Source organism: Butyrivibrio fibrisolvens (genome assembly GCF_037113525.1).
Lineage (GTDB): Bacteria > Bacillota > Clostridia > Lachnospirales > Lachnospiraceae > Butyrivibrio > Butyrivibrio fibrisolvens.
Genome location: NZ_CP146963.1, coordinates 3,460,289 through 3,690,974, shown reverse-complemented (window position 1 = coordinate 3,690,974; position 230,686 = coordinate 3,460,289). Strand labels below are relative to the sequence as shown.

198 protein-coding genes, 2 tRNA genes and 1 riboswitch (2 of these 201 cut by a window edge) are annotated in these 230,686 nt (G+C 40.2%); of the genes, 171 read left to right on the top strand and 29 right to left on the bottom strand.

The annotated features are described in order from the left end of the window. Both WAA20_RS15460 and WAA20_RS15455 read left to right on the top strand, forming a co-directional pair. On the top strand, positions 1 to 1,289 hold the end of the coding sequence (locus WAA20_RS15460; protein WP_073388520.1) for a PD-(D/E)XK nuclease family protein. The gene continues 2,254 nt to the left of window position 1, outside the view; only the last 1,289 of its 3,543 coding nucleotides appear in the window; its start codon lies beyond the left edge, outside the window; its stop codon occupies positions 1,287 to 1,289. Positions 1,290 to 1,346: 57 nt separating this feature from the next. Next, positions 1,347 to 5,282 carry a UvrD-helicase domain-containing protein gene (locus WAA20_RS15455; protein ID WP_073388518.1) on the top strand — a complete coding sequence of 1,312 codons (3,936 nt, stop codon included), beginning with the start codon at positions 1,347 to 1,349 and terminating at the stop codon, positions 5,280 to 5,282. A 159-nt stretch (positions 5,283 to 5,441) separates the two neighbouring features. Here WAA20_RS15455 and thiT read toward each other — a convergent pair whose 3' ends face one another. Continuing rightward, positions 5,442 to 6,152 carry an energy-coupled thiamine transporter ThiT gene (thiT, locus tag WAA20_RS15450; RefSeq protein ID WP_073388516.1) on the bottom strand — a complete coding sequence of 237 codons (711 nt, stop codon included), beginning with the start codon at positions 6,150 to 6,152 and terminating at the stop codon, positions 5,442 to 5,444. An 84-nt stretch (positions 6,153 to 6,236) separates the two neighbouring features. Then, a riboswitch (TPP riboswitch) is annotated at positions 6,237 to 6,355 on the bottom strand. Between the two features lie 301 nt (positions 6,356 to 6,656). On the opposite strand from thiT, the gene WAA20_RS15445 reads away from it, so the two are divergent. Continuing rightward, entirely contained in the window at positions 6,657 to 7,328 is a 672-nt protein-coding gene (locus WAA20_RS15445; protein WP_073388514.1) for an HAD hydrolase-like protein, read from the top strand. Here the strand turns inward: WAA20_RS15445 and hflX are convergent. Beyond that, the gene (hflX, locus tag WAA20_RS15440) at positions 7,279 to 8,625 is read right to left on the bottom strand and encodes a GTPase HflX (protein ID WP_073388513.1); all 1,347 of its coding nucleotides are present in this window, start codon (positions 8,623 to 8,625) and stop codon (positions 7,279 to 7,281) included. The genes WAA20_RS15445 and hflX overlap by 50 nt on opposite strands. Next, positions 8,625 to 9,635, bottom strand: coding sequence for an aspartate--ammonia ligase (gene asnA / locus WAA20_RS15435; RefSeq protein ID WP_073388511.1), 1,011 nt, complete (start codon positions 9,633 to 9,635; stop codon positions 8,625 to 8,627). The genes hflX and asnA overlap by 1 nt, the downstream gene beginning before the upstream one ends. A gap of 449 nt (positions 9,636 to 10,084) precedes the next feature. On the opposite strand from asnA, the gene WAA20_RS15430 reads away from it, so the two are divergent. The 9 genes from WAA20_RS15430 to WAA20_RS15390 all read left to right on the top strand — a co-directional run bounded on the left by WAA20_RS15430 (position 10,085) and on the right by WAA20_RS15390 (position 21,448). Then, on the top strand, positions 10,085 to 10,318 hold the full coding sequence (locus WAA20_RS15430; RefSeq protein ID WP_073388509.1) for an HPr family phosphocarrier protein: 234 nt from the start codon (positions 10,085 to 10,087) through the stop codon (positions 10,316 to 10,318). Between the two features lie 158 nt (positions 10,319 to 10,476). Further along, positions 10,477 to 12,882: an ATP-dependent DNA helicase gene (locus WAA20_RS15425; protein ID WP_073388508.1), complete on the top strand. Its 2,406-nt coding sequence runs from the start codon at positions 10,477 to 10,479 to the stop codon at positions 12,880 to 12,882. A 961-nt stretch (positions 12,883 to 13,843) separates the two neighbouring features. Further along, entirely contained in the window at positions 13,844 to 16,516 is a 2,673-nt protein-coding gene (locus tag WAA20_RS15420) for a valine--tRNA ligase (RefSeq protein WP_073388506.1), read from the top strand. Positions 16,517 to 16,678: 162 nt separating this feature from the next. Further along, a complete protein-coding gene (locus tag WAA20_RS15415; protein WP_081373873.1) occupies positions 16,679 to 18,055 on the top strand; it encodes a folylpolyglutamate synthase/dihydrofolate synthase family protein in 1,377 nt (458 codons plus the stop codon). A 6-nt stretch (positions 18,056 to 18,061) separates the two neighbouring features. Beyond that, positions 18,062 to 18,235, top strand: a complete 174-nt coding sequence (locus WAA20_RS15410) for a hypothetical protein (protein ID WP_167562732.1) — start codon at positions 18,062 to 18,064, stop codon at positions 18,233 to 18,235. Continuing rightward, on the top strand, positions 18,232 to 19,647 hold the full coding sequence (locus WAA20_RS15405; protein ID WP_073388505.1) for a tetratricopeptide repeat protein: 1,416 nt from the start codon (positions 18,232 to 18,234) through the stop codon (positions 19,645 to 19,647). The genes WAA20_RS15410 and WAA20_RS15405 overlap by 4 nt, the downstream gene beginning before the upstream one ends. Before the next feature lie 9 nt (positions 19,648 to 19,656). Then, positions 19,657 to 19,911 (top strand): hypothetical protein, encoded by a 255-nt coding sequence (locus tag WAA20_RS15400; protein ID WP_207649294.1) that lies wholly within the window; start codon positions 19,657 to 19,659, stop codon positions 19,909 to 19,911. A gap of 36 nt (positions 19,912 to 19,947) precedes the next feature. After that, positions 19,948 to 20,322 carry a RidA family protein gene (locus WAA20_RS15395; RefSeq protein ID WP_073388503.1) on the top strand — a complete coding sequence of 125 codons (375 nt, stop codon included), beginning with the start codon at positions 19,948 to 19,950 and terminating at the stop codon, positions 20,320 to 20,322. A gap of 43 nt (positions 20,323 to 20,365) precedes the next feature. Beyond that, positions 20,366 to 21,448: a tetratricopeptide repeat protein gene (locus tag WAA20_RS15390; protein WP_073388501.1), complete on the top strand. Its 1,083-nt coding sequence runs from the start codon at positions 20,366 to 20,368 to the stop codon at positions 21,446 to 21,448. A 101-nt stretch (positions 21,449 to 21,549) separates the two neighbouring features. On the opposite strand, the gene WAA20_RS15385 is transcribed toward WAA20_RS15390, so the two are convergent. After that, positions 21,550 to 22,026 (bottom strand): PH domain-containing protein, encoded by a 477-nt coding sequence (locus tag WAA20_RS15385; RefSeq protein WP_073388500.1) that lies wholly within the window; start codon positions 22,024 to 22,026, stop codon positions 21,550 to 21,552. Between the two features lie 281 nt (positions 22,027 to 22,307). On the opposite strand from WAA20_RS15385, the gene WAA20_RS15380 reads away from it, so the two are divergent. After that, positions 22,308 to 23,969, top strand: coding sequence for an EAL domain-containing protein (locus tag WAA20_RS15380; RefSeq protein WP_073388498.1), 1,662 nt, complete (start codon positions 22,308 to 22,310; stop codon positions 23,967 to 23,969). A gap of 308 nt (positions 23,970 to 24,277) precedes the next feature. Here WAA20_RS15380 and WAA20_RS15375 read toward each other — a convergent pair whose 3' ends face one another. After that, on the bottom strand, positions 24,278 to 25,702 hold the full coding sequence (locus WAA20_RS15375; protein WP_073388497.1) for an amidophosphoribosyltransferase: 1,425 nt from the start codon (positions 25,700 to 25,702) through the stop codon (positions 24,278 to 24,280). A 328-nt stretch (positions 25,703 to 26,030) separates the two neighbouring features. On the opposite strand from WAA20_RS15375, the gene WAA20_RS15370 reads away from it, so the two are divergent. Beyond that, the gene (locus WAA20_RS15370; RefSeq protein WP_073388495.1) at positions 26,031 to 26,738 is read left to right on the top strand and encodes an ABC transporter ATP-binding protein; all 708 of its coding nucleotides are present in this window, start codon (positions 26,031 to 26,033) and stop codon (positions 26,736 to 26,738) included. Next, positions 26,732 to 29,680: an ABC transporter permease gene (locus tag WAA20_RS15365; protein WP_073388494.1), complete on the top strand. Its 2,949-nt coding sequence runs from the start codon at positions 26,732 to 26,734 to the stop codon at positions 29,678 to 29,680. The genes WAA20_RS15370 and WAA20_RS15365 overlap by 7 nt, the downstream gene beginning before the upstream one ends. A 176-nt stretch (positions 29,681 to 29,856) precedes the next feature. Here WAA20_RS15365 and WAA20_RS15360 read toward each other — a convergent pair whose 3' ends face one another. Continuing rightward, complete coding sequence (locus WAA20_RS15360) at positions 29,857 to 30,732, bottom strand: phosphoribosylaminoimidazolesuccinocarboxamide synthase (RefSeq protein ID WP_073388493.1); 876 nt, start codon at positions 30,730 to 30,732, stop codon at positions 29,857 to 29,859. 461 nt (positions 30,733 to 31,193) lie between these two features. Between WAA20_RS15360 and WAA20_RS15355 the strand changes: the two genes are divergently transcribed. Together WAA20_RS15355 and WAA20_RS15350 are read left to right on the top strand one after the other, a co-directional pair. Continuing rightward, positions 31,194 to 31,475 carry a hypothetical protein gene (locus WAA20_RS15355; RefSeq protein ID WP_073388491.1) on the top strand — a complete coding sequence of 94 codons (282 nt, stop codon included), beginning with the start codon at positions 31,194 to 31,196 and terminating at the stop codon, positions 31,473 to 31,475. A gap of 18 nt (positions 31,476 to 31,493) precedes the next feature. Next, positions 31,494 to 32,054 (top strand): hypothetical protein, encoded by a 561-nt coding sequence (locus tag WAA20_RS15350; RefSeq protein ID WP_073388490.1) that lies wholly within the window; start codon positions 31,494 to 31,496, stop codon positions 32,052 to 32,054. A gap of 100 nt (positions 32,055 to 32,154) precedes the next feature. Here WAA20_RS15350 and WAA20_RS15345 read toward each other — a convergent pair whose 3' ends face one another. Next, on the bottom strand, positions 32,155 to 32,409 hold the full coding sequence (locus WAA20_RS15345) for a hypothetical protein (protein ID WP_073388489.1): 255 nt from the start codon (positions 32,407 to 32,409) through the stop codon (positions 32,155 to 32,157). A 292-nt stretch (positions 32,410 to 32,701) separates the two neighbouring features. Here WAA20_RS15345 and WAA20_RS15340 point away from each other — a divergent pair, with 292 nt between their 5' ends. From WAA20_RS15340 to WAA20_RS15300, 9 genes are all read left to right on the top strand, one after another. Next, complete coding sequence (locus WAA20_RS15340; protein WP_073388487.1) at positions 32,702 to 33,406, top strand: ABC transporter ATP-binding protein; 705 nt, start codon at positions 32,702 to 32,704, stop codon at positions 33,404 to 33,406. Between the two features lie 18 nt (positions 33,407 to 33,424). Continuing rightward, positions 33,425 to 36,118, top strand: coding sequence for an ABC transporter permease (locus tag WAA20_RS15335; RefSeq protein WP_242951188.1), 2,694 nt, complete (start codon positions 33,425 to 33,427; stop codon positions 36,116 to 36,118). Between the two features lie 382 nt (positions 36,119 to 36,500). Then, positions 36,501 to 37,499: an asparaginase gene (locus tag WAA20_RS15330; RefSeq protein ID WP_073388484.1), complete on the top strand. Its 999-nt coding sequence runs from the start codon at positions 36,501 to 36,503 to the stop codon at positions 37,497 to 37,499. A gap of 56 nt (positions 37,500 to 37,555) precedes the next feature. Then, positions 37,556 to 38,185, top strand: a complete 630-nt coding sequence (locus WAA20_RS15325) for an HAD family phosphatase (protein ID WP_073388482.1) — start codon at positions 37,556 to 37,558, stop codon at positions 38,183 to 38,185. Positions 38,186 to 38,302: 117 nt separating this feature from the next. Beyond that, positions 38,303 to 39,283 carry a diaminopimelate dehydrogenase gene (locus WAA20_RS15320; protein WP_073388481.1) on the top strand — a complete coding sequence of 327 codons (981 nt, stop codon included), beginning with the start codon at positions 38,303 to 38,305 and terminating at the stop codon, positions 39,281 to 39,283. A 322-nt stretch (positions 39,284 to 39,605) separates the two neighbouring features. After that, on the top strand, positions 39,606 to 40,880 hold the full coding sequence (locus WAA20_RS15315) for an IS110 family transposase (protein ID WP_073390585.1): 1,275 nt from the start codon (positions 39,606 to 39,608) through the stop codon (positions 40,878 to 40,880). 453 nt (positions 40,881 to 41,333) lie between these two features. Then, positions 41,334 to 43,271 carry an ABC transporter ATP-binding protein gene (locus WAA20_RS15310; protein WP_073390542.1) on the top strand — a complete coding sequence of 646 codons (1,938 nt, stop codon included), beginning with the start codon at positions 41,334 to 41,336 and terminating at the stop codon, positions 43,269 to 43,271. A 100-nt stretch (positions 43,272 to 43,371) separates the two neighbouring features. After that, positions 43,372 to 45,225, top strand: coding sequence for an ABC transporter ATP-binding protein (locus WAA20_RS15305; protein WP_081373997.1), 1,854 nt, complete (start codon positions 43,372 to 43,374; stop codon positions 45,223 to 45,225). Between the two features lie 87 nt (positions 45,226 to 45,312). Next, a complete protein-coding gene (locus tag WAA20_RS15300) occupies positions 45,313 to 47,400 on the top strand; it encodes a glutamine synthetase III (protein WP_073390541.1) in 2,088 nt (695 codons plus the stop codon). 115 nt (positions 47,401 to 47,515) lie between these two features. Here the strand turns inward: WAA20_RS15300 and WAA20_RS15295 are convergent, their stop codons facing one another. Further along, entirely contained in the window at positions 47,516 to 49,039 is a 1,524-nt protein-coding gene (locus WAA20_RS15295; protein WP_073385368.1) for a transposase, read from the bottom strand. A gap of 325 nt (positions 49,040 to 49,364) precedes the next feature. Here WAA20_RS15295 and WAA20_RS15290 point away from each other — a divergent pair, with 325 nt between their 5' ends. Then, positions 49,365 to 50,162 carry a hypothetical protein gene (locus WAA20_RS15290; protein ID WP_073389096.1) on the top strand — a complete coding sequence of 266 codons (798 nt, stop codon included), beginning with the start codon at positions 49,365 to 49,367 and terminating at the stop codon, positions 50,160 to 50,162. 51 nt (positions 50,163 to 50,213) lie between these two features. On the opposite strand, the gene WAA20_RS15285 is transcribed toward WAA20_RS15290, so the two are convergent. After that, positions 50,214 to 52,139, bottom strand: coding sequence for a heparinase II/III family protein (locus WAA20_RS15285; protein ID WP_073389097.1), 1,926 nt, complete (start codon positions 52,137 to 52,139; stop codon positions 50,214 to 50,216). A gap of 590 nt (positions 52,140 to 52,729) precedes the next feature. On the opposite strand from WAA20_RS15285, the gene WAA20_RS15280 reads away from it, so the two are divergent. The 4 genes from WAA20_RS15280 (at position 52,730) to WAA20_RS15265 (ending at position 60,014) form a co-directional block, all read left to right on the top strand. Continuing rightward, the gene (locus WAA20_RS15280) at positions 52,730 to 55,258 is read left to right on the top strand and encodes an ABC transporter substrate binding protein (protein ID WP_073389099.1); all 2,529 of its coding nucleotides are present in this window, start codon (positions 52,730 to 52,732) and stop codon (positions 55,256 to 55,258) included. Positions 55,259 to 55,433: 175 nt separating this feature from the next. Next, positions 55,434 to 57,056: an N-acetylmuramoyl-L-alanine amidase gene (locus WAA20_RS15275; RefSeq protein WP_338801428.1), complete on the top strand. Its 1,623-nt coding sequence runs from the start codon at positions 55,434 to 55,436 to the stop codon at positions 57,054 to 57,056. Positions 57,057 to 57,088: 32 nt separating this feature from the next. Then, positions 57,089 to 58,105 (top strand): M14 family zinc carboxypeptidase, encoded by a 1,017-nt coding sequence (locus tag WAA20_RS15270; protein WP_167562743.1) that lies wholly within the window; start codon positions 57,089 to 57,091, stop codon positions 58,103 to 58,105. A gap of 259 nt (positions 58,106 to 58,364) precedes the next feature. Further along, positions 58,365 to 60,014 (top strand): SulP family inorganic anion transporter, encoded by a 1,650-nt coding sequence (locus WAA20_RS15265; RefSeq protein ID WP_073389103.1) that lies wholly within the window; start codon positions 58,365 to 58,367, stop codon positions 60,012 to 60,014. 312 nt (positions 60,015 to 60,326) lie between these two features. Here WAA20_RS15265 and WAA20_RS15260 read toward each other — a convergent pair whose 3' ends face one another. Next, positions 60,327 to 60,944, bottom strand: coding sequence for a TIGR01440 family protein (locus tag WAA20_RS15260; protein ID WP_073389105.1), 618 nt, complete (start codon positions 60,942 to 60,944; stop codon positions 60,327 to 60,329). A 109-nt stretch (positions 60,945 to 61,053) separates the two neighbouring features. Then, the gene (locus WAA20_RS15255; RefSeq protein WP_073389106.1) at positions 61,054 to 61,575 is read right to left on the bottom strand and encodes an ECF transporter S component; all 522 of its coding nucleotides are present in this window, start codon (positions 61,573 to 61,575) and stop codon (positions 61,054 to 61,056) included. Between the two features lie 284 nt (positions 61,576 to 61,859). On the opposite strand from WAA20_RS15255, the gene WAA20_RS15250 reads away from it, so the two are divergent. The 6 genes from WAA20_RS15250 to WAA20_RS15225 all read left to right on the top strand — a co-directional run bounded on the left by WAA20_RS15250 (position 61,860) and on the right by WAA20_RS15225 (position 68,729). Continuing rightward, a complete protein-coding gene (locus tag WAA20_RS15250; protein ID WP_073389108.1) occupies positions 61,860 to 62,660 on the top strand; it encodes a ThiF family adenylyltransferase in 801 nt (266 codons plus the stop codon). Positions 62,661 to 62,717: 57 nt separating this feature from the next. Further along, complete coding sequence (locus WAA20_RS15245; RefSeq protein ID WP_207649298.1) at positions 62,718 to 63,890, top strand: ATP-binding protein; 1,173 nt, start codon at positions 62,718 to 62,720, stop codon at positions 63,888 to 63,890. 47 nt (positions 63,891 to 63,937) lie between these two features. Continuing rightward, positions 63,938 to 64,138, top strand: a complete 201-nt coding sequence (locus WAA20_RS15240; RefSeq protein WP_338801424.1) for a hypothetical protein — start codon at positions 63,938 to 63,940, stop codon at positions 64,136 to 64,138. A gap of 303 nt (positions 64,139 to 64,441) precedes the next feature. Continuing rightward, positions 64,442 to 66,559 carry an HD domain-containing phosphohydrolase gene (locus WAA20_RS15235; RefSeq protein ID WP_167562744.1) on the top strand — a complete coding sequence of 706 codons (2,118 nt, stop codon included), beginning with the start codon at positions 64,442 to 64,444 and terminating at the stop codon, positions 66,557 to 66,559. A gap of 203 nt (positions 66,560 to 66,762) precedes the next feature. Then, the gene (locus WAA20_RS15230; RefSeq protein WP_073389112.1) at positions 66,763 to 67,464 is read left to right on the top strand and encodes an MgtC/SapB family protein; all 702 of its coding nucleotides are present in this window, start codon (positions 66,763 to 66,765) and stop codon (positions 67,462 to 67,464) included. A gap of 113 nt (positions 67,465 to 67,577) precedes the next feature. Further along, entirely contained in the window at positions 67,578 to 68,729 is a 1,152-nt protein-coding gene (locus tag WAA20_RS15225) for an ROK family transcriptional regulator (RefSeq protein ID WP_073389114.1), read from the top strand. Positions 68,730 to 68,825: 96 nt separating this feature from the next. Here WAA20_RS15225 and WAA20_RS15220 read toward each other — a convergent pair whose 3' ends face one another. After that, entirely contained in the window at positions 68,826 to 69,452 is a 627-nt protein-coding gene (locus WAA20_RS15220) for a M48 family metallopeptidase (protein ID WP_073389116.1), read from the bottom strand. 284 nt (positions 69,453 to 69,736) lie between these two features. Here WAA20_RS15220 and cysK point away from each other — a divergent pair, with 284 nt between their 5' ends. From cysK to WAA20_RS15115, 21 genes are all read left to right on the top strand, one after another. After that, a complete protein-coding gene (gene cysK, locus WAA20_RS15215) occupies positions 69,737 to 70,675 on the top strand; it encodes a cysteine synthase A (protein WP_073389117.1) in 939 nt (312 codons plus the stop codon). 58 nt (positions 70,676 to 70,733) lie between these two features. Then, positions 70,734 to 71,768, top strand: a complete 1,035-nt coding sequence (locus WAA20_RS15210; protein ID WP_073389119.1) for an ATP-binding cassette domain-containing protein — start codon at positions 70,734 to 70,736, stop codon at positions 71,766 to 71,768. Positions 71,769 to 71,833: 65 nt separating this feature from the next. Further along, complete coding sequence (locus tag WAA20_RS15205) at positions 71,834 to 72,511, top strand: methionine ABC transporter permease (protein WP_073389166.1); 678 nt, start codon at positions 71,834 to 71,836, stop codon at positions 72,509 to 72,511. A gap of 68 nt (positions 72,512 to 72,579) precedes the next feature. Beyond that, on the top strand, positions 72,580 to 73,458 hold the full coding sequence (locus WAA20_RS15200; RefSeq protein WP_073389120.1) for a MetQ/NlpA family ABC transporter substrate-binding protein: 879 nt from the start codon (positions 72,580 to 72,582) through the stop codon (positions 73,456 to 73,458). Positions 73,459 to 73,608: 150 nt separating this feature from the next. Further along, the gene (gene glnA, locus WAA20_RS15195; RefSeq protein ID WP_073389122.1) at positions 73,609 to 74,940 is read left to right on the top strand and encodes a type I glutamate--ammonia ligase; all 1,332 of its coding nucleotides are present in this window, start codon (positions 73,609 to 73,611) and stop codon (positions 74,938 to 74,940) included. 3 nt (positions 74,941 to 74,943) lie between these two features. Then, on the top strand, positions 74,944 to 75,498 hold the full coding sequence (locus WAA20_RS15190; RefSeq protein ID WP_073389123.1) for an ANTAR domain-containing response regulator: 555 nt from the start codon (positions 74,944 to 74,946) through the stop codon (positions 75,496 to 75,498). Between the two features lie 205 nt (positions 75,499 to 75,703). Next, on the top strand, positions 75,704 to 76,621 hold the full coding sequence (pyrF, locus tag WAA20_RS15185; protein ID WP_073389125.1) for an orotidine-5'-phosphate decarboxylase: 918 nt from the start codon (positions 75,704 to 75,706) through the stop codon (positions 76,619 to 76,621). Positions 76,622 to 76,676: 55 nt separating this feature from the next. Then, complete coding sequence (pyrE, locus tag WAA20_RS15180; protein ID WP_073389126.1) at positions 76,677 to 77,363, top strand: orotate phosphoribosyltransferase; 687 nt, start codon at positions 76,677 to 76,679, stop codon at positions 77,361 to 77,363. Between the two features lie 42 nt (positions 77,364 to 77,405). After that, on the top strand, positions 77,406 to 77,558 hold the full coding sequence (locus WAA20_RS15175) for a hypothetical protein (RefSeq protein WP_167562745.1): 153 nt from the start codon (positions 77,406 to 77,408) through the stop codon (positions 77,556 to 77,558). Continuing rightward, positions 77,555 to 78,001: a DUF6142 family protein gene (locus WAA20_RS15170; protein ID WP_081373912.1), complete on the top strand. Its 447-nt coding sequence runs from the start codon at positions 77,555 to 77,557 to the stop codon at positions 77,999 to 78,001. Before WAA20_RS15175 ends, WAA20_RS15170 begins: the two co-directional genes overlap by 4 nt. 103 nt (positions 78,002 to 78,104) lie before the next feature. Next, positions 78,105 to 78,605: a 5-(carboxyamino)imidazole ribonucleotide mutase gene (gene purE / locus WAA20_RS15165; protein WP_073389128.1), complete on the top strand. Its 501-nt coding sequence runs from the start codon at positions 78,105 to 78,107 to the stop codon at positions 78,603 to 78,605. 93 nt (positions 78,606 to 78,698) lie between these two features. After that, a complete protein-coding gene (purM, locus tag WAA20_RS15160; protein ID WP_073389169.1) occupies positions 78,699 to 79,724 on the top strand; it encodes a phosphoribosylformylglycinamidine cyclo-ligase in 1,026 nt (341 codons plus the stop codon). Next, complete coding sequence (purN, locus tag WAA20_RS15155) at positions 79,718 to 80,362, top strand: phosphoribosylglycinamide formyltransferase (RefSeq protein ID WP_207649299.1); 645 nt, start codon at positions 79,718 to 79,720, stop codon at positions 80,360 to 80,362. Before purM ends, purN begins: the two co-directional genes overlap by 7 nt. A 54-nt stretch (positions 80,363 to 80,416) precedes the next feature. Further along, positions 80,417 to 81,694: a phosphoribosylamine--glycine ligase gene (purD, locus tag WAA20_RS15150; protein ID WP_073389129.1), complete on the top strand. Its 1,278-nt coding sequence runs from the start codon at positions 80,417 to 80,419 to the stop codon at positions 81,692 to 81,694. 45 nt (positions 81,695 to 81,739) lie between these two features. Then, complete coding sequence (locus WAA20_RS15145; RefSeq protein ID WP_073389131.1) at positions 81,740 to 83,149, top strand: SH3 domain-containing protein; 1,410 nt, start codon at positions 81,740 to 81,742, stop codon at positions 83,147 to 83,149. A gap of 277 nt (positions 83,150 to 83,426) precedes the next feature. Next, entirely contained in the window at positions 83,427 to 83,801 is a 375-nt protein-coding gene (locus WAA20_RS15140; RefSeq protein WP_073389132.1) for a GntR family transcriptional regulator, read from the top strand. A gap of 44 nt (positions 83,802 to 83,845) precedes the next feature. Beyond that, positions 83,846 to 86,431: an ATP-dependent Clp protease ATP-binding subunit gene (locus WAA20_RS15135; protein WP_073389134.1), complete on the top strand. Its 2,586-nt coding sequence runs from the start codon at positions 83,846 to 83,848 to the stop codon at positions 86,429 to 86,431. An 80-nt stretch (positions 86,432 to 86,511) separates the two neighbouring features. Further along, positions 86,512 to 86,922: an endosialidase gene (locus tag WAA20_RS15130; RefSeq protein ID WP_073389135.1), complete on the top strand. Its 411-nt coding sequence runs from the start codon at positions 86,512 to 86,514 to the stop codon at positions 86,920 to 86,922. Between the two features lie 193 nt (positions 86,923 to 87,115). Next, entirely contained in the window at positions 87,116 to 88,501 is a 1,386-nt protein-coding gene (radA, locus tag WAA20_RS15125) for a DNA repair protein RadA (protein ID WP_073389137.1), read from the top strand. Beyond that, a complete protein-coding gene (locus WAA20_RS15120) occupies positions 88,498 to 88,722 on the top strand; it encodes a hypothetical protein (protein ID WP_073389138.1) in 225 nt (74 codons plus the stop codon). Before radA ends, WAA20_RS15120 begins: the two co-directional genes overlap by 4 nt. Positions 88,723 to 88,818: 96 nt before the next feature. Next, positions 88,819 to 88,890: transfer RNA gene (locus tag WAA20_RS15115), tRNA-Trp, on the top strand. 211 nt (positions 88,891 to 89,101) lie between these two features. Here the strand turns inward: WAA20_RS15115 and WAA20_RS15110 are convergent. Together WAA20_RS15110 and WAA20_RS15105 are read right to left on the bottom strand one after the other, a co-directional pair. After that, positions 89,102 to 89,677, bottom strand: coding sequence for a substrate-binding domain-containing protein (locus tag WAA20_RS15110; protein WP_278308454.1), 576 nt, complete (start codon positions 89,675 to 89,677; stop codon positions 89,102 to 89,104). A 39-nt stretch (positions 89,678 to 89,716) separates the two neighbouring features. Then, complete coding sequence (locus tag WAA20_RS15105; RefSeq protein WP_073389142.1) at positions 89,717 to 90,190, bottom strand: LacI family DNA-binding transcriptional regulator; 474 nt, start codon at positions 90,188 to 90,190, stop codon at positions 89,717 to 89,719. A gap of 387 nt (positions 90,191 to 90,577) precedes the next feature. Here WAA20_RS15105 and WAA20_RS15100 point away from each other — a divergent pair, with 387 nt between their 5' ends. From WAA20_RS15100 to WAA20_RS15080, 5 genes are all read left to right on the top strand, one after another. After that, complete coding sequence (locus WAA20_RS15100; protein ID WP_073389143.1) at positions 90,578 to 91,936, top strand: extracellular solute-binding protein; 1,359 nt, start codon at positions 90,578 to 90,580, stop codon at positions 91,934 to 91,936. Between the two features lie 84 nt (positions 91,937 to 92,020). After that, positions 92,021 to 93,400 (top strand): carbohydrate ABC transporter permease, encoded by a 1,380-nt coding sequence (locus tag WAA20_RS15095; protein WP_081373913.1) that lies wholly within the window; start codon positions 92,021 to 92,023, stop codon positions 93,398 to 93,400. 149 nt (positions 93,401 to 93,549) lie between these two features. After that, on the top strand, positions 93,550 to 94,269 hold the full coding sequence (locus WAA20_RS15090) for an ABC transporter permease subunit (RefSeq protein ID WP_242951208.1): 720 nt from the start codon (positions 93,550 to 93,552) through the stop codon (positions 94,267 to 94,269). Positions 94,270 to 94,393: 124 nt separating this feature from the next. Further along, complete coding sequence (locus WAA20_RS15085; RefSeq protein ID WP_073389146.1) at positions 94,394 to 96,031, top strand: alpha-amylase family glycosyl hydrolase; 1,638 nt, start codon at positions 94,394 to 94,396, stop codon at positions 96,029 to 96,031. 91 nt (positions 96,032 to 96,122) lie between these two features. Continuing rightward, entirely contained in the window at positions 96,123 to 96,941 is an 819-nt protein-coding gene (locus tag WAA20_RS15080) for an HAD family hydrolase (RefSeq protein WP_073389148.1), read from the top strand. A 106-nt stretch (positions 96,942 to 97,047) separates the two neighbouring features. On the opposite strand, the gene WAA20_RS15075 is transcribed toward WAA20_RS15080, so the two are convergent. Beyond that, the gene (locus WAA20_RS15075; RefSeq protein ID WP_073389150.1) at positions 97,048 to 97,596 is read right to left on the bottom strand and encodes a VanZ family protein; all 549 of its coding nucleotides are present in this window, start codon (positions 97,594 to 97,596) and stop codon (positions 97,048 to 97,050) included. A gap of 871 nt (positions 97,597 to 98,467) precedes the next feature. Here WAA20_RS15075 and WAA20_RS15070 point away from each other — a divergent pair. The 7 genes from WAA20_RS15070 to WAA20_RS15040 all read left to right on the top strand — a co-directional run bounded on the left by WAA20_RS15070 (position 98,468) and on the right by WAA20_RS15040 (position 110,938). Further along, the gene (locus WAA20_RS15070) at positions 98,468 to 98,926 is read left to right on the top strand and encodes a hypothetical protein (RefSeq protein ID WP_073389151.1); all 459 of its coding nucleotides are present in this window, start codon (positions 98,468 to 98,470) and stop codon (positions 98,924 to 98,926) included. 103 nt (positions 98,927 to 99,029) lie between these two features. Next, on the top strand, positions 99,030 to 99,635 hold the full coding sequence (locus tag WAA20_RS15065; protein WP_338801413.1) for a TetR family transcriptional regulator: 606 nt from the start codon (positions 99,030 to 99,032) through the stop codon (positions 99,633 to 99,635). A 63-nt stretch (positions 99,636 to 99,698) separates the two neighbouring features. Then, positions 99,699 to 103,499 carry a phosphoribosylformylglycinamidine synthase gene (locus tag WAA20_RS15060; protein WP_073389154.1) on the top strand — a complete coding sequence of 1,267 codons (3,801 nt, stop codon included), beginning with the start codon at positions 99,699 to 99,701 and terminating at the stop codon, positions 103,497 to 103,499. Positions 103,500 to 103,654: 155 nt separating this feature from the next. After that, the gene (locus WAA20_RS15055) at positions 103,655 to 104,884 is read left to right on the top strand and encodes a carbamoyl phosphate synthase small subunit (RefSeq protein WP_073389156.1); all 1,230 of its coding nucleotides are present in this window, start codon (positions 103,655 to 103,657) and stop codon (positions 104,882 to 104,884) included. A gap of 81 nt (positions 104,885 to 104,965) precedes the next feature. Further along, the gene (gene carB, locus WAA20_RS15050) at positions 104,966 to 108,184 is read left to right on the top strand and encodes a carbamoyl-phosphate synthase large subunit (protein ID WP_073389157.1); all 3,219 of its coding nucleotides are present in this window, start codon (positions 104,966 to 104,968) and stop codon (positions 108,182 to 108,184) included. 508 nt (positions 108,185 to 108,692) lie between these two features. Then, positions 108,693 to 109,883, top strand: a complete 1,191-nt coding sequence (locus WAA20_RS15045) for a hypothetical protein (RefSeq protein WP_073389159.1) — start codon at positions 108,693 to 108,695, stop codon at positions 109,881 to 109,883. After that, positions 109,877 to 110,938 (top strand): hypothetical protein, encoded by a 1,062-nt coding sequence (locus WAA20_RS15040; protein ID WP_073389160.1) that lies wholly within the window; start codon positions 109,877 to 109,879, stop codon positions 110,936 to 110,938. Before WAA20_RS15045 ends, WAA20_RS15040 begins: the two co-directional genes overlap by 7 nt. Positions 110,939 to 111,084: 146 nt before the next feature. Here WAA20_RS15040 and WAA20_RS15035 read toward each other — a convergent pair whose 3' ends face one another. Continuing rightward, complete coding sequence (locus WAA20_RS15035) at positions 111,085 to 111,300, bottom strand: hypothetical protein (protein ID WP_022759277.1); 216 nt, start codon at positions 111,298 to 111,300, stop codon at positions 111,085 to 111,087. 306 nt (positions 111,301 to 111,606) lie between these two features. Between WAA20_RS15035 and WAA20_RS15030 the strand changes: the two genes are divergently transcribed. From WAA20_RS15030 to WAA20_RS14890, 29 genes are all read left to right on the top strand, one after another. After that, positions 111,607 to 111,825 (top strand): cation transporter, encoded by a 219-nt coding sequence (locus WAA20_RS15030; protein WP_073389162.1) that lies wholly within the window; start codon positions 111,607 to 111,609, stop codon positions 111,823 to 111,825. Between the two features lie 221 nt (positions 111,826 to 112,046). Beyond that, on the top strand, positions 112,047 to 113,933 hold the full coding sequence (locus WAA20_RS15025; protein ID WP_073389163.1) for a heavy metal translocating P-type ATPase: 1,887 nt from the start codon (positions 112,047 to 112,049) through the stop codon (positions 113,931 to 113,933). Between the two features lie 189 nt (positions 113,934 to 114,122). Further along, positions 114,123 to 115,397 (top strand): IS110 family transposase, encoded by a 1,275-nt coding sequence (locus WAA20_RS15020; RefSeq protein WP_073390585.1) that lies wholly within the window; start codon positions 114,123 to 114,125, stop codon positions 115,395 to 115,397. Positions 115,398 to 115,851: 454 nt separating this feature from the next. After that, complete coding sequence (locus WAA20_RS15015; protein WP_073388036.1) at positions 115,852 to 116,169, top strand: metalloregulator ArsR/SmtB family transcription factor; 318 nt, start codon at positions 115,852 to 115,854, stop codon at positions 116,167 to 116,169. A 295-nt stretch (positions 116,170 to 116,464) separates the two neighbouring features. Beyond that, entirely contained in the window at positions 116,465 to 117,988 is a 1,524-nt protein-coding gene (locus WAA20_RS15010; protein ID WP_073388038.1) for a hypothetical protein, read from the top strand. Between the two features lie 766 nt (positions 117,989 to 118,754). Beyond that, positions 118,755 to 119,003 carry a hypothetical protein gene (locus tag WAA20_RS15005; RefSeq protein WP_073388040.1) on the top strand — a complete coding sequence of 83 codons (249 nt, stop codon included), beginning with the start codon at positions 118,755 to 118,757 and terminating at the stop codon, positions 119,001 to 119,003. Positions 119,004 to 119,042: 39 nt separating this feature from the next. Then, the gene (locus WAA20_RS15000; protein WP_073388042.1) at positions 119,043 to 120,293 is read left to right on the top strand and encodes an MFS transporter; all 1,251 of its coding nucleotides are present in this window, start codon (positions 119,043 to 119,045) and stop codon (positions 120,291 to 120,293) included. A gap of 71 nt (positions 120,294 to 120,364) precedes the next feature. Then, the gene (locus WAA20_RS14995) at positions 120,365 to 120,535 is read left to right on the top strand and encodes a hypothetical protein (protein ID WP_167562721.1); all 171 of its coding nucleotides are present in this window, start codon (positions 120,365 to 120,367) and stop codon (positions 120,533 to 120,535) included. A gap of 110 nt (positions 120,536 to 120,645) precedes the next feature. After that, entirely contained in the window at positions 120,646 to 121,677 is a 1,032-nt protein-coding gene (locus WAA20_RS14990) for a helix-turn-helix transcriptional regulator (protein WP_073388044.1), read from the top strand. A 166-nt stretch (positions 121,678 to 121,843) separates the two neighbouring features. After that, entirely contained in the window at positions 121,844 to 122,668 is an 825-nt protein-coding gene (locus WAA20_RS14985) for a GNAT family N-acetyltransferase (protein ID WP_073388046.1), read from the top strand. A gap of 318 nt (positions 122,669 to 122,986) precedes the next feature. Then, on the top strand, positions 122,987 to 124,246 hold the full coding sequence (gene iscB / locus WAA20_RS14980; protein ID WP_073388047.1) for an RNA-guided endonuclease IscB: 1,260 nt from the start codon (positions 122,987 to 122,989) through the stop codon (positions 124,244 to 124,246). Positions 124,247 to 124,318: 72 nt separating this feature from the next. Further along, positions 124,319 to 125,332 carry a hypothetical protein gene (locus tag WAA20_RS14975; RefSeq protein ID WP_073388049.1) on the top strand — a complete coding sequence of 338 codons (1,014 nt, stop codon included), beginning with the start codon at positions 124,319 to 124,321 and terminating at the stop codon, positions 125,330 to 125,332. A gap of 30 nt (positions 125,333 to 125,362) precedes the next feature. Beyond that, positions 125,363 to 125,782 carry a GNAT family N-acetyltransferase gene (locus WAA20_RS14970; protein ID WP_022758834.1) on the top strand — a complete coding sequence of 140 codons (420 nt, stop codon included), beginning with the start codon at positions 125,363 to 125,365 and terminating at the stop codon, positions 125,780 to 125,782. Positions 125,783 to 126,144: 362 nt separating this feature from the next. Next, positions 126,145 to 126,303: a hypothetical protein gene (locus WAA20_RS14965; protein WP_167562722.1), complete on the top strand. Its 159-nt coding sequence runs from the start codon at positions 126,145 to 126,147 to the stop codon at positions 126,301 to 126,303. A gap of 132 nt (positions 126,304 to 126,435) precedes the next feature. Further along, entirely contained in the window at positions 126,436 to 126,885 is a 450-nt protein-coding gene (locus tag WAA20_RS14960) for an N-acetyltransferase (protein WP_073388051.1), read from the top strand. Between the two features lie 178 nt (positions 126,886 to 127,063). Next, positions 127,064 to 127,897 carry an ornithine carbamoyltransferase gene (locus tag WAA20_RS14955; RefSeq protein WP_073388053.1) on the top strand — a complete coding sequence of 278 codons (834 nt, stop codon included), beginning with the start codon at positions 127,064 to 127,066 and terminating at the stop codon, positions 127,895 to 127,897. Between the two features lie 35 nt (positions 127,898 to 127,932). Further along, positions 127,933 to 128,520 (top strand): histidine phosphatase family protein, encoded by a 588-nt coding sequence (locus tag WAA20_RS14950; RefSeq protein WP_081373845.1) that lies wholly within the window; start codon positions 127,933 to 127,935, stop codon positions 128,518 to 128,520. Continuing rightward, on the top strand, positions 128,514 to 128,993 hold the full coding sequence (locus WAA20_RS14945) for an NUDIX hydrolase (RefSeq protein WP_073388057.1): 480 nt from the start codon (positions 128,514 to 128,516) through the stop codon (positions 128,991 to 128,993). Before WAA20_RS14950 ends, WAA20_RS14945 begins: the two co-directional genes overlap by 7 nt. A 101-nt stretch (positions 128,994 to 129,094) precedes the next feature. Continuing rightward, positions 129,095 to 129,724 carry a hypothetical protein gene (locus tag WAA20_RS14940; protein WP_073388059.1) on the top strand — a complete coding sequence of 210 codons (630 nt, stop codon included), beginning with the start codon at positions 129,095 to 129,097 and terminating at the stop codon, positions 129,722 to 129,724. Positions 129,725 to 129,742: 18 nt separating this feature from the next. Next, positions 129,743 to 129,889: a hypothetical protein gene (locus WAA20_RS14935; RefSeq protein WP_167562723.1), complete on the top strand. Its 147-nt coding sequence runs from the start codon at positions 129,743 to 129,745 to the stop codon at positions 129,887 to 129,889. Then, positions 129,873 to 130,457 carry a GNAT family N-acetyltransferase gene (locus WAA20_RS14930; RefSeq protein ID WP_073388060.1) on the top strand — a complete coding sequence of 195 codons (585 nt, stop codon included), beginning with the start codon at positions 129,873 to 129,875 and terminating at the stop codon, positions 130,455 to 130,457. The genes WAA20_RS14935 and WAA20_RS14930 overlap by 17 nt, the downstream gene beginning before the upstream one ends. Positions 130,458 to 130,523: 66 nt before the next feature. Continuing rightward, a complete protein-coding gene (locus WAA20_RS14925) occupies positions 130,524 to 130,991 on the top strand; it encodes an HIT family protein (RefSeq protein WP_073388062.1) in 468 nt (155 codons plus the stop codon). A 105-nt stretch (positions 130,992 to 131,096) separates the two neighbouring features. Next, positions 131,097 to 131,669 (top strand): GNAT family protein, encoded by a 573-nt coding sequence (locus tag WAA20_RS14920; protein ID WP_073388063.1) that lies wholly within the window; start codon positions 131,097 to 131,099, stop codon positions 131,667 to 131,669. A 75-nt stretch (positions 131,670 to 131,744) separates the two neighbouring features. Beyond that, positions 131,745 to 131,969 carry a hypothetical protein gene (locus WAA20_RS14915; protein ID WP_073388065.1) on the top strand — a complete coding sequence of 75 codons (225 nt, stop codon included), beginning with the start codon at positions 131,745 to 131,747 and terminating at the stop codon, positions 131,967 to 131,969. Further along, complete coding sequence (locus WAA20_RS14910) at positions 131,966 to 132,220, top strand: TIGR04076 family protein (protein WP_073388067.1); 255 nt, start codon at positions 131,966 to 131,968, stop codon at positions 132,218 to 132,220. Before WAA20_RS14915 ends, WAA20_RS14910 begins: the two co-directional genes overlap by 4 nt. Before the next feature lie 107 nt (positions 132,221 to 132,327). After that, entirely contained in the window at positions 132,328 to 132,777 is a 450-nt protein-coding gene (locus WAA20_RS14905) for a GNAT family N-acetyltransferase (protein WP_073388069.1), read from the top strand. Positions 132,778 to 132,804: 27 nt separating this feature from the next. Continuing rightward, positions 132,805 to 133,971, top strand: a complete 1,167-nt coding sequence (locus WAA20_RS14900) for a GNAT family N-acetyltransferase (protein WP_073388071.1) — start codon at positions 132,805 to 132,807, stop codon at positions 133,969 to 133,971. A gap of 21 nt (positions 133,972 to 133,992) precedes the next feature. Further along, a complete protein-coding gene (locus tag WAA20_RS14895) occupies positions 133,993 to 134,523 on the top strand; it encodes a GNAT family N-acetyltransferase (protein WP_027217991.1) in 531 nt (176 codons plus the stop codon). After that, on the top strand, positions 134,513 to 134,782 hold the full coding sequence (locus WAA20_RS14890) for a hypothetical protein (RefSeq protein WP_330393644.1): 270 nt from the start codon (positions 134,513 to 134,515) through the stop codon (positions 134,780 to 134,782). The genes WAA20_RS14895 and WAA20_RS14890 overlap by 11 nt, the downstream gene beginning before the upstream one ends. Positions 134,783 to 134,840: 58 nt before the next feature. Here the strand turns inward: WAA20_RS14890 and WAA20_RS14885 are convergent, their stop codons facing one another. Further along, positions 134,841 to 136,046: a hypothetical protein gene (locus WAA20_RS14885; RefSeq protein ID WP_073388073.1), complete on the bottom strand. Its 1,206-nt coding sequence runs from the start codon at positions 136,044 to 136,046 to the stop codon at positions 134,841 to 134,843. Between the two features lie 202 nt (positions 136,047 to 136,248). Here WAA20_RS14885 and WAA20_RS14880 point away from each other — a divergent pair, with 202 nt between their 5' ends. Further along, a complete protein-coding gene (locus WAA20_RS14880) occupies positions 136,249 to 136,455 on the top strand; it encodes a GNAT family N-acetyltransferase (protein WP_073388075.1) in 207 nt (68 codons plus the stop codon). Positions 136,456 to 136,463: 8 nt separating this feature from the next. Here the strand turns inward: WAA20_RS14880 and WAA20_RS14875 are convergent, their stop codons facing one another. Beyond that, positions 136,464 to 136,925 carry a divergent PAP2 family protein gene (locus WAA20_RS14875; protein ID WP_081373846.1) on the bottom strand — a complete coding sequence of 154 codons (462 nt, stop codon included), beginning with the start codon at positions 136,923 to 136,925 and terminating at the stop codon, positions 136,464 to 136,466. 354 nt (positions 136,926 to 137,279) lie between these two features. Here WAA20_RS14875 and nrdG point away from each other — a divergent pair, with 354 nt between their 5' ends. From nrdG to WAA20_RS14800, 15 genes are all read left to right on the top strand, one after another. After that, the gene (gene nrdG / locus WAA20_RS14870) at positions 137,280 to 137,780 is read left to right on the top strand and encodes an anaerobic ribonucleoside-triphosphate reductase activating protein (protein WP_073388077.1); all 501 of its coding nucleotides are present in this window, start codon (positions 137,280 to 137,282) and stop codon (positions 137,778 to 137,780) included. Between the two features lie 71 nt (positions 137,781 to 137,851). Further along, a complete protein-coding gene (locus WAA20_RS14865; protein ID WP_073388079.1) occupies positions 137,852 to 140,464 on the top strand; it encodes a ribonucleoside triphosphate reductase in 2,613 nt (870 codons plus the stop codon). 91 nt (positions 140,465 to 140,555) lie between these two features. Beyond that, positions 140,556 to 141,500, top strand: coding sequence for an RNA methyltransferase (locus WAA20_RS14860; RefSeq protein ID WP_073388081.1), 945 nt, complete (start codon positions 140,556 to 140,558; stop codon positions 141,498 to 141,500). A gap of 231 nt (positions 141,501 to 141,731) precedes the next feature. Further along, positions 141,732 to 142,436 (top strand): epoxyqueuosine reductase QueH, encoded by a 705-nt coding sequence (locus WAA20_RS14855; protein ID WP_073388083.1) that lies wholly within the window; start codon positions 141,732 to 141,734, stop codon positions 142,434 to 142,436. Next, positions 142,426 to 142,746, top strand: coding sequence for a hypothetical protein (locus WAA20_RS14850; RefSeq protein ID WP_073388085.1), 321 nt, complete (start codon positions 142,426 to 142,428; stop codon positions 142,744 to 142,746). The genes WAA20_RS14855 and WAA20_RS14850 overlap by 11 nt, the downstream gene beginning before the upstream one ends. Beyond that, positions 142,746 to 143,087: an adenosylmethionine decarboxylase gene (gene speD / locus WAA20_RS14845; protein ID WP_073388087.1), complete on the top strand. Its 342-nt coding sequence runs from the start codon at positions 142,746 to 142,748 to the stop codon at positions 143,085 to 143,087. Before WAA20_RS14850 ends, speD begins: the two co-directional genes overlap by 1 nt. Before the next feature lie 21 nt (positions 143,088 to 143,108). Then, entirely contained in the window at positions 143,109 to 144,194 is a 1,086-nt protein-coding gene (locus tag WAA20_RS14840; protein WP_073388089.1) for a DUF4178 domain-containing protein, read from the top strand. A 32-nt stretch (positions 144,195 to 144,226) separates the two neighbouring features. Continuing rightward, entirely contained in the window at positions 144,227 to 144,646 is a 420-nt protein-coding gene (locus tag WAA20_RS14835; RefSeq protein ID WP_073388091.1) for a DUF350 domain-containing protein, read from the top strand. A gap of 19 nt (positions 144,647 to 144,665) precedes the next feature. Further along, on the top strand, positions 144,666 to 146,171 hold the full coding sequence (locus tag WAA20_RS14830; RefSeq protein WP_073388093.1) for a polyamine aminopropyltransferase: 1,506 nt from the start codon (positions 144,666 to 144,668) through the stop codon (positions 146,169 to 146,171). 251 nt (positions 146,172 to 146,422) lie between these two features. Next, positions 146,423 to 148,195 carry an arginine--tRNA ligase gene (argS, locus tag WAA20_RS14825; RefSeq protein WP_073388095.1) on the top strand — a complete coding sequence of 591 codons (1,773 nt, stop codon included), beginning with the start codon at positions 146,423 to 146,425 and terminating at the stop codon, positions 148,193 to 148,195. Between the two features lie 143 nt (positions 148,196 to 148,338). Continuing rightward, on the top strand, positions 148,339 to 149,718 hold the full coding sequence (locus tag WAA20_RS14820; RefSeq protein ID WP_338801391.1) for an MATE family efflux transporter: 1,380 nt from the start codon (positions 148,339 to 148,341) through the stop codon (positions 149,716 to 149,718). A 259-nt stretch (positions 149,719 to 149,977) separates the two neighbouring features. After that, a tRNA-Met gene (locus WAA20_RS14815) sits at positions 149,978 to 150,051 on the top strand. Positions 150,052 to 150,136: 85 nt separating this feature from the next. Further along, positions 150,137 to 150,367: a hypothetical protein gene (locus tag WAA20_RS14810; protein WP_073388097.1), complete on the top strand. Its 231-nt coding sequence runs from the start codon at positions 150,137 to 150,139 to the stop codon at positions 150,365 to 150,367. Between the two features lie 121 nt (positions 150,368 to 150,488). Beyond that, the gene (locus WAA20_RS14805; RefSeq protein ID WP_073388099.1) at positions 150,489 to 152,285 is read left to right on the top strand and encodes an ABC transporter ATP-binding protein; all 1,797 of its coding nucleotides are present in this window, start codon (positions 150,489 to 150,491) and stop codon (positions 152,283 to 152,285) included. 155 nt (positions 152,286 to 152,440) lie between these two features. Further along, on the top strand, positions 152,441 to 153,307 hold the full coding sequence (locus WAA20_RS14800) for a YitT family protein (RefSeq protein WP_073388201.1): 867 nt from the start codon (positions 152,441 to 152,443) through the stop codon (positions 153,305 to 153,307). Positions 153,308 to 153,369: 62 nt separating this feature from the next. On the opposite strand, the gene WAA20_RS14795 is transcribed toward WAA20_RS14800, so the two are convergent. Continuing rightward, complete coding sequence (locus WAA20_RS14795; RefSeq protein WP_073388101.1) at positions 153,370 to 153,819, bottom strand: hypothetical protein; 450 nt, start codon at positions 153,817 to 153,819, stop codon at positions 153,370 to 153,372. A 264-nt stretch (positions 153,820 to 154,083) separates the two neighbouring features. Between WAA20_RS14795 and amrA the strand changes: the two genes are divergently transcribed. The 19 genes from amrA (at position 154,084) to WAA20_RS14700 (ending at position 172,332) form a co-directional block, all read left to right on the top strand. Beyond that, complete coding sequence (gene amrA, locus WAA20_RS14790; RefSeq protein ID WP_073388103.1) at positions 154,084 to 155,469, top strand: AmmeMemoRadiSam system protein A; 1,386 nt, start codon at positions 154,084 to 154,086, stop codon at positions 155,467 to 155,469. Positions 155,470 to 155,500: 31 nt separating this feature from the next. After that, entirely contained in the window at positions 155,501 to 156,382 is an 882-nt protein-coding gene (amrS, locus tag WAA20_RS14785) for an AmmeMemoRadiSam system radical SAM enzyme (RefSeq protein ID WP_073388106.1), read from the top strand. Between the two features lie 209 nt (positions 156,383 to 156,591). After that, complete coding sequence (locus tag WAA20_RS14780; RefSeq protein WP_338801387.1) at positions 156,592 to 157,851, top strand: hypothetical protein; 1,260 nt, start codon at positions 156,592 to 156,594, stop codon at positions 157,849 to 157,851. Positions 157,852 to 157,898: 47 nt separating this feature from the next. Continuing rightward, positions 157,899 to 158,531 carry a GNAT family N-acetyltransferase gene (locus WAA20_RS14775; RefSeq protein ID WP_073388110.1) on the top strand — a complete coding sequence of 211 codons (633 nt, stop codon included), beginning with the start codon at positions 157,899 to 157,901 and terminating at the stop codon, positions 158,529 to 158,531. A 216-nt stretch (positions 158,532 to 158,747) separates the two neighbouring features. Continuing rightward, the gene (locus tag WAA20_RS14770; protein ID WP_073388113.1) at positions 158,748 to 159,269 is read left to right on the top strand and encodes a CarD family transcriptional regulator; all 522 of its coding nucleotides are present in this window, start codon (positions 158,748 to 158,750) and stop codon (positions 159,267 to 159,269) included. A 183-nt stretch (positions 159,270 to 159,452) separates the two neighbouring features. Next, positions 159,453 to 160,781, top strand: a complete 1,329-nt coding sequence (locus tag WAA20_RS14765) for an ATP-binding cassette domain-containing protein (RefSeq protein ID WP_073388115.1) — start codon at positions 159,453 to 159,455, stop codon at positions 160,779 to 160,781. Positions 160,782 to 160,784: 3 nt separating this feature from the next. Next, positions 160,785 to 161,729: an ABC transporter permease gene (locus WAA20_RS14760; RefSeq protein ID WP_073388117.1), complete on the top strand. Its 945-nt coding sequence runs from the start codon at positions 160,785 to 160,787 to the stop codon at positions 161,727 to 161,729. Positions 161,730 to 162,032: 303 nt separating this feature from the next. Then, positions 162,033 to 163,238 (top strand): alanine--tRNA ligase-related protein, encoded by a 1,206-nt coding sequence (locus WAA20_RS14755; RefSeq protein WP_073388119.1) that lies wholly within the window; start codon positions 162,033 to 162,035, stop codon positions 163,236 to 163,238. A gap of 1 nt (position 163,239) precedes the next feature. Next, positions 163,240 to 164,052, top strand: coding sequence for an AzlC family ABC transporter permease (locus tag WAA20_RS14750; protein ID WP_073388121.1), 813 nt, complete (start codon positions 163,240 to 163,242; stop codon positions 164,050 to 164,052). A 2-nt stretch (positions 164,053 to 164,054) separates the two neighbouring features. Further along, positions 164,055 to 164,369: an AzlD domain-containing protein gene (locus WAA20_RS14745; protein ID WP_073388124.1), complete on the top strand. Its 315-nt coding sequence runs from the start codon at positions 164,055 to 164,057 to the stop codon at positions 164,367 to 164,369. Between the two features lie 108 nt (positions 164,370 to 164,477). Next, positions 164,478 to 165,026, top strand: a complete 549-nt coding sequence (gene ispF, locus WAA20_RS14740) for a 2-C-methyl-D-erythritol 2,4-cyclodiphosphate synthase (RefSeq protein ID WP_073388126.1) — start codon at positions 164,478 to 164,480, stop codon at positions 165,024 to 165,026. A 107-nt stretch (positions 165,027 to 165,133) separates the two neighbouring features. Then, entirely contained in the window at positions 165,134 to 166,564 is a 1,431-nt protein-coding gene (cysS, locus tag WAA20_RS14735) for a cysteine--tRNA ligase (protein ID WP_073388128.1), read from the top strand. Beyond that, the gene (locus WAA20_RS14730) at positions 166,546 to 167,073 is read left to right on the top strand and encodes a ribonuclease III domain-containing protein (protein WP_242951182.1); all 528 of its coding nucleotides are present in this window, start codon (positions 166,546 to 166,548) and stop codon (positions 167,071 to 167,073) included. The genes cysS and WAA20_RS14730 overlap by 19 nt, the downstream gene beginning before the upstream one ends. Positions 167,074 to 167,542: 469 nt before the next feature. After that, entirely contained in the window at positions 167,543 to 168,289 is a 747-nt protein-coding gene (rlmB, locus tag WAA20_RS14725; RefSeq protein WP_242951183.1) for a 23S rRNA (guanosine(2251)-2'-O)-methyltransferase RlmB, read from the top strand. 140 nt (positions 168,290 to 168,429) lie between these two features. Then, on the top strand, positions 168,430 to 168,639 hold the full coding sequence (gene rpmE / locus WAA20_RS14720) for a 50S ribosomal protein L31 (protein ID WP_073388130.1): 210 nt from the start codon (positions 168,430 to 168,432) through the stop codon (positions 168,637 to 168,639). Positions 168,640 to 168,742: 103 nt separating this feature from the next. After that, positions 168,743 to 169,723, top strand: coding sequence for a DUF1385 domain-containing protein (locus tag WAA20_RS14715; RefSeq protein ID WP_073388132.1), 981 nt, complete (start codon positions 168,743 to 168,745; stop codon positions 169,721 to 169,723). Continuing rightward, positions 169,720 to 170,562: a peptide chain release factor N(5)-glutamine methyltransferase gene (gene prmC / locus WAA20_RS14710; protein WP_073388134.1), complete on the top strand. Its 843-nt coding sequence runs from the start codon at positions 169,720 to 169,722 to the stop codon at positions 170,560 to 170,562. The genes WAA20_RS14715 and prmC overlap by 4 nt, the downstream gene beginning before the upstream one ends. A gap of 191 nt (positions 170,563 to 170,753) precedes the next feature. Continuing rightward, entirely contained in the window at positions 170,754 to 171,830 is a 1,077-nt protein-coding gene (prfA, locus tag WAA20_RS14705) for a peptide chain release factor 1 (protein ID WP_073388136.1), read from the top strand. A gap of 136 nt (positions 171,831 to 171,966) precedes the next feature. Further along, complete coding sequence (locus tag WAA20_RS14700; RefSeq protein ID WP_073388138.1) at positions 171,967 to 172,332, top strand: Hpt domain-containing protein; 366 nt, start codon at positions 171,967 to 171,969, stop codon at positions 172,330 to 172,332. A gap of 208 nt (positions 172,333 to 172,540) precedes the next feature. Here the strand turns inward: WAA20_RS14700 and WAA20_RS14695 are convergent, their stop codons facing one another. Then, positions 172,541 to 173,032, bottom strand: a complete 492-nt coding sequence (locus WAA20_RS14695) for a DUF5721 family protein (protein ID WP_073388140.1) — start codon at positions 173,030 to 173,032, stop codon at positions 172,541 to 172,543. A 387-nt stretch (positions 173,033 to 173,419) separates the two neighbouring features. Here WAA20_RS14695 and WAA20_RS14690 point away from each other — a divergent pair, with 387 nt between their 5' ends. Further along, a complete protein-coding gene (locus WAA20_RS14690; protein WP_073388142.1) occupies positions 173,420 to 174,256 on the top strand; it encodes a DegV family protein in 837 nt (278 codons plus the stop codon). Positions 174,257 to 174,385: 129 nt separating this feature from the next. On the opposite strand, the gene WAA20_RS14685 is transcribed toward WAA20_RS14690, so the two are convergent. From WAA20_RS14685 to WAA20_RS14675, 3 genes are all read right to left on the bottom strand, one after another. Continuing rightward, a complete protein-coding gene (locus WAA20_RS14685; protein WP_073388144.1) occupies positions 174,386 to 175,141 on the bottom strand; it encodes a LytTR family transcriptional regulator DNA-binding domain-containing protein in 756 nt (251 codons plus the stop codon). Between the two features lie 54 nt (positions 175,142 to 175,195). Further along, a complete protein-coding gene (locus WAA20_RS14680; RefSeq protein ID WP_073388146.1) occupies positions 175,196 to 175,486 on the bottom strand; it encodes a DUF1294 domain-containing protein in 291 nt (96 codons plus the stop codon). A 185-nt stretch (positions 175,487 to 175,671) separates the two neighbouring features. Beyond that, the gene (locus WAA20_RS14675) at positions 175,672 to 176,937 is read right to left on the bottom strand and encodes an argininosuccinate synthase (RefSeq protein WP_073388148.1); all 1,266 of its coding nucleotides are present in this window, start codon (positions 176,935 to 176,937) and stop codon (positions 175,672 to 175,674) included. A gap of 621 nt (positions 176,938 to 177,558) precedes the next feature. Here WAA20_RS14675 and argC point away from each other — a divergent pair. From argC to WAA20_RS14610, 13 genes are all read left to right on the top strand, one after another. After that, a complete protein-coding gene (gene argC, locus WAA20_RS14670; RefSeq protein WP_073388150.1) occupies positions 177,559 to 178,611 on the top strand; it encodes an N-acetyl-gamma-glutamyl-phosphate reductase in 1,053 nt (350 codons plus the stop codon). A 20-nt stretch (positions 178,612 to 178,631) separates the two neighbouring features. Continuing rightward, positions 178,632 to 179,075 carry an N-acetyltransferase gene (locus tag WAA20_RS14665; RefSeq protein WP_073388152.1) on the top strand — a complete coding sequence of 148 codons (444 nt, stop codon included), beginning with the start codon at positions 178,632 to 178,634 and terminating at the stop codon, positions 179,073 to 179,075. Positions 179,076 to 179,093: 18 nt separating this feature from the next. Next, positions 179,094 to 180,317, top strand: a complete 1,224-nt coding sequence (argJ, locus tag WAA20_RS14660) for a bifunctional ornithine acetyltransferase/N-acetylglutamate synthase (RefSeq protein WP_073388154.1) — start codon at positions 179,094 to 179,096, stop codon at positions 180,315 to 180,317. A 94-nt stretch (positions 180,318 to 180,411) separates the two neighbouring features. Continuing rightward, positions 180,412 to 181,290 (top strand): acetylglutamate kinase, encoded by an 879-nt coding sequence (gene argB, locus WAA20_RS14655; protein WP_073388207.1) that lies wholly within the window; start codon positions 180,412 to 180,414, stop codon positions 181,288 to 181,290. A 78-nt stretch (positions 181,291 to 181,368) separates the two neighbouring features. Then, positions 181,369 to 182,568, top strand: a complete 1,200-nt coding sequence (locus tag WAA20_RS14650) for an aspartate aminotransferase family protein (protein WP_073388156.1) — start codon at positions 181,369 to 181,371, stop codon at positions 182,566 to 182,568. 53 nt (positions 182,569 to 182,621) lie between these two features. Further along, on the top strand, positions 182,622 to 184,118 hold the full coding sequence (locus WAA20_RS14645) for an extracellular solute-binding protein (protein WP_073388158.1): 1,497 nt from the start codon (positions 182,622 to 182,624) through the stop codon (positions 184,116 to 184,118). A gap of 137 nt (positions 184,119 to 184,255) precedes the next feature. Continuing rightward, positions 184,256 to 185,029 (top strand): helix-hairpin-helix domain-containing protein, encoded by a 774-nt coding sequence (locus tag WAA20_RS14640; RefSeq protein WP_081373848.1) that lies wholly within the window; start codon positions 184,256 to 184,258, stop codon positions 185,027 to 185,029. 14 nt (positions 185,030 to 185,043) lie between these two features. Further along, entirely contained in the window at positions 185,044 to 185,721 is a 678-nt protein-coding gene (locus tag WAA20_RS14635) for a response regulator transcription factor (RefSeq protein ID WP_073388159.1), read from the top strand. A 6-nt stretch (positions 185,722 to 185,727) separates the two neighbouring features. Next, positions 185,728 to 187,227: a HAMP domain-containing sensor histidine kinase gene (locus tag WAA20_RS14630; protein ID WP_139263766.1), complete on the top strand. Its 1,500-nt coding sequence runs from the start codon at positions 185,728 to 185,730 to the stop codon at positions 187,225 to 187,227. Between the two features lie 110 nt (positions 187,228 to 187,337). Further along, positions 187,338 to 188,324 (top strand): GerMN domain-containing protein, encoded by a 987-nt coding sequence (locus tag WAA20_RS14625; protein ID WP_167562724.1) that lies wholly within the window; start codon positions 187,338 to 187,340, stop codon positions 188,322 to 188,324. Between the two features lie 31 nt (positions 188,325 to 188,355). Continuing rightward, a complete protein-coding gene (locus tag WAA20_RS14620; RefSeq protein WP_073388161.1) occupies positions 188,356 to 190,782 on the top strand; it encodes a ComEC/Rec2 family competence protein in 2,427 nt (808 codons plus the stop codon). A gap of 152 nt (positions 190,783 to 190,934) precedes the next feature. After that, the gene (gene holA, locus WAA20_RS14615) at positions 190,935 to 191,960 is read left to right on the top strand and encodes a DNA polymerase III subunit delta (protein ID WP_073388163.1); all 1,026 of its coding nucleotides are present in this window, start codon (positions 190,935 to 190,937) and stop codon (positions 191,958 to 191,960) included. 95 nt (positions 191,961 to 192,055) lie between these two features. After that, positions 192,056 to 192,796 (top strand): DUF1653 domain-containing protein, encoded by a 741-nt coding sequence (locus WAA20_RS14610; RefSeq protein ID WP_073388165.1) that lies wholly within the window; start codon positions 192,056 to 192,058, stop codon positions 192,794 to 192,796. 82 nt (positions 192,797 to 192,878) lie between these two features. Here WAA20_RS14610 and WAA20_RS14605 read toward each other — a convergent pair whose 3' ends face one another. Then, positions 192,879 to 193,622, bottom strand: coding sequence for a phosphatase PAP2 family protein (locus tag WAA20_RS14605; RefSeq protein WP_073388167.1), 744 nt, complete (start codon positions 193,620 to 193,622; stop codon positions 192,879 to 192,881). Between the two features lie 181 nt (positions 193,623 to 193,803). After that, entirely contained in the window at positions 193,804 to 194,772 is a 969-nt protein-coding gene (locus WAA20_RS14600; RefSeq protein WP_073388170.1) for a diacylglycerol kinase family protein, read from the bottom strand. Between the two features lie 213 nt (positions 194,773 to 194,985). Here WAA20_RS14600 and glyA point away from each other — a divergent pair, with 213 nt between their 5' ends. The 5 genes from glyA to WAA20_RS14575 all read left to right on the top strand — a co-directional run bounded on the left by glyA (position 194,986) and on the right by WAA20_RS14575 (position 200,824). After that, the gene (gene glyA, locus WAA20_RS14595; RefSeq protein ID WP_073388173.1) at positions 194,986 to 196,224 is read left to right on the top strand and encodes a serine hydroxymethyltransferase; all 1,239 of its coding nucleotides are present in this window, start codon (positions 194,986 to 194,988) and stop codon (positions 196,222 to 196,224) included. An 806-nt stretch (positions 196,225 to 197,030) separates the two neighbouring features. After that, positions 197,031 to 198,365, top strand: a complete 1,335-nt coding sequence (locus WAA20_RS14590; RefSeq protein ID WP_073388175.1) for a glycoside hydrolase family 3 N-terminal domain-containing protein — start codon at positions 197,031 to 197,033, stop codon at positions 198,363 to 198,365. 96 nt (positions 198,366 to 198,461) lie between these two features. Continuing rightward, positions 198,462 to 198,812, top strand: coding sequence for a hypothetical protein (locus WAA20_RS14585; protein WP_073388177.1), 351 nt, complete (start codon positions 198,462 to 198,464; stop codon positions 198,810 to 198,812). Further along, a complete protein-coding gene (gene rlmD / locus WAA20_RS14580; protein WP_073388179.1) occupies positions 198,799 to 200,145 on the top strand; it encodes a 23S rRNA (uracil(1939)-C(5))-methyltransferase RlmD in 1,347 nt (448 codons plus the stop codon). Before WAA20_RS14585 ends, rlmD begins: the two co-directional genes overlap by 14 nt. 109 nt (positions 200,146 to 200,254) lie before the next feature. Beyond that, entirely contained in the window at positions 200,255 to 200,824 is a 570-nt protein-coding gene (locus WAA20_RS14575; protein WP_073388181.1) for a putative ABC transporter permease, read from the top strand. 161 nt (positions 200,825 to 200,985) lie between these two features. Here the strand turns inward: WAA20_RS14575 and WAA20_RS14570 are convergent, their stop codons facing one another. Together WAA20_RS14570 and WAA20_RS14565 are read right to left on the bottom strand one after the other, a co-directional pair. Next, complete coding sequence (locus WAA20_RS14570; protein WP_073388183.1) at positions 200,986 to 202,569, bottom strand: sodium/solute symporter; 1,584 nt, start codon at positions 202,567 to 202,569, stop codon at positions 200,986 to 200,988. A 162-nt stretch (positions 202,570 to 202,731) separates the two neighbouring features. After that, positions 202,732 to 203,427 carry a flagellin gene (locus tag WAA20_RS14565; protein ID WP_073388185.1) on the bottom strand — a complete coding sequence of 232 codons (696 nt, stop codon included), beginning with the start codon at positions 203,425 to 203,427 and terminating at the stop codon, positions 202,732 to 202,734. Between the two features lie 335 nt (positions 203,428 to 203,762). Between WAA20_RS14565 and WAA20_RS14560 the strand changes: the two genes are divergently transcribed. Next, the gene (locus WAA20_RS14560; RefSeq protein ID WP_073388187.1) at positions 203,763 to 205,124 is read left to right on the top strand and encodes an MATE family efflux transporter; all 1,362 of its coding nucleotides are present in this window, start codon (positions 203,763 to 203,765) and stop codon (positions 205,122 to 205,124) included. Positions 205,125 to 205,233: 109 nt separating this feature from the next. Here WAA20_RS14560 and WAA20_RS14555 read toward each other — a convergent pair whose 3' ends face one another. Beyond that, positions 205,234 to 206,946, bottom strand: coding sequence for a von Willebrand factor type A domain-containing protein (locus WAA20_RS14555; protein ID WP_073388189.1), 1,713 nt, complete (start codon positions 206,944 to 206,946; stop codon positions 205,234 to 205,236). Between the two features lie 229 nt (positions 206,947 to 207,175). Here WAA20_RS14555 and WAA20_RS14550 point away from each other — a divergent pair, with 229 nt between their 5' ends. The 4 genes from WAA20_RS14550 to WAA20_RS14535 all read left to right on the top strand — a co-directional run bounded on the left by WAA20_RS14550 (position 207,176) and on the right by WAA20_RS14535 (position 211,542). After that, on the top strand, positions 207,176 to 208,609 hold the full coding sequence (locus WAA20_RS14550) for a GGDEF domain-containing protein (RefSeq protein ID WP_073388191.1): 1,434 nt from the start codon (positions 207,176 to 207,178) through the stop codon (positions 208,607 to 208,609). 114 nt (positions 208,610 to 208,723) lie between these two features. Beyond that, the gene (locus tag WAA20_RS14545) at positions 208,724 to 209,488 is read left to right on the top strand and encodes an IclR family transcriptional regulator (protein ID WP_073388211.1); all 765 of its coding nucleotides are present in this window, start codon (positions 208,724 to 208,726) and stop codon (positions 209,486 to 209,488) included. A 227-nt stretch (positions 209,489 to 209,715) separates the two neighbouring features. Beyond that, positions 209,716 to 210,357 carry a bifunctional 4-hydroxy-2-oxoglutarate aldolase/2-dehydro-3-deoxy-phosphogluconate aldolase gene (locus tag WAA20_RS14540; RefSeq protein WP_073388193.1) on the top strand — a complete coding sequence of 214 codons (642 nt, stop codon included), beginning with the start codon at positions 209,716 to 209,718 and terminating at the stop codon, positions 210,355 to 210,357. Between the two features lie 81 nt (positions 210,358 to 210,438). Then, positions 210,439 to 211,542, top strand: a complete 1,104-nt coding sequence (locus WAA20_RS14535) for a sugar kinase (RefSeq protein ID WP_073388195.1) — start codon at positions 210,439 to 210,441, stop codon at positions 211,540 to 211,542. Between the two features lie 246 nt (positions 211,543 to 211,788). On the opposite strand, the gene WAA20_RS14530 is transcribed toward WAA20_RS14535, so the two are convergent. Beyond that, positions 211,789 to 213,144 (bottom strand): ISL3 family transposase, encoded by a 1,356-nt coding sequence (locus WAA20_RS14530; protein WP_338801370.1) that lies wholly within the window; start codon positions 213,142 to 213,144, stop codon positions 211,789 to 211,791. A 281-nt stretch (positions 213,145 to 213,425) separates the two neighbouring features. Here WAA20_RS14530 and WAA20_RS14525 point away from each other — a divergent pair, with 281 nt between their 5' ends. The 13 genes from WAA20_RS14525 to WAA20_RS14465 all read left to right on the top strand — a co-directional run. Beyond that, positions 213,426 to 214,556, top strand: coding sequence for an AI-2E family transporter (locus tag WAA20_RS14525; RefSeq protein WP_073389382.1), 1,131 nt, complete (start codon positions 213,426 to 213,428; stop codon positions 214,554 to 214,556). Between the two features lie 78 nt (positions 214,557 to 214,634). Then, on the top strand, positions 214,635 to 215,426 hold the full coding sequence (locus WAA20_RS14520; RefSeq protein WP_073389383.1) for a GGDEF domain-containing protein: 792 nt from the start codon (positions 214,635 to 214,637) through the stop codon (positions 215,424 to 215,426). Next, positions 215,359 to 216,462 (top strand): M15 family metallopeptidase, encoded by a 1,104-nt coding sequence (locus tag WAA20_RS14515; RefSeq protein WP_139263824.1) that lies wholly within the window; start codon positions 215,359 to 215,361, stop codon positions 216,460 to 216,462. The genes WAA20_RS14520 and WAA20_RS14515 overlap by 68 nt, the downstream gene beginning before the upstream one ends. Before the next feature lie 190 nt (positions 216,463 to 216,652). Further along, positions 216,653 to 218,116: a polysaccharide deacetylase family protein gene (locus WAA20_RS14510; protein WP_073389386.1), complete on the top strand. Its 1,464-nt coding sequence runs from the start codon at positions 216,653 to 216,655 to the stop codon at positions 218,114 to 218,116. Positions 218,117 to 218,132: 16 nt separating this feature from the next. Then, positions 218,133 to 219,239 (top strand): polymer-forming cytoskeletal protein, encoded by a 1,107-nt coding sequence (locus tag WAA20_RS14505; RefSeq protein ID WP_242951219.1) that lies wholly within the window; start codon positions 218,133 to 218,135, stop codon positions 219,237 to 219,239. 103 nt (positions 219,240 to 219,342) lie between these two features. Next, the gene (pyrH, locus tag WAA20_RS14500) at positions 219,343 to 220,035 is read left to right on the top strand and encodes a UMP kinase (RefSeq protein ID WP_073389388.1); all 693 of its coding nucleotides are present in this window, start codon (positions 219,343 to 219,345) and stop codon (positions 220,033 to 220,035) included. A gap of 13 nt (positions 220,036 to 220,048) precedes the next feature. Continuing rightward, positions 220,049 to 220,600, top strand: a complete 552-nt coding sequence (gene frr / locus WAA20_RS14495) for a ribosome recycling factor (RefSeq protein WP_073389389.1) — start codon at positions 220,049 to 220,051, stop codon at positions 220,598 to 220,600. Then, entirely contained in the window at positions 220,597 to 221,322 is a 726-nt protein-coding gene (locus tag WAA20_RS14490) for an isoprenyl transferase (RefSeq protein ID WP_073389391.1), read from the top strand. The genes frr and WAA20_RS14490 overlap by 4 nt, the downstream gene beginning before the upstream one ends. 14 nt (positions 221,323 to 221,336) lie before the next feature. After that, a complete protein-coding gene (locus WAA20_RS14485; RefSeq protein ID WP_073389392.1) occupies positions 221,337 to 222,152 on the top strand; it encodes a phosphatidate cytidylyltransferase in 816 nt (271 codons plus the stop codon). Between the two features lie 74 nt (positions 222,153 to 222,226). After that, positions 222,227 to 223,378, top strand: coding sequence for a 1-deoxy-D-xylulose-5-phosphate reductoisomerase (locus WAA20_RS14480; RefSeq protein WP_073389394.1), 1,152 nt, complete (start codon positions 222,227 to 222,229; stop codon positions 223,376 to 223,378). A 47-nt stretch (positions 223,379 to 223,425) separates the two neighbouring features. After that, entirely contained in the window at positions 223,426 to 224,562 is a 1,137-nt protein-coding gene (gene rseP / locus WAA20_RS14475; RefSeq protein WP_242951220.1) for an RIP metalloprotease RseP, read from the top strand. A 142-nt stretch (positions 224,563 to 224,704) separates the two neighbouring features. Further along, a complete protein-coding gene (ispG, locus tag WAA20_RS14470; protein WP_073389395.1) occupies positions 224,705 to 225,763 on the top strand; it encodes a flavodoxin-dependent (E)-4-hydroxy-3-methylbut-2-enyl-diphosphate synthase in 1,059 nt (352 codons plus the stop codon). Between the two features lie 229 nt (positions 225,764 to 225,992). Continuing rightward, positions 225,993 to 230,686, top strand: partial view of a PolC-type DNA polymerase III gene (locus WAA20_RS14465; protein ID WP_073389397.1) — the 5' portion only. The gene runs 34 nt beyond the window's last position; only the first 4,694 of its 4,728 coding nucleotides appear in the window; it begins with the start codon at positions 225,993 to 225,995; the stop codon falls past the right edge of the window.

Genomic DNA, 230,686 nt, shown 5'->3' with positions numbered 1-230,686 from the left:
ATGAACTTTTGAAAAAAGAAAATCCGAAAGCGGCAGAAAGGATCAAGGAGGCGGCTTTCCTCAGGTATCAGTATACGCCTCTACCTGCTATGCTGGCGGCTGCCTTATATGGCAACTTTTTGGAGAATTCTGTCAGCAGGCTAGAGACCTTTGCAGAGTGCTGCTATGCGCATTTTGTTAAGTACGGACTCAGGCTTGATGAAAGAAGTGAATACGACTTTGAAAGATCTGACCTTGGTAATGTATTTCATAGTGCGCTGGAGCGCTTTTCAGTCAAGCTTGAGGAAAAGGGCATAGAGTGGACAGAGTTTACAGATGAGCAGGGCCGAGAGCTTCTGTCTGAAGCTATAGATGAAGTAACCAAGGAGTATGGTGAAAATATACTGTATTCATCAGCAAGAAACAAGAATGCGGTTGACAGAATCTACCGCATCATCTGGCGTACGGTCAAGACTCTTCGCTATCAGCTTGGAAAGGGTGAATTTAAACCAGACAAGTTCGAGCTTGATTTTAAAGAGGCCGGCAATCTTGATGAGATCAATATCGCTCTGACTCCTTCTGAGGAAACAAGGATCAAGCAGAAGATGAAGCTTCAGGGCAGGATCGACCGCATGGACCTGGCATATGATGATGAGAACGTGTATATCAAGATCATAGATTTTAAGTCTGGAAATAAAACTTTTAACATAGCATCAGTTTATTATGGCCTTCAGCTTCAGCTTGTAGTCTACATGAACTTTGCCATGGCTATGGAAAAAAAGCTTAATCCGGATAAGGAAGTCGTTCCTGGAGCAGTCTTGTATTACCATATCAATGACCCTATTGTGGAAGCGGAAGGAACTGGTAATGATCCTGAACTTATAAATAAAAAGATCATTAAAGAGCTTGTCAGTAACGGAATTATCAACGCTGATGAAAAGGTTATCGGTCTTCTTGACAGAGATATGGCTGCGGGTGCGACAGAATCTGACGTAATAAATGTAAGACGTAAGAAGGACGGCGGCTTTTACGCAAACTCTCAGATCATGGAGCAGGATTCCTATAAGATGGTCTCATCATATGTTAGACATAAGATCCGCGAGTATGGCAGAAGGATTCTTGATGGCGATATTGAGATCAATCCTTATGTTCAGGGCCCTAGAAGTGCATGTACTTATTGCCACTTCAGACCTATCTGCGGCTTTGATATGTCAACACCGGGCTTCCAGACAAGAGAACTTGATAAGCTTAATAAAGATGATGCTCTGGCTTTGATAAAAGAGGAATGTAAGAAGGCTGACAAGCAATAAAGTTATCAGAAGAAATATTAGATAAATTATTAGATTAGTATAAGGAATCCAATTAAAATGGCAGAAGTAAAATTCACCAAAGAGCAGCAATCTGTTATAGATGCAAGAAACTGCAACATCCTTGTTTCTGCAGCAGCAGGATCAGGTAAGACTGCAGTTCTTGTAGAAAGAATAATTCAGCTTATTTCTTCATCTCAAGATGGTAAAGAACCAATAGATATAGATCATCTTCTGGTCGTAACCTTTACCCGTGCGGCAGCAGCACAGATGAAGGATAAGATAACTGCAGCAATAGCCAAAAGGCTCCTTCAAAACCCTGAAGATGCCCATCTTCAGAAGCAGGAGACTCTTATTCATAATGCCCAGATTACTACTATAGACTCTTTCTGTCAGTATATCATTCGTAACAATTTTAATGATATTGGTTTAGACCCTTCTTATAGAGTTGCAGATGAAGGTGAGATGAAGCTTCTGGAAGAGAGCGTTATGGCAGACTTCCTTGAAGCCAAATATGCTGAAGCTGATGAAGAGTTTTTGTACACATCAGAGTATTTTTCAAATGGATCAAATGATAAGATGCTTGAAGAGCAGATCCTTAGTCTTTATAAATTCTCTAAAAGTATGCCATGGCCTGAAGACTGGCTTAAAGACAGGGCCAGAGATTATGACATAGATGAAGACAGCTTTGATGACAAAGAGTGGCTTAAAGAGTATGTAGAATCAGTCAGGATAGATCTTAAAGAACTTGCTACAAGCATGCGAAGAGCGCTTGATATTTGCAATCAGCCAGATGGCCCCTACATGTACGGGGATCTTATTGAAGCTGAAAAAAATATGATCATAAATGCTGGCAAAGCAGAAGATTATGAGTCTTTAAGGAATGCAGTGAACCTTATCTCTTTTGACAGACTTCCTGGTAAAAAAGATGAGACCGTATCAGCTGACAAAAGAGAAATGGCAAAGTCCATAAGAGACGATGTTAAGAAAAATATCACTAACCTTAAGACTAAATATTTTGCTCAGGATAAAGAGTCCATCATAGTTACAAGTATGCTTGCAGCAAGGGCTCTTAGGTGCCTTTCTGAGCTTGCTATTGAATTTACAAAAGAGCTTGATAACAAGAAGAAAGAAAAGAACGTCATTGATTTCAGCGATATGGAGCACTTCGCCCTTAATATCCTTGTAGATCATGACCCTGAGACAAGGAAGGATGCGCCGACAGATGTTGCTGCCCAGTATAGAGAATACTATAAAGAGATCCTTATCGATGAGTATCAGGATAGTAACAGCGTTCAGGAGCTGATCCTGTCTTCGATCGCAGGTAATACAGAAGGAACCTATGACAGGTTCATGGTTGGTGATGTCAAGCAGAGTATCTATAAGTTCCGTCTTGCAAAGCCTGAAATATTCATGGAAAAGCTTGAAAGCTATGATAAGACTAAGGATGCACTTTTAAGAAGAATAGATCTTCACAGGAATTTCAGAAGTAGAAGAAGAGTCCTTGATTTTGTTAACTATATTTTCAGACGTATCATGGGATCTGATCTTGGTAAGGTTGCTTACGACCTTGATGCAATGCTTGTTACGGGAGCAGACTATCCTGATGAGCCTGAGGGCGAAGATTCTTTTGTCCCCGAGCTTATCCTTATTAACAGCGACGAAGATTCATCTAAAAAGGATAGCAGCTATAGTGACCAAAGTGAGATTGATACGGGCGATGATGGAGAAATCATCAACCCGGATATATGGGGGATGGAAGATACCATAAAGCCTGGCCAGAAGCTGAATCCAAAACAAAAAGAAGCTATGGTCATCGCTTCAAGGATCAAAGAACTTGTAAGAAGCGGCCATGTATCTGATGGTAACGGCGGTTTTAGAAGCATTCACTATAGCGATATAGTAATACTCCTTAGAACAACCCTTTCATGGGACGATACCTTTAGAAAGATTCTTGAATCAGAAGGTATACCTGCCTATGTTGAGTCAAGAACGGGATATTTTGCTGCAATAGAAGTGGCAACCCTCCTTAACTATCTAAGGATCATAGATAACCCCCTTCAGGACATTCCTCTTGCATCCGTTATGCACTCAGCTTTCGGGCGCTTTACAGATGAGGATATGGCAAGGATCAAAGCCTTCGCCTGTGGCATAATGAGGGAAAAGGAAGAGGAGATACCAGTAACTTTCTATGAGCACCTTTTGTATCTGGAAAAAATAATAGCAAATAGTACAAGTTTAGAAGATAGTAAAGACACTGCATTTCCAGTTACCGATACTATCATTGAACTTGCAAAAAGAGTGCAGAAGTTCCTTGAGGAGCTTCGAAGCCTTAGAAAGAAAGCTGTGTACATGCCTGTTCATGAGCTTCTTGAATACATAATAGACAACACAGGCTATAGAAACTACGTAGCAGCAATGCCTGCAGGCACAAGAAGACGTGCCAATATAGACATGCTCCTTGAAAGAGCATCTTCTTTTGAAAACACAAGTTTCAAGGGCCTTTTTAACTTCATTCGTTATATCGAAGAACTTGAAAAATACGAAGTAGATTTTGGTGAAGCTAATGTAATAGATGAAAATGCAGATGTTGTGCGCATTATGAGTATCCATAAGAGTAAAGGACTTGAGTTTCCTGTAGTATTCGTTGCAGGAACAAACAAGAAATTCAACCAAAGGGATACTAATGCAGATGTCCTTTTAGATGAAGATCTTGGAATAGGCTTAAAAGTGGTCGATCTGGACCTTAGAGTTAAGGCCAATACTCCAAGACGCATAATGCTGTCTGACAGAATGAAAAGAGAAAGCCTTGGCGAAGAGCTAAGAGTCTTGTACGTTGCCTTTACAAGAGCAAAAGAAAAGCTCATAATTACTGGCAGCGATGATTCCTTCGCTAATTTTATCAAAAACGAACAGTACCTTGCTTTTAATAAAGGTCCCAGCGAGCAGAAACAGCTCCTTCCCCTTTCATCAAGGAAGGCTACTAACTACCTCACTCTTATACTGAGCGCCATGATGGGACATCCCGCTATGAAGGAAGCTGCTCAAATCCTTGATGTAGATGTAAGCCTTATTGGATACGATAACATAGAAGTAATGGATTCTGAGAGCTGTAAATATGAGCCTGATAAAGCGGCTATGATCGTGCCTCCTGCCAAGATAAGCGTAGTTGATGCATCAACCATCACATCCCTATCGTTAAAAGATCAGGTAGACAGTGCTATTAGAAAAGATAAGCTGGAAGGCGGAATTAAGACATCTGATTTAGACGAAGACCTTATGAAGAGCCTTTCTGATAACTTTGAATACGAATATTCTCATAAGGAATATGCTGATCTTTATACCAAGACCACAGTATCTGAGCTTAAAAAAGCTTCTTTTACCGAGGAAAAAGAGCCTGATACCAGACTTATAAAAACAGAAGATGAGGAAATAGTACCTAGATTCATCTCAGATAAGGAAGAAAAACTCTCCGGCGCAGGAAGAGGAACAGCCTACCACCGCGTCATGGAACTACTTGATAACGGAATATTCTCAAAAGATATTATTAATGTAAAAGATATACTAGATTTTCTTGAGAAAAAAGAAGTCGAAGGAAGAATGGACCAGGATAGCGTTAAGAGTATATTTGCTAAAGACATCATCCATTTCTTTGAAACAGACCTTGGAAGAAGATATAAAGAAGCAGCTCGTAGTGGTAACCTCCAAAGAGAACGCCAGTTCATGATGGGAATCCCTGCTAAAGAACTGTCCGAAAACCTCCCAGATGGAGAGATAATGCTCATACAGGGCGTAATAGATGCATGGTTTGTAGAAGACGACCAAATAGTTCTTGTAGACTACAAAACTGACCACGTTAAGGAAGCTTCAGACCTTACCAAGCGCTATAAAGTTCAGATCGACTATTACACAAGAGCCCTTGAACGCATGACCCACATGAAAGTCAAAGAACGCTACCTATATTCATTTGCTTTAGGTGAGAGCGTAAGCATATAGCCCCAACATATGCAATACATAGAACCGAAATCTGGCAAGAGTATGCCAAATGCATAGAATATATAACTGGAAGGAATAAATTATTTAGTTGCAAAAGACGAAAGGTCGTCCACAGCCCCTACGGCTGAGGGCGACCTCGTTCAGTTTACAACAAATTATTTATGATGCCAGTTTGTTTAATACGATTCTCTTTGAATCGGATTCGTTGGCTGCAACTCTGATCGAGTTAAGACTCTTTCTTACAGTTGGGATCAGAAGCACTGCAAATGTGATAGCTGCCTCTGTGATGATATAAAGACCATTATATCCAAATGAGTAAACCCACACATTCTGCCCTTCCGGCGCATACATTCCAAAGAAGATAACACCTGAAAGAACTGCAAAAGTCATACGGCCGGCTATACCTATTAAATATCCTGTATACAATCCGTATTTCTTGGTGCTTGTAAGACCAGAAAGTCCCAGAGCCATGAAAGCAAATACATAATCAAAAAGAAGCTGCGGAACGCTTACGATATAAGGATCTACGATCATCTGAAGAAGACCATATGCAAGACCTGCCATAAGACCACTTCTAAGACCATAGACATAGCCCACGAAGCAAACAAAGAACATGGATAAAAGAGTTACGGATCCGCCCTGTGGCAACTTGATGATCTTCACATTTGAAAGTACAAATGCGACTGCTATGCACATAGCTGATACAACAAGCTGACGAGTGCTGAATTTTTGCTCATTCTTGGTGTTTTTGAAAAAGCATGCGACAATTACTGCGGCAAGCAGTAAAACTGCAAATAAAGTGTAGCCGGCAGTAGTTAGCGAATAAGTGGTTTCGCCTTCATAAGTTACGGCATTAAAGAATAGTGACATTGAATATCCCTCCTTGCAGCATTAGCTGTAAAAATATTAGATTTTTGAATATGCACAAGGGAAACATTCTGCAGACATGCAGAAATATTAGAAAAAACGCTTCCTTACGCCGGTATTACCCGGTTCAAGTAATAAGGGTCGAGATCCATACGCATCTAAATACTTAAGAACCTCTTCTCAGCAAAGCTCCCCTAGCAGATATTCAATTCTTTAACTGCATTTAATCTAGCACAGAGCCAGGTTTAATGCAAGAACGTTTTTTTCTAAAAATAATTGCTTGTAACCCTATTAGTGAAAGTCAAAAATTAAAGAAAAACCGTATATTTTGGAAGAAGTGCACAAAGAACCATCAAACAATTTATGCATTTTAAATGAAATGGCTATTGCTAGGAACTGTCATTATATCGTACATTTAATTATACGTGTTGACTATTGTTCATTTATGGCTTCTTTTATTGCTTCAAGAAGTCATAACCAAAATAACAAACTCCAGGAGAAAAACGAATGCTGAAGTATGTATTATTTGATCTTGATGGCACATTAACCGATTCCGGTCTTGGCATTACCAAGGCTGCGCAGTATGCGCTTAAAGACCAGGGAATAGATGAACCCGACATTTCTAAACTTGGGTTCTTTGTAGGTCCTCCGCTTAATAAGACCTTTATGGAACATTACGGAATGGATGAGAAGCATATGCTCAGAGCAGTAGATAAGTTCCGTGAATACTACAACCCTATTGGAGTATACGAAAATAAGCCTTATGAGGGTGTTGAAGATATGCTTAAAGCTTGCCACAATGCAGGACTTAAGCTTGCTATTGCTTCGAGCAAACCTCAGGTAATGGTATACAAAGTTCTTAACCACTTTGGCCTTACATCATATTTTGATGTGATCATTGGAAGTGAGCTTGATGGACGTCGTACTGATAAGAACGAAGTCGTTGAAGAAGCTCTTAGAAGACTTATGGCCAATGCCGATGAAACAGCCATGGTCGGTGACAGATGCTACGATATGGTCGGAGCATGCAATCATGACCTCATGGCTATTGGCGTAACATACGGCTATGGTACATATCTCGAGCTTAAGAATGCAGGAGCAGAGAAAATTGTTGATACAGTACAAGATCTTAAGAATTGTCTGCTTGCTTCCTGCGGTGCACTTCAGAAGTGCTGCTGATATATTCAGCATATTTATTTACATCTTTTTTCTTTAATTTAGCAATTATCTTAGTGCCTTCCGGAAGGTATTCAGTGTTTATGACTTCAGATCCTTCATTGATGGCAGCCAGAATGCTGCCCTTTGAATACGGGATCAGAAGTTCACATTCCTGACTTCCTTCCAGAAGGACTTTGTCTATAAGGGACAAAAGTTCTTCTGTTCCGATATCCTTGGCAGCAGCCATATATATTCTGTGATCACGAACATAGGGAAGCTGAACCATTGTGGTTCCTAATTCATCTGCTATATCCGACTTATTGAATACATATATTTTTGGTATTTCACCTGCTCCGATCTCAGCAAGAGTCTTATCAGTAACTTCCATATGTCTCGCATGATCAGGATCAGAAAAATCTATGACTTCCAGAAGAAGATCAGCATACTTGATCTCTTCAAGTGTTGATCTGAAGGCCTTAACAAGTGTTGTTGGAAGGTCATCTATAAATCCTACAGTATCTGACAAAAGAAAAGATCTGTGACCTGCAGGAGAGATCTTTCTTATAGTGGTATCAAGGGTAGCAAAGAGCATATCTTGCTCAAGAACCTTCTTTTCATCAGTATTGCCATCAGCAAAGTCGTTAATAAGATGGTTCATGATAGTGGATTTGCCGGCATTGGTATATCCGACAAGTGCAACCTTTGGAACAGAAGATGAAAGACGTCTGCTTCTCTGAGTAGACCTTTCCTTGTTAACTGCTTCAAGTTCTCTTCTAAGCTCAGCCAGGCGATGCTCTATGTGTCTTCTGTCAAGCTCGAGCTGCTTCTCACCGGCACCTTTACTTGATTTTGAACCGCTGGCGCCGCCCTGTCTTGTAAGACCTGTTCTCATATGGGAAAGCCTTGGAAGAAGGTACTGAAGTCTTGCAGATTCTACCTGAAGTCTTGCCTCCCTTGTACGTGCTCTGTCAGCAAATATCTGAAGGATAAGGGCAGTTCTGTCGATAACTTCCCTGTCCAGGATCTTCTCAAGGTTTCTGATCTGCATGGGTGAAAGCGTCTGATTGAAGATGACAGCGTCTGCATCATCGTATTCGATACGGGTCTTTATCTCCTCAACCTTACCGCTACCAACAAAAGTGGCCTGCGTAGGTGCCTCAGCATTCTGAGTCACAACAGCGCAGACCTTCATTCCTGCCGCTTCAGATAGACCTCTGAGTTCCTGCATGGAACTTGCAAAGAGGTCTTCGTCGCGATCTGTATTAAGTCCAACCAGTACTACAGTTGGCTTTTTTTCTACTTGTTTAATGTCTATCATTATAAAAGCTGAATTCCGTTCTCTGCGCATTCTTTCTCGGTTTCGAGTGGCCAGAGAGAACTCTGGACTTCACCTATATGAGCCTTGCGCAGGAAGAACATACATATACGTGACTGTCCGATACCACCACCGATAGTATAAGGCAGTTCCTTATTAAGAATAGCCTTCTGGAAAGGAAGCTCTGCACGCTCTGTGCAACCTGCCTTTTCAAGCTGTGTCTTGAGAGAGTTCTCATCTACACGGATACCCATTGATGAAAGCTCAAGTGCGATATCAAGTACAGGATAGTATACAAGAATATCTGCGTTAAGTTCCCAGTCATCATAGTCAGGAGCACGTCCGTCGTGAGGCTCGCCTGATGCAAGCTTATCACCGATCTTCATGATACATACAGCACCTTTTGCCTTAGTGATGTAGTATTCACGTTCCTTTGGAGAATATTCAGGGAACATATCTTCAAGCTCCTGTGTTGTGATAAAGAAGATATCGTGAGGAAGGATCTCTTCGATATAGTCATACTGAATAGAAAGGAACTTTTCTGTTTTTCTAAGGATCTTATAAACCTGACGTACTGTTTCTTTAAGGTAGTCAAGGTTACGGTCTTCCTTGCGGATAACCTTCTCCCAATCCCACTGGTCTACAAAGATAGAATGAATATTATCTGTCTCTTCATCACGACGGATAGCATTCATATCTGTATAAAGACCTTCTTCAACGTCAAATCCGTATTTTTTAAGAGCAAAGCGCTTCCATTTTGCAAGAGACTGAACAATTTCTCCTGTGTGATCATTGTCATTAAGTATGTCGAATGCAACAGGGCGCTCAACACCATTAAGATTATCATTAAGTCCTGATGTTGGATCTACAAATAAAGGAGCTGAAACACGCTGAAGATTCAGGCGAGCTGACAGCATGCTCTGGAAAAAGTCTTTAACTGTTTTGATTGCAACCTGTGTATCATGGAGACTTAACTCTGAATGATACTCTTTGGGAAATTTAAGCTTTGCCATAGTGGTATATACCTTTCGATTTTTGCATAAAAAAACTACTTTCTTATTAAAACTCTTTTTTTTATTCATTTCAAGTAAAGTTTGAAATAAAAAACTGATTAATAATGTAAAAATGCATCATAGGAAACAAAATAATCGAAATATAGTGAATGGTCTGTCATGTCTGCGCAAAAAAGTTGCGCAATCACATGCAGGAGGCTTTTATGGATTTCCATACCAAAAATCACAAAAAAGAATCATAAATAATCGTAATAATGTTAATAATACATATATGCATGATTAAAATTGAGCATTTTCAAGCGACTATGAGCTATATTGAGCATAAAGTTTGTGCAATTTTTAGCCCTGTAAAGCCTTTACAATTAGCATACATGCTATATAATAAACAGGAATTGGACGAGGAATAGTATTTTACAGTTCGGTTTTTAGTTTGAAAGGAAGTTAGAATTATGGTTACAGAAAGAATACAGCATGTTATAAAATTATCACCTTCAGAAGTTAAAGATTTCGTAAGAGCAGCAGAGAAGTGCGATTTTGATGTTGATATTTCTTACGGACACGTAGTAGTTGATGCTAAGTCTATCCTTGGAATACTTGGACTTGACCTTACAAGAAAACTTACAGTTAGCTTCTTTGGTAAGAATGAAGCATTCGAATCATACCTTGCTTCATTTGCTGTATAAGATGATTGAAAAGCTTCACTTTTCAATCATTAGATATCAAAACAATTTATTGTTTTGATATCCGAAAAGCGCATATATATAAAGGCTCTTCGTGGTATAATCCATGAAGGGTCTTTTTTTGACCCTATAAAGAAAGACAGGAAGATAAGAGGACAGTAATGCAGATCAATATTTCTGTTAGAGGCCTTGTGGAGTTTATCTTAAGGCAGGGTGATATAGACAATCGTATACATACATCAGCTGAAAATGCCATGCTTGAAGGGGGAAGGATCCATCGTAAGATTCAGAAGATGCAGGGTCCTTCTTACCATGCAGAAGTTCCTCTTTCTTATAATATCCATACATCCAAATATGATCTTATTATCGAAGGACGTGCTGACGGAATAGAAGAAGGCGATCCGGTAGTGATCGACGAAATTAAAGGAACATACAGAAATCTTGATCATATGGAAGAACCTGTTCCTGTTCACCTGGCTCAGGCCAAGGTCTATGCAGCTATATACCTTATCCAGAACAGTCTCGAGCAGATAGGTGTCAGGATGACCTACTGCAGTCTTGAAAATGAGGCGATCAAGTATTTTAACTTCACATATACTGCATCTGAGATTGTCAGCTGGTTTGAGGAAGTCGTAGACAAGTACAAGGTCTTTGCGGATTTTGAAGCAGAGTGGTCATCTATACGAACAAGCTCTATAAAAAGCTGCAATTTCCCGTTCCCTTACAGAAAGGGTCAAAAGGAGCTGGCATCGGGCGTCTACAGGACTATCGTCCATGGCAAAAAACTTTTCCTTGAAGCTCCAACAGGAACCGGAAAGACCATTACAACGTTGTTTCCGTCTATAGCAGCCATAGGCCAGGGGAAGGCTGAAAAACTTTTTTACATGACTGCCAAAACTCTTACTGCAGCGGCTGCATCAGATACCTTCCAGCTTCTTAGAAGTTCGCAAAAGCTCCGCTTTAAAACCGCTGTAATAACTGCAAAGGATAAGATATGCCTTTGTGCAGAAAAAGAATGCAATCCTGAGAAGTGTCCTTATGCAAAGGGGCACTATGACAGGATCAACGAAGCCATGCTTGATATGATGGCTAATGAAGATAATTACACACGTGATACTATCCAGTACTATGCAAGGAAGCATATGGTGTGTCCTTTTGAGCTGTCACTTGATATAAGTCTTTTTGCAGACGGAATCATATGCGATTACAACTATGTGTTTGATCCGTTTGTATATCTTAAGCGCTATTTTGCTGATAACAAAAAAGGAAGCTATATCTTTTTGATAGACGAAGCGCATAACCTTGTGGACAGGGGAAGGAGCATGTATAGTGCAGACTTAAAGCTGTCTCCCCTTCAAAATCTCAAGGATATGCTTGACTCTGTATATGTTCCGTTTAAGGGCCATATGACTGCCTTATATAATCAGCTTATATCCATGTCTGATTCTGACAGGCCTCAGATGCTTGATACGATAGAGCCTCTTATTGTAATGGCAGACAGGCTTTCTACGTCCATATCTTCATATCTGGATGATGTATCAGATGGTCCGTATCACGATGAGATAGTGGATTATTATTTTGAACTTACAAGATTTCTGACTATATATGATAAACTCGATGATCACTACAGGATATATCAGGAATGGGACGAGATCGAAGGCTTCAGGATAAGGCTTTTATGCGTAAATCCATCGGAAAACCTTGGCGCATGCATGTCACAGGCAGTATCCACCATTCTTTTTTCTGCGACATTTCTTCCGATCCAGTATTACAAGGAACTTCTCGGTGGCACGGATGAAGACTTCGAGATGTATTCAAACTCAAGCTTTGACCCGTCCAAAAGATGCCTTGTTATAGCGGGTGATGTGACCAGCCGCTACGCAAGAAGAGGCCCTGAGCAGTATGACAGAATTGCGGACTATATACACAGGATCGTGTCAGGGAAAAGAGGTAACTACATGGTCTTTTTCCCTTCGCATGCCTTCCTGGAAGAGGTTTATGAGGTGTATCTTTCCAGATATGCCGAGCTTGACCGTGCCCAGGTCCTTGCACAGGGAAGCAATATGTCTGAAGAAGAGCGTGAGATGTTCCTGGATATGTTCTCTGAGGGCAATAATGTAAATCTTGGCGAACTTATCAATATGGATGTTGATATCGAAGATGACAGGGTCGTGATCGGTTTCTGCGTTATAGGCGGGATCTTTTCTGAGAGTATAGATCTGCGAAAAGACTCTCTTATCGGTTCGATCATAATCGGATGCGGTATACCTCTTGTTTGCAATGAGCGCGAAGTGCTAAGACATTATTTTGATGAAAACGGAAAAGACGGGTACGACTTTGCATATAAATATCCAGGTATGAACAAAGTACTCCAGGCAGCCGGTCGTGTCATAAGAACAGAAGAAGATACAGGAGTAGTGGCGCTTATGGATGACAGATTCCTTCAAAGCGGCTACAGATCACTATTTCCAAGAGAATGGAAAGGTATTGAAACTGTTACGACCGACACAGTCAATTCAAAGATTGAGGAGTTTTGGTCTAAAATAAGCCATTATCAGGACTTTTAAAGATCATTAGTATTATAAATCATAAAAATCAGCAAATAGGTTGACATAAAGTTTTTTTGACAAGATATATGTTAACCGTACAATTGTATGAAATTGTTCTAATTTTTGCAAAAAAAGCATCTAAGAAGGCACAAAAGTAGTTAAATGATCCTGAAACTGACACCTGTGTCTATGTGGATAACTCCGTGGAAATTGGGGATATTTAAAAAAACGAGTTTCAGAAACCGCATAAAACCGCCATGTTGGTATACTTATGAAATACCGTTAAACGCGTAATGGATTTTGGAACAAGAACTGGTGCGGTCAATGGAATTATGTAAACCAAAAAGCGCATGACACATGTGTCATTTTTATGATAAAACGTGAATTCCTTTTTGGACGGATTTTTTGAGTGATCAATAAAACTTGACAAGTCTTATTCAAGTGATAATATAAAAATAATTTTATAAAGGTGTGAAGCTTATGCGACATACCATGGCGATAAGGAAGAGGAGTAAGGTTACAGACACTCAACAGAGAGCATTTGATAGGGTGGAAAAATGCGTGCTGTCGTATCCCGAAGGTAGCTTCTGTACATTGTACATAGAAATACATCCGTGTATTTCTGAACATGTACTATATACATCCTGTATACAGTACATAGAAATACATCCCTGTATTTCTGGACATGTACTATATACATCCTGTATACAGTACATAGAAATACGTCACTGTATTTCTAAATATGCACTATGTACTAGCCGGACTGCTCAGAAAGTATTTTATATACAAAGGTGGTCCCGGATGCACTCCGTTACAGGCTAAATGAGCATGGATCTTTTTTCACAGATCTATGGAATCAAGGTGGTACCGCGTTTATGACGCCCTTGGCCGACAATGTCCGGCCGAGGGCTTTTTTATTTCCATAAAGAAAGCCAGGCGGTGGACAAAACCTCACAATGTCATAAGAAAGGAAGAAACCATGAAAAAAGAACTGGCAAAGAATTATGATCCTCAGGGAATTGAGAATCGTCTTTACAGCAAATGGGAAGAAAAGAAGTATTTCCATGCGGAAGTTGATGAAACTAAAAAACCATTCACTATTGTTATCCCACCTCCAAATATCACAGGACAGCTCCACATGGGACATGCCCTTGATAATACAATGCAGGATATCCTTATCAGATATAAGAGAATGGAAGGATACAATGCACTCTGGCAGCCTGGAACAGACCATGCTTCCATCGCTACAGAGGTTAAGGTTATAAATGAGCTCAAGAAGCAGGGCATTACCAAGGCTGATCTTGGACGTGACGGCTTCCTTGAGAAGTGCTGGGACTGGAGAAAAGAGTACGGCGGACGTATCGTAAAACAGCTTAAAAAGCTCGGTTCTTCATGTGACTGGGACAGAGAGCGCTTTACAATGGATGAAGGCTGCAACAAGGCAGTTACGGAAGTATTTGTAAAGATGCATGAAAAAGGATACATCTACAAGGGTAAGAGAATGGTTAACTGGTGCCCTGTATGTAAGACTTCTATTTCTGATGCGGAAGTTGAATACAAGGAACAGGCAAGCCACTTCTGGCACATTAAGTATCCTCTTATAGAAGATGACGGAAGCGTTTCTACAACCAAGTTCCTTGAGTTCGCTACAACACGTCCTGAGACTATGCTTGGTGATACAGCTGTAGCTGTAAACCCTGAAGATCCAAGATACAAGGATTATATTGGCAAGAACGTAATGCTTCCTATTATCAACCGTCCTATTCCTGTTGTTGGCGATGAGCACGCTGACATGGAATTCGGTACAGGTGTAGTTAAGATCACTCCTGGTCATGACCCTAACGACTTTGAAGTTGGTAAGCGTCATAACCTTGAGGTTATCAACGTACTTAACGACGATGCTACTATCAATGAAAAGGGTGGCAAGTTCCAGGGTATGGATCGTTATGAGGCAAGAAAGCTCATCGTTGAAGAGCTTGACAGTATGGGACTTCTTGTTTCTATAGAAGATATGACTCACAACGTAGGAACTCACGACAGATGTGGTGAGACAGTTGAGCCTATGGTTAAAGACCAATGGTTCGTTAAGATGGACGAGCTCATTAAGCCTGCAGTTAAGGCTATTGAGGATGGCGAGATCCAGCTTATTCCTAAGTCAATGGAAAAGACATACTTCAACTGGACCAACAACATCAAAGACTGGTGTATTTCACGTCAGCTCTGGTGGGGACACAGAATCCCTGCATGGTACTGCGATGAGTGCGGCGAGATCGTTGTTGCCAAGGAAGCACCAACAGTATGTCCGAAGTGCGGATGCCAGCATCTTACACATGATCCTGACACACTTGATACATGGTTCTCATCAGCTCTTTGGCCATTTGAGACACTTGGCTGGCCAGAGATCACAGAGGATCTTAAGTACTTCTATCCTACAGATGTACTTGTAACAGGATATGACATCATCTTCTTCTGGGTTATCAGAATGATATTCTCAGGATTTGAGCAGATGGGTGAGAAGCCATTCAAGACAGTTCTTTTCCATGGTCTTGTAAGAGATTCACAGGGCCGTAAGATGAGTAAATCTCTTGGTAATGGTATCGATCCTCTTGAGATCATCGATCAGTACGGTGCTGATGCCCTTCGTCTTACACTTATTACAGGTAATGCACCTGGTAACGATATGCGTTTCTACATCGAGCGTGTGGAGAACAGCAGAAACTTCGCTAATAAGGTATGGAATGCTTCACGTTTCATCATGATGAACATGGGCGAAGATGAAGAGAGCGCTATCAATAAGCCTGCACCTGCTGGACTTGAGCCAGTTGATCACTGGATTCTTTCTAAGCTCAACAATACCATCAAAGAGATCACTGAGAACATGGACAAGTTCGAGATGGGTATTGCAGTTCAGAAGGTTTACGACTTCATCTGGGAAGAGTTCTGTGACTGGTACATCGAGATGGTTAAGCCAAGACTCTATAACTCAGACAATAAGGTATCAAGAGATGCTGCAATGTGGACACTTCAGACAGTTCTTATTGACAGCTTGAAACTCCTTCATCCTTTCATGCCATTCATTACAGAAGAGATCTTCTGCACTATGCAGGATGAGGAAGAGTCTATCATGATCTCTTCATGGCCTGTATACAAGGATGAGTGGAACTTTGCTGATGATGAAAAGAGCATTGAGACTATCAAAGAAGCTGTTCGTGGTATCCGTAACGTAAGAACTCAGATGAACGTTGCTCCTAGCCGTAAAGCTAAGGTATTCGTAGTATCTGATAATGACGAAATGCTTGATATTTTCAGAACAGGTAAGCTCTTCTTCGAGTCACTTGCATATGCTAACGAATCAGTATGTCAGAAGGATAAAGAAGGAATTGCTGATGATGCAGTTTCTGTAGTTCTTCCTGGATGCAATATCTACATTCCATTTGCAGAACTTGTAGATATCAAGGCTGAGATCGAGCGTCTTAACAAGGAAAAGGGCAAGCTTGAAGGCGAGCTTAAGAGATCAAAGGCTATGCTTTCTAACGAGAAGTTCCTTTCCAAGGCTCCTGAAGCTAAGATTAATGAGGAAAAAGAAAAACAGGCTAAATACCAGCAGCAGTATGATCAGATAGTTGAAAGACTTGAGCAGCTTAATAAATAAATAATATCCTGAATCTTCTATGAAGAAGTAAGGTACAATATATATCCGCAGGTACAACATATATACCTGCGGATATATTAGTATAACGATAGTAGGTTTTATCGCCATATACTTTATAAAAAAGAGATTGATCCTTGATATTAACGGTAGAGACAGATCATTATGACAGATAACAATTTAGATGAGAATATTATTTGTATAAAAAAATTACATAAAGAAAATAAGCTTAACCTTGACGTGTGCGATGAATTTCTCAATATGCTCCCATCGTTAACAACTAAGCACTCTGTTAGCGATAATGCCTCTTTCCTTGAAATTATGGGAAGACCTGACAGGAATATGAAGATAATTCATGTTGCAGGTACCAACGGTAAAGGCTCTGTTTGTAATTATCTTTCATCAATACTTGTTCAGACAGGCTTTCATGTCGGAATGTTCACATCTCCCCATCTTGTGAAGGTAACGGAAAGATTTAAGATTAATGGAAATGATATATCGGATGATGTTTTTATAGCATCATTTCTGAATATACTTGATGAGATTGAAAAATATCAAAAGACAGAAGAAGGCAGAGGTGATTTCTTTCCTTCATATTTCGAATATCTGTTCTTTATGGCTATGGATATATATAAAGATAGCGCTATAGACTATCTTGTACTTGAAACAGGGCTTGGAGGCCTTCTTGATGTTACTAACGTAATAGAAAAGCCTCTTGCGTGTGTGATCACGGAGATAGGCTTTGATCACATGCAGTATCTTGGCGATTCTTACGAGGAAATTGCAGCACATAAGGCCGGGATCATCAAAGAAAAAGTTCCTGTAATATTTTTTGACAAAAGAAAAGAGACCACAAAAGTGATCACAGATACTGCTCAAAAAAAGCAGGCAAAGATACGCTGTATAACTGAAGCAAACATCAGTAATGTGAAGCTTTTGGAAGATGACGGGGGCAATAAGTACGTTGATTTTTGCTTTGATTCTGAGTATTATAATTATGTTGGACTATGTCTGCGCACAGCTGCTACATATCAGACTCAGAACGCTGCGCTGGCCATAAGCTGCATCGAAGAGATCAGTGATCTTGGGGATATCCGGATATCTTTTGACAATATTAAAACAGGGTTAAATAAAGCCCTTTGGCCTTGCAGAATGGAAGAGATAAGACCGGGATTTATAGTCGATGGAGCACACAACACTGATGGAATGGAAGCTTTTTTGAAAAGCGCCGGAGAGATTGAAAATAAAGGTAATAAAATCCTTTTGTTTGGCGCTGTTTCTGATAAACAGTATTTTGAGATGGCTTCCATGATCGAAAACAGTAAGATATTTGATAAGATCGCAGTTGCATGCCTCAGGACGGGAAGGTCACTTGACATGGAAAGTCTTAAGGATGCATTTTCATCTTTTGACAATGTATCATTTTATGACAGCGTTGATGATGCGGTCGCTTATATTTATTCGATACGACAAAACAATGATTTGATCTTTGCGGCCGGTTCCTTATATCTAGCCGGCCAGCTCAAAGAAAAGAGTGAATAATAAACTATGATAAATTTCGAAGAAGAAATAAAAAAATTTCGCCCCAGTCTGGAAATCGTAGATGCTGAGGAACTGATCCATAATCAGGATCTTGATGATATGGCGGATATCCTTGTTAAACTTATGAAAGAAGCTGAAAATGCTCCTAAAAAATCAAAAGGTGGACGAGGCACGATATGATTTGCTACAGATGCGGAAGTACGCTGACTGAGAGCGAGTTCTGTCCGGAATGTGGTGAGAATGTAGCCTTGTACAAAAAGGTTATCAGCCTTTCCAATGTTTATTATAATGATGGCCTTCAAAAGGCTACCGTCAGGAACCTTTCCGGTGCGATCAATTCTCTTCAGCACAGTATAAAACTCAATAAGAACAACATAGAGGCAAGAAACCTTCTGGGACTTGTATATTATGAGATCGGTGAAGTGGTTCCGGCTCTGTGTGAATGGGTTATAAGTAAGAACCTTCAGACGACAGATAATAGTGCAGATGATTACATGGAGGAGCTTCGTAATAATCCGACTCACCTCGATGTTGTGAACCAGTCAGTCAGAAAATACAATGTGGCACTAAGATACTGCGAAGAAGGCAGTCTTGATCTTGCAGTAATACAGCTCAAAAAGATACTTCAGTCCAATCCTAATTTCCTTGCAGCTCATCAGCTTCTTGGACTTTTGTATCTGAATAATGGCTCATATTCTAAAGCGAAAAAAGAGCTTACAAGAGCTCTTCGCATAGATAACGGAAGTACAAAGACACGTTTTTATCTTCAGGAAGCAGAAAAGATGCTTTCTCCTGATGATGACGATGATAAGACTGTAAAAGAAAGAACTGAAGCCGGCGATGTTATTGAGTACAGAAGCGGTAATGATACTATTATCCAGCCTGTACACAGCATGCAGCCTAAGGGTACAGTCTCATTGATCAGCGTACTTATAGGACTTGCCCTTGGTCTTCTGGCCGGAGTATTCCTTATCCTTCCTGCCAAGATACAGGAGATCAATGATGAAGCAAGTGCCAGGATCGCAGCTATCAGTGAGGAAGGCGATCTGAAATCATCACAGCTGCAGGAAAATCAGGGCACAGTTGATGACCTTAACAAGCAGATAGAAGATCTTCAGGCTACCATAGATTCATATTCAGAAAAAGACGTCACAGTTGAAGCAATGAATGAACTTATGGCGGCAGTTGATATATACGTAAAGACGCCAAATGATATAAAAAGTATAGCTGAGCATATGGATCTTGTAGACATGGATAAGCTGGGAAGCACAGCTTCTGAAGACTTCAAGACTTTATATGCTTCCATGATAGAGCTTGTAGGTCCTTCGCTTGGAGATTATTACTATAAGCTTGGATATAAAGCATATACTTCACAGGAGTATGATACAGCTATTGAGTGTCTTTCAAAATCCTTTGGTTATGATAATACCAATGAACCGGCTCTGTACTTCCTTGGCAATGCATATTATGAAAACGGAGATTACGATAAAGCCAAAAAGGCTTACAATGATGTAAAATCCTTATTCCCTGATACCAAGTATGCAAGTAATGCAGAGACCAAGATCGCAGAGATCAATAATCTGGATGAATAGAGAAGTGTTATGGAACGAGTAATGGAATTCAAGATGGAGCGCCCGGGTCTTTTAAAAGAAGGGGACAATATTACAGTAACAGAGGGCGTTCTTCCAAGTAATTATTATTATACGATAGACCCTGCTCTTGCCATGAGTGGCAACTATCCTTTTAATCAGAGGATGCTTGCAAGAGAAGGAAAAGTTACCAAGGTAGAAGAGAATTCAAGAGGCTTCTACGTTACAGCAGTATTTGAAGAACAGGATAATAAATCCGTTTTTTAAAGCAATATTAATAGTATCATTAAGGAGGAAGTTATTATGAAAAAAGTATCTACAGACAAAGCTCCGGCTGCTATCGGACCATATTCACAGGGTATTATCGCCGGTGATTTCCTTTATGCTTCAGGTCAGATCCCGATCAATCCTGCAACAGGTGAGATCGAAGGCGAAGATATCAAAGCTCAGACAGATCTCGTATGCCGTAACATCGGTGAGATCTTAAAGGCTGCAGGAACTGATTATGAACATGTAGTTAAGACAAGCTGTTTCCTTTCTGATATGGGAGACTTTGCTGATTTTAACGGCGTATATGAGAAGTATTTTACTGGAAAACCTGCAAGAAGCTGCGTTGCTGTTAAACAGCTTCCTAAGAATGTACTTTGTGAAGTTGAGATCATTGCGTACCTTAAATAACCTTTTTGGTGATTGTCAATAATACTCGGGGGAAATGCTCAGGATGAGGGGACAAAAGAAAATTCTGCTTGTTATAGGCCTGGTAGCGATGATGGGACTTAGTGGATGTTCATCATCGGAAACAGATAATCTTCTTGAATCCGGAATAAAATATATTCAGGATCATGATTATGCGAGCGCCAAAGATACGCTTGAAAAAGCTCTGGAAAAAGGTGCTGATGAACATGACTGCTACAGAGCACTTGGAATATGCAGTTTAGAGCTTGGCGACTATGATAAGGCAATTGAATATTTTAAGACGTCTCTTTCTTCAGGTAATGGCATTATTCATGATGTTGATTTTGATACCAACTTCTATCTTGCCAAGGCCTATTATCTGAACGGTGATTATGCAGATGCTGTAAATGTATATAATGCTATTCTTAATCTTCGTAGTAATGATAAGAATGCTATATATATGCGCGGAGTCTGCTACCTTGAGCAGGGCAATCATGATAAGGCAATGGAAGACTTCAGCCAGGTCATGAAGCTTGATTCCAAGGGCTATGACAGGATAATCGAGATATACCAGCTTCTTGCTGCAAAGGGATATGGAGAAGAGGGCCTTGAGATCCTTGAAGGTGTATGGGATCCAAGCCATATGACCAATTATGAACTTGGCCAGATTTCTTTTTATCTTGGTAATAATGCGCAGGCTCAGAACTACCTTGAGCTTGCACGTAATGAAAAGAGCGAAGCTGATAAATCACCGATCATCCTTCTTCTGGGACAGACAGGTGAAAAACAGGGCGATTTCAACTACGCTATAAGCGTATACAGATCATATCTTGAAGAAACAGGTGAGCATGCTGAGATCTATAACAGACTGGGCCTTTGCGAAATGCAGATGGCCGAAGCATACAATGATGTCAGCTACTACAATATGGCCATTAGTGATTTTGAAGCAGGTCTTGCCCTTGATGATCCTAATGAGAATAAGGCACTTCTTCGAAATGAGATCACAGCATATGAGTATACGGGTGATTTTGAATCTGCAAATACTCTTATGAACAAGTATCTTTCTCTTTATCCTGATGATGAAGAGGCTAAGAGAGAAGCGATATTTATATCTACAAGGATCGGATGATCTGATAAGTAAAAAAGCCAATGCTTTCAATATAAGAAGCATTGGCTTTGATTTTTTCTTAGTTGTTGAAATGATTTAGACTGGTTCGAATGATCTACCTTTTAGTGCTGGAACTCATCCGGTATTCCATCATGATTAAGATCGACACCGTGCATGTCATCAAAGTGATGAGGACCATCATGATAACTAAGATTCTGAGTTGTAACAGTTCTGCGGCGAAGTCTGCAGGCTTCTGACTGTGAAAGAAGGAAATCTTTGATCTGGCTTCCGTGTTTGATGTTCTTAAGTACGATCTGATCTCCTGAAGCATCTGATGCAACAAAGCAGGTGATGGTTGAAAGTCCAAATATTCTCTGTAAGAGAGTACGCTTAATGCTTACATCAGCAATCTTGTACAGATAGCAGTCATCTTCGTTGAGATTAAGAAGACCCTTGATCACAACAAGGTCATTTTCGTAGATCTGATAATGAGTGAAAGGCCACGGAATACCAAAAAAACGCAGACGTGTTGTCTCCTTGAATACAAGATTTCCTTTCGATGTAAGAGATGAGCTTGATTCAATAATTGGCTCTGGCATAGTATTCCTCCTATGTTTTTTGAATGTATTTAACTTATAATAAGCGAAAAAATTGCAAAAGTAAAGCGAACACAAATTGGGTTACTTGTGGGAACGGTGACGGAATGTTGTAACATAAATAGGGCAAAATGTAGAAATTAAACGAAATTATCCAAAATAATGGCATTTTTTTATGTAATGGCATAAAATATAAATGCGATACTATATTTAATAGCGTGTTCCAAAAATATCTAGTTTTTGTACGGCTGGGGAGTAAATATAACGCCGTATAGGGAGGAAATATGGCCAGGACCGGACTTAATGACACAATAAGCAGGATATTTGATACCTTTGTTGTTGTATCTAAGAGCCGATATGCTGTTGTGTATGATATCTTCAACCACTATGCAAGGTGGTCTACCAACGCTGTAGAATTCTTTGGACTCTCAGGAGAATATATAGAGAATGCTGATGATGACTGGCATAAGCGCATTCATCCGGATGACCGTAAGAACTATGAACAGCGTATCACAGCAATGATAGCAGGTATTAATCAGGAAGCCCCCATGGAATATCGTGCCATGGACAAGAATGGTGAATACGTTGCCTGCTCCAGTAAAGGAACAATAATCAAGGATTATTCAGGAAGACCTGCCTATCTTGCATTCTTCATCACCAATCACGGAATAGTTTCAAACAGAGATCCGATCACTGATACAGACAATCAGTATCAGCTCTTTAATGAGCTTCGTCAAAGACGTGATCGTAAACAGAAATCTGTTGTTCTCATAATCGATACCATAAGATTTGATGATATTAACCGTACATACGGTTATTCTTTTGGTAATCAGCTGTTAAGAGCACAGGCAGAACTGTTTTCCAATCTTGTAAAAAATGATGGAAAGATATACAGAGGAGATGGAACCAGCCTTGTTGCAGTAACAGGTTCTCTTTCTCTTGATGAAGTAAGACGGCTGTATTCAAGAATGCGTGAGCAGCTTAAGACGGCTTTCTATGTTGCAGGTACAAGAGTTCCTGTAAGCATCGCAGGTGGTATTGTAGTTGTTGAGAACTTTGCTCTTGATGAGCATACCATATATACAAGTGCTAAATATGCTCTTGATGTATCCAAGGATATCAATCATGGCGGACTTGTTGTATACCATAACGAACATCAGGAACAGAACGCAAGACGTATCGAGCTTCTTGATGCGATCCGTGCAGATATCATGAACAGATGCGAAGGCTTCTATCTCGTTTATCAGCCTATCGTATCTTCAAAAGATAATCACATGATAGGTGCAGAGGTTCTTATACGTTGGAAGAGTGAGAAGTATGGCGAAGTAATGCCTGATACCTTCATTCCTCTTTTGGAAAATGATAGCGTATTCTTCGAACTTGGTAACTGGATCCTTGAACAGGCATTTAATGAAACAAGAGGAATCGTAGCAGTATTCCCTGATTTCATGCTCAACATAAACCTTACATTCATGCAGCTTGAAAGAAGTGAGTTCAGAACATCTCTCATGGAACTCTTAAGACGTACAAGATTCCCTGTAAAGAATCTTACGCTTGAACTTACAAAACGCTGTCGTGACATGAGTAGAGAGCACCTTAAGAGTCAGGTAGACTTTATGAAGTCACTCGGAAGCCAGATAGCTCTTGATGTAGAAGATTTCAGTTCACTTGATCTTCTTAGACTCCTTCCAATCGACCTTATCAAGGTTGACAGAAGATTTTTAAGAGACATAGACAAGAATCTTGTTAACCAGTACATAGTAGAAGCAATGTCAGGCTTCGCCCACAACATGAACGTACATGTTGCCCTTACAGGTATCGAGAACGCAGAGATGCTAGGTTTCGTAAGAGACAAGTTCCCCGCAGATTCCTTCCAGGGATATTACTACTCAAAGCCTGTTAAGATCGAGGACCTCAAGAAGCTTCCGTTATATCATGCAAATTGATAAAAAAATTAGAACTTCCTTATTCATAAAATATGGGTAAGGAAGTTTTATTATTTATATAAAATCAATAACTTGAATATACAGGATAAGGGCAGTTAATAAAAGATTTTGGGGGCTTTGAAAATTATATTAAATTCAAGAGCTTAATAGATGGAGTTTTATATTCCTGCTTAGGGTTTGACTGTTTGAGCGTAGCGAGTTTCAAACCCTAGGAATATAAATCTCCATCTATTATGCCTTGAATTTTATATAATTTTCATGCCCCCAAAATCTTTTATTAACTGCCCTTATCCTGTATGGGCGATATATCAGCCCTGTCCGTTCCAGCAGTATGTGCAGAGCTTGCATGGCTCGATTCCAAGTCCTTCGATCATATCATCAAGTCTGTGATAGTGAAGTGTTGTGAAGTTGAGCTGCTTTCTGATCTCTTCAAGCATTGCTGCATACTGTTCTGAATCAGGATCAGTATATTTATCAAGAGCTTCTCTTGAAGGATTAGCGCATCCTTCGAGCTGCTCGATAACTCGTCTTGTGATGAGCTCTCTGTCAGAATTGGATCTTGAGAAACTGATGTAAGGACATCCGAATACAAGCGGAGGACATGCAGGACGGATATGTACCTCTTTTGCCCCCTTGTCGTACAGGTATTCTGTAGTCTCGCGAAGCTGAGTTCCTCTTACGATAGAGTCATCGATAAGGAGAAGCTTCTTATCTTTAATAAGATCCTGGATCGGAATAAGCTTCATCTTGGCGATGAGATTACGCCTTGACTGGATAGTAGGCATAAAGGATCTCGGCCATGTAGGTGTATATTTTACAAAAGGACGTCCGTAAGGAACACCGGATCTGTTAGAGTAGCCAATAGCATGAGCTACACCTGAATCCGGAACACCTGCGATGAGATCAGGATGAACGTTTTCACGCTTCATATCTCTTTCTGCAAGCTTGAAACCACAGTTATATCTTGCCTGCTCAACATTAAGACCTTCATAAGATGCTGCAGGGAAACCGTAGTAGATCCAAAGGAATGTACAGATCTTCATTTCTTTTTGAGGTGCTACAAGAGTTTCTACACCATCAGCTGTCATGAAGACAACTTCGCCTGGTCCGAGTTCTTTATATGGCTCATATCCAAGGTTAAGATATGAAAAGCTTTCAAAGCATGCGCAGTAAGCGTCTTCTTTGTGACCGATCTGTACGGGAGTACGGCCGAACTTATCGCGGGCTGCGTAGATTCCGTCTTTGGTCATAAGAAGGAGAGTGATAGAACCCTTGATCATATCCTGAGCATAACGGATACCGTCTACGATCGTATCCTGCTGGTTGATAAGAGAAGCTACAAGCTCTGTAGGATTTACATCTCCGCCGCTCATTTCAAGGAAGTGGGAGCGGTTATTTTCAAATAACTTGTCTGTAAGCTCGTCTACGTTATTGATTCTGCCAACTGTTGTGATTGCATATGTTCCGTGATGGGAACGAACGATAAGAGGCTGAGGTTCGAAGTCTGAAATACAGCCTATTCCAAGATTTCCTTTCATATTAAGGATATCTTTGTCAAATTTCGGACGGAAATTTGAAGATTCGATGTTGTGAATTGCGCGGTCAAAACCCTTTTCACTGTCATATACAGCAAGGCCTGCGCGTCTTGTTCCCAGATGGGAATGATAATCTGTTCCGTAGAAAAGATCAAAAACTGCATCGCTGTGTGATGCTAATCCGAAAAAACCACCCATGTATGCCTCTTTCCTTAATAAAAATAGGGATTTACTGCCCGTTTGTTTTTATAGTTTGAACATTCAGTCAAACTTTTTGCCATGACAATAATAACATGAAAAAAGTCATACGTATCTACAAAATTAATATTTTGTATAGTTGCATAAAAACAGGCTATTATTACGTGAATTTATGGAAAAATTTCTAAAGAAAAGCGAGTTTAAATGTTGGCGTAACAGTTGATGGAAAATAAAATAAAAATATGAAATCTGAAATGTTATAAATTAATGTCAATAAACCGAAAAAAGAAGAGGATCATCTTACGATTGTTCAGAGAGGGAATGCATAATGGATAACAGTTATATCAGGTTTGAAAATGTTGTGAAGCAGTACAACATGGGTGAAGTTCCTATTAAAGCCGTAGATGGAGCTGATTTTACTATAGATAAAGGTAAATTCACTATCATAGTTGGTCCTTCCGGTGCAGGTAAGACAACTGTACTTAACATGCTTGGAGGCATGGATGTATGTACGTCAGGGACGATCGTGGTTGATGACGTACTTGTAAGCGACTTTAACAGGAAGCAGCTTACCATGTACCGCCGGTATGATATTGGCTTTGTATTTCAGTTCTATAACCTTATCCAGAACCTTACAGCTAAGGAAAATGTAGAGCTTGCTGCCCAGATCTGTAAAGATCCTATGGACGCACTGGATGCTCTTGATATAGTGGGTCTTTCTCACAGGGTTAATAACTTCCCGGCACAGCTTTCAGGAGGTGAGCAGCAAAGAGTGGCTATAGCCCGTGCAATTGCCAAGAACCCCAAGATTCTCCTTTGCGATGAACCAACAGGTGCACTTGACTATGTTACCGGTAAGCAGATCCTTAAGATACTTCAGGATATGGCAAGGAAAAAGGGGATCACGGTAGTTGTTATAACCCATAACTCAGCTATATGTCCCATGGCTGATAGAGTTATTCATATCAGAAACGGTAAGGCAGACAGAATTGATGAAAATCCAAATCCTACTGATATCGAGGATATTGAATGGTAATTATAACTGATGCATTTAGAGAGGTTCAAAAGTCACGGAAAAGATTCATATCGCTCCTTCTCCTTGTAATGATCGCTGTAGCTTTTTTTACAGGACTTCGTACAACATCACCTGATATGAAGCATACGGCTTCAAAGTATTATGAAGAGAAAAAACTTATGGATATCCGTCTTATATCGACACTTGGCTTTATGGAAGATGATCTTGAAAAGGTCGCTTCCTATGACGGCGTGCTTTATGCTGAAGGGTCAAGGCAGACAGATCTGCAGATTGATAATCTTGTAGTATCTGTTTTTTCCATGCCTGAAAATATCAATCTCTTATATCTGAAAGAGGGCAGACTTGCTACTAAGAACGGCGAATGCGTTATCGATTCACTTCTTGTAGATAAGCTTGGTTTAAAGGTTGGCGATGTCATTACTTTGTATGATCCGGATAATGAAGAAGATTCGGATGATGATAAAGATCAGGATGAGGTAAAAAACTCGAATATTGAAAATGCTGAGAATGACACTGCTGAAACGGACGAAGACGAGATAGTAGAAGATATAGATATTGATATAGCATCAACAAAACTCAATGACTATACCTATACAATAGTCGGAATAGCTGACAGCCCTCTTTATGTATCAGTTGACAGGGGAACGTCAAGCATAGGTACAGGCACGATCTCAGCGTTTGTATATGTTCCTGAGAGCGAATTTGACTGGGATTACTATACAGCGATTTATATTCTTCTTGATAAAACCCGGAATATGCAGGCTTACACTTCTGAATATGAAGATTATACCAAGAACTATGCCAAAGGCATGGAGGATTTTGCAGACAGCCTTGTAAGGTCAAGATATGACTATCTGCATGATACAGCGCAAGGCGAGCTCGACGATGCTATCTCTAAGCTTGATGATGCCAAAAAAGAGATCGAAGATGCGAAAGAAGAGCTCGAAAGCGGTCAGGAAGAGCTGGATAAAGCAAAAGAAGAACTTGAAAATGCAAAGGCAGCTATGGAAATGGCGCAGGCCGGCGCATATGATGCTCAAAACGGAGCTTATGACGGCATGGCAGGAGCTTCCGGCGAACAGATAGATCTTGATGAAATGCAAAAAGAGATAGATGATAATCAGGCTGACATCGACGAAGGCTGGAAAGATATAGAAGAAGCCCAGAGTAAGATAGACGAAGCACAGTTGAAAATCGATGATGCCCAGCGTGAGATTGACGACATGGATAAGGGTAAGTCATATGTCCTTTCAAGAAGCGCTAATACAGGATATATGAGCTATAAGCAGGATGCAGAGAAGATGGGAGACCTTGCCAATGTATTCCCTGTTATCTTCTATCTGGTAGCTGCCCTTTCGTGCCTTACTTCCATGACCAGAATGGTAGAAGACCACAGGGGCGAAATTGGAGCGCTAAAGGCACTTGGCTATGGCTATAGCATGATATCTATCAAATATATAGGCTATGCATTTCTTGCAAGCTTCACCGGCGGAATCATTGGACTTCTTTGGGGAAATACTGTTCTTCCGATTCTATGCTTTGAAGCTTGGAAGGGACAGTATACCCTTCCGGATTTTCAGATCATATTACAGCCTGAGGTATATCTTTTCTCAGTAGGAGTAGCAGTTGTAGCGGTTACAGGTACCGCCTACCTTTCAAGCAGGGTTGAGCTCCAGGCACGTCCTGCAACTCTTATGAGGCCGCGAGCTCCAAAGGCCGGTAAGAGAGTATTTTTGGAAAAAATAGGCTTTATATGGAACAGGCTCAAGTTCACATCCAAAGTATCCTGCAGGAATCTTTTCAGATATAAACAAAGATTCTGGATGACAGTTATCGGTATAGCAGGCTGTACATCTCTTTTGGTAGTTGGATTTGGCCTTTATGATTCAATATATACTGTCATAGACAAGCAGTATGTGGATGTAACGCACTATGATGCTTATCTTGATGTAAATACGGATGCGGAATATGACCATATAAAAGATATTGATGAGGTGATAGGAAAATCTTCGATAGTAGCTGACCATATGGCTATATTTACAGATACGCCTTCATCTGCCTTTGGAGAAGAAAATCCTATTGGAACATATATTGTTGCAGTTAAGGATTATGACGCTTTTTCCAGATTTGTTTCTATCGCTCATAGAACAGATTCTGACAAGGTGACAATACCTGAAGGCACGGTAGATAAGGCTAATGGTCACATTAAAGGTCTTTTTACAGAAAAGATGGCAGATATTAATGATCTAAAAAAGGGTGACGTTGTAGAAATCACAATGTCTGATGATACGGTGGTCAGTATTGAAGTTGCAGATATAGTTGAAAATTACGTATATAACTACATCTATCTTGATTTTGATGATCTTGACGCTATAACAGAAGATGACCTTAAGGATAACAGGTTTGTTATCGAATATACGGAGAATGCTACAGATGAGCAGATCGATGATCTGTCTTCAAGCCTTGTAGCTATGGAAGGGGCATCTTCTTATACCAGGATCAATTCTGTCGTGGACAGGTTCAGGGATTCACTTAGCGCTGTTAACGTTGCAGTAGGAATCATCATAGTTGCGGCAGCAGCTCTTGCTTTTATAGTCCTTTATAACCTGACCAATATCAATATATCTGAAAGAGTCAGAGAGCTGGCAACCCTTAAAGTCCTTGGATTTACTGACAAGGAGACTACCAGTTATATTTACAGGGAAAATACTGTTATGACCCTTGCAGGTATTTTGTTTGGACTTGCTTTGGGAAAATGGCTTATCGTATGGCTTATGAGTACTGTTGAAAATACTTATATGATGTTCGGAAGAAGTGTGTCTCTTAGCAGTTATCTTTTGTCAGCGGGGCTTACTGTAGGATTTTCACTCTTTGTAAATATCATTGCACATTTTTCTATACAAAAGATTGATATGGTTGAGAGCCTTAAGTCGGTAGAATAAATAATTGATCAGTGGATCAGTTAAGAAATAAAAAAGTGTCAAAAGATTAGGATCAGATTTCTGGTAGAGTTAATGCTTGGATGAGTCGTATGATCCTGTCTTTTGACACTTTTTATTAGTGATCGTATATGATGTTTATACTATGAGTATATTTATGTGTGGCAAAAATATTGAGCTTAAGCTTCAAGATCCTTGCCGGTAAGGAGTTTGTAAGCTTCTTTGTACTTCTCGATTGTCTTGTCGATTACATCCTGAGGAAGGTTGTAGTCGCTGTCTGGGTTAGCCTTGAGCCAGTCACGTACGAACTGCTTATCGAATGATGGCTGTGAGTGGCCTGCTTCGTAACCTTCAAGAGGCCAGAAACGGCTTGAATCAGGTGTGAGCATTTCGTCTGCAAGAACAACATTGCCATTTTCATCAAGACCGAACTCAAACTTTGTATCAGCGATGATGATGCCTCTTGTAAGAGCATAATCAGCACACTTCTTGTAAAGAGCGATTGTGTAATCACGGATCTTCTCAGCGTAGTCTCTGCCATGTCCAGGGAAGTCTCTTTCAAGAACTTCTACGCTTCTTTCAAAATCTATATTTTCGTCATGATCTCCGATCTCTGCTTTAGTTGAAGGAGTATAGATGGGTTCAGGAAGCTTGTCACATTCCTTAAGACCTTCAGGAAGTTTGATTCCGCAAACTGTGCCGTCTTTCTTGTAGCTTTCCCAGCCGCTGCCTGTGATATAACCACGAACGATACATTCAACAGGGATCATAGTAAGCTTCTTGCAGAGCATGCTGTTACCTGTGAACTGAGGCTGGTTGAAAAATTCAGGCATATCCTTAACATCTGTGCTAACCATGTGATTGGCAACTATATCAGATGTATACTCGAACCAGAACTTGGACATCTGAGTCAGAACTGCACCCTTTTTAACAACCTTGTTTTTGAGAATTACGTCGAAAGCTGAGATACGGTCTGTAGCAACCATGATAAGATTGTCCCCTGTATCGTAGATCTCACGAACTTTGCCTTCCTTAATAGGTGTAAACTCCTTCATTTCATGACCTCTCTTAATCTGCTTTATTTATTGGCATAAATTGCCTGTTTATGTTTCGGTACAAGTATAGTACACCCGCTTTTCAAAAGTAAACATTCTAGATGTAAAAAATAATTTGAACATTCAATCAAAAAATTGTGCATCTTTATCTAAATTCCATTATAAAAAAAATATGTTTCGAAAACGGTTTCGCCAAAAAAGCACATATCATTAACCTTGTGTTCATAATTACGTCATAAACCTAATGTAATATTAGATTATCGGAAGACGATAAATGATCCGAAGCAACCAATAACTTAACTTTTTCATAATGGGCTGTCTGACTCCCCATCAGATGGCCCTCCTCCCTAAAATGATCCGGTGAATCCTCACCGGTTTTTTTATTCCTTTTAAACTTATTAGATGCATGATAAAATAATAATACACACACTTTATAACGTATAAAAATATAGGAGGCGGGTATGGCAGATAATCGTGATGTACTTATAAATGAGCTTTATAAGAAGACATTCGGTAAGGAATACAGCAAGTATGGCGATATCATGGAACGTTATGATAAAGCTACCGGTACTCTGTACTGTCATACCGATAATAACGAAGTCAGATACACAAGTGACCAGATCCAGGGCGCTGAGAAGTATCTGCGTGAAGTTGTAGAAAAAGAGCAGAATACCGGAAGAGAAGCTTATTATAAAATAGCTATGTGTGCTATCAAGTTATTGCAGGAGGAACAGCAGGGATAAGGGAGAAAGGAGCTATCCGTGGAAGTTATCGCAAGCTGCAGCGATCTACTGGATGATACATGTGAATATCAGCTTATACTGCGATATCAGGACCGCTATTATATCAGATTTGAGCTAGATAGCGGCTTTATTGCAGAGCTTCCTGTGTCCGAAATTCCTACGGGCAAAGATGTTGTAAAACTGATCAAGGATAAACCTGATGAAATGATCAGGATAGTAAATGCCTTTCGTAAAAAGGGAGATTGGACAGAGACTTCGTATATACAGTCAACTATTGTTGACTGCCTTCTTTATAGCGGCGATATGCCGATCAAGCAGGCTTCAAAGATATGGTCTAAGCTTAGCCGCTACGATGATCTTGTACAGGAAATGTACAACATGATAGTAGAAGGAACTCCCGGTTTCAGAAGCGTCAAGGCAGCAGGATTTACCGCTGCAAAACTTATGGAGATGACGCAGATGACTATTATTGGTGCATACCTTTTTATGGTAGCTTTAAGAGAAGAGCCACAAAAAGCACTTCCTCAGCTTAAAGATATGATAATAGATAAAGAAACTGCCAATTACGGCGAAGCATAAAGTGATTTAAAAAATAAGGATCTGCCTTTTAGTTAGACTAAATAGCAGATCCTTTTATATTAGACAAATATGATGCGATAGGAATATTATACGTAAGCCATTACAAAACCTCGGTAGGTTCAGCTGTAAAATCAGCAAATCCCTTTTCGTAAAGGCCGTTTACAAAATCAATGGCACGCTGACCTGATTCTTCGATCGGAACAGACTGGCTATAGATATACTCAAGCTTGTCACCTGAAGGTGCAAGGGTGAAGTTAACCTGAGTACCAATGATCTTGCCATCGCCGATATCCATAGGAACAACTTCTGCTGCTACTACTTCTCTAACAACTCCTGGTGCGAAAAGAACTCTCATAAAAACCTCCTTGAGTTAACAATTGGTATATTATGACACAGGGTCAAAAGTTACTTGGATACAATAAAGTATGGCCATTATGCAGTGATCGATCAAGAAATCAGACCATCATAACCTATATCGGTGCAAAACGAAAGTTTGTTAACCTTTGACAAGTTAGAGTTTGCTAACTATAATGAAGGAGTTAGTTCTTGCTAACACCAAGGGGGGACGGTGAGAAAAGGGCTTTAAATAAAGAGTCTTTTCTCATGTCTATTTGTTTATAAAAACAGATCAGAAATGGAGAAAAGTTATGAAAGATTTTCTAGAGATCAAAGATCTTAAAAAGAGTTTTGGGACAGGAGAAGCACGGCAGGAAGTACTTAGAGGCATGAACTTTACTGTCGGGAAAGGTGAGTTCTGCGTACTTCTTGGGCCATCCGGTTCCGGTAAATCAACTCTTCTAAATATCATAGGTGGCATTGATACACCTGATGAAGGCTTTGTAAGCATAGGCGGTGACAAGTTAGAAGACATGAATGAAAACCAGCTTACAATGTACAGGCGCAAGCACCTTGGATATGTATTCCAAATGTATAATCTTATCCCCAATCTTAATGTCAAAGAGAATATCGAAGTAGGTGCTTACCTTTCAGATGATCCCTTAGACGTCGAAGAAGTAATTACAACTCTTGGTCTTCAGGACCACAAATACAAATATCCCAATCAGTTATCAGGCGGTCAGCAGCAGAGAGTCTCAATAGGAAGAGCAGTAGTCAAGAATCCCGATATCCTCATGTGCGACGAGCCTACAGGAGCTCTTGATTATAAGACGTCCAAAGAGATCCTGGCTCTTATCGAAGACTGCAACAAGAAGTATGGAAGTACCATCATAATGGTCACTCACAACGAAGCGATCAAGTACATGGCTGATCATGTCATAAAGCTTCGTGACGGCGTTGTGCGCCATAATGACATGAACGAAAAGAAAATCCCTGCATCAGAACTTGATTGGTAAAAGGGGAGGATGGTGACTATGAGAAATCCACTTATAAAAAGAATCCCCAAAGAATTAAAAAATGAATGGCACAAATACCTTGTAATTATAGTCTTCATGGTAGTTATGATCGGTGTTATATCTGGAATGTACGTAGGTCATGACAGCATGCTCGCATCTGTTGATAAGGGTAGAGAAGATCTGGTCCTTGAAGACGGCTCTTTTGAACTTGAGAAAAAAGCTAAAGAAGAGCTCCTTGAAGCCATAAGTACAGGCGATAAAGCAGATGTCCTTCAGTATTTTATAGATAAAGGTATGGAAGAAGCTGACAAGGAAGTTGCAAAAGCAATTGAAGAAGAACTGGATGAGCAGGTAACTGCTGCGATTGAAGAAAACGTCCGTGTCCAGTGCCAGGCATATGGAATAACTGATGAAGAGATCATAAAGCAGCAGATAGACGCTGCAATGGAAAGCTCTTTTGACGAAGCTAAAAAAGAAGCTAAAGAGTCTGATGAGTATAAAGAAGCGGTAGATGAAGCTTATAAAGAAGCCCACGATGAAGTTACTAAAAAGGTAGACGAAGAGTGGGATGAGATTGCTGACAGATACAATCTAAACGATGAAGGCTTTGCTGCAGTCCCTGTCACGATCTATGAAAACTTCTACAGAGAAGCAGACGAAGACAAAGATAATGATGGCGTGGGAGATGCCAATGTCAGGATATTTAAAAGCGATGCTCAGATAGACAAAGCTTCTTTTAACGAAGGAAGAGCTCCGGAGAAAGATGATGAGATTGCGATAGACAGAATGCATGCAAGTAACGTTGGCATAAACATGGGAGATACCATAACTGTCGGAGGCAAGGAGTTTACAGTTGTAGGTCTTCTGTCGTATGTGGATTATCTGACACTTCATGAATCTAACACAGATCTTATGTTTGATGCTTTTGGCTTTGACGTTGCCATGGTGACTCCTGAGGGATTTAACAGATTAAATACAAGAATTCATTATAACTATGCATACCTTTATGATACTAAGCCGCAAGATAAGATAGAGCAGGCTGATCATGCTGAGAATTTTCTGAAGGCTCTTATTACGCAGACGCTTGTACATGATAATGAGATTGAAGATTACCTTCCTGAGTATCTGAGGCAGGCTAGCAATTTCGCTCCTTCCGATATTGAAGGCGACTCATCAGCTACAAGTATCCTGTGTTATATTCTGATCGGCGTAATCGCATTTATATTTGCTATCACTATAAGTAATACCATAGACAAGGAAGCATCAGTAATAGGAACGCTTCGTGCATCAGGCTACAGTAAGAGAGAGCTTATAGTTCACTATATGTCCATGCCTCTTATTGTCACGATCATCGGAGCTGTAATTGGTAATGTTCTAGGTTATACCTTGTTTAAAGATGTAGCTGTAAACCTGTACTATGAAAGTTACAGTCTTCCTACCTGTCATCTTGTATGGAGTAATACCGCACTTGTTAAGACAACTATTATTCCACTGGTACTTATGTTTTTCATTAATTTATTTGTAATAGTAAATAAGCTCCAGCTAAGTCCTTTAAGGTTCCTTCGTCATGATCTTGTCAGGAGTAGAAGGACTAAGGCAAGACGACTTCCAAAGTGGTCATTTATGAGGAGGTTCAGGCTAAGGATTCTTTTCCAAAATATGCCTAACTACCTGGTGCTGATCTTTGGAGTTATATTCATTGAGCTTATGATGTGCTTTGCATTCGGACTTCCGGATTCGCTTAATCACTATGCAGACAAGGCTACAGATATGATGTTTACTGATTATCAGTACATACTCATGGACTACGAGGATGAAGATGGTGACATCATTACGACTTCCGAAGAGTCTGCAGAGAAGTTTAGTATGACAAGTCTTTTATATGAAAAGAAAAAGAGCTCATTCAGGACCGGTATGGGAAGCGGCGGCGATGAAAGCGTATCTGTATACGGAATCGCTGATGAAAGCGCATATGTAAGTCTTGATAATAAGACAGCTCCAGGACAAGCCTATATATCAAGTGCTTTTGCATCAAAGTTTGGTATATCTAAAGGAGATACGATATCTGTTCATGAAGAGTATGAGAATAAATCATACAACTTTAAGATCGTTGGAGAAGTTCAGTATGACGGCGGAATAGCGCTGTTTATGAGTGGTGATAGCTTTAATAGCGTTTTTGACAGGAAGGATGAAGAGTTCTCAGGCTTTTTTACCAGAAATGAGATCAAGGATATCGAAGAAGAGAACATAGCAACTGTGATCACCAAGGATGACATATTGAAGGTCACTGTTCAGCTCAAGCATTCACTTGGCGGAATAATAGATATATTTAAGTATGCGCTGATAGTCCTTGCAGCAGCTCTTATATATCTTCTTGCCAAGATAATCATTGAAAGAAATGAAGGTGCAATCTCCATGACCAAGATCCTTGGCTTTAGCAATAAGGAGATCGCATCACTTTATATGTTGCCAACGGCCATTGTAGTTGTGTTGTGTTCTATAGTGGGATTTGGCATCGGCTATTATCTTATGACATGGGTGTTCCACGTATTCATGCTCCAGATGGACGGATACTTTGCATTCTATTTGCTTCCTGTGTCCATGATATTGTCGATCGTATATCTGCTTATAGGATATGCGCTTGTATCGGTTGTTGATTACATCAGGATTAAGAGAATTCCGATGGATGTGGCACTCAAGAACGTTGAGTGAGATGGCTCAAACTTCGCACTTGTAAAATGCTTAAGGCTTCGCGTATTCCTGAGGGTGGCCGTTAATAAATGATTTTCTTGTCATGAAAGTATTAAAAATTCAAGGCATGATATCTGGAATATATTATTCCATCTATCAAGCTCTTGAATTTTTTAATACTTTCAAAGACAAGAAAATCATTTATTAACGGCCACCCTCAGGAATATTCAAAGTATTGAGTATGTTTTATAAGTGCGAAGTTTCTGTGAAATAAGTTCATGCTTTTGAAGTGAAAAGGATATAGGTTCTTGTTAAGAGTTGCTGTTTCTTTTTATTAAGAAAACAGATATAGTAGTAGATGGTTTTATTGGAATAATTGAAAGATTTTTTAGGAGCATTTGTTTTGAGTAAGAAAATATTGATCATAAATACAGGTGGGACATTATCTGCTGTTATGAAAGGGAATGGACTGATTCCCGGCCTTTCCATCTACGATATGCAAAAGGAACTTAAGATGGTATCAGGAGATACGGATATTGAGATAGAGGATTTCTGTTCTCTTGATAGTGCCAATATCTTCCCTGAGGACTGGAGTCAGCTGGCGGAGCGTATCAGTGAGTGTAGGAATAGCTATGATGGAATCGTAGTTATTCATGGAACAGATACACTGGCATATACGTCATCTATGTTGTCTTTTATGTTAAGGAATATTGGTATTCCGGTAGTCATCACAGGTTCGCAGCTGTCTATAACCAATCCTGTGGCTGATGCAATGGAGAACTGCAGATGTGCGATCCACATGGCGGCAAGTCAGATACCTGGAGTATTCGTAGCGTTTAATAGAAAAGTAATGCTGGGCTGCAGAGCTTCAAAGGTTAGATCCCTTAGCTTTGATGCATTTGAAAGTATTAACTATCCTAACATCGCTACTATAAGCTCGCTTGGTATGAAGATTGATAAGGCAGCAGTACCTGATAGAACTGGTATCTTCAAGCTTTCGAATACATTTTCAGATAAGGTCTGCATGATCAAGATGTTCCCTGGTATTCACAGGAGCTTTCTTGAATCCTTGGCAGATCAGGGTTATAAGGGCCTTTATATTGAAGCATATGGAATCGGCGGAATGCCATTTTTAAAGCATGATTTTATAGGCACTCTTGATAAGCTTATAAAGGGCGGTATGACCGTAGTTGTTGGAACTCAGTGCAGGTATGAAGGTTCCAAGATGGATGTCTATGAAACAGGACGAAGAACCTTGGAGATTGGAGCCCTTGAAGCTCATGATATGACTGGCGAAGCGGCCCTTACGAAGCTTATGTGGATACTTGGTATGACCAGTGACCTTTCAGAGATTAGAGACTACTACTCACTTAACATCGCTGGTGAGATGACTATTAAGTGATTCGAAAATTGTTGGAAGAATAGTAAATTGCAGTTGGAATTTGGAAAGGATTTTGAATGATTAAAGCAGTAATTTTTGACATGGATGGAACATTGTACGATACAGAGGCTGTATACAGGGAAGCCTGGCTCAAGGCAGGAATTCCTAATGAATTTTATTTACAGCTCATAGGCAGAAGTCATGTAAATATCGTGCAGATGCTTAAGGATAACGGCTACGACTCAGACAAGATATATGAACTTAAGAATAAATACACTGAGGAAGAAATAAGAAAAGGAATCCCGATCAAGGAAGGAACATTAGAGACCCTTAAATGGTGCAAAGAAAACGGCCTTCGCACAGCAATAGCTACATCTTCAGCTAAGCAGGTTGCCCAGCGATATCTTAAAGATACTGACATGGAATCTTACTTTGATCAGATAATAAGTGGTAATCAGCTTGAAAACGGTAAGCCTGCTCCGGATATCTTTATTTATGCAGCAAAAGAACTTGGAGTAGATGCAAGTGAATGTATGGTCGTAGAAGACAGTTTCAACGGAGTACGCGCAGGAAAGGCAGCAGATATGGTTACAGTCATGGTTCCTGACCTTATTCCAGCGGATGATGAAATGAAGGAACTTGCTGATAAAATACTTGGTAGCTTAAAAGAGTTTCCTGAGTATGCAGAGAAGTTTATAAAAAATTAAGTACTTTTTATCTATAAATATGCATTGGATATATTTATTTAGCGCACAATCTATAATATAATTGTTAGGTGCGACTTACAGTCGAGATCATTTTTTTTACAGGAGGAAATAAGTATTATGAAGATCGGTATAATCGGTTACGGTAACCTTGGAAGAGGTGTTGAGATAGCAGTTAACGCAGCGCCTGATATGGAGCTTGTTGCAGTATTTACAAGAAGAGATCCTTCAACAGTATCTATCATCTCTAAGGATGTACCTGTAGTTAATATAAACGAAGTTGCAGACTGGAAAGATAAGATCGATGTTATGGTTCTGTGCGGTGGTTCAGCAACAGATCTTCCTACTCAGACACCTGAATACGCTAAGCTTTTCAACGTAATTGACAGCTTCGATACTCACGCACGTATTCCTGAGCACTTTGCAAATGTTGATAAGGCAGCTAAGGAATCTGACCATGTAGGTCTTATCTCATGCGGTTGGGATCCAGGTCTTTTCTCACTTAACAGAGTATATGCTAATGCTATTCTTCCTGATGGTAAGGACTACACATTCTGGGGCAAGGGCGTAAGCCAGGGTCACTCAGATGCTGTTCGTCGTATCGAAGGCGTTAAGAATGCTAAGCAGTACACAATCCCTGTAGAAGCAGCTCTTGAAGCTGTAAGAAATGGTGAGAATCCAGAACTTACAACTCGTGACAAGCACACAAGAGAAGTGTTTGTTGTAGCTAAGGAAGGTGCTGATAAGGCTCGCATCGAAAAAGAGATCAAAGAGATGCCTAACTACTTTGATGAATACAATACAACTGTGCACTTCATCGATGAGGATGAGTTTAATAAGAATCATTCTGGCATGGCTCATGGCGGATTTGTATTCAGAAGTGGCAGAACAGGCGTTAACAAAGAAAATAATCACATCATTGAATATAGCTTAAAGCTTGATTCAAACCCGGAATTTACTACAAGCGTGCTCGTAGCTTATGCAAGAGCAGTTAAGAGAATGTATGATGAAGGACAGCGCGGATGCAAGACAGTTCTTGATGTACCTCCGGCATACCTTTCAGAAAAGAGCGGAGAGGAACTCAGAGCTCACCTTCTCTAATATACGCTTTCAAGTAAATACATGATCATCTATCCCGGTGTTTTGCTGATACGGTTTCATTATGGTATCGTAATTAATAGCTAAGCATCGGGATTTTTATATTTACTCAAACTTCGCATATATAACAGAAGACTAATACCTCAGGAATCCTCCAAACATGTGGCGATTTCATCTGTGTGAAGTTTGAGTATACTACACGAAATGGAGCATTCCTGTAATTCAGAAATAACGCCAATTGAATAAAAAGAAACCTCTAAGTAAGATAAAGGTGTTCATCTTGGCGGATGAAAAAACATCTTATGCTAACCGGAGGTTTCTCAAAATGAATTTTACACAGAATGACAGACTTAAGCAAGTTACGGCAAATACATTGATTGTTGGGGTTGATGTTGGATCACAGACACATTTCTGTAGAGCGTTTGACTGGAGGGGATTTGAGCTATCCAGAAGAGTGTTTAAGTTTAGTAACGACCGAATGGGATTCCTTACATTCCTTCGATGGACTGAGGAACTCATGAATAAGACCGAAATGAAGAAGGTTATTGTTGGCTGCGAGCCTACTGGTTGCTACTGGCTTACGTTTCAGAAGTTTTTACAGGATCATGATGTAAAGCTTGTAACAGTAAATCCATTTACTGTAAATAGAAGCAAAGAACTGGATGATAACAGCCCAGAAAAGAGTGATCTAAAGGATCCTAAAACAATTGCTATGTTGGTTAAAGAAGGAAGATATTCAACTTCTTATCTGCCGGAAGGAGTATATGCGGAGATTAGAGAAGCCTCTGTGTGTAGAGACCAGATCATGAAGCAGCATGTGCGTCTGTCTAATCAGATACAGGGATGGTTGCAAAAATTCTTTCCTGAGTATCTGGATTGTTATTCCGATTGGGATTCAACAAGTGGACTTATGCTTTTAAAGAGTGCACCACTTCCACAGGATATCCTAAAAATTGGGGCAGGTGGAATCAATCAGATATGGCGTGATGCAAAGGTACGTGCAGCAGGGCTAAAGAGGGCTCAGACCCTGGTAGAAGCTGCACAGGAAAGTGTAGGTTTAGAAGCTGGTGAGGCTGCAAGACTCGAGATTTGGGTTCTTGTGAATGACTATATACTGAAGGCAGAACAGCTCAAAAGACTTGATGAATACCTGGAGGAAAAAGTAAAAGAAGTACCGAATGTGGAGAAACTGCTCGCCATTAAAGGAGTAGGGATGAGTACTGTGATTGGCTTTATAGCAGAGGTTGGTGATATCGGACGTTTCACTGACCCAAAGCAGATACAGAAGCTTGCAGGGCTAGAGATAGTCAAAAAGAGTTCTGGAAAGAAAAAAGGGCAGCCAAGAATCAGTAAGAGGGGCAGAAGAAAGTTACGTAGAACAATGTATGAATCGGCTCGTGCACTGATGAACTGGAATCCTGCATTTCAAGATGTATTCCTTTATTACAGGAACAGAACAAGAAATCCTCTTGGAGGAATGCAGGCAAAGATAGCAGTTGCATGTAAGGCTATCAGAGTGTTCTATGTAATACTACAGACAGGTTGTGACTTTGATGAAGAAAAGTTCCGAAGGGACATCATCAGACCGGAAGCAGCCTAATTAAAACAGCACATACTGTACCAGACAACGTCCGCCAAGAGTTCAATTGGTGCTGGATTACAGGAGTGCTCTCTAGCAATGACAAAGCAGAGCGAAGCCGCTAAGACATACTATATAGGGCATGACCCTGGAATGGAGCAGAGGCGGCACCCCACTATGGGTAGGCTGGACGAAGGAATTTAGGACACTCCTACGGGAGTACGATCCTGTTAGACATGAGAGGTTAGCAGCCATAGGGAAGAATGGGACACAGATTCGCCTTCATAAAAAGGATGACGTTATCTTTCGTGCACCCTTCTGACTGGAAACACATATGCATTGTACCTGAAATGACATAGTTTTCGCCCATTATTTATTGCTTATCATTGTTTGTAACTTATTAACCAATTGCACAGAAGGCTTAAATGCTGGTTCTTTTGTGCAAAATATATAAGAAAGTATAGAGAGAATTGTATGAGATTTAAAACAAGAAGCAGTATGGTTTTGTTCTTTTTGAGAGGAAGCCTGCATTTCTTTTTCTGTGGAATAATAGGATCCCTTCTTGTCGCATTCCTTGATATGATCAATCCCAAGATCATTCAGTATACGGTTGATTACTGTATTGATGATAAGCAGTCTAAGCTTCCGTCTTACATGAATTATATTATGCAGCAGCTTGGAGGGCGCGAGGTTATAAGACATAACCTTGGATACATCGCTCTTACTATCATATGTATTGCTTTCGTTGCTGCAATATTTCGATACCTTTCCAAAGTTTTTAATACAAAAGGTGCAGAGAAGCTTGTTGAGACTATGCGTAATACTCTCTTTGAGCACATCTTAAAGCTGCCTTATTCCTGGCATTCAGAGAATCACACAGGTGATATCATTCAGAGGTGTACTTCTGATGTTGAGACTATTAAAAACTTCCTTTCAGGTCAGCTTGTGTCTTTTTTCAGAGTTGTGATAATGATAAGCCTGGCTTTGTACTTCATGTTCTCTATAGATGCTAAGCTTTCGCTTATTGCTATGACTCTGTTCCCGGTGCTTATACTGTATTCATTCTTTTTCCATAGAAGAATAGGTGATGCATTCAGAAGGGCAGATGAACAGGAAGGTAAGCTTTCAGCTATAGCGCAGGAGAACCTTACGGGAGTTCGCATTGTAAGAGCCTTTGGACGAGAGCAGTATGAGAAGGATAAGTTCACATCCTACAACGACGACTACACCAAAATGTGGACTCACCTTATGAAGCTTCTGTCTGCATTCTGGGCATCCAACGATCTTATATCAGGTCTTCAGGTCATGATCGTAACTGTTATGGGTGCTGTTTTCAGTGTGCAGGGGCATATCACGGCTGGAGAATTCATAGCCTTCGTATCTTATAATGCAATGCTGATCTGGCCTGTAAGAATGCTGGGAAGAATTATATCCGAGATGAGTAAGGCAGGCATTTCTATCGACAGGGTCAGATACATCATGAACAGTCAAGAGGAAGCGGATTCGGAAGATGCTATTGAATGTCCTATAGACAGGGATATCGTGTTTGATAATGTATCTTATGCATTTGAAAAAAGTAGTAAAGATGCAAATGGCAGCGATATTACTGATGAAAATAGTAATGATAAGAATATTAAAAATGAAAATGATATAGATACAAAAGAATCAGAAGGAAAAGATACTGCAGAAGCTCAGGAAATCCTCAAGAATGTCAGCTTTACAATTAAAAGCGGTACAACACTGGGAATCCTTGGCGGAACAGGTTCAGGTAAGTCTACACTTATGTACCTTCTTGACAGGCTCTACGACCTTCCAAAGGAAAACGGCACTATTACCATAGGCGGAGTTGATATAAGGAATATCAAGAGGTCATGGCTTAGAAAAAATCTTGGTTTTGTACTTCAGGAGCCATATCTTTTTTCAAGGACCTTGTCAGAGAATATAGGAATCGCAGCAGGTGATGAGAAAGGCAGCGTAAGCATGGACAAGATAAGGCATGCTTCCAAGATAGCAGCACTTGATGAGTCTGTTGAGAAGTTCCCGTCAGGATATGATACCTTCGTTGGTGAAAGGGGCGTAACACTTTCAGGTGGTCAGAAGCAGAGGACTGCTATTGCACAGATGCTCATAGAAGAGCCGCCTGTAATGATCTTCGATGATTCACTTTCGGCTGTTGATACTCAGACTGATGCCCGCATTAGAAAGGCACTTTCTGAGAACATCGACGATGCGACGGTTATCCTTATATCTCACAGGATCATGACCCTTATGCATGCGGATAATATCATCGTCCTTGATAAGGGCAGGATAGTAGAGCAGGGAACTCATGAAGAGCTGATTGCTAAGAAGGGTATATATTATACCTGTGCTAAGCTCCAGGGACTTGATGTTCATCCTCCCAAAGAAGCGTGACATGAATCTAAATAAGATAAGAACCCACGAACTTAAAGTATAAATCGAGCATTTACTGCTAATTACAATGAGGCAATAAATGCCATGTATGAGGTTAATAATGAATACTAAAGATAAAAAAGGCGAAGAGAAGAACGAGTTCAAGACGCTTCCGCTTCTTGGAATTCCCAAACTTCTTCCCTACATAAAGCCATATAAAAAGACCATCATAATAATGATGACCCTCGGCATGCTAAGTTCTCTTGCAGACTCGGCATACCCTTTGTTCAATCAGTATGCCATCAATAACTTTATAGGCAAGGGGACTCTTAATGGACTTGCTGCGTTTATTGCAATGTATATCGTAGTCCTTGTCCTTCAGACTATCGACAACTATATAACAGTAGCCATGTGTGGTAAGGTCGAGATGAGCGTTAACAGAGATTTAAGAAACGCGTCGTTTTCACATCTTCAGGAGCTGTCACTTTTTTACTTCAATACCAACAATGTAGGTTATATCCATGCAAGAGTTATGAGTGATTCAGGCAAAATTGGTGAAATGGTAGCCTGGAGATTCATGGATATCGTATGGCAGCTGTCCTACATAATCTTCGTGCTAATGATGATGCTGGCCATTAACTGGAAACTTGCTCTGATAATCCTTATGCTTGTACCTGTTGTTGTAATCCTTGTAGCTATCTTCCAGAAAAAGCTTCTTGCGATCAACAGAAAGATAAGAGAGATAAATTCCAAGATCACAGGTAACTTCAACGAAGGTATAACAGGCGCATCCTCCATCAAGACACTGGTTGTTGAAGATAAGATCCAGGAGGATTTTGAAAAAGATACTGATAAGATGCGAAGAACTGCCGTAAAGTCAGTTCGCTATTCAGCCTTTTTTACGGCAATAGTAACTCTGGTTTCTTCAATGGCTCTCGCCATAGTCCTTTGGTATGGCGGAAACCTCTCTGTTGAAGGTCTTATGACGATCGGAACTATCTCTGTATTTGCTTCCTATGCTCTTGGCATCATGGAGCCTATTCAGAACATAGTTGTGACCTTCTCTGAGATCATTGCGATCCAGGTTAACATCGAAAGATTCACAAGGCTTATGGAGACAGAATCTGATGTATCAGACAGACCTGATGTCATCGAGAAGTATGGAGATACCTTCAATCCGAAAAAAGAGAACTGGGAAGAGCTTAAGGGTGATGTTGAGTTTAAAGATATTACTTTCTGTTACCCGGACGGTGAAGAGAACGTCCTTGAAAACTTCAACCTGAAAGTTCCGCAGGGCACAAGCGTAGCCATTGTAGGAGAGACGGGTGCCGGTAAGTCAACACTTGTAAATCTTGTATGCAGGTTCTATAAGCCTACAAAGGGACAGATCCTTATCGATGGTCACGATGCCGCGGACAGATCTATAGGCTGGCTCCATAACTCTATAGGATACGTGCTTCAGACACCGCATCTTTTCTCAGGATCCGTAAGAGAGAACCTTAAGTATGGTAAAGAAGATGCTACCGACGAAGAAATCTGGAAGGCACTTGACCTTGTTGCGGCAGGAGACGTTGTAAGAAGGATGGAGAAGGGCCTTGACAGCGACGTTGGTGAAGGCGGAAATCTTCTTTCCACAGGAGAGAAACAGCTCTTGTCATTTGCAAGAGCGATCCTGTCAGATCCAAGGATACTGATACTTGATGAGGCAACAGCTTCAATTGATACTGTTACTGAGAAAAAAATTCAGAACGCTATAAAAGTCATGACCAAGGGCCGTACCACTTTTGCCATAGCTCACAGACTTTCAACAATCACAGACTCTGATGTGATACTGGTCGTTGATGATGGAAGGATAGTTGAAAGCGGTACCCATGAAGATCTTATGATCGCCGGCGGAAGATACTACGAACTCTTCACAAGACAGTTCGATGACCTTGTTGTTAATAAATCAATTGAAAAAGCACTTGCACATTGACAAGAAAGTATTTACTATAAGAAAAGTTGAAACGTTTGGTCAAAAACTTTTTTGTCAAAAAAACTTTTTGTTTTAAAAAGGAGTCATATGGAAACATCTGCTAAGTTACCTGAGCTATTCGGAAGCATGGTATTCAATGAGGAAACCATGAAAGAACGTCTTTCCAGTGCATCTTATGACGCATGGAAAAAATCTGTTACTGACGGAACACCACTTGAACTTTCTACAGCTAATGAGATTGCGGAAGCGATGAAACAGTGGGCTGTTGAAAAGGGTGCTACGCACTTCACACACTGGTTCCAGCCTATGACAGGTGTTACCGCAGAAAAGCATGACTCTTTTATCGAGCCGGCAGCAGGCGGAAGAATTGTAATGGAGTTTTCAGGTAAGGAGCTCGTTAAGGGCGAACCTGATGCATCAAGCTTCCCTAACGGTGGTATCAGATCCACATTTGAAGCAAGAGGCTATACTGCATGGGATCCTAACTCTTTTGCATTCATCAAGGACAATTCACTTTATATTCCAACAGTATTCCTTTCATACGGAGGACAGGCTCTTGATAAGAAGACACCTCTTCTTCGTTCAATAGAGAAAGTTAACCAGCAGGCGCTCAGAATCCTTCGCCTTTTTGGTGACACTGAAACTAAGAGAGTAATCCCTCAGGTTGGTGCTGAGCAGGAGTACTTCCTTATCGATAAAGAGGTTTATGATAAGAGAGAAGATCTTCGTCTTACAGGTCGTACTCTTTTTGGAAACATGCCTCCAAGAGGTCAGGAACTTTCTGATCACTATTTTGGACAGCTTAAGCCTCGTGTATCAGAGTACATGAGAGATCTTGATAATGAGCTTTGGAAAGTAGGAGTTCTTTCCAAGACTAAGCACAACGAAGTAGCTCCTGGTCAGCACGAGATGGCGCCTATCTACACAGACTGTAACGCATCCTGTGACCAGAACCAGCTTGCTATGGAGCTTATGAAGAAGGTTGCGCTTCGTCACAACCTTGTATGCCTTATCCACGAGAAGCCTTTTGCAGGTGTTAACGGATCAGGTAAGCATGATAACTGGTCACTTGGTACAGATACAGGCAAGAACCTCTTCAAGCCCGGATCAACACCAAGCCAGAATGCTCAGTTCCTTCTTTTCCTTGCAGCATTCATTAAGGGAATTGATGAGTATCAGACAACACTCAGATGTACTGTTGCAAGTGCGGGTAATGATCACCGTCTTGGAGCTCAGGAGGCACCGCCGGCAGTTCTTTCCATCTTCCTTGGAAATGAGCTTGAGCATGTAATTAAGGGTATCATCAACGGTACACCATATAAGGACGGCAGCAGAAAGACACTTAAGATCGGTATCGATTCACTTCCTCAGATCCGTCAGGATACAACAGACAGAAATCGTACTTCACCTATGGCATTTACAGGTAACAAGTTTGAGTTCCGTATGCTGGGAAGTGCCCAGTCTGTATCAGGTCCTAACATTGCACTTAACACTATCATGGCAGAGGAGCTTAAAGAGTTCGCTGATAAGCTTGAGAAGAGCAAGAACTTCCAGGCAGATCTTCAGAAGCTCATCAAGAAGACTCTTACAGAGCACAAGCGTATCATCTTTGAAGGTGACGGATATGATGATTCATGGCTTGTAGAAGCTGAGAAGCGCGGTCTTAAGAATTATCCTTCTACAGCTGAGGCAATTCCTCACTATGATGATCCTGAGAACATTGAACTTTATGTAAAAAATGATATTTATACAGAAGAAGAGATGCATGCAAGACGTGCTATCCACGAAGAGATCTACAATGCGCAGATCGCTATCGAAGCTCGTACTATGAGCGATATGATAAGACGTCAGATCCTTCCTGCAGTATCTGAATATGCAACAACACTTGCAGATCGTATAGCAGTTAAAAAGGATGCAGGATTCTCATCAGGCTATGAAGCTAAAGTTGGTGCCAAAATCTCAACTCTTTCTGACAAGCTCCAGCTTGCTCAGGAGAAGATCGACAACGACCTTAAGAAAAGACCTGCTGACAGTACTAAGTGCATGAAGTACAGCAGAGACACAATCCTTAAGGATATGAACAAGGCAAGAGAGATCGCAGACCAGCTCGAAGAGCTCACAGATCGCGACTTCTGGCCATTCCCTGTATATTCTGAGATGCTTTTTTCTGAATAAAAAATAATATAAGGTAGCTGCGTGTGAATGTGCGCAGCTACCTTTTTTACTGTCTGGGAATCATTTGAAATAAAGAACGATATTTCAAATAATCTATAGTTCCCGACCAACTTTTCTAACCACGTTTCAACGACACCTCTGCAGGGCAGGAGATCTTAAATAGTTTGTAGCAATCATTCATGATCTTTGTTGCCTCTGTTGTCAGCAGCTCGGTAGCATATACTTTGCACTTCTGATTGCGGAGGTTCATAAACATTGAAATAGGATTATACTTGGTTGGTTTTAGTTTGTCCTGTATCATTTTGAGGATGACGCAGGCAATAAAAGTTAACAACAGATGGCCCCTAAATGTTTCCTCGGTCTGCACTCTGAGCGGAAGCATATCAGCATAGTTCTTGCCGATATCAAATATCTGCTCTATCTGTTGGCGAGTGTAGTAGGTTGGAAGTATCTTATCGGTTGCCATCGGTCTGCTTGAAACAATTACAAACAGGCCATGATGCCTGAGTTTGTCATATACTTCTTCATTGGTCAGTTTCTGATCATCAGCTCTCTGGAAGAGTTTCTTATCCTCATCTTCCTTGCGACTGATATCAAGGCCAATATAAGCATAGCCTTTAAAGTCATCCACCACGTTACATTCAACGCGTTTGATATATATGTATCTGCCGTTATACCTGACAAGATTCTCCTTACTTTCAAGAGAATCCAGGTTTTCGGCAACAAGGTCTTTATAGAGATTCATCTTCTCCGGAAGACGACTCACAAATGAAATACCATTGTGATACAAATCCCTGATGTTATCAGCTGTATAGTATCCGGCATCCAGAATTGAGAACTTTGTATTAACACCATGATTCTTTAGTTCATGGATAGTCCTTGTAAGTGTTGATACATCTATCACATTGCCAGGGCAGTATCTGAAATATATCGGCAATCCTGTAGACTGCTGCGTGACATATATAAGTCTTACTTCGTTGTTTATGTCACCGTTATGATTGCTAATAGCAGTCAAAGGGAAATGTATATTGTTTGGCAATCCGGTACTGTCGATAAGGATATTATCTCCATCTACAGTATCTGATATATATGGAGCATAGGCTCTGAAGAAGCTCCTGTAACAGGTTTCAGACCCAAGTTCTGCAAGGAATTCACTTACTCTTTGGCTCTCAAGTGTGGCCATTGGATATCTCATCCTTGCGAAATTGCCTTCCCACCATGTTTTCGCGTGGCAGTTGGCAGTATTTGAAAGTATGTAATAGCAGATCATGGAATACAGTGTATCTTTGTTGTGCACACCACAATTATCTATGATCTCAGACAGACCATTGCTGTGTATGAAGCTGTCAATAAGAAAGGTATCTCCAAAATCAAGGATGAGCTTCTCCTTGCGAGTATCCTTTGGCTCGACATATTCGACAGGTGCTTCTGATCCTGACCAGTCAGGGTTCTTGTCGTAGTAGTCATTAGCGAGGTCATACTGGTATATTCCGAGTTCGCGGCTTTTAAAGATGTTCTTCTCTTTATCAATGACCCTGCCAAGATTCTTGTATTCCTTGGAAACATTTTTACCATGGCGGACAGATCTGACAAGCTTTGCGTACTCAACACCATTCTTCATATCGTATGCTATGTACATATGATTCACCTCTGTGGTTAGAATTAATTTCTATCCACATTATAGCATTTTGATATGAATTTTGCAACTAAAAGCAAGCTGAAATAGCAGTATTTTTCAGCATTTAGAGCAGCTTTTGGTGGTTAGAAATCATGTGGTCAGAAAAGCGGCTCGGGAACTAAAGATAATTTTATCTATCTTTACACATTGGGTTATGTAAATGTGATATTATGATATTAGATAAGCTGTCTATGATTTGTTGAACTTAAATTATAGTAACGCGCATTTTTGCGTGATTCGTATTTTTTCTAGCGTTTAGTTTTTCTTAAAAGAGGGGAAGGCGTCTATGGATTATATGTCAGCTAATACTTATTTAAAAATTACTAGAACAGATAAGAGCGAGGAAATAATAAGAAAAGGAATTCTTGTTGCTCTTGAGGGGCCTGTTTCTGAAGGCCGATTTACTATTGATGCTGTTGGAGTCAGCAAGTCTAAACTTCCCTTTATGCTTATAGTAGATACCAAGTATATGGTAGCTATTTTGAATGCATGCATTCATAACATGAAAGATTCCCGTGCGATATCCCAGAATATATGCTATTCACAGACTGCTTCAAGATGCAGTGGTGATGAGGTGTTCACATACTCAAGAGCTATAGTTCTTGACGATGAGAATGGTAAGATGTGGTTTGCATCTGTTGCTGATGATACCCAGATGCTTACTATGTTCCGCAACTTTATCGCCAATCTGTCTACCAATACCAATATCGCAAGTCTTGATGCTATCAAGTCTATTCTTGATGAAGCTGGAAGCGGATATGCGCCTGCACGCGGCATAGATAATGAGGATAACCGCGCATGGGATGAAGGTTTTGATTATGCTAAAAACCATATTCTTCCTATGCTTGAAAGCGGAGCTATGGCTGTTATGTATACGGAAGAGGAGATCCCTGCGATCAACAGATTCTCTAAGCTTTTCGGACTTTCGACGGAGAGGCTGGAGCGTGATATGTACTATTACTATCACTACATTTATCTTCAAGGAAAGTGCTGGATCCCTGCTACAGAATCTGACGGAAACTGGGACCGCATCATAAGCCTTCGCAGTATGCTCAAGAACAATGGAGATATGGTACTCCAGTAAAGAAAATAAAAAAGTGGCCTCAAGTTGCAGGAGATGCAACTTGAGGCTTTTTTAATATTCTAAGATAAATTCACTAGTATCGGAAGCGGGATAGAAGCGGACTCTGTAAAGTTCGTGCTTCCAGGTCTTTTGGAGACGCTCGTCGGTAACGGGGATTGATTCTATCTCGTATTTAGTGGCGCCTGCAAATTTGAATGTGCATAGGTCGCCAATTTTGAATAGGCCGTCATAAGAATGGTTGCCATCTTCACGACAAGCGGATTCAGAATTATCAGGTATAGATCTGTTGGATGAGATATTATTGGCAACAGAGCTAGTGGATGATGGATTATCAAATAGTGTTATCTCGGGCTTTTCATAGGTCATGAAGTTTAAGATTATGTCCTTGTTCTCGGCACTATCTTCAAATCCCCATGTGTCCTTGATAACTACGGACTCTGATAACGATGCATACCTTTTGTATGAATTGAGTTTACATTCAGCAGGGTATGCATTTTTGATGTCGAGTTCTATGGCTGTAAGGTCATCTGATACTTTTACGTTGCTGGCGTGGTACGCTTCTCCCGGTAGCTGGTCGTAGCCGGCTATGGTTGGGAGGTTGTGGTATCCTGACTGCATGGTCCATATCTCGTAGCGCCTGTCAGAGAAGGTTTTAGCTGTGTAGCTTTCTACCCCTACGTCTATCAGGGCCGGTTTATTTTTAGAATATAATATTATACTTCCGGTATCGTTGTGGTTATGGCTGTCGTCGTTGTCGCCGGCTTTTACGGAGAGAGTTATGTCTCCGTTTCTTGTTACAAAAACGCCTGCGCTTTCATAGTAGACATTTTCTGCAGGTATCTGATCCGGGTTCTTATCTGCATAGTCCAGGATTTCTTTTTCATGCATTATGGTAAGGAGCCTGTAAGAGAGGTTAATCTCATCCTTAAGATAATGATCTTCAAGACATTCTAAAGAGTTTTTAAAATCAAGGGCTGCGTAGGACATTAGTGCAGGGCTTCCAACCATTTTGCCAAAGAGATATTCCCTTGTGCCCGCAGGCTCTAATATAGGAGCACAGTCAGCATAATTAAGATAATATCTGCCATGTACGTGTACATTAGAAATATATTCTGCTATATTTTTGATCTTACGATCATGCATTACATCTTTGAAGGTGCCGTCTGTCATACGGTTCAGAAGGTCAGTTGTTATATACATACAAAGTCCTGCATGATGATAGTACATGGCCCCTTCATCGCAGCACCCGTCTTCGCCGTAGTCTTTTAGAAAGTAATCAACGGACGCAGCAGCTTTTTCAATAATAGCCCTTAATGGTATATCTTCTTCATTCATCTGCGCCGCAGTCAGAAGGATATTCTGAGTGCACCAGATAGTCCAGTTGCACATAGGTTCATCTTCACGTCCCATCCACCAGAAGTGTTCATTAAGATAAGGCGTTATTATGCGTTTTTTTAGCTCCGACTCTATTCGGTGGCGGATCTCTATCGATACGCTATCAAGCTTTTTTCTCAAAAGATTAGAAATTGTAGCAAGCTGAGCCCCCGTTTCACAAGCAAAAAGCTCTATTATAGGCCTGTCCGTATCAGGAAGGAGATTCTGCGGAGTATCACGAATATAAGAATTATGTGCAGGAAGCTGCCACGCACTTTCCTCGCAGATACTGTAGATCCCGTTGATTATATCATCAATAAACCTACCCTTATCTTCGCAAATTTCTCCAATGACAAGAGCATTTAAAGCACGCCTCTTGCTAAAGTACACATTTTCAAAGCGTACTCTATTGCCCGTCCTCTTAAAATCCATGAAAAGAGTAGCAGGAATCTGAGGAAAGCTGTAATCAATATGGTTTTCAGCTTCTCCTATCAGGTATTTTCTTGCATCATCTGAAATATTATCACAAAGCACATCCCACAAATCTGGTATGGAAATACAATTTGAAACTTTAGATAGTGTATTTTTGTACAGATATTTCATATTTAACCTCATATTATGAGTGATTTAGAATTATAAAAATAATATATTTTCAAACTCATAACCTAATGTCGCGAGTGAAACGAGCGGCTAAAAAAGTAAGAAAATATAGGCTCTTTTTATGATAACACAATCCCTTTAATGAAGTGAACTACGCTGAAATGGAATTATTGAGGCGCTATCCTCAATCTCCGTGAATTTCAGTCTTTTTACTTAATTAACCCAAACTTCGCCTATGTAATAATCGCTAAAGCCTTGAAGATTTCTGCGGATGGGAGTTGATAAATGGTCTAGGGGTCTTTGAAAATCATATTAAATTCAAGAGCTTGATAGATGGAATAATTTATTCTGTTTAGGATCCGCATGTTTGAGCGAAGCGAGTTTCGGATCCTAGAATAAATAATTCCAGATAGCATGCCTTGAATTTTATATGATTTTCATGACCCCTAGATCATTTATCAACTCCCGTCCGCAGGAATCCGCGAGACCTTAGGCAATCTTTCATGTGCGAATCCCATTACATTAAGAAAAAAAGATATATAGCCGAAATAGATATAGGGTTTGCAGTCCCAAAAATTATTAAAGAGGCGCCGATGAAAAAGTACAGAGTCTTAAAAAGATTCATGACTTGCTTTATCCTGTGTCTGTTTCTCGCTTTTGGAACAGGTCTTGTAAGTATGCGCTCTTTTAGTAAGACTCAGTATGCCGGAATAATATCTGGCGTCTATGATGATGAAGATGATCTTTATAGTAATTATGAGAACCGGTCCGAGGCAATGGATAGGGGAGAGTATGATGATTCCGGCGAAGATTCTAATAACCAAAAGATAAACATCCTCATTCTTAGTTCATATAGTATGCGTGATACTATAGTTGAACCTGAAATTGATGGAATAAGTAATATACTTTCAGAATCCAGTTACAATCTGAGCTTTGAGTTCATGGATTCAAGAAGATACGATTCTGAAGAAGATATAGAGATTTATTATGCATATCTTTCTAACAAGCTGTTAAGCAGCAGAAAGTATGACTGTATCATAGCTTGTGATGATGCTGCGCTGGCTTTTTTGACAGACCATGATGAACTCATGCGAGGGGTACCTGTTGTTTATATGGGTATCCAGGATGAGAAGAATTTAGAAGCTGCCAGCAAATACGATAATATTACCGGTATTACGGAAAATTACGATTATGAGGGTAATATAAAGGCTATCCACAGCATGCTTCCTAAGGTCAATAAGCTGTATATCATTATTGATAACAGTTATATTGGCAGTCTTGATAAGTCCAAATTCCTTGAGATTCAGGCTGATTATCCCGAGTTTGAGTGGAACTATATAAATTTCACGGAGACAGATATAGAACAGATCAAAGAGATCCTACAAAATCTGGATTCTAACAGTGCTGTTATTATGAGTGACGTGTACGAATCAAGTGACGGGCATGTTAACAGCTTTTTATATAATGCTGAGATATTGATCGGGGATTGTGCTGCACCTGTTTTTTGTCTTCCATATGACATTACCGGTACAGGAGTAGTGGGAGGTATTGTATATGACAGTACCAAAGCTGCTGAGACGGCAGCCATCATGGTTATGCAGATAATCAATGGCAAAAAGCCTTCTGAGATCACGATAATATCCAAGACACCAACGCTTCCTGTATATGATAAAAAAGTTCTTGATAAATATGGTATAAGTATATCTTCTTTGCCGGATGGAAGTATCATACGAAATGCGCCACCTTCTGTAATGGAATTTTTGAAGGAATACTATGGCATTATCATTCCTGTTGTCATTGCTGTTCTGGCAATTATTGGAGAGCTTTTGCTACATAGCCACAGGCAGAGAAAGCTTCTTTCCACAGATTATCTGACAGGGCTCCCTAACAGGGGATACCTTGATGGACAGCTTCGAAACATGTCTGAAGACAAAAATATGTATGGCTTCATAATTATCGACATTGATGATTTTAGATCCATAAATGATCTATATGGAAACTCCGTGGGCGATAAGGTAATAGTCGAAACAGCTTCCAGGATCAAGGGGAATCTGACAAGGAATATGGTCATGGGCCGCCTTGGCGGAGATGAGTTCATGATCATACTAAAAGAAGCGGATGTTGAGAATATAGAAGATTATTGCCGCGACATAATAGCTCTTTTTGATGAGCCTGTTATGTTAGACGATCTGCAGATGGTCATAAATGTAACGATAGGAGCGGCTATCCGTATTCCTGATATGGAGAGTATCACGGCTCTTAATAATGCAAGTGAAGCCTTGAGATATGCCAAGGAAAATCTTCGTCACAACTACTTTTTCTTTAATTCTGATCTTGGAAAAGCTCAGATCAGAAGGCGTGTCATAAAAACAACACTTGAGGAAGCAATAGCACTGGACGGCTTTGAAATCTTTTATCAGCCTCAGTTCATAACAGGTACGGATGAGCTGTTTGGTGTTGAAGCGCTGGTACGTCTTAAAAATAATGTTGCAGGCCCTGGAGAATTCATTCCTGTAGCGGAAGAGAATATGTCTATTATCAGGATCGACAGGGTGGTTACGGAAAAGACGATAAGCCAGTGGCATAAGTGGCTTGAAATGGGCTATGAGCTTCCACCTGTATCTATTAATTTCTCAAACATTCAGCTAAACGACAGTGGTTATCCTAACTATGTATTTGAGAGACTGGCCAAGTACAATGTTGATCCTTCAAGAGTAGTCATAGAGATAACAGAAAGTTCTTTCCTTACAACTTCAAATCGTACAACTGATTATTTTAGCAAGTTTACAGATGGTGGAATAAGGCTGTCCATTGATGATTATGGAACGGGCTATTCATCTCTTAGCTACCTTAACAGGCTACCATTCTCCTGCCTTAAGATAGATCAGTCTCTTATCAGAACGGAGCCAACTAAAGAGAATCTGTTCATGATCGAGAAGATCATTGAGATAGCGCATTCAAGGAATTATAAGGTTGTCGCTGAAGGTGTTGAGACCAAGGAGCAGGAAGATTTTCTTTACAGCGTAGGCTGCGATGCTACGCAGGGATTTATGCGTGGAAAGCCTATGAAAGCGGAAGATCTGGAAAAAATGCTGGAAAAGTATAAGCACAGTAATGGGTGATGAGTCTATAGAAGAATATGAACTGTTCAAAAGAGATCTATAAATACATAGTAGATCCGGATTAAAGGAAAGGGTACATAATATGGACGTGTCAGGAAAAAGAAGTCGTGTAGTATCTTTAATATTGTCTGTTATTTTGTCTGTATTTCTTTTGGTTCCAAATATTTCATATCGTGTGAGTGCAAAGGATGTTATGACTTTAAATGCCGGAAGTGCTACTGAATGTGAAGTTCGCGCTGTCTGGTTTTCTTTCCGTGACTGGCAAAAGTATCTTCAGGGAAAAGATAAAGCTGCTTTTACATCAGCATTTGAAACTATTACTGATAATATACTTGGCGCAGGCTGTAATACTCTTATCATGCATGTAAGGTCTCATAACGATGCGGTATATCCGTCAGCTATCTATCCCTGGAGCAGTGAGATGCTTATGGGTGTGGATCCTGGCTTTGATCCTCTTTCCATCATGATAGATATAGCCCATAAAAAGGGACTTTCAATTCATGCATGGATCAATCCTTATGGCTTTAGAAACGGCGAATACTGCGGCGATGCAAGTCTTGCAACTCACGACAATATAATTGCAGGAATTGAAGAAATCCTTAAGAATTACAAGGTTGATGGTATTCATTTTGATGACTATTTTCCTGTAATGGATGCGAGTATTCATAATAAGCTGGTGTCGGATGTATACAAGACCTGCCACAAATACGGGAAGGTATTTGGAATAAGCCCTACAGGCAATGTTGACAACAATATCGCTAAGGGGGCAGACATAGTAACGTGGATGTCGGTTCCGGGGTATATCGATTATATAGCTCCTCAGATCTACTGGACCAACATGTACAAAAGTGATGGAAGCGTTACTCTTTTTTCCAACAGACTTCTTCAGTGGATAACCTTAAATAAGCTTGGATTACCTATGTACGTAGGACTTGCCCTTTATATGGCTGAAGCTAAGCCTGCTTCCGACCTTGGATGGAGCGTTTCAAATGCCAATATCATGATGCAGGTTACAGAGCTTAGGGCCAATAACCAGCCGGGATTTATCCTTTACAGCTATAACAGTCTGTTGTCTCCTGCCTGTAGCGCTGAACTTGCCAATCTCAAAGGATTATATAATTCGGCGCCTTCCTATAAGGTGGCGATGACAGAAGATGAGGCTACAAATACATATACAATTGCTATAGATCCTGGGCATCAGGCTCATGGCAATAGCGAGAAGGAACCCATAGGCCCAGGCGCTTCGACAATGAAAGCGAAGGTTGCAGGCGGCACGAAAGGAGTATCTACAAACATCCCTGAATATGAGCTTACGCTGAATATAGCACTTCTTCTTCGCGATGACCTTTTATCTAAAGGCTACAATGTGGTAATGATCAGAGAAACCAATGATGTAGACATAAGTAATGCTCAGAGGGCCCAGATAGCCAACGATGCAGGGGCAGATATTTTTATAAGACTTCACGCTGATGCTGTTGAAAACGGAAGTGTGACAGGGGCAACTGCTCTATGCCAGACATCATCTAATCCATATAATGGAGCGCTGTATACTCAGAGCCGGCTCCTGTCAGAGTGCATTCTGTCATCTTACACTCAGGTAACAGGAATTAAGAGCCGAGGAATCTCGGAAACAGACACTATGACAGGCATCAACTGGTCACAGGTTCCTGTGACGATCATAGAGATGGGCTTTATGACTAATGCAGCGGAAGATCAGAAGATGAATGATCCGGAATTTCAGTTGCTGATGGTACAAGGGCTTTCAAGCGGGATAGATATGTACTTTGCATCAAAATGAACTTAAAGCTTTTTAATGTAAAGGAGTATACTTTGAGAAAAGGAAAAACTTTTTTAAATATACTATGTAATCTGGCTCTTATTATCGTATTAGTAACAACCATGCTGTTTGTAGCTGCAAATAATAGTACAGCTTCATATGCTGCAGGAACCTGTGATATCGTTTCTTTCTCAGGTACCTATACCTATGACCGCATGCTTGCAGATGTTCAGGCACTGAGCGCTACTTATCCTGATGTAGTAAGGTATGAATTCAAGGGTCAGACAGCTCTTGGCCGACAGATTCTTATCATTAAGCTCGGGAATCCTGAAGCGCCAAGACAGATACTTGTACATGCATCCATCCATGGAAGAGAATATTATGTAACGCCTCTTGTTATGAAGATGGCTGAGTACTATGCAGCTTATGAAAAAGATCTTCTTGCAACAACCTGTTTTACCATAGTTCCAATGGCTAATCCTGATGGCGTTGCGATAGCTCAGAGCGGAGCAATGGCTACTACAGATGTAAATTATCAGTTCCTTATAAATTCTATAGGTAACTGCGATATATGGAAATCCAATGCAAACGGCGTTGATATAAACAGGAATTTCCCGATTGGATGGGGCCTTGCTGAAACTAAGAATCCAACCAATTCCTACGCTTTTTATGAAGGAATAACACCTTCGTCAGAGGTTGAGACAGTAATACTTGAACAACTCCTTTTGGAAAATAATTATGACTGCTATATTGCCTATCACATGAGAGGCAATATCATATATTATTATGCTCCGACTTGTAGTCCTGAAGTATATTCGGTATCGAGACTTATTGCTGATACTGTTCACAATTCTACAGGATATCAGGTTGTGGTGGATTTTGAAGACACAGAGCCTAACGGTTCATTTGCAGATTTTGCCCAGATTTTCTGCGGCATTCCGGGCTGTACCGTTGAGTGTGGCAAGACGCTGCCACCAGATGGGGCAGGACAGGTATCGGATTTTTATAGCAAGAATCTGTCCAGCTGGAAGAATGTGGCTAATCTGTATATTTCAAAAGTTACATATTGATCAGATAACTATTAAAGCTGCCTTTTACGAGGCAGCTTTAATAATATCGTAAATGCAGTGTCTGATTTTGAAGAACATCAGGATGAGTATTATTAAAACAAAAATATAAAATATTTAGAAAAAAAGCCATAAAATTATATAAAGTGATGATTGTAACTGAAGTATAATGGCGGTAAAATTTTTAAGTTCATGTTTTTATGGCATGGAGAAAACGTTATTACGAGAATAATTCTTATTTTATATTTCAAAGGGGTCTATTATGAAAAATGATGCTTTAAAGCCGATGCTCTTTACTACGCTGAAAGGTTACTCTAAAGAGCAGTTCATCAAAGATGTAGTTGCAGGTATTATTGTAGCTATCATCGCACTTCCGTTATCAATAGCACTTGCGCTTGCATCTGGTGTTGGACCTGAACAGGGTATCTATACTGCAGTTATTGCAGGCTTCCTTATCTCTTTTCTTGGAGGAAGCAGAGTTCAGATTGCCGGCCCTACAGCGGCATTTGCAACTATAGTTGCAGGAATTGTCCAGAAGAATGGAATGTCAGGACTTGCACTTGCAACAGTTCTTGCCGGTATCATGCTGGTGATCATGGGACTTTTAAAACTTGGAAGTCTCATTAAATTCATTCCTTATACGATCACAACAGGCTTTACAGCAGGTATTGCTGTTACTATCGTTATAGGACAGATCAAGGATTTCCTGGGACTTACATATCCTCAGGGAACAGTTACGATCGAGACTGTTGATAAGGTAGGCGCTATCATAGCTAATATCGGAACTATCAATATCGATGCTGTGATCGTGGGCGTTGTATGTCTCGGAATTCTTATTGCATGGCCTTATATAAATAAAGTCATCCCGGGATCTTTAATTGCCGTAATTGTTGGCGTTGTTATGGTCAAGGTGCTTGGCATGAAGGTTAACACTATTGGAGATCTGTATACTATCAGTAGTGGTCTTCCAAGTTTCACAATGCCTGATTTTTCTTTTGCCGCTATCAAAAATATCCTTCCGGATGCATTTACAATAGCTATACTTGCTGCAATCGAATCACTGCTTTCATGCGTTGTTGCTGATGGTATGATCGGATCTAAGCATAGATCCAACATGGAGCTTGTGGCTCAGGGTGTTGGTAATATCGGATCTGCCTTGTTTGGAGGAATTCCTGCAACAGGAGCTATCGCAAGAACAGCAGCCAATGTTAAAAATGGTGGTAAGACACCTATAGCAGGTATGGTTCACGCAGTAGTGCTTGTCCTTGTACTTGTAGTACTTATGCCATATGCGGCTCTTATACCTATGCCAACCATAGCAGCTATCCTCTTTATGGTTGCTTACAATATGTGCCAGTACAGAGCCTTCTTCCACCTTGTAAAGACAGCACCAAAGAGTGACGTTATCGTACTTGTTCTTACATTCGTACTTACAGTAGTATTCGACCTTGTAGTTGCTATCGAGATCGGTATGCTGATGGCAGGACTTCTCTTTGTAAAGAGAATGAGTGAAGAAGCTGAAGTAAGAAGCTGGAAATATGTTGATGATGAAGAGCATGATCCTGATGCGCTCAGATTCCGCACTGTTCCAAAGGGTGTAAGCGTATATGAGATAAGCGGACCGATGTTCTTTGGTGTTTCAGATATGCTTGCTGATATTACAGTTAATGATTCAACAAGATGCGTGATCATAAGAATGAGAGGCGTTCCTGCACTTGATGCAACAGCAATGCGTTCTCTTGAACAGACTTATGATAAGCTCATCGGAAGCGGCGCACAGGTTATATTCTCTCATGTAAATGAGCAGCCAAGACACACAATGGAAAAGGCCGGCTTCATAGAAAAAGTTGGTAAAGACAACTTCTGCAAGAACATTGACGCATCTTTGGAACGAGCATCAAGCATTATCTAAAACTCGCTTATGTGAAAACTGCCGCATTTCCGGAGGGTTCCTGAGGGTGGCAGTTAATAAATGATTTTGTTGTCATGAAAATTATAAAAATTCAAGGCATGATATCTGGAGATTTATATTCCAGGGTCCGAAACTCGCTTCGCTCAGACATGCGGACCCTAAACGGAATATAAATATCCATCTATCAAGCTCTTGAATTTTTTATAATTTTCAAAGACAACAAAATCATTTATTAACTGCCACCCTCAGGAACCCTCCGGAAATGCGGCAGTTTTCTATAGTAAATGAGTTGCTAGTTTAGAAAATATGGTCTTAATCGATAATGTGAGCTCTCATATCAGCGTCTGGCTCATAAGCGGCTCTGATTCCGCCGATGTACTTAGGGCGGGTTCTTGCTGCAAGGACGTTGGCACTTCCGATTGTATTGTTTGTAAGCTTTACAGGAACAGCAACCCTCTTGAGGTTCATTCCGATGAGGGTTCCGCCGATGTCGATTCCGGCGTCGGCCTGGATTTCTTCAAGGGCAACGGGCTCTTTGAAGGTGTAGTAGGCGCATGTGGCGAAGGATCCGCCGGCTTTGGGCTGGGGGACAACGCATACGATATGGTCGGACATACCGATGGCGTCAGCAGCTTCTTTTTCTATGATAATGGCACGGTTAAGATGTTCGCAGCACTGGGATGCAAGATAGATTCCTTTTTGGGAAAGTTCTTCGTATATAGCGGCAAATACGGCTTTAGCTACTTCGAGACTTGAATTGGAACCGATCATGTCTCCGCAGATCTCGCTTGTTGAGCAGCCGACAACAAATACCTGGCCTTTACCTATGCCGGAAGCTTCTACTATTTCATTAACGCAGGCTCTTGCCTGGTCTTTGAGCTTTTCGAGGTCTAGTGTTGATTTTCTGTAAACATCTTCTTTGTTTGTCATTATAGATTTCCTTCTTTTGGTATATTATCTTTTTTAGCCTGTTTTCTTATTAGACTATTATTTCTTTTAGTATATTAGCTGTTTGAGAACTTATCTTTCTTGTTATGGATCAGTAGGATTCGAGGAGTCTTGGCTTAACCTGCTTTACAAGAACTGTGCCAAGTGCTGTTGCGATTATGAAGCATACACCGCCCTGAACTACGTTACCATATACGCCTGCAAAGGCTGAAAGTCCAAGTCCAAGGAAAATGCTCTCAAATACGAAATATCCAAAGACCATTATAAACTCTGCGAAAATACCTGCAAGTACCATTGCGACAGGTCTTTTTTCTTTGAAAGTCTTAGTATAAAAAATGTTGGCAACTATTACCATCAGGAACTTTATGATGAATGTGGCAGGAGCATAGATGGTGTAGCCAGCAGAAAGGTCTGCAAGTGCGCTTCCAAGGCCGGCTGCAAGAGCACCGTATACGCCGCCGATAAGATAGCTGCACAGAAGTACTGCGGCATCTCCTATGTTAACGTAACCACCTGTGATAGCGATGGGAATTCTTATTACTATGGTAAAAACAAAAACGATCGCAGCCATAAGACCGCTGATAACAAGCTTTCTAAGGTTAGTATTTTTCATAATGCTGTCTCCTTTGTTCTAGGGCTTAAAATATAGAAATGTCTGGGCGTTTTATATAGGAATTCCTGATTTAAGAATACTCAAATTCTTATGAAACATGATACTATCATCTGGAATTATTATAATATCCAGTTTTGACTTTTTGAATAAGACCAGATACATATTGGGTTCTTTTTTAAAACGAAATTACAAAAAGTCATGTATAATGATGCTGGTACGAAACTCATTCGATATTTAATTTTGGACTTACAAAAATATTAAATGTTATAGAAGAAGGGACTTTTATGATAGATCAATTCGAAAGAACTAATATACTGCTTGGTGATGATGGAATGGAAAAGCTTAAAGGAAGCCGCGTTGCTGTATTTGGCGTAGGCGGTGTCGGAGGCTTTGTGTGCGAAGCTTTAGTAAGGAGCGGAGTTGGAGAGATAGATCTAATAGATAGCGACAGGGTCTGCTATACCAATCTTAACAGGCAGATAATCGCACTTCATTCTTCTATAGGTAGATACAAGGTTGATGTTATGGCAGACAGGATCAGAGACATAAATCCTGAGTGCAAGGTTCACGTTCATAAGACTTTCTACCTTCCGCCTGAAGCAAGGACCATGCAGATGATGGGTAAGGAACAGGATCAGGCAGATAATGAAGACGGTGCAGATAACGAAGGAGCTGCAGAGAAAAATATAACATGCGAGCAGTTCGATTTTTCTTCATATGATTATGTAGTAGATGCGATAGATACTGTAACAGGTAAGATTGGCCTTATAGTAGAATGCGATCAGGCCGGGACTCCCATAATAAGTTCAATGGGCGCTGGTAACAAGCTTGACCCGACAGCTTTTGAAGTTGCTGATATCTATAAAACTTCAGTTGATCCGCTTGCAAGAGTCATGAGAAGAGAGCTCAAAAAGCGCAGGATCAAAAAGTTAAAGGTTGTTTATTCCAAGGAAGAGCCGGTAAGTACCGGTATAGAAGGAAAAGGTAGCCGCAGAAGGACCCCTGGTTCGACCGCATTTGTGCCATCAGTGGCAGGTCTCATAATTGCTGGAGAAGTTATTCGTGACCTCGTTCAAAATAACTGATATAATATTACAGCTTAAGAAGAGATATCGTTTTAAAGCGAAAGGTTTTTAGTTTTTATGAGTAGTAACATCAAAATAGAAGAGATGCTTCTGGATACAAGGAATAAGCTTGTTATCGACGTTCGCAGTAAGGAAGATTATGACAAGGAAACATATCCTGATGCGATCAATATCTTTTGGGAAGACTTTATGGAACATAAAGATGAGCTTCCTAAAGACAAGCCTATTTATCTTTTGTGCTATTCAGGACGTAATTCTGAAGATATAGCAGATATCCTTTCCGAAGAAGGGTATGAGATATACAGCGTTGAAGGCGGCTATTATTCATGGCTTCGTATAAAGCTCGAGATGTTCATGAAGGATGGCGAAGCATCAGAAAAGCGTTGCAAGGATATAGAGCACAGTCTTATCAAGAAATTCAGAAAAGATATCTGGAGTCAGTTTACCAAGGCTATAAATATCTATGATCTGATACAGGATGGCGATAAGATAGCAGTCTGCATCTCAGGCGGTAAGGACTCTATGCTTATGGCCAAGCTTTTTCAGGAGCTTCACAGGCATGGCAAGCAGAACTTTGAAGTTGTGTACCTTGTTATGAACCCTGGCTACAACGATATCAATTATCAGACGATCCTTAATAATGCAAAGCTCATGCAGGTTCCGATCACAGTATTCCGTTCGGAGATCTACAATATAGTTGCCAAAGATGATATCGCCAAGGCAGGAAGCCCATGCTATCTTTGTGCCCGCATGAGAAGAGGAGCTCTTTATCAGAAAGCAAAAGAGCTTGGATGCAACAAGATCGCACTTGGTCATCACTATGATGATGTTATCGAGACTATCCTTATGGGAATGCTTTACTCAGGCCAGGTTCAGACTATGATGCCAAAGCTCCACTCTACAAACTTTGAAGGCATGGAGCTTATAAGACCTCTTTACCTTATAAGAGAAGAGGATATAATTAAATGGCGTGATCATAATGAACTTCACTTCATCCAGTGTGCGTGCAGGCTTACAGAGAGCTGTGCAAGCTGTGGTGGTACTGAGCAGGGTTCTAAGAGAGGCGAGATCAAGGGACTTATCAAAGAGCTCAGACAAAAGAGCCCTTATATAGAAAGTAATATTTTCAGAAGCGTAGAGAATGTTCACATCAATGCCATAATGGGATATAAGACACCTGACGGCAAGAGACATTCTTTCCTTGATAATTATGATGAGAAAAAGATTTGAGGAGTTATAAAACCATGGGAATGAATCCGGCAAATATAATGAAACTGATGCAGAGACTTAATATATTCAGAACACAGCATCCTAAATTTCAGGCTTTTCTTGGAAGCGTAACACAGGGAGCTATAAGGGAAGGAACTATAATCGAGATCAAGGTTACAGATCCTGATGGAGGAGAATATATCTCCAATATGAAGCTTACCAGTGATGACATAGAAACAGTCGAGATACTCAAAAATATCAGAGAATAAAACATTATTTTACTAATATTTCGCATTAGGTGCGAAGTAATCATAATCTCCAAAAGCTATAATAAAATGAAAATTTGAATTGTTTTTTATCAGAATGAAGTATAAAATCTCTTTGTGTAAGAGCTTACATCGGTGAGCTCTTTTTGGGTTGACAGATCAGGATTTGTTTAGGGGAGTAGTGATTCAAGGATGTTACAGGGAGTGATAAAAAAAGAAAATCTGATATTTCTTATATGTCTATTTATCGGGATATGCTCACTTAATGTAGTTCCGGTCCATGCGAAAGAAAAGGAAGTCGTACGTGTGGGCTACTATGAAAATGAGATCTTTCAGGAAGGTGCCAGTGAGGGTGCTGTCAAATCCGGGTACGCATATGAATACTATCGCAAATTATCCGAATATACCGGTTGGGAATATGAGTATGTATATGGTACATACAATGAACTGTACAAGCAGCTTGTTGATGGACAGATAGACCTGCTTGCCGGTATTGCCATGCTTGATGACAGAGTAGGTGTCATAGCTTATCCTGATCTGGCAATGGGAAGTGAACTGTATAGTCTTATCAAGCATGATACTGATGATAGTATATCTTCCAATCCGGCTTCTTTTGAAGGCAAAAAGATCGGTATATTAGACAGCGCTATGGTCAATGCACTAAGCGATTATCTTTTTGAACAAAAGGTAAGTGCGGATATCATTACCTATGATGATTATGCTTCTCTTTTTGAAGATTTTGAAAATAGTCAGTTGGATATTGCAGCTGTAGAAGGAAGCGGAACCTATAGCAGAGAGGGCATAGAAGTACTTTGCAGTTTTGGAACTACAGATTATTACCTGTGTGTAAATATAAACAGACCGGATCTTCTTTTTACGCTTAATCAGGCACAGAATCTCCTTGCAATAGAAGAACCTAACTATATCAACAGTCTTAGGAATAAGTACTTTTCAGGCAGTGTTTCAAGTCTTGCATTTTCAGGCTCGGAAAAAGAGTGGATCGCAGCTAACAAAACTCTTGATGTGGGATATATAGAGGATTTTCTTCCATACTGCGCCACAGATTCTGAGGGTAATGTTACCGGTGTGGTTAAAGATGTCATACCTATGATACTTGGTGCACTTAACCTTGAGGATATAGAAGTTACTTATCATGGATATAAATCTTATGATGAGATGTTGTCTGACATGAACAGTGGGGCGATCGACCTGGCATTTCCTGTGGAAGGAAGTCTTTTCTATTCAGAAGAGAATGGTATCTACCAGTCCAGTCCTTTGGTATCAACCAATAATGAACTTGTATACAAGGGTGATTATGATAGCAGCTCTGTAAAGACGTTAGCTGTATATATGAATTCCGGATTGCAGTATTACTATACTATAGCAGCCTTTCCTGATGCACAGCTTAAGTTTTATGATTCTGTAGATGCCTGTATGGAAGCGGTTCAGAAAGATGAAGTTGACGGAACTATCCTTAATGGTCTCAGAGCATATAATCTTCTTAGAAACAGTAAGTACCATGGCCTTTCTGCAACACAGCTTATTGGTAAGGATGATTTATGTTTTGGTATCGAGATAGGTAACAAGGGGCTTTTGAAACTGATCAACAGAGGCTTGAGCGTGCTGGATGAAGACTATGTTCTTAATACAGCATCGCGCTATTCTGACAATCTTTATAAATACGGTCTCAAGGATTTTTTGAAAGATAATTCAGAGATTGGTATAGCCTTTTTGATCATTGTGTTCCTGATAATCCTGGTTATACTGGTACTTCAGTCAGAGCGCAAGATCGCCAAAGAGAAAGCACAGCGATTTGCTATACAGAAGATTTTCGACCAGATGATAATGGCGTTTGCCCAGATGATCGATAAAAAAGACGAATATACCAGCGGACATTCGTTCAGGGTTGCAGAGTATTCACGTAAGCTTGCAAGAAAGATCGGATATTCAGAGGCGCTTGCACAGAAGGTTTATAATATAGCGCTTTTGCATGATATAGGAAAGATAGCAGTGCCGAGCCGGATTCTTCATAAGCCTGAATGTCTTGATGATAATGAGTATTCTATTGTTAAGGAACATGCTTCTTTGGGAAAAGAAATTTTGCAGGAGATAGATTCACTTCCTGAGATAGCCCTTGGAGCGGGCTACCATCATGAAAAATATGATGGAACAGGTTATCCGGAGGGTCTTAAGGGCGAAGCAATTCCAAAGATAGCACAGATAATATCTGTTGCAGATGCTTTTGATGCTATGTATTCAACAAGACCTTACAGGAAAAGGATGGATTTGGAAGATTGCCTTATGGAGATAAGAAAAGGTGAGGGAACTCAGTTTAATCCTGAACTGGCAGAAGCTTTTATTGAACTGGTCCATGATGGATGGCTTGATAAGATTGATACAGATAATGATGTGCTTTGGTGGTAATATATGATATTATGATGTTGGGGCCTTAATAATCGGCCTCAACATTTTTTGTTGCACAAGACCGGCAAGCGAATGGATGCTTGCATACAAATTCATTTGCCGGTTGTAAGAACATGGAGCACGAAGTGCGGAATGTTCGTGTGCGAAATCGAGTAGGAGTCAGCCTACTCGATTGCAATTATTTCTTTTCAAGGAGTTTGTATATGGCATTTTGGACACAGCTATTAGATGTTGCACATGGCTTTACGATCCTTGGTATTACGATAAGGTTTATATTTTCTACTATAGTAGGTACGACTATTGGTATAGACAGAGAGATGAAGAACAGATCTGCGGGTATCAAAACCCATGTTCTGGTATGTCTTGGTGCATGTATGGTAAGTACTACAAGTCAGTATGTAAGTATGGCTTTTCAGGGAGTTAATGGAGATATTAACAGACTTGGTGCACAGGTTATAAGTGGTGTCGGTTTTCTTGGAGTTGGTACTATCTTAGTGACCGGTAAGAATCAGGTCAGAGGGCTTACAACAGCTGCTGGCTTGTGGGTATGTGCCTGCGTAGGTCTTGCTGTAGGTATTGGCTTTATTGAGGGTGCAACAATAGCCTTTTTATTCATAATTTTCACATTAAGAGTTTTAAATCTTGTAGATAACAGGATTCATATGTACGCCAGGGATTTTGAGCTATATATTGAATTTGAGAATACTAAAAGTGTCAGATTATTCATTGAGGAAATGCATAAAAAAGAGATCAATATCTATGAACTCAATGTCAATAAAAGTGATATAAAGGGGCAGGGTCCGATAGCAATAGTGAGAGTTGGTATTGGTAATATCAAGGACAGACCGGGATTTATAGATAAGCTGAGAGAATATGAATATATCAGCTTTGTTGAAGAACTATAAGATAATTATTTTCTGTTTTTTTCATGTGTATTATAATTAAATAAATAGATAGTTTGAAATATTGAAGTGTCTTTTTGTATACTTATATTATAAAAACAAGAGGGAGAGTATATATGATACAGTCAGGCATTAATATGGAGCAGGTTAAAGCTTATAACAGGGCCATGATCATTCAATACATTTGTGAACATAAGACTGCATCAAGGGTAGATATAGCTGCAGAATGTGGTCTTACACCGGCTGCAGTTACTCAGATCATAAGCCCTCTTATCAGGGACGGGATCATAGTTGAAGTAGGTACTACCGGAAGAAAGAAGGGCGCCGGAAGAAGGAAAGTACTGCTTTCTATGAATTATGAAAACATATTTCTTTATTCAATTAATATAGAGCGTTTTAAAACTTTCATTGTGTTAACAGATATTAATGGTAATGCAGTAGCTATGGATAAGGTTACTACAGATTACGAGATGGAGCCGGAAGCTTTTCTTAAGATCATTGCCGGTGCCTGTAAGGATCTTGCAGATAAGGGTCATGCTTCTATAAAGGATAAGATCAAAGGCGTTAGTGTCGGTATCCCTGGAATCGTTGATATAGATAAAGGCATATCTGTAGATTCGATCGGAATGTGGAACAGACCTGTTGAGGTGTGCTCTATACTTAGTAATGAGTTGGGATTACCTGTTATCATTCAAAATGATGTCAGTGCTTTTGCGAGAGCTGTATTACTTCTTGGAGAGGGAAGAAACAAGAAAAATCTTTTGGCAGTTAAGTGGGGGCAGGATATTGGCGGCGCTATTGTTATTAATGGCGAAGTATATGAAAATAAAGACCGAAAGGTTGCGGGAATCGGTCATATGATAGTTGATCCTGATGGAGATATCTGCAGTTGTGGCAAAAGAGGATGCCTTGAAACTGTAGCATCTTATCAGAAAATGAAAAGTATTGTCCCATTTGAAATAGAAGAAATTGAAGAAGCATTTGAAAAGGCTGTTAAGGAGCAGAATAAAGAAATTGAAAAAGCTATTTCGTTTTTTGCTTTGGCAATAGCTAATGCCTGTGCTATTTGCGCTCCGGAAAATATCATTCTAAGCGGACCTTTGTTTGGAGTAAAGGGCATTAGAGATAAGTTTGCTTTGTGTATTAAAAAGATCGACCCTTCGATTGATGAGAGTCGGATTATATATTCAATGATTACTAAGTCAGAAGAATATATCGGACCTGTAGCTGAGTTTTTGCAAAGGGCTGTATTTGGAATTAAATTCTGATATGAAAGTGATTGTGAAAATACCCGAAAAACATTTTGAATAGTGATATGCAGATAAAAATAACCCCTGCAGCTGTGATATGCTGCAGGGGTATTATTATACTCGTAATTCCTGGCCGTGTTCATTGAGCCATTTGCGATGCTTCTCGTAATCAGGAAGCACACTTTCTACCGTAGCCCAGAAAGCCTTGGAATGATCCATATGGGTAAAATGTGCAAGTTCATGAACTACAACATAATCAAGAACTTCCGGCGGTGCCATGATAAGTCTCCAGTTGAAGGATAAAGTTCCGCTTGAAGAGCAGGAGCCCCACCTTGTCTTTTGGTCTCTGATGGCTATCTTCTTGTGATGAACACCCATGATCTTCTCAAAGTGCTGAACTCGAAGTGGAAAAAAGTCAGAAGCGGCTTTCTTGTACCTCTTCTCCATTAAGGCTCGCTGCGTCTCAGTGAGATTGGGCTTTAAGTCCTTGAGCTTCTTCTCTTTGATGACCATCTCTTTGTGCTTGTCTACGATCCACTGAGCACGACCTTCCAGCATATCATTGACTGCAGAGTCACTTGTGCGAAGCGGGATTCTAAGTTCTGCGCTACCATCGGTATTGACTATTACAAAGCCGGTTTTTCTTTTTGAACGGATAACACTGACAGGAAGGCTGTGCTGACCTGATCTGTCTGAATAATTAATGTACTTGGTTACAGTTCCCTCTGTTAATTTTTTCATATCCCAATAACCCTTTAAGGCTCCTCCATCGAATATAAAAAATCTCCCTGCAAGTAGTATAGCATATAGAAATTTCAGGTTAAGGCTTGACTTTTTGGAATGTTTTAGTAGATTGCCGGGATGTGCTTCTATAGCCGATTTGAAAATAAAAATAAGTTATAGAAAAAAACTATTGACATGGAATAGGGTCGATAGTATTATTATTTCATAATCCTACTGAACAAGTATGAATAGTATGAAAGAACATAATCAGATTATAAAAGAGTCGAAGGGAGTAAAGTATTATGGCTAACATCAAAAAATCAGCAACAGAACTTATCGGACACACACCACTTCTTGAACTTGTAAACTTCCAGAATGCAGAGAACGTCAAGGATGCAAAGATCATTGCAAAGCTTGAATACCTCAATCCTGCCGGAAGCGTGAAAGATCGTGTAGCATATGCTATGATAGTAGATGCTGAAAAGAGCGGTAAGATTAAACCAGGCGCAACAATCATTGAGCCTACTTCAGGTAATACAGGTATTGGTATTGCTTCTGTAGCAGCTGCAAGAGGCTACAAGGCTATCCTTACACTTCCTGATACAATGAGTGTTGAAAGACGTACGATCCTTCAGGCATATGGTGCTGAACTCGTACTTACTGACGGTGTTCAGGGTATGAAGGGTGCGATCGCCAAGGCAGAGGAACTTCACAAGGAGATTCCTAATTCTATAATCCTTGCACAGTTTGATAACCCAGCTAATGCAACAGCTCACAGAACTACAACAGGACCTGAGATCTGGGAAGATACAGACGGACAGGTTGACTATTTTGTAGCTGGTGTAGGTACAGGTGGTACACTTACAGGTGTAGGTGAATTCTTAAAGAGCAAGAATCCAGATGTTAAGATCATTGCAGTAGAACCGGATACTTCCGCAGTTCTTTCCGGAGAGAAGCCAGGACCACATAAGATCCAGGGTATTGGTGCCGGCTTTGTTCCTTCTGTTCTTAATACAGAGATTTTTGATGAAATAATCAGAGTTCCTAACGAGAACGCATTTGAAACAGGCAGAGCATTTGCAAAAGATGAAGGAATCATGGTTGGTATTTCTTCAGGTGCAGCACTCTGGGCTGCTAAGCAGGTTGCTTTAAGACCTGAAGCAAAGGGTAAGAATATAGTAGTTCTGCTTCCTGATTCAGGAGACAGATATCTTTCTACACCTCTTTTTGCAGCAAAATAATTCAAGAGACAGATTCATTTCGTCTCTTGAAAATATACATATAGGGATGGAATGAATCATGTCACAACCTTTAATTAGGGTCGAAAAAGTCAGCAAGATCTTTAAGACCAAAGACAATACCGTAGAAGCTCTAAAGAATATAAGCCTCGACATTGAAAAAGGCGATATATTCGGCATCATTGGCATGAGTGGAGCGGGAAAGTCAACACTTGTAAGATGCCTTAATTTCCTTGAAAGGCCTACAAAAGGCGATGTCTTTATAGATGGAAAGAGCCTTGGGAAGATGACAGACAGGCAGCTTCGTGCTCAGAGGCAGGATGTTGCTATGATATTCCAGCACTTTAATCTTCTTATGCAAAGTACAGTAATTGATAATGTGTGCTTTCCTATGAGGATCAATAAGGTGCCACATCATAAGGCAAGAGAAAGGGCTAAGGAACTTCTTAAAGAAGTTGGTCTTGAGGATAAAGCTTTTGCTTATCCAGCTCAGCTTTCAGGCGGTCAGCAGCAGCGAGTTGCTATTGCAAGAGCTCTTGCAAATAATCCAAGGATACTTCTTTGTGATGAAGCAACAAGTGCTCTTGACCCTAAGACTACAAGCGAGGTTCTGACTCTTTTAAAGAAGATCAATGAAACTCATGGCATTACGATAGTCATTATCACTCACGCAATGTCAGTAGTTCAGGAAATCTGTAATAAGGTAGCTATTATTGACAGGGGCGTAGTAGCTGAAGTTGGAAATGTACTGGATGTATTTAATAATCCTCAGTCCGATGCGGCTATGCGACTTGTCCTTTCATCAGGCTCAGGTGAAGTACCTGAGATGAAAGGCGATCACCTTGTCAGAATAGTATTTACAGAAAACTCCTCATATGAACCAGTTGTTGCTAACATGGTTCTTAAATTTCAGTCACCTGTGAATATCATGTTCGCTAATACAAGAGATATTGGCGGAATTGCACAGGGACAGATGGTACTTCAGCTTCCTGATGATGAAGCCTTAAGAGGTCAGATGATCCAGTATCTTAAGGACAGAAGGCTGGAAGTTCAGGAACTTTCTTCTATGAAAGAATTTGAGGAGGTGAATGACTGATGAATGTTATTGCAGATATATTAGAATTTTTTACTGGTATTATCAGGGCAATTCCGGAAATACCAATGAACGTCGCTGATTTTTTTGACAAATACGGCGCTCTTCTTTCACAAAATACCGGAATCACTCTTTACATGGTCTTTGTATCAACGGCACTTGCCTATGTAATTGGTATACCGATTGGTATATGCCTTGTTATTACGTCTGAGAATGGACTTAGACCCAACAGACATATCTATAGATTTCTTGATGTAATAGTTAATATAGTAAGAAGTATACCGTTTCTTATCCTGCTGATCCTTATCATGCCGATCACCAAGCAGATTGTCGGCAAGACCTGGGGAGCAGAAGCTACTATAGTACCGCTTGTATTTGCAGCGGCTCCCTTTATTGCCAGAATGGTTGAATCTTCTCTTATGGAGGTTGATCACGGAGTAATAGAAGCTGCGCAGAGTATGGGCGCTTCAAACTGGACGATAGTATGGAGAGTCATGGTATCAGAAGCCAGATCTTCTCTTCTTGTAGGAGCTACCATCGCTCTTGCTACTATCCTTGGTTATTCTGCTATGGCAGGATCTGTAGGTGGCGGCGGTCTTGGTGATGTAGCGATTCAGTACGGCTATTACAGATATCAGACAGGAGTTATGGTAGTTACTGTTGCGCTTCTGGTTATTATGGTTCAGATAATGCAGGCATTTGGAATGTGGCTAAGTAAGCGCCTTGATAAGAGAATTACTAAATAACTATACCTTTAAAAAGTTTGATACACTTTAAGTATCTGAGGATAAATAAATATTATGGAGGAATTATTATGAAAAAGAAACTGTTTGCAACATTACTCACATCTGTACTTGCTATTAGCGCTATAACAGGCTGCGGCAAAGATGCCGGCAATAATACTTCTGATAACACTCAGAACACAGGTGCACAGGAAAGTGCTGGCGACCTTGAAGTTATCACAGTTGCAGCTACATCTGTTCCACACGCTGAGATCCTTGAGAGCGAAGTAGTTACAAACGCTCTTGCAGCTAAGGGATACAAAGTTGAAGTTACTGTATTCGAAGATTATGTTCAGCCTAACAATGTAGTAGATGGCGGCGAGTTTGATGCTAACTACTTCCAGCACATTACATACCTTAATGATTTCAATGAGCAGAACGGAACAAAGCTTGTAAGCGCAGGCGGAATCCACTATGAGCCATTCGGAATCTATGGCGGAACCAAGAAGAGCCTTGATGAGATCGCTGATGGTGATACTATCGCAATCCCTAATGATACAACTAACGAAGCAAGAGCACTCCTTCTTCTTGAAGCTAATGACCTTATTAAGCTCGAGGATGGCGCTGGTCTTACAGCTACAGTTAATAACATTGTAGAGAACCCTTACAACCTTACTATCGTTGAAGTTGAGGCAGCTCAGGTTCCTCACCAGCTTGACAGCGTAAGCTATGCAGTAATGAATGGTAACTACGCTATGGAAGCAGGATTCACTGTTGCAACTGATGCACTTGCATACGAAGCTCAGGATTCAGAAGCTGCAGAGAAGTATGTTAACGTAATCGCTGTAAAAGAAGGCAATGAGTCAAATCCCGGAATCGTAGCTTTAGTTGAAGTTCTTAAATCTGATGAAGTTACAGCATGGATCGAAGAGCAGTATAAGGGATCTGTAGTACCTTATGCAGGTAAATAAATCTGATTTTTGAAAAAACCTACTTGAAAATATTGAAGTTAGTGGGTATAGTATCATAATATAAAGGCAAGGGCGCCGATATTTATTCGGTCTCCTTGCCTTTTTTTATTTGTATCTAATACCTTTGAATGGTCAGAAAGGATAAAAGAAATGACTAAGTATACCAGAGAAGATATATTTCGTATTGTAGAAGATGAGGACGTGGCTTTTATAAGACTTCAGTTCTGCGATATATTTGGAAATCCCAAAAACATTGCTATTACACCTTCCCAGCTTGAAGTGGCTCTCGACAGAGAACTTACTTTTGACGGATCTGCAGTAGAGGGATTTGTACGTAAACATGAAAGTGAGATGTATCTGTATCCGGATCTTGATTCATTTGAAATATATCCATGGAGACCTCAGTCAGGTAAGGTTGCCAGAATGTTCTGCGATGTATATACGCTTGACAGAAAGCCTTTCGAAGGTGATCCACGTAATATCCTCAGAAAAGTTCTGAAAAAAGCCGAAGAAATGGGTATTTCTTTTAAGGTTAATCCTGAAATAGAATTCTTCCTTTTTGGATGTGACGATTCAGGAAATCCTGTTCCTGAAACAAAAGAAACAGCAGGCTATTTTGATGTTGCTCCAGCAGACATGGGAGAGAATGTCAGACGTGATATCATTCTCAACCTTGAAGACATGAACTTTAATATTCTTTCATCTCATCATGAGATCGCACCTGCCCAGCATGAGATCGATTTTGAATGTGATGAAGCAAGCCGTATCGCTGATATGATACAGACTTTCAAGATGGCCGTTAAGACTATAGCAAGAAAGCACGGCTACTATGCAACATTCATGCCCAAGCCCCTTGAAGGTGTTAATGGTTCAGGAATGCATATCAGCTTTTCTGCTTTTGATAATGACGGTACTAATATTTTTACAGATAGCAGTGATGAACTTGGCCTTTCCAAGAAGGCATACGCTTTTATAGCAGGTCTTCTTGAGCACATGGAAGGAATCAGTCTTGTGACCAATCCTCTCATCAACTCTTATAAGCGCCTTGTTCCCGGATATGATGCGCCTGTAAATATGACCTGGACTGCATCAAGTGCTAACCGTACATCACTTATCCGCATTCCTTATAAAAGAGGTAATAAGACTCAGATAGAGTTAAGAAACCCTGATGCAACATGTAATCCATATCTTGCAATCGCTCTTTGCATAGCTGCAGGTCTTGATGGAATAGAAAAGAATATGCTGCCTCCGAAGCAGCTCTCTATGCAGCATGCCGATGATTATGATGCTAAAGATCAGTTTAAGACACTTCCGCAGACACTTGGTCAGGCAATTAATGCATTTAAGAATGATGATTTGATCAAAGATGTACTTGGAGAAGATGTCTGTTTTAAGTTCCTTGAAGCCAAGGAAGGCGAGTGGAAGAGATTCAGAAGCTGTGTAACCCAGTGGGAAATGAACGAATATCTTGGGAAATACTGATATATGGCTAACGTAGTTGTTGCATTTGCAAAGGATACAGATTCGGGGAATTTTAAAAATATATTGGTCCGAAGAGGCTTTAATGTTGCAGCTGTCTGTAATTCAGGAGCGCAGGCCCTGACAGCAATGGAAAATCTTGGCAATGGTGTTATAGTCTGTGGATACAGACTTGGAGACATGATCTGCGAAGAGCTTGCTGCTGACCTGCCATCCTATTTTCAGATGCTTCTTATTGCATCCCCTTCAAAGCTTGAGGAAGTAGACCTTCCGGAGAATGTGATATCACTTCAGACACCTCTTCAGACGGATGTTCTTGTGTCGACCCTTAATATGATGCTGGAAGGCGTCAGCAGGAAGAGAAGAAAATCCAGAGAAAATAATAAAAGAGAACGCACCGAAAAAGAGAAAGAAACTATAAGAAAAGCAAAAGAACTTCTTATGGAAAGACATAAAATGACAGAACCGGAAGCACATCATTATCTTCAGAAGTGTTCCATGGATTCGGGTACTGGCATTGTTGAAGCGGCAGAGATGATCATTTCTCTTAATAGCGTATAAAACCGTGTTGTTAGCAAGCTGCAATACGGTTTTTCTATTGCATTTTGGTGAGTCATCATAGATTAATATATGCTAAAAAACATGTTGCAAAAAAATATTGTTGTTTTATAAACAAATAGTGTGACATTTAGAAATTCTATGATATTATATAAACTGTTTAAGGTCATGTACCTTGTTTAATAATGAGAAAAAGGGGACAGTATTCATGATTCAGAAGCTGATATCAGCTATCCAAAAGACTGATGCACCCATTGTGGTGGGTCTGGATCCGAAGCTATCAATGATTCCGGATCGAATTAAGGAAAGTTCTTTTAAAGAGTTTGGACAGACGCCCGAAGGTGCTGCTGATGCACTTTGGCAGTTCAATAAGGAAATAGTAGATTCCGTTTATGATGTGATCCCGGCTGTTAAGCCACAGATCGCCATGTATGAACAGCTTGGCATAGACGGTCTTATTGCCTTCAAAAAAACAGTCGATTATTGCCATGAAAAAGGTCTCCTTGTTATCGGTGATATAAAAAGAGGCGATATTGGCTCTACTTCAGAGTCTTATGCTATCGGACATTTAGGTAGTGTAACAATTGGTTCAAACAGATTTTCAGGTTTCAACGAAGATTTCGCAACAGTCAACCCTTATTTGGGAAGTGACGGTGTTAAGCCATTTATAGATGTATGTAATTCTGAAGACAAGGGAATCTTTGTCCTTGTCAAAACATCTAATCCTTCAAGTGGCGAATTCCAGGACAGATTAATAGATGGTAAGCCTTTATATGAGCACGTAGGTGCCAAGGTTGAAGAGTGGGGTCAAAGCTCTATGGAAGGTGATTACTCTAATGTAGGCGCAGTTGTTGGTGCAACATATCCTGAAATGGGCGCTAAACTCCGCAGTATCATGCCTCATGCCTTTATCCTTGTTCCGGGATACGGAGCGCAGGGTGGTAAGGGAAGCGACCTTAAAGGCTTCTTTAATAAAGATGGTCTTGGCGCTATCGTTAACTCATCAAGAGGAATCATTGCTGCATGGCAGAACGAGAAGTATCAGAAATTCGGTGACAATGTTGGAGAAGCAGCAAGAGCAGCCGTGTTTGATATGAAAGAAGATATAAATTCTGCTATCAAATGATTTTGTGATCAACCGCACAATTTGCGGAAATAATATAACACAGGGGATAGATTACATGGAAAAGTACAAGGAAGAGTTTATTAATTTCATGGTGGACAGTAATGTCCTGAAATTTGGCGACTTCACACTTAAGAGTGGAAGAAAGTCTCCGTTCTTTATGAATGCCGGAGCATATGTAACAGGAACCCAGCTCAGAAAGCTTGGTGAGTTCTATGCAAGAGCTATTCATGAAACTTTCGGCCTTGAATTTGACATTTTATTCGGACCTGCTTACAAAGGAATTCCGCTTGCTGTATCAACCTGTGCAGCAATCAGTCAGCTCTATGGCAGAGATATCAAGTATTGTTCAAATCGTAAAGAAATAAAGGATCATGGTGATAAGGGAATCCTTCTTGGAAGTAAGATCAAGAACGGAGACCGCGTTCTTATTATCGAAGATGTAACTACATCAGGTAAGTCTATCGAAGAGACATATCCTATTATCCAGGCTCAGGCTGACGATGTTGATGTAGTTGGTCTTATGGTATCACTTAATCGTGAAGAAAAAGGTCTTGAATCTGACATGTCAGCACTTGACGAAATTCATGAAAAGTATGGTTTTGGTACACATGCTATCGTAACAATGTCTGATGTTGTTGAGTATCTTTACAACAGACCTATTGATGGCGAAGTGATCCTTACCAAAGATATTAAAAAGAAAATTGATGAGTACTATAAGGAATATGGTGCTGTCAAAGCATGATAATTAACTATATTGAAGTCGTAAGTAAAGGAGGCTTTATATATGGAAGAAAAGACATATAAGCTTATGGGTAGTACCGGAGCTTTAAATATCGTATTCGGTATTGTATCAATAATAGCAGGAGTAGCTGCAGGAGTGCTTCTCATCGTAAGTGGCGCAAAACTCCTTGGCGGACGTAAGAAGATTTTATTTTGAGTAACAGAGTAGAACCGTGGGGTCAGAAACCATGGAATAAGAATCCATGGGCGAAGGATACCGGAGAGACTTACCACGCACATAAACACAAAAAGAAAAAGAAAAAACACTTCCGTTTGCGTGCACTTATGTTCAAAAGACGTTATATCTTTACTGATAATGTGCACCCAAGGAAGGGTATCCTGTCTTTCATACTGAGCGTAATTGCTGCTTTCGCGCTTGTATCATGCGTGAAGGCGGCTTTTGATGCCGGTGGACAGGCAGATATCAAGTATGGTGTAGCAGTATTCCTTGCATTTGGATATAGTATTGCAGGACTTGTACTTGGTATCCTTGCTATGAAGCAAAAAAAGATTTTCAAAATATTCCCGGCTCTGGGAATCATAATCAACACTCTTAATATACTAATAGTAGTCTTTTTGACAGTGATGGGATCTATTTGATCGCATTTTGGTAATGGGATATTTATGCGTGTCCGGATCTCCTATCTTGAGGTGCGGCATGTATCAAATAAAGAATTAAATAGTTAAAAAAGGAGCAATGCAAATGGCACAGGTTGGTATTGTAATGGGATCGGATTCTGATATGCCGGTCATGGCAAAGGCGGCAGATATTCTCGAAGAACTTGGAATATCTTATGAGATGCATATTATATCTGCACACAGAGAACCTCAGGAATTTTTTGATTATGCAAACAGCGCTGAGGAGAAGGGATATAAGGTTATCATAGCCGGAGCCGGTATGGCAGCTCATCTTCCGGGAATGTGCGCAGCAATCTTCCCGCTTCCTGTAATAGGAATCCCTATGCATACAACATCACTTGGCGGACGTGATTCTCTTTATTCTATAGTACAGATGCCTACGGGTATTCCTGTAGCTACAGTTGCAATCAACGGGGGCGCTAATGCCGGGATTCTTGCAGCTAAGATCCTTGCAACAAGTGATCCTGAGCTCCTTAAGAGATTAAAAGACTATTCAGCTTCTCTTAAAGAAAGCGTTATTGCAAAAGATGAGAAGCTTTCCAAGGTTGGATACAAGAACTATTGATCAGAGGAACAAAATTTGTTTTTGATTCCTTAACTATTCTATGAGTAACAATAATATTTAAAAGGTATATTTTAGGAGGAACAAGAAGTGGCACTGAATTACAAGAACGCAGGCGTAGATATTGAGGCTGGATATGAGTCTGTAGAATTAATGAAAAAGTATGTTAAGCAGACAACACGTCCTGAGGTAATGGGAGGCATCGGAGGATTCTCCGGAGCATTTGATCTTGCAGCAATTAAGGACATGGAAAATCCGGTTCTTTTATCAGGAACAGATGGTGTTGGTACTAAGATCAAATTGGCATTCCTTATGGATAAGCATGATACTGTTGGTATCGACTGTGTTGCCATGTGTGTTAACGACGTTGCCTGTGCAGGCGGCGAGCCACTCTTTTTCCTTGATTATATTGCTTGTGGTAAGAACTATCCTGAGAAGATCGCTACTATCGTAAAGGGTGTTGCAGAAGGTTGTAAGATGGCTGACTGTGCACTTGTTGGTGGTGAGACAGCTGAACATCCAGGTCTTATGCCTGAGGATGAGTACGATCTTGCAGGTTTCTCTGTAGGTGTATGTGAGAAGAAAGATCTTATCGACGGAAGCACAATTAAAGCAGGTGATGTTCTCATCGGCGTTGCATCAAGCGGTGTTCACTCTAATGGATTCTCACTTGTTCGTAAGGTTTTTGATATGACTAAAGAAAGCCTTGATACTTACTATGATGAACTTGGAAAGACTCTTGGTGAAGCACTTATCGAGCCTACACGTATCTATGTTCACATGATGAAGTCTGTTAAGAATGCAGGCGTTAAGGTTAAGGGCTGCAGCCACATCACAGGCGGCGGTTTCTATGAAAATGTTCCACGTATGCTTCCTGAAGGTAAGAGAGCTGTTATCGAGAAGGATAGCTACGAAGTACCTGCAATCTTCAAGCTTATGCAGAAGAAGGGCGATATCGATGACCAGATGATGTACAACACATACAACATGGGTCTTGGTATGGTTCTGTGCGTAGATCCTGCAGATGTAGACAAGACTATGGAAGCTGTTAAGGCTTCAGGCGAGACACCTTATGTTGTAGGCAGAATCGAAGATGGCGAGAAGGGTGTAACATTATGCTGAAGATAGCTGTATGCGTATCAGGGGGAGGAACCAACCTTCAGGCGATAATTGATGGCATTGAATCAGGTGTCATCAAAGATACCGAGATCGTACTTGTCTTTTCAAATAATCCAAATGCATATGCTCTTGAAAGAGCAAAGAAAGCCGGAATCCCGGCAGTTTGCAAGTCTCCTAAGACTTATCCTTCAAGAGAAGAATTTAATAAAGACTTCCTTGATACACTTGTAAACGCAAATCCTGATCTTGTTGTTCTTGCAGGTTGCATGGTAGTTATACCAAAAGAAATAGTAAGAGCATTTCCTAACCGTATCATCAATATACATCCTGCTCTTATTCCTTCTTTCTGTGGTCAGGGCTATTATGGACTCCATGTTCATGAAAAGGTTCTTGAAAGAGGCGTGAGAGTTACAGGAGCAACCGTTCATTTTGTTGATGAAGGTACAGACACAGGTCCGATCATTTTGCAGAAGGCTGTTATGGTTGAACAGGGGGATACACCCGAGATACTTCAAAAGCGTGTAATGGAGCAGGCTGAGTGGAAGATCATGCCAAGAGCAATTAATTTAATAGCTCAGGGCAAAGTAAAAGTTGAAGATAGAAAAGTTATAATTGACGGATATGATTCAAACGATCTGTAATTAGCATTGTAATATGCTAAAATCGCGGATATAATTTAATCGGAGGAGATTCTAATGAAAGTCCTTGTAGTCGGTGGGGGCGGTCGCGAACATGCGATGGTCGAAGCAATTTCCAGAAGTAAACAGGTTGATAAGATTTATTGTGCACCAGGTAATGCAGGTATTGCAAAACTTGCAGAGTGCGTACCATACGGTGTAATGGATTTTGATAAAATTGGAGAATTCGCCAAAGAAAATGGCGTTGATCTTGTTGTATGCAGCCAGGACGACCCGCTTTGTGCAGGAATCGTAGATGCCCTTGAAGAAAAGGGTCTAAGAGTTTTTGGAACAAGAAAGAATGCTGCTATCATTGAGGGAAGTAAAGCTTTTTCAAAAAATCTTATGAAAAAGTATAGTATTCCAACAGCATCTTACGAGACATTTACAGACGCCGATAAGGCTAAGGAATATCTTAAGACAAAAGCCAAGTTCCCTATAGTATTAAAGGCTGACGGACTTGCTCTTGGTAAAGGTGTTCTTATCTGTCAGAATCTCGAAGAGGCGCTTAGCGGCGTTGATGAGATCATGCTTGATAAGAAGTTTGGAAGTGCAGGTAATGAGATGGTCATCGAGGAATTCATGACCGGAAGAGAAGTATCTGTTCTTGCATTCGTAGATGGAAAGCATATTAAACTCATGAGTTCTTCTCAGGATCATAAGAGAGCAGGAGATGGAGACACAGGCCTTAACACAGGTGGCATGGGTACATTTTCTCCAAGTCCTTTCTATACAGAAGAGATCAACAAGATCGCATGTGAGACAATCTATCAGAAGACTGTTGATGCTATGGCAGCTGAAGGTAGAGAGTTCAAGGGAGTGCTCTACTTTGGTCTTATGATGACAGCTGATGGACCAAAGGTTGTTGAATATAACACAAGATTTGGTGATCCTGAAACTCAGGTCGTGCTTCCACGCATGAAAACTGATATAATAGATGTCATGAATGCTGTAATTGACGGCACTCTTGATAAAATAGATCTTGAATTTGAAGATAAGGCAGCCGTTTGCGTAGTACTTGCATCTGAAGGATATCCTGTTAAGTATGAAAAAGGTAAAGTTATTTCAGGCCTTGATTCGTTTGATGGTATGAAAGACGGATATTGTTTCCATGCAGGAACTAAGTTTGACGAACAAGGACGTGTAGTTACAAATGGAGGCCGAGTGCTTGGCATTACAGCTAAAGGTAATACACTTAAAGAAGCCAGGGAGAACGCATATAAGCTTACAGAGCTTGTAAGCTTTGAAGGCAAATATATGCGTCATGACATCGGTAAAGCACTTGATGAGATCTGATAGTTTGTGTGCTTTACGAGTCCGGCAGAAAGAAAGAGGTAAACTATGGAGAGAAAACGTGGGAGAATAGTGGCTTTAATAGTCGCATTTGCAACTGTCCTGACACTTGTTATGGGAAGTGCATTTATAGCTGATGCAGAGACAGTAACATATGCAACTGTTACAGCTTCATCAGCTAAGGTTCGTTCTAACACTGATACGTCTAGCGAAGTAGTTGGAAGTCTTAAGAGCGGAGATCAGGTTCAGATCCTTGCTGAAGTAACAGATGCCAATGGACAGGTTTGGTACAAGGTTAATGTAGTTGGCGGCACTGGTTATGTAAGAGGAGACCTTGTTGCTAAGGGAGAACCTCAGGAAGTTGATACATCTGCAAATAATACTGCAGATTCTACACAGGTTGAAGATACTTCACAGACTCAGACCACAACAACAGATAATACACAGGCTACAACAGCTGATAACACACAGACAGCTCAGGATCTTCCTGATACTCAGGTTACAGCTATGGATTCTACATCAGCTACTGTTACAACCAGCAAAGCTAATGTACGTTCAGGTGCCGGCACAGCTTATTCTGTTGCAGGAAGTGTTTCAGCTGGTGATGTAGTAACAGTTACCGGTTCAGCTAATGATTCATCAGGCAAGCAGTGGTATTACATTACTCTTTCAAATGGAGTTCAGGGATTTATTCGTGCAGACCTTGTACAGCTTGGTGCAGCTCAGACATCTGAAGGTGGAGAGACTACTGAGGGAACCGGCGAAACTACTGAGACTGGTGAAAACACAGAGACTCAGGAAAACCCTGAAGGTGATACAACTCAGCAGGAAGTGCCTCAGGAGCAGACTACTGGTGGTAATACTATAGTTGCAACCTCATCAAATGATGCTTATTTTGTATTTATCGACCAGGATGGAACATATCAGCTTGTTAAGAATAAAGATGGCAATGCTGTAAAATACAGTGTTGAAGGCGTTCTTGCAGCTAATGATTATGTTCAGAAATATGGTGCTAAAAAAGGATTAAGCGTTCTTGATATTATCCTTATAATTCTTGTAGTTGTACTTGCAGGAGCAGTTATCTTCCTGTTTATCAGACTCAGAAACCTTCTTTACTATGATGATGAAGGCGGCAATTATGAGGATGATAACATGCAGTACGAGGATGAACCAAGACCTCGTAAGCCAGGACTTTTTGACAGATTTAAGTCAAGAAAAAATGATGGATACGATGATGGTTATGATGACGGATATCCAGAAGATGGTTATCCGGAAGAATATCCCGAGGAAGGACCTCTTCCTGAGGAAGAAATGCCACCGGTTGAAAACAGTTCTACTGTAAGACCTGAGAGAAATTCAAGACCTACACCTCGTAAATCCAGAAATTTTGCTGATGACGATGATTTTGAGTTTGAATTCCTTGATCTCGATAATGATAATGATGGGAAGAGACGCTAACTGTACCTTGAAATGCATCCATGCATTTCAAAACAGGTACTAGATGACATCCTGTATCTAATATAAGCCGGATTGGAACAATGTATTTCAATCCGGCTTCTTTATTCTTTATGAAAAAATCAAACTATATTCTTTTTTTCATAAAAACAAAAGAAAAAGTCTTGTTATTTGCCATAGAAAAACCGATATTTAATAAAAGCTTCATAATTCTTCCAGCCATATTTATTGACATGAATAATCTCCCTGTTATACCATTTATATAACAGAGGTTATAGGTATGATGATAGAAATCGATTTTAACAGTGATGATGCCATTTACCTGCAATTGTGTAATCAGATAATACTTGGAATAGCTACTTCACAGTTCCGTGAAGGAGAGCAGCTTCCAAGTGTCAGGACATTGGCAGAAACCATTGGTATTAATATGCATACGGTCAATAAAGCTTATTCTATCTTGCAACAGGAGGGATTTGTAAAGATTGACCGAAGAAAAGGTGCCGTTATCGCAGTAGATATCGATAAGCTGCAGGCGCTTGAAGAGGCAAGACAAGGGCTTGAAGTCGTTCTGGCAAGGGCTCTTTGTAAGAATATTTCTAGAAATGAGATCCATAATCTTATAGATCAGATTTACGATGATTACAGCGGAATCTGATAATATCTTTAACTAAAATACACAGCAGGAGGGAATGTAAATATATGAATTCACAGTTTACAGATAAGGCCGAAAACGCGCTCAAAACAGCTCGCAAGGCTTCAAAAAGTCTGAAACTGAACTATGTTGGAACAGAGCATATTCTGCTTGGACTTATCAGGGAAGAGGGAAGTGTTGCATCCAGAATATTAATTGATAATGGAATAGATGAAAAGCGTCTCATGGATCTTGTTAAAGATCTTATCGTTCAGGACGGAAGTGTTACAACTATGGACCGTGACGGCTTTTCACCAAGAGCTCAGCAGGTTTTAAATGAAGCACATCGTCAGGCTGACAGATTCCGTGCATCCAAGACAGGAACAGAGCATATTCTCCTGGCTCTTATTAAGGATGGCGAGAATGTTGCTGTCAGACTTATCAGTACTTTAAATGTTCCGGTTCAGAAGCTCTATGCAGAAACACTTGCTGCAATGGGCGAAGATCCTAATCTTGTAAAGGAAGATCTTGGAAAGCGTCAGTCAGGACGCAAGAAGGGAAGTGCGCTTGCACAGTACAGCCGTGACCTTACAGCACTTGCAGCTGCAGGTAAGCTCGATCCCGTTATTGGACGTGAATCTGAAATTAAACGTGTTATTCAGATCCTCTCTAGAAGAACCAAGAATAATCCTTGTCTTATAGGTGAACCCGGTGTTGGTAAGACAGCGGTTGTAGAAGGTCTTGCTCAGAGGATCGTATCAGGAGATGTTCCTTTTACAGTTCAGAGTAAGCGTCTTCTTACTCTTGACTTGTCCGGTATGATCGCCGGATCCAAGTATAGAGGTGAGTTCGAGGAGCGTATCAAAAAGGTTATCCATGAAGTTGCAGAAGATGGCAACATCATTCTCTTTGTAGATGAGATGCATACTCTTATTGGAGCAGGTGGAGCAGAAGGTGCTATCGATGCTTCCAATATCTTAAAGCCTTCTCTTGCAAGAGGAGAGATCCAGATAATCGGAGCTACCACTATTTCTGAATATCGTAAGTACGTTGAGAAGGATGCTGCGCTGGAGCGTCGTTTCCAGCCTGTAACAATAGAAGAACCTACTGTAGAAGAGACTCTCAATATTCTTAATGGTATACTTTACAAGTATGAAGAGCATCACCACGTTCGTGTGCTGCCTGAAGCCGTAAAAGCAGCGGTTGAACTTTCCAACCGTTATATCAATGATAGAAATCTTCCGGATAAAGCTATCGATCTTATAGACGAAGCCGCATCAGCAGTACGTCTTAACTCTATGGGCGATACATCAAAGATGCGTGACCTGGATGGTCAAATCAAGGATCTTGATGATCAGGTTGAGGAAGCTCTTAAGAGTGAAGATTACAGACAGGCAGGCGAACTTAACAGACAGCAGGCCCTTCTTATCAAGAAATATAACAGAATGAAAGCTGCAAATGAGCGCAAGGAGCAGACAGGATCTGTTGTTGTTGGTCCTAATGATGTTGCAGAAGTTGTTGCACTCTGGACCAAGATTCCTGTTAAGAAGATTGCAGAGAAGGAGTCTGAGCGCCTCCTTAAACTTGAAGCAACCCTTCATAAGAGGGTTATAGGCCAGTCTGAAGCAGTAGAAGCTGTTTCAAAGGCTATCAGAAGAGGACGTGTAGGCCTTCAGGATCCTAATAGACCGATTGGGTCATTCCTTTTCCTTGGACCTACAGGTGTTGGTAAGACAGAGCTTTCGAAGGCTCTTGCAGAAGCAATGTTCGGATCAGAGAGTGCTCTTATCCGCGTAGATATGTCAGAATATATGGAACCACATAGTGTATCCAAGATGATCGGATCACCTCCAGGTTATGTTGGATATGATGATGGAGGTCAGCTTTCTGAAAAGGTTAGAAGAAATCCATATTCAGTTATCCTTTTTGATGAGATCGAAAAGGCTCATCCGGATGTATTTAATATCCTTCTTCAGGTACTGGATGATGGCCATATTACTGATGCTAAGGGACGTAAAGTCAGTTTCAAGAATACTATCATTATCATGACATCCAATGTAGGTGCTCAGAAGATAGTATCTCCTAAGAGGCTTGGTTTTGATACCAAAGTTGATGCTAAAAAAGACTATGAGACAATGAAGAGCGGCGTTATGGATGAGGTTAAGCGTCTCTTTAAGCCTGAATTCATTAACCGAATCGATGAGATCATGGTATTCCATCAGCTTTCAACAGAAGAGATGACACAGATCGTAACTCTTCTTTCAAATTCACTTTCAAAGAGATGCAAAGAGCAGCTTAATATTAAGCTTACGATATCACCTGCTGTTAAGAAACATCTTGTTGATAAGTATTCAGAAGAGAAGATGGGTGCAAGACCATTAAAGCGTGCTATTCAGACTGTTATTGAAGATTCAATGGCAGAAGAGCTTCTTAAAGGCAATATTAAGAGAGACACAGAAGTTGTTGTTGGAATCAAGGATGGAAAGATCACATTTTCAGGCAAGGCAGAAAAAGAGGTTAAACCATCTAATAAGACTAAAACTTCTGCGGTAAAGAAGACTAAGGCAGCTTCAAAAAAGGCACCTGCAAAAAAGACTCCATCTTCTAAAACAAAAAAGAAACCAGGTAGACCAAAAAAGGCGGTTGTGGTTTAAATTTATGGTATAATGGTTATTACCCAAAAGGGATAATGCACTTTGAAAACTTTTTTTATCGTACCAATAGGAGGTTCCATATGGCTGTAGTAGAACAGTTGCTGCGGGCAGAAGCTGATGGTACAATCAGCTTTGGTAACTACGAGCTTCCATCAAAGTCGAAGCTTGAAGACTTCAAGCACGGCGGAGATTTGCTCAAGGTCAAGACGTTTAAGGACATTACAAGACTTGAGGCAAATGATATGTTTGTCTATGAATCTGTTCCAGGAACGGCAGTGACTCACTTCAAAGAGACTGAAAAAGGTGTGGCATTCACGGTTGAAGGTAACGCAGACGCACAGATCACTTTAGGTATGGAGGACAATACAGAGTATAACGTACTCATAAATGGCTCCAGTGAAGGAAAGATGACAACTGGTCTTGGCGGTAAACTGTCAATCAGTGTTGAACTTTCCGGGAAGCCGGTGACAGTTCAGGTCGAAGAAAGTTAAAATTTCATACTATGGACACAGACATACAATGACGTATGTCTGTGTCTTTTTGTTTGCCTGGAATTTCTTTTGTCCAAAATAGAAGTTTATATGTGTTAAAATATACATTGTTGGATTAAAGATTCAATAATGTATTAAACAAGCCAATTAAGTTCGGCTGTTTTATTATTTACTAATATTGGGAGAATGGATTATGCCTGCTAAGATCAAAACAGCGTTCTTTTGTCAAAACTGTGGATATGAATCGTCTAAATGGATGGGACAGTGCCCTTCATGCCATGAGTGGAATACCATGGTTGAAGAGATGGTTAAGCCTGAACCTAAGAATAAAAGAGCGTCTCTTGGAAGTGGAATATCCGGAACCACTTCATCTGCAGCTATCAGTCCAAAAGCTCTGTCCGAGATCGAGCTTGGACAGGAAGACAGAAGCGATACACATATAGGAGAGCTTAACAGAGTACTTGGAGGAGGTCTTGTTAGAGGATCTCTTACACTTGTCGGCGGTGATCCCGGTATAGGTAAATCAACCCTTCTTCTTCAGGTTGCAAGGAATATGTCTGATGATGGACATAGCATCTTATATATTTCGGGAGAGGAATCGCTTCGTCAGATCAAGCTACGAGCTAACCGTATAGGTGAGTTTACAGATAATCTTAAATTCCTTTGTGAGACTAATCTTTCAACTATAGAATCAGTAATAACTAAAGATAAGCCTGAGATAGTGATAATAGACTCTATTCAGACTATGTTTAATGAGGACGTAACGTCTGCACCTGGTAGTGTTTCGCAGGTCAGAGAGACTACGGCTGTTCTTCTTAGAATTGCTAAGAGCATGAACGTGTCTATATTTATAGTGGGCCATGTGACTAAAGAAGGAACTGTTGCAGGTCCAAGAGTCCTTGAACACATGGTAGATACAGTGCTGTATTTCGAGGGTGACAGACATGCATCCTACAGGATACTTCGAGGTGTCAAGAACAGGTTCGGATCTACTAATGAGATCGGCGTATTTGAGATGCGCGAAGACGGCCTTGCTGAAGTTCAGAACCCGTCAGAGTTCATGCTGGACGGAAGACCGGAAGATGCAAGCGGCAGTATTGTAACCTGCTCAATAGAAGGCACAAGACCTATACTTCTTGAAATCCAGGCCCTTGTGTGTCGTACAAGCTTTGGATTCCCTAGAAGACAGGCTAATGGCACTGACTATAACAGAGTTAATCTCCTTATGGCGGTTCTTGAAAAAAGAGTTGGTCTTCAGATGGCAGATTGTGATGCCTATGTAAATCTCGCAGGAGGAATGAAGCTGCAGGAGCCTGCTCTTGATCTTGGCATCTGCCTTGCTGTTATATCAAGCTTTAAGAATAAACCGATCGATTCGTCTGTAGTTGCTTTTGGTGAAGTTGGTCTTTCTGGTGAAGTAAGAAGCGTAAGTATGACAGAGCAAAGGGTAATGGAAGCTAAGAAACTTGGCTTTAAAACAATAATCCTTCCTAAGGCATATGAGAGTAAGCTGAAAGATACTAAGGGACTTGATATCATAGGCGTTAGCTCACTTCAGGATGCGATGAGGATATTTTGAATGAAGGAAATCTGAATGAAGAAAATCTGGAGGAAGAAAATCTGGAGGAAGAAAATCTGAAGGAAGAAAATCTGAATGAAGAAAATCTGAATGAAAGAGATCCAGATGAAGGGAATCTGAATGAAGGAATTTTGAATAAAAGTATTCTGAATGAAGGCATTCAGGAAGAAGGTATTACGGAAGAAGATAATCAGAATAGAGATATACAGAATACGCAATAACGATTCTTTGAAAAAAGCTGCAAAAAACGCTTGCATACATAAAAACGCTTTGATATAATTTATTTCGTTGACGGCGGAAAGCCAGAGACGAGATAAAGGGGAATCATACAATGGCTAGTATCACGGTCTCCAAAACCGTTCATGGGAGTTCGAATCTCTCTTCCCCTGCTAGTCATTAAGAGCTTGAAAACAGTTTGTTTTCAAGCTTTTTTTGTTGTTTTAAGATCTGAAAACCAATTCCCAAGCTCAACTAAAAATCACTCAAAAACACTAAAATTTACTATTAAATGTGGCGACAAATGTGGCTACAAGAAAAAATGAAATATAAAACAAGCCTACATAGTTACAGTTTTTTGTAACCAATGTAGGCTGTAATTTATTATCTTATAGTTCTGTGCTGCTGATACTGTGAAAACAGCTCAGGGTTTACATTGAGAACAGAATCTTTTTCTGAACTATGTCGCTTTGCAAGTCTTGGCTTTGCGATAGCTGTAGAAGATCTGACAGAAAGTGATGGTCTGAGCAGATTCTTGGACAGAGAAATGTGTTCTGTCATCGCTCTTAATATGTAGAATCCGCATTTACCAAGTTCGAGTCTGTCCTGCTTTACAGTAGTAAGCGGAGGATTGAGGTGCTCTGCAATAGGAAGGTCATCAAAACCAATAACACTGATATCTTCCGGAACCTTATATCCTCTTCGTGTACATTCATCTATAACACCTGAAGCAATGAGGTCGTTACCGCACAGTATAGCAGTCGCTCCAAGATCAAGGAATGTAGGCACGTGATAGTGGGCTGCCTCTGCTACGAAATATCCGTATACAGCAAGGTTGGGATCAACAGGAAGTCTGTGTCTTGTCATGCTGTCGAGATATGCAATCATTCGAAGATCTGAAACCATAGAGCCTCTTGAACCATCAAGAAAGGCGATCTTTTCATGACCGAGTTTAGTCAGATGCTCAATAGCGAGAGCGATTCCTTCTTCTGAATCAGTTCATATATATCCAACGTTAGGATTTTTTTCTATAAAGTTATCAAGAAGAACTGTGCAAAATGACGTAGTCTTCAGCTGTTCCATCCAGGGATCTTCCAAAGAAAATCCGAGAAGAAATGCTCCGGAAAATCCGTTTCCAAGCATGTATGTATCATATTTTTCGTTAACCTGAAATTCATGGCTTACAGGTTGGATGACAACTTCACACTGCTCTTTATATGCTGCCTGTCTGAATCCAAGAACTATATCGTAACCGAACTGACTGGTGGATTCATAATCCATGTTTTCAATAAAGATGCACAGCCTTTTCTGACTCCTTCTCTGAGTTTTTCGCCCGGTATAGCCCATCTCAACTGCAGTTTCTAAAACTTCCTGCCTGAGTGCGGCACTGATGTCTTTGGCACCGTTCAATCCTTTTGATACGGTACTGACGGAAATGCCAAGCTTATTGGCAATATCTTTTATGGTAGCCATGTGATCCTTTCATATAGAACATATTCGTATTATTTTCGTGATTTTATCATCGTGATTAAAATTCCGAATATAATTCGAAAATGCACTAATCATTCTTAATATATCTTCATTTATTATAAGGTTAACAAAGAGCAAAAACAAGATAATGCGAAAAAAAACGAAAAAAATTGAAACATATGCTAAAAAGCGGAAGAGAAGCTTTGTGAAAAATAACGAATATAGAATTGTGATGCTGGAAATATTGACAATTATGCCTAAAGTGTGATAAAACATAATTGTCAAACGAAAGTTTCGGAAATTTTCGATTTTTCTTTGTTTTGGGTATGAACTTTAGGATTTGGAGTGTTCTGACACTTTAAATAAAAAGTCAAAAAAGGAGAGGGAAACATGAAAAAGAAAGTTTTAACAGTTTTACTTACTCAGGCACTTGTTGCTTCTATGCTCGCTGGTTGTGGCGACAACGGATCTGAAAACACAACTGACAATTCACAGAAAACAGAAAACACAGACGCTACTGATAAGACAGAATCAGGTGATACAACAGAATCAGGTGATACAACTGATACAGCTCAGGATGCTCCTGCAATCGATTATGGTTCAGGCGAGATCACAATCTGGGTTGCTGAGAACGTTGTAGACCTTACTCAGAAGCTTGTTGATGATTTCATCGCTTCTAACGATGCATATTCAGGATATGCAGGCAACATCACAGTTGAAGCTGTTGGTGAAGGCGATGCAGCATCTAACATGATCACAGACGTTTCAGGCGGCGCTGATATTTACGGATTTGCACAGGATCAGCTTACACGTCTTGTAGCTGCTGGTGCTCTTCAGCCTCTTAACGACAATATGTCATCATGGGTTACATCAAGCAATGATGCAGGTGCTATCGGAGCAGCTACATCAGGCGATACACTTTATGCATTCCCTATGACATCTGATAACGGATATTTCCTTTATTATGATAGTACAGTAGTTACAGATCCTACATCACTTGAGCAGATCATCGCTGATTGCGAAGCTGCAGGTAAGGGATTCTACTGTGACGTTGATTCAGCTTGGTACAACGCTTCATTCTTCTTCGGCACAGGTTGCACATGTGCATTCGAAACAGATGCAGATGGTAACTTCACAGGTGTTACAGCAGACTATGCTTCTGATGCAGGTCTTGTAGCTATCAAGGAGATGGCAGAGGTTGCTTCTTCTAAGGCATTCGTTGATGGTTCTTCAGCTGGTGAAGCTACAAACGTTGGTGCTATCATCGATGGTACATGGGATAGCGCAGCTCTTGAAGATATGCTTGGTGACAACTATGCATGTGCAGCACTTCCTTCATTCGAAGGTGTTGATGGTAAGACTTACCACATGAGTGGTTTCTCAGGAAACAAGCTCCTTGGTGTTAAGCCTCAGACAGAAGGCGGCAAGCTCGCTATGTGCTATGAAATTGCTAAGATGCTTACAGATACAGATGCTCAGCTTGAGAGATTCAATGCTCAGGGTTGGGGCCCTTCAAACCTTACAGCACAGGGAGACAGCGCAGTTAAGGCTAACGTAGCTCTTGCAGCTCTTCAGGAACAGATGCCTTACATGATTCCTCAGGGTCAGTATCCTGGCGAATGGTGGGATCTTGCAGGTGCTCTTGGCGCAGACGTTGAGAACGGAACTCTTACAGTAGATTCTTCAGATGAAGATTTCATGGCAGAGCTTAAGACACACGATGATACATGCGCATCACTTATTCAGTAATACTTCTGGATAATTGTGAAATTAACAGGTTAATTATTCAGGGGAGAGGCTTTTCCTCTCCCCTGTTTTTGCGGGAGTGCTTCTATGAAAAAGAACAGTAATAATGTGCTTGGAATTATCGCAGGAAACATAAAGAATATAGGTGTTACTTTTAAAGAGGGAGATTGGAAAACAAGAGTTTCATTTCTTATAATGGGCTTTGGTCCACTTATGAGGAAATCATTTGCAAGAGGTCTTGCATACCTTCTTATTCAGGTGGCCTTTATTTTTTATATGGCAACCGAAGGTATTTCAAACCTTTCAAAGTTATCTACACTTGGTACTGAAGAAACACATATGGATCCGAATACCTTCCTTACAACATATGGAGATAATTCGTTCCTTATACTTTTGTATGGCGTTTTGACTGCAGTACTTTGCGTTTTGTTTGTAACCTTCTGGAGACTTAATATCCAGGAAAATCAGAATGAGCAGGAGATTATCAAAAAAGGTGGTAGTCTTCCTACAACAACTCAGGATTTAAAATCACTTTTGGATCAGAAATTTCATGCAACACTGCTTGCATTACCGGTACTCGGCGTTCTTATATTCATGGTTGTACCGATCATATTCATGATATGTGTTGCGTTTACTAATTACGATGCTAATCATCAGGCTCCAAGTAAGCTTTTTACATGGGTTGGACTTGAAAACTTCAAGCAGCTCTTCCAGTTCGGTGGAAACGGTATGGGATCTACCTTTACCACAATCCTTATCTGGACACTTGTTTGGGCATTCTTTGCAACCTTCTCCACATATTTTGGAGGAATCGCACTTGCTCTTCTTATCAACAAAAAGGGCATTAAGTTCAAGAAGCTCTGGCGTACTATTTTCGTAATGACTATAGCAATTCCACAGTTTATATCACTTTTGTATGTATCTAAGATGTTTGCTGCGGATGGTCTTATCAATACTTATTTTATCAAATGGGGAATTTTTGAACGTTCCTATAATTTCTGGGCACATCCTATGACAGCAAGAGTGCTTATTGTAGTACTTAACCTGTGGATTGGTGTTCCCTATGTAATGCTTATGGCAACTGGTCTTCTTATGAACATTCCTGCTGACCTTTATGAAAGTGCAAGAATTGATGGAGCAAGCAGATGGCAGATGTTTAAAAAGATCACAATGCCATACATGCTCTTTGTAACAGGACCATATCTTCTTACATCATTTACAGGAAACCTTAATAACTTTAATGTTATTTATCTCCTTTCAGGAGGTGGACCTACATCTCTTAAGTTGTATGGAGGATCAGGTTATACCGACCTTCTTGTAACATGGCTGTACAAGCTTATTCTTAACAGTACTAACTATAGGTTAGCAGCCTGCGTAGGTATTCTTACATTCATTGTTGTTGCGGTTACATCTCTTATCGCATACAACAGACTGCCTTCAATTAAAGATGAGGAGGGATTCCAGTAATGGCTGAGCAGAAATTACATAAACAACACACCGCTTTAGGTAATGCTATAGCATACATACTTTTAGTAATACTTAGTATTATCTGGCTGTTTCCATTCGTTTGTATCGTATTGCAGAGTTTCCGAGCTCCCTCTGAAGGTGGCGGAGGAATGGTAGATTATCTTGTTCCCAAGACATTCTCTCTTGCTAGCTACAGCTGGCTGTTCTCAGCAGATTCTAACTTTGTAAGATGGTTTGGAAACACATTTATCATTGCATTCTTTATCGCACTTGGTCAGACATGTTTTGTACTTATGGTAAGTTATGCACTTTCACGTACAAGATTTAAAGGAAGAACATTCCTTATGAAGTTCTGGCTGATACTTGGAATGTTCCCGGGATTCTTATCTATGATCTGTCTGTACTTCCTTTTGAAGAACGTAGGACTTACACAGGCAGGCGCTATCCCTGGACTTATCCTTGTAGGTGTTGCAAGTTCCGGTATGGGATACTATGTATGTAAAGGTTTCTTTGATACTATTCCGAAGACACTTGATGAGGCTGCAAGAATTGACGGAGCATCACGTGCAAGAATCTTCTTCACAATGCTTCTTCCTCTTTCAAAGCCTATCATCATCTATCAGGCACTGGTTGCTTTCATGGCACCATGGTGTGACTATATCTTTGCATCATATATCGCTTTTGGTTACAGCAAGAGCTACAACGTAGCTGTTGGTCTTTATGACTGGGTTAACACTAACGACTATCAGGGATATTTCACAAGATTCTGCGCAGGCGGCGTGCTTATCGCAGTTCCGATCACAGCTCTGTTCATGGCTCTTCAGAAGTACTATGTTGAAGGTGTAACAGGCGGTGCTGTTAAGGGATGATCTAGATATGGTAAAACTCCATATGCATCGGGTTATTTAAATATTTTTATCAGCTTTATCACAAGGCAGAGGCAGAATTGTCTGTCTCTGCCTCTTTTCATACAAAGAAACGGAATATAGACCTATGAAAAAGTATATTTTTAGTAAAGTAAAACGTCTGGCTGTTGTATGTCTTTGCTTATTATTTGCAGTGAATCTGCTTTCCGGTTGTAATAAGAAGGCAGAAGATGAAAAGGTGCAGATCATAGATGATAATTACAGGAATTACTATGAGATCTATGTACACTCATTCTATGATTCTGATGGAGATGGTATAGGAGATCTGAACGGCGTAACAGCTAAGCTTGACTATCTTACAGAGCTTGGAATCAACGGAATCTGGCTTATGCCTATCATGCCATCACCAACCTATCACAAGTATGATGTTATTGATTATAAGGATATAGATCCTGAATATGGCACTATGGAAGACTTTGATAAGCTTGTTGAGGAGTGCCATAAAAGAGGCATCAACATAATAATCGATATGGTCATGAACCATTCATCATCTCAGAATCAGTGGTTTATAGAAGCGTGTGACTATCTTAAAAACCTTGATGATGGCAAAGAACCTGATGAAAGCGAATGCCCATATGTTTCTTATTACAATTTTTCCAAAGAAAAAAAGAATGACTCCTGGTATAGCGTAGCAGGATGTGATTGGTACTATGAGGGTGTGTTCTGGTCTGAAATGCCGGATCTTAATCTTGAAAACGAGAATCTGAGAAAAGAATTTGAAGATATTTCGGATTTCTGGATAGAGCATGGAATAGACGGATACAGAATGGATGCAGCCATGCATTATGAAGACGATGATCAGAATTCTACTATTGAGATCATGAACTGGATCTACAACTATTGTCTTACTAAAAAGTCGGATTTCTATATGGTTTCAGAAGTATGGGCCAATAAAGCTACTATCAAAGCTTTTTATAAGAGCATGACTCCGAGTATGTTCAATTTCCCAGTGTCAGGTGCTGAAGGAACTATTGAAAAAGCTGCAAGAGGACAGACTGGTGCTGACAGCCTTGTTAACGCTCTTATCGATTACGAAACCACATACTCTTCAGTTAATCCGGAATATATAGATGCTCCTTTCCTTACTAATCATGATCAGGTCAGAGTTGCTAATAATCTGAACAATGATGAGAATGACCTTAAAATGGCAGCCGGAATCCTTCTTACCATGAGTGGAAGCCCGTTTATATACTATGGTGAAGAAATTGGAATGAATAGCAAGGGCAAGGATGATCCCAATAAGAGACTCCCGATGAACTGGTCAGCTTCAGATACAGAAGGTATATGTGATATTCCGGAAGGCGCTGACAATAACGTGGCGCAGGCATTTCCTTCGGTAGATGAACAATTGCAGTATGAACTGTCACTTCTTAGCTATTATAAGAGAGCTCTTAAGATGAGAAACAGTATCCCTGAACTTGCAAGAGGCACTATTACTAAAGAAGAGAATCTGTGCGATGGCGTAGTAGCTGCGATCAGAAAGACCTGGACAAGAGAAGATGAGAACGGATCAAGCGTATCTTCAGAAATCATAGTTATATACAATACAACTGACGATGTTGCAGTGATAGATCTTTCATCAGATGAGTACAAAGACTTACAGATTGCAGGATACCTTACCCTGGATAATACGCAGATAAGTATTAAAGACGGACATTTGGAAATGCCCGGACAGTCCATATGTGTTTTGAAATTTGACGAATGAGTTGGTCGGTCAATTATGGATGAAGCAGAAATGGGTTATAAATAAGAGTATTTATATTCAAAGATAATGGCTTAAATTGAAAGGATCATCTATGAATCTTAAATATGATAATTTTATATTTGACCTTTATGGAACACTGGTTGATATACACACAGATGAAAACAGACCGGAATTCTGGAAAGAAATAGCAGGCTTTTATTCATGCTATGGAGCAGATTATACTCCTGAACAATTGCAGCAGAAGTACTTTGACTTTGTTATGGAACAGGAGCATGAGCTTGCATATAAGCTAGCTATCAACTATCCGGAGATTAGGCTTGAGAAAGTTTTTGCAAAGCTTTTAATAAAAGCACCGGTACATCATGATACGGACAGCCCTGTAGCTGACATGACAGAAGAAGAGCTTACTGATAGCCAGTGGGCTAAGGATCTGTCCAATATATTCAGGACGCTGTCAAGAGATAAGCTTCGCCTGTATCCCGGGGTAAAAGAAACTTTGGATACTATTAAAAAAAGCGGCGGAAAAATATACCTTCTTTCCAACGCCCAAGGTCTTTTTACAAGGCCGGAGTTGGAAATAACAGGGCTGACCAAATATTTTGATGCAATCTATATATCTTCAGAAAACCAGATGAAAAAACCGCAGCCCCAGTATATGAAAAAACTGCTGGATGAGCATAAGCTCACTACGACAAGCTGCGTCATGATAGGAAATGAGATTCAAAGCGACATAGGAATTGCTGCAGCCTGCAAGGTTGATAGTATATTCCTTAATACAGATAATCTCAGCGCTATTGAAATGCGCGCCAGACTGTCACGAGTAATAGACGGATATTTCAAAGGCTATAAGCCTGAGATGGTCGTATCTGGTGATATCAGAGAAATTCTGGATATCTGCGCAGTAAATTAAAATCTTTATAACTCAACTTCGCACTTATAAAAATGATTAAGTTATTAAGTGAATTACATAAGCGCGAAGTTTGAGTGTATAAGTGATTTCTGCGATGGGTGTGAACTTAAGCGGCTTCCTGTTCTTCGTATTCGTCTGACAAGGATCTGAATACTGTCTTTCTTCCAATAAATCCAATGATACGAACTACTATTACACCAGCTACGATGCCGATAGAATCAATAGCTACATCTCTAAGCTGGGGTGATCTACCGTATGAAAAGGACTGATGATACTCATCAAGGAAGGCATATACAACACAAAAGAGCGTTGCCAGAATTGAAAGCTTAAATCCTCTTATCTTATAAACATATAATGGAAGAGAAACAGACATTGCCAGAAGGAAATATTCTGTAATGTGGGCCGCTTTCCTTATATAAAACTGATTGACCGTAGCATAATCGGCTATCTGCGCAGATGACAGATTAAGCCCGAAGATATTATTGACAATATCATAGAAATGAAAGCCTACATCATAGCTAAGGGAACTTGACTCAGCACCGCTTTGACCTGAAAAAGAGAAAATAAGGTACATCATAACAAGCGCTGGCACAAATGACAGCGGCTTTAGTGTGTATCTTATTGTATATTTTATGTACATTCGTAAATATTTCATAACTTAACCCTTTTATATCATCCTAAAAAAGACTAGGTTGTTGAGTCTTGAGTAATTAACTCAAACTCGTTCAAACTGTATCTTGTTTTTTTATCATTGAAAATCCACTTCATAATAATCTATATATAATTATAGGATAAGTCAAATATATAAAAAATTCTGAACCAGAGAATCAACCCAAACCCAAATCTAAATCTAAATCTAATCTATGTATCATTATCATATAAACATCCAGTAGCTTATAATAGTAATCATTATAAATAATAACCATAAATAAAACTTAAAACCAAATGGAAACTAATATTACAGAAAAGCTATGCTCACCATTGTAGACCTCGCATAAATAAATAATCTCCGCTTTTGCACTTGTAAAGCATTGCCAGAACCTTGAGGATTCCTGAGGATGGGAGTTGATAAATGATTTTGGTGTCTTTGAAAATTATATTGAAATTCAAGAGCGTGATAGATGGATATTTATATTTTGCTTAGGGTCCGCATGTTTGAGCGAAGCGAGTTTCGGACCTTAAAATATAAATATCCAGATATCATGCCTTGAATTCAATATAATTTTCATGACACCAAAATCATTTATCAGCTCCCATCCTCTGGAATCCGTCCCCCACCTGCCAACTTTACCCATGCAAAGTCTGCAAATCCCTATTATTTATTAGCGTGAATCGCTCGATAAATATATAGTAGGAGTTGTTTTAGAACGTTTGTTCAAAAATATCATAAAAATTGATGAAATATTTGGAGAATCGCACTCTGTACAATTTGTGACACTGTTGTTATAATTTTACAGAATTGCGGAGTTGCGTTGTTTTGTAACTGTTCATATCTTTGTTTGAGAGAGATGATGTGAGGTGAAAACATGGCAGATGTAACCGAAAATAGCCCGCAGGATATTGTTAACCGTTATCGTGGTATGGTTGAGACACTTTCCAAGTACCTTCGTTGGTTCAAAGAGAACGATAACAAGGCAGTCGATCAGAACTATAGTGGATCGAACATGGATACAACCATTCAGTTTCCGGTATATGATTCGACAGTCCTTTCTTTTGTTAAGGATGCGCAGGCTACCGGTCTTATGGACCGCAATTATGTATATTTATATAGCAGGAAAAATCTTAAGACCTGGAAAGATGAGCTTGAATATATCGCAAATGCAGATATAATGCAGCTCGATGATGTTAATCGAATCTTATCCAAGTACGTTCTTGGAGGTCAGGTCAAGGCTAGTATGTGGTCAGAAGCTGTTCAGCGTGGGATCTTTGAACATGCTGTCAGAAGGATGCAGGAAGTTATCGATCTTTGGGATCATGAGAGGTGATCCGTATATGTTTCATCTTTAAAGGAATTTATTCTTTAAAGTAATGCTGTTTAATGTGGGGAGCGAGATGGGAGCCAAGGCAAACAGAACTGAAAAGCATATTTTGGCTAAAGCAAGGGAGATTTTTTCTAAAAAAGGCTTTAAAAGTGTTACCATGCAGGATATTGTAGATGCATGTGACATAAGTCGTGGAGGATTATATCTTCATTTTTCCAGCGTTGAAGATATATTTTTAGCTGTTCTTAAAGCTGAGGATTCTAATTCGGCTGACAGCAGTACTCTTTCTTCAGATGAAGGTGAGAGTGAATCTGATTTGTCCCAGGGCATTAATGTTTCTACTGAAGTTAGTGCTTCTGATAGATTTGCGTCCTTTTTAAAGGAGCAGAAGCGCTTCATTTTGCGTAGAAAAGACGGTCTTAGTCTCGCGCTTATGGAGTATTATTCAGGGCATAGTGCATCTCCGGATGATAATTATATAAAGAATCGTTTTGATAATTGTATCATCACTATTGAAGCCATCGTTTCTGATGGTGTTGAAAGTGGCGAATTTGAGTGTGAAGATATAGCTGGTTTTGCCAGAAATCTTGCATACGTATTGGAAGGACTTAAGACTATGGCATCAGTTATCTCTATATCTGAACAGGCTGTTGATAAGGAAATGTTTTACGTTCTGCAGGGCATTGTACCTGTGGATCAATATACTAATTAATAATTAATGAAAATGTGCTTCGAATTTCGGAGCACATTTTTTTAAAAAAGAAAGAGGAGAATTATGGTCAGAAGAGTCTATGTAGAAAAAAAGAAACCTTTTGCAGGCAAAGCAAAGGACCTGCGACACGAGATACGAAGATATCTTGGTATCATGTCTTGTGAGGATGTTCGTGTACTTATCAGATACGATGTTGAAAACGTATCTGACGAGGTATTTGAGAAGGCTTGTACAACAGTATTTTCAGAGCCTCCTGTTGATATACTTTACAGAGAGTCTTTTGACGTCAAAGAAGGTGAGCGCGTATTTAGCGTGCAGGCACTTCCGGGACAGTTTGATCAGAGAGCTGATTCTGCAGAGCAGTGCGTACGTTTCATTAGAGGTGAAGAAGAGCCTATCATCAGAAGTGCTGATACATATGTCATCATCGGTAACGTATCAGATGAAGAGCTTGATAAGATCAAAGAGTACGTTGTAAACCCTGTTGATTCACGCATCATCGATGAGACTAAGGCAGAAACTCTCGTTGAGACATATCCTGAACCTGAAGATGTTAAGACTTTTGACGGATTCAAGGACATGGCTGAGGATGAGCTCAAAAAGCTTTATGATTCTCTCGGACTTGCAATGACATTCAAGGATTTCCAGTGGATCCAGACTTATTTTCATGATGAGGAAAAAAGAGATCCTTCCGTTACAGAGATCCGTGTTCTTGATACATACTGGTCTGATCACTGCCGTCATACAACATTCGGCACAGAGCTTAAGACAATCACATTCGGCGAAGGCGATTACAAGAAGCCTATCGAGGATGCTTACAATGAATATCTTATCGCACGTGATGAGCTTTACGCTGATCCTGCTAAGAAAAAAGAGAAGTTCATCTCCCTTATGGACCTTGCCCTCGTTGGTATGAAGAAGCTCAAAAAAGACGGCAAGCTTACAGATATGGAAGAGTCTGAAGAAAATAATGCTTGTACAGTAGTTGTTCCTGTAGAAGTTGATTATGGACAGGGCAAGACAACTGAGAACTGGCTTGTATTCTTCAAGAATGAAACACATAACCATCCTACAGAGATCGAGCCTTTCGGTGGTGCTGCAACATGTCTTGGCGGTGCTATCCGTGATCCGCTTTCAGGAAGAGGTTATGTATACCAGGCTATGCGTGTAACAGGTGCTGCAGATCCTACAGTTCCTGTATCAGAAACACTTAAAGGAAAGCTTTCTCAGAAAAAGCTCGTAAGAGGCGCTGCTCAGGGTTATTCATCATATGGTAACCAGATCGGTCTTGCTACAGGATATGTTAAGGAAGTATATCATCCTAACTACGTAGCTAAGAGAATGGAGATCGGTGCTGTTATGGGTGCTGCTCCTCAGGCTAACGTAATGCGTAAGTCTTCTGATCCGGGTGATATCATCGTACTTCTCGGCGGACGTACAGGACGTGATGGAATCGGCGGTGCTACAGGATCTTCCAAGGCTCACACCAATGCATCTCTTACAACATGCGGAGCTGAGGTTCAGAAGGGTAATGCTCCTACAGAGCGTAAACTTCAGAGACTTTTTAGAAGAAAAGAAGTATCATCCATCATCAAGAAGTGTAACGACTTTGGTGCAGGCGGCGTATCAGTAGCAATCGGCGAACTTGCAGATGGTCTTGATGTAAATCTTGATCTTGTACCTAAGAAATATGCTGGTCTTGATGGAACAGAGCTTGCTATATCAGAATCTCAGGAGCGTATGGCAGTAGTTGTTGATCCTAAGGATGTCGATCAGTTCCTTGCATATGCAGCAGAAGAAAACCTTGAAGCTGTAAAGGTGGCGGTAGTAACCAAGGAACCTCGTCTTGTACTTAACTGGAGAGGTAAAAAGATAGTAGATATCTCAAGAGCATTCCTTAACACAAATGGTGCTCATCAGGAGACTAACGTAGAAGTAGAGATTCCTTCAAAGGCAGATAACTATTTTAACAAAGTTGCATGTGATAAGGCTGGCGAAGCACTTGCAAGCGGCGATGTTAAGGCTGCATTCATTGAAGAGATGAAGGACCTTAACGTATGTTCACAGAAGGGTCTTGTAGAGAGATTCGACTCATCAATCGGTGCTGCGACAGTTGAGATGCCTTACGGCGGAAGATATCAGCTTACAGAGACTCAGAACATGATAGCTAAGCTTCCTGTTCTTGACGGATCAAGCGATACAGTAACAATGATGGCTTATGGATTCGATCCATTCCTTTCATCCTGGAGTCCATATCACGGCGCTGTATATGCAGTAACAGAGTCTGTTGCAAGAATCGTAGCAGGCGGCGGTGAGGTTAAGAACCTTCACTTCACATTCCAGGAATACTTCAAGAGAATGACAGAAGATCCTAAGAGATGGTCACAGCCATTTACAGCTCTTCTCGGAGCTCTTGATGCTCAGCTTGGATTTGGCAAGGCTTCAATCGGCGGTAAGGACTCTATGTCAGGATCATTTAATGACATCAACGTACCACCAACACTTGTATCCTTCGCTGTAGATGTAGCAAAGCTTTCAGATGTTGTAACACCTGAACTTAAGGCAGCAGGAGATAAGCTTGTAGAACTCAAGATCGCAAGAGATGAATACGACCTTCCTGTATATGAGAAAGTTATTGCTCTTTACAATAAGGTTTCAGAGCTTATGAAGAGCGGCGTTATAAAGTCAGCTTATGCGCTTGACGGATACGGAATCGCTGCTGCAGCTTGCAAGATGTCATTTGGTAATAAGCTGGGAGTTGCATTCGATGAGAGTCTTAAGGCAGCAGATCTTTTTGCAAATGGAATGTGTAACCTCCTTGTAGAAGTTGCTGAAGCTGATCTTTCCAAGGCACTTGAAGTTGAAGGTGCAAGACTTGTAGGTACTGTAACTTCCGAGAATGTCTTCGCAGTAGAAGGAACCAAGATTGACGGCGAGGAAGTTCTTAGCGCATGGACAGGAACACTTGAAAAGGTATTCCCTTCAAAAGCAGGAGATGACAGCACTGTTATCGAAACAAAGCTTTATGATACAAAAGATATATATGTATGTAAGAACAAGGTTGCAAAGCCTACAGTATTCATCCCTGTATTCCCGGGAAGTAACTGTGAGTATGACTCAGCAGCAGCTTTCAAGGCAGCAGGCGCTGATGTAGATATCAAGATCTTCAGAAACCGCAACGCACAGGATATCTACGAGTCAGTTGATGAATTTGAAAAGGCAATTGAGAAGGCACAGATCATCATGTTCCCTGGCGGATTCTCAGCAGGTGATGAGCCTGACGGATCAGCTAAGTTCTTTGCAACAGCATTCCAGAATGCTAAGATCAAAGAAGCAGTAGAAAAGCTCCTTAACGAAAGAGATGGTCTTGTACTTGGTATCTGTAACGGATTCCAGGCTGTTATCAAGCTCGGTCTTGTACCAAACGGCAAGATCACAGGTCAGAACGTAGAATCACCTACACTGACATTCAATACAATAGGACGTCACATCTCCAAGATGGCATACCTCAAGGTTGTATCCAACAAGAGCCCATGGCTTCAGGAGGCTAAGCTTGGAGGAGTTTATACAAACCCTGCTTCACATGGTGAAGGAAGATTTGTTGCTCCTGAAAATGTAATAAATGACCTGTTTGCAAATGGTCAGGTAGCATTCCAGTACTGCGATACAGAAGGCAATATCAAGATGGATAGCGAATGGAACATCAATGGTTCCTATGCTGCTATTGAGGGTATCACATCTCCTGATGGAAGATGCCTTGGTAAGATGTGCCATGCAGAGCGTCGCGGTCAGGGCGTTGCTGTAAATATCTACGGCGAGCAGGATCTTAAGATCTTCAAGTCAGGTGTAGAGTACTTTAAATAATATGATGTAATGGTCAAAAGTCATTTCGATTAGAGCTGTCTCGAAATCGAATATGAATTTAATGCTGTATCCTTCGGGCCCTTATGGGTCCGAAGGTTAACTTTAGTAAAGACAATTATTTTCTTCTATATAGAAGCAGAAGGGAAAGATGATATATGAAAAAAGCCTTTTTAATCCTTGAAGACGGAACAGTGTTTGCAGGGCAGGCAATAGGCGCTGATAAAGAAGTGATCAGTGAGATCGTATTTAATACAACAATGGCAGGCTACACAGAAGTCTTTACCGATCCTTCATACGCAGGACAGTCAGTATGTATGACATATCCTCTTATCGGTAACTACGGTGTATGCCTTGACGATATGGAATCCGAGAGAATCTGGCTTGACGGTGTCATAGTCAGAGAGCTTTCTGAGGTTGCATCAAACTTCAGATGTGATATGAGTTTGGAGGAGTTCCTTGTAAAGTATGAGATCCCAGGAGTTGCCGGAATCGATACAAGAAAGCTTACAAGGATCCTTCGTGAAAAGGGAACCATGAACGGCTGTATCACAACTAATGAAAATTACAACCTTGATGAACTTATTAAGAGGATGAAGGCTTATACAACCAAGGGTGTAGTTGAAAAGGTTTCCTGCAAAGAAAAGTACGAAGTTAAGGGTGCAAGAGATCTGTCTGATAACGGACCTGTTTCTGGAAGTGCAGTATTTAATGCAGATAACTACAAGGCAGACCTTGCCGGTGACCACTCAAAGAGAGAGAAGAAGCCTTCACTTGTAAGGCAGCTTAATGGTGTTAAAGCTGACGGAACTCATCTTAAGGTTGCACTTCTCGATGTAGGAGCCAAGTATAATATCGCAAATTCTCTTGCAGCAAGAGGATGTGATGTTACAGTATACCCTTACAATACAACTGCAGAAGAGATCCTTGCAGGAAGTCCCGATGGAATCATGCTTTCAAATGGCCCTGGAGATCCAAAGGACTGCGAGTCTGTAATTAAGGAAGTTAAAAAACTTTATGATTCTAACGTTCCGATTTTTGCTATCTGCCTTGGACACCAGCTCATGGCACTTGCAACAGGAACAGATACACACAAGCTTAAGTATGGCCACAGAGGTGGTAATCATCCTGTCAAAGAGCTTGCAACAGGCAAGGTATACATAAGCTCACAGAACCACGGCTATGTAGTAGATACAGATAAGCTTGATCCAAAGGTTGCAACACCTGCCTATATAAATGTCAATGACGGTACTAATGAAGGCCTCAGATATACAGGCAAGAATATATACACTGTCCAGTTCCATCCCGAAGCCAGCGCAGGCCCACAGGATACAGGTACTCTTTTCGACAGCTTTATACATATGATGATAGACGGTGAGTTCAGATAAATAAGATAGTTTTTTTACCTAAGTAAAAATGAATTAGATACATGAATAGATCATATATAGGAATTGAAAGGAAGTTATTTAATGCCTAAGAATAAAGATGTCAAAAAAGTTTTGGTCATTGGCTCAGGCCCTATCGTAATAGGACAGGCAGCAGAGTTCGACTATGCAGGAACTCAGGCCTGCCGTTCACTTAAGGAAGAGGGAATCGAAGTTGTACTTGTTAACTCCAACCCTGCGACCATCATGACAGACCGCGATATTGCTGATGAGGTTTATATCGAGCCTCTTACAGTCAAGGTCCTCGAACAGATCATAGAAAAAGAAAAGCCCGATTCAATCCTTCCAACACTTGGAGGTCAGGCCGGACTTAACCTTGGTATGGAGCTTGCAGAGTCAGGCTTCCTTGATAAGCATGGCGTAAAGCTTCTTGGTACAACAGCTGAAACTATCAAGAAGGCAGAAGACCGTCAGGAATTCAAGGACACCATGGAAAAAATCGGTGAGCCCTGCGCAGCTTCTCTTGTAGTAACAGACGTTGAAACAGGCGTAGAGTTTGCAAGAAAGATCGGATACCCGGTAGTACTTAGACCTGCCTTCACTCTTGGAGGATCAGGCGGCGGTATCGCTCACAACCAGGTAGAACTTGAAGATATTCTTGCTAACGGACTTAGACTTTCACGTGTGCACGAAGTACTTGTAGAAAGATGTATCTCAGGTTGGAAGGAAATCGAGTACGAAGTAATCCGTGACTCAAACGGCAACTGCATCACAGTATGTAACATGGAGAACATTGATCCTGTTGGTGTTCACACAGGTGACTCAATAGTAGTTGCTCCGTCTCAGACACTTACTGATAAAGAGTACCAGATGCTCAGAAGCTCTGCTCTTAATATCATCAATGAACTTCAGATCACAGGTGGATGTAACGTGCAGTTTGCACTTCATCCGACATCTTTTGAGTACTGTGTAATCGAAGTTAACCCTCGTGTAAGCCGTTCATCAGCGCTGGCATCTAAGGCTACAGGTTATCCGATTGCCAAGGTTGCAGCTAAGATCGCACTTGGCTATACACTTGATGAGATCCCGAATGCTATCACAGGTAAGACTTATGCTTCATTCGAGCCTGCACTTGACTACTGCGTACTGAAGTTCCCAAGACTTCCATTTGATAAGTTCATTACAGCTAAGAGAACTCTCTCAACTCAGATGAAGGCTACAGGTGAAGTTATGTCCATCTGCACCAACTTCGAAGGTGCCATGATGAAGGCAATAAGATCACTTGAGCAGCATGTAGACTCACTTACAAGCTATGACTTCACAAATCTTTCTGATGAAGATCTTGCAGAAGATCTTAAGAAAGTTGATGATATGCGTATCTGGCGTATAGCAGAAGCTTTAAGAAGAGGCGTAAGCTACGAAGAGATCCATGATATATCTCAGATTGATATATGGTTTATCAATAAGATAGATAATCTTGTAAAGGTAGAGAAGGCTATTAAGGCTGAAGGTAAGAATCTTTCAGTAGATACACTCCTTAAAGCCAAGAGACTTGAGTATCCTGATAACGTAATTGCAGAGTATACGGGCCTGACAATAGATGAAGTCAAAGAGCTTCGCTACAAGAACAATATCGTTGCATCATACAAGCTCGTAGATACCTGCGCAGCAGAGTTTGAAGCTCAGACACCATACTACTACTCAGTATATGATGGACCTGATTCTGAGGATGAAGCAGCACTTAAGAGAACTGACAAAAAGAAGATCCTGGTACTTGGTTCGGGTCCTATCAGAATCGGTCAGGGTATTGAGTTCGACTACTGCTCAGTACATGCTACATGGGCATTTAAGAAAGCCGGATTTGAGACTATCATCATCAACAACAACCCTGAGACAGTTTCAACAGACTTCGATATAGCAGATAAGCTCTACTTCGAGCCCCTTACACCTGAAGATGTTGAGAATATAGTACGTCTTGAAAAGCCTGACGGAGCAGTAGTTCAGTTTGGTGGACAGACAGCGATCAAGCTCACTCAGGACCTTATGAAGATGGGTGTTAAGATCTACGGAACTGATGCTAAAGACGTAGATGCAGCAGAAGATAGAGAGATTTTCGATGAGATCCTTGAAAAGACTCAGATAAAGCGTGCCGAAGGTGCTACAGTATATACAGCTGAGGAAGCTAAGGAAGTTGCAAACAGACTTGGATATCCTGTACTTGTACGTCCTTCATATGTACTTGGCGGTCAGGGAATGCAGATAGCACTTTCTGATCAGGAGATAGAAGAGTTCATGAACATCATTAACAGATATGCTCAGGATCATCCTATCCTTGTAGATAAGTATCTTCAGGGTGTTGAGACAGAGGTTGACGCTGTATGCGACGGCGAAGATATCGTAATCCCAGGTATCATGGAGCATATCGAAAGATCAGGTGTTCACTCAGGTGACTCTATATCAGTATATCCTGCACAGTCTCTGTCCCAGAAGGTTAAGGATACTATCGCAGAGTATACAAAGAGACTTGCTAAAGCCCTTAATGTAATAGGACTTATCAATGTTCAGTTTATAGCTGTTGGAGATGAAGTATACATCATCGAGGCTAACCCAAGATCATCACGTACAGTACCTTACATCAGCAAGGTAACAGGTATACCGATCGTAGACCTTGCAGCACAGGTTATGATGGGTAAAAAGCTTAAAGACCTTGGATATACACCGGGACTCCAGCCTGAAGCATCTCACGTAGCCATCAAGATGCCTGTATTCTCTTTCGAGAAGATCAGAGGAGCAGAGATCAGCCTTGGACCTGAGATGAAGTCCACAGGTGAGTGTCTTGGTATAAGCACAAGCTTTAAAGAAGCTCTCTACAAAGCCTTCCTTGGTGCAGGTATAAGCCTTCCTAAGCACAAGCAGATGATCATCACAGTTAAGGATGCTGATAAGGGCGAGATAATCGATATCGCAAGACGCTACGAGAAGCTTGGATATATCATCTATGCTACACTCGGAACAGCAGATGTACTTAACCAGAACGGTGTTAAGGCTCGTAAGGTCAATAACATCCACCAGGAATCACCTACAGTCATGGACCTTATTCTTGGACACAAAATCGACCTTGTAATCGATACACCTACTCAGGGTCGTGACAAGAGCCGTGACGGATTCCTTATCCGCCGTACAGCGATCGAGACGGGCGTAAATGTAATCACAGCACTTGATACAGCAAGAGCACTTGTATCCAGTCTTGAGAATGCGTATAACGAAGAAGGTCTTGAGCTTGTAGATATCGCTAAGATCTGATGAAAATTTAAAATGTTTTTTGCAAAGGGACATCGCAAAGCGATGTCCCTTTTACTGTGTATGTGAAAAATCATCATGACCTTGAATATTCCTGAGGCTGGCAGCCTATAAATGATTTTGTTGTCATGAAAATCATATAAAATTCAAGGCTTGATAGATGGAATAATATATTCCGGGATTTATAAACTCGCTTCGCTCAAACAGATAAATCCCAAGCAGAATATATTATTCCATCTATCAAGCTCTTGAATTTAATATAATTTTCAAAGACAAGAAAATCATTTATTTACTACCAGCCTCAGGAATATTCAAGGTCATGATGATTTTTTAATGTGCGATATTAGTAAAACAAAAAGATTTACGAAACAGATGCAGTTCATCGGATGAAAAATGCATTTCGTCAGATTTTAAAGTATTTAAAAATGATATTAGTATAATTTTATTGGATATAGTAGAAGCTTTTGTGAAAACGGAATACATATAACACAAATGGATGGGGAGAACTTTAATGGGAAAAAGAATTTTTATGGATGTGTCACAGGTGTTTGCTATTGCAGATAAGCTGAGTAATTACAGTGACACTCAGACTTCAATGATTGATAAATATCATCTTACAGCAATAAAGATGATAGATAGTATGGAAGGTGCATCTAAAAATAGCCTTGAAACGGCTGCCAATCATATCAAAGCTGAGACGTGTGATGCAATTGGGAGAATGACAGGATTTAATCTAATATATAAGATTACTGGAAATAATAGACTACTAATTGATAAGGAAGGTGCAGAAGCAGCAAAAATAAAAACACTCCAAAATAGAACAGAATTAAGTGCTTCGAGAGATAACAGCTACAGATATAATAACATGACTTCTCAATACACTTCTTCGTTAGGATTGTTTGATGATTTTACTGAAATGAACTTTTTAAAAACAGGCAATGTTAATAAAAATTCTAGCGATTTTGTTTCACAAAAAACAACTAATGATGCATTAGTGAAATTGTTGCAATATTATGCTGAACAAAATGATATGGATCCATATATGATTGAGTATCATAGAACCAATAATGTTGATAAGCTTAAAGATGTATATGTTAGCGGAAAATATATTGAAAATCAGTCGTTTTGGGGAGAGGTGAGATATGGCACTTCGGGTATGGACAACAATGGATGTGGAATAATAGCTATAATAAATGCATGCCATTCTTTGGGAATGGATATGACTAACGAGGAAGTTGCTGATCTTATAGCTGAATTTGAAGCAAATGGTTGTGTTTGGGGAGGAATGTTTGGAACATCACCGTTAGCAATAGTTGAATATTTTGAAAATAGTCCATACTATGAAGTAACTTATACAACTTCTGCGGAAATAGAGGAAAACCTTTATTGTGATGAAACGTTTATAGTCGACGTATATAATAAGGGCAATGACATTACCAGTGGGATGCATTATGTAAATATTGAAAGAAGAGTTGATGAAAATGGTGATGTTAAATATGTTGTTCATAATTCAGGTTACTATAGTGATGATAATAAAAATAATAGTCCAGATAAAGATGAATTTGTCGAAATGGAATATGACTCTTTGGATGAAGCAATAGAAAATGTTGGTCATGATCATGATTCAGAACCTGTTATGATTATTAAAATCACAAAGCCGGAATATAATGATGCCCCAGAGAAAGAGGAAAAGACATGTTAAAAAAGCTTATATCAGTATGTGTAATTATGATCATCATGCTTACAGGATGTATGAAAGCAGCAGATGGATATGTTTCTTACATTGAGGATTTTGGCCCTAATGATATAGAATGCCATTCGTATTATCACTATATGCGTGTTGAAGGTGGAAGGTATGATTCGTGCCTTGCGCGATATGACTTGATTACGGAGTCTGATCAAGAAATATATATCGTTGATGATTTGGAAAAACAAAGAATTACGAGCTTTTGTGGAGATGATAAGGGTGTGTTTTATGTAGTAGAGACATTTCAAGAAAAGAATGAAGAAAGAGTTCTTTTCTATTATGATCTTAACTCGCAGGAAACAGAAACATTATTTACTTCAAATGATCGTTTGACGGTATATAAGGACTCCAGTACAAATCGAATAAGGGTTTCAGATGGTACGCAAAAATATAATATTGATAACGGCAGTCTACAATTGGCGGAAAATGCAGAAATTGTTGTGAGGCCGATTAATAGTGATGAAAGTTGCATTGAACTTGTAAATGATGATGGAACAGAAATAAGTATTAGTAAAGAATATGGAAATAAGGAATTTACTTATAGCATAGGGGATACGACAGGTGTTATTAGTGCACTATCAGATTGTGGTGGTGAAGAATCAGGGGTATCATATAACTTCATTATAGAAGGAAATAATGTGGTAGGTGTTGTTCAGATTACAAAAGGCGGTAGTGGATATGGCGGCTTGGGTATAATTCCTAAAAATATTCTTCCGGCTAGTAAATTAAAAAGGGAAGTACTTGTTTCCTTTGACTACACTACTGGTGAAAGTGAAATACTTTTTGAGACCAAAAATAATTCGATAAGAATTATTGGATATAGAGATGGTGGTATATATTTATTTAAAAAAGGAAATATAATCAAAAGAAACCTGTCAGATGGAAGTGAGACGGAACTATGCACATTGCCATATGAAGGAGATAATCAATTATCATTCTCATGGATTGGTAGTAGTCTGGTAATCTTTGATGAAGAGGATTATCAAGTGATCGCTAGTGTTCAAACTTAAACTAAAAATATTTATTTCAAGAAAATCCGCATTCAGTGCGGATTTTTTCTATTGAAGGATTTATTCTCGTTATTGAGAAGCTTAGTAATAATATTGTTTTTTAGGGCACAAAAAAATGGATCCGAAGATCCATCTGGAAGTATTATTTAGGCCATTCTTGCGAAGGCTGCAGTACATTTGTTGAAGATGTCATCTGCGAGATCGTCGAGATTATCATTATCTTCTTCAGCAATGTTATCAGTTGTGGAAGTGGTTGTAGTACCCTGCATGCTCAGAAGTCCGTTGATTACGTCAACAGCTTTGATGTAGTTGTCATCTGATAACATTTTTAGTTTTTCTAAAGTTGTGTCAAGCGCCTGCATTACTAATAAATCCTTTCATATATCATCCTTAATAAAAAATCAACTTTTATATAATAGACCGAAAAAAAGCCATTTTCAAGCTAAAACTTTAATTCGCATAGTGCTAGACGGCATTTGGATTATGCCTTGATTTTATTTAGTTTTCTTGATTTAAATTCATGTTTTGGGCCCATGTTTTTGACGAAAATTTTGAGTAAAAAAGCCTTGCAAAAAGTTATGGTTGGGTGTATATTGAATACAACATATGAACAAATGCTCATATAATTAAAAATAAATCAAGGCCATGGTGCCGGAAAGAGGAATAATATGAAGAAAACTTACGCTATTGATGTTGATTGTGCTAACTGTGCAGCTAAGATGGAAGATGCTACCAAGAAGACAGAGGGTGTAAAGGACTGCGTAGTTAACTTTATGGCTCTTAAGATGAAGGTTGAGTTCGAAGAGGGCGCTGATCCTGCAGCTGTAATGCCTGAAGTTCTTAAGAACTGCAAAAAGGTTGAGGATGACTGCGATATTACATTCTGATTTCTTTACAAATTAGATAGTTAGGGAGTGTTAAAATATAAATACATCTTCGCTTTGGGTAAAAGGAGATGTCCTGTTGAGAGTAATTATAGATTCTTGATACCTTGAATTGTCAGGTAAGCAGTTTTGGCGATGGAGACATTTTCATTTTGATTATTTATAGAACCAAATAGTAAAAAGTTATCTATATGTACTCGGAGACTGTTAGAAAAGGAATGCTTATGAACAAGAAACAGAAAAAGACACTAATCAGGATCATAATATCAGCAATACTTATGATAGTCGGAATATTCATTCCGCTCGAAGGCATTGCGCTGTTTGTTTTTTACCTGATTCCATATTTTATCATTGGATATGATGTCCTTTTGAAGGCATGGAAGGGTATTTTAAACCGCCAGCCTTTTGATGAATGCTTCCTTATGGCTGTTGCAACCATAGGAGCTATAGTCGTAGCTATCATGGGTAAGGGCGAATATACTGAGGCGATTGCGGTTATGCTCTTTTACCAGATAGGAGAGTGGTTCCAGAGCGTGGCTGTAGGTAAGTCAAGGCGCAATATCTCAGAGCTGATGGATATAAGACCTGACTACGCTAATATAGAAAATGAGGATGGAAGCCTTGAAAAGGTTGATCCTGATGAGGTAGAAGCTGGAACTGTTATAGTTGTGGAGCCTGGCGAGAAGATTCCGATCGATGGAATCGTAGAATCAGGTAGATCTACTCTTAATACAAGTGCTCTTACGGGTGAGAGCATTCCTACTGATGTAGAAGAAGGCGATGAGGTACTTAGCGGATGCATCAATATGTCGGGTATCCTTTGCATAAGGACTACTAAAGAGTTTGATGAATCTACTGCTTCCAAGATCCTTGATCTTGTTGAGAATGCAAGTTCAAGAAAGTCTAAATCTGAGCAGTTCATTACTAAGTTCGCCAGAGTTTATACTCCTGTAGTTGTATACAGTGCTCTTGTGCTTGCAATCCTTCCCCCACTTGTAAGGATGCTTTTCATGGGACTTGATCCTATGTGGCCTGAGTGGATCTACAGGGCGCTTACCTTCCTTGTAATCAGCTGTCCTTGTGCTCTTGTTGTTAGTATACCTCTTAGCTTTTTTGCCGGACTTGGCGGATCAAGCAGAGAAGGCGTACTTATAAAGGGCTCCAACTATATGGAGATGCTGTCAAAGGTTAGAACTGTTGTTTTTGATAAAACAGGAACTCTTACAAAGGGCGTATTTGAAGTTAACGGAATTCATCATTCAAAGCTTCAAGACGAGGAGCTTTTGTATTTTGCAGCACATGTTGAGAGTGCTTCTTCACATCCTATCAGTAAGAGCCTTCAGAAGGCATTTGGTAAGGATATTGACAGAAAGCTTGTTTCTGATATTAAGGAGATAAGCGGTAAGGGCGTAACGGGAATAGTTGATGGCAAGAAGGTTGCGGCAGGTAACGAAAAGCTCATGAAAGAGCTTGGAATCGACTTTATACCATGTCATCATACCGGCACAATAGTGCATGTTGCAATTGATGATAAATATGCAGGTCACATTTTGATCTCTGATGTGATAAAATCAGAGTCAGGCGATGCGATAAGGTCTCTTAAGGGAAGCGGCATCAAAAAGACTATCATGCTTAGCGGCGATGCCAAAGCTGTTGCTACGGAAGTTGCGGAAAGCCTTAAACTTGACGAAGTCAGAAGTGAACTTCTTCCAGGAGATAAGGTATCTGAGATTGAAAGAATCATTAATGAAAATGGTAAAGATGGTAAGGTCGCTTTCGTTGGTGACGGAATCAATGATGCACCTGTACTTTCAAGAGCAGATATAGGAATCGCCATGGGAGCTCTTGGTTCAGATGCAGCTATAGAAGCTGCGGACGTAGTTCTTATGAACGATGATCCAAGACTTATAGCAAAAGCAATAAAAATATCGCGTAAGTGTATGAGTATCGTTTATGAAAACATTGTATTTGCGATCGGCGTAAAAGTGCTCTGTCTGATACTTGGAGCACTTGGTATTGCAAACATGTGGCTTGCGGTATTCGCTGATGTAGGCGTACTCATTATCGCAGTTATAAATGCTATCAGAGCTCTCTTTGTAAAGAAGTTGTAAAAAGAGATAATGGATATGGTGTGACTATAGATGGTACAGTCTACATCGATAGTGTTATAGATTAGGAAATGGAGCATTCCTGTAATTCAGAAATAACGCCAATTGAATAAAAAGAAACCTCTAAGTAAGATAAAGGTGTTCATCTTGGCGGATGAAAAAACATCTTATGCTAACCGGAGGTTTCTCAAAATGAATTTTACACAGAATGACAGACTTAAGCAAGTTACGGCAAATACATTGATTGTTGGGGTTGATGTTGGATCACAGACACATTTCTGTAGAGCGTTTGACTGGAGGGGATTTGAGCTATCCAGAAGAGTGTTTAAGTTTAGTAACGACCGAATGGGATTCCTTACATTCCTTCGATGGACTGAGGAACTCATGAATAAGACCGAAATGAAGAAGGTTATTGTTGGCTGCGAGCCTACTGGTTGCTACTGGCTTACGTTTCAGAAGTTTTTACAGGATCATGATGTAAAGCTTGTAACAGTAAATCCATTTACTGTAAATAGAAGCAAAGAACTGGATGATAACAGCCCAGAAAAGAGTGATCTAAAGGATCCTAAAACAATTGCTATGTTGGTTAAAGAAGGAAGATATTCAACTTCTTATCTGCCGGAAGGAGTATATGCGGAGATTAGAGAAGCCTCTGTGTGTAGAGACCAGATCATGAAGCAGCATGTGCGTCTGTCTAATCAGATACAGGGATGGTTGCAAAAATTCTTTCCTGAGTATCTGGATTGTTATTCCGATTGGGATTCAACAAGTGGACTTATGCTTTTAAAGAGTGCACCACTTCCACAGGATATCCTAAAAATTGGGGCAGGTGGAATCAATCAGATATGGCGTGATGCAAAGGTACGTGCAGCAGGGCTAAAGAGGGCTCAGACCCTGGTAGAAGCTGCACAGGAAAGTGTAGGTTTAGAAGCTGGTGAGGCTGCAAGACTCGAGATTTGGGTTCTTGTGAATGACTATATACTGAAGGCAGAACAGCTCAAAAGACTTGATGAATACCTGGAGGAAAAAGTAAAAGAAGTACCGAATGTGGAGAAACTGCTCGCCATTAAAGGAGTAGGGATGAGTACTGTGATTGGCTTTATAGCAGAGGTTGGTGATATCGGACGTTTCACTGACCCAAAGCAGATACAGAAGCTTGCAGGGCTAGAGATAGTCAAAAAGAGTTCTGGAAAGAAAAAAGGGCAGCCAAGAATCAGTAAGAGGGGCAGAAGAAAGTTACGTAGAACAATGTATGAATCGGCTCGTGCACTGATGAACTGGAATCCTGCATTTCAAGATGTATTCCTTTATTACAGGAACAGAACAAGAAATCCTCTTGGAGGAATGCAGGCAAAGATAGCAGTTGCATGTAAGGCTATCAGAGTGTTCTATGTAATACTACAGACAGGTTGTGACTTTGATGAAGAAAAGTTCCGAAGGGACATCATCAGACCGGAAGCAGCCTAATTAAAACAGCACATACTGTACCAGACAACGTCCGCCAAGAGTTCAATTGGTGCTGGATTACAGGAGTGCTCTCTAGCAATGACAAAGCAGAGCGAAGCCGCTAAGACATACTATATAGGGCATGACCCTGGAATGGAGCAGAGGCGGCACCCCACTATGGGTAGGCTGGACGAAGGAATTTAGGACACTCCTACGGGAGTACGATCCTGTTAGACATGAGAGGTTAGCAGCCATAGGGAAGAATGGGACACAGATTCGCCTTCATAAAAAGGATGACGTTATCTTTCGTGCACCCTTCTGACTGGAAACACATATGCATTGTACCTGAAATGACATAGTTTTCGCCCATTATTTATTGCTTATCATTGTTTGTAACTTATTAACCAATTGCACAGAAGGCTTAAATGCTGGTTCTTTTGTGCAAAATATATAAGAAAGTATAGAGAGAATTATTATGGCAGAACATTTCAAAATACCCCAGAACATAAATGCAGATGATGAAAAGCTTTTAGATCTTGCAGATCTGTTCAAGGCATACGGAGATGTTACAAGACTTCGCATCATGTTCAGACTTTCAGAAGGCGCTTGCTACGTTAATGACCTTGCTGATGATCTTGGCATGACACAGTCAGCCATATCTCATCAACTTAAGCTCCTTAGACAGGCAGGACTAGCGGGAGCAAAGCGTGATGGAAGAAATATAATCTACAGCCTTGCGGACGAGCATGTCAGCACTATAATCTCACAGGGCTGGGATCATATTAACGAATAAATAGATTTAAAACTATTGTGTGAAAATATGTGTCAGATAATGGATTATATTTGTGTAAAATAAATAAGAAAGACATCAATATCGTTAAGTTGATGTCTTTTTTATTGTAATATTAAGACGGCCGGAGCGCCTTACTCAGTAGCCCGTTTATTTCTAAATTGTTTATAAACTTCCATTAATTCCAGCCTCTTTTAACTTAAATTTAGTTTTGTGTCTCATACTCCATATTAACAACAAACAAATAATTCCGAGAAGAACAAAGGAAACACACTCGGAATCAGAAAAGGAGCTAATCATGAAACTAAAAGAGTTAAAAAGAATATTATCAATAGCAATGATAACAATCATGTGTACAGCTGTTACTGCATGCAGCAGCCAGACAAGCGAGGTTTCAAGTTCAGAAGAAACATCGATCACACAGGAAGTAGAGGCACAGGAGAACGAAGCATCAGGTCAGAATCAGGAGGTTGAAGCCAAGGACGTAGCTGATGGCGAGATGCCTGAAGGAGAAGCACCTGATGGACAACCCGGAGAAAAGCCTGATGGAGAAGCTCCCGGCAACCCTCCAGATGGTGAAGGCGGAGGTTTTGGAGGCGGCGGAAACAGTAGTGCCGACATAGACTACACAGGAGCTACAACTATAACAAGCGCTGATTCTCAGGATGGAGAGACATACGAGAGCGATACTGCTGATGAAAGCGCACTTCTTATCACAACAAGTGATGACGTGACGATCTCTAATGGCACAGTAACCAAGACAGGTGATTCAGATGGCGGAGACAACTGCAATTTCTACGGCCTTAATGCAGCAGTTCTGGTCAAAGACGGATCAACAACCACTATTACAGGGATGACCATCACATCTGATGCAGACGGAGCTAACGGTGTATTCTCATATGGCGGCAATGGCGGTCAGAACGGAGCAGAAGGTGATGGAACAACAGTTATTATTTCAGACAGTACTATCACAACTACAGGTGACGGATCCGGCGGTATCATGACAACAGGCGGTGGTATTACCAAAGCCTCCAATCTTACTGTAGAAACAAGCGGAAGATCATCAGCTGCCATCAGAACAGACAGAGGCGGCGGAACAGTTACAGTAGATGGAGGAACATATACTACTAATGGACTTGGGTCACCTGCTATATATTCGACAGCTGATATCACTGTTTCAGATGCGACTCTCGTATCCAATCTCTCTGAAGGAGTCTGCATCGAAGGCATTAATTCAATCACATTAAATGACTGTGATCTCACAGCCAATAACACAGATACTAACGGCAATGCTACATTCTATGACTCTATAATGATCTACCAGTCAATGTCAGGAGACGCTGACAGCGGTACATCAACATTCACTATGAACGGCGGATCACTTACAAGTATGAATGGTCATGTATTCCATGTGACTAACACAACAGCTGTGATCAACCTTGAAGATGTAGAGATAGTTAACGAAGATTCAGATAATATCCTTCTTTCTGTATGTGCAGATGGTTGGACCGGTGATAACAACACAGCTACAGTTAATGCAAGTAATCAGACCTTAGAAGGAACAATCCTTGTTGGAGATGATTCTGAGCTGACACTTAATCTTACCAATGGATCAAGCTTCACAGGTACTATCAGCGGTGAGATAACCAATGCAAGTGGCGAGACAGTTTCTACAGAAGTCGGAACAGTATCTGTATCTATAGACAGTGGCAGCACCTGGACACTTACAGCTGACACCTACATCAGCTCTTTTGACGGAGATATTTCAAGTGTTAATACTAATGGATACACTCTCTATGTAGATGGTGTAGCTATGAATTAAGAATAATTGTAACTTAAACTTCGCACTTGGACGGGCCGGCATCCCCGAAGTCTTTACAGGGGCAGGCAGTATATATATCATTACCATGCTGTTAATAGTTTTATAATCCATGGCATGATATCTGGAGCTTTCCATTCTGGGGTCCAAACTCGCTTCGCTCAGACAGGTGGACCCCGAGCAGAATGAAAAACTCCATCTATCACGCTCATGGATTTAATAAAACTATTAAAAGCATGGCAATGATATATATACTGCCTGTCCCCTGTAAAGACTTTGGGGATGCCGGCCCATCCAAGTGCGAAGTTTAAGTAATTGTAATAAAAAAAGACTGATGCGTAAGCTATACTTCATGCATCAGTCTTTTTTTATTGGTATATAAGGCGCATTATAATATGATTTCTACTCAATAGGAGAGAGCGAAAGCTAGTTGATAAAGTTGGACGAAGCAGTTTTTAATCTTGCATCACAAGTGCAGATATGCTACTATCGTTTTGAGTTTGAAAAAAGAGGTAAATGAATTTTATGAGTATAAAGGTTTTCTAATCTAAAGCAAACAAATATAAGAATCGCCTGATATCCAGGCTTTATTTTTGTACGCTCAAGATAGATAACCATATGCTTATAATCTTCATTCTAAGACAGGTTTATTAATCATGGTTTATTCTGCCTTGCGTACAAATTGTGCGCAGGGCATTTTTATTGCCCAGACTTAAATATTTGCATTTCGTTGGATGAATCAACCAAATAGTTTTGCAGGGAGGAAGATATGGATACATTATTTTTGATACTATGTGGAAGCGTTGAAGAAAGCGCTTCTGAGCCTCACGACAAAGTAGGCGTGGTCTCGGTTGCCTACGTCTCTAATGATAAAGAAAAGATTGACAGTAAGCTGGGAGATCTTCAGAAGGCATATCCTGATAATTTCTATATGGCTTACGAAGTGCCCATGGATACTGATCTTACGACACTTGAGCATTATCCGGGACTCGAGATTTCCAAAGATGACTTAAATTAAAAAGACTTAAAATAAAAACAGAATTAAAGGAATGTTGACATGAAGTTTTTAAAACAATACAAAAATCTAAGTAAAGAAATATATGTCCTGTTCTTTGGACGAATAGTCACAAGTATGGGCTCTCTCATCTGGCCTATCATGACATTGATACTGAAAAACAAGCTCGGATACAGCGCAACGACTATCGCTACGATTGATATGGTCCTTGCGATAATCCAGCTTCCACTCGTCATGGTTGGAGGTAAGCTTGCTGACAGCGCCAACAGGAAGAAGATAATTGTCTGCTGCGATATGGTTACAGTTATCTGTTATTTTATCAGCGGACTTATTCCTCTGTCTTTTATCAGCGTTGCGCTATTCTACATCGCAGGCCTCTTTGCGACAATTGAAGGGCCGTCCTACGATGCACTTGTAGCAGATCTTAGCGATTCAGATAACCGAGAGCAGGCGTATAGCCTTCAGTATCTTGGCATGAATCTTGGACTTGTACTTGCGCCGACACTTGGCGGCTTATTATTTGAAAGCTATCTGTGGCTGGCTTTCATACTAACATCAGTTGCGACATTTTCCTCAACTCTTCTGATCCTTATTTTCATAAAAAAGCTCAGTGTTGAAAAAAAGCATGTCAGCGAATATGAGGAAAAGAAAGAAGGCGTGGGAATATTTGAGATCCTTCGTGAGAGAAAAATACTGATCCTGTACATGGCTGTATCCGGCTTTTGTGCTCTGGTATATTCAGAGTTCAATTATCTTCTGCCGCTTCATATAGAGAATCTGTATGCGGCCAAGGGGGCAACGATATTTGGACTTCTGACAAGTACCAATGCCATAGTTGTTGTAGTTGGAACTCCGCTTATTACTTCATTTCTTAGTAAGATCATAGATGTCAGAAAGTTTCTTATAGGAGAAGTACTGATAGTAACAGGGCTTGTAAGCTATACCTTTTCGGGCAGGATAATTTCTCTTTACTTTGTGCTGATGACTGTTTTTACTCTAGGTGAAATATTTTGCACCATAGCCAGCGCACCGTACATGACAAGGCGTGTTCCGTCAACTCATTGGGGCAGGGTTAACTCCGCTATCAACATAGTCTGCGGCGCAGTTACATCTATTGGCAATATCTATATCGGTAAAATAGTAGATGTATACGGCTACAAGCATGCATGGATCCTGGTGGCGGCTGTTGGATTTGTTGCCATAACATTACTTGTTGTATTAAATGCATTGGATAAGAAAAGCTTCCCGCTTCTCTATAAAAGTGACGAAGAATCGGAAACAGCTGAGTCTTGAGCGGAGCAGAATATCATTGTCAATTATTTTTAGTATTGACCATATACCTAACTATAATGATAGAACGGTATATGAAAGGAGATCCGGAAGACCAGAATCATGGAGGATCTAGCTATTTTCACAACGGTAAGCTGCTTGATAGAACAACATATGATGAAGAACAGATAATAATTGTCCAGACAAATGTACGTTGTGCCAACTTGACGTCAGATACAGACTCAACTAAAGATAGAATCAACTAAAAATACTCTCGATTGATTTGTATACAATCTGTACCTATAATCTGATTATAGAAAAGAGATGGCCATTTCTTTATAGAAAAATTCAACACTAAGTTGAGAAAGGGCTTTATATGATAGGTAAACAGATTAAGTATTTTAGATTACAGAAACAGGCAAAGCAGGAAGAACTGGCTGAGTACCTGGGGGTATCATATCAGGCGGTTTCCAAGTGGGAGACAGGCGCCAGTGACCCGGATATATCCCTCCTTCCGGGAATTGCTATTTTCTTTGGTATAAGCATTGATGAGCTTTTTGAGCTTCCCTACGAAGAGCAGATGAAGCGCATCGAGAACATGATGTTGAATGAAAGAAGAATAAGTCCTGATACCTTTGATCAGGCAATAAGCTTTTTGGAAGAAAGACTTAAGCTAGATCCTAAGGATCTGAGGGCCATTGGAAATCTTGCAAGTCTTTATAATCATAGAGCTCGCAGCGACCATGAGCTTGCATCAGACTACGCCCAGAAGGTATTGGAGATGGATCCGGATGACAAGGGTGGCTGGGTTGACTTTCTTGAAGCAAGTGGCGGAGTGTGCGGTGATGAGTGGTATGATAATCACTTCGAAGTTATCAGATTCTTTGAAGATCTTCTGATCAAGTATCCGGGTAATTATAGCTGTCTCTACGCACTTTTGGAGAACCTCATTGCAGATGGCAGGTACGATGAGGCGCTTCCATACATTGAGCAGATTAAAAAGGCTAAGAAGAATCATCAATACCTTTTGTATACTGGAGACGTAGCATTTGGAAAAGGACATACAAAAGAGGCAAAAGAAATCTGGGAAAAGATGATCAAAGAATTTCCTGATATCTGGCAGGCGCACTGCTGTCTTGGTGATGGATATGCAAAACTTGGAATGTATGACGAGGCTATTGCAGCATATGAAAAGTCTTATGACATGCAGAAAAAGCCAAGAATTGTCGAAGGTCTCTGCTCTATGGCGCAGCTCCACGAAGCACATAAGGAATATGATAAGGCTATCAAGGATTATCAGAGACTAATTGATAATTTAAAAGAGGATTATGATGTAACAGATGGCGAACAAGTTGACAGATATGTCAGAGAGATAGCCAGGTTAAAGGGAATAAAAAAGAGTAATTGACATTAAGACTGTAATGCGTACAAAATGGTAATACGCGTTACAGTCTTTCTGCACGCAGTGCAGCATAGTGTATGAAATATACATAACATTTTAAATGAAATAAAAAGAATGAAATACGAAAGGAATGTGTACTTGTCATAAGTCACATCTCTTGTATGAGGAGAATATGATAAAAAGTGTTACTAAATTAAATGAATATGATGCCTTTATTAACAGCTTCTTGGAGGATTCAAAATTTTCCGATCCTCATCTGACCCAAAGACTTGAAGCAGGTGAAAAGCCTGAGGATATGCTTACTAAGAAAGACCATCACTGTTTTGTTACTGAGAATAGCGATGGAATCAATGGCTTATTCATTCTTTTGATCATTCCTGAGGAAAAGTATCTTGAGCTGCTTATTGGAATTACAAGAGAAGAAAGCGCAGTTGAAGATTTACTTTCATTTATAGAAAAAAGTTATCCTGGATACGAGGCTGACTTTGTTTTCAACCCGCGTAATCATCTGATCAAAGATGGCTTAATAAAGCGCAGCGCGGATTTTGACAAAGAGCAGCTCAAGATGGTGTATACCCATAAAATGCCTGAGTGCAAGATTCCATGTATTGAGCCTCTTTCTGAAGAATATACAGAGCAGTATCTTAAGATGCACACCAAAGATGTGTATTGGACCGGTGAAAAGGTTATGGAAGCTACTGATCGTTTCAAAACCTTTGTGGCAGTTGAAGATGGCGTTGTGACTGGGTATATTGATGTTACTCATTGTTTTGCTGAGAATGAGCCATTCGACCTACTGGTAAAAGAGGAATATCGCAGAAAAGGCTACGGCAGACAGCTTTTGGCTAAGGCGCTTCTAGAGAATGAGCCTAAAGATATGATGCTTCTTGTGGACTTTGACAATAGGCTAGCGATTAATCTTTATGAATCAATGGGGTTCATAAAGAAGGAAAAAGGGAACCTGCTGACTGCTTATTGGAAAGTACGAGACAGATGACGAATGGTTTGAGTATAGAATTAGTAGTGAACTACCCACCACCTAAAGGTAGTGGGCTTCTGTTAAATAGTTCACCAGACTAAGTATAGAGAAATCTATACTACGATATTTAGGTCATGATACCTTCGGTTGACGCAACAGACCGTTGCTCTATCGTATATATTTAAGTTAGGTCAGAGTAAGAATAGCCTTGTGATATGTACTTAGAAAGCCTATATATCATTGTCGAGTTGAAGTCGGAATAATCGTATGGTTACAGTATGATATAGTACGCAACACCTACCATTTGGTAGAGTATTTATAAGGAGAAACTTATTTATGGTTTATGTAATTTCTCAAGATGGAAAGCCACTGATGCCTTGCAGTAATACAATCGCAAGATTATTGCTTAAGCAAGGTAAAGCTAAAGTCAAAAGGCGTGAACCTTTCACAATCAAACTAACTTATGAAACAACCAGTTACACTCAGGATTTAACTCTCGGTGTGGATACTGGAAGTGGGACTATTGGCACTGCTGTCAGTAAAAACAACGGTGATATTGTTTATATATCAGAGATTATAGTGAGAAACGACATTACTGATAAGATGACGCAGCGAGCCAAATATCGCAGAAATAGGCGAAATCGTAAAACACGATATAGAAAAGCAAAATGGCTAAATCGTGCAAATTCTATTAAAAATGATAGATTTAGCCCTACAATGCAAAGTAAGTTACATAGTCATGTAAAAGAAATAGAATATATTAAATCTATTCTCCCAATTACAAAATTAGTATTTGAGACAGGTCAGTTTGACATGCATCTCATGAAAAATCCAAGTCTTGCCAGTCCAAAGGTAAAACATTGGGGTTATCAAAAGGGTGCTAATTATGGGGTTGAGAATATTAAAGCAATGGTTCTTAATCGGGATAACTACACTTGCCAATGTTGCAGGGGTAAACACAAAGATTCCAAGCTAGAAGTACATCATATAATTTATCGTAGTCAAGGTGGCAGTGATGAGGCTGATAACTTAATTACATTGTGCCATACTTGTCACAAAGCATTACATGATGGAAAAATTAACCCTAAATTAAGCGGAAAAACTAAAGGTAATCTTAAATATGCTACACAGATGAACTCTATTCGCAAACAACTTTTTAGACTATATCCAGGTGCTATTGAAACTTTCGGATATATCACGAAAGCTAATCGTCTTCGATTAGGCGTAAACAAAGAGCATTATCATGATGCCTGTACTATTGCAACACAAGGTGATTCTTTTGCGCTAAAGACAAATCTTTACAAAAAGAAATGTATTTCAGATGGTGATTTTCAAAAAACAAAAGGCATTCGCTCCGAGCAACCTATAGAAACCAAAAAGATATGTGGGTTTAGAAAATTTGATAAGGTTCGTTATTTTGGGAAAGAATATTTTATTAAAGGAAGAATGTCTACTGGTTATGCAATTCTTATGGATATAGAAGGTAAGAAGATTGATTTTTCTTCAATGCCAAAAGGCTATAAGACACCAAAATTAAACAACTGCATGCGTATAGCAGCGAGAACATCGCAAATAATACAAACAGTGGCGATGTAACGCCATTCATCCCATCACCTAAAGGTAATGGGTTTTCTGGCTGATAAATTATAAAAAAGAGTGAGGTATAAAATGAAAATAAAAAGATTAACTGCATCTTTTATAATATCAGCTATGGTCATTGGAACAGTTGGATGCTCAGATAAAATAGAACTTTCAAATGATTCATATGAAAATGATAGTACAGATCAGGTTACAGAAGACTTATCTGCAACTGAAGAAGCAGAAGAAAATGAAGAGATTGAAGAAAACGAAAAAGCTATAGAAGTAGAGGAAAAGGATAATCCGGAAGTTGATGAAGAGGCAGATGAAGATAATTCTAAAGAATCTGATGAAACAAGGGAAGATGATACCAAAGAGTCTGATGAAGCACAGGTGAACGAGGAAGACGACTTTAATGATTTCGTCGAAGTGACGTTTGAGCATGTATCCTATCCTGAAATTGCTGATGACAAACCTGATTACAGCGGGATCTATTGTTCAGAAGGCTTTTCAACAACATACGGATATTGTGAGCTTATCAAGCAGGAAGATGGTTCATATTATTGCGATATATTTGAATACAGAGCGTATACTTTTGAAGGAAATGCAAGTTATAAGTCAGATAATCTCCTTGAGTTTAAAGATGATTATAGCGAAGGAACAATTACAATCGAAAATGATAGCGTGACTGTATCTGTGAATACAGGCGATTCAGAAAGCGAATATGTTTATGACTCACAAAAACACGAAATGCCTGAAATAGATGAGTACACAGGGATCTATACTTATACCACTAAAGATGATGAACTTGTGACTATCACAGTGGGATATGACGATAACAGAGTGCCATTTGTTACTGTAGAAAAAGGTGAAGAAACTGTATCTTTTGAGCATATGCCATCTGATCATGGTATTTGGATTCTTGAAGACGAACTGTATGGTAATATCCTTTATGCGAGCATCGAAGATGAAGCATGGGCTCCTGATTCGGAAGTATTCTCTTTTACCCAAAATTATAGCGGAGATAAATACGTAGTTATAAATCTAGGTGGGGATAAGCCTATGGTATATTACAAGACCTATGAACCAGTAGTTATGCATTAAACAAAAGAAACAGAAGGAGACTTTAAAGTTATGGCAATTACTTATTCACAGCAGATCCCGGACTTGCAGACATATTATGATTTAAGGAAGTCGGTAGATTGGAACAACTTCTGCCCTGAGCAGTCAGAAAAAGCAATCAATAATAGCGTTTACTTTATATTAGCTAAAGATGGCGATCTTCCTGTAGCCATGGGAAGAGTTGTTGGAGACGGAATGTATTTTACCATAGTTGATGTAGTAGTAAGACCTGAGTATCAGGGACAGAAGATCGGATCTACTATCGTGAACAGGCTTGTAGAGATCATACAGGCAGAAGCTCCCAAAGGCGCAAGGCTCAGCATCCAGCTCATAGCCGCTCAAGGCAAGGAACAGTTCTATGTAAAACAGGGATTCAAGATCCTTCCACACGAGAACTGTGGACCTGCCCTTAGAAAAGTAATATATACGTGATAAATTACAAAACCCGGAATAAGTAACTTATTGGAATCTGAATACTGGATATATGCTGAGTTTCAACTTCAATCAAAAGAAGAAACAAGGTGTTGAAAGAGTTCAGATAGGGGATAAAGTTCTATTTGAAGGAACTGTGTGATTTGGTTTTTTACCTTTGCCTTGCGTACATAGTGTGCGCAGGGCATTTTTGTTGCCCTGTCTATAACTACAAGGGTAGTATTTATACAACTAATATTAAGATGAATAATCTATACTAATTCTGCATTTCTGATATATTATTACCATGATCTGTGGTAGAATAATGAAACTATGATTTTGGTAAATATGGTGCAGACGTAGCGTGACTTTAACAAGGAACTATGTCGAGACTCAAAATCTCAGAATTAAGTCTTGATGATAGAGACTGGGCTGATAATCAGGATGAACTTAATGCCCTTAAGAAGATAATAGAGGAGAATCGTTCCGATATCGAAGAGAATGAAGAAATACCAAGTGAACTATTAGATAGGTTTAAATAAGAGTACTCTTGATGATTCAAACCGACTTCCAGGAACATGACTCTTCAGAATGAGCTGACAGAAAAGATTGTATGCAAAAAATAAAAGTATACAAATAGCATAATAAGTATCTATATGATGTAAGGACATGATATGGCAATAAGACAAGCAAAAATTTCAGATGTATCTCGCATTGCAGAGCTGATAGTTACAAATTATCGTACTAATTTTTATCCAATCTTTAAGTACGATGCATTTTATTTTGGCGAGTTAAATGTTATCGATACAGCGAAAGAATATTTGGATAACCAGGATATTCTGAATAATACCTATGTTTATGATGATGGTGTAGTAAAAGGCATGATAAGGCTTGATGACAAGCAGATCGTAAAATTGTTTGTAGAGCCGCAGTTTCAGAGTCAGAAGATTGGTGCAAAGCTCCTTAGCTTTGCTACCAAAGAAAAGAATGCGGACTGGCTTTGGGTTCTTGAGCAAAACGAAAGAGGAATAGCTTTTTATAAGAAAAACGGTTTTGACTTTACAGGAGAAAAAATGGAGGAAGATGATTATGTTTCTCTCCTGAAAATGAAGCTTCAGAAATAGTTATATATTGCAGCAAGGGTCAAAAGTTATTTCGATTTGGGCATGTTATAGTATACGACTTTAGAAAAAGCTTTATGGCAGTTATATAATGCTGGCATATAGGGCATTTGATGACTGGCAAAGCGCATTTTCTTAAGCTGTTTACTATATAAATCGAATTATAGATTGAGGTAAAGAAATGCAGTCTTTCATAAGATTAACTGATTTCAAAAAAGAAGAACTTTTTGAGATTTTCAGGATAGCAGATAATATTGAGGACTATAAGGGCTTTCTTAATGGCAAAACAGTTGTGATGTTTTTTCCTTCAAGCAGCATCAGAACCAGAGTTTCTTTCGAAAAGGGAATCTATCTTCTTGGAGGTCAGTCAATTCTATTTGACCCTTCGACGCTGGATAAAAAAGAAGATCTAAAGGATGTGTGCGGTTATCTGCAAAACTGGGCTGATGCGGTTGTAGTGAGATATAAAGATATTGATCTTCTGGATCGGATGTCAAAATCGATGAATATTCCTGTCATAAATGCATTAACCGATGATAATCATCCCTGCGAGATGATGTCAGATCTGTATTCTCTTTCCAAGATCAGGGAAGATTTTCTTAAGGATGAGTACTTATTTGTAGGAGCATCTGGCAACATAGGAAAAGCATGGAAGGAAGCTGCAGATGCTTTTTGCTTTTCTTTGACGCAGTCCTGCCCGGATAAATATAGTATTCAAGGGATCGAAAACATAGCTGACTTAAGAAAAGCAATTTCTGGCAAAGATATAGTGTGCACAGATTCTTTTCCCAAAGATATGGCACAGGAGTATCAGGTTACCAAAGAACTGATGGAAATGGCTAACAGTAACGCAGTTCTTAATCCATGCCCGCCTTTTTACAGAGGTGAGGAAGTGTCAGAAGATGTTATTGACTCGGATTTCTTTGTAGGGTATGAATTCAAACATAGTCTATTGAAAATTCAGCAGGCGATATTGATATATTGCATCTGTGGGATGCAGGTGATGAATTTGTAAAGTATTTGTAGATACTACAGGAAAGTGTGTGCTGTATGACTGGTAAAAAGATATTTCTAATGAGACATTCCATACCGAAAAGATGTGCTCTTTCGACAGAAATGCTTCCTCTTTCTGAGGAAGGCATACAGCTTGCTATGTCTAAAAAAGATCTGTTTTATGATGTTGATAAGTGTTATACCTCACCTTATAAAAGAGCATTAGAAACGGCAAGGATTCTTTTTGATGGACAAGTTATTGTGAAAGATAAACTACATGAAAGAATAGTTGGAGAAGCACATGAGGATTTCTGGCTAAAGCAATACCAAAATCATGATTATTATAATCCTGGTGGTGAATCACTGAACATTGTTCGAGTTAGGATGAAGGACGTAATGGATGAGATTTTGCAGGAATTAAATGATGGAGAGACTGCTTTGGTAGTATCTCATGCAACTGCAATCTGTTCGTATTTACTTAACTTCTGTGATGTTGAAGTAATAGACGCTGCCAGTAAATCAAGGATGATCAGATTTAATGGTCAGGAAGTATTGCATGGGAAGTTTAACCCCACGGATTATTTTGAAATTGAATATGTTAATAATGCGATATCTGTAATTACTTCGAAAGGACATATATGCTAGCAATAGACTCATCTGGAAATAAACTACTAGATTTTATAAATGTAAATGAAGAGGATGCAGCTAAACAGTTTACTCCTATAACCGTCTGTTTACTGGTTGTAAAGATAGGCAATGATTATCTTATGGGTTTCAATCATTGGCGAAAAGGCTGGGAGATTTTTGGTGGATGCCTTGAGGCTGGTGAAACATTGCGGGAAGCAATGGTACGTGAAGCTAAAGAAGAGCTTGGAATTGAATGCGTTCCTGAATGGCTTGGTATTGCGCACTTTGAAATTCAGCCGGATTATTTCAGCGATTTAGTACGCGAGGAGTATGGAGCTATTTACGGTGTATCTTTGTCTGAAGAATACATGGAAATAATCGAGAAAAACCGTATCGATAGAGAAGAAATTGATAAGATAGCTTTACTAAAAGATATTTCTTCGGATGAGAAAATAAGAGCACTGGATAGAAAATTAACTGAATTCTATTAAGCTTCAATGTCGAGGAATCATATGGGAATGACTTTCAAAAAGATGGAAACATAATGCATGGTGATGAATTTATAGAAAGATCTGTGTGAGGATGATAATAGATGAATCAAATGCTATCTGTAGATGAGGCTGTGCTGGCAGCTATTTCTGAGTTAGAAGAATATACCGGCTGGAAATATGTAAAGAGTCAAAGACGTCTTAAGAAAAAATGTAAGGATATAGAACTAGTCATTGATTTTTTTACATCAAAATGGAATCACTCATATGAGTATGCTGGTATTAATGCAGAATTCTCCATGGTGTATAAAAAACTAGGAAAGCTCCCTGTCCAAAATACTGTTGCAGTTTACTGTTTTCGTCCAAAAGAAGGTAATGATACATATTGGTTTGATATATCATCTAAAGATAAACTTGTGTCTGTGATTGATATACTAAAGCGTGAGATCGATCAGACAGCATTGTATTTTGCCGGTAAATTCGAAAGTGACCGTGAAGGCGCTGTTAGAGAATTACTCGAAAAGCATTTTGATGAATATCATGTAAAGCTGGCATTTGTTGCAGCGATCCTGGGAAATGATGCAGTTGTTCAAAAAGCCCATGAAATATATGATGCATTGTCGGATGAAGAAAGGCAGCAGGTCGAAGATTATAAAAACGGAGCGCAGACTATGGCATGGATGCTCAATCCGTCTAATCTCAAGTATATTATTGATAATCATTTGGTGGATTAATCTGAAGATGTTGAAGCTATGGGAAATAACATGATTTACAAATATAACGAACAAGTATCAGTTGAATCATTATCATCATTAAGAGAATCTGTTGGCTGGAACAGAATGGAAAAAGAGTTTTTCCAGAATAAAGAAAGTGTGAAAAAGAATGACAAAAGAATTTGATATAGTACCACTTCCTAAAGATAAATGGAAAGGGATTCCAATCCCGCTTACTACCAGAAGTGACAGTTACTATGATTTTGAAATAGATCCTTTTGATAAAGAAGGATGTTCGATCAAGATAGTGAGAAAGCCTGCGGAACAAGAAATTGTTCATACTCCCGACGAGTATGACTTTCCGGATTCTTTGTATCAGGATCATTGGGATAAGGCTGAGGCTTATGGAGTTGTAGGTGATGATGGGAAACTTCTTGCCTGCATTGAAGTGTGTCCTGAAGAGTGGTCCAACAGACTTATGGTTACAGAATTGTGGGTAGCAGACGAACTTCAAGGTATTGGCCTTGGAAAGCGTCTTATGGACAAAGCAAAGGAAGTCGGCAAAGAGCAAAATCGCCGAGCTATTATTCTTGAGACACAGTCCTGTAATACAAAGGCAATAGGTTTTTATCTTCATCAGGGATTTGAGATTATTGGTTTTGATACTTGTTGTTACACAAACAATGATATTGGAAGACGTGAAGTTAGAATCAATCTGGGATTCTTTTTTAACCGTGAAGGCCGAAGAAGATGACAAAATGTCGCGAAGTATTGCAACTTGAAAGGGAAGGAAGCTATATATTAAAAGAAGGGAATTTATATGTGTGGAATATGTGAAAGAATTAAAGAAACAAAAGATGGAAAAAATCTTTTTCTTGTAAAGGAACTTGAGACGGGATATGTAGTGATCGGAGATTTCCAGCATTTTAAGGGATATACACTTTTTCTATATAAAGATCATGTTGTGGAATTGTTTGATCTTGATATAGAAACAAGAGCTAAGCATTTGCAGGAAATGACGCTTGTTGCTGAAGCAGTAAAGAACGCCTTTGGAGCCGAAAAGATGAATTATGAATGCCTTGGTAACGGCGAAGGTGGTGCACATATACACTGGCATCTTTTCCCAAGAAGAGCTGGAGATATAGAGAATTATGGCAACAATGGCAAGGGCCCCGTTTGGTGTTACCCAATGGAAAAGATGTATGCAGATAGTAACAGACCCGGCACCGAAGAACTTGAGGAGATGAAAGCAAAGCTTCTTTGCGAGCTGGATAAACTGCTTAAATAAGCAAAATGAGTGGATTATTATGAATACTATTCTGATTGGCACATTTTCTATCACAGCATTGGTATTCATGTAAGAAATAGAAAGTTTGGAGAATAGAGAGCATTCATGTTAAAAGATTATGAAATAGATAAACCAATTCTTGAAACGGACAGATTGATTATTCGTGTGCTCAACGAAAATGATGTGCCTGATTTAAAAGAGTGGCTTGGTAGAGATGAAATCTATACATATTGGGGCAGAAAAGCAAGTAAGAATGAGAAAAATCCTGAACTTATGTTTATTGATCCACGCCCTTGGGTAAAAAGAAAACCTTCTCCTGATTTTGATTGGGGAATTGTACTGAAAGAATCCAATATAGTGGTAGGCATGATTGCGGTATTTGATATCCAAAATGCCAGAATGGGTGATATAGCATACAGAATTAATCCTGAGTACTGGAATATGGGAATTACTACAGAAGCTTTAAAGGAAGTGCTACGGTTTATATTTGAGAACACGGAAATAGACCGTTTGAATGGGCGTGCGGATGTAAGAAACATTGCTTCAAATAAGGTTATGGAAAAATGTGGTTTTATAAAAGAAGGGACCGTTCGCCAAGGGAAAATGGTTTCTGTTTATTGCGATTATAATATTTATGGCATGCTCAGAGAAGATTATATGGGCCTGCAAGTTTTTTAGAATTAAGCAAATTTCAGTTGTAGAGGAGAATATGGAGTTAATAAAGGTTGAAATAAAAGATGCGGCTGTCCCTGAATGGGTAGATCGTTTGATGGAACATTATTTCTAAATATACTTTTTGTAGAGGATTATTTTAATGAAAAGGCTGATTCACAGATAAGCTTTTTGGAGCTACTTGATAAGCTGGACGAGGAATTACTTAAAAAGATGCTTAGCAAAAAGGATGTCATAAGTTTTGTATTAACTAACGAAACGGATCCTGAAATTGCTAAGTGGTTAGGCGAGGAATTAAAAGCATGAATTATACAGATAACAAGGTTAAAGTTACAGTAATAGAAAGTCATTGCCCCAAATATAAGGAAGGCGATGTTATACGTTTTGTAGGAAGTGATCTTGATAAAGAAAATAGTGATAACGTATGCATGGTAGCGATGCAGGCTATTTATCCTTTTATCTATGCATTCAGAAGAGGTGGCAATCTCAAGAACGGACCATATCAGTGCATAGACTGTGGTGAAACTGTGAAATTCAATATCGAGATTGATTCTTAGAGAGGAAAAGTTTGAAAGTGTTCCACTTTCAAACCCGAATTGGTGTCGCGAGCTCCACCAATATCGAACCATTAGTCACTCGTTTCACTCGCGACATGAGGTTAAATATGGAAATAAGAATAGCGACCAATGACGATATTGAATACATGATGAGTAGCAGGCTGGAGATGCTTAAGGAGGTCAACTCCCTTGATCCGGACTACCAGTACTCCCAAAGCTTTGTTGAAAACAGTAGAAGCTTTTTTCTTGATGGACAGCAGACGACAGTCCTTGCTTTAGATGGAGACAGGATTGCGGGCTGTGCAACTATGTGTTATATAACGCTCATGCCAACCTTTTCACACCCAACGGGTAAACGTGCCCATTTGATGAATGTTTATACTGCAAAGGATTATCGCAGGCAGGGAATCGGAATGAAGATGGTGTCCATGCTTATTGATGAAGCCTGGAATAAAGGCGCAACAGAAATAAGTTTGGATGCTACAGAAGATGGACGCGCTTTATACGCTAAGTGTGGATTTACCTATTCTAATGAATGTATGGTTTTAGTAAAATAAATCAGACGGATTTTTAGGGGGAGAATAATGAAGCATAAGAGACTTAACAGAGATGGCTGGGGATTTCAGTATTATCCTTATTATCAGATGAGGATTGATTGCGAATGCTTTCATGGTCTGGCATGTCTTATAAGATTTACTGATGGAGAAGCTAACTATTGGGAGACTCCAAAGGCAGGAAGGATCCAGGTTACAGGAGAAGGTATGACATGGCTTGAGCTGATCCCTGATAACGCCAAAAGAGTTATCACAGTAAAGTATTTTCCTGATAATACTCATGATGAAGAAAGAGTGAATTATCCTGAGAACTTTTGCGCTAAGTATCGCCCTTCCATCTGGTATGTGGATATCATAGAGGGCATTGATTATGATGAAGATGGAATAGCTTTTTTCATAGATAAGTACCTTGATGTGATCTTTACACCGGAAGGTGATGTCAAGATCGATGATCGTGATGAGCTTGATGCTGCGCATGACGAAGGAGAGTTGTCTGACGAACAATATGCGGATGCACTGGCAGAATGTGATCTTATACTTGATCAGCTTTGTTCTGACATTACTAAGACCAACTCTTGGTGTGCAGAAGTAAGAGATATTGTTGAAAAAAGAATAGCTGAAGGCGAATCAATAACCAGATGCCGCGAAGTTTGGGAACTTGCGAAAACTCAAGAAGTAGTTGAATCTAAAAGACTTAAAATGAGGCGTTTGATACCTGAGGATTACAAGGTTATGGCAGCTTGGGATATGGATGAGAGAGTCTATAAATATTTACTTGGCTCTGCATGTAAAACTCCGGAAGAGCCACTAGTATGGCTTCCCAAAAAGGACCCAACTTCCAAAGTTAATATACTGATGCTGGTGTCTGAAAAAGAGGATGGACATGCGGTAGGAATATACGCTCTTAATCATGATGTTGAAAGAGATGTCTGGTCCTTGTCCTATGTCAACAGATATGATGACTGGGGAAAAGGATACACAGTAGAAGGCATGAGCGCACTAATGGAACATGCTGTAAAAGTATATGGAGCATACACCTTTGAAGGGGAGTGTGCAAAAGAAAACATAGGCAGCAGAAAGGTTATGGAGAAGCTGGGTATGGTGTATGATCACAGTTCCTCATATACCAAGAATGATGGTAGTGCTACCTTTGAATCAGATATATATACACTAACAATTTCCAGTTTGGATAAATAATATGATGTAGAAGCGACTAAAATGGAACAAAGAATTATATTGGAAACAGACAGATTGCTTCTTAGAGAAATGAATATTGATGATTTTGATGCATTATACAAAGTCCTCGCTGATAGGGACATCATGCAGCATTATCCATATACTTTTGATGAGAAAAGAGTCAGAGATTGGATTGAAAGAAATATGAACCGATATCATGATAACGGTTTTGGACTGTGGGCTGTGTGTTTGAAAGATACTAGAGAGATGATTGGCGATTGTGGATTAACACTTCAGAATATTGAGGGAGAGATGCTCCCTGAGATTGGTTATCACATTCGCGCAGATCATCAGCGTAAAGGTTATGCTAAGGAAGCAGCAGCTGCTGTACGAGACTGGGCTTTTGCTAACACGGATTATCCTGCAATCTATTCATATTGCAAATATACAAATATCGGTTCTTATAAGACTGCAGAATCTATTGGAATGCATTTTGAGAAAGAATACCCGGATCCGGACAACAAGATTACTCATGTATCAGTGATCTTTCGTGGAGAAGTAAATGTTGAGTGACGATGCTAAAAAAACGATTATTAGCAATGCAATTAAATATATACAGAAAGTATTCGATAATAATTCGGACGGACATGATACAGACAGACTTGATGCAATTGGAGCTATAGGAATAGCAAGAACATTTGCGTATGGCGGAAAGCATGACAGGTCTTTGGAAGATTCATTAAAACATTTTGATGATAAGCTTTTACTTCTGAAAGATTTGATGAATACTGAGGCAGCAGCTGATATAGCCAGTGAGCGCTATTGGTTTTAGTTTGTCCTGCATCATTTTGAGGATGATGCAGGCAATAGATCATGGAATACAGTGTGTCTTACTGTATAGAAGTAAAATAAACAGCTGATTCATTCTCATTGATCTCATAAGTTAGATCAAACAGACTGCAGAAATCATCAATAGTTATTTGGGTAAAACTATAACCGTTATGATCGTCGTTATATCTATAATCGATGTTTAACTCCTCACCGTCTCTGGTGACTTTCAGATCAGAATAAGTTAAAACCTGATTCGGGCGATCATAATAGATGCTGGCTTCCCACTTATGACCATTGATAGTCCATTCGCCCTTTAAGTACGTAGGGTACTCATCTGACCTATATGAAGGAATGGAACACTCACCACCAACTGCTGCAACAACTGAAGGAATACAATAAGGTTTCTTGCATCCTCTTGAAACAACAAAACCCAGATCAATACTCATCATATATTTTTGATTGTTTTGGTCATATTTTGCATAGCAATAATTTAGTGGCTTTTTCTCATCTTCCGAAGAATAGGATTCGATTTTCTCGCCATTTATATACATATTTTTAAGCGTTGTTACATGCAAGGACTGCGTATATGATTCTACTCCGGGGAAAGCGCTGCCAGAAAGTTCTCCATCTTTTACATGCTGAGATACACCTTTAAAAAGTATATCTTTGATTTGGGCTTCAGTATATGTAGTGCCATCGATTGGAATAGTAGCTATATTCACGAAACTATTTTCAGTATTTGCCCGGACATATCCATGGCAATAAGGATTTTCTTTGAGAAAAGCATCAGTATTATATTCCTTTTCTTCTGCATAGATCTCATTGGCTTTGACAATAGCCGTAGACAGCTTTTCGATATCTTTGGTGGAAGATATGTACAGATACATGTTCTTGGGCTCTAATAGATCTCCGAATACTTCATACATCCTTTCATCATAATAGTGATGAAGCCCGATAGAATAGTGGTTTACAATAATAGGTTCGTAATAGAATACGGCATCAAACCATCCATGAGGCCACCTCTGGGCAACAACTTCAAACTCAAAGCCTCGGGCATCTGACTTGAAAGTATAGACAACTTTTCTTGGTGACTCTGATAACACTTTTTCTTTGACCAAACTGCAGTCTTCAGAAACATTCTTTTTTACATAATTGATGACTTCGTTTTTGGAAGCAACGCTTCCATCTGCACGTCCGCATCCTGTAATGGATAGGCCTAATATTGCGCAGAGTAATGAGAATATTACGATTTTGCTTTTTTTCATGATTTATCTCTCCCCTCTTATATGCACCTGTTTGATGATGCAAATTATGGAAATTATATAAGAAATTTTAAGTAATGGCTACCTCTTTTTGTTAATCTTATTAGGTAAAGATGTAAAGAAAATGTGAATATATCGCTATTGTGCCTTTGAATTAGAAAACAGTTCAGAAGAAGATCGATCTGTTTATGATTAAATAGAATCAATGAATGCACTAATGATGCATGCAGCAAAGGTCTATGGGGCACGCACATTTGAGGGTGAGTGCGCAAAGGAAAACATAGGAAGCAGAAGAGTCATGGAGAAACTTGGGATGGTATACGACCACAGTTCGTCATATACCAAAAATGATGGAAGTGCAACTTTCGAATCAGATGTATTCCTGTTAACAATCCAGAAGGAGAAAGGTTAAAATGAAAGTCAGAGAATTATAAGACATACAACTAAAGCACACAGAATTCCGGTTATTACACCGGCGACTATCTCAGGAAATGTATGTCCCATCTTTTCATCAAGAATTTTATCGTAAAGAGGTTCTTTATTTTCAGCAAGATCTCGTTCTCTGAGCTTGTTGAGGATATAGGCCTCTTTTCCTGTTGTAAGGCGAACGCCCATTGCATCGTACATTACGACCATTGCAAAGAAGAATGCGATAACAAATTCAAAAGAAGAAACGCCGTATACGATACCTGTAGAAATAAAAAGTCCTGTAACGAGAGATGAATGTGTGCTTGGCATGCCGCCACCGCCTACAAGGCGCTTAACACTAAAACCGTCACGTATAGAATCAATTATTACTTTGACAAGCTGAGCTACGAACCATCCTGAACCGGCTGATACGAAAACTTTGTTGGTAAAAAGATCTGTAAGAAATGAAATCATTGTATATTCCCCCGAAATACTATCCCTATATTTTGTGTGCAGGTATATAAGCTATTTTTGATACCTGCTGAAGATCAGATTACGATCATAATCCTCACGTCATATAATAACACAGAAAAAATCAAGTACCCAAAACGAATTTCCGCATATTTGTGAAAAGTGTTTAAAAGAATCTAATAAGTATACCCTAAAATAAATATTTCACTTCACAAAGTGGCGTAAAATCTAGCAAACCACATTTTGTGGAAAAAATATCTTTTGCAAACACAATATATAGTGGTATAATTTCTGTGGGGATATTGGATATTAATTCATTTTATTTCGTTTACATTTTTTTCACTGATAATAACAACAATGAGAATAGCCGGAACGATCAAACATTCACTGGTCAATGGACCAGGTATACGTTTTGTAGTCTTTTTTCAGGGGTGTATTCATCACTGCAAGGGTTGCCAGAATATGGACACCTGGGACCCGGACGGTGGCGAATCCATAGAACCTGATGAGCTGATAGAGATGATCAGAAGTACTAAGCATCTTGACGGAGTTACGCTATCCGGAGGAGATCCTTTTATGCAGGCACAAAGTGCGGCGTATGTTGCTAAAGCCTGCCATGATATGGGACTTTCTGTATGGTGCTATACAGGATATACCTACGAAGAGATCATGGAAGGAAAGGCTCCTGAAGGGGCAGTGGAGCTTCTTGAAGAGACAGATGTTCTTGTGGACGGAAGGTTTGAGATTGATCTTAGGTCCGAAGAGTGTCTGTACAGAGGAAGTACCAACCAAAGGCTTATCGATACGAAAGAAAGTATAGCAAAAGAATATGTGTGTGATTGGAGGCAGACTGACTGACAGAGCTGGCTTACATCTTATAGGGGCCGTTTCTGCCTTTTGGACTGTTTAAATTTATAAGGGGGTTTACAATGATCAACACTATCGTAAAACGTGACGGAACACAGGTGAGATTTGATGAGACCAAGATCACCGCGGCTATGCAGAAGGCTCTTGAATCAGTTAAGGCAGAGTATACTGATAAAGACTTAAAGACTCTTACCGGGGCAGCAGTAGTTGACCTTTATGTTAACAGTGCTGATAAGGATCTTCGTGTTACTGTCGAACAGGCTCAGGACGCGGCAGAGGCAGCTCTTATGAGAGGTGGCTATTATACTGCTGCAAGATCTTTTATCCTTTATAGACAGACTCATAAGGTTATCAGAGGTATAACCAAAGAGGTCAAGAATTTTGCCGTTGGAATGGTTGACGGGTCACTTGGTAGTGCTGATGATGCTACAGATGCTGATCCATGCCAGGCTATGGATATCATTAAGAATCAGAATGCTTCTACAGCAGGCGGTACAATGGGTGCTGCAATTCTTGCTGAGTCAGAAGCTATCACCAAGATGTGGTGGGAAAATATCTATGATCCTGAAATAAGAGCGCTGTGCCAGGTAGATGGCGGTAATGGCGAGATCTATATTCATGACATGGGGATGGCAGCAGGATACTGCGCAGGATGGTCACTTAAAGATCTTCTTCTTAATGGTCTTGGCGGCGTTCCTAACAAGATCGCATCAAGCCCTGCTTCACACCTTTCTACAGCTGTTATGCAGCTCGTTAACTTCCTTGGAATCATGCAGAATGAATGGGCAGGTGCTCAGGCTGTATCATCTTTTGATACATATCTTGCGCCTTTTGTTAAGGCTGACAACCTTTCTTATGCAGAGGTTAAGCAGTGCATGCAGTCATTTGTCTTTGGCGCAAACGTATCAAGCAGATGGGGAAGCCAGTGTCCTTTCTCCAATATAACTCTGGACTGGACTGTACCTGAAGATATGGCTCCGCAGAAAGCAATCGTTGGCGGCAAGGAACAGGACTTCACATATGGCGACTGCAAGCGCGAGATGGATATGATCAACAAGGCATTCCTTGAAGTCATGATCACAGGCGATGCCAACGGAAGAGGCTTCCAGTATCCTATTCCTACATATTCGATCACAAGAGATTTTGACTGGTCTGAGTCAGAGAACAACAGACTTTTGTTCGAGATGGCTGCAAAGTATGGAACACCTTATTTTTCCAACTATATCAATTCTGATATGAAGCCATCTGATGTAAGATCCATGTGCTGCAGACTGCGCCTTGATCTTCGTGAACTTAGAAAACAAAATGGCGGTAACTTCGGTGCGGGTGAAAATACGGGGTCGATCGGTGTTGTAACTATTAACCTTCCTCATATAGCATATATTTCTGCAACTGAAGAAGATTTCTACAAGGAACTTGAGTATGCAATGAATATTGCTGCCAGATCCCTTGATATTAAGAGAAGAGTAGTAACCTTGTATCTTAATAAGGGCGCTTATCCTTATACCAAGGTATATCTTAAGGCCGGATTTAAGAACCACTTCTCAACAATAGGTCTTGTAGGAATGAACGAGGCATGCCTCAATGCAAGATGGATAGGCGAGGATCTTACTTCTGAGAAGTCACTTAAGTGGGCAGGCGAAGTTCTCGACTTTATGAGAAATAAGCTTTCTGATTATCAGGAGCAGTACGGATGCCTGTTTAACCTTGAGGCAACTCCTGCAGAGTCCACCTGCTATACACTGGCTCGTATGGATAGAAGAAATTATCCTGATATCATTACAGCAGGAAGAAGTGGCGAGACACCTTATTATACAAACTCATCACATCTTCCGGTTGGTTCAGTTGATGATATCTTTGATGCCCTTGATAAGGAAGACGACCTTCAGTGCAAGTATACAAGCGGTACTGTATTCCATGCATTCCTTGGCGAAAGACTTCCTGACTGGAAGCAGGCTGCTAAGTCTGTTAGGACAATTGCTGAGAACTACAGACTTCCATACTTTACACTGTCACCTACATATTCCATCTGTGAAGATCACGGATATATTAACGGTGAGACCAGTATCTGTCCTGTATGCGGCGGCAAGGCTGAGACTTATTCCAGAATCACAGGTTATTACCGTCCTGTAAGCAACTGGAATGCAGGTAAGGCTCAGGAATTTGAAGACAGAAGGACTTATAATATGAGCCGCATCGTTAGTAAGAGCGCATCCGATATCCTTAACCGTGTTGACAAAAACAGGGATGAGACTCAGAATGCTATTGAGAAGGAATTTGAACAGGCTAAGGTTGCAAGAGAAAACTTTGCATCCCTCCTTTCAGGGAGCAGCGTTTCAAAATCCGATACTGTTTTGGAGATCATTGAAGAAAACAGTGATGAGCCAGGTGTCTATGTAACTGATGATCAGATAACTCTTCTTACAACAACAGACTGTCCAAGATGTCGTATGGCAAAAGAAGCTCTGGATAGAAGAAACTTTGAGTATTCAATCCTGAATGCTTCTGAAGATGAAGGAAGAGAATTGGCTCTTAAGTATGGTATTATGACAGCACCTGCTATGTTCGTTGATTATGGTACTTCCGAAAAGGTTATTACTGATTTTAATGAAATAATGAAATTCATAAAGTCTATCGAAAGTAGAGATAGAAGCGAACTTATAGGGGCTGAATAAGATAATCATTATTGTTAAATGAATGTGTAAACTTGCAGGACTGATGCTGATAGGTGTCAGTCCTGCATATTGCGTAAAAACGAGGTGAGTTTTGCAGTATATAAATATTACAGATATAAACGACAAGCGCTTGTCAGTTTATAAGGATCTTAACGAATCACAGCTTCGCCATTATTATGAACCTGATGGCGGAGTTTTTATTGCGGAGAGCCTTAAAGTTATCGAGAGGGCTTTTTTATTTGGATGTAAAGCGGAATCCGTCCTTTTGGAAAAAGAAAAGCTTGATTCTGATGAGTATAAAAGAGTTGTTGAACTGGTGGCATCAGGTAGTAACAACAAGGCTGATAATAGCGAAGATAAAGAAGTTAAAGATAATAAAGAAGATAAAGAAGATAAAGTAGATAAAGAAGGTGATATTCCGATATATGTTGCAGAGCAAATGGAGCTTTCAAAGATAACGGGATATAACTTAACAGGCGGGATACTTGCCGTAATGAGAAGGCCAGATCTTAAAAGCGTCATAGACATAATCGATGGCTGCACCAGGATAGCGATCCTTGATACGGTAGTTAATCCCACTAACATAGGCGCCATATTCAGAAGTGCTGCAGCCTTCAATGTAGAAGCAATCCTTCTTACAAAGGGATGCTGCGATCCTCTTTCAAGAAGAGCCATTAGGGTCAGCATGGGCAATGTATTCCAGATTCCCTGGACTTATCTTGATTCTAATGAGGATGAATATAATGATGAGAGGGAGAGGCAGGCTGGCCTTGTAAAGGAGAACTTTGACCTTCTTCATGAAAAGGGCTTTAAAACAGCTGCTATGGCATTAAAAGAAGATTCAATAAAGCTTGACGATGAGCGCCTTAAAAAGGAAGAAAAGCTTGCCATAATCATGGGTAATGAAGGCGACGGTCTTTCTGATGCAGCGATAGCCATGTCAGACTATAAAGTCATAATCCCAATGGCCCATGAAGTTGACTCACTAAACGTTGCTGCAGCAAGCGCTGTTGCATTCTGGGAGCTTGCACGGTGATGGAAAAACGTTTATTCTTGAATAGCAAAAACATTTGACTTCTTGAATGTAAATTACAGAAACGCGCATTTACTGCGTGTTTCGTAATTCGATGAATCGGTTGGCAATAGAGCCTTCGACGAAGTCGAACTCAATTGGCTCTATTGCTGCATTCTTGAACTATATGTTCAAGAATGTATGATTTTTGGAACGAAGTAAAAAATATCTTTTAATATAGAATGATCTTATTATATGAATAAAGAAAATTACGCTAAAGAACTTGAAAAATATATAGAAGAAAAGCAAAAGGAAGGGATTTACCCAAAGCTTTTGCTCCATGCCTGTTGTGCTCCCTGCTCTTCATATTGTCTGGAGTACTTAAGACAGTTTTTTGACATAACACTCTTTTTCTATAATCCCAATATCACTTCCCAGGGCGAGTACGAAAAGAGAGTGGAAGAGGAAAAGAGGCTGATCGAAGCCTATAACAGACAGATCGATGAGCAGAATTTTGATGGCATGAATTCTGATGGAAACGCAAGGAAGATAAGCTTCCTTGAAGGCGACTATAACCCATCAGCCTGGATTGAAGCAGTTAAGGGACTTGAAGACTGCCCTGAAGGTGGAGACAGGTGCATTAAGTGCTTTGAACTTCGAATGGATGAAGCAGCAAGAGTTTGTAAAGAGATGGGATTTGACGGCTTTACCACAACTCTTACTATCAGCCCTTTAAAGAATGCGGATAACCTTAATAAGGCAGGAAGAGAAGCTGCAGATAAGTACGGGACAATCTTTCTTCCATCTGACTTTAAGAAAAAGAACGGATACAAGCGTTCAATAGAGCTTTCCAAAATGTTTGACCTCTACAGGCAGGATTTTTGCGGATGTTCTTTTTCCAAAGCTCAAAGAGAGCGCGAAAAGGCAGCAGCCAGCGAAGGGAGAGTTGATGGAAACTAAAAGAATTGAAGGCTTGTGGGACTGCGTATACTGCGACACAAAGATGATCAAGGCACGCTTTGGATCATGCCCAAATTGCGGTAAATCACGCGGCGTAGATACGGTCTTTTATCTTCCGATGGATATTGAAGAAGCGACTCTGACTAAGGCAGAAGCAGCAAAAACAACCAATGAACCAGACTGGCTCTGCGGATTTTGCGATTCTTACAATAGGTCTGACGCTTTATTTTGCATAAAATGTGGATCACCAAGAGGGTTATCTACAGATAACTACGCGACACTTCGCGATGATAGTAAGGAGAATATGTAATGGCTAAGCACCTGGTAGCTGATCTTTATGGCTGCGGGAAAATGATCGATGATATAGAAGCACTTAAAGAGGCTGCTCACAAGGCAATAGAATATGTAGGGGCCAATATCGTTGAGGAATGTATTCACGAGTTTGAACCTATAGGAATAACCTATTTTGCAGTGATAACAACATCTCATTTTTCAGTTCATACATGGCCTGAGTATGGTTATGCGGCTATAGATGTTTTTTCCTGCACAGATACTGTTGTTGAAGGAATAACAGAAACACTTAAAGAACTTTTTGAAGCCAAAGAGATTAAAACTCAGATAATTGAAAGGGACATAAGCAAAGGACACTAATAAGCTTGTGTTAATGATCAGATGAATATTAAAGTTGGATCAATACTTAAAATAAAGAATTATGAAGCTCATGTTATAGGAAGTATCACTTACAAAAACACGGAGGATGGCAACAAGACCTGGACTGAGTACAGGCTCCTTGCCGGAAAAGTGGAATTATGGCTGTCTGTGGATGATGTATACAAAGAGTATTCCCTTTCAAGAGCTGATAATAGTATCAGAGGCAAAATAGGACCAAAGTGGCATGAGGTAGACAAGGGCCATCAGGTTGTTAAGCGCTGCTCTGGCGATGTTGACGTAGAGCCAGGTGACAGTGCCGATTTTGTTGAATTTGAAGATGCAACTGAGGAAAAAACTCTTTCAGTTGAAATATGGGATGATGGAACTGAGTATTCCCGTGGTGAATATCTCGATCTTGATGAGATAAGCGTTATAGGCTTTGAAAAGGTCAAGACTAAAAAAGATGATTTTGATGTTTTTTTCATTAGATTGTTCATGGTCATTATGGTATTAGGCTTTCTGGCAAGCTTTGAGGACTGTCTACCGACTATACCTAAGCGTATCAGCAAGTACCTAAGTAAAAGCGACAACTATTCGTATGTAACATCAATTACAGGTAACGCTGATCAAAAGGCGGATGTTTACCAGTATACAGGCATTAGTTACTCGACTGGTCCAACAACAGATGATGTTGCCAAGGATATTATTAATGGAATTGAAGGTCAGACCCAGTCAGTAACTCAGGAAGATGATATGGCCGATGCGACTATAGCGATAGTTACAGATAAAGAGTACTGCCTCATATATCATCCGGAAGACGATGCAAGTCTTGTATATGTCCAGATATCGAACAGGAAATACAATTATGCTTCTGACAACTCGCCTTACAAGAGTTCAAGTAGCACCACAAGATGGTATAGGAGTCATTACTACAGCTCAAGCTATTCATCGGATTCTTCAACTTATAAGAGTACACCATCTGCGTACTCATCCTATAGTGGAGACACTATTCATGATATAGGAAATGGCTATTATGACAGCTATTCATCTTCTGTCAGACAGTCAAGCATAAACAGTAGAAAATCGTCCAGTGGCGGCGGTAAATAAAATAATAAAAACATGATTGAGAGGATTTAAATATGATGGTAGCGCTTGAAACTTTAGTTTATCTGTTAGTAGGACTTGTGGTAATGATGATCGGTTATTTCGTAATTGATCTTTTGATCCCGGTTGATTTTCCCAAGGAGATCCGTGAGGGCAACAAGGCTGTTGGCTGGGTCTCAGCTGGAATATATGCAGCTCTTGGCTACATCATCCGCTCTGCGATCATCTCTTTTGAGCTTTCAGAGCAGCAGGAGCTTCTTGGCGGTGTTATAAGTACCGTTATGTTTGCAGGTCTTGGAATTGTAGCGATGATCATAGGTTACTTCCTTGTTGATCTTGTGAATAGAAAATTTAATTTTGGTAATGAGCTTAAGGAAAAAAATGAAGCAGCAGGAATCATGATCTTTGGTATATTCATGGGCGTTGCCTTCATCGTAAGCGGTGTCATTCAGTAATAAGAGGAAGGCGTTTTAAATGAGTAAGAAGTACAGGCTCTTGATGCTGACAACCCTGATAATATCAGGGTGTTCGATGTGCTATGAACTGATCATAAGCGCAGTAAGCTCTTATCTTTTGGGTAATAGCACTCTTCAGTACTCAGTTACCATTGGCCTTTATATGGCATCCCTGGGACTTGGGTCCTATATATCCAAATATTTTTCCAAAAATCTCTTCAACATCTTTGTGACAATTGAGCTGGGAATAGGCGTAATTGGCGGAATCAGCTCCCTTGTCCTGTTTTTGGCCAATATTTATATATCTAACTATGCTCTTGTAATGTACCTTGAGATCATTATAATAGGCGGATTTGCAGGAGCTGAGATACCTGTTATGACCAGGATAATCGAGCAGGATGAAAACAACTTGAAGGTTACCCTTTCATCGATATTCAGCTTTGACTATATTGGCGGCCTTGTGGGTGCGGTGGCATTTCCCCTGATTCTGCTTCCAAAGCTTGGGTATTTTGCAACATCTTTTTTGTGCGGATTTATGAACATAGTTGCAGCCCTGCTTATCATGTGGAAGTTTGGTAAAAGAGTTAACTACATAAATATATACCGTGTTATAGCCATTATCCTATCTGTGATCATGCTGCTTGGAATGGTCCTTGCAGACAATATTTCCAATTCAGTAGAAAGCGGATTATATACTGACAGGGTCATACTTATAGAGCAGACGCAGTACCAGAAGATAGTCATGACCAAGCACAGGGACGACGTGAGACTTTTCATAGATGGTAACTGTCAGTTCTCAACAGCGGATGAATACCGTTATCATGAGGCGCTGGTCCATGTACCTATGAACGAAGTTACTACTAGGGAAAAGATACTCATTCTTGGCGGAGGTGATGGACTTGCTGTTCGCGAAGTTTTAAAGTATCCGGAAGTTCAAAAGATCGATCTGGTGGATCTTGATAAAGAAATGATCAGGATCTGCAGTACTAACGAGAATGTTACGGCTATAAACGAAAACAGTCTTTTGTCCGACAAGCTTAATATCTTAAATATGGATGCTTATGAGTATCTGGAAGATTGTCAGGAAAAATACGATGTCATCATTGTAGACCTTCCGGATCCAAATACAGAAGTGCTTAATAAGCTATACTCCAACATTTTTTACCGTATGTGCGGAGGGTGCCTTACAGATGAAGGAGTACTGGTTGTTCAGTCTACAAGCCCTTATTATGCTACCAAGGCCTTTTGGTGCATAAATAAGACAATTGAGAGTGAAGGCTTTAATGTTAAGGCTTACCATGTGGAAGTGCCTGCTTTTGGAGACTGGGGATTTAATATGGCCAGCAAAAGCGAGCTTTCAGAAGATATTTCTTTTGACATAGAAACAAGATATATTACTGAGGACAACGTAGCTGCTCTCTTTAAATTTGGTAAAGATGAGATCGACATGGATGTTGAGATCAATCATCTTACAAAGCCTGTTTTGATGGAATATTACAATACTGCAGAGGAGTTATGGAACTGATTTACAGGATGTAACTTGTACATGTTCAGAAATGCATGGATGCATTTCTATGTACTGATTTACAGGATGTAACTTGTACATGTTTAGAAATGCATGGATGCATTTCTATGTACTGATTTACAGGATGTAATTTGTACATGTTTAGAAATGCATGGATGCATTTCTATGTACTAAGATTTCATAATTGACTAACAGTTGTTTCTTTATTATTATGATGTAGGCGTTAATATAGGATTTGAAAGGACATTATTTTGGAAAAGATATTAGACCTTATAAGTAAAGAAGTTTCTGATGCCTTTGAGGCAGCAGGATATGATCGCAATCTTGGTAAGTGCGGCGTTTCTAACCGTCCTGACCTTTGCGAATATCAGTGTAACGGTGCTATGGCAGGTGCCAAGCAGTATCATAAGGCACCATTTATGATCGCTGATGAAGTTGCTGAAAAGCTTTCAGGTAATGAAATGTTCGAAAAGGCTGAGTCTGTAAAGCCTGGATTTTTGAACCTTACAGTTAGCCGCGAATTTGTTCGTTCATATATTGTAAAAATGCTTCATGAGAAGAGATTTGGAGTTAATCTTCCAGGTCATGAGCCTACAATAGTTCTTGACTACGGCGGACCTAACGTAGCTAAGCCTCTTCACGTAGGACACCTTAGAAGTGCTGTTATCGGTGAGTCTTTAAAGAGAATCTTAAGATATACAGGTAATAAGGTAGTTGGCGACGTTCATCTTGGTGACTGGGGCCTTCAGATGGGTCTTATCATCACTGAGCTTAAGCTTCAGAAGCCGGATCTTCCTTATTTTGATGAATCATTCACAGGAAGTTATCCTAAGGAGCCGCCATTCACACTTTCAGAGCTTGAGACAATCTATCCTCTTGCATCCGGCAAGTCCAAGGAAGATGAAGAATATAAGGCAGCAGCTCTTGAAGCTACTAAAAAGCTCCAGGACGGAGACCGCGGATACCGTGCCCTTTGGCACCACATTCTTAACGTGTCAGTATCTGACCTTAAGAAGAACTACAAGAACCTGAATGTTGATTTCGACCTTTGGTGGGGCGAGTCTACTGTTCATGACATAATCCCTGGAATGGTAGATTATTTCAAGGACAATGGATATGCTCACGAAAGCCAGGGCGCACTTGTTATAGATGTTACAAGAGAAGATGATTCCAAGGAACTTCCTCCTTGTATCGTACTTAAGAGTGATGGTGCTGCACTTTATGCAACAACTGACCTTGCTACTATCCAGAAGCGTATGGATGAGTATCATCCTGATGCAATCTACTATGTAGCTGATAAGCGTCAGACACTTCACTTCACACAGGTATTCAGAAGTGCTCATAAGTCAAAGCTTGTTATGCCTGAGACAGATCTTCAGTTCGTAGGCTTCGGTACTATGAACGGAAGCGATGGTAAGCCATTTAAGACAAGACAGGGCGGTGTAATGCGTCTTGAAAGTCTTATATCAGAGATTGATGAAAAGATGTATGGCCGTATCAAAGAGGGTAATGCAGCTATCAGCGATGAAGAAGCTAAGAAAACAGCTCATCAGGTAGCTCTTGCAGCACTTAAGTATGGCGATCTTTCAAACCAGCCATCTAAGGATTATATCTTCGATATAGATAAGTTCACATCATTTGAAGGAGACACAGGCCCATACCTTCTGTACACAATCGTACGTATTAAGTCTATCCTTGCCAAGTACGAAGAGCAGTCTGGTAAAAAAGCTAAGGAAGCACGTCTTGCTGTATCCGAGTCTGACAATGAAAAGGCTCTGTGCCTTGCACTTGCAGGCTTTGCAGAAGCAGTTGAGAGCGCTGCAAGAGAGCTTATGCCTAACAGAATCTGTGCATATATCTATGGCCTTTCAAATGCATTTAACAGCTTCTACCACGAGACAAGAATCCTTGCAGAAGAGGATGAAGCTAAGAAGGAAAGCTATATAGCTCTTCTTTATAACACTCTTAAGGTTATGGAAACAGGTATCGATCTTCTTGGATTCGATGCACCTGAGAGAATGTAATAAAATTTGTATCACTGATCGGAATGCTTGCACACCAGGCATTCCGATTTTAAAATTCGCATATAGCTTGGTTGTGGAAGAATCTTCAAGGTAACAGAGAGATTTTTATATGTGAGAAGGTTGAGTAGATTATTAGAAAGCGTGTGAATTTGAAAGCAGGAAATATTTTCAAAACATCTGATAAAGATGGTCATATTTTTACAAATCGTGCTCTGTTGTTATTGATCATACCGGTGATCGCGGAGCAGTTTTTAACGTCGCTTATGGGACTGGCTGATTCTATGATGGTCAGTAATGTTAATGATTATTCTCTAGGAGCGGTTCAGCTTGTTGACTCTATCAATATACTTGTAAATCAGGCGTTTGCGGCTCTGGCTACAGGCGGTGTTGTTATATGTTCAAATTTTATAGGGCAGAAGAAGGTTGATAAGGCGGGAGAGGCAGCAAGGCAGGTGGCTTTATCTGCTCTTATCCTTTCTATATCTATTACGCTTATATGTCTTTTGTTTAGGAATGGTATCCTAAATACTGTTTTTGGGCAGGTTGAAGATGCCCTTATGAACGAGGCGCAGGTTTACTTTTTTATCACCATATTGTCTTTTCCCGGAATAGCTTTATATAATGCAGGATCGGCCATATACAGGGCTCAGGGCAATACCAGCCGCCCTCTTGCGATATCTACTGTCTGCAACTTCGTTAATATCGCAGGTAATGCCATATTCATCTATGTATTCCATCTGGGAGTAGCAGGTGCGGCGCTGTCTACTTTTATATCAAGATGGTTATCGGCGGTCGTAGTTTATATCTATCTTCATAACAAGGACCAGATGATCAGCATCAGGGACTATAAGTCCATAAGACCTGACGGATACCTTATAAAAAGAGTCTTAGCGCTGGGAATCCCTAACGGAATAGAAAATTCCATGTTCCAGTTCGGTAAGCTTGTGATCCAGTCTACAGTTTCGACTATGGGTACTATCGCTATTACTGCCCAGGCTATGACTAACATCATGGAGAATGTAAACGGTGTTGCTGCCTGCGGTGTTGGAATAGGCCTTATGACCGTCGTAGGACAGTCTCTTGGCGCTGGTAGAAAGGATGAGGCAAAATATTACGTTAAGAAGCTGGCTGTGTGGGCTGAGATCGCTATTGTGGCAAGTTGCCTGTTTATATTTGTCTTAAGAGGACCTATTACAAGCCTTGGCGGTATGAATTATGAAAGCGCAAAGCTCTGTATGTACATGTGCGGCCTTATAACTATAGTTAAGCCCTTGTTCTGGGTTCCTTCGTTCCTTCCTGCATATGGTATGAGAGCAGCGGGAGATGTACGCTTCTCGATGATACTGTCCGTTATAAGCATGTGGGCGGTAAGAGTAGGTGTTACACTCTTCCTTGTACATGTGGCCTGTTTTGTATCACCTATAGCAGTATGGTGCGGAATGTTCTCAGACTGGTTTGTAAGAGGCGTGTGCTTTACTATCAGGTTCATGAGTGGCAAGTGGCTTGAGCACAAAGTAGCCTAGTGTTAAAACAAATGTTAATAGGTTTAAAGGCACTGGCATTTGATGACAGCGCCTTTTGGGTGTTAATAGTGCGGCAAGGAAGAGTGGTGGTCTCTTTCTTATGACCATGATCTTCCAATACCGCATTATCACAATAACGGACGCAAATCTACTATAAAAAAATTTTGAAAAAATGTGTTGACATTAGATTCGTTTCGGGTTATATTATCTAAGTCGGCTGTGAGCGACAACACATCACAGAGGCGAAAACAATAGATATGGCGAGATAGCTCAGTTGGCTAGAGCACGCGGTTCATACCCGCGGTGTCGAGGGTTCGAATCCCCCTCTCGCTACTAATAAAACCCCAGACTTTTGAGTCTGGGGTTTTTCGTTTAAGGAGTGGTTAAATAGAAGATATCATAGTGGGGGGCTCTGGTTATGAGAAATGATATGTTTCAAAATAAAGAGTTAACAACTTCGCAGATTGACATGATTCGTCAGACTAAGGCAACGCTGTCTATAGAAAATCTCAAAATTGGTAAGGTAGGGATAGAGGCTATGGGAAGTATGCTAAAGGGCGATATTTCCATACAAGACTACCAGAAAATGATCAAGGAGAACTACAAGGCAACTATTCTAAAGATCTATTTGAAGATTGATTTAAATTAAGGTCAAAAATTTTAACTTTCCTATATCCTAATCCCCACAAATAGAATATAATTTAATCTTACAAAAGCAGTTCATTATAGGTCATTGCAATAAATGGCCTGTTCTATTTGTGGGAGGATATATGGCTAAGAAGAGTAATGCAAGCATCGAAACAAATACAGGAAAGCAGACTTATTCCTCAAGGGAGCTGATAGGTAGATTCCTTCCCTACATCAAGAAATATCGCGGGCTTTTATACCTGGATCTTTTCTTTGCATCACTTACAACGCTTTGCGATATCGTCCTTCCTATGATCATGAGAAGGCTTACCAATTCTGCACTTGGAAATAGCGAGGCGCTTACTGTAGCTATTTTACTAAAGCTTGTTATTTTATATGTTCTATTAAGGCTCGTTGATGCTGGGGCTAACTTCTTTATGCAGTCCCAGGGTCATATCATGGGCGTGTATATCGAAACTGATATGAGACGTGATGCTTTCGAGCATCTTCAGAGGCTTTCTGCCACTTATTATTCCAATCACAAGATAGGCCAGATCATGGGCCGCATAACTAATGACCTTTTTGATGTTACAGAGTTTGCTCATCACTGTCCGGAAGAGTTCTTCATAGCAGGCATCAAGATGGTTGTATCATTCATAATCCTGTCAGGTTCATCACTTTCCCTGACGCTGATGATCTTCGCCTGCCTTCCAATCATGTTCTTTGTTTCTGTGAAAATAAATCACTGGCTTCGTCAGACACAGAAGGCTCAGAGAGTGCAGGTTGGTGAGCTTAATGCGGCAATCGAAGAGAGTCTTCTTGGAGAGCGCATAGTTAAGGCTTTTACAGGTGAGGAAGAGGAAAAGAGGAAATTCGAAGAAGGTAATATCAGATTCCAGACCATCAAAAAGAGATTTTATTATGCGATGGCAACTTTCGGTACATCAACAAGAATGTTTGATGGCCTTATGTATACAGTGGTAATTCTCGGCGGAGGCCTTTTCCTGATCCATGATATGATCAGCGCGGGCGATCTGGTTGCTTATATTCTGTATGTTTCAACTCTTATTGCTACGATAAGAAGGATCGTTGAGTTTGCAGAGCAGTTCCAGCGCGGAATGACAGGTATTGAGCGATTCATAGAGATAATGGATACACCTATTGAGATCAAGGACGCTGAAGGCGCCGGTGATATTAAGGTTACAGACGGCGGTATCAGCTTTAAGGGCGTTAATTTCGAATATCCTGATGATCACAATAAGGTTCTTCATGATTTTGATCTTGATGTTAAGGCGGGTGAAAATCTTGCTATCGTTGGAGCATCGGGAGGCGGCAAGACTACCATATGTAATCTTATCCCAAGATTTTATGATGTAACATCAGGCTGCATCGATATTGACGGTCAGGATATAAGCAAGGTTACACTAAAGAGCCTCAGGCAGTCGATCGGTATAGTTCAGCAGGATGTATACCTTTTCAGTGGAACTATTAGAGAAAATATAGCTTACGGAAGACCGGGAGCAAGCGATAAAGAGATAGAAGAAGCAGCCATCATGGCAGGTGCCGATGAATTTATAGACAGGCTTCCAAATGGTATGGATACATATATTGGCGAAAGAGGAGTTAAGTTATCCGGAGGCCAGAAGCAGAGAATATCTATCGCGAGAGTATTTCTTAAAAATCCTAAGATATTAATACTTGATGAAGCGACTTCCGCGCTAGATAATGAAAGTGAACTTTTTGTTACCAAGAGTCTTGAAAAGCTCGCAAAGGGCAGGACGACGATCACTATCGCTCACAGACTTACAACGATTCAGAATGCAGACAGGATAATAGTTCTTGGCAAAGAAGGTATTCTGGAAGAGGGAACACATGAAATGCTTCTTAACAGGCAGGGAATGTATTATAAGCTATGGAACCGTATGGCAGCGCTTGATTAAATGAGATCAGGAATGCTTTGCTGAAAACTGGAAATCCGGCTTTGGTAGTAAGAAAAAGGTATTTTAGAAATCAACATTATTATTTTTTAAACAGGTGGTTTATGGGAAGAGATAGTAAAAACAGTAAAACAGCAGTTGAAAACAGCGAGGATGTTATCCGTAAGAATCCGGCAGAGATTGTCAAAGAGTTTATCATCATGACTTTTGCGACGCTTATTATAGCCTGCGCGGTATTCTTTTTTCTGGTACCAAGCCATACGGCTGTAAACAGTGTATCGGGACTTGCGATCGTTCTTTCTAATCTGGTACCGTTTTCGGTTTCACAGATTACTCTTTGTATAAATATCATCCTGCTGGTAATAGGATTCCTTACTTGTGGTAATGAGTTTGGAATTAAGACTGTTTATACTTCAATTCTTCTGCCGGTTCTCATCGGTGTATTTGAAAAGCTTTTTCCTAATAACCAGTCTCTTACAGGAGATATGGCGATTGACGTTGTGGCATACATATTTACGGTTAGTATAGGTGTCAGCATACTCTTTTCACTGAATGCATCATCAGGAGGAACTGATATTCCTGCGATGATCCTTAATAAGTACCTTCACATGGAGCTTGGCAGGGCATCAACTCTTGTGGGTGTGATCGTAGCGTTCTCTGCGGCGCTTGTGTATGATTCCAAGACTGTAATACTTAGTATCCTTGGAAGTTATTTTAATGGTGTGATCCTTGATGAATTTATCTTTAATCGCAACCGTAAGAGGCGCGTGTGCATAACTTCTCCTAAGGATGAAGAGATTCGCAAGTTCATCATCGAGAATCTTAAAAGCGGTGCTACCATCTACGAAGCCTATGGCGCATACAGGATGCAGAAGCACAAAGAGATAATCGTAATCGTTGATAAAAGAGAATATCAGCAGCTTATGAACTTCATGCAAAAGACAGATCCTCAGGCCTTCATGACGATTTATGATGTTAACGAGGTAAGATACCGTTCTAAATCACTTTCCGAAAGGATCTTTTGACAAAAAAATTACCGGCCGCTTGGGGAAAACGACCGGTGTAGTGGGGTATTACTATTCGGATATCATGCAGTTTCCTGCATAGGGTTGATGGCTGGGTTTAATTCGAAATTCTCAAGTTTGGAGGCGTTCTTAACAGACTCCTGGCCTGATTTTGCATTTTCACTTGCAACTTCATTACGAACAGGATCATTTTCTGACTGCTGCGGTGTTAACTGTCTTACACTTCCTTCAGGGAATGATTTGAACGCTGCGTTTTGAGAATTTGACTGGTCAGAAGAGGTGTTGGATTCATTTGATTTAGCGACTTGCTGACTCTTCTGATAAGCTTCTTTGCCTTCCTGGCTTATAGCAACTACGGCATCAGCATCTTTGGATGCTGTGTCCTGTCTTGTCTGAAGATGTTGTTGCTGACTTTGTGTCTGCTGAACTTTGTCTTCTCTTAAAGCCTTCTGATAGGACTGAATCGCTGTTGACAGATCAGCATTGTTCATTGTTACAGATGATACTTGCATATGAACCCCTTTCTGGAGCGGATATCCAAAATCCTTTTCGAGGCTCCTGAAAAGATTACAGGAATCAAAAACTCTTCCTTGTGATTTCTAATTCCAAAGTTATCAAAGGCTATATATAATAAGCTTAAACATATTAAGTTATTGTTATATTATCATAAAAACGTCAAAAAATAAAGGGTTTTTACAAAAAAAATATAAAATATGATTTTTTTGAACCGTAAATCATCAACTACAGATCATTGAAATTTCAGTGGAGGTGCGTATATGGGCATTGTAGGTGGCATTATGGTTCCTCATCCGCCGCTTATCGTTCCTGAAGTAGGAAGAGGCGGTGAGAGTGTAATAAAAGAAACAACGGCTGCTTATGAAAAAGCTGCTGATTTTGTTGCATCCCTTAAGCCTGATACTATCGTTTTATCATCTCCTCATAGTGTCATGTATTCTGATTATCTTCATATTTCTCCCGGATATGAGGCTAGTGGCGATCTGGGAAGATTTGGCGCGGGAAGCGTAAAAATCAGTGTTTTGTATGATGCTGAGCTTTCCAACAGACTTTGCGAGCTTTCTGAGGATGAGGATATTCCGGCTGGCTACATGGGAGAGCGTGATAAGTCTTTAGATCATGGAACGATCGTTCCTCTTTATTTCATTATGAAAAAATATAAGGATTTCAAGCTGGTCCGCCTTGGCATATCAGGAATTTCTTTTGCTGACCATTATAAGATGGGGCAGATAGTAAAGAAGGCGGCTGATGAGCTTGGAAGACGAGTTGTGTATGTTGCAAGCGGAGATCTTTCCCATAAGCTTAAGGATGACGGCCCTTACGGCTTTGATCCAAGTGGCCCTGTCTATGATGAGAAAATAATGGACTGCATGGGGCGGGGTGCTTTTGGAGAGCTTCTTAAGTTCGACCCTTATCTTTGTGACAAGGCTTCTGAGTGCGGCCACAGGTCTTTTATCATAATGGGGGGAGCTTTTGACGGGCTGAAGGTTGAAACTCATAAGCTCTCACACCAGGATGTAACAGGGGTTGGCTATGGAATATGTACGTATAAGGTTATAGGCGGCGATGATGACAGCCGGTATCTGGAACAGTATCTTGAAGAAGAGAAGAAATCTCTTATGGAGAAAAAAGCTATGGAAGATCCTTATGTAAAGCTTGCCAGAAAAACTATAGAAACTTATATAAAAGAAGGACGTGTGATAAAGGTTCCTGATGACCTTCCTTCTGAGATGTATGAAAGAAGTGCCGGGGCATTTGTGTCTCTTCATATAAGAGGTGGACTCAGAGGGTGTATCGGTACCATAGCTGCGACCTGTGACTGCGTGGCAGAAGAGATCATCCAAAATGCAATTTCAGCTTCTACCAAGGATCCAAGGTTTGAGCCGGTAGAAGAGAGTGAACTTGACAGGCTTGAGTACAGCGTTGACGTTCTTGGGGATGCTGAGGATATAGATTCTAAAGCGCAGCTTGATGTGAAAAAATACGGAGTCATCGTTACAAACGGCTTTAGGAGAGGACTCCTTCTGCCTGATCTTGACGGTGTTGACAATGTCGATGATCAGATTGCTATAGCCAAGCGTAAGGCTGGTATTGGTGAGTATGAGAAGGTGAATCTGCAGAGGTTTGAGGTTGTAAGGCATCATTAAAAAAATTTTAGGCTTTAGATGAGGATAAGGTATGGACGGCATATGTGAAGTGTGTTTTCATAAGTGCAGGCTTTCTGAAGGTCAGATTGGATTTTGCAGGGCCAGAAGGTGTGAAGGCGGCGTTGTAGGAAGCATAAGCTATGGCAAGATTACTTCTATCGCACTTGATCCTATAGAGAAAAAGCCTATTGCCAGATTTCATCCGGGTTCTTATGTGCTTTCTGTCGGGAGCTTTGGGTGTAATCTTCGATGCCCTTTTTGCCAGAATTATGAGATTGCTCAGGCTGGAGAAGACCAAAGTGGCAGAGTTACTATAGGCAGTAAGACTGTTTCTGACAGGGAGCTGTATTTAGAGACAATTTCTCCGGAAAAACTGTGCGAGCTTGCAGAGTTTTACCAGCCAAGGGGCAATATTGGCGTTGCCTTTACCTATAATGAGCCGCTTACTTTCTGGGAATATATAGTTGATACAGGGAAGCTCATTAAGGAAAAAGACATGGCAGGCGTATTGGTCAGTAATGGATGCGCTGATACATGGGTGCTGGAAAAAGTCCTTCCTTATATCGATGCAATGAATATAGACCTTAAGTCTTTTTCCAAAGAGACATATTCTAAGGTGCTTGGCGGAGACCTTGATCAGGTCAAAGATTTTATTAAAAGAGCTGCAAAGGATACTCACCTTGAGCTTACAACTCTTATTGTTCCGGGGATCAATGATAGTGTTGAAGAAATAGAGAATATGGGAAAATGGATAGCTTCGCTTAATGCAAAAGAAGATATAGTGTGGCATATCACAAGGTTTTTTCCTAGATATAAGATGGATGACGGAGAGCCGACAGATGTTTCCTTCGTATATAAGTGTGCGGAGATTGGGAGACGGTATGTGAAGTATGTTTATACTGGGAATTGCTGAGTTTTATAAGCCTTAAAGCATTATTTTTGTAAAAAGAGTAATGTTTTGAGGCTTTTTTTACGATAAAAGTAATGTACGGTTCTATGTACGTTTACTTTGGTCGCAGTTTTTGGACCAGGCAGACTTGATCAGGTTTTCCATTCGCCTGTATGTTTCGAGAGTCTGTCAATATCGGTTCGGTTTCAGTTGTATGATGGAAAGGAGTCTCCATGGAAGGTTTGAATGTTCAGGATATGCTGGGTAAAGATTTGTCAGAAGCGAGTGTTGATGATCTTCTTGCTGCAATGAAAACGGCAGAAGGTGGTGATGCTGCCGCAGAAGCAGCAGCTGATATAGCAGAGGCTCAGGCTGCAGTTGAGGCAGCTATGGCACTTGATAGTATACCTTTGGATCAGCCAGTTCCTGCTGAACCGGTAATGGAAGCGGCTCCAGAAGCTGCAGAGGCACCAGTAATGGAAGCAGTGCCTGAAATGGCAGAGGCACCAGTAATAGAAGAGGCAGCAGCAATGCCGGAGATGCCGGCGATGGAAGCAGCACCTGAAATGGTAGCAGAAGCACCGGTAGTAGAAGAGGCAGCAGCAATGCCAGAAATGCCAGCAATGGAAGCGGCTCCAGAAATGGTAGCAGAGGCTCCAGCAGTAGAAGAGGCAGCAATGCCAGAAATGCCAGCAATGGAAGCAGCACCAGAAACTATGGCAGAGGCTCCAGCGGTAGAAGAGGCAGCAATGCCAGAGATGCCAGCGATGGAAGCAGCACCCGAAATGGTAGCAGAAGCACCAGTAGTAGAAGAGGCAGCAGCAATGCCGGAGATGCCAGCGATGGAAGCAGCACCCGAAATGGTAGCAGAAGCACCAGTAGTAGAAGAGGCAGCAGCAATGCCGGAGATGCCAGCAATGGAAGCAGCTCCAGAAATGATGGCAGAAGCGCCAGTAGTAGAAGAGGCAGCAATGCCGGAAATGCCGGCAATGGAAGCAGCTCCAGAAATGATGGCAGAAGCGCCAGTAGTAGAAGAGGCAGTAGCAATGCCAGAGATGCCAGCGATGGAAGCAGCACCCGAAATTATGGCAGAAGCTCCAGCAATGGAAGAGGCAGCAATGCCTGAAATGCCAGCGATGGAAGAACCTGCGCCCGAAATGGCAGAAGCTCCAGTAATGGAAGAAGCACCTGCTATGGAAGCTGCTCCTGCTGCAGATGATGATGAAAATGCAGATATTTCTGCTTTCCTTTCAGATAATGATTATGAATATGTAACTGTTACATCCGGCAATGTTACAAGATACATTGTTAAGAAAGTCGGCGGTGCTATGTGCGTTCAGTATGAAGACGGCGAATTCGTAGCCTTCAACCGTAACTATGAGCACGAAGATTACAGTACATATGGCGGCGTTTTATTCTCTTTTATCAAAGAAGCAATTCAGGGAACAGGCTGTGACAGTCTTGTCCGTCATAAAGGAACTAATATTAACTAAAATGATCTTTATATGGGCCGCGCAGGTTGCGGCCCTGAAAGGATTATATGGTTGCCAGAGATAGAGAGCTTGTAACCGGTACAATTCTTGAAACGAAAAGACTTATATTAAGACCATGGAAAGAGTCGGATGCTCCGGCTCTTTTTGAGATTGCCAAAGATCCTCTTGTAGGGCCAAGCTCCGGATGGATTCCTCATGAAAGCGTAGCGTACAGTCTGACTATCATCAGAAATATATATATGAAAAGAACTGTATTTGCGATAATTCCTAAAGAAAGGCTTTTCGACTGCATGGGAAATCCAATAACAGCGGGGGTTCCGATAGGCAATGTAACTCTTGCCATGGGCCCTAACAAAGCCAGAGGTACTAAGGAAAACCAGGCCGAGCTTGGTTACTGGCTTGGAAGTAGATACTGGCACCTTGGATTTGCTACAGAAGCGGCTTTTGAGCTAATTTGTTACGGATTTCGTAATCTAAATCTTGACCAAATATGGTGTGCATATTACAAAGGAAACACTAAATCTAGGAGGGTGATGAAGCACCTTGGCTTCTATTGGCACCACACCATCAAGAACTCTTATAATCCCATGCTCAAAACCTCGCAAACCGAGTATTATAACTGCTTGACGCGTGATGACTTTAATCAATTATTTGGTAAAAGTGGCATATTTTACGAATAAAAAACGAAAGATAAAATGTTTTTGTTCAATTTGACTATATATTCAAAGCGGAAACTTTTTGCGAAATTTAGTATCAAAAAGTATTACATTTTCATTAAAAATGTGCTATAATCGATTTATGATTTGACCTGCAAATCATCCTTGCAGGTCATATTTTTTAAGTATTATGGTAAACGCTTACATATTTCGTTCGGATGGTCACAAAGAGAGGTGGAAATGCTTAGTATAGGAGATGTTGCAGTTTATGGAAATCATGGGTTGTGCAAGGTAGCAGACACACTTGTTCCATCATTCCTTCCTAAGGGAAGCGAGAAGATGTATTATCAGATGATTTCTGCTATTGACAGAGGTGGCGTTTTATACGTTCCTATGGACGGTGCTGAAGATAAGATGCGTGAGGTTATTTCCGCAGAGACAGCTTCCGATCTTATTGAAGGACTTGATGATATGAATTTCACAGACCTTCCTGTGGGCAAGAAGGCTGAGATCGTAATCTCAGATATTTGCAAGAAGAATGAGGCAGAGGATGTTCTTGGTCTTATCAAGACCCTTTACCACATTAAGGCCGTTCGCGCTGCTGAAGGCAAGAAGTTTGCTTCTATGGATGAGAAGTATCTCGGAATTGCTGAGAAGCTGTTCTATTCAGAGATCGCATATGCTCTTGATATGGAATTCGAAGAAGTGCGTGAGAAGATTACAGGAATTCTTGCAAATCTTCCTCTTGAGGCTGATAAGTAAATAGTAATTGTTTAATGATCATTGAATCGGCAGAGCTGAATGGCTTTGCCGATTTTTTATTGGTGCAAAATGAGGTGATTATAAGGTAAAATAGTATTTGGAAAAGTTGTGTATAGTATTGGTGTAGACTAGTTTTTGTATAGAATATATTTTAAAGATGTGGATGATATATAAGGAGGTTGCATGACAATAACTACAACAAGTTTTGGCTATTCTCAAATCACTCAGATACTAACATATATTCTAGTATCTATAGGCTATTTGGGGATTTTTAAAAAGTGCGGGGTCAGAAGAATCTGGGCTTTTGTTCCTGGAGTGAGACAATATAAGATAGGCTTATGTGGTAACAAGGAAGAAGATGGTCGTCATTATGCAATAATATATTTTATCTTATATATACTGACCTTTGCCGTATATTTAGATATCAATACAGGAGTTAAAATGCTTCTGTTTGTACCTATAATGGGGCTGGGTGTAGCAAGTATTGTCTATGAAGCGCGAATATATCTAGGCCTTATAAATGTTTTTGGCAGGAAAAAAAGATGGATATGGCTTTTTTTATTCTTTGAATGGTTTGTTTCTATAGTCTGGGGATATTCTAAAAAGTTCCAGCCAACTATGCAGGTTAAGGATTTCAGCAAGATCGAAGGCGCCAAAGAATTTGGTGGTCACTTAAGTGCAATAGAAGAAGGTCTTACTGTAAATATCAAGAACAGGACAGTAATAGATTTTTTCAGGAAAAAAGACCTTTTAAAAGATATACATATGCGTATCCCTACAGGACATATGGTACTGCTTCTTGGAGGTTCCGGTGCGGGTAAGACTACATATCTTAATGCTGTAACAGGTTATGAGAAAGCCAATGCCAGCATCAAACTGGGTAAAGAGGATGTCTATGGAGACTACGGCAAGATGAAGTACGACATCGGTTTTGTTCCCCAGCAGGATCTTATGAGGGGAAATGATACTGTATTGATGACCCTGCTGGATGCTGCAACATTAAGACTTCCATCAAGCGTGTCCGCATCCAAGAGAAATAAACGAGTAGAAGAAGTCCTGCAACAGTTCGGCCTTACTTCTGTTAAGAATAATCTTGTAGAAAAGCTCTCCGGCGGCCAGAGAAAAAGGTTATCAATAGCGATGGAATTTATCTCTGACCCGACGCTTTTTATCCTGGATGAGCCTGATTCAGGTCTTGACGGTGTTGTAGCAAGGAGCCTTTTTGAAAAGCTTCGAGCTATCGCAGATGAAGGTAAGATTGTTGTAGTTATTACCCACACTCCTGACAGAGTAATAGATCTTTTTGATGATGTTATCGTTCTTGCCAAGGATAAGTCCAGAACAGGACGCCTTGCCTGGTATGGCCCTGTCAAAGAAGCCTATGAATTCTTTGGAAAAGATTCCATGGAAGACATACTCCTTTCCATTAACCAGAAAGATGAAGGCGGTGAAGGAAGGGCAGACGAATTCGTCGAAAAGTATGCCGATATGGTACAGGAAAAGGTGGTGTAAGCTATGGGAGAGCGAAGAATCAGACATAAAGGCCGTTTGACACAGACATTTATATACCTTGGAAAGCTTTTTAGAATGTTTCTTTTCCAAAATGACTGGAAGGTACTTCCTATGTCAGCTGTTATAGCTGCGCTGGTTGCATTTTCTGTCGGCAAAAATCTTTTTGTTACCATGGAAGGCACGCTTATGGGCTCATTTGCCCTTGCGTGTATATGTGTCTGGAATGGCTTTTTCAACTCAATACAGATGGTCTGCCGTGAAAGAGCTATTGTAAAAAGAGAGCACAGATCAGGACTTCACATTAGTTCGTATGTTGCAGCTCACATGATATATCAGGCACTTCTTTGTGTGGCGCAGGCTGTGATCACTATAAATGTTATAAGTTTTATGGGCGTTAAGCTTCCTGAAAAGGGTCTTATCTTCGATTTGCCTGTAGTTGACTTTGGAATAACACTCTTTCTTATAACATATTGTGCTGATATGCTGGCTCTTCTTATATCATCTTTTGCAAGGACCACAACAACGGCTATGACTATTATGCCGTTTATGCTTATAGTGCAGCTCCTTTTCTCGGGTGGATTTTTCAGTCTTCCTGCAGAGGCTATGCCATTTACGAACCTTACAGCGACCAAGTGGGGACTGACAGCCTTATGTAGCCAGGGTGATTACAATTCACTTCCCATGGTATCTGTGTGGAACAACGCGCTTAAGATGAAAAATCTTGAAGTTGAAGGCGAAAAGCCGCTTCTTGAAGCTTTTAAACTTATTGAAGAGAATAATCAAAGAGATGAGCTCCTTATGAAATCTGGAGAGCTTAACCAGAATCCTGATTACAATTTTGATCCTTTTATACTTATAGAATGCTGGGGATGGCTGATACTATGGACGATCGTTTATTCTGTTATCACAGTGATACTTTTGGAATTCATCGACAGGGATAAGCGTTGATGAAACAGGAAAATAGCAGGTGATATTGATACTGTGCTATTGAAAAAATGAAATCTCTCGTTTGGTAAGATATTAGCTCTATATTGACTCTCTAAAGTTGACTGATAAAAAGTCTGCTTTAGAGAGTTTTTTATAACGTTGTATGTGACTTTTTGTTTATAGATAATTCTGACGGTAATACTTTTTTGGGGATGGATTTTAGGTGAATAGTGCGTTAAAGTGTGATAGAATATATGGAGTTTTATATACTAAATAGCCAGCTTGGGCTTAAGGAAGAGTCTAATTACTTTTGTGGGAGTTTATATGATAGATTCAGGAATTTTTTCAACTATTAAATTATATGATAAGGATGCTTATGCGACTGAGTTTGATGCGGTTGTTTTAAGTACGGAACCTGTAGAAGACGGGCGATTTAAGGGTACAAGCAAGGTTTACCTTGATCAGACACTTTTTTTCCCGGAAGAAGGAGGTCAGGAAGCTGACTTTGGAGCTTTGAACGGGCAGGAAGTTCTTGACGTTCAGATTGAAAAGAGAGACGGCAAAGAGCTTATCTTCCATGTGGTAAAAGGGAATTTTAAAGAAGGCGACAGTGTACACGGCGTTATCGACTGGGAGCACCGCTTTGATCAGATGCAGCAGCATTCAGGCGAGCATATCTTCTCAGGAACTGTTCATAATAAATACGGATATGACAATGTGGGATTCCACTTGAGCAGACAGGTCGTTACCATGGATTTTAACGGGCCTCTTGATGATGAGCAGGTGCTTGATATAGAAAGAGCTGTTAACGAGATAATAGTAAAGAATCTTGAGATACTGGTTTCATGGCCTTCAAAAGATGAGCTTGATAAGCTGGAATACAGAAGTAAAAAGGAACTTGACGGAGATGTAAGGATTGTTACGATCCCCGGAGTTGACGTATGTGCCTGCTGTGCTCCTCATGTTAGAAGGACTGGCGAGATAGGCTTTTTGAAGGTGCTTGGACGTCAGAATTATAAGGGCGGTGTCAGGGTTTTCATTGAATGCGGATTAAGGGCACTTAAGACTCTGGGTAGTGAACATACGCTTATACAGAATCTTGCGGGAAGCCTTACTACTTCTATAGAAAATGTCCCCGGGCAGGTTGAAAAGCTGCAGAATGAGCTTTATGCATTAAAAGGAAGTCTGCAAAAGGCAAGGGCTGAGCTTACCTCTTATAAGCTCAAGGAGATTCCGCAGGATCAAAAGAACGTAACTGTTTTTGTGGATGATATGGACAATAAGTCTGTTCAGAATGCTATTAACGAGCTTACAAGCACTCATAGCGGTTTTTGCAGCTTTTTTGTCAAGACTGATAGCGGATACCGTTTCGTAAGCGGAATTGCAGAGGGTGATGCAAGAAAAGTTGCAGGCGCTTTAAGAGAGAAATTCGGTGCTAAGGGCGGCGGATCTGAGAAAATGGTTCAGGGAAGCCTTGCAGATGCATCAGAAGATGAGATCAGAAAAGTTATAGATCAGATCGAGGGATAACATGGATAATACATCGGAATATCGCAGAGGTCTTAAACACGGTATACCAATCTGTACCGGATATATAGCAGTATCTTTTGCCTTTGGAATAGCAGCCAGTAATAAGGGACTTACTACGCTTCAGGCGGTGATAATGTCTATCACCAATGTCACAAGTGCAGGGCAGTATGCGTCTCTTGATGCTATAAGAGATGGAGTATCGCTTGTGGAGATGGCAATACTTCAGCTTATAATTAATCTTCGTTATATGCTTATGTCTACGGCACTAACGCAAAAACTCTCTCCAAGAACGGGAATTCTTCACAGGATGGCTATTGCTTATGGCGTTACAGATGAGATTTTTGCCCTTAGCGTACTTGGAAAGGGTGAACTTAAGCCTGCGTATTCCTATGGCCTTATCAGTATTTCAATTTTCGGTTGGGTTTTAGGAACTTTTCTAGGGGCTTTTGCGGGGCAGATACTGCCTCCGCTTCTTATAGCATGTCTGGGGCTGGCTATTTATGGGATGTTCATAGCTATAATCATCCCGCCGGCAAGAGATAACAAGGCAGTGCTGGCTGTTGTGATAAGTGCAATGCTCTTTTCCTGTATCATGACCTTTGCACCTGTTCTTAAGAGTGTGAAATCAGGCATGAGAATTATTATCGTTACGCTGATTATAAGCATTGCGGCTGCGATAATCGCGCCTGTAGGGGAAGAGAAGGACAAAAATGCTGATGTTGTAGAAGAAGATGGAGAAGCAGAAGGCAATAGTTCTGACTCTGTGGAAGCTAGAGATTCTGATGTTATAGATAATAAGAAAAAGGAGGCGTGAGCATGATGAATGTGTATGTTTATATTATTGTCATGGCTTTGGTGACTTACCTTATCAGAGTTTGTCCCCTTGTTCTTATAAGAAAAGAGATAAAGAGTCCTTTTATCAGGTCGTTTCTTTATTATGTTCCTTTTGCTACACTTGCGGCTATGACTTTTCCTGCAATACTTATGTCAGATGGACTTAGTCTTGCGGCAGGCATCGCAGGGCTTGTAACTGCGCTTGTTCTTTCATATCTAAGAAAAAATCTTTTGACGGTGGCAGCATGTGCTTGCGGAGCGGCTCTTGTAATTCAAGTGGTTATTAATGTATTATGAATGTCGAAGATTTATAATGAGATAATCTTTGATATAAATCATTTTTGATATAAGTTATTTTGTACTGGTATTTGATATATCTAGTTCAATTAGAAAGGATTTCAATATATGCGTTTAGGAATGGGATATGACGTTCATCGCCTTGTAGAAGACAGAAAGCTTATAATCGGCGGCGTTGAAATACCATATGAAAAAGGCCTGTTGGGACATTCTGATGCGGATGTTCTTCTTCATGCGATAATGGACGCACTCCTTGGCGCAGCTGCGCTTGGAGATATAGGTAAGCACTTCCCTGACACTGACCCTAAGTACAAGGGTGCAGATTCAAGGATGCTTCTTCGCGAAGTTGGCAAGATGCTTGAAGAAAACAGTTTTCTTATTGAGAACATTGATGCGACCATAATTGCGCAGGCACCAAAGATGAGACCTCATATCGATACTATGAGGCAGAATATTGCTGATGATCTTGGAATCGATCTTTCTCAGATCAATGTTAAGGCTACAACAGAAGAGGGCCTTGGATTTACAGGAAGTGGAGAAGGTATTTCTTCACAGGCTATCTGTTGTCTTTCTTCCTTTTTTGAAAAAGGTATGACTGTCTATGACAGTGATAGCGAGCGATGTAGCAGCTGTCCGGGATGTAGTCGTAATTCGTAAGGGTTGGCAGTTACCCGGGCATACTGGATAAGCTATATGCAAAACACGCAGAAAAAGCGCGTTTTTGAGCTTTGCACAAAAATCATACTTTATGGGAGAAAAATACTATGGCACATAAATTTACTTTTTATAATACACTTACAAGAAATGTAGAAGAGTTCAAGCCCAGAGAAGAGGGCAAGGTTTCCATTTATACATGCGGACCTACAGTTTATCACTTTGCACATATCGGTAATATCAGAACATATATCATGCAGGATGCTCTTATCAAGGCGCTTTCATATGCAGGCTACGATGTTAAGAGAGTTATGAACATCACTGACGTTGGACACCTTTCATCAGATGCTGATACAGGTGAAGATAAGATGCTTGCAGGTGCCAAGAGAGAGCACAAGAGCGTAATGGAGATCGCTAAGTTCTACACAGATGCGTTCTTTACTGATTTTGATGCTGTTGGCAATAAGCGTCCTGACGTAGTTGAGCCGGCAACTAACTGCATTCCAGAGTTCATCCACATGATTGAAGTTCTTCTTGAGAAGGGCTTTGCTTATGTAGCAGGTGGCAATGTTTATTTTGATACAAGTAAGCTTAATGAATACTATGTATTCTCTTCAGAAGTAGAAAAAGAGGCTCTTCAGGTAGGCGTTCGTGACGACGTAGAAGAGGATGCAAATAAAAAGAATAAGACAGACTTCGTACTGTGGTTTACAAAGTCCAAGTTCGAAGATCAGGCTCTTAAATGGGACAGCCCATGGGGCGTTGGATACCCTGGCTGGCACATTGAGTGCTCATGCATTTCAATGAAGCATCTTGGTGAGTATATCGATATCCACTGCGGCGGCGTTGATAATATTTTCCCTCATCATACTAATGAGATTGCCCAGTCAGAGAGCTATCTTGGGCATGAGTGGTGCAAATACTGGTTCCACTCCAATCACCTTAATGACCAGTCTGGTAAGATGAGTAAGTCCAAGGGTGCGATACTTACAGTATCCGTACTTAAGGAAAAAGGCTATGACCCGCTGGTATACAGATTCTTCTGCCTCCAGTCTCATTACAGAAAGCCGCTTGTATTTTCTTTTGACGCTCTTGATCAGGCAGCAGCTACATTCAATAAGCTAATTAAGAGAATTGCTGAACTTAAAGAAGAAGGAACAGTTGACGATAATGTATTAAAGAGTTTTGAAGAGAAGTTCGCTGATGCTGTATGCGGTGATCTTAATACTGCAATGGCTATCACAATTCTTTATGATGCTCTTAAGGCAGATACTAATGATGCAACTAAGCTTGCGATCATAGAAAGCTTTGATAAGGTTCTTTCACTTGATCTTATAGGTCATGCAAAGGCTCTTTCTGAAGAAAGCACAAGCGTTGATCCTGAGCTTGAGAAATATGTTCTTGATGCTATCGAAAGAAGAGCACAGGCTAAGAAGAATAAGGACTTTGCTACAGCTGACGCTATTAGAGATGAGCTTCTTGCAAAGGGCGTTGAGATCAAGGATACAAGAGAAGGCGTAGTATGGACAATAAAGGCCTAACTGATTCTAATATGGACCTTAATAATGATGGAATGCAGGATGAGCTAAAAGAAAACCTTTGCGAAAGCGGTAAAATAGCAGATCTTGCGGGTGTTATACGTGATACTTTCGGTCTTAAAAAGATCGATATGAGAACGTATTCACCACTTGCTCTGGCTTTTATTGGCGACAGCGTTTATGAGATAATAATCCGCTCGCTTGTTACCGAGCAGTCCAACAGACCTGCTAATACTCTTAATAAAGCTAAAGTCCGCTATGTTAATGCCGCATCACAGGCATTTATCATAGATTCCATTATGGACAAGCTGTCAGAAGAGGAAGAGGCAGTATATCACAGGGGCAGAAATGCCAAGTCCTATACAAGTGCCAAGAACCAGTCTGTGATCGATTATCGCAAGGCTACAGGACTTGAGGCGCTGTGCGGATATCTGTATCTTGCAGGAAGGCTTGACCGCGTGCTTGAACTCGTTCAGTACGGTGTTAAGCTTCTTGATGAAAAGAAGAAGTAATAAAGATCATACATAATCAGTCATTTGATAAAAGATAGCAATGAATTTTAAATAATTAGATGACGTAAGGGTCAAAAGTCATTTCGATTCGAGCTTGCTCGAAATCGAATATGAATTTATGACCCGCAAAACATGAGCAAAGTAGCACGTAGTGCGGATTTGCGAATGTTTTAGGATTGTGAGAGTTTCGAAGAAACGGAACAATCCGTTAGTCATAAGGTGTCAAAAGGAACTTTTGACACCTACCTCATTAGATTGTTTTATGACGTTTAGATTATATGATCAGGAGATTTAAATGAGAGATAATAATTTTAAAAGAAACGATAATAAAGGTGCTAAGAGCCTTGGTAAAGTATCAGGAAATGGCCGCAGTTTTGATAAAGGTCGTGATAACGACCATGGCAGAGACTTCGGTAAAGACCGCTATAAAAATCGCAGAAATGACTCTGCAGATGATGAAGAGATAGAGATTCCTGCAGATTCTCTTGCTATTGAGGGAAGAAATGCTGTGGTTGAAGCATTCAGAAGCGGCAAGACTATCGATAAACTCTATGTTCTTGATGGCTGCACAGATGGTGCTGTATCTACTATCCGCCGTGAAGCCAAGAAAGCCGGCACTATCGTGAAGTTTGTTTCAAGAGAGCGTCTTGATCAGATTTCTATCACAGGTAAGCACCAGGGCGTTATCGCTTTTGCTGCAGCATATGATTATTCAGAAATAGAAGATATTTTCGCTAAGGCAGAAGCTGAAGGAAAGGCTCCTTTCGTTCTTATCCTTGATAATATCGAAGATCCTCACAACCTTGGAGCTATCATCAGAAGTGCCAATGTTGCAGGAGCTCACGGCGTTATCATCCCTAAGAACCGCGCAGTCGGCCTTACAGCTACAGTTGCCAAGACTTCAGCAGGCGCTCTTAACTACACTCCTGTTGTAAAGGTTACCAATATATCCAAGACTATCGAAGATCTTAAAAAGCGCGGAATGTGGTTTGTATGTGCTGACATGGACGGAAAGCCTATGTATGATCTTGATCTTACAGGCCCTATCGGACTTGTTATCGGTAACGAGGGATCAGGCGTTAGCAGACTTGTAAGAGAGAAGTGCGATATGATTGCTTCTATTCCTGTAAATGGCGAAATCGAGTCTCTGAATGCATCTGTTGCAGCAGGTGTCCTTGCATATGAGATCGTGCGTCAGCGCAGGTTAAAGAAATAAAATTGTACTTGCGTATTGGACATAATTGTGGTATTATTACATAGCTGTCTATGTGGACAGCAGCACAGTCGGAAATTGTGCATTCAAAAAAGATGCGGAATTTTTCGAAAGTTTATTCAGATATAGAGAGGTGAGTAAAAATGAAGCAGGATTTACAGCCAGAATTCTATCAGGCAACAGTTACTTGCAACTGCGGCAATACTTTCACAGTAGGTTCCACTAAGAAGGAGATTCACGTAGAAATTTGTTCTAAGTGTCATCCATTCTACACTGGTCAGCAGAAGGCAGCTTCAGCTCGTGGTCGTATTGACAGATTCAACAAGAAGTACGGCATCAAGGCAGAAGCATAATAGTAAGCCATTGCTTGAGATTCACAGAGAATCCAATGATGAGGTTGAGGCAAAAGCCTCAGCCTCATTTTTTATATTATTACAAACTGGGGGACCGTAAATAATGAAAAAGAAAATTACCCATTATTCGGGAATTGGAGGACAGGCAGTACTTGAGGGAGTTATGATGCGTAATAAGGACCTTTATGCGGTTGCTGTACGCAAACCTGATGGTGATGTGCATGTTGAGATAGATGAATATCATGGAGTTCTGTCAGGCTCACCGCTTCTTAGAATTCCTTTCATCAGAGGTATTTTTGTATTTATAGATTCACTGGTACTTGGTACTAAGGCTTTAAACAGATCTGCAGATTTTTATGAGGACGATGCAGAGGATGCTACAGCAGCTGACAAGGCAGCTGATGCAGTAACAGGCGGCAAGGGAGACAAGTTCTTTTCTGTTATTACAACAGTAGTAGCTTTTGCTTTGGCTATTTTCCTGTTCCTGGTACTTCCTGAAAGACTTTCTGCATGGATGAATGTATATCTTCAGAGCCAGGCACTTCAGGCAGTTGCTGAAGGTATAATAAGAATTGCAATCTTTATCCTGTACATTCTTACGATCACACTGATGCCTGATATAAAGCGTCTTTTCAGATATCATGGAGCAGAGCATAAGTGCATTAACTGTATCGAATCAGGACTTCCGCTTACAGTAGCTAACGTAAAGCGCTCTTCAAGATTTCATAAAAGATGCGGAAGCAGTTTTATTCTGTTCGTACTTGTTGTAAGTATCATATTATTTATGTTCATAAATACTGATAGTATTATGATGAAGCTCTTATATAGAGTGCTGCTTCTTCCTGTAGTTTCAGGTATATCATATGAACTTATCAGGTTTGCTGGAAAAAGTGACAATCCTGTCATATCAATCATTTCAAAGCCGGGTCTCCTTCTTCAGAGACTTACTACCAAAGAACCGGATGAGTCAATGATTGAAGTTGGTATTGCTTCTGTTGAAGCTATATTCGACTGGAGAACCTATCAGAAAGATGTTTTTGGTTTTGATTTTGCAGATGAAGATGAGGAAGACGTTCTGGAATGATTTATTCAGATGTTTATAAAATCGCATCAGACAGACTTAAAGAAGCCGGAGTGCCGGAGTATCAGCTCGACGCCCGGCTTCTTCTTGAGTATGTCTGTGGCACAGACTATAACACACTCTTAGTTCATGGCGACAGGGAAGTGTCACCTGAAGAAGAAAAGAAGTATAATGAACTTATAGAAAAAAGAGCATCAAGGATTCCTCTTGCCTATATAGTAGGGCATCAGGAGTTTATGGGACTTGATTTTACTGTTAATGAGAATGTTCTTGTGCCTAACCAGGATACAGAAACACTTGTAGAAGAAGCGTTAAGAGAAGTTTCTGATGGCATGCGCTTTATGGATCTTTGTACAGGATCAGGATGTATTGCGCTTAGCATCCTTCATTATACGAATGACACCACTTGTGTTATGACGGATATATCCGATAAAGCTATAGAGGTTGCGACAGCTAATAGTAATAACCTTGGTCTTAGCGACAGAACGAAGATCATTAAGACAGATCTTTTCCCACAGGATATTGATGAAAAGTTTGATATGATCGTATCGAACCCTCCTTATATTAAGACTAAAGTTATTGAGACTCTTCCTCCCGAAGTTGGCAAGGGCGAACCTTATATAGCGCTTGATGGCGGAAGTGACGGCCTTGTCTTTTATAGAAGGATTGTAGAGAAAGCTTCTGAATTTCTGTATTCAAGTGGCTGGCTAATGATGGAAATTGGCTATGATCAGGGACAGGAAGTGGCTGAGCTTATGAGAAATGCAGGCTTCCACGAAGTTGAGGTTATCAAAGACCTTGGCGGAAATGACAGGGTTGTCAGGGGCTGTTTGTATAAGTGATTAAGCGTGACTTGATTGGTCAATTAGTTTTTATCATCGAAAAGAAGTAAAAGCTACTTACATTATTATTGAAATGAAGTGATCCAAAATCATAGTTTTTTGATGAAGTATATCTTGACCTGCTTTATTACTAAATTATTGAATCTTTAAATAAAAAACAGTGAAAAACAAATTAGTAGATTGGATTTATTATGTTAGATAAACTTGAGGCGATTCTTCACAGATATGAAGAAATAGGAATGGTACTTACTGAACCTGATGTGGCATCAGATGCTGACAGATTCAGAAAGCTTATGAAAGAGCAAAGCGACCTTACACCACTTGTAGAGAAATACTTAGAGTATAAAAAGTGTAAAGAAGCTATAGAAGACAGTGAGCAGATGCTGGAAGAAGAGACTGATCCTGAGATGAGACAGATGCTCAAGGATGAGTGCAATGAAAATTCTGAAAAGCTCCCACAACTTGAGCAGGATCTTAAGATTCTTCTTATTCCTAAGAATCCTGACGATGATAAGAACGTAATCGTCGAGATAAGAGCCGGAGTTGGCGGCGATGAGGCAGCTTTGTTTGCAGCGGACCTTTATCGTATGTATAACAAGTATGCTGAAGGTAAAGGCTTTAGAACATCCCTCATCAACGTAGAAGATATCGGAATCGGAGGAATGAAGACTGTCAGCTTCATGGTGGAAGGAAGCGGTGCATACGCAAAACTTAAGTATGAAAGCGGCGTTCACAGAGTACAAAGAGTCCCTGTTACAGAATCAGGTGGAAGAATTCATACATCAACAGCTACAGTAGCGGTTATGCCTGAGGTTGAAGATGACGTTGATATCGATATCCCACCGGAAGATGTACGAATGGATATCACAAGAGCATCCGGTAATGGTGGTCAGGGTGTTAATACCACAGACTCTGCCGTAAGACTTACCCATCTCCCTACAGGAATAGTTATCTATTCTCAGACAGAACGTTCACAGCTTCAGAATAAGGCTAAGGCATGGGCTCTTCTTAAAGCTAAGCTCTATGACCTTAAGATCCAGGAACAGCACGACAGCGAAGCTGAACTTAGAAGAAGCCAGATCGGAACAGGAGACCGTTCTGAGAAGATACGTACCTACAACTTCCCTCAGGGACGAGTTACCGATCACAGGATCAAGGTAACACTTCACAGAATAGACGATGTCCTTAACGGAGATCTCGATGAACTTGTAGAAGCACTTACAACTGCAGATCAGGCTGCAAAGCTTCTTAAAATGCAGAACGACTGATCGGATAAATTGATCGATTAGCATGGTAGAGTGATTTACAATGATCACCTGACCCCGAAGTAAATCCGCACTTTTAGAAATATGCATTCATGACCAAGTACCATATGCAGGTATCATACCGGCAAGGAGGTTATCTATGAATGAAGAGTTTAAAAATGATCTTATTAACTGGGGCGTCAACTGGGAAGAAGTCAAAGAACGCCTTGTTGGAAATGAAGATCTTGTAGAGAAATTCATGCTAAAATTTCTAAAAGACCCAAGTATGGAACAACTTCAAAGCGGTCTTGAAAGTAGCAACGCAGAAGAAGCTTTTCAGGGAGCACACGCCCTAAAAGGCGTTGCCAGTAATCTTGCAATGGAAGGCAATGGCTTCCTTGCTGATGTTAAAGAGATAACTGAGATCTTACGCCCCGGAACAATGGATGGCGCTATGGAAGTATATGATAGGATAAGACCCAAGTACGATGAACTGATCAGTATATTAAAAAAATATGCTGAGTGAATAATTCTAAAAGATATCATTGTAGATTCTTTTGGTTTATTGAAAACATATTGTAGAGGCGTGTCTTTTACGATATGTGATTAGAAATATACGATTATAATAATAGACGGTCATATAAAGATATAAGCTTTATATGACCGCCTTTTTGTGCATTAGATGTCGCGCATTTTCAAAGATAATGGAACATAATCCTTGGATACAACATTTTTTAAAGCTCTTCAAATTCAATCTCGTGTGCTGTAAGGAAACGCTTAAATGCATCATCCCAAATCTGCTCATAAGATTTATCAAGTGAAAAAGTCTTAATAGCAGAAGCACTGGTAATAGTAGTAATACCATCCGCAAATTTAACATTGATAACAAAAGCTACATCATTACTTGTTAGCGCTGATGCCTTCTTCTGAAGAAGCGCAGTAGTATGCTCCGGCTTAACCTGCATTACAAACTTAAATCCAAGAGGAGTATGCTTCCCCTTTATAAGCTCAAAACATACATTCTTAATATCAACCCACTTTGAAAGATCATAAGGTGCCTCATCAGCTATAAGATCTCCATAAAACTCTTTATTAACATGCCCATCAATTGTATAAGAATTCCCTGTCTTTATAACTGCTTCTTCAAGCAGAAATTCATCGAAATCACTACCTCTAAGAAGCGTATTCATAAATGCTTTTGTATTTTTGATCTGTAAAACTACCATAGTTAACCCCATGTAAAAGTTATAAAAATTAATCGCACAACCAATAATATCATTTTTAACCATCTTTTTAAACACTGCTTCGAATAACTGCCCAAATATACGATAACTTTCAATTTCAGGAGCGGGGGTGGTAATATCATAAGCCGATTTTGAAAATGTTGCAGTTTTTTCTTAGGGGATTAGGAGCCGAAGTACTGCGTGTCCACGAAGGCGTATAATCCCCTTAGAAAAACCTGTAACATTTTCACATGAGGCTTATGATATTACCACCCCCACTCCTGAAAGGCAAAGCCTTCACAAAGTCCCCCCCATATTTCTAGTTTACGTGCATGCTTCAAGGTGGTATTATGTAGTAATGGAAACTACATTGCTTTATTCGGAGGAATTATGAGTTTTAAGATTGTATACGACAGCTGCTGCGATTTGCCGGTTGAATTTTATAGTGATCCCAGATTTCAGAGCGTTCCGCTTTCATTGGAAGTAGGCGATTATCATATTATGGATGACGAGACATTTGATCAGGCACAGTTTCTTAAACATGTTGCAGAAAGTGAAGAATGTCCTAAATCAGCATGCCCTTCACCGGATAGCTTCATGCAGGCATTCAAGTCAGATGCTGATCATGTATACTGCGTAACTCTTTCGTCCAAGCTTTCAGGAAGCTATAACAGTGCTCTTATTGGTAAGGACCTTTATGAAGAAGAGTACGGAGAAAAGGATATAGCTATAGTAGATTCACTCTCTGCAAGCTGTGGTCTTGGTCTGGTAGCATTAAAGATCATGGAATACGAAGAACAGGGACTTCCATTTGATGAGATAGTAGAGAAGGTATCTGCATTCAGAGATGATATGACAACCTTCTTTGTTCTTGATAATCTTGAAACTCTTAGAAAAAATGGCCGTCTTTCCGGAATGAAGGCTCTTGTTGCAGCTACACTCAGCATAAAACCTGTATGTGAAGGCGTTGAAGGCAATATCGTTCAGAGAGGCCAGGGCGTTGGAATCCGCAAAGCCCTTGTGAAGATGGTCGATCTTATAGAAAAAGAAAGTCATGATACTGAAGAGAGAACTCTTGCAGTATCACACTGCAATAACTATGAAAGAGCTATGCTTGTAAAGGATATGATCCTTGCAAGGAAGAAGTTTAAAGACGCGATAGTGGTTGATACACGAGGCGTAAGCTCTATGTATGCTAATGATGGTGGTATCATAGTTACATATTAAACTAATAGAGTATTTTGCGTATAAACAAAGAAATCTGTTTTTGCTGATAAAATGCAAATTAGATCATAATAAAAGCTCTCGCATTTGGTGCGAGAGCTTTGTTTTTACTTTGATATGGCGGTGCGCCTTTTATGAATCTGTTTTTTGACTGTTTTTTTCAAGTTCAGCCTGTAACTGCTCTTTGATGTGCTTGTTGAATTCCATTGAAAGTCTGAATTTGCTGCCATCATCCATGATCACACTAAAGGCGTTTGTTTTTTGTATATGGCGGATGTTAATGATAGTTGATTCTGAAGCCGGAAGCAGATAATAAAATGGCTCTAAGTCTTCATAAAACATATAGATGGTAGATAAAATAGTGATAGATCTGCCGTCTACAAGCTTTATCTCAATTCTTCCTCCGCCGTTTTGGCAATGAGCGTAAAGGATATCATTACCATTAACATATAAAGTACCGTTGTCATCGCGAAGCTCTATAAGAGGCTCCTTTTTAGATCTGCAATCTTCACATATATCAAGTACTTTTCTAAGCTCATTCTTTAAAATGGGTTTATGCATGAAGATAAAAAGCTCTTTTTCCTCATCAGTAGCCAGCTCTTCGTAATCAATTGAAGAAGTGCACAGAATTATTCTGCCTGTAATGTTGATCTGCCTGAGCTCTCTGGCAACTTCGATTCCGCTCATACCGCTTTCTTCGATATTGGTCATATCTATAAAGATGCCATCGTACATTTGCGGAGTCTGCATGAGAGAAGGTATATTTCCATAAAGATCTATAAAAAAACCTTCGAGACCATCTTTTTTATTCTGATCAGATGCACGCTCTAAAAGCCTCTGCATCTGCTTTCTATCGGCTATATTGTCATCACAAACTGCTATATGCATGAATAATCCCCCGTTTAAATCATCATATGACTTTAGTTTTATAAGTCATTGGCATTACATAAAGCTAAACTCCACATAATAGCACAGCATACCTATAGCTACCATTTGAAGTATAAGGATCAAAGGCATAAATACCAGAAAGTACCAGTGGCGTGTTTTATGTCTGAAAAAGAACATTCCTGTTATGCTTCCTATACTACCTCCTATAAGAGCCAGTATAAAAAGAGTTGATTCAGGTATTCTGTAAGAGCCGGCCTTTGCCTTGTGCTTGTCTATGCCCATGGCGGCGAATCCGGCGAAATTAACGATTGCTATATAAGATGCAATAAGAATTATAGAACTCATGTAAGATAGTTTCCTCCCCCGTATCGTGCCTGCATTCAAGATATTTGAAATAAATATCTGCCCATCAGTGCACAGGATACTAAAGCAAATTGTAACATCTGCAATGTTTATATCCAATGTATAGAATATACAAAAAATAATGGCACCTGGCAAATTTATTGGAAACTGCCGGGTGCCATTCATTATTATTTCTTCTTGGTAGCTGTTTTCTTGGACTTCTTTGCTTTTTCATCAACTTCCTGCATCTTAAGAGCTCGAACCTTAAGTGAAAGACCGAAGAGATTGATGAATCCACTTGCATCAGTGTGATCGTACATATCGCCTGTTGTGAAGGAAGCGATGTCCTGATTATAAAGTGAATATGGTGAAGTTGTTCCTGCTTTAATGATGTTGCCCTTATAAAGCTTGAAGTGAACTTCTCCTGTTACATACTGCTGAGTACTCTCGATGAAAGCCTGAACTGCTTCACGAAGAGGTGTGAACCATTTTCCTTCGTATACGATCTGAGCAAGCTTGTTGCCCATTTCCTGCTTAAGCGCATAGGTATCACGATCGAGGATAAGCTCTTCAAGCTGCTGGTGAGCTTCGTAGAGGATTGTTCCACCGGGAGTTTCATATACGCCTCGGCTCTTCATACCAACAACACGGTTTTCAACGATATCTATGATGCCGACGCCGTTCTTTGCTCCAAGTTCGTTGAGGGTGCGGATGATGTCGGATACCTTCATCTTCTTGCCGTTAACAGTCTTTGGAACACCTTTTTCAAAAGTCATTGTAACATCTGTTTCCTTATCAGGAGCTTCCTGAGGTGTTACGCCAAGTACCAGCATGTGCTTGTAATTAGGCTCTTTTGAAGGATCCTCAAGCTCAAGACCTTCATGAGAAAGGTGCCAGAGGTTACGGTCACGGCTGTAGCTGTTGCTGTGAGAGAATGGAAGATTGATGCCGTGCTTCTTGCAGTATTCTTCTTCATCTTCACGTGACTGAAGCTTCCAGTTAGGATCACGCCATGGAGCAATTACGCGGATATCTGGAGCAAGGGCTTTGAATGCAAGCTCAAAACGGATCTGATCGTTACCTTTTCCTGTTGCACCGTGGCAGATAGCTGTTGCACCTTCTTTTCTTGCAATATCAACAAGACGCTTTGCGATAGCAGGACGAGCCATGGAAGTTCCAAGAAGATATTTGTTCTCATATACTGCATGGGCCTGAACGCAGGGAACTACGTAATTGTCGCAGAAATCATCAGTAATATCTTCTATATATAATTTAGTAGCACCACTTGCTTTTGCTCTTTCTTCAAGACCGTCAAGCTCGTTCCCCTGGCCACAGTCTGCGCATACACATACAACATCGTAGCCGTATGTCTCCTTGAGCCATGGAATAATAGCTGTAGTGTCAAGACCGCCTGAGTATGCAAGTATTACTTTTTCTTTTTTCTTAGCTGCCATAGATATTTCCTCCGTTTATACATGAATAAAAATACTATTACAAAATGTATATTTAATAGTGATATAAAGAATGCAGGATCTATAAAGCATATTAAAAAGATTATAAAACCTGTTTTCTCGATAGAACTATATATGTGACAAGAGTTACTATACTACCACTTAATGTATAATGCAAGAAGAAAATGTATAAATATAAAATTAATTTGAATATTAGTGTATAAATATTAAAAAAGACTTGCATTATTATACAGCCAGTCGTATACTAAGGCATAACTTCCTGAAACATATATAAAAGAAAGGCTATTTTATAGTACTTTTCAAGGATTTATGATTCAGGAGGCTGACAAAGTAATCAATGTAGTTGAATTAAAACCACAAGTTACTGCATTCATAGATCTTTTTTCAAGTATGCAAAAAAGAAATCAATAATATGTAACTAAAAGTAAATGGGAAATTTAATGATAAATACATTATAATAAAATAGTGCGTTAAAGTAAATTTCCATCATATTTATTAGGGTAAAATTAATCTGTTTTATACATGATCAGTCAGCGTCAAAACGCTTTAGCTGAATCAGATCAATGAAAAATATTCTATAAAATGCTGAATTGGAGGTCCTAAATGATAAAGGTAGGAATTATTGGCGCAACAGGTTATGCCGGAGCTGAGATAGTGCGACTTCTGCAGATGCATCCGCAGGCACAGGTTGTATGGTACGGCTCCAGAAGTTATATAGATCAAAAATATGCATCCATTTATCAGAATTTATTCAAATTAGTAGATGCAGATTGTCTTGGCGAAGATATGGACAAGCTCGCTGATGAGGTTGACGTGATATTCACAGCTACTCCTCAGGGTCTTTGTGCATCACTCGTAAGTGAAGAAATTCTTAATAAGGTTAAGATCATTGACCTTTCCGCAGATTTCAGACTTAAAGATGTATCCGTTTATGAACAGTGGTATAAGTTAGAGCACAAGGCTCCACAGTATATAGATGAAGCAGTATACGGCCTTTGTGAGATCAACAGAGATAAGATAAAGGGCGCAAGGATAGTTGCTAATCCCGGATGCTACACAACCTGCTCTATTCTTACAGCATATCCTTTGGTCAAAGAAGGTCTTATCGATCCTGATACTCTTATCGTAGATGCTCTTAGCGGCGTTTCAGGTGCAGGAAGAGGAGCAAAAGTGGCTAATCTTTACTGCGAAGTAAATGAAAGTGCTAAACCTTACGGCGTTGCTAATCACCGTCATACTCCCGAGATTGAGGAGCAGCTTGGATACGCAGCAGGCAAGGAGATTCTAATTAACTTCACACCACACCTTGCCCCTATGAACAGAGGCATTCTTGCTACAGAATATGCAACTCTTAATAAGATAGACGGTAAGCTTCCTACAAAAGAAACTATCCGCGCTGCATATGAAAAGTATTATGGAAATGAGAAGTTTATAAGAATCCTTGATGACGGAGTATATCCTGAAACAAGATGGGTTGAAACTTCTAATTATGTAGATATAGGTTTTAAGATCGATGAAAGAACAGGCCGCATAATCATGATGGGAGCGCTTGATAATCTTGTTAAGGGCGCGGCAGGACAGGCTGTTCAGAATATGAATATTTTATTTGGATTTGAAGAAAGTATGGGACTTGATATTGTACCATGCTTCCCGTGATAAGAAAGAGAGATATGGTAATGGTTCGCGTAATGACAATTGAAGATTATGACCAGGTTTATGCACTTTGGATGTCAATAAAGGGATTTGGAATAAGAAGTATCGATGATTCTAAAGAAGGCGTTGAAATGTTTCTTAAAAGAAATCCTACTACAAGCTGCGTAGCCATTGAAGACGACAAGGTGGTCGGCGCCATCCTTTGCGGTCATGACGGAAGAAGGGCATGCATGTATCATGTGTGCGTTTCATCAGAATATAGAAGAAGACATATAGGCCAGCACATGGTGGACTTTTGCTTAAAGCAGCTCAAAGAGGAAAAAATCTGTAAGGTTGCCTTAAATGCTTTTGTCACAAATGAAGCTGGTAATGCCTTCTGGCAGAAGATGGGATGGACTCTTAGAAATGACATGAACTATTATGACCATGTTATCGATCCTGACAATATTACTATTTTTAATATATAACTCTTGGAGGAAAGTATTATGAAGATCATAGAAGGCGGCGTTACATCGCCTATAGGTTTTAAAGCAGCAGACTGTGCGGCAGGGATCAAATATCAGGGCAGAACAGACATGGCAATGGTCTATTCTGAAGTGCCATGCGAATGCGCAGGAACATTTACAAGTAATCAGGTTAAGGCTGCATGCGTTCTGTGGGATCAGAAGATCGTAAATTCAGGCGATAAGATGCAGGCCGTTGTAGTAAATTCAGGAATAGCTAATGCCTGCACAGGTAAGGAAGGTTTTGATGCCTGCGAAGCTACAGCTAAAGCTGTGGAAAAAGAGCTTTCAGTTCCTTTTAACACAGTTGCAGTAGCATCTACAGGAGTTATAGGAATGCAGCTTCCTGTTGATAAGCTTGTGGCAGGTGTTGAAGCGATGAGTAAGACACTTAGCCATGATAAGGAAGCAGGAACCAAGGCATCCCAAGCCATAATGACGACAGATACAATCAACAAAGAGTATGCAGTAACTTTTGAAGTATCAGGTAAGACTGTTACAGTTGGCGGTATGAGCAAGGGATCAGGAATGATCCATCCTAACATGTGCACTATGCTTGGCTTTGTAACAACAGACCTTGCAATAGACAAAAAGCTCATGCAGGAAGCTTTAAGTGCGGTAATTAAAGACACCTTCAACATGATCACAGTTGATGGTGATACATCTACTAACGATACACTTCTTCTTATGGCTAACGGCCTTGCAGGTAACGATGTTATCACTGAAAAAGGCGAAGATTATGACAAGTTTTATGAAGCTCTTTTTACAGTATGCAGATTCCTTGCAAGAAGAATGGCAGGAGACGGAGAGGGTGCAAGCAAGCTCTTTGAAGCTAAGATAGTTAATGCTAAATCTAAGGACGATGCAAGAACTCTTGCAAGAGCTATTGTTGGATCTAACCTTTCCAAGGCTGCAATATTTGGATGCGACGCTAATTTTGGAAGATTCCTTTGCGCAATGGGGTATTCCGGTGCAGAGTTTGACCAGAATGATGTGGAACTCTTTTTTGAAAGTAAGGCAGGTAAGCTTCAGGTGTTTGACCATGGTAACCCTCTTGATTTTGATGAAGACTTTGCAGTCAAGATCATGAAAGAAGATGAAGTCATGGTAATTGCTGATATGCATGAAGGAAACGAAGAGGCAACCGCGTTTGGATGTGATCTGACATACGACTATGTCAAGATCAATGCGGATTACAGAAGCTGAAGATTATAAATACCAAATATATAGTTATCAAGGTGCAAAAGATATTGATCCCAAAAAAGAAATATCTAAGGAGACTAAAGCAGTGGATAAAGATATGCAGGATGTTATGAAAAAAGCTGAAGTGCTTATCGAGGCACTTCCCTATATTCAGAAATTTAACCGTAAGATCATCGTTGTAAAGTACGGCGGAAGTGCCATGAGTAACGAAGAGCTTCAAAGAAGCGTTATCCAGGACGTTACACTTCTTAAACTTGTTGGATTTAAGCCTATCATCGTACACGGCGGCGGTAAGGCTATCAGCAGCTGGGTAAATAAAGTCGGCAAAGAAGCACAGTTTATTAATGGCCTTAGAGTTACTGATGAAGAGACTATGGAGATTGCCGAAATGGTTCTTTCAAAGGTCAACAAGCAGCTTGTAACGATGGTTCAGGAGCTTGGAGTTAAGGCTATAGGACTTAGCGGCAAGGATTCAGGACTTTTACATGTTCAGAAGAAATATTCAGATGGACAGGATATCGGATTTGTAGGCGATGTAGATAAGGTGGATCCATCAGTTCTTTATGATCTTCTTGACAGAGACTATGTTCCGATCGTAGCTCCTATAGGTCTTGATGATAATTTTGACACCTATAACATTAACGCTGATGATGCAGCTTGTGCTATCGCTAAGGCAGTAGGTGCTGAGAAGCTTGCTTTCCTTACTGATATTGAAGGCGTTTACAAGGATATAAATGACAAGGATTCTCTTATAAGCCGCCTTACATGCTCAGAAGCAGATGAACTTATTTCTTCAGGCCAGATCGGTGGCGGAATGCTTCCTAAGCTTGGAAACTGCGTATCAGCTGTAAGAGAAGGCGTTAACAGAGTGCATATCCTTGACGGAAGGATTCCTCATTGCCTTCTTCTTGAGATCTTCACTAACAGAGGTATCGGAACCATGTTCCTTAATGATACTGACGAACAGGCAGTGTGAGAAGAAAGTAAATGTCTGCACCGTGATGACAGCAGATGATAAATAATTTAGACAGGTTTTAGTGTCAGGAGGAATGGTATGTCTGAAAAAATGAAGGAATATATAGAAGAAGCTGAAAAAGACCTTCTTCATACCTATAACCGCTATCAGGTAGTCCTTGACCACGGTGATGGCGTACATCTTTATGATATTGATGGCAAAGAATATCTTGATTTCGTGTCAGGTATCGCAGTATTTGCCCTTGGTTATAACAATAAAGAATACAATGATGCTCTTAAGGCCCAGATCGACAAGGTTATTCATACATCCAATTATTACTACAACGTTCCTGCAGTGGATGCTGCAAGAAAACTCAAAAAAGTCAGCGGTATGGACCGCGTCTTTTTTACCAATTCAGGAGCAGAGGCTGTTGAAGGCGCGTTGAAAGCTGCCAGAAAATATGCTTTTCTTAAAGATGGAAAAAATGATCATGAAATAATCGCAATGGAGCATTCTTTTCACGGAAGAACCTTTGGAGCTCTGTCTGTAACTGGCAATCCAAAGTATCGTGAAGCTTTTGAACCCATGATAGGCCATGTCCGTTTTGCCAAAATGAATGATTTTGAAAGCATTCTTGAAAACGTAAATGATAAAACATGTGCTATAATCATGGAGACTGTTCAGGGCGAGGGAGGAATATTCCCAGCTCAGGAAGACTTCCTTAAAAAGGTTCGCGCTTTATGTGATGAAAAGGATATCCTCCTTATTCTTGACGAGATACAGTGCGGAATGGGCAGAACAGGATACATGTTCGCATGGCAGAAGTACGGTATAAAGCCTGATATCATGACCTGTGCCAAGGCTCTTGGATGCGGCGTACCTGTTGGAGCGTTCCTTCTTAACGAGAAAGTGGGACAGAACTCACTTAAGGCTGGAGATCACGGCACAACATATGGCGGAAACCCGCTTGCATGCGCTGCTATAAGCAAGGTGCTTGATTTATTTGAGCAGTACAATATAATAGACAATGTGAATTCAGTAGCTCCATACCTTGAAAAAAGGCTTGATGAGCTTGTAAATAAATACGATTTTATAACTACCAGGCGCGGAGCCGGGCTTATGCAAGGACTGGTTTTTGACAGGCCGGTCGCTGATATTATTGTAAAAGCTATGGACAAGGGACTTATCCTTATTAACGCGGGTGCTCAGATAATCCGCTTTGTTCCACCGCTTGTTATCACTAAAGAAAATGTTGATCAGATGATAGACATACTTGATGCATGTCTACAGGAAGTTTGATCATTCTTCAATGTGCGTATACTGTGCCTGGATAATATTGGGAGATTTTTTTGATGAATAAGAAAAAAAGATTTCTGTCTGTTATTCTGACAGTATGCGTACTTTTTATTTCCATGTTCTGCGCAAAACATGGAGGAAGCGTTTTATCAGGTGAAAACAGTTCCTTTTTTGCTACCAAAAAGACTACTATAAGGCTCTGGTATGATGATGATGCGCTTACTGATTACCTGCTTCAGTTGGCGGTAACATATAACGACACACATAAAAAAACAAGACTTGAGCCAACACTGGTATCAGCGCTTGAATATCTTGAGAATATTTCATCAGCTTCTGCAGCAGGAGAAATGTATCCTGATCTGTATATTCTTACGAATGATTCATTAGAAAAAGCATATCTGGCAGGACTTGCTACTCCTGTTGAAAGCTCGACACTTTCTGAAAGTCAGTATCCACAGGCTGCGCTTAAAAGTGTAACTTATAATGGCCAGTATATTGCTTATCCTTATTATTTCGAGACCAGTACTCTTTTGTACAACAAGACCTATCTTGAAAATGCAGCCCGTGACTCACTTGAAAACGAATACTATTTGGAAAATATGGAAGAGACTGATGATATGACTGATCAGGAAGCTTCTGATAATGCTGCATTTGAAGGCTCTGTAGAAATCTCTGATGAGCAGGTTGCACAGCGTGTTGGCGAGATGCTTCCGGATACGATAACAGATATCATCAAGTTTGCTGAGACTTATAATGCTCCTCAGGAAGTTGAGGCCGTGTTTAAGTGGGATGTGTCTGATATTTTTTATAATTACTTCTTTGTTGGAAATTATATAAATATTGGTGGAGATGCCGGAGATGATTCTCAGCAGATAGATATTTATAACGAGAATACTATAAGATGTATGGATCTGTATCAGCAGCTCAATCAGTTTTTTGCTATCGATTCACACTCTTCAACTTATGAGAATATCATACAGGACTTCATCGGAGGAAAGATTGTATTTACACTTGCAACAACAGATGCCCTTGAGTCTATAGCTGAGGCCCAGCAAAATGGCGAGTGTCCATATGAATATGGTGTAGTTCCTATGCCGGCTCTTATGGATGATATAGGAACAAGGACCATGTCGGTTACTAGATGTATAGTAGTTAATGGCTACTCAGAGCATTTCAAGGAAGCTAATGAAGCAGCAGAATATCTGTGCGGCAGATATGATGATAACCTGTATGAGATGACAGGCAAGGTTTCAGCTAATAGAAATGTTCAGCATAAAGAAGCAGGACTTACCGGATTTATGGAAGCTTACGAAGGATCTGTTCCTATGCCGAAGATGATCGCAACTTCTAATTTCTGGATGCAGCTTGAGATCTCATTCGAAGAGATCTGGGAAGGTGCTGATCCTAATGAAACACTCAGAAATGTTTCCAGCAGGGTCAAAACTCAGGTATCAGGCAGTGAACAGATAGTAGAAGAGGCTCCGATAGATTTTACCTGTGATGTGACCTGGACTCAGGCAGAAGAGTATTATGATGAAGGAATGACGGAATAATAGAAGCACCATATACTTTATTGATAATATTTTTACGATAAATAGTGACCTTGCAAGCTCAAAAGGACTTGCAAGGTCTTTGTTTTTGAAATAAAATATAGTATGTATGCATGGCGGGATCCTCTTAAGGGAGGAACATGCAGTTAGTTAGATCAAAAGCCGGATTTTTTCTGGTCTTATTAGTTGTAACCATGCTCGTTTGCGGTTGCAGATCAAATGATTATCAGGTTTTACAAAGTAAGGAATCATCTGCTGAGGGCAGTAATGTTGAAGCTGGAAGCAAAGATGATCCTGCATCAGTGACAGATTCTGAGGCGCAGGCAGATAGTAGCTGTCAGGACGTTAGTGCTACAGACGTGGATATCTGCGAATCGGTTGTCGTGGTGTATGTATGCGGAGCTGTTAATAACAGCGGTGTATACGAGCTTTCATCAGGTTCAAGGATTGCAGATGCTGTTGAGGCAGCAGGCGGATTCAGTGATGAAGCTGACAGAGAGTACCTTAATCTTGCAATGACAGTTTCTGATGGCATGAAGATTCAGATACCAACAGTAGATGAAACGCGTCAGCTTAAAGAGTCTGATGACAAGGCTGATTCTACAGGTACTTCTGCAAATGAAGACTCAGGTGATCATTTTGTTGTAACTTCTGAAGGCGAGGCTGTTGATACTAATAAAACCGTATCGAATGAATCTGACAATAAAGCTGATAGTGGCAATTCTTTAGTTAATATAAACACTGCCACCAAAGAAGAACTTTGCAGTTTGAGTGGTATTGGAGAGTCAAGAGCTGATGCCATCATAACGTATCGTGAACAAAACGGACCGTTTAGTTGTATTGAAGATATTATGAAGGTCAGTGGAATTAAAGATAAAGTTTTTGAACAGATCAAAGACAGAATAACAGTATAGAAAGTGGGGACAATATGTCACGTAAAGCACTCGTTGTAGATGATGAAAAGTCAATAGTAAAGGGACTTAAGTTTAGTTTGGAACAGGATGACATGGAAGTTGACTGCGCTTATGACGGTGCAGAGGCTTTGGAACTGGCAAGGGCCAACAAATACGATATCATTCTTCTGGATGTAATGCTTCCGGAGCTTTCAGGATTTGATGTATGTCAGGCGATAAGAGAGTTCAGTAATGTTCCTGTTATCATGCTTACAGCTAAGGGCGATGATATGGACAAGATCCTTGGACTTGAATACGGTGCTGATGACTATATCACAAAACCATTTAATATACTTGAAGTAAAGGCAAGGATCAAAGCGATCATCCGCCGTTCTGCTTCTGTAGAATCAATGTCTGAGATGATATTTGGTGATCTTAAGATCAACAAGGAATACAGAAGAGTATTTGTAAGAGATAAAGAAATAAGCCTTACAAGCCGCGAGTTTGAAGTTCTTGAACTTCTTGCTGCACATTCAGGAAAGGTATTTTCTCGTGATGAACTTCTTACAGATATCTGGGGAGATGAGTACCCTGGTGATGTAAGAACTGTTGACGTTCATGTAAGAAGACTTCGTGAGAAGCTTGAGTCTAATCCAAGTGAGCCTAGATATGTAAGAACAAAATGGGGCTCAGGATATTATTTTCAGGCATGATCCAGTATGAACCTTAAATCAGTTTTTAGTGAAATAATACATAAATTAAAGATAGTCAATATATTCAGAAGCCTGCGTGCACGTATCTTTATACTTATCTTTGTGACTGGTTTTATATCCTGTCAGGTCGTTCATTTTGCGATCATCGAAACGTATGAAGGGCGTGCAGTTGCAGTTCGTACAACAGAGGCCCAGACACAGGCACGTATCCTGGCTGATCATCTGATCACCTATGGATACCTGCAGGATACCTCTTCTGAAATTGTCGGCGCTGAGCTTGATATGCTTGCCAATCTTTATGATGGCCGTGTCATGATCATCGATGACAATCTTAAAATTATCAAGGATACTTACGGAATCAGTGAGAAAAAGACCATTATTTCTGAAGAAGTTGTAAAGTGTCTTAAACAAGGCGATAACGGTACAACATCTGTTTATGATGCTAATAATGGTTATATTGAGATCACTACGCCTATCACCCAGACCAGGATCACAGAAGATGAATCCGGCAATGAAGTAGAGGTTGAGGAGGTTGTAGGTGTAATTCTTACGAGTGTTTCTACTGATAACATAAGTACTACACTTGATATTCTTAACCAGAATGCAAGCTCCATAGAACTCATAATAATCATAGTCATATTTATGTTTTCTTTGTTTGCGGCTAATATTCTGCTTAAACCCTTCGACAGGATCACAAATGCGATCAATGATATTAAGGCTGGATTTACCAATGAGGATATCTCTGTTCCTGATTATCTGGAGACAGAGCACATCGTTACGGCTTTTAACCAGCTTCAGAGCAGGATGAAGACTTTGGATGAGTCTCGTCAGGAATTTGTTTCAAACGTATCGCATGAGCTTAAGACACCAATTACCTCAATGAAGGTTCTGGCAGATACACTTGTAGCTCAGCCGGATGCACCTATAGAGATGTATCAGGATTTCATGCAGGATATAAGTAAGGAAGTAGACAGGGAAGCTACGATAATAGATGACCTTCTGTCACTTGTTAAGATGGATAAGACTGCGGCGCAGCTTAATATCTCAACAGTTGATGTCAATGAGATGACAGAGATCATTTTGAAGAGGCTTCGTCCTATTGCAAGAAAGAATAATATAGAGCTTACATTTGATTCAAGACGCCCTGTTACAGCAGAGATCGATGAAGTTAAGCTTTCACTTGCAATAATGAATATTGTTGAGAATGCTATCAAGTACAATAAAGAACAGGGTTGGGTTAAAGTTATACTTGATGCAGATCATCAGTTCTTTACAATAACAATTTCCGATTCCGGTGTTGGTATTCCGGAAGATTCTACGGATCTTATATTTAACAGGTTCTATAGAGTAGATAAGTCAAGATCAAGAGAAATCGGTGGAACGGGACTTGGTCTTTCAATTACCAAGAGTGCAATACTAATGCATCGCGGATCTATCGATGTAGACAGCGTACTTGGTGAGGGAACGACATTTACTGTTACTATACCTCTTAGCTATGCTAAGTGATCGAAATAAACATAAATATTTCAGCTTAAAATATTTCACTTAAGAGATTCTAGATATATTTTGAGATGAATTTGGGTCAAAGTGATTATATAGGGAGAAACAGAGTTAGAATGAATAGCTTTATCTTTTCTCTGAAAAATAGAATAAAGTACGGTTTTGGAAAAAAGGGTATATCTGCTCTTTTTATTACCATTTGTATGTCTTTGTCTGCATGTGCTGGTAATTCAGGCGTTATCGGGAAATCTGATAGTGATGATGCTAATGAGGTTAAAATATACTATGTTAACTCTGCAGAGACAGGCATAATAGCAGATGACTATACTCTTAAATCAGACATAGAAGATACTGATGCTGTTATTGCTGAGCTTATAGAGCAGCTTTCCAAGAATCCTGATACTTTTTCTTATGAAGCACCTCTTGCAGGAAGAATTGCGCTCATAGATTACAGTCTGACAGATGATAGCCTTATTTTGAATTTTGATGAGTCCTATAATTCTGTTGAGCATGTTACTGAGATTCTTGACAGAGCTGCAATGGTGCGCACTTTGACACAGATCGATGCTGTTAAGACAGTTACATTTCAGGTTAACGGCAGCCCTCTGACTGATGCTTCCGGAACTGTAGTCGGTGGTATGACAGAGGATACCTTCATCTATAATGCCGGTAATGAGATCAATACATATGAAAAAGTTACACTTACGCTTTATTTCACCAATGAAGAAGGCGATGGTCTTGTAAAGGTATATCGTACAGTTGTATTTAACAGTAATATTTCCATGGAGAGGATCGCGCTGGAGCAGCTTATCGCTGGCCCTAATACGGATGAAGTTTATCCTACCATCAATCCTGAGACTACTATCAATTCCATCACTGTAAGGGACGGAATCTGCTACGTAGATCTTAATTCGGCATTTACTACTGAACCATATACTGTTACAGCTCAGACAGCTATATATTCAATAGTTAATACACTTTCAGATTTTAATGAAGTTAATAAAGTTCAGATCACAGTTGACGGAAACAAGGATGTCAAATTTATGGACAGCGTTAGTCTTTCCGGAACATTTGAAAGAAATCTGGAGATCAATATAGAGTAAAAGAAATAATAGTTACAAATTAGGAGTAAATATGTTTAAACGTCCACTATGCCTTATAGCATCGGCATTTGTGGCGGCTGTTTTTGTATTCCTTTTGTTCTATCCACCGGACTATTCTGATCCGGGCAAAGAGAACGGGGAAGTTATCACTGTATCGGGTAAGGTCACATCTAAAGAGACCGGAACCGATTTCGATGGAAATCAGGTACAAGTTCTATATATCAAAGAATCAGGGAAAGATGATACTATAGTAAAAGTATATCTTTCGTCTTCGTATCAGAGCAATTTCGAAACTATTCCACAAATAGGTGAACAGGTTGTTGTACAGGGAGAGTACTATGCTTTTAACAGGGCAAGTAATCCCGGTGAATTCGACAGTCGCAAGTATTATAAGATTTTAAAAATTGAATATCAGGTAAGAGATGGAAGCGTGCAATATCGTGATCTTAATGCGAATTCCTTTAAAGAAAGTCTGTACAGGATCAGGATGTACCTGTCCGGTATTTTAGACCAGACCTTTAATGAAGAGGATGCTTCAGTTATGAAAGCTATGCTCCTTGGTGACAGAACTTCTATGGACGAGGAAATAAAAGGACTGTATCAGGGTGCAGGAATAATACATATCTTAAGTATATCAGGTCTTCATATCTCGATTCTTGGAATGGGGTTATATAAGCTTTTGAGAAAGTGCAGAATCCCGATAATCCCGGCATCTGTCGTAGCTATATCCTTGATGTTGTCATATGGAGTTATGTGCGGGATGGGAACATCTGCCATAAGAGCTATAATCATGTTCAGCCTTCATATGATCGCAACAGTCATAGGAAGATCTTACGATATGCTTACAGGTATAGCTGTAGCCGCTATGCTCCTTATAATAGAGCAGCCACTTTACATTTATCACAGCGGATTTTTGATGAGCTTTGGAGCTGTGATAGGAATAGGGCTTGTGCTTCCGACTATGCAAGTGGTGCGTAAGACAGAGTATAAAAAGAGAATGGATAAGCTGATAAGGGATGGCAAGAAGTTGGAGCTTGGGGATTACCTGGCTATTGCCAGGGAGAAGGTTACAGAAAGCGCATTTTCCATAGTCAAAGCTTCGCTTTCGGTATCATCAGTATGCCTTCCTGTGCAGATGAACACTTATTATACATTTCCGGTATATTCGGTGTTTCTTAATATTCTGGTACTTCCGTTTATGACTATATTACTTGGACTTGGAATTATAGTCCTTATAAGCGGAAGTGTGATGATAGAATTAACCCTTATCCCCGGCTTGTTGTGCCACGTGATACTTGCAATGTATAAAAGTATATGCATTGGTAGCAGGCTTCTTCCGTGGAATACATGGTATGCAGGACATGCAGATACTTGGCAGGTAGTAGTGTATTATATATTACTTATAGTATTTATATTATTGCATAAGTATATAAATGGGAAATATCACATAAGAGATAATGAATGTGATATTGTTGCCAAAGAAGATGTCATAGCTAAAGAAGATGTCATAGCTAAAGAAGATAACACAGCTATAAGAGATAAAATGCGTATAAAAGCAGGCCTTGTAGAATGTAAATATTTAATACCTATATATATTATACCTATAATTGCGGTTGTAATACTCTCTATTCGCATACGCCCTGATCTTCGTATGGTTTTCCTTCATGTAGGCCAGGGAGATGGAATAGTGATAGAGGCAGGTGACATGACCTTCCTTGTGGATGGCGGCAGCACCTCCAAGAACAGTGTTGGCCAATATATACTGACTCCATACCTTAAATACGAAGGCATAGGCTATATAGATGCCTGTATTATAACTCATGAAGATAAGGATCATATTTCAGGCGTAATGGAGCTGCTTGAGGCGATGCCTAATGGCGGAATACAGATAGGGAATCTGATCCTTCCTGATTGTTCTGAAGATAGTAGAGAAGACAGTTATAAAGAGCTTGAAGAAGCTGCATTAAATGCAGGCGTTCCTGTTTCTTATATAAAAAGGGGAGATACCCTTAGTACTGGAAATGATGAAATTAGTATAGAGTGTCTTGGGCCCGTAGAGGGACTTAGGACAGAAGGGGCTAATGCACATTCTACTATCCTTTTTATCAGATATGGAGACTTTACAAGCCTTCTTACAGGAGACGTTGAAGAGGAGGGACTAAGCAGTCTTAATGAGTATCTGGAACAGAACCAGAATACTTATTCAAACGTTACACTTTTAAAGGTTCCTCATCATGGTTCAAGATATACAACTGATGAAAGATTCTTGGACTTGCTTAACCCTGCATGCGCTGTTATATCTGCCGGCAGGAACAATATGTACGGCCATCCTCATGATGAGGTGCTTGAAAGACTTGAAAACGTGGAATCAGATTATTACATTACTTATGAGACAGGTGCAGTTACAGTTGATTGTGATGGAGACTATAGTAAACTGTCAGTGTTTTTACCACAATAAACATGAAAATGGACTGCATCGGCTTATTTTTGATTTGATTAAAGATGAGCGAGCCAGCACACTAGGATTGTGGTAAGATAGTAAGGTCAGAGGAGATCAATATATTCTCCTGGCCCATGCGGCCAAATCTGAAGAACCAATAGGAGGCATAGATGCCGGCTAAGACATCAGAATTCAAAGCTAAACATAATGAGATAGTACAGGATATCAAGGGAGAAAACTTTAAACACTGCTATCTTGTATATGGTGAAGAGGCATATCTTCGTAATCAGGTCAGGGATGAACTCAAAAAAGCTCTTCTTGGAAGCGGCGATGCAATGAATATGTCCAGGTTCGAGGGTAAAGATATAAACGTTGCTGAAGTAATAGATATGGCTGAAACAATGCCCTTTTTTGCCCCAAGACGTGTTATTGTAATAGAAGAGTCAGGCCTTTGTAAAAACGGATGTCCGGAACTTGCCGAGTACCTGAAGTCGCCTTCAGAAACTGCCTATTTTCTTATGGTAGAAAGCAGCGTTGATAAGCGTAAAGATATGTATAAGGCTGCAAATGCTGGTGGGATCACGATCGAGTGCGATACGCCAGACATTGGCGATCTAAGAATGTGGGCGGCCAGAAGACTTAAGAATAATGGATTTAATGTAGCAGAGAGTACGCTCAATTTTTTCTTTGAAAGAGTTGGAACAGATATGTCCAATGCTGCCAATGAGCTTGAGAAGATCATCTGCTTTTGTGATGGAAGAGATACAGTTACGGTGGCGGATGTTGACGCTGTATGTGCGAACTGGCTTTCCAATCAGATATTTGCTATGACGGATGCGATCGTTGAACACAACCAGAAGAAGGCTATGGATCTGTATTATGATCTTCTGGCACTTCGAGAGCCGCCTCAGAAGATACTGGCGCTTATCTTCAGACAGTTCAATATAATGCTTCAGGTCAAAGAAATGGCTGACAATCACAAGGATAAAGGAGCTATAGCATCAGCTGTTCATCTTGCTCCATTTATTGTAGGCAAGTATATAAACTGGGCAAGATCTTATACTACGGCGCAGCTTAAAAAATGCCTGGAACTTTGCGTTGAAAATGACGAAGCCTATAAGAGTGGTAAACTCGATGATGTAATTAGCGTAGAGATGATAATCGTTAAGTGTTCATCTAAGCCAAAATCAGCATAATACAACATAAGTGTAGGACGTTTTTTGATTCGAATTTTTGAGAGATCAAATATTTATAATAGATTCAGGAATTATAAACCAAGGAGGACTAAAGTATGGAAAGACCCATGCCACAACAGATCTACAGACATTTTAAGGGGAATCTTTATCAGGTTCTTACAATAGCGATTCATTCAGAGACAAGAGAAGAACTTGTTATATATCAGGCTCTTTACGGTGATTTCAAAGTATATGCAAGACCACTTTCTATGTTTACAAGCCCTGTAGACAGGGTTAAATATCCCGATGTTAAGCAGCAGATGAGATTCGAGAAAGTTGATCCGGCTACCCTTGCAGGTAATGGATCATTAAATCCACTTGGCATTAAACCTGCCCAGCAAGCCTCAGAAGGATCTTTATATAAGCCTGAAAATAAGCAGGAAAATAAGCCGGAGAATAAGGCTGAAAATAAGAGCGGCATTGAGACAGTAAGAGATTCATTTGTGGTTAGACCTGAAAAGAAGGTTGAACCTGTTATCAATATTCAAAAAGTGCCGGAACATCAAGCGTCAAGTTCAGCTTATTCAAATAGCGATTACATGAATAAGACAATAGAAGATGAGGCTGATGAGCTCAATCTTGATCCTAATGTTGTTGCCTTTCTTGATAGCGATTCAGCAAAGGCAAGGATCCAGATCCTTGAGAGAATAAGACCTGTTGTCACTGATGACATGATCGACATTATGGCCATGGCAATCGATGTGGAAGTTGCGCCTGGTGATGTGTATGACAGACTTTCAGATCTTAGAAACTGTCTTGAAAAAGTTGCCAGATTTGAGACAGAAAGACTTAGATAATAATATACTAAAAAAATACAGAAACCATTATCAAAAAAGCTCTCCGCACAAGTGTGCAGAGAGCTTTATTATTTGAGTATTATTAAAGTCTGATTTCCTGAGTAGCCACCTCGCCTTCCTCTTCGAGAGGATCGATAAAATGGATCTTTCTAAGGAAGTTCAATACAATATCTGAGCGATAAACTATATAATACATAACCAGCGCAAGTGCGATTCCGCTCACAACATCTGTTACAGAATGCTGCTTGATGAACATGGTTGAAAGAACTATGGATACAGCGATCACATGAGAGTTTATCTTCCAGCCTTTGCTGAATCTCTTGCTGTAGGAGATGCTGAATGCACCGCCTATTGCATTATATACGTGCATGCTTGGGAATACGTTTGTAGGTGTATCGTATTTGTAAAACATAGCCACAAGCCTTGTAAAAATATTATCACGTTCAAACTGGCTTGGTCTAAGGTACTGAACTGTCGGGAATATAGTGGAGATGATAAGGAAAAGTGTCATTCCTGTTCCGAGAAATATCATAAATCTCCAATAGTCTTCCTTTTCAAATTTTAATAACGGAAATGCGGTACAAAAGGCGATAAAGAAAAACCAAAGGATATACGGAATTACGAATACTTCGCAAAATGGAATCATATCGTCAATTCGTGTGTGCATTTCTGTAAAGTGAATAACTCTACGTGTCTCTATGTAGTTGAACCATACCAGATATATTACAGCATATATAGCAGTGGGAATCGCCATCAATATAGATTCCTTCACTCTTGCGGCCGTAAAAGGCTTGCTGAAGCTATCTGCTTTCATGAAATTTTGCATGTTTTTTCCTTCTCTTAAAAATGTTAAATGGCAAGATGTCCGAAGTTACAAATAATACTATACTCGCACATTAACATATCTGCAAGATGAAACCAACCGAAAAAATATCGATATTTCGCTAAAAAATGGTGAATTATTACAAAAAGTGTAAAAATCGAACTCCCAAATGAATATCGGACAATTACACAATAAGCTTAAGCTTAAAACCTGAATTATATATTAAAATATCGTCAGATTTTATGGAAACTTCTCCATCGGTATGAACCCACAAAGGTTTTTCAGTCTTAATGTGGATTTCACTGCTTTTAAGTTCATGAAGTCCCTTGTATTTAAAATGCTTGCCTTTTTTGGCAGAAGGAAGAGCTCTTAATATAGAAGGGACAGACATATCACCTGCAACACAGATGTCGAATATACCATCAGTATAGTCTGCATTAGGACCGAACATAAAGCCGCCGCCTTCATAAGGATGAATCATTGCAGCAGCAAAGATAGCCTTATCAAGATGGAGGTGTTCACCTTCCTTGGTAGTGATGTCCATGGCATTTTTTTCTATAGAGAATATCTGATGAAGAGCTATAAAAAGATATGTAAGTTTACCGAGCTTTACTGCATTAAGCACTTTCTTGAACCTGGAAGAAAGTGCCTCTTCGCATACTGCAGCATCAAAGCCGATTCCTGCACTTACATCAAAGTATCTGGTTGTCTCTATTTTTTCATCATGGAGTCTTGAATATGTTGATGATACATGTTTGTATTCGATCTTACCTATATCAGTTGAACGAAGAACTTTTCCTTCTGTGATCCTTTTTATAAGCTCGTCGGTGCCTACTTTGATGCCAAGGCCAAGAGCCAGGTCTCCGGCAGATCCGCCCGGGATATATCCAAGAACGATTTTATCAAAATCAGTGATACCGTTAATAACTTCATTCATAGTACCATCGCCGCCGATGACAATGAGCTTTATAGGACCTTCATCGCCAGAGTGCTTTTCTATTAATGAAGTTGCAAGTCTCTTGGCATCCCCAGCCTTCTTTGTGGTAGCAACCTGATATTTGAGACCAGCAACAACAAAACCTTCTTCAAGTTTCTTCCAAGTATAATATCCCCTTCCCGATCCTGATCCGGGATTGACAATAACATAAAACATTTTTTAATACCTCCTTGTAGCGCGCATAATATTTATATAATAAACCCATTACAAAATTAATCTAAATATTTTTGAATATTTGTTCAAAATATTATTTTTGTCATATAGAATTTGATTTATCTATATGCTATGATATGCCAAGTGATGCTAAAAAACCAGTAGAAAACCGTTCAAGTCGGTAGATATTGTAAAAGAGAGTGTAGGAGAGAAAAAATGTATTCATTGGATGAAGTCAAAAAGTTCGACCCTGAAATAGCTCAGGCAATTGAGGATGAAATGCAGCGCCAGAACGATCACATAGAGCTGATCGCTTCCGAGAACTGGACCAGTAAGGCTGTTATGGCAGCTATGGGAAGCCCGCTTACTAATAAGTATGCAGAAGGTCTTCCTGGAAAAAGATATTATGGCGGATGCTACGTAGTAGACCGCGTTGAAAACCTCGCAAGAGAGCGTGCCAAAAAGCTCTTCAACTGCGATTACGTTAATGTTCAGCCTCATTCAGGTGCTCAGGCTAACCTTGCAGTGCAGTTTGCACTCCTTCAGCCCGGCGATACTATCATGGGAATGAATCTCAATCAGGGCGGACACCTTTCACATGGTAGCCCTGCTAACATCTCCGGAACATATTTCAATGTCATCCCTTATGGTGTTGATGAAAACGGATTTCTTGATTATGACGAGATGAAGAGACTTGCAATGGAGCATAAGCCAAAGCTTATCATTGCAGGAGCTTCTGCATATTGCAGAACAATTGACTTCAAGAAATTCAGAGAAGCAGCAGATGCATGCGGCGCTATTCTTATGGTAGATATCGCTCACATTGCAGGACTTGTGGCAGCAGGACTTCATCCAAGCCCATTCCCATATGCTGACGTTGTAACTACAACAACTCACAAGACGCTTAGAGGACCAAGAGGCGGTATGATCATGTGGAATCAGGCTGCTCAGGACAAGTTCAAGTTTAACAAGGCTGTATTCCCAGGAATTCAGGGCGGCCCTCTTGAACACGTTATCGCAGCTAAGGCAATCTGCTTCAAGGAAGCTCTTGATCCTTCTTTCAAGGTATACCAGCAGAGCGTTATCGATAATGCAAAGGCTCTCAGCGAAGGCCTTATGAAGAGAGATATCAAGATCGTATCAGGCGGAACTGACAACCACCTTATGCTCATAGATCTTACTAACTATGATCTTACTGGCAAAGAGGTTGAGGCATGGCTTGACGAAGCTCATATCACAGCTAACAAGAATACAATTCCTAACGAGAAGCAGTCTCCATTTGTAACAAGTGGTATCCGTCTTGGAACTCCTGCTGTCACAACAAGAGGCATGAACACAGAAGATATGGATAAGATCGCTGAAGCTATCGCTACTGTTATCAAGAAAAAAGAAGCAGGAATCGAAGAAGCTAAGGCAATCGTTAAGTCTCTTACAGACAAATATCCTCTTATCTGATTTCTCTATTTTCGTATAAATCTGAAAATTTAAGCCATGACATTTAGTTTTTCAAAAGCTATGTGTCATGGCTTTTTTAGTGCATTTGAAGATATATGATTTTGGGTTTCCTTTTTGAGAAGCTGAATTAAATGAATCCGGATTTTTGAAATTACCATAATTCTTGAGGAAACGAAGATGAAAAAATATGATTACAATAGTCAGAAAATAATATAAAATTAAAACAATATGCAGAAATAAGATTTATATATCAATTAATAAACAGAATACAAATAAAAAATAAGCAAATTGACTTGACAAATTGAAAACGCTTTAGTATACTATAATCAATCCAAACGAATTAAGGAAGAAAAATACTTCGGGGGACCGAAAGAAAGGTAGGTATACTCCAAAGACATAAGTAATTTACTATAACTGCTGGAAAGGAAGGTACGGACCACCAGACAATTAAAATTTGATTTATGATTAAGAATTAGTGTCATATGATTACAACGGCTTTAGTACATGATTAGTGGCGACGATCAATATCTCTATCTTGACCACCACAGCTTTTAAAAGCACAAGTGAATGGAAAAAGCAGGTTGAGAAAACGGAGGAACAGTCCCTTGGGATGTGAAGAACCAACGCAGTTTAATAACGTAGTAATTAGTAATAAAGTTTCAACAGAATGAAGAACGGTGGCTTGAAGATAAAAGGTCGCCGTTCTTTTTTTGCGCTTTTTGTGTTAAAATATTTTTAAGTATTGTCATTACTATTTTTTTCATTTTCAATATGTTCTTATTTTCGGTTAGGGAGGGAAAAAAGATATGAGGGAAGAAAATAATAATGCAGTAATTGATGAAACTCAGGATTTTGAACAGGGTAATGTTCAGGAAAAGTCTAAGCAACAAAAAAGAGAAAGTCGTCGCCGCCGTCGCCGCAGGTCCCAATTTATAGCTTATTTAATAGTAGTTGTTTTGTTTTCAGTCACTATAGCTGGGCTTGTATGGGGAATAAAAAAGGTTTCGGCAGCAGTAATTAACCATCAGAATGAAAAAGAAGCAGCTATCGCAACATCAGAAAGTTCTGAAAATGAAGAAATAGCAATAATTACTCCTGATGATGAAGAAGTACCGCTTGCTTCTGAAACAGAAGAAATGGTTAATAACAGGATAGACGGAACACTTCTGGACATGACTTTGGAAGAAAAGGCAGCATATATTTTTTTCGTAACACCTGAACAACTTACCGGAGTTGACAGTGCAGTAAAGGCCGGAAGTAGTACACAGGCAGCACTTGAACAGTATACAGTAGGCGGAATCGTATATTCGTCTAATAATATAAAGAGCGATGATCAGATAAAAGAAATGCTTGCAACAACATCTCAGATGAGTAGATTTCCTCTGCTTCTTGCTGTATCAGAAGAGGGTGGAAGCAGAAGCGTAGCAGCTACGAGCCTTGGGATTACAACAACTAAAGCTCCTTCGCAGATTGAAGGGAGTGATGATGCCGTGGCTAATGCAGAAGCGCTCGGATCCTATCTTATCAATTACGGTTTTAATCTGAATCTGGCTCCAAACCTTGGACTTACAGACTCGGAAAATTCTTTCGGAACAGATGCTAATCTTACAGCTCAGATGGCATCTGTATATGTAACATCACTTGAGACAAAGGGTGTAAGCGCGTGCGTTACTTCTTTCCCGGTTGCAGTTACAGACCCTTCAGCAGGTCTTCAAACGGTAGATCTGTCTATGGAAGAACTGCAGGCAGGCGCATTTATTCCATTTCAGTATGCTATAGATTCAGGTGTAGATGCGATCATGGTAAGTAACGTAGCATGTCCTGCTATTTCGGGTGACGGAATACCTTGCAGCCTTTCGGGCGGTGCTATAACTGATACTTTAAGAGGCTCGCTTGGATATAACGGTATAGTTATTACAGATGCTATGAATGTACCGGCAATCACAGGATCATATTCTTCAGGTCAGGCTGCTGTTGCGGCTATTATTGCCGGAGCAGACATGATCTATATGCCTGAAGATTTCCAGGAAGCATACAATGGTATCATGGAAGCTCTTAGCACAGGAGTGATCACAGAAGATAGACTTGATGAGTCAATCAGACGTATACTTCGTGTAAGATATATGTATGAAGCGATGTAAATTTCGTAAAAATGCATATTGGAATATTTAAGATCTTTAAGTAAAATACACCCTTGGGCTACAACAAAATTTATAAATCATTAAGGAGAAGACATAATGTCAAGCATATTACATGAGTCTCAGAACTTTGACAACGAAGTTGTGTTTTGCAATATTTTATCTCAGAGAGACAAAAAAGAGCTTGAAAGAATCTTTTTGAAAAATAGGATTTCATACTACATTGACTGGCAGAAGCAGTCATTATGGCAGAGATTATTTTCAAGAAAAGGTAATGATCGTATCAACTGCTTTGTTAAGATCAACAGAAGTGAAGTTGAAAAGGCTTATGGCCTTGTTAAGAATATTCAGGGTATTAAGTTCAAAGATATTACAGGTGATACAGAAAGAAGAGCAGTTACAAAGCGTGCGCTCATGGATGAGGCAGAGGATTTAGATGATGATGAATAAGAAGACCGGTAAAACGGGAACTTCAAAAGTTCAGAAAAAGGCTGATAACAGCTCTAAGGCTAAGAAGGCTGGTAATAGTTTAAAGACAAAAAAAGCTGATTTCAGCTTAAAAACTAAGAAGTCAGGATCTGTTTCAGCTAAGATTAAATCAGATAAAAAGAACTCTGATGTAATTGCTAAAGCTGCAAAAAGATGTAAGGTTTCATCAAAGTGTGGCGGCTGTCAGTTTATAGATATGCCTTACAAGAAGCAGCTTAAAGTTAAGCACGACAGACTAGAAGAGCTTATCGGCAAGTACTGTGAGGTTGGAGAGTTTATTGGCATGGAGGATCCTGATCATTACAGATGCAAGGTCCATGCTGTATTTACTCATGACAGAAAAGGTAATCCTCTTTCGGGTATCTATCAAGAAGGTTCGCACAAGGTTGTACCTGTGGATGCATGCCTTCTGGAAGATAAGAAGGCAGATGATATCATTGCCACAATAAGAGGAATGCTCCGTTCCTTTAAGATCAAAACTTATGATGAAGACTATGGCCAGGGCCTCCTTCGTCATGTACTTATAAGAGTTGGAAAAAACAGTGGTCAGATAATGGTCATCCTGATTCTGACAAGTCCGATTCTTCCTTCCAAGAATAACTTTGTGAAGGCCCTTTTAAAGGCACATCCTGAGATCACAACTATTGTACTTAATGTTAATGACAAGCATACAAGTATGATCCTTGGAGAACAGGAAAAAGTTCTTTATGGCAAAGGATACATTACAGATACAGTCTGTGGTATGGAGTTTAAGATATCTCCTAAGTCCTTCTATCAGGTTAATCCTGTTCAGACTGAGAAGATGTATTCAAAAGCTATAGAGCTGGCACATCTTGATGGAACAGAAGAAGCTCTTGACTGTTATAGCGGAGTCGGAACTATTGGTATTATCGCAAGTCCACACGTTAAGCATGTCACAAGCGTTGAGATCAACGCAGATGCCGTTAAGGATGCTATCTGGAATGCAAAGAATAATGGAATCAAGAATGTAACATTTTATAAAAATGATGCTACAAGATTCATGCAGCAGATGGCAGATTCGGGAGATAAGGCAGACGTAGTATTCATGGACCCTCCAAGAAGTGGTGCTACAGAAGAGTTCCTTTCTTCACTATTCGTACTTGGACCTAAGAAGGTAGTATATATTTCCTGCGGCCCTGATTCACTTGCAAGAGATCTTGGAATATTTACAAAGAACGGATACAGAGTTACTGACTGCGTTCCGGTTGATATGTTCTGCCATACCAGATCAATAGAAACTATTGTATTACTAAAGAGAGCAGATATTAAGTAAAGACTATGAGCAAAGTGGTCAGATCTGGCCACTTTGCTTTTTTACAATAGGGAATTCCGACAAATTTCCTGTTATTACAATAATATGAAGAGGGGAGTTTTATAGGAGAATGGAAATTGTTTTAACGGAAAAAGATAATAAACAAAAGCTTATTAATACGATCAGTGATTACTTTGAATGTTTTCTGGTGTACTGCTTCCTTGGATGGGTATATGAATCCATATGGTGCGATGTGATATATCATAAGAGAGGTTTTCTTAACAGAGGAGTTCTCTTTGGACCATGGCTTCCCATCTACGGTATAGGCTTTTTTATAATACTTGGAATATTTGCATTTCTTAAGATCAAAAAGCCCTTGTATGTATTTATAGTCGGAGGCATAATTGCAACTTTGTCTGAGCTTGTTGCAAGTTACATATTAGAAGCTACCATGGGTAAATACATGTGGGACTACACCGGATATTTTATGAACTTTGATAGTAGGATCGCCCTTGTTCCGGGACTTATGTTTGGACTTCTCATTTGTGTAGCGATCTGCTGTATTCATCCTGCTATTGTAAGATTTCAGAATAAGAACAGATCGAATAGGATTCATAAAATTTGCTTCATGATTATTACAGCCTTATTTATATGTGATCTTATAAGCAGAATATGGCTTGGAAGTAACTTTAGCGGGTGAAAACTCAAAACAAGTAACTGGCTTAACGCATATAAGGACAAAAAATAGGTAACTGACTTAACGCATATAAAGACAAAAAAGTAACTGACCTAACGCATATAAAGCGAAAAGTCAGTTACTTTTTTATTAGATAAAATATATAGTATTTGGATAAAAACTATTTAAACAGCATTTTCTCTGTTCTCTTCGTCTTCTTCAGATATCTCTTCCTCAGTCTCATCTTCTTCAAGACTGTAGCGCTTTTCAACGGTAACTGTAGCATTGTAGCATTCGAAGATATCATCCACAGTTTTCTTGTCCATCTTAGGAGTCAGAAGACTCACTACAGGAACGATCACAAGACCGGCCGCCATTGTGATGGCGCCTGCATTGATAGGAGAAGCAATGTAGTGGAAGGCCATGTTTGAAAGAGTGATACCTACACCTGAAATAAAGCATGCCCATACAGATGCCTTGGTTGTCTTTTTCCAATACAGGCCATAAAGGAATGGTGCAAGGAATGAACCTGCAAGGGCGCCCCAGGAATAGCCCATGAGCTGAGCTATAAATGTGGGAGGGTTAAGGGCCATTATTACAGAGAGGACTATAAATACTACAAGAAGGGCTCTCATAGTGATGAGCTGCTTCTTTTCATTCATCTTCTTATTGATCTGAGCTATGAGATCAAGGGTTACAGAAGAACTTGATGTAAGTACAAGTGATGAAAGTGTAGACATGGAAGCGGAGAGTACAAGTACTATTACGATACCGATCAGAATATTTGGAAGGCCTGAGAGCATTGTAGGAACGATTGCATCATATGCAACAGAGCCGTCTGGATTAAGGATTGCTGCATTGCCGCTGTAGAGCCTTGCGAAGCCGCCGAGGAAGTATGAACCTCCGGCAACAACTAATGCAAACAATGTAGAAATGATAGTTCCTGCCTTGATAGCCTTTTCATCACGGATAGCGTAGAATTTGCCGACCATCTGTGGAAGCCCCCATGTTCCAAGTGATGTAAGGATCACAACGCCCAGAAGGTTAAGTGGATCGGGGCCAAAGAAGGAAGTGAAGGCACCGTGCATGCCGCTTGTAACAGCAAGGTCTGAATCATACTCAGAGAGAGTAGTGAGCGCCTGAATAAATCCCCCGTTGTTGTGGAGAACTGCAAAGATAACAGCGCTGATACCAAAGAGCATGATGATACCCTGTACGAAGTCATTGACTACTGTTGCCATGTAGCCTCCGAGGATTACATATACGCAGGTAAGGGCTGCCATTACGATTACGCATACACCATAAGGAATATCAAAGGCCATTCTGAAAAGTCTTGAAAGACCGTTATATACTGAGGATGTATAAGGAATGAGGAAAGTAAAAGAGATAAGAGCAGCAGCAAGTCTGAGGCTCCTGCTTTCAAATCGCTTACCAAAAAAGTCGGGCATGGTTCTTGAATCAAGGTGCTTGGTCATGACTCTTGTGCGTCTTCCAAGGATGCGCCATGCAAGAAGTGAACCTATCATAGCATTACCAATACCTGCCCAGGTAGCGGATATACCGTATTTATAACCAAACTGTCCTGCATATCCAACAAATACTACTGCAGAAAAATAAGATGTTCCGTATCCAAAAGCTGTAAGCCATGGACCAGCGGTTCGTCCCCCTAGAACGAAACCTTCAACATTGTGGGCGTGTTTTCTGGTAGAAACACCTATCAGAATCATTACGGTGAAAAAGATGATTAGAAATAGAACTTTTACTGCCATTTTAGGCCTCCTCCTGAATAATATAGTTTTAATGCTTTAAAACGTTACGCTTTAAATCACTAAAATAAATATTATCATAATAAGGCTGCCAAGTAAACTGTTTTACATACGCCAAAAAGGACCAGACACAAGGTCTGGTCCTTTTTAGTGGGTTGCGATTTATTAGCTGACACCAAGAATTTTCTTGTTGTCGTCTTCCTGATCTTCCATCTGCTTTTTAAGCATTGCGTTATTTACATCATCCATAGTCTTGGATGCGCTAAGTCCTACTGAAGCCTTAGCCATGTCAGCATCCTGGATGCGGCTAAGAGCTGCTGCACTGTTGATCTCTGTAATAGAAGCTATATTAGCTGCATGAGAAGCTGCATTGGTTGCAGCTCCGTTAGCTGCCATAGCTGAGTACAGAGAATCGGTTGCACTTTCGATAGAACTTAAGTCAAATCCTGAACCTGAAGCAGCTGCTACAGTATCAGCAGAAAGAACATTCTGTTCATTATAAGTAGTACCCGCAAGTGATGATACTCCCTGATTCATGATATTCATGTGATCATAGATCGTTGCTTTATCACCGCTTGAGAGGGTGTCGTTACCGGCTTGTACGCTTTTGGTTGTCTTATCAGCAAGGTATGAATTCATACCGCTCATAGCACCATCAGCTACATTATTCCTCATTATCTGTGATTTATAATTAGATGCGCTGGCATTTGCTGTATTTATCTGGCTTGTAAGCCTGGATGCTATAGCACTGCCTGCAGCATCATCGGCGGCGGAATTGATCTTCTTGCCGCTAATAAGCTGTTTCATCCACTTCCCTGTGTTGGAATGGTAGCTTGAAACACCTGCTACATTCATACTCATTTCCAATCTCCTTGATTCTAAAAAGAAACAATATATTAACTCTATTTTGATTATAACACTCTTATAAAAATACCTCAACTCAAAAAAATATAAAAATATGATAAAAATTATGATAGCGTACTTCTTCGCGACAGATGAAAGGCAGATACTTGATAGATTTTAACGTCTATGCAATTTACGGTGAATACCCGATCATACCTTGATTTAAAGCCGGATTTGGCATAAAATCTATACTCGTACGTTTAAAAATAATATAATGAAGTAGGTACAAAATTATCTTTTGATTCTACGTCATTTAATTTATATTCCTGTAGGCTATTTAAGAGGAATCTGTAATGAAAAAGACATCAGATAATGCAATAACAGAAGGCGTGATATGGAAAGAAATGCTCAGATATTTCTTTCCCCTTTTATTTGGAACTTTTTTTCAGCAATTATATAACACAGTAGATGCAGTCATTGTGGGAAGATTTGTGGGATCTACAGCTCTTGCTGCTGTAGGCGGATCTTCTTCAATGATCGTTAATCTTTTTGTGGGCTTTTTTACAGGACTTGCATCAGGTGCAACCGTTATAATAGCCCAGTATTATGGAGCCAAGAGGCATGAGGATGTGAACAAGGCTGTTCATAATGCAGTAGCAGTTGCTATTGCCGGCGGCACTATATTTATGATATTGGGACTTTGGCTTGCTCCATGGGGAATTCATATCTTAAAGACCCCGTCTGAAACTGTTGAAATGTCTATTCTATATCTTAGGATCTACTTTATAGGAATGATCCCAAATCTCATGTACAACATGGGAGCCGGCATTTTAAGGGCTGTGGGAGATTCAAGAAGACCTCTTCTTGTTCTGATACTTGCAACCTTCTGTAATATCGTATTCGATGTTATCCTGGTGCTGGGGCTTGGCCTTGGAGTTGCAGGAGTAGCTGTTGCAACTATCCTGTGCCAGACCATAAGCGGACTTTATATTCTGTATATACTTACTCATCTTGAAGCTTCTTATAAGCTTAATCTAACAAAGATTGCCTTTGATAACGGAATTCTTTTAAAAACTCTCCATATAGGTCTTCCGGCTGGATTTCAGTCAACTATGTATACCTTATCTAATCTCGTTATCCAGGCTGCTATAAACTCATTTGGAAAAGATGCAGTATCCGGCTGGGCAGCTTATGGCAAGATAGATGTCCTTTTGTGGATGATAACAGGATCTTTGGGAATATCCGTTACAACCTTTGTAGGACAGAACTACGGCGCAGGTAAATATGACAGAGTAAGGCAATCAGTAAGGCAGGGCTTTGTTATAACAGCCTTTTTTACCATTGCCTTGTCTGCATTTATGTATTTCTTCAGGATACCTTTGTTATCTCTTTTCACAACAGAAGAAGGAGTTCTTCATTTTGGTGATGTCATGATGTGTGCAATGGTTCCTTATTACATTCTTTATATAAGTATTGAGATGTGCTCCGGAGCACTAAGAGGTATGGGTGAAGCCATAATTCCTACGTTCATGACACTTGTTGGCGTATGCTTTTTAAGGGTAGTATGGATCGCATTTGCACTTCCGCTTAGGAATGACATCACTACAGTTGTTTATTCATATCCGATCACGTGGACTGTAACATCGATAATGTTCCTGATATATTATTTCTTTTCATCTAATAAAAAACTTAACAGACCAGCTAAGATCAGCTGATAAAAAGAGAGTAGACCTTAAAGCCTACTCTCTTTTAATTCTATGTACCGACTACAGGATGTAGTTAAGTACATGTTTAGAAGTTCATGGATGAACTTCTATGTACCATTTATTGAAGTTTCTGAAGCAGTGTTACAAATTCTGTCTTATAAGGATCGCTTCCTGCTGATGAGCCTGCTCTGGCTGTTGCATTTTCAAGACTTGCATTTTCTGCATTTGAGCTATTTGATATAATGAGTGCGCTTTCAACTACAGCTGCTGCAAAGTTGAAGGATGCTGAGTTATCACCTGCTGATGGGCTTATAGCAAAACTGAGTTCAACAGATTTTTCGTCGCTTGAATTCTTGCCTTCAGGCTTTTTATAGCGAATGGAAAGAGCAAGGAGTTCATCTGAATCTGCGGCTTCTGTTGTCTTGGCACCATCCTGATATCTAAGGTTTGAAGATGCACCTTCGCCGTTTGCAAACACGAGTTCGTATACAACTGTTACATCCTGGCCTGCACCAACTTCGCCGCCGTCCTTGGTATCATCTTCAAAATCCTGAGCTGCCATTGTTCTGTTTTCATATCCGATAAGTCTGTATTCGCTGATCTGGTTAGGATTGAACTCTACCTGGAATTTAACGTCTTTAGCTACAGTTATTGTTGTTTCTGCAAGCTTATCGCAAAGAACTCTGTTTGCTTCTTCAAGGCAGTCGATATAGAAGTAGTTGCCGTTACCTGCATCTGCGATTGCTTCCATGTTTGTATCTGAATAGTTACCTGTACCAAATCCAAGAACTGTAAGGTATACGCCGGATTCTTTCTCCTGAGTGATAAGATCTGTAAGTTCTGTGGCTGTTGTAAGTCCAAGGTTCATATCTCCATCAGATGCGATGATAACACGGTTGTTGCCGCCTTCGATGAAGTATTTGTTGGCTATTTCATAAGCTGCTGTGATTCCGCCAGAACCATTAGTGCATCCGCCATATCCGATGCAGCTGTCATATGCTGCGGCAAGAGCTTCTTTTATCTTGCCCTTATCAGCTGAGCCTTCGATAAGCGTTTCAGATGTACCTGAATAAGTTACAACTGACACAGTATCACCATCTGAAAGAGTTTCGAGAAAGGCTTCAAAAGATGATTTTACAAGACCTATTTTTTCCTCTTCAGGATAAGACATGGAACCGGATGTATCGATAAGGAATACGAAGTTTGTTCCGTTATTTTCTACCTTAGACTCATTGGCTTTGATGTTCATGACAAGAAGTCCGTTATCTGTATTCCATGGGCAGATTCCGGTTTCATAGGTTACGCTGAAGGCTTCCGCCTGTTCAGGTGTAAGATTAACAGCGACAGTGTTTAAGCTGTCATAATCAAAGTAGTTGAGCATTTCCTCAACCCTGATGGATCCGTGAGGGATGGAATCGAGTGTATAACCGCTGTTGACCATTCTTCTGAAGTTTGTATAGGATGCTGTATCTACATCTGCTCCAAAAGTTGAAAGAGGGCTTACAGCAACCTGTGTAAAAGCATTTTCATCTTCTGCAGTATATTCTTCTGTGTTCATAGAGATGTCAGGTTCTGAATAAGTAGTATCGTATGCTTCGTCACAAGATTCTCCTGCAGTTTCAAATGTAGCGCATTCATAATCTGCACACGGATCATCATTGGTTGTTGCACTTGGTACAGGGGCAGCAGTATTGATCTGTGAATTTGAGCCTTGATAAAAATCAGATTGTGATGCTGTTTCTCCTTTGCCGGTTGCTCTGCTTCCTCCGCAGCCTGCAAGAACTGTTGCACAAGTTACAAGTGATAGGGTTTTTACTAATGATCTTTTCATAATTATCCTCCGTCTTGATTTGTTTATTATTTTTTAAATATCAGTTTCATTATTTCGTTTTTGAGGTCTTTTTAACCCCTTGTACCTATATAGACGGAGCCGTAATTTAATACGTCACACTTTTTTAAAAAAAATTTTCTTCGTGTTTACTTATTTTTGGTCTCGGCCGATAATATATAGGAATGATCTTTAGAAAAGGAACAATGTCTCGATTCGAAAGGAAAGAGAAGTGTCTGAATTTGATGAAAATCTGAGACTATCATCAAGACTGGTACAGGAGCTATATCATAAGTATGCTTTTAATATGTATGATGATATGCCCTATGGCTACGCCATCATGAAAGTCATCGAAGCAGATGACGACAATGGCGAGGCTTTCTTTATCTATGCCAATTCTGAATTCTTATCCATGACAGATAATGAGGATATTGATATAAAGGGAAAATCCTACAGGGAAGTTATGGGCGGCCTTAGCATAAGTGTTTATAGAAACCTTTGTAAAGCTGCTTATCATAAGGAGAAGTCTATATTCTTTGAAAATATCAATAGTGGTGGCTCATGGTTTGACGTAATGACCTTTCCATCTATCCAGAATGGATACTGTGCTATGGCCCTGTTTGATTCTTTCGCTTTTGACAGCAATTTCATAGAAAATGAAGATCTTGCAGAGGCAGACCGTGTGATCGTTAAGATCGCAAAGATGATCCATTCTTCGGAGGATGATTTTGATATCAATGTACACAGAGCCTTAAGGTTCCTGGGTGATTGTCTTAAATGTGAAAAGACCTATATCCTTGAATTTTTCCATGGGCAGCCTCTTATAAGATATGAGTGGCAAAAGGATGAGAACTTTGACGAAGAAGAGTATGCTCCAGAAGTGATCATGGAGAGGATTCAGTATATAGAACCCTGGATCAGGGAAAATCATATCTTTATCGTGGAAGATATCGATAATGTGGCAGATAAAAATGAACCTGTTTACAAGGTCATGCGCACAAAGGGTATCAGATCCATGATCATGGTGCCTTACTATGTAGATAACAGCATAGTAGGATACCTTATCATTGATAATTATAAAGAAAAAAATATCTGTACCATCAAGTATCTTGTGGAAATTACAGCAATCACGTTTTTCTCAGAGATTCATTCAAGACGCCTTGTTGAAAAACTGACCTTCATGGGAATCCATGACCAGCTTACTAATGTTAATAACAGAAATGCCTTCAATCTGCGAGTATGCGAGCTTGAAGGAATAGAAGATTGTGTAGGAATAGCATATGCTGATGTTAATGGACTTAAGATGATCAATGATGAGCTGGGCCACGATGCCGGCGATGCAAGGATCATCAAGATCGCATCCATGCTGTCCAGAGTTTTCCTTAGAAGAGATGTATTTCGAATCGGCGGAGACGAATTTGTTGTTATCGTTCCGGGTATTGGTAAAGATGAGTTTGATGAAAAGATAGCCCACCTAAAAAAGATTGCAAGACAGCTTGAAAACGAAGAGAAGATAGTAGCAAATTCAGGTATCAACATGTTCTTTTCACTGGGATATGTATGGGCGGATAATTGCTTTGAAATAAATGATCTGCTGAAAAAAGCGGATGAACTTATGTATAAGGAGAAGCAAAAGTATTATAAGGTAGTTGGTCATAGAAGATAGTTTTGTAATACGGAATTTATTTTCGGATTGTGAAAAAATCTAAAGTGTGGTAAAAAATGTATGGAAGCATTTACATTTTTTACTGCACTTTTTATATGGGAAGGAATGTTTCGTATGGAAGAGAAGAATCCAATACAGGTAGCCGACAGGCTGTTCGGAGTTGTAGAGTTCCTTGCGGAAAGAGAATCTTCAGGACTTATGGAGATAGCAACTGCACTTGAACTTAATAAAAGTACTGCTCACAGGATACTTACATCTCTGCAGTACATGGGATATGTAAGACAGACCGAGGAAGGCAAGTATGTTCTTACAATGAAAATAGTAGAATTGTCAGGCAAGGTTATGAGCCGCTTTGACATAATAGGTCTTGTCCGTCCGCATCTTAAGAGCCTTATGGAGCTTACAGGCGAGACCGTTCATTTTGTAAAAAGAGATGGTAATGAAGCCATATATATCGACAAGGTGGAAGCCCGCTCTAACACCATACAGATGGTATCGCATATTGGCAGTCGTATCCCGCTTTACTGCTCAGGTGTTGGCAAAGCTATGGCTGCTACTTTTTCACCTGATGAAGTCAGACGCATGTGGAAAGAAAGCGATATCAAGAAGCTGACCCCTAATACTATCACTGATTATCTGGATTTTGAGGATACCCTTGCAAGAATAAGGGAAGAAGGCTATGCCATAGATGATGAAGAGAATCAGCTTGGAGTAAGGTGCGTTGCGGCAGATCTGTCAGCACCGGGTAAGAGCGCTGAATATGCTCTTAGTATATCTGCCCCTGTCTCAAGAATGGATGATACCAGGCTTTTGAAGCTTGCAGATTATATGATAAAGACCAGAAATGAAATATTGGAAGCTATCAGGCCCATTCTATGAGCTTTGTTGCGGAAGCTTATTTTACCCTCTTATCTCATTTGTGATTTTTGTATGAAAGCGTTTACAAAATTCGGTAAAAATTACTACCTGGTAAGTTATTGACATAAGTTTTTCAAATACTATAATAAAAATTGTTAAAACCATTATATGAAAACGAGTTTCATAATATGAAACTTTTGTTATGAAACAACTTTCAGTCAAGATAAGTTTTTATAAGGAGAAAAAATATGAACGCAGTACTTGAACAGTTCCAGAAAATCGGAATCATCCCTGTTGTAGTCCTTGATGATGCTAAGGATGCTGAGGCACTTGGTAAGGCACTTATGGAAGGTGGTCTTCCTGCAGCAGAAGTTACATTCCGTACAGATGCAGCAGAGGAATCTATCCGCATCATGTCTGAGAAGTTCCCTGAAATGCTTGTTGGTGCAGGAACAGTCCTTACAACAGAGCAGGTTGACCGTGCTGTTGCAGCCGGCGCTAAGTTTATCGTAAGTCCCGGACTTAATCCTAAGGTTGTTAAGTACTGTATTGAGAAAAATATACCTGTAACTCCAGGAACTCAGACACCAACTGAGATGGAGCAGGCACTTGAGCTTGGGCTCGACGTAGTTAAGTTCTTCCCTGCAGAGCCTGCCGGCGGTCTTAAGATGATCAAGGCAGTCTCTGCACCCTATACAATGCTTAAGTTCATGCCTACAGGCGGAATCAGCGCAGAGAACGTAAGAGAGTATCTTGCATTTGATAAGATCCTTGCATGCGGCGGAAGCTGGATGGTTAAGAAGGATATGATCAAGAACGGTGAGTTCGATAAGATTAAGGAAATGGTTGCTGAGGCAGCTGCTATTGTAAAAGAAATTAGAGGAGTTTAAATTGCAATGCAATTTAAACTCTGGACGGGCACCCTTTGAGCGCACGTCCCCAAGATAATACATAAAGTGGGAGAAAATATCATGAAAGTAAATATGAATTTAAGACCTGCCGAAGAGTGCAAGTTTGATGCAGTATCACTTGGTGAGATCATGCTTCGTCTTGATCCGGGCGAAGGAAGAATCCGTACAGCACGTTCTTTCCGTGCATGGGAAGGCGGTGGAGAATACAACGTAATCAGAGGTCTCCACAAGTGCTTTGGTATGAACACTGCTGTTATCACAGCTTTTGCTGATAACGAAGTTGGTAAGCTCATGAAGGATTTCATCGAGCAGGGCGGTGTTGATACATCTCTTATCAACTGGAAGAAGACAGACGGAATCGGACGTCTTTGCAGAAACGGAATCAACTTCACAGAAAGAGGATTTGGTATCCGCGGAGCAGTAGGATGCTCAGACCGTGCTAATACAGCAATCTCACAGGCAACACCTGAAGATTTCGATTTCGATTATATCTTTGGAACACTTGGTGTAAGATGGCTCCACACAGGCGGTATCTATGCTGCACTTTCAGAGCAGTCATGTAAGACAGTAATCGAAGCAATCAAGACAGCTAAGAAGTATGGCACTATCGTATCTTACGACCTTAACTATCGTCCTTCCATGTGGAGCGCTATCGGCGGTCTTGAGAAGGCACAGGAAGTTAATAAGGAGATCGCTAAGTATGTTGACGTTATGATCGGTAACGAAGAAGACTTCACAGCATGCCTTGGCTTCAAGATCGAAGGCAATGATGAGAATCTTAAGAGCCTTAACATTGAAGGCTACAAGAAGATGATCAACGAAGCTGCCAAGACATATCCTAACTTCAAGGTTGTTGCTACAACACTTCGTACAGTTAAGACAGCTACAGTTAATGACTGGAAGGCTATGTGCTGGGCAGATGGAGAGATCTTCATGTCCAAAGAGTATCCGGGTCTTGAGATCATGGATCGTGTAGGCGGTGGTGACTCATTTGCATCAGGTCTTGTTTATGGCCTTATGACAACAGAAGATCCTGAAGCTGCTGTTAATTACGGTGCAGCACACGGCGCACTTGCAATGACAACACCTGGTGATACATCTATGGCTTCTAAAGATGAAGTAGAAGGTATCATGGGCGGAGCAGGAGCTCGTGTTAAGAGATAAAGTGACATAGAAATACATCCATGTATTTCTGAACATGTACGAACTACTTCCTGTAGTAAGTACATAGAAATGCATCCATGCATTTCTGAACATGTACAAACTACTTCCTGTAGTTTGTATACTTTAAAATACTTAAGGAAAAAGTCGGAGGGATAACCTTTGACTTTTTCTTTTATTATCCGATATATTTGGCTCTTTAGGGGTGATGGTGGGTAAAACTCCACATAACCCCAGTAAATATACTGATTATGCACTTCGCGCTTTTCGGTTGGGAAGTGGAATCCTCAAATCCGAGCATACCAGATAAACCATATCCAGCATATTTTGGATATTACGGAAGCCATATGCCTTGCGAATAATCAGTTTTATTTTATTGTTTGTTGCTTCGATTCTTGCATTGCTCATACCGAAGCGAATTGCATTTAAAATGTGTTCACGATGACGCTTGATTTTAAGATACAGTTCCTTGAAAGCCTTAATCCTGCTATGGCTTGCCCACCAGAGCCATCGATTTAATGCTTTATCTGCTTCATCGACATCCTTTAATTTTAAGATGAGACGAAGCATTTCCTTCATTCGATATGCTCTGTAAAGACGATTGTTGTTTTCTGCAATCATAGTTATTCTTGTCTGTTGGTTTTCGGTAAGGTGTTCAGGAGCTTTGCCAAGTGCATATGTAGAATTCTTTATTGCATCTGCTTTGGCCCTGGCTGCATTTAGCATAGCAGACGTTGGATCATCTTCCTTCGGACGTCCTTTCTTTCTGGGATGTTCCTTGGATAGTTGCGTGAACTCAGCATATGCTTCACGCCATACATCACGCCTTACTTCATCGAGCGCCTCCATTGCCCACTGGACTACATGGAATGGATCTACGCAGCGCTCACAGTCGGGAGTGAACTCATTAACACACTCGGTGATCCATTTAGCACCATCACCGGTTACGATTTTTATAGAAGAGAGCTGTTCTGGCGTGAGCTGTTTATAGAACTGCGTTAACACGCCCTTTCCGTGCCCCTGAGCAGCCCAGACTACGGTGTTTGTTGTATCATGGTTGACGATGACTGTTATATACTTGTGTCCTTTCTTATAACTTGTTTCATCAATACCTATATTTACAAGGTTGTTTAGCCTTTTTGAACGCTCTGGCTCTATATCATTAAGTGTCCTGTTTATACAGCGGCCTACAGTTTCCCAGTCGACGCGCATATATTCAGACACAACACTTCGTGGCAGGTAAACAGCTAGCCAGCCAACTGTTAAATCAAAGTCACGAGTAAAACCGCTACCAGGATATGCCCATGGAGTATAAGCTGTTACTACCCCATGTATAGGACAGGCAACACGATGAGTCCTTGCTTCAATTTCAACAAGAACGGCACCCCAATCCAGTCCACGCCATGTCCTGGGCTGACTTGAATGTTGATCATAACGGGAACATTTCTTATGGCAATAGGGACAATAATCTTCATGCCACTTATCAGTACGAACCTGTATGCGTATGTGGTTTACACCATAATTGTCATCATAAAAGTATGCATCTTCTACAACAGCATGCTTGACATTGAGTAATTTTTTGCATAGTGTATTAGCAGAAACCATCTGTGGGTACTCCTTTGAGTTTTGGTTTGGTCGCTAATACTCTACAGGAACACAGGTGGTTTTTCAATTGTAAAAGTACATTAGAGGACTGGTATATTACCCACCATCATGCCAGAAGCCTCATATATTTTTAGAGTTTTTTTAATATGAATGATATATATTCATTTTTGATGATCTGATACTAAATAAAAGATATTCTATTAATGTAAGAGTTTTTTTATATTTGTTTCGTTGACGGGTTCTGATTTCATTGCTACGATTAATATGTAGGAGGGTTTTTTATGAAATTTGATAAAGAGTGGCTGAAACAGAACTGGGTTGCGTATTCTGTCGCTTTATGCATAGGTATCCTATTTTATGTAATGATTTCTAATATCGGTAATATCTGGGCCGGTGTTAAAGTTTTGCATAGTTTTATTTCACCTATTATAGGTGGTGCGATCATAGCATATTTACTTAATCCATTAATGGTCATGTATGAAAAATATTTGTTCAAATGGGTCAAAAACAGCATTATTAAAAGAGGACTTTCTGTATTCCTTACGTTTGTGACCTTTTTACTTGCAATAGCTATTCTTCTTATTGCTCTTATTCCTCAGATAGTTGATAGTATTGCAACTATTCTTGATAATACGGATCTATATGTTGCTACGCTTCAGGATCTTCTTGCAAAGCTTGGTACATCCGCTGACGCACTTCAGATCAATATTCACTCATTTACAGATATGGGAACAGATATGATCGTTTCTTTTACAAAGAGCATTCCTGACAATATCAATAGTATTGTTAGTGCATCTGTTAATATAGGTTCATCAATTATTACTACAATTATTGCTTTTATACTGGCAATCTATTTTTTAAGCGACAAAGAGCACATGATAGAAGGTTTCAGAAGACTTTTTTTCCTGCTCCTTTCAGACAGACAATACAAGAAATGGGCTGATTTCTGGAGCCGCTGCAATGTTATTCTTATAAGGTATATTGGTGGAGATATTTTGGATGCCATTCTTGTTGGCTTTGCAAATTTTGTTTTTATGAGTTGTTTGTCCATGCCTTATTCAGTGCTTATTTCGTTGGTAGTCGGAGTTACTAATCTTGCACCGACATTTGGTCCTATTGTAGGTGCTGTGATTGGTGCATTTATACTTGTTCTTGTGAATCCCTGGCATGCATTTTGGTTCCTTGTATTTACTATCATTCTGCAGACTCTTGACGGATATGTTATTAAGCCCAAACTTTTTGGAAACACACTTGGTATATCATCTGTTTGGATATTGATAGCCATTATCGTATTTGGAAGAATATTCGGAATCGTTGGAGTACTTTTGGCAATACCGTTTGCAGCAATCATAGATTTTACCTATAGGGAACTATTTATTGTTTGGCTTGAGAAACGAAATGGCAAGGTGTAAAATGAGTGCTATGCGTAGTGAACTGATCCAGGGTAAAAAATAATAGTCAGTGCACACATGGGGAGATGGTGATAGATCATGAGACACTATATTTATTCCTTACAATCGGAACATGATGTTGAGAAGATTACAGATGATATATATGGTCAGGATATGCTTGAATCTGCGACCTGTGTAGTTCTGCAGCTTTTTTCAGACGGAACTCATAAAGAGGTTTTGAAAAGATTGTCTGATTTTTTGATCAAAAACTATCCTGATCTGCCTGTAGACACTATTTTTGTGACGGCAAAGCCTGTAAGAGAAGGCGATAATAGTGATAAGCCAACTCTTTCAATGATGATCCTTGAGAATTCTGAAGTTACAGATATTGATAATGAAAGATTTGAGTATGTTTCAGAAGCCCAGCAGGATCCTCTTAGCGGAGTATACACCAGGACTGAGATAGAAAGAGTTTTCCAGAAATTAGTCGAGGAATCATCTGTACTTAATTCTGCAATTGCGCTTTTAGACATTGATAAGCTTGACCAGATCAATATCAGCCTTGGTCATGATGCAGGGGATTATGTAATTCGAAAAACTGCCGATATTGTAAAAGGAATACTTCGTGACAGTGATGTTGTCGGAAGATGGGAGAGTGAGAAATTCATGATCCTTCTTCGTGATGTGGACGAAGACACTACTGCAAATGTTATTGAGAGGATCAGAGAGAAGATAGATGCTGAGGAATTTGCAGATGTTCCGGATGTTACAGCTTCCTTTGGCGCTACACTTATAACTCCGGGCTTGTCCTGTGAGGAATTATTTGAAAAAGCAGACAGAGCTCTTAAACAGGCTAAAGATAATGGCCGTAACAGGTTTGAGATGCTTTGATATAGAAAGAGGTGTTATTTTGAAAAGAAAAAAACTAATACAAACAGCAGTGGCTATTGTTGGCGCTGCTATTTTTGCTGCAGCGGCTCCTATGTCTGTTGCCGGAACATTGACAACGATTGAAGCCAAGGCTGCAGCTTTTGATTACCATGTGGTATTTGACGCTACATTCTATGCAGCAGCTTATCCGGATGTTGTTGCTGCAGTTGGATCTGATGCAGAAACACTGTATCAGCACTACGTAACTAGCGGTATGCTTGAAGGAAGACAGCCTTCAGCATCTTTTAACGCTCAGATCTATATGTCCAACTACGAAGATCTTCAGGCAGTGTATGGAAATAATATAGCTGCATACGTTCAGCATTATATCCTTGTAGGAATGGGTGAAGGACGTATTGCAGATCACCTTATCGCAGGCAAGAGCCTTGTGAGCTTTGACAGCCTTGTGACTGTTCAGACAATAGATCTTTCAGCATGGAATCTTGTACTTGTAAACCATGAAAATCCCATCAGCACATCTTATGCTCCCGAAGTAACCCTTTGTGCTAATGGTGAATATATGCACAAGGATGTAACTCCTATCGTTCAGCAGATGATAGCTGATGCAAAAGCGCAGGGAATAAATCTTTATCTTGCATCAGGTTACAGAAGTGCTTCAAGACAGACATATCTTTATAATAGAAAAGTTAACTATTATAAGAGCCTTGGATATGGTCAGGAAGAAAGTGAAAAACTTGCAGCAACTGTAGTTAATCCTCCGGGACAGAGTGAACATCAGACAGGTCTTTGCATGGATATCACAGATGCTTCTTACATATCTCTTACTGAGAATCAGGAGAATACTGCAGGATATAAGTGGCTTTATGCACACTGTGCAGAGTATGGCTTTATCTTAAGATATCCTAAGGACAAAGAGAATGTTACAGGCGTTATATATGAGCCATGGCATTTCAGATATGTTGGAGTTGAAGCTGCTACAGAGATCATGTCACGTGGAATTACATTTGAAGAATATGTAGCAGAACATTCTTTGTAAAAAAGTTTTTTAGTATTAATTGTATTGGTATATAGATAATACAAAATCTTTATTTCGAGCCTTATTTTAGGCTATCTAAACATGTATGTATGAAAATCCGTAACAAAAAATATTTTTTGTTGCGGATTTTCTTTTTGTTAGACAAAAACTATGGTATACTAAAGAAGTACTTGGATGGGGGGAGAGCCTTATGTCATCTAGAGTGTTTGTCCGCAGGGGGCGGAACAATCTAAGAGATGAGAGAAAAGGGAGCTGGCAGGGACCTGTTAGTGACACCCATGGTGTTAAGGGTGACGATCTTGACAAGGTCATAAAACGTGTCAGACTGTCTGATACTAAAACTCGCCCATTTAGATTTTCGGATGATTCCCTTCATAAAACTAAATCAGATTTACCATCAGTATTATCAGAAACAGATAGAAAAACTGATTCAGATATTATTGATCTAAACGTTGATATCAATACTAATAATATTGATACTAATGCTGATTCGGATAATATTGATTCTACTGTTAATACTAATACTGGAGATACTGATCGCGGCGGTGATGAATGCAAAACAGTTGCCGGCCAAGTAGAAGCCGCTGATACTGACGGCGGCGAAGAAAATGTTAGTAACGAAGATAAAGTCAGAAACGAAGAAATTGTTTCTGAGACCGATGATCCTAAAACAAGTACAAACTATTTAAAAGATATTAATCTGGATGATCTGAAAGTTGAAAACGCATCCGGAGAATGGGTAGAATATCGTTCATTAAGAGACAGAATAGCCTCCTTTGATTTTTTTGATAAAGGCTTTCTTATAAAAACATTTGTAGCAGCATTTCTTATTGTTGCACTTATTTTCTTTTCACTTCAATGCATTATACTTAAAAGCGAATACGACGCGATTAACGACAGATTATTAGCTATTCAGAATGAGTTTAATGAGTATAAGGATAGTCTAGAAACGTTACAGGATGTGCAGGATAACATAATACCTCTTTCCGGTAACGCAGAAGCTGTATCGGTTGTTTCAAAGCAGTCGCCGGCCTCTTCCAATGGCATAAGATATGTATATCTTACGTTTGATGATGGTCCGAGCCCACGTACAGCAGAAATTTTAGACATTCTGGCTTCTTATGATGTCAAGGCCACGTTCTTTGTGTGCGGGAAGTCAGGATATGATGATATGTATAAACGTATAGTTGACGAGGGACATACAATTGGTATGCATTCCTACAGTCACGATTACAAAGTATTATATGAATCCTTAGACAGTTTTCAGACAGACCTTCACAAGATTCAGAATTATATATTTGATATTACAGGAGTATGGACTACCTATTACAGATTTCCGGGAGGCAGTTCCAACACAGCAAGTCAGGTACCAATGTCCGATCTTATAGGATATCTTGATCGGAACAATATTACTTATTTTGACTGGAATGTATATGGCGGAGACAATATAGCTTCAAGCATTATTGTTTCTAATGTTACAGCCAATATTACGGAACATGAGAATTGTATGATCCTCCTTCACGATGCTGCTGATAAGGAGGAAACGGTAGAGGCTCTTCCTGAGATAATTGAGTATATCCAGAGCCTTCCAAACACGGTGATTGTACCGGTCACAGAGGACACAGTGCCGGTTCAACATAGTAAGAATCAATAGAACGGAGGATAAAGATATGGGATTTTTCTCAGAGCTGAAAAAGGATCTTTCGAATGCTGTGGACGAAATTGATCCTGAGGAAAAAACGGCTGCAGAGAAGAATGCCGGGCAGGATAACGCAGGGGTCGAGGAAGTGGATCTTGACAGCATGCTAAGTCACCTGGATAAGATTCAGGTCGAAGACATTCCTGAGCCGGAAGAGAGTGTTGCAGCACAAAACGAGGAACCAGAAGATGAACCTGAAGAAGTACCGGCAAAGGAATTTTCATCAGAGCCAGAAGAAGTCAAAGAGCCGGAACCATACGATGAACCTGACTTTGATGCTATAACATTTCCAACAGATCCGATAAGTACAACTTCAAGCGAAAAAGAACCTGAAGAAGAGCCAGAGACAGAAGAAAAGGAGGAAGATAGCTTCGAAGAAAATGACAGCTTAGAAGAACCGGTAAATGACGATTATGTAATACCAAGCGTTTTCCCTTCTGAACCATCTTTTGAGCCCAAGCAGCCTGAAGAAGAGGTTCCATTTGAAGATCACGCAGAGCCAGAAGTAGAAATATCTGAACTTGATAACGTAGAGCAGAGTACGGATGACTATTCCGTTTCTGACAATATTAACGAAGACGGGGGATATATCATGATGGACACAGAACGCGTAGCAACAGATGAAACTGCATCGATCACCGAGGGTATGGTCGTAAATGGTGATATTCAGACAACAGGATCACTCGATCTTATCGGAAAAGTAATTGGTAATGTAACTGCATATGGAAAACTTAATGTAACTGGTGAAATAGAAGGTAATTCAAATGCTGCAGAGATTTATGCTGAGGCAGCAAGAATAAATGGAGATATCCATTCTAACGGTAGTGTAAAGATCGGACAGAGTTCAGTAATCATCGGTAACCTTTTTGCAACAAGCGCAGTTATCGCAGGTGCTGTAAAGGGTGACATTGATGTGCACGGTCCTGTTGTCCTTGATACAACAGCTATCGTAATGGGTAACATCAAGTCTCAGTCAGTACAGATCAACAATGGTGCGGTTATCGAAGGTATGTGCTCACAGACATATGCTGAAGTTAATCCATCTGCTTTCTTTGAGGGCTTGAAGAATAAGAACTGATAATGGTATCATAAGACATTGAGGAATGTCTTTTGCGGACCAGAATTAATTAATGCCGGGGAGACAATTCCCGGCATTATTTTTTTGAAAGAGGACAAAATCAATGAGAATTCTACTCAAACTCAGCGGTGAAGCACTTGCTGGCGACAAAAAGACCGGATTTGATGAGCCTACTGTCAGAAAGGTCGCACTTCAGGTCAAAGAAATACTACAGTCTGGAACACAGGTAGGAATTGTCATCGGAGGTGGTAATTTCTGGAGAGGCAGGACCAGTGAAAGCATTGACCGCGTTAAGGCTGACCAGATCGGAATGCTTGCCACAATAATGAACTGCATTTATGTATCTGAGATTTTCAGAAGTGAAGGAATGAACACAGCTATTCTTACTCCATTTGAATGCGGATCCTTCACAAAGCTTTTTTCCAAAGATCGTGCACAGAAGTATTTTTCCAAAAATATGGTAGTGTTCTTCGCAGGAGGCACTGGCCATCCTTACTTCTCAACAGATACAGGCGTAGTTCTTCGTGCGGTAGAGGTTGAGGCAGATATGATCCTTCTTGCAAAGGCTATTGACGGCGTATATGATTCAGACCCGGCAGTAAATCCTGATGCGAAGAGATATGATAAGATCTCAATTGATGATGTTGTGGCACAGAACCTTCAGGTTGTAGACATGACAGCTTCAATACTTGCAAGAGACAATCACATGCCTATGCGTGTATTTGCTCTTCAGGAAGAAGGAAGCATTGTTAAGGCAGTAAGTGGTACATTTAACGGAACAACCGTTGAAGCGTAAAGGAGGAGATAAAATGAACGAAAAGGTTAAAGTATATAGCGATAAGATGAACAAAGCATATGATTTTCTTGTAGAAGATCTTGCAACAGTAAGAGCAGGAAGAGCTAATCCTCATGTTCTTGATAAGATCCGTGTAGATTACTATGGAACACCTACACCAATCCAGCAGGTTGGTAACGTATCAGTTCCTGAAGCAAGAATCATCCAGATCGCTCCTTGGGAAAAGAATATGCTTAAAGAGATAGAGAAAGCTATCCTTACATCAGATATCGGAATCAATCCTACTAATGATGGAACAGTTATCCGTCTTATTTTCCCTGAACTTACAGAGGAAAGACGTAAACAGCTTTCTAAGGACATCAAGAAAAAGGGTGAAGATGCCAAGGTTGCAGTAAGAAATGTTCGCCGTGATGGTAATGAAGCATTCAAGAAGCTTAAGGGAACAGAGGTTTCTGAGGATGAGATCAGCGATCTTACAGATGAACTTCAGAAGATCACAGATGATTTCGTTAAGAAGATCGATGCTACTATCGAAGCTAAAACTAAGGAAATAATGACAGTATGAGTGAAGAAAGAAAGATACCCAGACACGTTGCCTTCATTCTTGATGGCAACGGCCGATGGGCTAAAGCCAAGGGAATGCCAAGAAACTATGGTCATGTTCAGGGCGCCAAAGCTGTTGAACAGATGCTGTTTGATGCAGGTGAACTTGGAATTGAGTATGTAACAGTATATGCCTTTTCCACAGAGAACTGGAACAGACCGGAAGCTGAAGTTTCAGCCCTTATGGCTCTTTTTAAAAAATACCTTAAGTCTGAGATCAAGACTTGTATGAAGAATAATGTTAGAAGCCGTGTTATCGGTGAGAGAAGTCGCCTTCCTAAAGACGTACTTAAAGTTGTAGAAGAGCTTGAAGAGACAACAAAAGATAACACAGGCCTTACTTTCAACATTGCTATCAACTATGGAAGCCGTGATGAGATAACACGTGCAGTTAAGAAGATAGCATCAAAGGTTGAAAACGGTGAGATAAGTGCTTCTGATATTACAGAGCAGATGATAAATGATAATCTGGATACTGGCTCCATGCCTGATCCTGATCTTCTTATCAGAACCTGTGGTGAGCAGAGAGTTTCTAATTATCTTCTTTGGCAGCTGGCATATACAGAGTTTTACTTTACTGATATTTGCTGGCCTGATTTCAACAAAGCAGAACTCGAGAAAGCCATTGACGCTTATAATCACAGGACCAGAAGATTTGGCGGACTTAAAAAGGGTGAAGAATAAAGGAGACATTTAGAGTGAAGACCAGAGTTTTAAGCAGCATTGTTATAGGCATAGTGCTGGCCGTCACACTAGTGATGGGTGGATATGTCCTTGGCGGTGTATCTTTAATAGTAGCGCAGATCGCTTATTATGAACTCTCAAGAGTCCTTGGAGTCTTTGAAGAAGATGGAAATACAGGACTCCTTTACAAAGCCGGAATACTGGGAGTGTTTTTGCATTATGTTCTTGTGATATATATACATGATACAAAGACTTACCTGTTTTCGATTTTGTTTGTATTCTTTGCGGTAATGGTGACTTACGTTGTGACATTCCCAAGATACAAGATACATCAGGCAGTTGGCGCTATATTTGCTTTCTTATATGCGCCTCTTATGCTTTCATTCATATTCCTGTTAAGGCTTCGTGAAAATGGTGATTTCCTTGTGTGGATGCCATTTGTAGCCTGGGTATGCGATTCATTTGCTTATCTTACGGGACGAGCATTTGGTAAGCATAAGATGACACCTGTTCTTTCGCCTCATAAGACAATTGAAGGCGGAATCGGAGGAATTCTTTTTTCAATGCTGGCCGGAGTGATATTTGGTTTTATCATGGTGAAGGTCAAAGGTGCCTCTAGCGGAATCATCCTTCAGTTTGTTGTCATAACACTGGTAGCAAGCATTATCTCACAGCTTGGAGATCTTGCTGCATCAGCAATTAAAAGAGACAGAGATATCAAAGATTACGGAAGACTGATCCCGGGCCATGGCGGAATCATGGACAGGTTTGATAGTGTTATATTTGTTACTCCATTTATTTATGGACTGGTCGTCTTTTTTATGAAGTGATAAAATACATGTTACAGTTCACAAGATTTGTCCTGTGAACTGTAACCTTTTTTTACTAACTGTGAGGAATAATTATGAGTAGAAAGATAGTTCTTTTGGGCTCTACTGGTTCTATTGGAACACAGACACTTGATGTTGTAAGAGCTAATTCTGATGAACTTAAGATCGTAGCACTTGCTGCGGGCAAAAATGTAGATCTTATGGAAAAACAGGCTCGTGAGTTTAAGCCTTCAAAGATCGCAATGTTTGATCCTAAGGCAGCAGACGAGCTTAAAAATCGTATATCTGATCTTGAAATTCCGGTCCTTTCAGGAATGGAAGGCCTTTTAGAGCTTGTTCGCGATGAAAATGCTGACACTGTTCTTACGGCAGTTGTCGGAATGATCGGAATAAGACCAACAATAGAAGCAATAAATGCAGGCAAGGATATTGCCCTTGCAAATAAAGAGACACTTGTATGTGCAGGTCACATCATCATGCCTCTGGCTAAGAAAATGGGTGTGAAGATCCTTCCTGTGGATTCTGAGCACAGTGCGATCTTCCAGTCTCTTAACGGAGAGCCTGTAGATAAGATAGAAAAGATCCTTCTTACAGCTTCAGGCGGACCATTCCGTAAGAAGACTTTGGAGGAACTTGAAACTGTAACAGTTGATGATGCCTTAAAGCATCCTAACTGGGATATGGGAGCCAAGGTTACTATAGACTCAGCGTCTCTTGTTAATAAGGGACTTGAAGTTATGGAAGCAAGATGGCTTTTCGACGTACCTGTAGATAAGATCCAGGTTGTGATCCAGCCTCAGTCTATCCTTCATTCTGCAGTGCAGTTTGTAGACGGTGCTGTTATGGGACAGATGGGAGTTCCGGATATGAAGCTCCCTATCCAGTATGCTCTTTTCTATCCTGACAGAAGACCTATGTCAGAAGACAGACTTGATCTTTTTGCACTTGCAGACATGACCTTTGAAGCTCCAAGAACAGATGTATTTAAGGGTCTTACACTTGCTACAAGAGCTGCAAAAGAAGGCGGAAGCATGCCTACAGTATTTAATGCTGCCAATGAGCTTGCTGTTAAGAAGTTCCTTAAGCGCGAAATCCGTTTCCTTGAGATCTATGAGATGATCACAGCAGCGATGGACAATCACAAGAAGATTGAAGATCCAACTGTAGAAGAGATTCTTGAAGCTGAGAGCTGGACTTACAGCTTCCTTGAAGAGCGTTTTAAATAATAATCGGAAGTGTTTTTGGTAAATCCTTGTAAGATAGGAGATTAGCGTTGCTGCAGAATATCATTGTATTACTAATATTCATAGTTATTTTCTGTGTACTGGTCGTATCACACGAAGGTGGTCACTTTTTGATCGCCAAGGCTAATGGAATACGAGTTACAGAGTTTACAGTCGGTATGGGTCCTGTTCTTTATCAGAAGAAAAAAGGCGATACCATGTATTCCATAAGACTTCTTCCTGTCGGAGGTGCCTGTATATTCGATGGAATGGACGGGCTGGAGATCACAAAGCCGGGAGAAGATGATGGGACGTTAGAGGACCAGATCAAAGCACAGGAAAGCCGCGATGACAGCGAAGAGGGTCAGATCTCTTTTCGCAGAGCCGGTGTATGGTCAAGGATAGCAACTGTAGTTGCAGGCCCTTTGGCTAATTTCATCCTTGGATTTTTGCTGGCACTTATCATCGTTTCAAACACATATTGGAGCTTCCCTACAGTAAGCGGATTTTCTGTTGATAATTCACCTGCTCAGGAAGCCGGTCTTAAAGAGGGCGACGTCATCACAAGCGTTAACGGAAGTGCTGTTCATATGAGCGCGGAAGTTACTCTTAACATGTACCTCACAGATGGTGAAGATGTAGATATTACCTACGAGCGTGATGGTCAGAGCTATAAGACGACTATTACACCTGTTCTGTATGAAGATGAAGAGACTGGTGTTAGCAGATATGTGATCGGCGTATACATCGGAGAGTATGACACTGTATCCGGCATTGAGACCTTCAAATATGCAGGATACATGTTTAACTATTATCTGACTTCCACCTGGAAGAGCCTTGGACTTCTTGTTCGCGGCAGAACTGATAAGGTCGAGCTTTCAGGACCAGTAGGAATGGCTGAAATGGTAGACCAGAGCTATGAAACAGCCATGCAGGAGGGCGGTATAATCGATGTGATCCTCAATATGATCAATCTCGCAATGCTTCTTTCCATCAATCTTGGACTTATGAACCTTCTGCCAATACCTGCACTTGATGGCGGAAGACTTGTTTTCCTTCTTATAGAAGTTATAAGAGGAAAGCCTGTTCCTGAGAAATACGAAGGAATGATCGAGCTTGTAGGCGTAGCAGCGCTGATACTTCTTATGGTTGTGGTATTATTCCATGATGTAAGTAAGTTGTTTTGATATTGGATATTGAAATATTGAAACATTGAAGTTTTGAGATAGTATAATATTGAAACATTTGATAACGTTACGTTAAGATGTTTTTTACAGAGAATCATGACTTGTATGGCAAGGATTCATGGATTTTCAAAGGAGATTTATTATGGCATATAGAGATAACACAAAGGTCATAAAGATAGGTAACAAGGTTATCGGTGGCGGTAATCCTATCATGATCCAGTCTATGACTAATACTCGTACAGAGGATGTTGACGGAACTGTAGCTCAGATCCTTAAGCTTGAAGAAGCTGGCTGCGATATCGTTCGTAGTACATGTCCTACACTTGAAGCTGCCAAGGCTATCGGCGAGATCAAAAAGCGCATTCATATTCCTATTGTTGCAGATATCCACTTTGATTATAAGATGGCTATAGCTGCTATCGAGAACGGAGCTGATAAGATCCGTATCAACCCCGGTAACATCGGTGGCAAGGACAAGATCGAGGAAGTTGTGCGTGCTGCAAGAGAGCGCCAGGTTCCTATCAGAGTCGGAGTTAACTCAGGTTCTTTGGAAAAAGAACTTGTTGAAAAATATCACGGCGTAACACCTCAGGGCCTTGTAGAAAGCGCCCTTGATAAAACCCATATCATTGAAGAGTGTGGCTATGACAACATGGTCATCAGTATCAAGTCTTCAAATGTTATGCTTGCTGTTAAAGCTCATGAGCTTTTAGTAGAGAAGACACAGTATCCTCTTCACGTAGGTATTACAGAAGCAGGAACTGTATATTCAGGAAGTATCAAGTCTTCAGTAGGACTTGGAATCATCCTTAATGAAGGAATTGGTGATACGATAAGAGTTTCACTTTCAGGTGATCCTGTTGAAGAGATCAAGGCTGCCAAGCTTATCTTAAGAGCTCTTAACTTAAGAGGCGGCGGAATCGATGTTGTTTCATGTCCTACATGTGGACGTACCAAGATAGACCTTATCGGTCTTGCCAACCAGGTTGAAGAACTTGTATCTCACTATCCGCTTAACATAAAGGTTGCGGTTATGGGATGCGCAGTAAACGGCCCTGGCGAAGCCAAAGAGGCAGATATAGGCGTAGCAGGCGGCGTTGGCGAAGGACTTCTTATCAAAAAGGGAGAAGTTATCCGCAAGATGCCGGAAGATCAGCTTCTTGCAGCGCTCAAGGATGAACTTGATCACTGGGGAGAATAATCTATTAGAGTGAATATTAAAAGATAAATAGTATATGTTTTTGCAACTTTGAATCAGAAATCCGCATTTACTGCGGATTTCGTAAGAAAGTGAATCGGTAGGTAAATAGGCCCAACACCGAAGGTGTTCTCAATTGGCCTATTTACATGACTTTTGGAACGAAGTGACAAAAAGTCATAGGAATAGTATTGTAGTGCTATTTATCTGAAGTAACGGGGGAGAGATATAAATGGCCAAAGCTTTTTTTGAAGTATTTCCACAGCTTAAACTTAGTGGACATACTAAAGACCTTATGGGAGAGACTGTAGTAGAAAAAGTTTCTGCCACAAGAAAGCAGGATTTTATCCGCATTTATATCTCTTCCGGTCGTCTTATAGATAAACAGGAAATTCTTAAAGTCGAAAAAGAGATACGAAGTCAGCTTTTTGCAAACGTATCTATCGTAATAAAGATTTACGAACGTTTTCATCTTTCTGCTCAGTATACGCCAAAGAACCTTATGGACATCTACGGCGAGAGCATTCTGCAGGAATTCAAGACTTATAATCCAATAGAATATACACTTTTAAAGGGTGCCGAGTTCAGGTACCCTACTTTAGATGTAATGGAAATAGTCCTTGAGGACTCTGTTACATCTGCCCAGGAAGCACCTGAGATCCAGCGCATAATGGACAAGATCATCAACGAAAGATGCGGCCTTAATGTAAGGATCGTGGCAGTATTTGAGGAAAAGAAGTCTAAGAAAAAGGCAGGTGCTCCTGACTACAGCGCAGAATCAGAAAGAATGTCCGCAAGGCTTGAAGCTGCCCTTGAAGCTAAAAAGGCTAAAGAGCTTGAAGAAGGTAAAAAAGGCTCCAAAGGTTCGAAGAATACAGGAGCTTCCGGTAATGGTGCAGCTGCGAAGACTGCAAATGCCGGCGCGGGCACAGGCACTGCAGGCGCAGGTCAAAACGGCGCTACAGGTAGCGCAAATGGCGCAGCATTAAGTAGCGCTGATGCAGATGTTCTTAAAGCTGCAGAAGCAGCAACCGCTGCAATGGCTGCCGATAAAGGCGGAACTACAAGCGCAGGCGAAAGCGGTGTTAACCAAAATCGTGCACCTTCAGGCTTTGGAGGCAAGAAGTTTGGAAGCTGGAAAAAGGGCGGCTTTGGCAGCATGAAAAAGTCTGATGATCCAAACGTTATTTATGGACGAGACTTTGACGATGATCCTATGCGCCTTTCTGAAGTAGACGGAGAGATCGGAGAAGTAACAATACATGGTAAAGTCATCCGTTATGAGGAAAAGCCTCTTCGTAACGGCGAAAAGACCATTGTTATGTTTGATCTTACCGATTTTACTGATTCTATAACAATTAAACTATTCGTAAAGAATGAAGATCTAAAAGACCTTAACAAAGACCTTAAAGTAGGAGCCTTTGTTAAGGTTAAAGGTATCACCATGATAGATAAGTTCGATCACGAACTTACTATAGGATCAGTTGGCGGTATCAGAAAGACAACTGACTTTACCGTTAAGCGTAAAGATAATGCAGAAGTAAAAAGGGTAGAGCTTCACTGCCATACCAAGATGAGTGATATGGACGGTGTATCTGAAGTAAGCGATATAGTTAAGCAGGCTTACAAGTGGGGCATGCCTGGAATAGCTATTACAGACCATGGAGTAGTTCAGGGTCTTACAGTAGCTAATCATGTATGGGAGGATCTGTACGGCGGAGCCTGTAAGGAAGCCAAGGCAGCAGAACTTCCTGCTCCTGACAGACAGAACTTTTTTAAACTCATTCTTGGAGTAGAGGGCTACCTTGTTGATGACCTTGTTGAGATAGTCAGAAATGGCAAAGGCCAGCAGATAAAGGATACAACATTTGTAGTATTTGATATTGAGACAACAGGTTTTTCTCCTCTTAAGAACAAGATCATAGAGATTGGTGCCGTTAAAGTTAGAAACGGTGAGATCCTTGAGAGATTTTCAGAATTCATCAATCCTCAGGTTCCGATTCCGTTTCGTATAGAAAAGCTCACATCCATCAGTGATGAGATGGTAATGGGAGCTCCTACTCGTGATGTCATAATTCCTAAGTTTGTGGAATTTTGTAAGGATGCGGTTCTTGTAGGTCACAACGTAGGATTTGATATAAGCTTTATAAATCAGAACTGCAAAGAGCTTGGTATAGAGGCTGATTTTACAACAGTCGATACCATGTGGCTTTCACGTGTATTCTTCCCGCTTCAGGCCAAGCATACACTTGATGCGACAGCCAAGACTCTTAACGTAGTGCTCGATCACCACCACAGAGCGGTTGATGATGCGGAGTGTACTGCATATATTTTCCTTAAGTTCCTTCCAATGCTTGAGGAAAAAAATGTTACGGATCTTACCAAGATGCAGGAGTTTGGAACTGCATCTCCTGATATGATCAAGCACCTTCGCCCTCACCATGTTATCATTCTGGCCAAGAACACACTTGGAAGATGTAACCTTTATACACTTGTAAGTAAGTCTCACCTTGACTACTTCAGGCGTTTTCCGCTTATACCAAAGTCTGTTCTGACAGAGTATAGAGAAGGCCTTATTGTAGGTTCTGCCTGCTGCGCAGGTGAGCTGTACGGAGCAGTAGTAGAGGACAGACCTGAAACAGAGATCGCAAGAATAGTAAATTTCTATGACTACCTTGAGATACAGCCTGTTGGCAACAACCACTTCATGGTTGATTCAGAGAAGTACGACAGCATTGAAAGCGATGATGATATCAGAGAAGTCAATAAGAAGATCGTTAAGCTTGGCGAGCAGTTCCATAAGCCTGTTGTTGCTACCTGTGATGCTCACTTCTTAAATCCGGAAGATCAGATATACAGAACTATCATCCAGGCGGGACGAGGCTTTGACGATGAAGAGCCTGCAGACCTCTATGTAAGAACAACAGATGAGATGCTGGCGGAATTCGACTATCTTGGAAGTGACAAGGCATTTGAAGTATGCGTTACCAATACAAGGAAGATCATGGAGATGTGCGATTCAGTATCTCCTGTTCGTCCTGATAAGTGTCCTCCTGTCATTGAGGATTCAGATAAAACACTTGAGAAGATCTGTTATGACAAGGCTCATGAGATCTACGGTGAAGAGCTTCCCGAGATAGTAGATGCAAGACTTAAAAGAGAGCTTAATTCCATTATCAAAAACGGTTACTCGGTTATGTACATCATAGCCCAGAAGCTCGTTTGGAAGTCCAACGAAGACGGATATCTGGTTGGTTCCAGAGGATCTGTTGGCAGCTCTTTTGTCGCATTTACATCAGGTATCACGGAAGTAAATGCTCTGGCACCTCATTACGTATGCCCTCGCTGTCACTTCAGTGATTTTGACTCAGAAGAAGTTAAAGCCTTCGGTGGTAAAGCCGGAGTTGATATGCCGGATAGAAGATGCCCTAAGTGCGGACACCTTCTTTATAAAGATGGATTCGATATACCATTTGAAACATTCCTTGGATTTAAAGGAGATAAGGAGCCTGATATCGACCTTAACTTCTCTGGTGAATATCAGTCCAAGGCTCATAAATATACTGAAGTTATCTTCGGATACGGTCAGACCTTCAGAGCAGGAACTATAGCTGCTCTTGCAGATAAGACCGCCTACGGTTTTGTCAAAAAATATTATGACGAAATAGGCGTTCCAAAGAGAATGGCAGAGATCAACAGAATAGTAGCAGGCTGTACAGGTATAAGACGTGGTACAGGTCAGCACCCCGGTGGTATCGTTGTTCTTCCTGTTGGTGAAGACATCAATACCTTCACACCGGTGCAGCACCCTGCAAACGACCAGACAACAGCGACTATCACAACACATTATGATTATCACTCCATTGATCATAACCTGTTAAAGCTTGATATACTCGGACACGATGATCCTACCATGATCAGATTCCTTATGGACTGCACTGGCGTTGATCCTAAGGATGTGCCTTTTGATGATCCGCTTGTAATGGAGCTTTTTGAAGATACCGGTTCACTTGGAATAACCCCTGAGCAGATAGGAGGAACACCTCTTGGATGTCTTGGAATTCCTGAATTTGGTACAGACTTTGCTATGAACATGGTAGTAGAAGCAAAGCCGAAGTCACTGAGTCACCTTATAAGAATTTCAGGTCTGTCACACGGAACAGACGTATGGCAGGGCAACGCTCAGGTACTTATCAGTAACGGAACAGCTACTATCGATACAGCCATCTGCTGTCGAGACGATATCATGATCTATCTTATCCAGAAAGGTCTTGATCCTTCAGATTCCTTCAAGATCATGGAATCAGTACGTAAAGGTAAGGTTGCTAAAGGTAAAGAGCCTAAGTGGGAGCAGTATAAGGCAGACATGAGAGCTCATGATGTTCCGGAATGGTACATTGGCTCCTGCGAGCTTATCAAGTACATGTTCCCTAAAGCCCATGCTGCCGCATACGTTATGATGGCATGGCGAATTGCCTATTTTAAGGTTTACTGCCCACAGGCCTTCTATGCGGCCTGGTTCTCAATAAGAGCCAAGGCATTCTCATACCTTGATATGTGCCAGGGCAAGAATCATCTGCATGGAAGAATGCAGGAACTTAAGAATAAAGAAAAAATGTCGCCCGTAGAAGAAGCTGAATACTACGATATGCGTCTTGTTGAAGAGATGTATGAAAGAGGCATTGAATTTGAGCCTATCGATATCTTCAAGGCCAAATCACGTCTTTTCCAGGTGGTTGGTAATAAGATAATGCCTTCCCTTACAGCCTTTGACGGAATGGGTGAAAAAGCGGCAGATGCCGTTGTGGAAGCTGCCAAGGACGGACCTTTCCTTTCCAAGGACGACTTCAAGGAAAGAACAAAGTGCCCTCAGAAGGTTGTTGATGCAATGGCTGAAATAGGTCTCCTTGGAGATATACCGGAGTC

Excerpts from the sequence above, each read along its gene's own strand:
- WAA20_RS15455 (WP_073388518.1), top strand. The coding sequence starts at position 1,347 with ATGGCAGAAGTAAAATTCACCAAAGAGCAGCAATCTGTTATAGATGCA.
- thiT (WP_073388516.1), bottom strand. The coding sequence starts at position 6,152 with ATGTCACTATTCTTTAATGCCGTAACTTATGAAGGCGAAACCACTTAT.
- WAA20_RS15445 (WP_073388514.1), top strand. The coding sequence starts at position 6,657 with ATGCTGAAGTATGTATTATTTGATCTTGATGGCACATTAACCGATTCC.
- hflX (WP_073388513.1), bottom strand. The coding sequence starts at position 8,625 with ATGATAGACATTAAACAAGTAGAAAAAAAGCCAACTGTAGTACTGGTT.
- asnA (WP_073388511.1), bottom strand. The coding sequence starts at position 9,635 with ATGGCAAAGCTTAAATTTCCCAAAGAGTATCATTCAGAGTTAAGTCTC.
- WAA20_RS15430 (WP_073388509.1), top strand. The coding sequence starts at position 10,085 with ATGGTTACAGAAAGAATACAGCATGTTATAAAATTATCACCTTCAGAA.
- WAA20_RS15425 (WP_073388508.1), top strand. The coding sequence starts at position 10,477 with ATGCAGATCAATATTTCTGTTAGAGGCCTTGTGGAGTTTATCTTAAGG.
- WAA20_RS15420 (WP_073388506.1), top strand. The coding sequence starts at position 13,844 with ATGAAAAAAGAACTGGCAAAGAATTATGATCCTCAGGGAATTGAGAAT.
- WAA20_RS15415 (WP_081373873.1), top strand. The coding sequence starts at position 16,679 with ATGACAGATAACAATTTAGATGAGAATATTATTTGTATAAAAAAATTA.
- WAA20_RS15410 (WP_167562732.1), top strand. The coding sequence starts at position 18,062 with ATGATAAATTTCGAAGAAGAAATAAAAAAATTTCGCCCCAGTCTGGAA.
- WAA20_RS15405 (WP_073388505.1), top strand. The coding sequence starts at position 18,232 with ATGATTTGCTACAGATGCGGAAGTACGCTGACTGAGAGCGAGTTCTGT.
- WAA20_RS15400 (WP_207649294.1), top strand. The coding sequence starts at position 19,657 with ATGGAACGAGTAATGGAATTCAAGATGGAGCGCCCGGGTCTTTTAAAA.
- WAA20_RS15395 (WP_073388503.1), top strand. The coding sequence starts at position 19,948 with ATGAAAAAAGTATCTACAGACAAAGCTCCGGCTGCTATCGGACCATAT.
- WAA20_RS15390 (WP_073388501.1), top strand. The coding sequence starts at position 20,366 with ATGAGGGGACAAAAGAAAATTCTGCTTGTTATAGGCCTGGTAGCGATG.
- WAA20_RS15385 (WP_073388500.1), bottom strand. The coding sequence starts at position 22,026 with ATGCCAGAGCCAATTATTGAATCAAGCTCATCTCTTACATCGAAAGGA.
- WAA20_RS15380 (WP_073388498.1), top strand. The coding sequence starts at position 22,308 with ATGGCCAGGACCGGACTTAATGACACAATAAGCAGGATATTTGATACC.
- WAA20_RS15375 (WP_073388497.1), bottom strand. The coding sequence starts at position 25,702 with ATGGGTGGTTTTTTCGGATTAGCATCACACAGCGATGCAGTTTTTGAT.
- WAA20_RS15370 (WP_073388495.1), top strand. The coding sequence starts at position 26,031 with ATGGATAACAGTTATATCAGGTTTGAAAATGTTGTGAAGCAGTACAAC.
- WAA20_RS15365 (WP_073388494.1), top strand. The coding sequence starts at position 26,732 with ATGGTAATTATAACTGATGCATTTAGAGAGGTTCAAAAGTCACGGAAA.
- WAA20_RS15360 (WP_073388493.1), bottom strand. The coding sequence starts at position 30,732 with ATGAAGGAGTTTACACCTATTAAGGAAGGCAAAGTTCGTGAGATCTAC.
- WAA20_RS15355 (WP_073388491.1), top strand. The coding sequence starts at position 31,194 with ATGGCAGATAATCGTGATGTACTTATAAATGAGCTTTATAAGAAGACA.
- WAA20_RS15345 (WP_073388489.1), bottom strand. The coding sequence starts at position 32,409 with ATGAGAGTTCTTTTCGCACCAGGAGTTGTTAGAGAAGTAGTAGCAGCA.
- WAA20_RS15340 (WP_073388487.1), top strand. The coding sequence starts at position 32,702 with ATGAAAGATTTTCTAGAGATCAAAGATCTTAAAAAGAGTTTTGGGACA.
- WAA20_RS15335 (WP_242951188.1), top strand. The coding sequence starts at position 33,425 with ATGAGAAATCCACTTATAAAAAGAATCCCCAAAGAATTAAAAAATGAA.
- WAA20_RS15325 (WP_073388482.1), top strand. The coding sequence starts at position 37,556 with ATGATTAAAGCAGTAATTTTTGACATGGATGGAACATTGTACGATACA.
- WAA20_RS15320 (WP_073388481.1), top strand. The coding sequence starts at position 38,303 with ATGAAGATCGGTATAATCGGTTACGGTAACCTTGGAAGAGGTGTTGAG.
- WAA20_RS15315 (WP_073390585.1), top strand. The coding sequence starts at position 39,606 with ATGAATTTTACACAGAATGACAGACTTAAGCAAGTTACGGCAAATACA.
- WAA20_RS15310 (WP_073390542.1), top strand. The coding sequence starts at position 41,334 with ATGAGATTTAAAACAAGAAGCAGTATGGTTTTGTTCTTTTTGAGAGGA.
- WAA20_RS15305 (WP_081373997.1), top strand. The coding sequence starts at position 43,372 with ATGAATACTAAAGATAAAAAAGGCGAAGAGAAGAACGAGTTCAAGACG.
- WAA20_RS15300 (WP_073390541.1), top strand. The coding sequence starts at position 45,313 with ATGGAAACATCTGCTAAGTTACCTGAGCTATTCGGAAGCATGGTATTC.
- WAA20_RS15295 (WP_073385368.1), bottom strand. The coding sequence starts at position 49,039 with ATGTACATAGCATACGATATGAAGAATGGTGTTGAGTACGCAAAGCTT.
- WAA20_RS15290 (WP_073389096.1), top strand. The coding sequence starts at position 49,365 with ATGGATTATATGTCAGCTAATACTTATTTAAAAATTACTAGAACAGAT.
- WAA20_RS15285 (WP_073389097.1), bottom strand. The coding sequence starts at position 52,139 with ATGAAATATCTGTACAAAAATACACTATCTAAAGTTTCAAATTGTATT.
- WAA20_RS15280 (WP_073389099.1), top strand. The coding sequence starts at position 52,730 with ATGAAAAAGTACAGAGTCTTAAAAAGATTCATGACTTGCTTTATCCTG.
- WAA20_RS15265 (WP_073389103.1), top strand. The coding sequence starts at position 58,365 with ATGAAAAATGATGCTTTAAAGCCGATGCTCTTTACTACGCTGAAAGGT.
- WAA20_RS15260 (WP_073389105.1), bottom strand. The coding sequence starts at position 60,944 with ATGACAAACAAAGAAGATGTTTACAGAAAATCAACACTAGACCTCGAA.
- WAA20_RS15255 (WP_073389106.1), bottom strand. The coding sequence starts at position 61,575 with ATGAAAAATACTAACCTTAGAAAGCTTGTTATCAGCGGTCTTATGGCT.
- WAA20_RS15250 (WP_073389108.1), top strand. The coding sequence starts at position 61,860 with ATGATAGATCAATTCGAAAGAACTAATATACTGCTTGGTGATGATGGA.
- WAA20_RS15245 (WP_207649298.1), top strand. The coding sequence starts at position 62,718 with ATGAGTAGTAACATCAAAATAGAAGAGATGCTTCTGGATACAAGGAAT.
- WAA20_RS15240 (WP_338801424.1), top strand. The coding sequence starts at position 63,938 with ATGCAGAGACTTAATATATTCAGAACACAGCATCCTAAATTTCAGGCT.
- WAA20_RS15230 (WP_073389112.1), top strand. The coding sequence starts at position 66,763 with ATGGCATTTTGGACACAGCTATTAGATGTTGCACATGGCTTTACGATC.
- WAA20_RS15225 (WP_073389114.1), top strand. The coding sequence starts at position 67,578 with ATGATACAGTCAGGCATTAATATGGAGCAGGTTAAAGCTTATAACAGG.
- WAA20_RS15220 (WP_073389116.1), bottom strand. The coding sequence starts at position 69,452 with ATGAAAAAATTAACAGAGGGAACTGTAACCAAGTACATTAATTATTCA.
- cysK (WP_073389117.1), top strand. The coding sequence starts at position 69,737 with ATGGCTAACATCAAAAAATCAGCAACAGAACTTATCGGACACACACCA.
- WAA20_RS15210 (WP_073389119.1), top strand. The coding sequence starts at position 70,734 with ATGTCACAACCTTTAATTAGGGTCGAAAAAGTCAGCAAGATCTTTAAG.
- WAA20_RS15205 (WP_073389166.1), top strand. The coding sequence starts at position 71,834 with ATGAACGTCGCTGATTTTTTTGACAAATACGGCGCTCTTCTTTCACAA.
- WAA20_RS15200 (WP_073389120.1), top strand. The coding sequence starts at position 72,580 with ATGAAAAAGAAACTGTTTGCAACATTACTCACATCTGTACTTGCTATT.
- glnA (WP_073389122.1), top strand. The coding sequence starts at position 73,609 with ATGACTAAGTATACCAGAGAAGATATATTTCGTATTGTAGAAGATGAG.
- WAA20_RS15190 (WP_073389123.1), top strand. The coding sequence starts at position 74,944 with ATGGCTAACGTAGTTGTTGCATTTGCAAAGGATACAGATTCGGGGAAT.
- pyrF (WP_073389125.1), top strand. The coding sequence starts at position 75,704 with ATGATTCAGAAGCTGATATCAGCTATCCAAAAGACTGATGCACCCATT.
- pyrE (WP_073389126.1), top strand. The coding sequence starts at position 76,677 with ATGGAAAAGTACAAGGAAGAGTTTATTAATTTCATGGTGGACAGTAAT.
- WAA20_RS15175 (WP_167562745.1), top strand. The coding sequence starts at position 77,406 with ATGGAAGAAAAGACATATAAGCTTATGGGTAGTACCGGAGCTTTAAAT.
- purE (WP_073389128.1), top strand. The coding sequence starts at position 78,105 with ATGGCACAGGTTGGTATTGTAATGGGATCGGATTCTGATATGCCGGTC.
- purN (WP_207649299.1), top strand. The coding sequence starts at position 79,718 with ATGCTGAAGATAGCTGTATGCGTATCAGGGGGAGGAACCAACCTTCAG.
- purD (WP_073389129.1), top strand. The coding sequence starts at position 80,417 with ATGAAAGTCCTTGTAGTCGGTGGGGGCGGTCGCGAACATGCGATGGTC.
- WAA20_RS15145 (WP_073389131.1), top strand. The coding sequence starts at position 81,740 with ATGGAGAGAAAACGTGGGAGAATAGTGGCTTTAATAGTCGCATTTGCA.
- WAA20_RS15140 (WP_073389132.1), top strand. The coding sequence starts at position 83,427 with ATGATGATAGAAATCGATTTTAACAGTGATGATGCCATTTACCTGCAA.
- WAA20_RS15135 (WP_073389134.1), top strand. The coding sequence starts at position 83,846 with ATGAATTCACAGTTTACAGATAAGGCCGAAAACGCGCTCAAAACAGCT.
- WAA20_RS15130 (WP_073389135.1), top strand. The coding sequence starts at position 86,512 with ATGGCTGTAGTAGAACAGTTGCTGCGGGCAGAAGCTGATGGTACAATC.
- radA (WP_073389137.1), top strand. The coding sequence starts at position 87,116 with ATGCCTGCTAAGATCAAAACAGCGTTCTTTTGTCAAAACTGTGGATAT.
- WAA20_RS15105 (WP_073389142.1), bottom strand. The coding sequence starts at position 90,190 with ATGGCTACCATAAAAGATATTGCCAATAAGCTTGGCATTTCCGTCAGT.
- WAA20_RS15100 (WP_073389143.1), top strand. The coding sequence starts at position 90,578 with ATGAAAAAGAAAGTTTTAACAGTTTTACTTACTCAGGCACTTGTTGCT.
- WAA20_RS15095 (WP_081373913.1), top strand. The coding sequence starts at position 92,021 with ATGAAAAAGAACAGTAATAATGTGCTTGGAATTATCGCAGGAAACATA.
- WAA20_RS15090 (WP_242951208.1), top strand. The coding sequence starts at position 93,550 with ATGGTAGATTATCTTGTTCCCAAGACATTCTCTCTTGCTAGCTACAGC.
- WAA20_RS15085 (WP_073389146.1), top strand. The coding sequence starts at position 94,394 with ATGAAAAAGTATATTTTTAGTAAAGTAAAACGTCTGGCTGTTGTATGT.
- WAA20_RS15080 (WP_073389148.1), top strand. The coding sequence starts at position 96,123 with ATGAATCTTAAATATGATAATTTTATATTTGACCTTTATGGAACACTG.
- WAA20_RS15075 (WP_073389150.1), bottom strand. The coding sequence starts at position 97,596 with ATGAAATATTTACGAATGTACATAAAATATACAATAAGATACACACTA.
- WAA20_RS15070 (WP_073389151.1), top strand. The coding sequence starts at position 98,468 with ATGGCAGATGTAACCGAAAATAGCCCGCAGGATATTGTTAACCGTTAT.
- WAA20_RS15060 (WP_073389154.1), top strand. The coding sequence starts at position 99,699 with ATGGTCAGAAGAGTCTATGTAGAAAAAAAGAAACCTTTTGCAGGCAAA.
- WAA20_RS15055 (WP_073389156.1), top strand. The coding sequence starts at position 103,655 with ATGAAAAAAGCCTTTTTAATCCTTGAAGACGGAACAGTGTTTGCAGGG.
- carB (WP_073389157.1), top strand. The coding sequence starts at position 104,966 with ATGCCTAAGAATAAAGATGTCAAAAAAGTTTTGGTCATTGGCTCAGGC.
- WAA20_RS15045 (WP_073389159.1), top strand. The coding sequence starts at position 108,693 with ATGGGAAAAAGAATTTTTATGGATGTGTCACAGGTGTTTGCTATTGCA.
- WAA20_RS15040 (WP_073389160.1), top strand. The coding sequence starts at position 109,877 with ATGTTAAAAAAGCTTATATCAGTATGTGTAATTATGATCATCATGCTT.
- WAA20_RS15035 (WP_022759277.1), bottom strand. The coding sequence starts at position 111,300 with ATGCAGGCGCTTGACACAACTTTAGAAAAACTAAAAATGTTATCAGAT.
- WAA20_RS15030 (WP_073389162.1), top strand. The coding sequence starts at position 111,607 with ATGAAGAAAACTTACGCTATTGATGTTGATTGTGCTAACTGTGCAGCT.
- WAA20_RS15025 (WP_073389163.1), top strand. The coding sequence starts at position 112,047 with ATGAACAAGAAACAGAAAAAGACACTAATCAGGATCATAATATCAGCA.
- WAA20_RS15020 (WP_073390585.1), top strand. The coding sequence starts at position 114,123 with ATGAATTTTACACAGAATGACAGACTTAAGCAAGTTACGGCAAATACA.
- WAA20_RS15015 (WP_073388036.1), top strand. The coding sequence starts at position 115,852 with ATGGCAGAACATTTCAAAATACCCCAGAACATAAATGCAGATGATGAA.
- WAA20_RS15010 (WP_073388038.1), top strand. The coding sequence starts at position 116,465 with ATGAAACTAAAAGAGTTAAAAAGAATATTATCAATAGCAATGATAACA.
- WAA20_RS15005 (WP_073388040.1), top strand. The coding sequence starts at position 118,755 with ATGGATACATTATTTTTGATACTATGTGGAAGCGTTGAAGAAAGCGCT.
- WAA20_RS15000 (WP_073388042.1), top strand. The coding sequence starts at position 119,043 with ATGAAGTTTTTAAAACAATACAAAAATCTAAGTAAAGAAATATATGTC.
- WAA20_RS14995 (WP_167562721.1), top strand. The coding sequence starts at position 120,365 with ATGAAAGGAGATCCGGAAGACCAGAATCATGGAGGATCTAGCTATTTT.
- WAA20_RS14990 (WP_073388044.1), top strand. The coding sequence starts at position 120,646 with ATGATAGGTAAACAGATTAAGTATTTTAGATTACAGAAACAGGCAAAG.
- WAA20_RS14985 (WP_073388046.1), top strand. The coding sequence starts at position 121,844 with ATGATAAAAAGTGTTACTAAATTAAATGAATATGATGCCTTTATTAAC.
- iscB (WP_073388047.1), top strand. The coding sequence starts at position 122,987 with ATGGTTTATGTAATTTCTCAAGATGGAAAGCCACTGATGCCTTGCAGT.
- WAA20_RS14975 (WP_073388049.1), top strand. The coding sequence starts at position 124,319 with ATGAAAATAAAAAGATTAACTGCATCTTTTATAATATCAGCTATGGTC.
- WAA20_RS14970 (WP_022758834.1), top strand. The coding sequence starts at position 125,363 with ATGGCAATTACTTATTCACAGCAGATCCCGGACTTGCAGACATATTAT.
- WAA20_RS14965 (WP_167562722.1), top strand. The coding sequence starts at position 126,145 with ATGTCGAGACTCAAAATCTCAGAATTAAGTCTTGATGATAGAGACTGG.
- WAA20_RS14960 (WP_073388051.1), top strand. The coding sequence starts at position 126,436 with ATGGCAATAAGACAAGCAAAAATTTCAGATGTATCTCGCATTGCAGAG.
- WAA20_RS14955 (WP_073388053.1), top strand. The coding sequence starts at position 127,064 with ATGCAGTCTTTCATAAGATTAACTGATTTCAAAAAAGAAGAACTTTTT.
- WAA20_RS14950 (WP_081373845.1), top strand. The coding sequence starts at position 127,933 with ATGACTGGTAAAAAGATATTTCTAATGAGACATTCCATACCGAAAAGA.
- WAA20_RS14945 (WP_073388057.1), top strand. The coding sequence starts at position 128,514 with ATGCTAGCAATAGACTCATCTGGAAATAAACTACTAGATTTTATAAAT.
- WAA20_RS14940 (WP_073388059.1), top strand. The coding sequence starts at position 129,095 with ATGAATCAAATGCTATCTGTAGATGAGGCTGTGCTGGCAGCTATTTCT.
- WAA20_RS14935 (WP_167562723.1), top strand. The coding sequence starts at position 129,743 with ATGGGAAATAACATGATTTACAAATATAACGAACAAGTATCAGTTGAA.
- WAA20_RS14930 (WP_073388060.1), top strand. The coding sequence starts at position 129,873 with ATGACAAAAGAATTTGATATAGTACCACTTCCTAAAGATAAATGGAAA.
- WAA20_RS14925 (WP_073388062.1), top strand. The coding sequence starts at position 130,524 with ATGTGTGGAATATGTGAAAGAATTAAAGAAACAAAAGATGGAAAAAAT.
- WAA20_RS14920 (WP_073388063.1), top strand. The coding sequence starts at position 131,097 with ATGTTAAAAGATTATGAAATAGATAAACCAATTCTTGAAACGGACAGA.
- WAA20_RS14915 (WP_073388065.1), top strand. The coding sequence starts at position 131,745 with ATGGGTAGATCGTTTGATGGAACATTATTTCTAAATATACTTTTTGTA.
- WAA20_RS14910 (WP_073388067.1), top strand. The coding sequence starts at position 131,966 with ATGAATTATACAGATAACAAGGTTAAAGTTACAGTAATAGAAAGTCAT.
- WAA20_RS14905 (WP_073388069.1), top strand. The coding sequence starts at position 132,328 with ATGGAAATAAGAATAGCGACCAATGACGATATTGAATACATGATGAGT.
- WAA20_RS14900 (WP_073388071.1), top strand. The coding sequence starts at position 132,805 with ATGAAGCATAAGAGACTTAACAGAGATGGCTGGGGATTTCAGTATTAT.
- WAA20_RS14895 (WP_027217991.1), top strand. The coding sequence starts at position 133,993 with ATGGAACAAAGAATTATATTGGAAACAGACAGATTGCTTCTTAGAGAA.
- WAA20_RS14890 (WP_330393644.1), top strand. The coding sequence starts at position 134,513 with ATGTTGAGTGACGATGCTAAAAAAACGATTATTAGCAATGCAATTAAA.
- WAA20_RS14885 (WP_073388073.1), bottom strand. The coding sequence starts at position 136,046 with ATGAAAAAAAGCAAAATCGTAATATTCTCATTACTCTGCGCAATATTA.
- WAA20_RS14880 (WP_073388075.1), top strand. The coding sequence starts at position 136,249 with ATGAATGCACTAATGATGCATGCAGCAAAGGTCTATGGGGCACGCACA.
- WAA20_RS14875 (WP_081373846.1), bottom strand. The coding sequence starts at position 136,925 with ATGATTTCATTTCTTACAGATCTTTTTACCAACAAAGTTTTCGTATCA.
- nrdG (WP_073388077.1), top strand. The coding sequence starts at position 137,280 with ATGAGAATAGCCGGAACGATCAAACATTCACTGGTCAATGGACCAGGT.
- WAA20_RS14865 (WP_073388079.1), top strand. The coding sequence starts at position 137,852 with ATGATCAACACTATCGTAAAACGTGACGGAACACAGGTGAGATTTGAT.
- WAA20_RS14855 (WP_073388083.1), top strand. The coding sequence starts at position 141,732 with ATGAATAAAGAAAATTACGCTAAAGAACTTGAAAAATATATAGAAGAA.
- WAA20_RS14850 (WP_073388085.1), top strand. The coding sequence starts at position 142,426 with ATGGAAACTAAAAGAATTGAAGGCTTGTGGGACTGCGTATACTGCGAC.
- speD (WP_073388087.1), top strand. The coding sequence starts at position 142,746 with ATGGCTAAGCACCTGGTAGCTGATCTTTATGGCTGCGGGAAAATGATC.
- WAA20_RS14840 (WP_073388089.1), top strand. The coding sequence starts at position 143,109 with ATGAATATTAAAGTTGGATCAATACTTAAAATAAAGAATTATGAAGCT.
- WAA20_RS14835 (WP_073388091.1), top strand. The coding sequence starts at position 144,227 with ATGATGGTAGCGCTTGAAACTTTAGTTTATCTGTTAGTAGGACTTGTG.
- WAA20_RS14830 (WP_073388093.1), top strand. The coding sequence starts at position 144,666 with ATGAGTAAGAAGTACAGGCTCTTGATGCTGACAACCCTGATAATATCA.
- WAA20_RS14810 (WP_073388097.1), top strand. The coding sequence starts at position 150,137 with ATGAGAAATGATATGTTTCAAAATAAAGAGTTAACAACTTCGCAGATT.
- WAA20_RS14805 (WP_073388099.1), top strand. The coding sequence starts at position 150,489 with ATGGCTAAGAAGAGTAATGCAAGCATCGAAACAAATACAGGAAAGCAG.
- WAA20_RS14795 (WP_073388101.1), bottom strand. The coding sequence starts at position 153,819 with ATGCAAGTATCATCTGTAACAATGAACAATGCTGATCTGTCAACAGCG.
- amrA (WP_073388103.1), top strand. The coding sequence starts at position 154,084 with ATGGGCATTGTAGGTGGCATTATGGTTCCTCATCCGCCGCTTATCGTT.
- amrS (WP_073388106.1), top strand. The coding sequence starts at position 155,501 with ATGGACGGCATATGTGAAGTGTGTTTTCATAAGTGCAGGCTTTCTGAA.
- WAA20_RS14780 (WP_338801387.1), top strand. The coding sequence starts at position 156,592 with ATGGAAGGTTTGAATGTTCAGGATATGCTGGGTAAAGATTTGTCAGAA.
- WAA20_RS14775 (WP_073388110.1), top strand. The coding sequence starts at position 157,899 with ATGGTTGCCAGAGATAGAGAGCTTGTAACCGGTACAATTCTTGAAACG.
- WAA20_RS14770 (WP_073388113.1), top strand. The coding sequence starts at position 158,748 with ATGCTTAGTATAGGAGATGTTGCAGTTTATGGAAATCATGGGTTGTGC.
- WAA20_RS14765 (WP_073388115.1), top strand. The coding sequence starts at position 159,453 with ATGACAATAACTACAACAAGTTTTGGCTATTCTCAAATCACTCAGATA.
- WAA20_RS14760 (WP_073388117.1), top strand. The coding sequence starts at position 160,785 with ATGGGAGAGCGAAGAATCAGACATAAAGGCCGTTTGACACAGACATTT.
- WAA20_RS14755 (WP_073388119.1), top strand. The coding sequence starts at position 162,033 with ATGATAGATTCAGGAATTTTTTCAACTATTAAATTATATGATAAGGAT.
- WAA20_RS14750 (WP_073388121.1), top strand. The coding sequence starts at position 163,240 with ATGGATAATACATCGGAATATCGCAGAGGTCTTAAACACGGTATACCA.
- WAA20_RS14745 (WP_073388124.1), top strand. The coding sequence starts at position 164,055 with ATGATGAATGTGTATGTTTATATTATTGTCATGGCTTTGGTGACTTAC.
- ispF (WP_073388126.1), top strand. The coding sequence starts at position 164,478 with ATGCGTTTAGGAATGGGATATGACGTTCATCGCCTTGTAGAAGACAGA.
- cysS (WP_073388128.1), top strand. The coding sequence starts at position 165,134 with ATGGCACATAAATTTACTTTTTATAATACACTTACAAGAAATGTAGAA.
- WAA20_RS14730 (WP_242951182.1), top strand. The coding sequence starts at position 166,546 with ATGGACAATAAAGGCCTAACTGATTCTAATATGGACCTTAATAATGAT.
- rpmE (WP_073388130.1), top strand. The coding sequence starts at position 168,430 with ATGAAGCAGGATTTACAGCCAGAATTCTATCAGGCAACAGTTACTTGC.
- WAA20_RS14715 (WP_073388132.1), top strand. The coding sequence starts at position 168,743 with ATGAAAAAGAAAATTACCCATTATTCGGGAATTGGAGGACAGGCAGTA.
- prmC (WP_073388134.1), top strand. The coding sequence starts at position 169,720 with ATGATTTATTCAGATGTTTATAAAATCGCATCAGACAGACTTAAAGAA.
- prfA (WP_073388136.1), top strand. The coding sequence starts at position 170,754 with ATGTTAGATAAACTTGAGGCGATTCTTCACAGATATGAAGAAATAGGA.
- WAA20_RS14700 (WP_073388138.1), top strand. The coding sequence starts at position 171,967 with ATGAATGAAGAGTTTAAAAATGATCTTATTAACTGGGGCGTCAACTGG.
- WAA20_RS14695 (WP_073388140.1), bottom strand. The coding sequence starts at position 173,032 with ATGGTAGTTTTACAGATCAAAAATACAAAAGCATTTATGAATACGCTT.
- WAA20_RS14690 (WP_073388142.1), top strand. The coding sequence starts at position 173,420 with ATGAGTTTTAAGATTGTATACGACAGCTGCTGCGATTTGCCGGTTGAA.
- WAA20_RS14685 (WP_073388144.1), bottom strand. The coding sequence starts at position 175,141 with ATGCATATAGCAGTTTGTGATGACAATATAGCCGATAGAAAGCAGATG.
- WAA20_RS14680 (WP_073388146.1), bottom strand. The coding sequence starts at position 175,486 with ATGAGTTCTATAATTCTTATTGCATCTTATATAGCAATCGTTAATTTC.
- WAA20_RS14675 (WP_073388148.1), bottom strand. The coding sequence starts at position 176,937 with ATGGCAGCTAAGAAAAAAGAAAAAGTAATACTTGCATACTCAGGCGGT.
- argC (WP_073388150.1), top strand. The coding sequence starts at position 177,559 with ATGATAAAGGTAGGAATTATTGGCGCAACAGGTTATGCCGGAGCTGAG.
- WAA20_RS14665 (WP_073388152.1), top strand. The coding sequence starts at position 178,632 with ATGGTTCGCGTAATGACAATTGAAGATTATGACCAGGTTTATGCACTT.
- argJ (WP_073388154.1), top strand. The coding sequence starts at position 179,094 with ATGAAGATCATAGAAGGCGGCGTTACATCGCCTATAGGTTTTAAAGCA.
- argB (WP_073388207.1), top strand. The coding sequence starts at position 180,412 with ATGCAGGATGTTATGAAAAAAGCTGAAGTGCTTATCGAGGCACTTCCC.
- WAA20_RS14650 (WP_073388156.1), top strand. The coding sequence starts at position 181,369 with ATGTCTGAAAAAATGAAGGAATATATAGAAGAAGCTGAAAAAGACCTT.
- WAA20_RS14645 (WP_073388158.1), top strand. The coding sequence starts at position 182,622 with ATGAATAAGAAAAAAAGATTTCTGTCTGTTATTCTGACAGTATGCGTA.
- WAA20_RS14640 (WP_081373848.1), top strand. The coding sequence starts at position 184,256 with ATGCAGTTAGTTAGATCAAAAGCCGGATTTTTTCTGGTCTTATTAGTT.
- WAA20_RS14635 (WP_073388159.1), top strand. The coding sequence starts at position 185,044 with ATGTCACGTAAAGCACTCGTTGTAGATGATGAAAAGTCAATAGTAAAG.
- WAA20_RS14630 (WP_139263766.1), top strand. The coding sequence starts at position 185,728 with ATGAACCTTAAATCAGTTTTTAGTGAAATAATACATAAATTAAAGATA.
- WAA20_RS14625 (WP_167562724.1), top strand. The coding sequence starts at position 187,338 with ATGAATAGCTTTATCTTTTCTCTGAAAAATAGAATAAAGTACGGTTTT.
- WAA20_RS14620 (WP_073388161.1), top strand. The coding sequence starts at position 188,356 with ATGTTTAAACGTCCACTATGCCTTATAGCATCGGCATTTGTGGCGGCT.
- holA (WP_073388163.1), top strand. The coding sequence starts at position 190,935 with ATGCCGGCTAAGACATCAGAATTCAAAGCTAAACATAATGAGATAGTA.
- WAA20_RS14610 (WP_073388165.1), top strand. The coding sequence starts at position 192,056 with ATGGAAAGACCCATGCCACAACAGATCTACAGACATTTTAAGGGGAAT.
- WAA20_RS14605 (WP_073388167.1), bottom strand. The coding sequence starts at position 193,622 with ATGCAAAATTTCATGAAAGCAGATAGCTTCAGCAAGCCTTTTACGGCC.
- WAA20_RS14600 (WP_073388170.1), bottom strand. The coding sequence starts at position 194,772 with ATGTTTTATGTTATTGTCAATCCCGGATCAGGATCGGGAAGGGGATAT.
- glyA (WP_073388173.1), top strand. The coding sequence starts at position 194,986 with ATGTATTCATTGGATGAAGTCAAAAAGTTCGACCCTGAAATAGCTCAG.
- WAA20_RS14590 (WP_073388175.1), top strand. The coding sequence starts at position 197,031 with ATGAGGGAAGAAAATAATAATGCAGTAATTGATGAAACTCAGGATTTT.
- WAA20_RS14585 (WP_073388177.1), top strand. The coding sequence starts at position 198,462 with ATGTCAAGCATATTACATGAGTCTCAGAACTTTGACAACGAAGTTGTG.
- rlmD (WP_073388179.1), top strand. The coding sequence starts at position 198,799 with ATGATGATGAATAAGAAGACCGGTAAAACGGGAACTTCAAAAGTTCAG.
- WAA20_RS14575 (WP_073388181.1), top strand. The coding sequence starts at position 200,255 with ATGGAAATTGTTTTAACGGAAAAAGATAATAAACAAAAGCTTATTAAT.
- WAA20_RS14570 (WP_073388183.1), bottom strand. The coding sequence starts at position 202,569 with ATGGCAGTAAAAGTTCTATTTCTAATCATCTTTTTCACCGTAATGATT.
- WAA20_RS14565 (WP_073388185.1), bottom strand. The coding sequence starts at position 203,427 with ATGAGTATGAATGTAGCAGGTGTTTCAAGCTACCATTCCAACACAGGG.
- WAA20_RS14560 (WP_073388187.1), top strand. The coding sequence starts at position 203,763 with ATGAAAAAGACATCAGATAATGCAATAACAGAAGGCGTGATATGGAAA.
- WAA20_RS14555 (WP_073388189.1), bottom strand. The coding sequence starts at position 206,946 with ATGAAAAGATCATTAGTAAAAACCCTATCACTTGTAACTTGTGCAACA.
- WAA20_RS14545 (WP_073388211.1), top strand. The coding sequence starts at position 208,724 with ATGGAAGAGAAGAATCCAATACAGGTAGCCGACAGGCTGTTCGGAGTT.
- WAA20_RS14540 (WP_073388193.1), top strand. The coding sequence starts at position 209,716 with ATGAACGCAGTACTTGAACAGTTCCAGAAAATCGGAATCATCCCTGTT.
- WAA20_RS14535 (WP_073388195.1), top strand. The coding sequence starts at position 210,439 with ATGAAAGTAAATATGAATTTAAGACCTGCCGAAGAGTGCAAGTTTGAT.
- WAA20_RS14530 (WP_338801370.1), bottom strand. The coding sequence starts at position 213,144 with ATGGTTTCTGCTAATACACTATGCAAAAAATTACTCAATGTCAAGCAT.
- WAA20_RS14525 (WP_073389382.1), top strand. The coding sequence starts at position 213,426 with ATGAAATTTGATAAAGAGTGGCTGAAACAGAACTGGGTTGCGTATTCT.
- WAA20_RS14520 (WP_073389383.1), top strand. The coding sequence starts at position 214,635 with ATGAGACACTATATTTATTCCTTACAATCGGAACATGATGTTGAGAAG.
- WAA20_RS14510 (WP_073389386.1), top strand. The coding sequence starts at position 216,653 with ATGTCATCTAGAGTGTTTGTCCGCAGGGGGCGGAACAATCTAAGAGAT.
- WAA20_RS14505 (WP_242951219.1), top strand. The coding sequence starts at position 218,133 with ATGGGATTTTTCTCAGAGCTGAAAAAGGATCTTTCGAATGCTGTGGAC.
- pyrH (WP_073389388.1), top strand. The coding sequence starts at position 219,343 with ATGAGAATTCTACTCAAACTCAGCGGTGAAGCACTTGCTGGCGACAAA.
- frr (WP_073389389.1), top strand. The coding sequence starts at position 220,049 with ATGAACGAAAAGGTTAAAGTATATAGCGATAAGATGAACAAAGCATAT.
- WAA20_RS14490 (WP_073389391.1), top strand. The coding sequence starts at position 220,597 with ATGAGTGAAGAAAGAAAGATACCCAGACACGTTGCCTTCATTCTTGAT.
- WAA20_RS14480 (WP_073389394.1), top strand. The coding sequence starts at position 222,227 with ATGAGTAGAAAGATAGTTCTTTTGGGCTCTACTGGTTCTATTGGAACA.
- ispG (WP_073389395.1), top strand. The coding sequence starts at position 224,705 with ATGGCATATAGAGATAACACAAAGGTCATAAAGATAGGTAACAAGGTT.